The organism is Pseudoalteromonas sp. CO325X (genome assembly GCF_004208955.1).
In the GTDB taxonomy this organism is placed as follows: domain Bacteria; phylum Pseudomonadota; class Gammaproteobacteria; order Enterobacterales; family Alteromonadaceae; genus Pseudoalteromonas; species Pseudoalteromonas ruthenica.
In genome coordinates this window covers 1-230686 of record NZ_SGPG01000001.1, presented here as the reverse complement: position 1 = coordinate 230686, position 230686 = coordinate 1, and the positions used below count along the sequence as shown (strand labels likewise).

Sequence of the window (230686 nt, the reverse complement as noted above, 5' to 3'; positions counted from 1 at the left end):
ACTTGCTTCGCACTGATAAGCTCGCTAGGGCTGAGCGCCACAACTTGCTCCACCACATTTTGCAACTGACGAATGTTACCGGGCCAATCATGGCGCAGTAGCAAGTCCATAGCATCATCACTAAAGCGTTTCACTGCTTGCTCTTGGCGCGCCGCAATTTGCTCACAAAAGTAATGTGCCAACAGCGAGATATCTTCGCGACGCTCATTTAATGCAGGCAGACGCAGATTGACGACATTTAAACGGTAATATAAATCTTCACGGAAGGTATTTTCACTAATGGCCGTGGGTAGGTCTTTGTGGGTTGCCGACACCACCCGCACATTAACGGGGATTTCTTCGCTATGGCCGACCGGGCGAATCGTTTTCTCTTGCAGCACACGCAATAGCTTCACCTGCAGGTTTAAAGGCATATCGCCAATTTCATCGAGAAATAAGGTGCCTCCCTCGGCCTGTGAGAATAACCCCACATGGTCCGTTGTGGCCCCGGTAAAAGCCCCTTTTTTATGACCAAACAGCTGTGATTCCAACAACTCTGCGGGCACCGCACCACAGTTGATGGCAACAAAAGGTCCATCACTGACATTGCTATTTTCATGCACCGCTTTGGCTAATAACTCTTTACCTGTGCCACTGGCCCCAGAGATCAGCACATTCACATCAGCGGCGCCAACCATTCGCACTTGCTCTAGCAGGTGATGCATGGTGGCACTGCGAGTAACGATACCATGATGGTTACTTTGCTGACCTTGGCTGTGACCATGCAGGCGCACAGCTTTAGCTAGAGTATCGATCAGCTCGTCTTTGTCTATGGGTTTAGTCAAAAAGGCAAACACGCCTTGCTTGGTAGCCTTCACCGCATCGGGAATAGAGCCATGTGCGGTCATCATCACCACTGGCATGGTCGGGTAAAGTTGCTGCACTTGTTCGGCGAGTTGCATGCCATCGATATCATCCATGCGCAAGTCGGTAAGAAGCACATCAAAGTGCTGTTGTTGCAGCTCGCTTAAGGCATCACTGGCACAATTCGCGGTGCTAACTTCATAGTTATTGGCTAACAGGCGAATGGTGAGTAACTTCAATAGGCTTTCGTCATCATCCACTAATAAAACTTTGGATTTAGTACTCATTGTCACTCTCCTGCTGGGTACTACGCTGCAATAGCTGTTGCTCTATTGCGGCAAGCGAAGACAAGGTTTTTTGCATGCGCGCTTTCATTTGCGCTTGCTCTTGCTTTTGCGCTTGTAACTCCTGGCGCATCTGCGCGTTGGCGATAAGTTGCTGTTTCAGCAACCAGAAGTAGCGAGCGCTAGATTCAGGCCAGTAATACTGGGCACTCACCACTTCGAGTTCAGCCAACATTTCTTGTGGCTGCGTTTGCCCTCGTAAGCATAAACGCGCAAAAAATTGTTTCAATTGCGGCTCGGCAATGAAAGTTTCATCGTTATCCTGCGCCGTGGCGGCGAAACCACCACACTGCTGTGCATGCCATTGCACCAGCTGTTGTGCGCTCGGGTAAGATGGCGGCTGTTTTGGCCGCGGTTTAGGGTTGGGCGTACCGACCACCACTGTTGTTGGCGCTTTGGGTTGTTCAACCACAGTTGCACTGGGTTCTGCGCTCCCTAGCAACTGACAGCCGGCACTTAGCATGCTGATCATACCAAGGCTCACCAAGGCGACAAACTTATTCATAATGAACTCCATTACTGATTGAAATGCAGCGTAAAGCAACTGCCCTTAGGGGAAACTGAATGAATATTAATATCACCGTTGAGTTGGTCAACACATTCTTTAACTATCGACAAACCTAACCCACTGCCCTGCAAGCGACTAGACTTGCCCGCTTTGCCTTGGAAGAAAGCGTCAAACAGACGTTCTTGCTCAGCTTTAGAAATTCCAGGTCCTTGGTCGCATACTTTCAATTCAACCTCAGACTTACTTTGACTAATCGCTACGGTGATGGTGGCACCAGGTGGAGAAAACTTAATGGCGTTCGAGAGGAGCTGCACCAAGATCATTTGTACCAATTCGCCATCAAGGCGCAGCATAGCGAGTTTCTTATCACACTGCCAATTTACCTTCTGCTGCGCTAACGCTAAGCGATCAGCAAAATGCTCTAACACTTGGTGTTTTAGGTCAGCAAGTTCACACGGGCGCGGGTTAGCGGTGCGTGAGCGAATAGCATTGTAGTTGAGCAAACTTTGAATCATTGCTCTCAGGCGTTCGGTGCTTTGGCTGATCAGTGCCAGCACATCCTGCTGTTGCTCGTTAATGGGCCCAACGACTTGCTCACTAAGCAAATCACAGCCTTCCACCATTGATGCCAAGGGGGTTTTTAATTCATGGGTAACATGGCGTAAGAAGGTATCCTTTTGCTGCTCTAACGCTTGTAGTTGCTGCTGCATCCAATGTAGCTTCTGCCCCAGCTCTCTTAACTCTTTGGCACCCGTGAGCTTAATATCAACATCCCAATCACCTTTGCCTAAGCGCCCAATCACCCGTGAAAGGTAGCTGAGTCGGCTGCTAATACGCCATAGATACCCGCCACCAAAAAGCAACACAATGGGCACCAAGGCCACCAGCCAATGGATAAAGCTTTGTTGTAAATCAGCCAGAGCTTGCTGCGCATGCGTCACTTGCTTTTTAGTGTGTTTGTGCAGCCACTGACCATGGGTATTAATCTGCTGGCGTAAAGGAACAAACAATTGCGCGTTTTGCGTTTGGCTATTACGCAATTCATCGCGGGTAGCGCTAAAGGTGGCATACAGCTCTTGCCAACGGCTTTGTTCACTAAATACATCAGCGGTACTGATTTGGCTATCCAGCATGGTATCTGCTTTTTGCCATTGCTGTGCGACCGCTTCACTTAACTGCTCACTTTGCAGTACCCAATTTTGCAGAGTTGCACGTTCTAGAGACTGAAAAAGTTGTTTAAATTCATTGAATTGCTCATTTTTTTGATAACTACTCAGAACCATTTGCTGAGTATTCACCATGTGCTTATCAAGGGCCTGCAAGAACACCACCACAACTAAAGCCAGTGGCACCAACAGAATGGCTACGCCAATAAAAAACTGTGCAAATAGATTGGGCCGCCAACGCCATAACTGTTTTATCAACTTGCCTCCTGTTGCAAATTTGCGAACCCGTAACGCTTTGAGATATATATAGATTTAAAAAATTAACGCACACCTGTTGCTATTTAGCAACAACTCAACCTAACTACCTTCATGACCAATCTACTAACCCTATGAATTTTAACAAGAACAAAAATTGGCATTGTTCTTGTTAATGCTGCGCGGGTATGACTTTGGCATGATAAATCGGTTATACCTGCTTTTGAATTAAGCCACTATGAATTGGAGGATGCAGTGCGACGTTTAAGTGCTTTCGTTGCTTTTCTCACGGTGATAACAGTCACTTTTGCAAAAAGCCAGGTTTCATTTCAACATTTAGATAGTGAGCATAATCACTCTATTTCGTATTTGGAAGCGCAGCAGCTTGATGGTCTAGCGCCTGTCTTTTCTGATCTCGACCGTAATCGAGATAACACACTCAGTGCCGATGAATTTGCTCGGTTCAGGCAACAACAATTAACACCCAGTTAGGACTTAATCGCACTAATCGAGCCATTAATCTTATTCTGGTTGGCGTGTGAAAATCGATTCGTTAGGCTAACAATATAAGTGCGTAGTCGCGCGCAAGGAACTCATATGAAAGTAATAGTCACTGTATTTATCTCATTAATTGCTCTAAGTTCTCTGAGCACTGCCCACGCTGGGAGTGTGGAGTCGCGCTTTAAAGAACTCGATCGCAACCGCGATGGTGCCATTAGTAAATCAGAAGCCGCTCAAGAACCCGCGTTATGGTCACGCTTTAGCAGCTATGATCAGGACAAAGATGGCAAGCTGTCACTACGTGAATTTAGTAATTACGCCCGCCAGTAACGACCCCTCTTTTTAAAAGTTCATTATACAGTTATGACTTTTGACACATGCGTGTCATTCCTTGATGGATAGACTTGGGCATACACCCATTGCCATTAAGGATAAAACGATGAAGTCACACTGGTTATTGTTAACGACCGCCGCACTGTTTCTGAGCGCCTGCTCGTCGGATGATTTAGAGGAAGAGCTGGAAACCATTAATTTTGGCAGTGATTATTATAAAAATGATTACTACCTGCTTAACGCCACTGACTACGAGCTGGATTACCACATCGCCAACACCCAACTTAACGGTGATGAACGCGACGTGGCAGATGATGATTATTACCTCACTACCCTAGCAAAAGATGCACAGCAATACGCCATTACTCACGAGAGTAATGCCAACAGAAAGCTCTCCCTTTATGTTGCAGCGCGAAACGTATTTGGGCCAGTAGCGCAAAAGAAAGTGGAAGTGGAATATGATCACGCATACCACGTTGTCGCCTGGCAAAACGCTGCTCAGATAAACATAAGCCTTATAGAGCAGCAACAAGATAACCAAGACAACGCCTATGCGCTACGTATCTTTGCTGCCGAGCCAATTCAGGTTAGCATTAAGGGACACGCTTTTAGCCTAGATGCAGGTGAGCTAAGTGCTTTTGTGCATGGCAGTGATTGCGATTCCGACATAAAAATAGCGCAAAAAAATGTCGACCTATGTACCATATCGTTCAATCGCTCATACTTACTTGTGGCTAACCAACAAGGCTTAGCAGCTTTATATACCGAGCAGTAAACGCATGGACGCAACAACATGAAGGCATGGCAAAGTAACCACTTTATAGCGAATTGGACTGGCTCTGTTCTCGTGCTATTCACCTGCGCCATCGTCGCTGGTTTTGTATTTTACTCGCTGCATCATCATCAGGATGTACTGCGCTTTAACTTGCCTTACCCAGATGTGTTCGTCGCTGCTGTGTTTACTGGTTTTGTCATGCTGCACTTGTTGCGTACTACCGGCCCACAGAGAACTATTCGATACCAGAAAATATTGGCCACAGCACAATTTAGCCTGTTGCTGATGCTACTGCTTTGGATAAAAAGCGGTCTCATTTTAATCCTCTCTGTGGTGTATGTAGCAAGCCTTGTCTATCTGGCGCCGCTAATAGTGTGCTTAGCTTTGGCACTGGTTATGCCTTTAGCCTACTTTGCCACCACACCCACCTCCTACGACCTCGTGAATAGCCTCTTATTCATCGCTTATCACTTGTTTGCTCTGCGCTTATCCTACGCCTTACTTGATGAGCGCCGAGCCAACGAGCGCAATAAGGCCCTACTCCAAGAACTCAGTGCCACCCAGGTTTTACTGCAAGATACCGCCAAGCGCGATGAACGCCTGCGCATCGCTAGAGACATCCACGACTCGTTAGGACATGGCCTAACGGCGTTAAATTTACAACTGGAACTGGCCCAGCAACTCAGTCACTCAGCGCAGCCCCCTTTGGCGCAGTGCAAACATATAATCACTGATTTACTGGCGCATACGCGCGATACGGTGAGTACTCTCAGGGCGTTCGATAATATTGATCTCAAGCAGGCGCTAACAACACTGATTGCAGATACTGTTCACCCTGTTACCCAGCTGTATTACAGTGAGCGTGTCAAAGTACGTGATGCGCGAATCGCCGAGTTGCTGTTTCGTGCCACCCAAGAAGCGCTTACTAACGTGCGCAAACATGCGTACGCTACGCGCTGTGATATTTCCTTGTGGCGTCAGCAACAGTGGTTACTTTGGCGCGTTGAGGACGACGGTATGGGTATTAACCACCATCAATGGGGGAATGGGCTCAAGGGGATGCAAGAGCGTGTGATGCAACTTGACGGCGAGCTGACTGTGACTTCGCTAGCGACAGGCACTCGCCTAGATATCGCGCTTCCGTTAGGTGCGGAGGCTGATAGTGATTAAAGTGGCAGTGGTAGATGATCAAAATTTGGTGCTCGAGGGATTATGTAGCTTATTGGCACTGCATCCTGATTTGCAGGTAAGCGCACAACGCAACCACGCAGAGCATATAGTTACTTGGCTCACGGCCAACCCGGTCGATGTCTTGGTGTTAGATGTGCGTATGCCAACAGTCAGTGGTATTGACGCATTGCGTGAGATCCGCAATGCCAAGCTCCCTGTTGCAGTCCTGCTACTTTCGACCTTTGACGAGCATGATTTAGTACTCAAAAGCATTCGCCTTGGTGCTGATGGCTATCTACGAAAAGATATTTCCTTTGCGGTACTCACCGATGCCATCATCGCGCTCAGCCAAGGACAACGCTGGTTACAACCGGCGGTAACACAAACTATCGCCTGCCACGCCTCACGCCCGAATAATCCCCCGCTGTATGAATTTACCCAATACGAAACACTCAGTCTCAGTGAGCTGGAAATCCTCCGCTTGGTGGCTGCTGGATTCTCTAACGCTGAAATTGCCGAGGCGCTGCATAAATCCGCAGGCACAGTGCGCAATCAGGTCTCTGCTATTTTAGCCAAGCTGATGGTGCGCGATCGTACCCGCGCTGTATTGCGAGGCATCGAGCTGGGTCTGATTTAAACGATGGCACCAGAGCGTGGGCTAATCAACTTGCGCTCCCTAATTACTGCGAATAATCAGAAGAAGCGGGAAAATTTTATAACCCGCTTGCAGCTTTTACCGAGTCAGCAGCCGCGCATACTTGCCGCTATTCACCTTCCTCACCCGGTTTTTCATCCTGGCCTTGTTGCTTTTGCGCCCCCTGTTCTGATGACTGTGACGGCAACATCTGCACCAGCTTTTCACCACCTTTGATACCAAAATCCAAGGTGCGAATAGGAAATGGAATAGTCACATCCACACTGTCGAGCGCTTTTTTAACGGTAATGTAGGCTTGATTGCGGATTTCCATGTAACCTGGATCATCATTTGGGTAGGCTATCCAAAACCAAACCAGCAGATTGATAGCGCTATCACCAAAGCCATCGGCGTAAACGGCGGTATCCTCTTTACGAATAACAAAGTCGAGGTTATTGATGTGCTCGACAATGGCTTTTTCTGCTGCTTCGATATCATCGCCATAAGAAATACCGACCGGCACTTCGATACGGCGGGTACCAAGATAGTTGTAGTTAGTGAGAATATTGCGAAACAGAATCTTGTTGGGAATGATGATCAACTGACCGTAAAAGTTCTCTACTAACGTATTGCGTAGATTAATTGATTTTACGGTGCCAAACACATCGCCACTTTCGATTACATCGCCGGGTCTAAAGGGTTTACGAATGCCCATGGCGACACCGGCAATCAAGTTCTCGGTCATATCTTGAAAGGCAAAACCGATAGCCAAACCGACAATCCCCGCACCCGCGAGCAATGAGGTGACAGTGCCTTTTAACCCTAAGAAATCTAGGGCGATAAACACCCCGAGAGTGAGAATTAAAATCTTCACGATAGAGGTCATTAAACCTGCAATCTGCTCGGAGTCCAAAGAGCGTTTTAATACTTTGCTAATGATTGAGCCTAGCACCCGCGCCAACAGCGCAAAGACGATAGTAATGACAATCGCCACCACTAAGTTAGGAATATGACTGATTGCGGTCTCTAACCAACCACCGAGTTTTTCTTCAATGAGTTTTTGTGCTTTTTCGACATTGAAATTAGCAAACATGCAATGCTCCATTCATGCGCATAAGTAGATAAAGCGTAAATGATGCAAGATAGCTGCCATATTAGTGGTGAAGGTGGTAGAGGAAGGGTTTGCGGGCTCTCATCCTCACCTTCAAAGAGAACAGCAGAGCCCTTTGTGGAATTAACTTTGCTCGTCGCGCAAAAACACCGGTTCGTTGTCTTTTTTCGTCGCTTCAGCGCTGAAATAGTACCCCGCGCTATCGAAACCTTGTAAAGCCGATAACGAGTCCACTTGGTTTTCGATAATATAACGCGCCATCATCCCCCTTGCTTTTTTAGCATAAAAACTGATGACCTTATATTGGCCGTTTTTACAGTCTTTAAATACAGGCGTAACAATCGTCCCGTCGAGCGCTTTTTTGTCCACTGCTTTGAAATATTCATTTGAAGCCAAGTTAACCAGCGTGGATGTGCCCGCCTGCGCCATGGCTTCATTTAATTTTTTGGCGATAACCTCTGCCCAAAATTGATATAAATTTGTGCCTCGGGGATTATTTAACTTGGTGCCCATTTCTAAGCGGTATGCCTGCATCAGATCCAGTGGTTTTAACACCCCGTAAAGGCCGGAGAGAATGCGTAAGTGCTGCTGCGCATAGGCTAAAGCCTTGCCCTCTAAGCTTGATGCATCAAGGCCTGTGTATACATCGCCATTAAATGCAAACACCGCTTGTTTAGCATTCTCAGGGGTAAATGGCTGCGACCACTCACTAAAGCGTGCGGCATTGAGCCCCGCTAGCTTATCGCTAATCTTCATAAGGCTGCCAAGCTGCTGCGGCGAAAGCTCGCGACACACCTCGATCAGCTCTTCACTGTGGCTCAGCAGCTCTGGCTGCGTGTAGTCCTGCGTTGGCGCAGGCGTATCGTAATCAAGATTCTTTGCTGGAGATATAACAGTAATCATAATTGCAGTTGACTTGCCTAGTAATTAGTGTCAATTTCAACATTAAATAAAGCAAAAATCACGCTTTATTCAAAAATCGACCTTTCTACCTGCAAGTTCACTTGTACGGTGCGCGTCGGTTCCATGCGCGCTAGCCAATAGCGACATCAATGCACGGACAATTGACCTCCCTTTGGTTGTCACTTAGGTGCAACATAAACGAAATAACCTATGTATGTTTGTCTGGCGTTTTCAAGCAACAGGCAAGCTCAGCAGATTTTATGCTTGGAATGAGGAAAGCACATGACTACAGCACTGCAACAGTTGAAAGCACATTCAACCATTGTAGCCGACACCGGTGATATTGAAGCGATTCGTAAACATCAACCTCAAGATGCAACGACTAACCCCTCTTTGCTGCTTAAAGCGAGTGAGATAGACGCATACAAGCCCTATCTGGATAAAGCATGGCAGTACGCCAAAGAGCAAAGCACTGATGCGCAGCAGCAACTCGAATTAGCCTGTGACTATTTTGCCGTATTAATCGGTAAAGAAATCGCTGATATTGTGCCTGGTTACATCTCCACCGAAGTGGACGCGCGTTTATCATTTGACACCCAAGCAACCATCGCCAAAGCCAAACAGTTACTCGCGCTGTATGATTTAGAAGGCGTGAGCCGTGACAAGATTTTAATTAAAATTGCATCGACATGGGAAGGGATCAAAGCTGCCGAGCAGCTCGAGAAAGAAGGCATTCGCTGCAACCTTACGCTGTTATTCAGTGACGCCCAAGCCCGTGCATGCGCTGATGCCAATGTTTACCTTATATCACCTTTTGTGGGCCGTATTCTCGATTGGCATGTTGCTAACGGGATGGAGAAGCCTAGCGATCCATTGCAAGACCCAGGCGTGCAATCGGTGCGTAGTATTTATGACTTTTACAAAAGCCACGGCTACGACACCATCGTCATGGGTGCCAGCTTCCGTAACACCGGTGAAATTCTTGCCTTAACAGGCTGTGATCGCCTCACCATAAGCCCTGCATTGCTCGAGGAATTAGCCGAGTTGCCGGCTAATACAGATTACTTGTTAAGCGGTGCAAACGATGTACAGCCTAAGCCTGAAGCACTCACAGAGAGTGAATTCCGCTGGTTGCATAACGAAGACGCGATGGCGACTGAAAAGCTCGCCGAGGGAATTCGTGCTTTTGCTAAAGCTCAGCAAGATTTAGAGGCTCGCTTTAAACAACTCTAACACCATTCGGCGGCCCACAAGGCCGCCATTTCTCTGCCCTTTCCGCTCGTAATAGAATCATCACTTTTCTGTAACCTTGGTTAAACATTTTCGTTTTATTTTTATACCAACTGTGGTATAGATTGATTGCGTTAGTTATACAGGAGAGTGTCATGGATAGTCTGAATGAACTAATAAAAATAATAGAAGGTCCAGAGACCAAAAAGACATCCGGTCGAAATAAAAAACGTAAATGGCGCGAAATCGAAGCACTAAAAGATAAGCAACGTCTGCGCAAAGAACTGCAAGAACTAGACTTGTTCAGCGATGACATTGGTTTAGAAGAATTAGATTTTTGATACCAACATAAAAAAGAGGGCCTATATGCCCTCTTTTTTATTGCGTTATATTTGCTCGGCTAGAGTCCAATCAATGGCAGCTTGACCTTGGTTGGTAAGGATTTCATTGGCTTTGGAAAAGTGACCACAGCCAAAAAAACCGCGATGTGCTGACAGCGGCGACGGATGAGGTGCCTTTAGCACATGGTGCTTTTGCGTGTCGATGTGCTTGCCCTTTTTCTGAGCGTGTGCGCCCCAAAGCAAAAACACAATTCCCTTGCCATGTTGGTTAAGCTGTTCGATGACCACGTCAGTAAAACGCTCCCAGCCGAGGTGCTTATGCGAGTGTGCTTGCCCTTGTTCAACGGTCAATACCGTATTGAGTAGCAACACCCCTTGGTGTGCCCAAGACTGTAAATATCCATGTTGAGGGATGCTGAATCCAGCGATATCTTGCGCCAATTCCTTATACATATTCGCCAATGACGGCGGCGTTTTTACCTCAGGTAACACCGAAAAGCATAAGCCATGCGCTTGATTTGGACCATGGTATGGGTCTTGACCCAGTATCACCACTTTCACATCTTCAAACGCGGTGGCGCGAAATGCCTCAAATACCTGTTCTTGAGGCGGATACACAGCTACGCCCTGCTCTCGGCGTTGGTGCACATAATCCAAGGTTTGTTGAAAGTAAGGCTGCTGTTTCTGCTCTGCTAATAAATCAGACCAAGATGTCATACTGCTCGGTTCCATTAAAAAAACGGCCCTAAAGGCCGTTTGTTATCAATATTGCTAGCTTACCAAATTAACCTAATTTCGCCAGCAGCGCTTGCCGTAATTGTTGATAATCTGCACTCATCGGCTCAGCAAGACAAGGTTTAGCCAAGGCATCGCTAAGCGCCTTTGGCATCGCTAATTCAACATTTAAAATCTTCTCCACGCTGGCTTGAAACTTAGCCGGGTGGGCCGTAGCTAGGAAAATCCCCTGATGCTCAGGTGCTAAATCCGCTTTTAACCCTTCATAAGCAATCGCGGTGTGTGGCTCAGCTTGATAGCCCATGCTCTGTAATTCACGCATCGCCACAGCGGTTTGCTCCTCATCCACAGCATGAGAAAAGAAATCGTCATAGCTGAAACGACCACTGTCTAACATCGTTTGTACGCGAGGCCAGTTATTGGGTCGACTAACATCCATAGCATTAGACAGAGATTCTTGAGTCTCATGCGGCTGCCATTGTTTGGAAGCGATAAAGCGCGGCACCGTGTCATTTTGATTTGTTGTTGCCGAGAGTTTTTGAATGGGTAAGCCAATCAACGCCGCTATCATCGCTGCGCACACATTACCAAAGTTACCGCTCGGCACCGAGATGTGCGCTTTGTCTCGCTGCGCTTTGGGCAACTGCGCCACCGCCTCAAAGTAATAACATACCTGCGCGAGTAAGCGACTTATATTAATAGAATTGGCAGAATTAAGGCGTAAACGTGTTTTGAGCTCGTCATCTAAAAACCCTTGCTTAACCATGGCCTGACAATCGTCGAACGAGCCCTTAACACTGTAACAGTGAATATTATTACCTAAGGTTGTAAACAGCTTTTTCTGCGCCTCTGATATCTTGCCTTCAGGGTACAGGATCACCACATCGATGTTCTCTTTGCCATAAAAAGCATGAGCTACTGCAGCGCCAGTGTCACCACTGGTGGCTGTGAGAATCGTGACCTTTTCTGAGTTACTGAACTGGGCAAGGCACTGCGCCATAAAGCGCCCACCAAAATCTTTAAATGCCAAGGTAGGGCCATGAAAAAGCTCTAAACAATGGAGGTTGTCGGCAACGTGAACCAAAGGTGCTGGAAAAGTAAACGCTCCCTGCACCATTTCAGCGACCACATTAGGACTCAATTCATCGCCAATCAAGTGCGTCAGTACTTGTGTGCTGCGCGAGACAAAATCCATTTCCAATAAGGCATCCATATTATCCAGTGGCGTTAGCTGTTGCGGAAAAAACACCCCTTGGTTGCGCCCTAACCCTGTTTTTACCGCCTCAACAAAAGACACCACTTGGCTATCATCTTTTAAATTATACAACCGCATTATTCTTTTCCCTCATTCAAAACCCGCGTACCTGCCGTATCTATCTGACAAATATGACTAAAGCCTTGTTCATTTACATAGTTCTGCTGTAACCACTGCTGGCAGTTTTTAGCATCATTGATATTGTCACATAGTGCAAAAAGCGTCGGCCCAGCACCAGAAATACTCACCGCCTTCGCGCCTAACTCTAGCACCGCCTTTTTAGCGGCACTGAAACCGCTGATCAATTCACTGCGATAGGGCTCAGCAACCGTATCAATCATCAGCTCCATCGCTAACTCATGCTGTTGCTGATGCATTAGCGTGCAAAATGCACTGAGACGCTGAGCAAACTCAATACCATGGTGTAAGCTCATTTGCTGCGGCAGCACTGCTCGAGCCTGAGCGGTATTAAGGGTGAAACCGGGAAACGCGACCACTGGATACCAGTTACTGGGAGTGGGGATCGTCAGTGAACGACCGGGTATCAGCGCCCCTGTGAGCTGCAAACCACCAAGCAAACACGGCGTGATATTGTCATAATGACGAGCACCGCTGACCTTAGCTTCAAAATCAGCCATTAGCTCAATGAGCGCATCCTCACTGAGCTCAGTGCCGGCAAATTTATTCAGCGCTGCAAGTGCCGCAACCACTGAGCAGGCGCTGGACCCCAGACCTGAACCAATGGGCAGATTCTTAACTAACTCCATGCGCGCTGTCGGCATATCTGGTGCGACCGTGGCACGAAAGTGCGCCATGCACATAAAGGCTAAATTTTGCTCTGCCTGTTGTGGCAATTTATGGGCGTAAGGCCCTGAGCACACAAATTCTGTCTCAGCGCTGGCGCTAATTCGCACCACATCGCCCAACAAAGTGCCATCAATGGGTGCAATAGCCGCTCCCAACGCATCAAATCCAACCGCAAAATTACCAATCGAGGCCGGCGCATAAACTTCAATCATGGCCCTCTCCTAACGTGGTAAGGTTTTCAAAATATCAGCGAAAACTCCCGCTGCGGTCACTTCGGCTCCTGCGCCATAACCGCGAATGACGTAAGGCTTGGGCTGATAATACTGACTCAAAATAGCTAAGGCATTTTCGCCGTCACGAATGTCATACAACGCATGTCGACTATCAACGGCTTCAATACCAACACGACAATGACCATCTTCAATTGCGCCAACATAACGCAAGACCTTTCCTTCGGCTTGGGCGCTGGCAACCTTATCGGCGAAGTCTGAATCAAGTTGTGGTAATTTAGCCATAAACTCATCAACGCTTAGTCCCTCGGCAAAGCCCGGCGGCAATACCGACTCCACTTCAATATCATCCAGCTCAAGTGCCAAACCAGACTCCCTAGCGATAATAAGTAGTTTACGGGCGACATCAGTCCCTGAAAGGTCATCACGAGGGTCCGGCTCAGTAAAGCCATTTTCTTTAGCTTTGATGGTTGCTTGTGACAGGCTTAAGCCATCACCGATAACACCGAACATATAAGATAACGACCCCGATAAAATGCCGCTAAAATGCAGAAGCTCATCACCGGCACCGAATAACAACTGCAGGTTATCGAGCACGGGTAAGCCGGCGCCAACATTGGTTTCATACAAAAAGCGGCGATTGTTGCGCTGCGCAGCGAGTTTGAGCTGCTGATAGTAAGCCTGCGAGCTTGTATTGGCCTTTTTATTAGCCGCTACCACATGAAAACCAGCATTAAGGAAATCGGCATACTGAGCAGCGAGCGCACCAGAGGAACTGCAATCCACTAACACCGGGTTAATCAGATGGTTTTGCTTAACGAACTGTTCCAGCAAGGTTAGATCAAATTGCTGTGAGGTCTGCGCCAATGGCTGCTGCCAATTTTCTAGATCAATCCCGTCACTGTTTAACAGCATCTGTCGAGAGTTGGCCACGCCTCGGACTTTGAGTTTGATATTACGTTGTTGCAACCATTGTTGTTGCCTACGCACTTGGCTTAGCAGCTCGCTGCCAACAAGCCCGCAGCCGAGCAGGAAAACATCAATAGAAGGCACATGGGTAAAGAAGTTTTCATGACAAACCTTCACTGCATCATTACATAACTCACCATCAACAACCGCAGAAATTGAACTCTCTGTTGAATCCTGGGCTATGGCAACGATATTCACTTGAGCTTGCGCCAGCGAGGCAAAGAACTTCGCTGCTAAGCCTTTGTGTGCTCGCATGTTATCGCCAACTAACGTAACAATCGCCAAATTCCGCTGCACTTGTACAGGCTCAATAAGCCCCGCTTTTGACTCAAGTTCAAAAGCTTGTTCGAGAGCATGCAACGCCAAGGCTAAATCTGGCTGATGCACGCAAAAGCTAATGCTGAATTCACAGCTGGACTGGGTGATGAGAACAATAGAGACATTATCGGCTGCTAGCGCAGTAAACACTTTGGCCGCCATGCCGACTTTGCCTTTCATGCCCGGCCCTGACACCGTGAGCATAGCCAAATCTTGTAAACTTGAGATCGCTTTTACCGGCTCACTTTCAGTGACTTCATCACTGATCAATGAGCCGGGCTCTTTACTGTTGTGGGTATTTTTTATCTCACATGGCACGCCCGCTTTTGCGCATGGCACAATGGTTTTGGGATGCAAGACTTTAGCGCCAAAGTAAGAGAGTTCCATCGCTTCTTTGTAAGACAGAAAATCGACCTTAGTGGCCCCTTTGATATAGCGAGGGTCAGCGCTGTACACACCGTCAACATCGGTCCAGATTTGACAGATATCGGCCTCTAAACAAGCGGCTGCAACAGCAGCAGAATAGTCGGAGCCATTACGCCCTAGCGTGGTCAATTGGGCATTGTCATTGGCCCCGGTGAAGCCTGGCATAATATAGATTTTTGCGGGGTTAGCGTGCAAATATTCACGAAACTGTAGTTTTGATACATCTAGATCAACTTCAGCGTTTAAGTAGCCACCGCTGGAGCGGATAACTTGTTCCCCACTCATATAATGAGGGCAAAAATCATCGAGTAGCACCTGCATCAAGGCCACACTAATGCGCTCACCAAAGCTAATGACATAAGCGAACACCGAATCCGGGCACTGTCCTAATAAAGCCACGCCTTCTAGCTTTTGTTTTAACTGCGTAAAGTCAGGCCAATTTTCAGGCTGCTGATTTTGCTCACACACTTCGTCTTTCAAGGTATGTGCACGCTCATAAAACAGTTGCCACTGTGACTGGATATCTACACCTGTCGCCGCACTCTCAGCTAATCCCACCAATGTATCCGTCATACCGCCGGGGGCTGACAATACCAGCAGCATTTGCTCTTTGAGCTCCTGGCGGACAATCTCACTCACTCGCTTTAAACAACTGGCATCGGCCAGTGACGAGCCTCCAAACTTTAGTACTTGCATGTTTTCCTCATTCCCAATAACACCTTTTTACCAGGTCGTGACGATAGGCCAAAAAAAAGGCCTATGCTCAGTGAGCATAGGCCTTTTTTCTCTGCGCACCGACCCATGCCACTATCCGCTAAGGATGGTGGTGGTAATAATGGTGGTCAGTGTTGCGTAATTTGTGTTCATGGTTCTAGACTGCACGAAAATGACTATTTCTGTCAACAGCTAAAGAAAAGAAAAAATATGCTTTTTAGATATAACTAAGATTAGTAAACGCCAAATTTATGCAAAACATCCGCTAAAGCATCTGTTTTTACCGGTTTATTAATGAATCCAAGGGCGCCGAGTTGCGCTGTGCGCTGCTTCATTTGCGACTGTACGTCGGCAGAAATAACCACTACGTAGGTTTCTATTTTGCGTATGCGCATTTGTTGTAATACCCCGATACCGTCAATTTTCGGCATGGTGAGGTCTAAACAGAGAAGATCAAAGTGTTGTTCGCTCATTAGCGTCAGTGCATGTTCACCATCTGTAGCGTGCGTCACCGCGCAAGGCAAAATAGACATAACCGCTTTGCTCGCTTGTTTTCGAGCCATTACGGAATCGTCACAGACTAACACCTGAAAAGCCATTACTACGCCATTTGAGGGTAAAACTTATATCAGTAGGTTATACCATAGCTATAAACAAATCTTAACACCGCAGGCCACAGATTTTTGTTAATCTGCAGTCTTTAAGCTATTATTTTATTTATTTTTTCAAGAATCTTGGCTAGCTTTAGGTTTTTGAAGCCAATGGCGAATTTAGGGCTGATAATTGACGTTTTATCATCGCTTTTTCATGGTTTATACAAGGGCTCTGTACTCGTATGTTGCATAATAGTTTGTCGAAGAAGCTCCTAACCAGTGTTTTGTCGGTGTATTTTTTACTCACATTTGTTGTCACTTGCGGCCAAATCTTTGCTGAGTACTTGAATACCAAAAACTACATACGCGATGAACTACAAACACTGCAAAAGACCTTTAGTGGCAGCCTTACCCGCGCAATTTGGGAATTAAATACTGATCAAAGTATTACCATCGCCGAAGGGTTAATTGCTATCCCTATGGTTGAAGGAATTATTGTCCGTGATGACAGCGGCGAAGTGATCTCTCAACTCGGGCGCTCCCTAGACATTCGCGAGCTCTACTCGCAACAATTAGTGCAAGATGCTTCTATCATAGAAGATACTCCCTCCGGATTATTTGGTTACACCTTTCCGTTAATTTTTGAGTTTTCTGGGCGCGCCACCCAAGTGGGTGATGTCACACTTTTTTCCAGCCGAGATGTGGTTGTCAGCCGTATTATCGTGTCAATCTATCTTCTGGTCGGCAACGCCATGATCAAAACCGCGTTTTTGATCTTATTGTTTTTATTGGCTTTTCGTAAACACCTCACCCATCCGCTCAATCAACTTACCGAGCAGATTGAAAGCCTCGAGCTAGATGACTTAGAAGGGACAAGAATAAACCTCGATAGTAATGAAAAAAACGAGTTGAATGTCATGGCGCAGTCATTCAACAACATGATCAATAAAGTAGTCGAGTATCGCAATAAACTGGAACACACCCAAAAAGAGTTATTGAAAAGCAATGAAAAACTGGACCAGCAAAACTTACAGCTGGAGCAAGAGGTAGCAAGAAAAACCTCAAACCTAAGCCAAGCGATGATGGACTTGCAGCAGCAGAAATATGAGCTGGAAAAACAAAAGCTCAACTTAACAGAGGAAATTGAACTGCGCCGTCATACCGAGCAAGAGTTGCTAACCAAGCAAAGCGAGATGCAGCGTTATGTCGATGAGCTCAATTTGGCCCAAGAGCGCTTGCTTGGCTCGGAGAAAATGGCAGCGCTGGGTGGTTTAGTCGCTGGCATCACTCATGATATCAACACGCCTGTGGGAATAGGTGTTACCGCAACCTCCTTCTTACAAGAGCGTCTCGATGCCATTGAGCATGCTTATAAAGAAAAAACACTTTCTCCGAAAGCGCTAGAAGAGTTTATTAAAGATGCGAAGCAAAGTACTGAACTGCTCACTTCAAACCTTGCCCGTGCCTCAGAATTAGTTGCCAGCTTTAAACAAATAGCGGTCGATCAGGCCAGTGAAGCGGTACGCACCATAAACTTTAAAGAGTACTTGGGCGAGGTGATTCGCTCACTGCACCCAAAAATTAAGAAAACTCAACACCAGGTGGATGTAAATTGCCCCGATAACTTGGTGCTCAATTTACCTGCTGGTGCTATTAGCCAAATCTTCACTAACCTAATTATGAACTCACTCATTCATGGCTTTGAAGGTGTCGAAAAGGGCACTATCACTATTGATGTGAGCGAAAATGATGGCCTAGTGGATATCAACTATCGTGATAATGGTCGTGGTGTTGATGCCGAACAACTAGATAAACTGTTTGACCCCTTCTTTACCACCAAACGTGACCAAGGCGGCAGCGGTCTGGGCACTCATATCACCTTCAATTTGGTTAAACAAACCTTGGGGGGCGAGATTGAAGTGAGCAGCGAGCCAGGCCAAGGTTTGCAATATCGAATTACTATTCCAAAAGACCTACCAAAGCCAATGCAAATGTTTAATTAGTAAGGTGACTCCTGCTATGATGGCGCCACATTTAATTCGAGCCCACAGCTCAACGGAAGTAAAACTATGTGGTTTAGCAACCTTATCTGTTATCGCTTTAAGCAAGACATCAGTTACCAACAAGACGATTTTGAAAAAGCCCTAGAGCAAGACGTATTCCGCCCCTGTGGCAGCCAAGACATGCATACCTTTGGCTGGACCAAGCCGTTTGGCAAACATGGTCAGATGCTCAGTCACTTCTCGCAAAGTACTGTTTTAGTGTGCGCTAAGCGGGAAGAAAAAGTACTGCCTCCTGCGGTCGTCAACGAGATGGTGCAGGAAAAGGTCGATCATTTAGAAGCTGAAGAAAACCGCCGCGTTAGCAAAAAAGAAAAAGATGAGCTAAAAGAAAACATTTTGCATTCTTTGCTGCCGCAAGCATTTAAGAAGTCTAGCCTCCAATTTGCTTTTATTGATATGGAAAATGGCTGGGTTGTGGTCAATAGTGCCAGCTTTAATAAAGCAGAAGAGTTACTTGCGTTATTGCGCAAGTCATTAGGTACATTGCCTGTTGTGCCAGCGTTTGCAAATTATGATCTTGGCTTATTTTTAACGTCGTGGTTGAAGGAGTTCAACGCTCCAGAAGGCTTCGCGATTGGCTTAGACGCCGAGTTGCAAGAGCAAGATGACAATGGGGCACAAGTGAAGTTTAAAGGCCATGATCTATCCAGTGATGAGGTTAAAAACCACTTAGATAATGGCAAAGAGGTCACTAAGCTGGCGCTGGAGTATCAAGAACGAGTGAAGTTCTTATTGCAAAATGATGGCTCTATTAAACGCGTCAGTTATGCCGATACGTTAAAAGAAGAAAACGCCGATATTCCTAAAGAAGACATGGCAGTAAAGCTTGACGCAGACTTTATTCTTGCCTCGGAAGAAATCAAACAACTCCTTGATGCCTTGACCAATCAATTAGGCGATGCCGAGGATCTGTAAGTACAATGCATAACTGAAAAAGGAGCCTGAGGCTCCTTTTTTTAACTGAATATTTCTCTTATATCACCCACGACTTCCTGATACTCATCGTCAGCAAATATTTCCACAGATGGAATAATCCCTTTATCGACATAAACATTCAGTGCGGACGACTTATCTGACACTTGTAAAATGCCCTCCATGATCGCGCCCATGCGGATGAAATCGACAAACTCCACCTCTTTAGGGCGATAATTAGGATCGGCCCAACACTTTGCCACTTCTACGAATTCATCAGAGAAGTCCCAAGCGGTTAAAATAGCAGCACCAATGCGCCCTGCTAGTTTTTGAATGGCATGAGCTAAAAAACTCGGATTAGCAAACACCTCTGGGTGCTTCTCAGCCTCGGTGAGAATAGGCAAAATACCAATATTGTAGGTCAGTGCTGCCAAGGTGATAGTTTCGGTATTAATCGTGTCATGACGCTGTTGCTTGCGAAAATTCTGCACCAGCGCTATCGAATGGCAGGCAACACGAATTGTCTTTTGCCATGCCTTATCCATATAGCCTTTGATCAGCTCATGCTGAGAGACGAAGAGCTGCTCCATCGCCATCGCTGTGGCGATATTTTTTATCTGCCTTAGTCCAATGCGCGTAACGGCTTGGTTTATAGTTGTCACCTTCACCGAGCGACTCATCAAGGCGCTATTCGCAACTTTGATCATCCGCGCTGCTAAAGCAGGATCATTGGCGATCACGTCCGCCATATCATGTAAGGTTATATCCGGGTCATCTGCAGCGTTACGCACTCGAAGTGCCACTTCCGGCAAGGTTGGCAGCACCAAAGTATCGTTATTTATGCGGTCAACCAAGATGGTCAGCAAAGCGTTTTCTGTGGACATGTCGCCAGTATCCTTTATGTCAGCAAAGCCGTTTTTTCTTATAAATTAGCTATAAGTTACCGATAAAGTTTAGAAAGTGATAGCGCAATTGCCCATTTATTTACAAAAAATAATTACCTATGTTCCCATAATCATTATTGCCAGCCAGCCCTTGAGTTGCTTTAATGCCCAACAACACGGGGCTCTCCCCCGCTATAACCGAACAATAAACTCTCTCAATGGACTGTGTTTTTTGTCTTACTTTACAGTCCAATAACGAGTTACACCGAAAGAGGATCCCATGAGTAAATTGTCGAAAATTTCTCAAGCACTGCTTATTAGCTCTGTATTCGCACTTGGCGCCTGCTCCAAGCAACCACAGTCAACTACTGAACAAACAGCGGCGAGCGCACAACCAAGCAGTGGCCCTGAATTGATAAATATTGAACGCGAGCGGCTTAACATTTACACCGATTTTGAGCTCAATACCGACTTGTCACACCTAAGCGGGAATCAGCAAAAAATGCTCGCTAAACTGATTGATGCCTCAAAAATTATGGACCAACTGTTTTGGCGTCAGGCTTTCGGTGGCGAGCAACAAGATTTCTTAGCGAGCCTAGATGATGAACAAGTGCGTCACTTTGCCAAGATTAACTATGGTCCTTGGGATCGCTTAAACGGCGATCAGCCTTTTTTAAGCGGCTTTGAGCACAAACCAGCAGGAGCTCAATTTTACCCAGCTGATATGACAAAAGAAGAATTAGAGCAAAGCAGTGTAAAAGATAAAACAGGCCTTTATTCCATCATCAAACGCGATGACAATGGTGAGCTTTACAGTGTGCCTTATTCAGTAGAATACGCCCAAGCATTGGAAGCTGCCGCAGATTTGCTGCGCCAAGCGAGCGAATTGGCCGATAACAAAGAATTCGCTAACTACTTGAGTATGCGTGCCGATGCCTTGCTAAGTGATGACTATCAAGCCTCTGATTTTGCTTGGATGGATATGAAAAATAACCCCATTGATGTGGTTATTGGCCCAATCGAAACCTATGAAGATCAACTGTTCGGTTATCGTGCGGCTTTTGAATCCTATGTTTTGGTCAAAGACATGGCCTGGAGTGAGCGTTTAGCAAAATTTGCGCAATTCCTTCCGGAGCTACAAAAAGGTCTGCCCGTGGCGGAGCAATATAAGCAAGAGGTTCCTGGTTCAGACGCTGACCTTAATGCGTATGATGTCATCTACTATGCTGGCCACTCCAATGCTGGCAGCAAAACCATAGCTATCAACCTGCCCAATGATGAGCAAGTGCAACTGGAAAAAGGCACTCGCCGCCTGCAACTTAAAAATGCCATGCGCGCTAAGTTCGACAAAATCCTCATGCCCATTGCCGCTGAGCTAATTGTGCCCGAGCAGCGCAAACATATTACCTTCGATGCCTTTTTCGCTAACACCATGTTCCACGAAGTGGCGCATGGCCTAGGTATTAAAAACACCATTACCGGTAAAGGCACCGTACGCCAGTCGCTTCAAGAGCACGCGAGTGCATTGGAAGAAGGTAAGGCGGATATCCTGGGCTTGTATATGGTTGAGCAGCTATTGAATAAAGGCGAGATTACCGAGGGTACGTTAGAAGATTACTATGTCACCTTTATGGCTGGAATCTTCCGCTCTGTGCGTTTCGGCGCATCCAGCGCGCACGGTAAAGCTAATATGATCCGCTTTAACTTTTTCAAACAAGAAGGCGCGTTCTCCAAAGATGAAAACGGCCTATATCAGGTAAATATGGATAAGATGGCTGCAGCCATGAGCAAGCTATCGAATTTAATTCTTACCCTGCAAGGTGACGGTGACTATCAGAAGGTCGACCAACTCGTTGCTACCATGGGTGAAATTAAACCTGAACTGGCCGCTGATTTAGAAAAGCTCAGCAAAGCGAATATCCCTGTGGATGTCGACTTCATCCAGGGCAAAAAGGTATTAGGCTTAAACTAAGACTGTATTTATAGACGATATAAAAACAGCGCCTTTCGGCGCTGTTTTTTTTATAGCTGCAAATTCTCTTTAATCTGTTGAATTTGCGCTTCAGTGTAAGGTCTAGGTGGGTGTACCCCCCACACCGGTTTGGGCCATGCGGGGTCTTGCTCAAAGCGAGCAATATGATGAATGTGTAACTGCTCAACCATGTTTCCTAAAGCAGCAACATTTAACTTTGCTGGTTTGAACACTGTTTTTAACATACAGCTAAGCTTCGCCGATTCACGTCCTAACACGATTTGGTCACGATCACTTAAATCAATGATCTCTTTTAATCCGCTTTTGCGCGGTACCAGAATAAACCAAGGGTACTGGCTGTCATTCATTAACAACACTTTACACAACGGCCAATCCGCCAATTCAATACAATCTCGTTCCAACTCTGGTGCTAATGCAAACATAGCATCCTCCTGTTGCTGCAAGTTTAGTGGCATAAAGTTGCGCTTATGACAGTGCATCAGTACCATCAACGCATCACTACAACAATAAGGTTTACCCGTGTCTAATACAACCAAATACTTATCTGTTGCCTTGGCTGCAAGCTTAGCCTGCGGCGCAGCGACTGCCAAAGAGCTGACGCTCGAGCGCATTTTTGACGACCCTAGTTTAGCTGGTAAAGCGCCTGTAAAGCTTAAGTTTTCTCCAGATGGTAGCCGCGTTACCTACTTGCAAGGAAAGAAAGAAGACTACAATCGCTACGACCTATGGGAATACAATCTCAAAGACAACAGCAACCGCATGTTAGTCGATTCGCAAGCATTGTTCTCAGGGCCGGAAAATCTCTCTGATGAAGAAAAAGCGCGCCGTGAGCGACAACGTATTTTTGGCCGTGGAATTTTGGAGTATACCTGGTCCAAAGACGGGCAAGCGTTGCTTTTCCCACTCAATGGGGACTTGTATTACTATCAACTGGCCAGTGGCGAAAGCCGTAAGCTCACCGATACCGAAGCGTTTGAAACCGACGCGCGATTCTCACCGAAAGGCAATTTTGTCTCTTTTATCCGCGACCAGAATTTATATGCCTTAGAACTGGCCAGTGGTAAAGAAATCCAGCTCACTGAAGATGGCGGCGGCGTTATTAAAAATGGCATGGCTGAGTTTGTGGCGCAGGAAGAAATGAGCCGCATGACTGGCTACTGGTGGTCCGGTGATGAACAAAAAATAGCCTTTACCCGTATCGATGAGAGCCCCGTAGAAGAGGCGATTCGCAACGAGATTTATGCCGACGAAGTGAAACTATTTAACCAGCGCTATCCCTATACTGGCACCGACAATGTGGCCATAGAGCTAGGCGTTGTCCATATTGATGACAAACAGGTTGATTGGATTGATTTAGGCACCGACAAGGATATTTACATTGCCCGTGCAAAATGGCTCAAAGACAATCACACTCTGTCTTATCAATGGCAAAACCGCTCGCAGCAAGAGCTCGAGCTGCGCTTTTATGATAGCGCCGAAAAAACCCAACGCGTGGCCGTCAAAGAGAGCAGTGATACATGGATTAACCTGCACTTTGATTTGAAGTTTTTGCAAGATAAAGAGCACTTTATCTGGGCGTCAGAGCGCGATGGTTATAAGCACCTTTACCTGTACAAGGCCGATGGCACACTGGTACGCCAAATCACCCAAGGGGATTGGATTGTTGAGTCATTAAAAGGCGTTGATGAGCAAAATGGCGTCGTGTATTTTGCCGGTCGCAAAGACACGCCGCTGGAAAGCCATTTGTATAGCACTCCCCTATTTGAAGCTGGTGAGATTACGCGCATCACCGCAGCGGGTGAATATCATAACGTCGTTCTTGCAGAGGATAGCAAGACCTTTATTGACCGAGCCTCGTCGGTAAACCGCCCTCCCTATGTTGCACTGCGTAAAACCAATGGCGACTTTGTCACTTGGTTAGAGCAAAATGCCATTGATGAACAGCACCCACTCAACCCATACACCAGCGACTTAGTAGAGCCTGAGTACGGCACCATAAAGGCACAAGACGGTCAGGTAATGCACTACCGCCTGTTCAAGCCACGCAAACTGAATAAAAAGCAAAAGCACCCGGTCATTGTCAATGTATATGGCGGCCCACATGCACAGCGAGTTACCAACAGCTGGCGCAGTAAAAACCTATACTTTCAATACATGGTGCAACAAGGCTATGTGGTATTTCAGCTGGATAATCGCGGCTCCTACAATCGCGGAAAGCGCTTTGAAGACGTGATCTACAAACACCTTGGTGAAAGTGAGGTGCAGGATCAAATTAAAGGCGTCGAGTTTTTACGCACCTTAGATTACGTAGACCCGCAGCGCATAGGTATTTATGGCCATAGCTACGGCGGTTACATGGCGTTAATGGGGATGTTTAAAGCTGGCGATTATTTCAAAGCCGGTGTATCTGGAGCCCCAGTTACCGACTGGTCGTTGTATGATACTCATTACACAGAGCGCTATCTTGGCCACCCAAAAACTAATGCCAAGGGCTATGAACAAAGCGCGGTCTTTCCATACAGCGATGGCCTCAAGGGCCCGCTCATGATTTATCATGGCATGGCTGATGACAACGTGCTCTTTACCCACGCCACTAAGCTGTTTAAACAGCTACAAGACAAGGCGTTGCCGTTTGAAATGATGACCTACCCAGGCTCGAAACATAGCTTGCGAGGTAAAAAGGTACAAACGCACCTGCATCACACCATTACCGACTTCTTTAACCGCCATTTTGATATGGCTCAAGAGTAAGTTCCTACGCTTCAATCAGGCCGGCTTCTGCTGGCCTGATTTCTTTTACAATCTACTGAAAATCCATACTTATTTTTAGGCTCACTCACTTAGAATCGACTAAACTCATAGCATTACCTCGTTCCAAGGATTTGTTATGCAGCAACTTCGTCGCCTTAGTATTTATCAACGCCTGATTGCGCTACTCTTTCTTGCCCTACTCGGTATCATCATCTTAGTCGCGACCTCACTGACTAACCAATACAGCTCTTTGCTGGATGGGCAACATGAGAAAACGCGCAACCTAGTAGAAAATGCACACAGCATCGCGGCGTATTACCACCAACAAGCACAAACGAGCGCCCTCACGGATGAGCAAGCGAAAGTTGCCGCTAAAGATGCCATTCGCGCTTTGCGCTATGGTGATTCCAATTATTTTTGGATCAATGACACCAGCCCGACCATGGTCATGCACCCGTTTAAGCCGCAGCTCGAAGGCAAGTCATTAGCTAACACCGCCGACCCCGATGGCGTGAAACTATTCGTGCAAATGGCTGAGCTGGTCGAGCGTCAAGGTGAAGGCTTTGTGCCCTACAAGTGGCCAAAGCCAGGAAAAGATCAACCTGTCGATAAAATAGCGTTCGTTAAGGGGTTTGAACCCTGGGGCTGGGTGATTGGCTCCGGCGTTTATATTGATCACATTGAGGACACGTTTGCACGTAGCAAAACAATTCTTATCCTCGAGGGCGTTGTGATTCTCGCGGTGCTGTTAGTGATGGGCTATTTAATAGCACAAAGTGTGATGGGGCCTATTCGTCACGCAGCAGACATGATGAAAGATATAGCGCAAGGTGAGGGAGACCTAACCCAGCGTTTAGACAGCAGCGGCAATGACGAGGTCTCTCGCCTTGCCAGGCACTTTAATGATTACACCGAAAAGATGCGCCAATCCATAGAAGCGGTCAATGAGCAAGCCAATAAAGTGAGTGAGCATGTGGCGCAACTACAATCGACGGCCCAGCAAAATCAACATCATATTGAGCTGCAGAGCGACAGCTCAGCACAAGTGGCCACAGCAATGGAACAGGTAAGTCACCAAGTGAAAGACATCAGTGATTATGCCAATAACGCCGAGCAAGCTAGCAACGAAGCGAACAGTTATGCAGATCAAGTAAAATCAGTGGTTCATAACACAGTGAATGCGATCACCCGTTTAAGCACACAAATTGAACAAGTCGCTGAGGTGGTGCAGCAGTTAGCCAGCCAAAGTAATAATATTGGCAGTGTACTGGATGTGATTCGCGGCATTTCCGAGCAAACCAACCTTTTGGCGCTCAATGCCGCCATAGAAGCGGCGAGAGCCGGCGAGCAAGGCCGTGGGTTTGCAGTTGTTGCTGATGAGGTGCGCACGCTAGCCAGCCGCACAGGCCAAAGCACCGATGAAATTCAAGCTATGATTGAGCAGTTGCAACAAGGTGCGGAAAAAGCTGTGCAGGCCGTACAAAACAGCCAACAGATCTCGGACAATACTGTTGAGTCCACCGCGAATACCACCGAAGCATTGGATGAAATCAACCGCTTGGTTGACTCTATCCGGGAAATGAACGCTCATATCGCCCGCGCCACTGAGCAACAAAATGACGCCTCTAGCGAAGTGTCGCAGCGGCTCAATGATTTAGCCCATGCAACCAATGAGTCGCTCTCCAGCACACAGGTTATGAACCAGGCGAGTAACGAACTAGAACAGGCCAGCCAAACACTCGACAGTATAGTTAAGCGCTTCAAAATATGAAGTCATCGCTCTCCGGTCATAAAAAGGCCGCCCAACGGCGGCCTTTTTAGCTTAACAATACCGGCTATTGCTGCCAGCGTTAGCGACAGTATTTAGCAAATAAGCTTGCTACCGTAGCCGCAGTTGGTTTTCCGTGCTGCCAATCGCCGCCTTCCACACCACTGCCGGCAATATCCATATGTACATAAGGAAGCGGCTGCTCGCTATCTAAGCCATGCTTATCTAACCCACCCACAATCGCCAAAAAGGCCATCGGGAACTGGTGGCCCCGAGCAGTGACTGCCGATGCGGCATTATTACTGGAAAGCACATCGTCAGCTAAGGTGCGTGGTTGCACAAAATCATAGTCTTCGCGACGCGAACGCGATACCTCGGCGCAATCGGCCCATAAGTCACCCTGCTCCACCAATTGCTGTGAGAGCTGCACTTTACGCGCTGGACCATTTTCAACATAGGCACTATAAGGCCCCACAGCTCGGGCGGCATGCCCGGTGAGAGTAGCAACGGTAAAGAGCTCAGGATTCACCTCGCCTTTGGCCACTTCCTTAGCCTCACTGAGTAAATCACCCATTGCCAAGCGGCCCTCAGCATCGGTATTACCAATGCGCACGCGAACGCCTTCACGGCTGGTAATAATTTCATCAGGAACAAAGCAATCCGAACCAATGGAATTACGAACCACGGCCAAATAAGCAATTACTTTGACTCCTTTAGGCTGTGCTTCAGCGACGGCTTTCATAAACCCAGCGACAGATGCGGCACCGCCTTTATCGCGACTCATGCCGGCCATAAAGCCACCAACTTTTAAGTCCGCACCACCGGTATCGTAAACAAGGCCTTTACCAACAAAGATCAACGTGCGTTCAACATTGCCTTCAGGCACATAGGCCATTTTTACCACGCGTGGGTGATGACGCTCTACCGCATAGGATGCGCGAGCAACGGTACTAAGCAATGGATACTCTTTATCAATCGTCGCGATATCACTGATCACATCCACCTTCACCGCAGTACCAGCAAAAGCCTCGACACAATAATCAGCGAAGCGAGGCGGCGCCATACGCTCTGGCTCAGTGCCACATAAATCGCGTGCCGCATATTGGCCAGCGGCAATCGCATTGACCTGCTTTAGTTGTTCATCTGTAGCGCCGACCAGGCTAATAGTATTCAGTGCAGAGATAGCATCGCCATGATATTCACGTGCTTCTAAGGGCTGCCATAACGCTTGGTTAGCGCCTAAAAAGGCCACTTCCAATGCGAACTCATAACCTGGACGTTGTTGAATGTTATGCACATACAAAGCCGGCTTAATTGCGCCTGCTTCCTTCGCTACGGCAATGCCTTTTTTAGCTGCTTCAAAGACACGGCGCACATCATCATAATCCCGCCCTAAAGGGCCTGTGGGAGTCATAATCAAGCGCTTACCTGGCGCTTGTTCGCTGACCAATAATGCCGGTTGCTTACCTACACGGCTATCTATCGCCGCATGAGTATTGATTTGTTCAGCATAGGCTTGGGGCAGCGCATCAAGGGAGTCACAGATAATAATAAGAGCATCGTTTTCGCTGGTTGCACTAAGTGCATCAAGGCTAGCGCAAGACGTAGCGCGTGCATAAGACATAAAAAAGGTCCTAATCTAAAACAAAGGACCTACATTATCGGTGATTTACGGGTTCTTGACTAGCGAAGCCCTGCGCCACCTTAGGGATTGTAAAGTGGCGTTGACAAGTTGTGCTTACGCTTGCTCTGAACCTTGCTGTTTTTCCCGCTTATGTTTAGCGATCACAGACCACGCCTCAAGCATGACCAACACACTAACAATAAGGACGATGGCATCGAGCACAACAAGCAACCAGTTCCCCTGTTGGTAGTACTCAGCAAGTTTAATGACCCCCGCAAAGAACGCCATAATCAATACAAAGACCATAGGGATCAGCGTGAATTTAGCCGGACGACCTGCTTTTATAAGCATCACCGAGATCACCAGTAAGGTTAAACTGGCAAGGATTTGGTTGGTAGAACCAAATAGCGGCCAAATGATCATGCCACCACTGCCAGATGCGCCACCGGCGCCAAAGGCAAGTAACAAACAACACCCCACCGCAACTAACGTAGCAACGACGCCATTTTTAAGCGCCGATATTTTATAAATGTCGCCCCACTCTTGAATAATATAACGCTGGAGACGCACACCCGAGTCCATCGTTGTGCCTGCAAATAACACCACCATTACCGCCAATAGGGTTGAAGCAACTTCGGTGGAAATACCCCAGCCACTTTCAATTAAATTAGCGCCACCGGTAATAAAAGCACTCACACTGCCAGCGCCTAAATGACTGTATATTTCATGCCACTCCTCTGGGGAAACAGCCAAGGCCACGCCACTAACGGCCACCAGCGTGATAAGCGCTAAACATCCCTCCCCTACGGCACCGAGGTATCCCACAAAGCGACCATCGGTTTCTTTATTCAGTTGTTTTGAGCTCGTTCCAGAGGACACGATGCCATGGAAGCCTGACACTGCACCACAGGCTATGGTGACAAACAACAAGGGGATAATACTGGGCGTGTCAGCAGCGGTTTGCATGTTAAACGCGGGAGCTGTGATATCAGGCATAGAAACAAAGACAGCGCCATAAAGCAGAACCAGCCCCACCAACAGCTGCATGCCGTTAATGAAGTCGCGCGGTTGCAGTAGCATCCAAACAGGTAATAACGAAGCAATCGCAGCATAAATGAAGAGAATAATGATCCAGTTGGCTTTATCCGCTAACCCAAACATTTCACTAGGCAGTGCCAGGGGCATTGAGCTGCCCATGTAAATCGTAGCGTAGAGTACGCCAACACCAATGGCACACAAAGGAATAAGCGGCATATTTCGACGCAGCAGCTGACCTATCACTAAGGCCACCACAATCGCGGACCAAGCTGGGAATACCGCATTAGGTTGCGAGACAAACGAGTTCGCAATCACCACGCCAAATACCGCATTCACCATTAACAGCACCAAAAACACCACAATCATGAATAGAGAACGCGTGCGCGAGCCTATAACTGATTCTGATAACGCCCCCATGGATTTGCCCTTGTGCCGAGCACTGGCCCATAGGGCGCCCATGTCGTGAACACCAGCAAAGAAAATAGTACCAAATACAACCCACAATACCGCAGGCACCCACCCCCAATAAACCGCAATCGCGGGGCCAACAATGGGCGCGGCCCCCGCTACCGAGGTAAAGTGGTGTCCCCACAACACCACTTTATTGGTTGGCACATAATCAACGCCGTCTTGGAGCTCATGAGCTGGAGTTACAAACTTATCGTCCATTTTGAAGATTTTTTCGGCGATAAACTTGGAATAGACGAACCAGCCAAATAGCATACCGACAATACCAAGCAAGACAATAACTACTGATTGCATAGTCTTCTCTCTTTATTTTTGTTGTCATTACAATACTCTTCGCTTTAGCAAAGTGTATTAGTCGCACGAGCACAGGCCGACGAGGCTAAGTGCCTAAAGTAGCAATTTACCTTATCAGCTTAGTTTAAAAATTCATTAACGCTTTAGTCTAAAATGCTTAACTGGGTAGCTTGTTGCTGTTGCGGTGAAATTCCAACGCCCAGGCCCAATAATCTCACCTCTGGAGTGTTGCCCCGTTGGTAGGCTTTCGCCGTTAGCGCTGCGAAAGTGTCTAGATTCAAGGCGAATCCACTTTGATCAGCGGTAGTCACCTGAAAATCGGCAAACTTTACTTTGACTGACAACTTGTTAATGGCGTTGCTAAGTTGGTTGCGCTCAAGGCGTTGTTGCAACTCCTCGAGTAAAGCGGGTAAGGCCTGGTGACATTGTAGCAATGAGGTTTTGTTATATTCGTAAGTGTGTTCAACGCTGAGTGACTTGCGAATGCGCTCGGTTTTAACTCGCCCTATTACTTCGCCTGCGCACTTTTGGTATAAGGACACACCAAAATTCCCTATATGCTGCTGCATCCAGTTTACTCCCTTATCCAGCACATCCTGGCCTTTGTATAATCCTTTCTGATGCAGCCGCTCTAGCGTCACTTTGCCAACACCGGGGATTTTTTTTAAGTCTAACTGAGCAAGAAAGTCTGGCAGTTGCTCAGGAAGAATTACGCATTGCCCATTCGGCTTATTCTCGTCGCTAGCTATTTTGGCGACAAACTTAATAGGTGCGACTCCTGCTGAGGCTGTCAGCCCAGTTTGTTGGAAGATATCTTGGCGAATTTGCTCAGCAATCAGTGTGGCACTGCCACGGCATACCTGTGCTTGAGTCACATCCAAGTACGCCTCATCTAAAGAAAGAGGCTCGATAAGGTCCGTATAACGGCTAAAAATGGCGCGAATTTGCTGTGAGATTTGCTTATAAAGTTGCATCCGCCCCGGCACAATGACTAAATCTGGGCACAATTGTTTAGCATGGTAGTTAGACATCGCCGAGCGTACGCCGTACTGACGAGCAATATAGTTCGCCGTTGATAGCACCCCACGACGGCTACGCCCGCCAATGGCCAAAGGCAGGTTTGCCAGTTCAGGATTGTCGCGCATCTCTACGGCGGCATAAAAGCAATCCATATCAATATGGATAAATTTCTTCATCGCGCTTGTGTGAGGCCTGGGCAGCCCAACAGTTTTAGGTGAAGCTATAGTGACAAAAAGTGTAAGGAAAAGCCACAAACAACTGTATAAAGCACTGTATAAATAATCAAACTAAGGTTTTGGTGCGTTATCTCTGCGCTTGCCACGTTTAAATAGTCCAAGCCAAAAAATAAGCTCGCCCACGACCGCCACCAGCACCAAGGCAATCACACCTTGGCTACTACCGATGGCATAGCACAACAGCGCCAAAGGTAAGGCCCATAGCCACAGGTACTTTCTCAGCGTCATTGATGATTCTCGTAAATGTACTTAACTCTACCTTACTCAGTGCTCGCTACGCTGTATACGAACAAAATGTAAGCAGTTATTGCTGATAGCGTACTAAACGCACAAATACATCACTACTTTTAGCATGAAGACTATTTTTACCACTGTAAAATTCATACACCCAAGCATGATCTGCCGGTGTTACTGCAGATGTGCTGGACCAGTAATTATCATTACTAGCATCTAAAAACAGGTCTAAATTTAGGCTGGGCTCAACACATCGATGCTCAACAATGGATGCGAGTTCTTTACTGTTAGGCAAGTGCCAGTCATCAAAACCGGCAAACTCATCATTAGTGGCGCTTTGCAGTGCCTGCTGCCAGTTAAGCTGTTGCGCCGCCCCAGAGCAACTTTGCAGTTCAGCATCGAACTGTTGCCCATAGCTACAACGTTGCCACATCAGCCCAGTGGCGTTATCAGTAATCGTACCATCAGTATTAATCACAAAGCGCTCTGCCGGGGTACTAGCTTGCAGATTATAACAACGCTGTTCGGCCCAAAGCGATGTACTCACCACAGCCGCCACGATTAGAAACGTATAATTCATGATCACTCCTATGGGTTGCGCACCAAACGTACGTATGCGGTATTATCTTTGGGGTAAGCCAAATCGTTACCTGAGCTCATATCAATAATAAAGGCTTGAGATAACGATTGGCCGTCAACGCTGGTGCGTGATGTCCAGTAGTTTAAATGCCCCAGTAAACTCACCGACGGGGTATGAATAAAATAGTCCGGGCTAATCATGTGTGCCTGACCATGGCGTTGATAATCCACCAAGCTCAGCAACTCAACATAGGTAGGTAGACGCCAATTAGCACCACCGCAAAAGTCGATGGCATTGACCTCATCAATATATTGTTGCACCGAGCAATCGACGTCACTAGGGCATGAGCTATTGGCTGGCGCGCGCTCACTCCCGATAAGCACGCCTCCCTCACCGTTAAGCGCCCAACTGTAGTGATTCTGACCTTCGCGCAAGTCGGTATTTGGTAAAGTGTGGGTGTTGGCTTGTTTCACTTCCCATATAAGGCCAGTGACATTATCTCGCACACAAGCAAACTCGGTGGCAGAGTCGGGCAATTCGTCGGCAAACTCATTCAGTTTAGTAAAGTCAAAGGCCATATCTCCTTTGCCCACTTTGTCTAAGCGCTGCGCTACACTGTCTCGGCCTTGCTGCGCATCTTGCCCTTGGAAGTCTGTGCTATCACAGCTGATTGCTTGGCTGTTATTAAAGCACGCGCTCATACCGGTGTCGTTAATCAGCCCCAACGCGCGACGCTGCACGCTGACAGTGACCTCATCACTTGCACTGCGGTTAAGTTCATCGCTCACCCTAACGCTAAAGCTCAGTTGTTGTGCTACATCGATGTCGGGAGCAACAAACTGCGTTTCGCACTGGCGCTCACTGGCTAGGGTGACGGCACTGCCGCTTTGTTGCTGCCAGTAACAGCTAAACTGACCACTCACCGTTTCACTATTACCGGCATTGAGAGTCACGGTATCAAACTCAGTGACCTGCTGGTCCTCCCCTGCATTGGCAATGACCACTTGCGCGGTTTTATTCAGCAGCAGGCTATACTCGGTACTCACTTGGCCGCCCTCGTCATCACTGACAAACACAGTCCACGCGAGCGTGGTATCACTATCTAGTAGCGGATGACGAAAACTTAAAGTGGCTTCATCAACAGCGCTAAACTGCAGTTGCGGGCCCTCAGTTTGTTGCCATAGATAACTCGCAATAAAGCCGTTTTCATCAGGATCGCTAGAGCCAGCCGCACTCAAGGTGACAACATCATTATATTGTGAGGGCAGTTGTTCGGGGGCAATTTGCGCTATGGCTATCTGTGGTAACTGGTTTGCTGAAGCGATATTAATGGTAAGCGTATCAGATACTAAGGTATTGTCTGGGGCCCGATAATCGACCTTAATTTGCGCCGCGCGGTCACCCTTAACGTCCGGGAGCATCAGCGCCAACTCTTGCTCTTCACTGGGTAGCCCTTCGATAGCCGGACCGGAAAGTTGTTGCCACCTGAAAGTGCCTCCGGGAGGCGACACTTGCGCGTTGATGATTAATTCTGATTTTTCTACCGCATCGCGATCAGCGCCAACATTAATACTCGCATTTTCAGTGACTTCGTCGCCACCACTGCCACCACAGGCAACCAATCCCGTGGCCAAAATGACGCTGATCGCGCTATGAATAAGTCGACCCATGATGTGCTCCCAATTATTGCATAGCGCTACCAACGCAAGTTGCTTGCCAACATCATCAACAAACCGTATTTATCAGCTGTTATAAATAACTATCCTGGTGAATACGAACAAATAGTTTAGTACCAACTTTGGAGTAATCGACTTTGTATTCTCGCCCATCCAAAGCTTGAATAAAAAGCAAGCGTTTTTCTTCTGCAAAAACATCCGGGCTGGCAATGTACACCATCTCAAGATAGCGCTCTTTAGCCTCTCGACGATTTTTGGGAAGCTCTTCTTTAAAGGGCTCTAGGCCGTGCTGAGTCACTTTAATTTTTGGCTGCTCTTCGCCATTAACGATGACTAAATCCAGCTTCTTAATTTTATGAATGATGGTATTACGACCACTTTTTATAAATGCTCTATCGTCAGACATATGTCTTATCCTGTCTACTTGCTACTGTGGCTATTGAGTTGCTGTTGCAACTGCACCACAGTGTTAGCCGGGTCGCGTTGCCATCTATGTAATAAATAGCTGAACGCCCAAATATCACGGTCTAACATAGCGGCGGGTATTAATATTTCATACCCAGTCAAAAATTTTAAGTTCTTCATTCTATTAGCAAACATAGCTAATAATCCAGTATATTTTTGTCCCGACTGGCTGACGTACTCGGTATCCTCAACCAACCACTGTGGCGGGCATTCATTGCCATCGCGGCAATACGCTTTGATCGCCTGCAGCAAATAATGACGTTGCTCCACCAGCAAACGGCCCGCCAACCGGGGTGAAAGCTTATTTAAGAACTCATCTTCTCGCTTTAAGCTTAGGCCCACAACATTTAACTCGAGCGTCTGCATTGCTTGTTCGATACTCACCACACCGACCTGTTGTAAGTTATCGACATCCAGCTGCCACCAGCCGTATTTATGATTATAGCTAAGTTTCTGTTTGTCGAGAAAAATGCTGTAAAACGGCTCTCTCAGCTTTAAGTACCCCACTAGCATGCCAACTAAAGCGGCGCTCAGTAAGAAAATCTCCGCTATCAATATGTCAGCGCTTTTTAACTGTATAAACAACACCAAGAAAACCAAGACAATCGCGCTGGTAATGAGTATTTCGCTGCCGTGGCGCGCACTGTGGGCACGAATTTTCGCGTATCGGCTGGCGCCCCCCTGTTCTGAGGGCTGCGTATTAAGGGGTGTTTTTTTATTACTCATACGCTCTCTTTTTGGTGCCACTACGTATACTCCTATTGTACGTATAATTTGCGAGTTTTATACGCAGCAAGGGTAGGCAAAGGTTACAAAAATGCGGCAAATTGGGAACATAGTGCATCATTTTGCTGAATTTTCGGTTAACACACAAAAATACAGGATTGGCGGTCTATGTGTTAGAGCGCAAGTTTGTAAACTAAGCTCTCACCTTTTTCAGCCGAGAAACCATAGGTACCGTCGATGAACCACAGTAGGCATTCGGGCAAGGCACTTTTCCCTGTCATTATTATCATTTTCTTAGGGCTGTGTATTTACTTATATCTGCCCAAAGGGCAATCACAGCAACCCAACATGGGCGCTCAATCAACTCGCGTGCAAGCTCATACCGTGACCAAAGACAGCCGAGCTATCACCGTTGATGGTATCGGCAGCGCGCGAGCAAACCAAGCCGTATACATTAAAAGCGCCCAAAGTGACTATATCGACAGTATCCATTTTGATGATGGCGACAAAGTGCAAGCAGGGCAACGACTGGTGCAATTACGAGATACTGAGGAACAGTTGCGAGTCAAGGAGCTGCAAGCCAATCTCTCTGAAGTAGAACGGCAATTGAATCGTTTGACCGAGCTGGCCCGTTCACAAGCCACGGCAAAGTCACTGTTAGAAGAGCAACTAGCAAAGTTTGAAGCCACCCAGGCTCAGCTTGAAGCTGCTAAAACCAAACTCGCGGAGATGCGTGTTACCGCGCCCTTTTCGGGAGTGCTAGGTAAACGCATGGTGTCTAAAGGGGCATTCGTGAGCACCAACACTGAAATTACCACGTTAGATGACATCAGCGTAATTAAAGTCGACTTTAATGTGCCAGAGAAATACCTTGCGCAGCTGGGTGTGGGAATGACAGTAACAGCGCGCAGTGACGCTTACCCAAGTAAGCTATTTACCGGCAAAGTGTCTCATGTCAGCTCTCGTATCGACACCAACACCCGTAGCGTGCCAATTAGCGCCAGCTTTACCAATGAAGACAATATCTTGCGCCCAGGTATGTTACTGGGTACGCAACTGGAATTGCAAACCTATGAGGCCTTATTGGTACCAGAGAAGGCCATTATTCCACGTCAAAACAAACACTTCGTTTTTCAAATTGTGGAAGGTGTAGCCAAAGAGGTCGAGGTGAAAATCGATAAGCGCTATAACGGTTGGGTAGGCATCAGTGAAGGTCTAAGCAGTGGCGATCAAGTGGTCACAGAAGGCATTATTAAACTGCGCTCAGGCTCAGCCGTGACCGTTGAGGAGGCTGCGCTGTGAGAATCACCGACACGGCTGTTAAGCGTCCGGTTTTTGCGATTGTAATCAACCTTTTATTACTGACCTTCGGGTTAGTGGCATTCTCAATGCTGCCCCTTCGAGAGTATCCAGATATCGATAGTCCCATTGTCAGTGTCAGTACTGACTACACTGGTGCTTCTGCGGAAATTATCGAAACTAAAATTACTCAAGTAATTGAAAACCGCATCTCCGGGATTGAAGGCATAAAAAGTATCACCTCCTCGTCGCGCAATGGCCGCTCTAATATCACCATCGAGTTTAATATTGACCGAGATATCGATGCGGCGGCTAATGATGTGCGAGAGCGTGTGTCGCGCGCACTGGACAATCTCCCCGACCAAGTTAGACCTCCGGAAGTATCCAAATCCAATTCCGATGAAAGTCCTATTGCCTGGTTTGTACTCAATAGCTCAACTATGAATACCTTGCAGCTATCCGATTATGCTCAGCGCTACATTGTTGATCGCCTGGCGGTTGTTGACGGCGTATCCAATGTACGAGTGGGTGGTGAACGCCAGTATGCAATGAAGGTTTGGCTAGACCGCGAGGCCATGGCGGCACGGGGCGTTACAGCCAGCGATATTGAGCAAGTTTTGCGAGCTGAAAACGTAGAGCTGCCAGCAGGGGAAATCGAGTCAGTTGATCGTGATTTTTCGGTTCGTACCGCGCGTAGCTATATAAGTCCTACTGACTTTCAAAACTTGGTTATTGCTCGTGGTGATGATGGCTATCTCGTGCGTTTAAACGAAGTCGCTGATGTACAGCTTGAAGCCGCCGACGAAGAAAGTTTATTCCGTGGCAATGGCCGCAACATGATTGGCCTAGGTGTGGTTAAGCAAGCAAAGGCTAACACCCTCACCGTGGTGGAGAACGCTCGCAAAGAATTAGAAAAAATCAAACGCAACTTGCCTCCAGGTACCACCATCGAAGACAGCTATGACTCCTCGATTTTCATTAAAGAGTCTATTGATGAGGTGTATCGTACGCTGGCCATATCAATGGCCTTAGTGGTTTTGGTTATCTACCTGTTCTTAGGCAACGTGCGCGCCACGTTAATTCCAGCAATCACCGTCCCTGTAGCCTTAGTTGGCAGCTTTATGTTTTTACTTGCCATGGGCTACTCTATCAACTTGCTAACCCTGTTGGCACTGGTGCTTGCTATCGGTTTAGTGGTCGATGACGCCATTGTGATGTTGGAGAATATTCACCGGCGTATTGAGCTCGGTGAGCCTCGTTTACTCGCCGCGTATCGCGGTGCCCGCGAAGTGGGTTTTGCCATTGTTGCAACAACACTGGTACTGATCTCCGTGTTTGTGCCCTTAGTCTTTATGGATGGCCGTATCGGCGCTTTATTCACTGAGTTTGCCATGGCGGTGAGCGCGGCTGTGTTCTTCTCCAGTATCACCGCACTCACACTTTCCCCAGCTCTGTGTTCGAAAGTGCTGAAGCAAAGTGAAAGCGAGGGCCGGTTTAGTCAGTGGATGGACCGTCAATTTGCAAAACTTGAAGGCGCCTATGCTCGCACTCTTGAGGGCAATGTTCGACGCTCAAAAATGTTGGCAGTGGTGCTGATGCTAGCGGGTCTTGCCAGTTATCTGCTGTTTCAGCAGATTCCATCTGAACTGACACCTAAGGAAGACCGAGGCACCTTCTTTGTGATGATGAACGGCCCAGAAGGCGCAAGCTATGAAAACAACGCCGCCAATATGGATAAAATTGAGCAACGCTTGTTGCCGTATGTTGACTCGGGTGAACTCAATCGTGTTCTGGTTCGAGTGCCGGGTTGGGGTGGTCAAGGTGGCGTTGCGATTATCGGCATGGCTGATTGGGGCGAGCGCAAACGCGATACCTGGACGGTAATGAATGAGATCAGTGGCAAAATGCGTGAAGTTACGGATATTCGCGCCTTTGCCATCATGCGCAGTGGCATTGGCGGCGGCGGTTCTTCGCGCCCCGTTGAGTTTGTTTTGCAAGGCAATGATTATGACGAGCTTGCCGATTGGCGTGACCGCATTATTGCTCGGGCAGAGAAAAACCCCGGGTTAGTGCGTATCGACCATGATTATAAAGAGACCTTCCCACAATTTTTGGTCAGTATCGATAAGAACAAAGCCGCCGACTTAGGGGTCTCTGTCTCTGATATAGGCCGCACTTTGGAGACGATGCTCGGGCAACGCCGTGTCACTACCTTTATTGACCGTGGTGAAGAATATGATGTGATTTTAAAGGGCGAGAAACAAGACTTTGCCAGCCCACAAGATGTCTCTAATATCTATGTAAACTCACGCTCCGGGCAACTGGTGCCCCTTGATAGCTTAATCAGTATCTCTGAAGAAGCCACAGCGTCTAGGTTGAATCGTTACAACCGTATGCGCGCTATTACCTTAAGTGCCAACCTCGCTAGCGGCTACACTTTAGAGGAAGCCTTAAGTTTCTTAAACCAAGTGGCTGCAGAGGAAAATGATATTGATGGCGCCATTGACTATAAAGGGGAGTCACAGTTGTTCTATGAAGGCGCCTCCGCCATGGTGTATGTCTTTATTCTGGCATTAACGGTGACCTTCTTGGTGTTGGCAGCACAGTTTGAGAGCTTCGTTCACCCCTTGGTGATCATGCTCACCGTACCACTGGGGATTGCTGGGTCGTTATTTGGTTTGCATATAACCGGTTTGACCCTCAATATTTACAGCCAAATTGGTATCGTTATGCTTATTGGCTTAAGCGCCAAAAACGGTATTCTTATTGTTGAATTTGCCAACCAGTTGCGTGATAAGGGTCTGGAATTTCAAACAGCGCTAATCCAAGCTGCCACACAACGTTTGCGCCCTATTATTATGACTTCGCTAACCACAGTGATGAGCTCGGTGCCCTTGGTGCTAGCAAGCGGCCCTGGAGCTGAAAGCCGTATGGTTATTGGTGTGGTGATCTTTACCGGGGTAAGCATCGCGACCATACTCACCTTGTTCGTCGTGCCCAGTGCTTACTATGCCCTTGCTCGTCATACTCAGTCACCAGAGTATTTACAGCAACGCTTGGCAAAACAGCAACAAGATAACCCGCTCAAACAGCAATAGTGCACGAGAAATGCTCACCTGCGAGGGTATTACCCTCGTAGGTGAGCGATAAACATCAGACGGCCGTTCTACTATTAAAAGGGTAAATACATCGAGGTGTTAGTATGACAAATTTACACACAGCCACCTTTGGCGGCGGTTGTTTTTGGTGCATCGATGCGGCCTTTCGCCGCGTTCGTGGCGTGCATAAGGTTGAATCGGGTTATACCGGTGGGCACAGCAATTCACCAACATACCGTGAGGTATGCAGCGGCGAAAGCGGTCACGCAGAAGTTGTGCAAGTGCACTTTGACCCCGCTGTGATAGATTACACCACCCTGTTGGCGATGTTTTTCACGCTTCACGACCCTACGCAGCTTAACCGTCAAGGAAATGATATTGGTAGTCAATATCGCAGTGTGGTGTATTACCACGATAGCGCCCAAAAGCAGCAGACCGAAGCAATGATCGCGCAGCTACAAACTCATAGCGCCGCAAAAATTGTAACCGAAGTCAGTCCCGCATCAAGGTTCTATCCCGCTGAGGATTATCATCAAGACTATTACAGCGAAAATCCGAACCAAGGTTATTGTAGTATCTTAATTGCCCCAAAAATAGAGAAGTTCGAGCACACCTTTAGTGACTTGCTCATATCATGACGACGGTAAAACAATTAAAAAAGCCTCCCAAGTGGAGGCTTTTTGTTACGCTGTTATAAATCGAATTGCAATCCAGCGTATACCTTGCGCTCAGCGCCGCGATACGCAGAGGTGACTTCACCCGTGCTCCAATCCGTGGCCGCCACGTTGGTGATATATTCTTTGTCAGTGAGATTATCGACACCGAAGGTGAACGTAAGGTCGCGTAACAATTGATAGCGAGCATTGAGGTTCACCAAAGTATAGCTTGGCAAGTCAGTACGATAGTAACTCAACCTATCGGAGCGGTACTGCAGTTGTGCACCGACATACCATTTGTCGAACTGCTTACCTACGGACCAATTGAAGGTTTTTTCGGCTCTAAGCACCAATGCTTGCCCGGTATTGTCGTCTTCAGCATCAACATAACTAAGGTTAAGCTGGTGATCGATACCAAACATATCTTGCACTTGTGCACTCAACTCAACTCCTTCAAAACTCGCTTTGGCGATATTTTCCGGGCCGTTGTTGCCCCATGCGATGAGGTTATCGAATTGGTTTTGATACAAGGCGATATCGTATTGCCCAGATTGCAAATCAAGGCGCAGACCGAGCTCGGCATTGTTTGACTCTTCAGGTTGCAAAGCATCGTTGCTGCCCCAGATGGAACTGGCGTCATTAAACGAGGGAGCCTTAAACGCCGTGCCGTAGCTGGCGCGAAACGTCGCAATGTCACTTAGCGGCACACCCGCCGCAAGGTTGTAGGTGAAATGACCACCAAATTGTGAATGATCATCATGACGCACAACGGCATTGGTGTTAAATGCCTGGCCATCATAATAGCCTCCCACATACACACCTTTATTATTACGCGTTTGCACGGTAAAACCGGACGCAGGCTGCTCTGGTGTCGCCGAGCTGCTGTAGGAATCGCTAATGTCTTCATAGTAGTAATCGGCGCCACCACTGACAGTGATAGCTGGACTAAAGACATAATTAAGCTGATAGCTTAGCTCATCTCGTGCAGTGCTGTACTCATTGCCACGATAACCTGGCGCGCCATGTTGCTGAGTATTAATCTCATCATCTTGAGCGAGACTGGTTTGTAGCTTGTGAGCAAAGGCACCATGGTTTTTACGCCAACCCAGTTGCACATGGTATTTTTCAAAGTCGGTGTAATCATCACCAAAGCTAGTGTCGTATTCGACATAGCCTTCACTGTACTGCCCTAACAACTCTAGCACGCCATAATCACCGAGATCATAGCCGAAACGCGCGCCGAGGTTTTGATTTTCATAGCCATCTTCATCTGGGTCTTGCCCAGTGGTGACGTCAAAGCCGTCGGTGTGTTCATAGCCAAGGTTGAATGCCGCATTGAACGCTCCTTGGCGAAAAGCAAAAGCACCTTGCGCATTCACGTAGTTGTCACTGCCACTTTGTACACTCACGCTTTGGCTATCGCCGTCTCGGGTGACAATATTGATGACTCCGGCTAAGGCGTCTGAGCCATACCATGCGGCGCGGGCACCACGGATCACTTCGACTCGTTCAATACTATTGAGTGGCACACTAGAGAGCGCCTTATACCCTGTTGTGGCTGAACCAACACGAACGCCATCTACAATAACCAAAGAGTGGCTGCTAGCCGCCCCACGAATAAAGAGGCTGGTACTTTGACCTTGGCCGCCACTGCGAACAATATCGACCCCGGCATAATGAGATAATAACGCCGGCAAATCACGTACGCCAAGGCGCTCGATGTCTGCACGAGTGATCACATCGATACTGGCGAGCACATTTTCGATAGGTTGTTCGAACTTATTAGCGGTGACAGTCAATCGCTCGATAGACGGTTGCTGCTGCGCACATACCGCGCCGGAGAAAAGTGCCGCTATGCCTACAGCGACTTTGGTTTTGTTATACATGTTAGTCCCTATACCTGCGCCCACCGCACAGGAAAATGTAATGAAATGGATGTTATGGCCGGTCTCCGGACTGAATGAGCAAGACTCATATCACCGTTGCGGGGGCAGTGCAGGCTTTTCACCTGTTTCCCGATTATCCCAGTGGCTTAACTGCGTTCTGCGCTTGCGGGCACCATAACAAGGTGGCGCTATTTTGCGGACTGATGACAATAAAGTCAATGGACGTCTAAACATCTATAAAAAGATGGACTATGGCATTTACTTCACCAATAAAAAAGCCAAGTGCGAATGACTTGGCTTGAAAAGTATTTAGTCGCGGAAGTTCTTAAATTGGAAGGGCTGACCTAACTCGGCTTCGCGTACTAATTGCATTACTTGTTGTAAGTCGTCGCGTTTTTTCCCGGTGACTCGTACCTCTTCACCTTGGATGGCGGCCTGAACTTTGATTTTGCTATCTTTAATCAGCTTAACCAATTTTTTCGCGATATCTTTAGCAATGCCTTGTTTCATTGTAACTTGGCGGGTGACGTATTTACCGTGCAAATCAGCTTTTTGAATCTCAAAACTGTTTACATCTAAGCCGCGTTTTGACGCCTTACTGGCAAACATATCAAATAACTGCATCACCTGTTGTTCAGCTTCTGCGGTAAGTTCGATAAGTTCATCTTTTAGTTCTATCTTGGCATCTACGCCGCGAAAATCGTAGCGGGTTTCGAGTTCGCGTTTAGCGTTTTCAACCGCATTTTTTGCTTCGCTCATTTCGATTTCAGAAACGATATCAAATGAAGGCATGAAATTCTCCGTAACTGGCTTGTCGTTTCGGGGATTATACCCCGAGATCGGTATTTTTGTGCACTGATACACAGTGAATTCAGTTTACAGTTTGTTATACTGCCTGCGATTTCACCAGTAATAAAGGTAAAGTAAAGTGACGCGCAGAGTTTATCAGGGGTTGTTTCTAATCACATTGGTGGTCTGCACCCTGCTATTTGTTCAAGAAGTAAAAGGCTCTGTTACGCAGCTTTTCCCTCACGTCGATAAGGTCGCTCACTTTGGTATTTTCTTCGTGCTTGCCTTTATTATGGATAAAGCCTTTAGGGTTCCCTTTTTTGTCCAGGTGATATTGTTGTTATTATACGGCGGAGCAATTGAGTGGATGCAGGATATGCTGCCCTACAGGCAGGCATCTTTTTATGACTTTCTCGCCGACGCGGCAGGCGCGGCTAGCTACTTTGTGATTCACTACCTATGGCAGAAACAGCGCGCCAAGGCTTAGCGCCTACTTACCTTATCGGGCCGGGGGCACTCGGCCTCACATTTGCCCACTTAATGGGGCAACACCGACCGGTAAAGCTGTTGGTGAAACCTTCTCATCCCAGCACTTTTTATTATTGCCATGGGCAGCAGAAAAGCCCCGTGGCAGCCACGGCTTGTTTGAAACCGTGCGAGCCAATTACAGAATTGTGGCTATTCGTTAAAGCGCATCAGCTGCAAGCAGCACTGGCACAGTGGCGCCCTTATCTGGCCCTCGATGCAGATATTATTATTAGCCATAATGGCATGAGCGACCTAGCACCACTTAAACAGCAACTGACTCCTCAGCAGGGGTTATTCTTTATGCTCACCCAGCAAGCAGCTTATAAAGCCGATGATAAGCATGTCGTCCATGTCAGTCAGGGTGACTCCGTGATAGGAGCCGTCAATGCCTGCGCACAGCAAAGCTTTAAGGCGCAGTTAAAGCAGTGGCAGAGATTAATCCCCGCTCTAACTGGGAGTGATGATATTACCCATGCGCGATGGCAAAAATTACTGGTGAATTTGGCAATAAACCCCATAGCAACCTGGTATCAGCTGCGCAATGGTGAGGCCGCCGCCCCCTGTTATGCCAGTGATGTCTTTGCACTGCTGCAGGAGGCCATTGCCGTAGCTAAAGCGCAGGGAGTTGAATTATCGCTACCGCAAAGTCTCGACAGCGCCTATCGAGTAATGCGCCTCACAGCGGGCAACCGCTGCTCGATGTTGCAGGATAAGTTATTGGGAAGGGAGACAGAAATAGCAGCCATGAGTGGCTTTATTGCCAGCTCGGCGCGCCAGCTTGGCCTCAGCGCGCCTATCAATGAACTGTATTATCGGCGAATTACGGGCGATACACCTTCACATTGTTAAAGCCGTTTTCGTGCAGAATCAATGCCTGTAGTTGGCTCATCACCCCTTTGGCACAATACAGGTAGTACTCTTTGCTCTGATCTAAGTCGCCAAACTGAGTCGCTAAACGGTAAAACGGCAAGTGTTTGACCTTTACCCCGTCAATCTCTAACGGCTGAGCATCTTCCTCTTCGGGTGAGCGAATATCCAGCACCACCGCATCCGTTGGCAATTGTGATACCGACTCGGCTTCCTTGACCTCTTCTTTAGCTTGAGTATCGATATCACGAATATCCATCACTCGGGCATTATCAACTACAGTTTCGAGAACCTCGAAATCAAACTGCTGCTCTTGCTGCTCAATTACTTCTAACTTGGCTTTCACCGTTGGTTTGCGCGAAATCACACCACAGTACTCGGGCATGGCCTCGGCCATCTCGGAGGTGCCAATGGCGCGAGCAATATCAATAATATCTTGCTTATCATGTTGGATAAGTGGGCGAATGATCAGCGTATCGGTCACTCGGTCAATGACACTTAAGTTTGCCAGAGTTTGGCTTGATACTTGGCCAATACTTTCACCAGTAACCAGGGCTGGAATCCCCAGCTTTTCAGCGATAATGCTACCAGCACGCATCATCATACGCTTGAGCACCACACCCATTTGCGAGTCTTCGATATTTTCTAGAATCTCAGCAACCACCGGCTCAAAGTCGACGGTGATAAACTTAACCTTGTGAGTCGAGCTATATTGTGACCAAAGATAATGGCTTGCTTGCTTCACGCCAATTTCATGGGCCGCGCCGCCAAGATTGAAAAACAAGAAGTGCGTACGCGCCCCTTTGCGGATCATTTGGTAGCTGGCCACCCCAGAATCAAAGCCACCAGACATCAGCGATAACACATCCTCTTGAGTTGGCAACGGAAATCCACCCATGCCTCGGTGCGCTTGGGTGACAATGTAAGCGCGCTGGTCTTTAATTTCGATCTTTACCGTTACCTCAGGCCGCGTAAGCTTAACCCGAGCACCGGGTACATGCTGGTTTAGCCCGCCGCCAACATAGCGTTCAACATCGCTCGAGGAAAAGTCATGCTTACCTTGACGCTTACAGCGCACACAAAAGGTTTTACCGGCAATTTCATCGCCAAGAAGTTGCTGTGCCTGCTGGTAAATTTCATCAATGGTGGTGAATTCAATTTCTTTTACTTCATTAAATTGCACGATACCAGGAATACGCCCGAGGCTGTCAGCCATTTTCCGGCGCACTGAGTCATCGGTTAATGCCGATTCAACCGTGAGATTATCCCAGTTGTTGCGCACCTTTACCTGCTCATCAATGCGTCGCATCATGATCTTAATGTTGTTCTCTAACACCTTAGTAAAGCGTTTACGAACGGACTTACTTTTTATCGCAATTTCGGGATGCAATTTAACAATAAACTTGATCATGACTTAACTCACAGCACACAGATAAAGCCACACTTCTGAATGAGAAAGTGGCGGAAGATTCACCAAAGCGCGCGATTATAGCAAAAACCGCTCGCCTTCGGAAATAATAGCTTAACTATGCGTGGAGGGTGACGTTTGTAGTTGCGCTTGGCGCTGCTGGTAGTGTTGCTTTAACAACCCCAAAGGCTCACGCCCAGCTGCGGTAGTAAAAGCCATAAACAAGGTGATTATTTTCAACAAGCCTTGATAGATATCGCCACGATTCAGCTCGCCGCTTTGGCGACGCGCTTTGATGTAAGGAGTCCAGAAGCTGACTGTCAGCTTTAACATATGAGTTAACTCTGCCGCTTGCTCTTCATCGACGTTGAGAATACCGTTGTCACCTAACGCCAAGACAATATCGGTTACCTGATCAAACAAGCGTTGTTGGAAAGCAATATAATCAGCTTTAAGCTCGGCATCGCGAGACAAAATGTCGGTCATGTTGTCGTAGAAAAAGTGAAATTTCCACATGAGCTCAAACAAGGCATCGAAATAATGGCTAAGTTGCGCCATCACCGGCTCATCGTGATTAATCGGCTTAAACTGAGTATCTAAGTGCTGACGGTACAACTTAAAGATATGGCGAATGATGTCTTCTTTGTTTTTAAAGTGGTAATACAAATTTCCAGGGCTGATTTGCAGATGGGCTGCGATATGATTTGTTGTGATAGCGCGCTCACCATGGCTATTGAAGAGCTCAATGCTGGCTTGAATTATGCGGTCCTTGGTACTCATTATTACTTCCCCACCCTGATTGCAGGTGAGCAGTATAAACATCTTAGTCACAGTTAACAATTTATCACATGGCTGAGAGTTGAGTTTGCACTGGCAACTCACATAAAGACTGCTAAAATGCGGCCATTGCATTACATAAAAACAGAGAATCATATGCAGGTAACGGCTATTTACCCAGGGACCTTTGATCCCCTTACTAATGGTCACTTAGACCTTATTGAGCGCGCCGCTAAAATGTTCGATCACGTCATTGTTGCGGTGGCTCATAACCCGAATAAAAAGCCTTGCTTTAGCCTTGAAGAAAGAGTGGAGTTAGCAAAGCAAATTGTCGCCGACCTTGGCAATGTCACAGTCATTGGCTTTAGCGGCCTACTTGCTGATTTAGCTAAAAATCATAAAGCGAATGTATTAGTACGAGGCATTCGTGCGGTCTCCGACTTTGAGTATGAATTCCAACTGGCCAATATGAATCGCCGCTTGAACCCCGACTTAGAAAGCGTATTTTTGACTCCCGCAGAGGAGAATTCATTTATCTCATCGACCTTAGTAAAAGAGGTTGCCTTACATGGTGGTGATGTTTCTGAGTTTGTTGTGCCGCAAGTCGCCGCCGCTCTGAAAGAAAAGCTCGGCTAAATATAGCGGTGGTAACGTTACCCGTTATCACCTACTTTCTTTGGTGCCAGAGAGGCCTTTAAAAACCGCCCTATTCGACATAGACCTAAGAAGTCTTTGTTGATAATTAGAACCAAGATCATCATAAGATCCATAGAATTTATACCAAAGCTATATACACTCCAGAGCCACCAAGGTTCCAACTTTTCATTGAAGTACATCACGTCTAGGTACATAAATAAAAATAGCGATGAATTAACCGATAACCCTGTTACACAGTAGTAAAACGCAACAATAGAGCGCCTACTTTTATGTAGGATACTGAGAACTATAATTGTAACTAGATCAGCTGCTATCCAGTATAGATAAGCTGAAACATATCTTTCGACAAAAGTTGTGCTCAAATAGGAAAGGTTAATAATAACGCAGATCCAGAGAGGGGAATTCTTTCGACGCTCGTGATCTGAATAACTAACAAGGTTAAACAGAAGGGCCATCATAAACCCCCAGTTTATAAAAATCGTTAGTAACTCTCCGAGACTTATTGACTCAACAAAGCTTACTGATTCAACAAACACTTATGAAAAAACCAGCTTGATGAGCTATTTCTTATCCATCCTTTGACTGAGTTGTAAATTCTAATTATTCCGACGATATCCCTATCGACAATTAACGCGACGATCATTATCAAATCGCAGAGATTTATACCCACAGAGTAAAACGTCCAAAACCACCATGGAGAAGTGTTTCCCTTAACATACAAATCAATATGAATTAATAAACACAGAAGAGCATTAAATGATAGGCCAGAAATTGCATAAACTACTCCTGGGGAAGGAGTTCGATTACCCTTAGGTAAAAAACAAAGAACCATGATAGCCAGTGTCACAAGGTCAAAGTAAAACCACCTTAAATACACCTCTGAACCAGAGAAGAAGTCAAAGAAATGATCGCTTATTAGGTACGACAAGGCCATGATGCCTGACACCCAAAGCAATTTAAAATCTTTTTTTGCTTTAAATGTAACTAGCATCGCATTGAAAAAAAATGCCATAAGGAAGCCCCATACGACAAAGGCTCCCATAAATATGCCTAGGCTTTTTTCAAAATACATCCGCCATCTCGATAAAGTCCTAATTCTCGTTCTTTTTGCCACCGTCAGCAATAATAGTTCCACCGCCGCGCTGGATTTCAGCTTGGCTAGCAGCGACAGCATCACTTGATAAACTTACTGTATCAGATTGTAACGTCTGGGTGCTAGTAGTTTGTGCGGTAGGCTGTTGTGTTTGTTGTTGTAACTTAGTGTAAGCCTGTGTTTGTAGTTGAGCATTAGCATTAACTTGCATGATGTTAACCCCTTTAAAATTTTGTTAATTATTTGCTAAGCAAACCTAACTTAACATGCTTTGGGTACACACGTCACACTTCAAAGGCAATTTCTTAGCAACTCACTTTAAGCTTATGCACCACGCGTGCCAATATTTTTTGACACGCTCAGAAGCCCCAACTAAGCAACGTTTTTACATGGTATATCACCCACAGAGTGTTGCTGGTGTAGGTAGAAATCCATAGCAACTTCGTCACAGTTATCTTTACGCAGACAAAGCTCACAGTCTTTCATCACCTTTTCAGGAAGGCTTTCTTTGCTGCTGTCTGCAAACCCAAGTTTAGCAAAGAAATCCGGTACACGCGTAAGTACAATCACTCTTTTAAGCGCCAATTTTTTGGCTTTCACTAACAGGTGATGAACCAATAAACGCCCCTGCCCTTTTACTCCGGTATCGGGGTTAACCCCTAATGAGCGTATCTCCGCTAAGCCAGTATCATAAATATACAAAGACGCACAGCCTGTTACCTGGCCATTCACTTCGGTCACGGCAAACTCATTAATGGAATGCACCATATCGCTTTTAGCACGGGGTAAGTTCTCTCCTACCTTGGCCCAATATTGCACCAGCTCACTGATAGCTTCAACATCATGCAGATTGGCATCACGTACTTTAATTGTACTTTGCTGTTTAGCTTGCTTAATGGCAAATTCCACTTGCTTTGGCGACGTTCCACCTAGAGCCTTACGTGCCGCCAAACAGGCATCGAGTGCCAACATAGGATAAACATCTTCAGCAATAACATCGCACACCGATTGAAATTCGGACAAACTCAACTGCTCAAGGCTTTTTCCTTCTGAAATTGCAAGCTGCACCAGTTGCCCAACAATATGATGTCCTTCACGAAACGGGATCCCTTTTGCCACCAAATAATCAGCAAGCTCGGTGGCATTCGCATGCCCACCTTGAGCGGCGGCTTTAGTCTTATCACTATTGACCTTAATGCCGTTTACGCATGCTTGCGCCATATGTAAACATGCCAGCCAAGTCGGCAGCGCATCGAAAAGCCCCTCTTTATCTTCTTGCATGTCTTTGTTGTAGGCTAAAGGCAGCGACTTTAACGTCATCATCATCGCACTCATAGCACCAAAGACACGCCCTGTTTTGCCGCGAATCAGCTCTAAAGCATCGGGGTTTTTCTTCTGCGGCATCAACGATGAGCCAGAGGTAACGTTATCCGCCAACTCAATAAAACCGGCTTCGCCAGAGTTATAGAAAATTAAATCTTCCGCAAAACGTGACAAGTGCAACATCGAAATGGATGCCGCGCTCAGCAGCTCGACCACAAAATCTCTATCAGAGACCGCATCCAAGCTATTACGAGTCGGCGCTGCAAAACCAAGATCTTGCGCCAAATGCTCGCGGTCAATGGCATAGGCAGTGCCCGCCAGCGCACCACTTCCTAGTGGACATTGATCCATACGCTGAACCGCATCATTAAGGCGACTACTATCGCGCTCTAGCATTTCCACATAGGCCATGCACCAGTGGCTAAAAAGTACTGGCTGAGCGCGCTGTAAATGAGTGTAACCAGGCAGTACGGTGCCCAGCTCTCGCTCGGCTAAGGCGATCAGTGCATTCTTGGTATCACTGATGGCTTCACTCACTGTCGCCGCCGTTTTTTTGCACCACAAACGAAAGTCGGTAGCGACTTGGTCATTACGGCTGCGGCCAGTGTGTAGCTTCTTCGCGAGGTCACCCACTTTGTCAATCAGCGCAGCTTCAACAAAAGAGTGAATATCCTCTTCACCGCTGATAGCCACACTTTCGGGCTGCGCTTGCACTTGCTCCAACAACTCATACAGCGCCGCAACTAAACGTCGGTGTTCATCATCGTTGAGTACCGCCACACGATTTAGCGCGCCGGCCCACGCCACTGAACCAATAATGTCTTGCTCCGCCATGACATAGTCAAATGGTAATGAATCATTAAACTGTTTAAATGCTTCATCCGGTCCAGATGAAAAGCGCCCGCCCCATAATGCCATTGTTGCTCTCCTCGTTACTTCTTCAGTGCTGCAATTCTGCTTGAAAGTGAAAATAGCCGTATAAAGCCCTCTGCGTGAGATTGGTCATACACATCATCCTCGCCGAAAGTGGCAAAGTCTTCGCTGTATAAACTGTTTTCTGACTGCTTTTGCACGGCGATTGCCTGACCTTTGTATAGTTTCACCACCACTTCACCATTGGCATGCTCGGCAAATGCATTGGCCGCCCCCAGGATCGAATCTTTTAAAGGCGTAAACCAACGGCCGTCATAGACCAAGTGCGCAAACTCTAGGGCAAAAGTGTCTTTCCATTTACGGCTCGCTTTATCCAGCACAAGTTCGTCAATAGCCTGCAAAGCGGCCATCATCACCGTGCCACCAGGTGTTTCATAACAGCCGCGAGATTTCATACCCACCAAACGGTTCTCAACAATATCGACACGGCCAACCCCGTGCACAGCAGCAATGTCATTAAGCTTCACTAAGCATTGATAGGGGCTCAGCGCTTCTCCATTTACGGCAACCACTTCACCACGTTGAATGGTTAGCGTCACTAACTCAGCTTCATTTGGCGCTTGCTCAGGCGATTGCGTCATAGTCCATACTTGCTCGCTGGGCTGACACCAAGGATCTTCAAGCTCCCCACCCTCATGGGAGATGTGCCATGCATTGGCATCACGACTATAAATTTTCGTTGCCGATGCAGCGCAGGGAATATCTCGCTGCGCTAGGTAATCCAGTAACGACTCCCGGCTTGATAGGTGCCACTCTCGCCACGGTGCAATCACTTTTAAATCCGGTGCCAACGCCGCAAAACAGGACTCGAAGCGTACTTGGTCATTACCTTTGCCGGTGCAACCATGAGAAAGGGCATCGGCACCCACTTTGCGGGCTATTTCAACCTGTGCTTTGGCAATAATAGGACGTGCCATTGACGTTCCTAGCAGATAGGTGCCTTCATATATACACCCGGTTTTGAGCGTCGGGTAAATATATTCAGCCACCATCTGCTCTTTTAAATCCACTACGTAACATTCAGATGCCCCCGAGGCGATGGCTTTTTCCTCGACCCCTTCGAGCTCTTCAGCGCCTTGGCCAACATCGGCGACAAAGGCAACCACTTCACAGTCATAGTTTTCTTTTAGCCATGGCACGATGGCTGATGTATCTAGTCCGCCGGAATAGGCCAGTACGACTTTTTTAATTGCGCTCATTTCGGATCCTTAGCAAAAATTTGGGTTCAAAAGGGTTAACAGCAAGGCGTTTTGCGCATACATACGATTTTGTGCCTGCTGAATAATTTTGGCCTGCGGCGAGTCCATCACTTCAGAGGTGATTTCAAACTCACGGTGCGCTGGCTGACAGTGCAAAATAGTTTGCGCGCCGGTCATATCCACCAGCTGTTTATTGAGCTGATAAGGCAGGTATTTATCTTTGACCTGCTGGAGCGGGGTGTCATCCCCCATCGACACCCAGGTATCGGCATAAAGCGCATTAGCTCCTACAGCGGCCTCGACTCTATCACTCACTAATACTGACGCGCCTTTGCTCGCGGCAATTTGCTCTGCTTGCTTAACAATCTGTGCATCTGGACCGCTGCCTTTAGGGCATACAGCCACGAAGTCAGTCCCGAGGGTGGCGGCCAACAACATTAATGAGTGGGTGACGTTATTGCCCTCGCCGAGATAAGCCAGCTTTAGCTCGCTAACCTCACCGTGCACCTCTTGCAAGGTTAAAAAGTCCGCCAGTGCTTGGCAGGGGTGGTATAGGTCGCACAAAGAATTCACCACCGGTTTAGATGAAAACTGTGCCAGCTCTTGCACTGTGTTATGGTGATTAACCCGCGCCACGATGGCATCGGCCCAGGTGCTGATATTCAAAGCAAAGTCCTTTACCGACTCGCGGTTGCCCATGGCGCCATTTTGCTGATCTAAGTAGACCGCATGGCCGCCAAGTTTATTGATGCCTATATCGAAGCTTAGGCGAGTTCTGAGGCTTTGCTTTTCAAATAAGGTAACCACCGATTTGCCCGCTAAAGCTTGGGCATAATCATTGGGTTGCGCTTTCATTTTTTGCGCTAGGGTGAGTAGCGCGAGTACAGCTTTGTCGTCCAGCTCGAGGCCGGTAATAAAATCATGTTTCATGGTCTGTGCTTACATTGTAATTTGCGTGCCAACATGCTCACCATTGAGCAATGCAACTAAGTTCTCTGGCTTTTGCCAGCTCGAAATGTAAACACCCCGTCGTAAATGCTGGGCAGCAAGAAGGCTGGTCTTTACTTTGACCTCCATCCCACCCGAGATAACTCCTTGGGCTATCAATTCATCTATTTGCTCAGCACTTAATTGGTGTAACGGCTGAGCGGATTTATCCAATACGGCCTCAACGTCGGTCATAAAAATCAATTCACCATCAAGTTGTTTGGCAATTGCCGCTGCGGCCTCATCAGCGTTCACGTTGAACCATTGTCCTTGCTCATCAAAACCAACTGAGCTCACTACGGGCAGCTTTCCTACTTCTAGCAAGGCTGGAATAGCCGAGCGAGCACCCTGACTACACTCACCCACCCGACCCAGTGCCTTGAGTTTTTGCTGCGCATTGACCCCGGCTTCGTATAAACTCAGCCCTGCAGGCTCAAGGCCATTGGCTATCGCTGCTCCCATCAATTGTTTGTTGGCACACCCAGCTAGGGCACCAACGATATAGGGCATTTGCTCGGCAGGACTGATGCGTAGACCTTGGTGCTTCGCCGTGGCAAAGCCCGCATCGTGCAGCCAGCGGTCAACCAGTGAGCCACCGCCGTGAACCACAACAAAACGGGTATCGGTCATGGTCGCCAAGGTTGCGAACAACGCTTGCACTGACTGCGGGCTGTTTAACAGGGCACCGCCCAATTTGATCACCCAAGTGGTGTTGCTACTCGTCATTATTTTCCTCTTTATACCAAACCAATCGTTGGGTCTAATCCAGCGTTAATGTTCATACATTGCAGCGCTTGACCTGATGCGCCTTTTAGTAAGTTATCGATGGCAACACTGATAATCAGTTGCTGCTGTTGCAAATGCCAGCCAATATCAACATAAGGGGTTTGCGCGACGCCTTTAATTGATGCCAAACCACCAGCACCGAGCAGGCGAATCAAAGGTTCATCGGCAAGGCATTGATAAGCATCGGTGATGTCGTTAAGCGTGGTCCCTGCATTTACTTGCGCGTATATGGTTGCCAAGATACCGCGATTAAAGTTTCCTAAATGCGGGGTAAATAGCACTGGATGCCCTAATGCTTGTTCAATTTCAGGGGTATGGCGGTGATTAAACACGCCATAAGGGGCCAGTGATACCTCGCAAAAGTGCGTGTTCATATTGGCTTTGCGCCCCGCCCCAGTCACCCCGGATACGGCATTTATGATCACTTTTTGCTGTGGCGCTAATAACCCTGCTTGTTGAAGCGGTTTAAGCGCGTTTAGGCTGGCTGTTGGGTAACAGCCAGCCACAGCAACCAGTTGTGCATCCATGATGGCGCTGTTTTGCCACTCAGCTAGCCCATACACTGCTTGGCGCAATAGGTCAGGATGGGGATGTTCAAAGCCATAGTACTGGGTATAAAATTCGGCATCGGTAAGACGAAACCCGCCAGAGAGGTCAAAAACTTTAATATCCTGCTCGAGAAATTGCGGCGCCAATTCAACACTTACTTTATGCTCGGTACACAGGCACACGGCGTGCGCATGCTGACCAATATCAGCAATAGCATCGGCTGTTAGGCCCTGTAGTGGCATGTCTAATAACCCACGGTGCTGAGGATAAAGATCGCTGAGTTTTTTATCGCGATCATGACTCCCGGCAGAGACATAGCAGCCCTGCAAGACAAAATGAGGATGCTTGGCAACTAATTGCGCCAACTCAGCGCCGCTATAACCACTTGCGCCAATAATTACGATGTTCATGAAGATGCTCTTTTTTGGTTTAATCACGGGCGAGATGCCCAACGCAACACACTCTCACACTAGGATTTCCTAGGTGAGCGGCTTATCGTCGTCGCGCCGTACAAAGGGGGTGATGAACCATTATAACCAAACCAATACTTATGCTTAAAAAGTGAATTGATATTCACTATAAAGACATTTATATTAATATGCAACAATCGCGAATAATTATTTGGAAATGTATGGCTCTTCCCGACTTTTTGCACCTTTACCGGGAGTTAATCGCTACCCCATCGATCAGTTCACTGGATCCGAAATTAAGCCAAAGCAACCGCGCCGTTATTGAACACTTGGCATCTTGGTGCGAGGAGCTAGGCTTTGCGTGTGAAATAAAACCACTCAGTAGTGATGCCAATAAGTTTAACTTGATAGCGAAGCGTGGCCATGGCAGTGGCGGATTGATGTTGGCAGGGCATACCGATACCGTTCCTTTTGATCAAGGCCGTTGGAGTATGGACCCCTTCACTTTGAGCGAGCGAGACAATAAGCTCTTTGGTCTTGGCAGCATCGATATGAAAGGGTTCTTTGCTTTTGTGCTCAATGCCATCGCTGAGTTGGATGCGAGTAAGCAACAACAACCGCTGCTTATTCTCGCCACCGCCGATGAAGAAACCACTATGGCTGGTGCCCAAGAAGTGGCAAAGTATCCAGACTTAAAACCGGCTCGCTGCGTTATTGGCGAGCCTACCGACATGACCCCTGTATTTACTCACAAAGGGCATATGACATCAGCGGTTCGTATCATTGGCAAAAGCGGGCACAGCTCTGATCCTGAGCGCGGCATCAATGCCATTGAAGTGATGCACTTGGTGATTCAAAAATTATTGGTTCTAAAAGAGGATCTTAAGAATAAATATTCAATTGAACATTTTGCCATTCCCTACCCGACATTGAACCTTGGTCACATACATGGCGGTGATAACGCTAACCGCATTTGCGGATGTTGTGAATTACAGTTAGATATGCGCCCGTTACCAGGATTGAGTATTGTCGAACTGCAAGCCATGTTATTAGCGGCAACTCAGGACATCACTGCTCGCTACCCTGGCTGCGTTGAAGTCATTGATATGCACGACCCGATCCCTGCCTTTGCAGGGACCACTGATAGCGCGCTAGTGCAGCTGGCGCAAAAGATTTCGCAACAGCCAGCAATAGCGGTGAACTACTGCACTGAAGCCCCCTTTATTCAGCAATTGGGCTGTGAAACCATAGTCATGGGCCCAGGCTCCATTAACCAAGCACATCAGCCCGATGAATTCTTGGCCATGGACCGTATTGATCCATCACAACGTATTATCAAAGAACTTATTCAACAAAGTTGTTGGTAATACAGACTTTATGACGCACGGATAGCGAACACAAAAAAGCCCCTCATGGGGGGGCTTTAAACTAATCAACAAGATTCAAAGATACAATGTTACTGTAAGCCTAAACGCTTAAGTTCACGCTCAACCATCTTGCTTGAAAGTGGCACATAACCATCTTTCTCAACAATTTTTTGACCTGTTTGTGATAGCACCATTTTTACAAACTCAGCATCGATAGGAGATAGTGGCTTATTAGGGTGCTTATTCACGTAGACGTAAAGGAAACGTGATAGTGGATATTTGCCCGTTGCAACGTTATCAAGTGTTGCATCAACAAACTTATCGCCTTTTTTCGCCAGCGGCACCGTACGTACACCTGAGGTCTTGTAACCGATACCTGAGTAACCAATCGCATTCACAGAAGAAGAGATTGACTGTACTACCGATGCAGAGCCAGGCTGCTCATTTACGTTATTACGGAAGTCACCTTTACATAGGGCTTTCTTCTTGAAGTAACCATAAGTACCAGATACTGAGTTACGACCATATAATTGAATATCTTTTGCCGCCCAATCACCCGTTAGGCCAACATCGCCCCAACGGTTAATCTGTTCGCTGGCGCCACATTTACGCGTTGAAGAGAAAATGGCGTCAACTTGGTCAATGCGCAAGCCTTCAATGGGGTTGTCTTTATGCACGAATACCGCCAAGGCATCAATCGCTACGCGAATTTCTGTCGGCTTATAGCCATGACGCTTTTCAAACGCTTCGATTTCCTTTGACTTCATCTTACGGCTCATAGGGCCGAAGTTTGCCGTTCCTTCAGTGAGCGCCGGTGGTGCCGTTGATGAACCTGCTGCTTGGATTTGAATATTGACGTTAGGATAAATACGCTTATATTCTTCAGCCCAGAAGGTCATCATGTTTGCTAGCGTATCGGAACCAACCGATGAAAAGTTACCAGAGATGCCGCTCGTTTTTTCGTACTCTGGAATTGCTTTATCTAGAGCAACTGCCTGACCTGCTGTCAGGGCACTTACAGCAACCCCCATTGCAGCAACTAAGTTTTTAAATTTCATTGGGTTCTCCAATTTGTTCTTCCCGTGTTTCAACTGCTGTCATTGTGCAGTGACAAGATGACAGTTAAATTACTTGAGTATTACAGTTTTATGACTTTGCTAATTTTGTACGTGTTCTTGTGTTAGTACTAACCAACTTGGTTCAAAGGCGAACCAAAAACATGAGCCTTTACCGACGACACTGTCAATATGCAGGTGTGAGTCATGACGCGACAACACATGTTTGGTAATAGCCAAGCCGAGGCCAGAGCCCCCCGTTTTCCGGCTTCGCGCTTTATCCACTCGATAAAAGCGCTCGGTTAAACGGTTGATATGTTCAGGTGCGATGCCCTCACCATTATCGGTCACGCTAAACACCGCTTGACCGTCTTGGCGATACCAACGCACCGTAATCTCTCCCTCATCGGGGGTGTAATGCACGGCATTAAATACCAGGTTTGAAAACGCGCTGCGCAGCTCATCAGCAGCGCCAACGATATCTAAACTGGTATCGACATCAAAATACAGGCGGTGGCCTTTATCTTGATTCAACGATGTCGCTTCTGTTTCGATAACTTCCAACATTTTCGGCACATTGACTGGTTTATCGTTGTCGTGTTTGCGTGCTCCTTCAATTCGCGACAGCGACAACAACTGATTGACCAAGCTATCCATTCGCTGACACTGCTCAATCATCGTGCCATGGGCTTTATCCCACATCGCTGGTGGTGGTAAGTTGTCGCCATCAAGCATCTCTAAGTAGCCGGTAACCACAGTTAAAGGTGTACGCAGCTCATGTGATACGTTGGCCACAAAGTCTTTACGCATCTGCTCCAATTGCTTAAGGCGAGTAATATCACGGACCACCATCATGATCTGTGATTGTGCGTAGGGCATCACCCGAAATTCCAACACTTGTTCACCGGTGTGGGTTAAATCAAGCTCAAGGGCATCGTTGAATTGGTGCTGCTGCATATAGCGGCTAAATTTGGGGTGTCGAATAAGGTTATCTATACGCTGACCGTGATCAGTGGGCCACTGCAAGCCCAATAACCGCAGCGCTAATTGGTTACACCAGACAATACTGAAGTCCTGTTGCAGCACAATCACAGCATCAGGCACGGCTTCGGCCCCCTCGCGGAAACGACGGATCAAGTCAGCCAGCTCATTGCGCTTTTTACGGTTGCGTTGTTGGAGCTGGTAAATTCCCTCGAAAACCTGCTCCCAAGCCCCTTCTCCCTCGGGCGGATTAAAGCTACGTTGGTTAATAAGCCAATCACTAAGGCGGTAAAGCTGGCGATAATGCCACAGCAACAATGTGATAGCGCCCAAAAATAGAAGCAAAAAAGGCGCGCCTACTAGCACGCCTATCAACAATAAAGGCAGGAAAAAGATAACTAAACGCTTGGTAAGTGTGCGTTTATTAACCACTCGGTACATAGATTCGCTCTACTTAAAACAATGTGTCATCGGCTTGATGCCGATGCAATGAGCAATAAAGATAGTTATACCTTGCTAGAAAAACGATAACCAGCACCACGCACAGTTTGTACTAAGCGGTCATGTCCCATGGGAGCAATTGCTTTACGCAGGCGACGAATATGCACATCAACGGTGCGATCCTCAACGTAAACATTGGTTCCCCATACATGATCCAGTAGCTGCTCACGACTATATACTCGCTCAGGATGGGTCATAAAAAAGTGTAGCAAGCGAAATTCGGTAGGTCCCATATCCAACTCGCTGCCATCGGATGTCACACGATGAGAAATAGGATCTAAACGCAAGCCGTGTACTTCGATAGCCTCTTCAAGTGATGTCGGCGCCACACGGCGAATAACGGCTTTAATGCGTGCCATTAATTCTTTCGGAGAGAATGGCTTAGTCACATAATCGTCAGCTCCCACTTCAAGGCCTTTCACCTTGTCTTCTTCTTCACCTCGGGCGGTGAGCATAATAATGGGAATTGCGCGGGTATGATCGTTTTGTTTAAATTTCTTCGCAATCTGAATACCGCTGCCTCCGGGCAACATCCAATCCAGTAATACCATATCTGGGTAGGGCTCTACCATGGCTGCTATGGCAGAGTCGTAATCCTCAGCTTCAATGGCTTGAAAACCATTCTGTTCTAAAACAAACACCAGCATTTCGCGGATGGGCGCTTCATCATCGACCACAAGAACTTTACGTGACATTCCGTTTATCTCTTTCGCTTTATTGAACTGAATTTACTGATGTCATTATTATGACTTTTTGTGACAATTTTATGAAAGCGTACACCTTCAATGGAAATGCTGCAAAATTAAACTTGGGATCAAGACGTTAGGGGCCTTAAGAGCAAGGATCATCGTCTTACCAACTGGGCCTTTACAAGATCAGATTTATACCAAGTTGGCTATCAGTGGATCAGAGTTTTACCCATTGATCTGCCCTGAGATCACACTCTTACCAAGTGACGTTCTTTATGTGTATAAATATCGCTCAAACCTTGTTTGAATATCAACCACATATAGTTTCATTGCCTGAGCAGCGCGTAAGAACGTGATCCCATAATCAGTGCTGTTGATAAAAATCTGATCCCACTATGATCCACTCAGTAAAATAGTGATCCATAAAAAAGCCCCGCTTATGCGAGGCTCATTAAAGTGGTGAACGCGACTATTTTATTTTTGCATCCAGTTCGCCGTTTAAATAACGAAGGTGCATATCATCTAACGAGATAGGCTTAATCTTGTCGGCCTGGCCTGCTGTGCCAAAAGCTTGATAGCGATCAACACAAATTTCCGTCATCGCTTTCGTTGCCTCTGCTAGGTATTTACGCGGATCAAAGTTAGCGGTGTTGTGCGCGAGGTGGCGACGAATAGCCCCTGTTGCAGCTAAACGTAAGTCGGTATCGATATTCACCTTACGTACACCATGCTTGATACCTTCGACAATCTGCTCAACAGGCACACCATAGGTCTCTGGGATCTCACCACCGTACTCATTGATAATCGCTAACCACTCTTGTGGTACGGATGATGAACCATGCATAACCAAGTGAGTGTTAGGGATACGGGCGTGAATTTCCTTGATACGATCGATAGCAAGAATGTCCCCTGTTGGTGGGCGGGTGAACTTATAAGCACCATGTGACGTGCCACAAGCAATAGCCAAGGCATCGACATTGGTTTTAGCAACGAAATCCGCCGCTTCTTCTGGGTCAGTAAGCAGTTGATCTTGTGTCAGCTTACCTTCGGCGCCGATACCGTCTTCCTCACCTGCTTCACCGGTCTCTAGAGAGCCAAGTACGCCCAGCTCACCTTCTACCGATACACCACCAGCATGAGCCATTTCGACGGTACGACGAGTTACATCAACATTGTACTCATAAGATGAAGGCGTTTTACCATCTTCAAGTAATGAGCCGTCCATCATGACCGATGAAAAGCCAAGCTGGATAGAACGCTGGCACACGCCAGGAGACGTACCATGATCTTGGTGCATAACCACTGGGATATGAGGCCACTCCTCTACCGCAGCAAGGATCATATGGCGAATGAATGGGGCACCTGCATATTTACGTGCACCAGCTGAGCCTTGCACAATCACTGGGCTGTTTGTTTTATCAGCCGCTTCCATGATGGCACGCATTTGCTCTTGGTTATTAACGTTAAAGGCTGGCACGCCATAACCATTTTCTGCTGCATGGTCGAGTAGTTGACGCATACTGATCAAAGCCATTTCGCTTATCTCCAATTTTTGATAGCACCGAGACTATCTGGTTTTTGAACGGGATGAAGCTTGGTTTCCCAAGCGAGGGCTTAATGCCCAAAACACAAGGCCGGCAAAGTGAGAGAGGCCGGCCTGGTGATTATTCGTTATTTTGCTCGCTCTTCAAGCATAGCAACTGCGGGTAGTTTTTTCCCTTCAAGGAACTCCAAGAAGGCTCCACCACCTGTGGATATATAAGAAATTTTATCCGCGACATTGTATTTATCGATGGCCGCCAAGGTGTCACCACCGCCAGCAATAGAAAACGCTGATGATTCGGCTATGGCTTTGGCAATGCTTTGAGTGCCATTCCCAAACTGATCAAATTCAAACACGCCCACTGGACCATTCCATACAATGGTGCCCGCTTGCGCAATAATATCGCCAAGCTGTTTAGCGGTATCGGGGCCAATGTCAAAAATCATGTCTTCTTCGGTGACATCGGCAACCTCTTTGAGTTGCGCGACCGCAGACTCTGAAAATTCATTGCCGACAACCACATCCACAGGCACCGGAATATCACCGCCATTACTGCGAGCGGTCTCTGTGAGTTTTTGAGCCTCGCTAATAAGGTCTTGTTCGTACAAAGACTTACCTACCGGATGACCAGCTGCAGCAATAAAGGTATTGGCAATACCGCCCCCTGTCACTAATTGGTCAACGACGTTTGACAGTGAGTCTAACACGGTTAACTTGGTCGATACCTTCGAGCCACCTACAATCGCAACTAACGGACGCTTCGGGTTATCTAGTGCTTTACCGAGTGCCTCCAGTTCAGCCGCAAGTAAGGGGCCTGCACAGGCGATTGGGGCGTGAAGACCTACGCCGTGGGTTGAAGCTTGTGCTCGGTGTGCGGTACCAAAGGCATCCATCACATATACGTCACACAACGCTGCAAGTTGTTTTGCGAGGGTCTCATCATTGGCCTTTTCGCCTTGATTGAAGCGCACATTTTCAAATACAACCACTTCGTTGTCGCCAATCTCTACGCCATCAAGGTAATCAGTGGCAAGACGGACATTTTGTGACAAGGCGTCGTTAAGATAGTCAACTACAGGAGCCAGTGAATAAGCCTGGTCATATTCTCCCTCGGTAGGACGGCCAAGGTGAGACATAATCATCACTTTAGCGCCTTTTTCAAGGGCGAGCTTAATGCTTGGTAGCGCCGCACGCAAACGCGCATCTGAGCTTACTTTACCGTCTTTGATTGGCACATTGAGGTCTTCACGGATCAGTACCCGCTTCCCGGCTAAATCTAAATCCGCCATCTTAATGACCGACATTCTCTTCTCCTTAGTTATACGTTTTATTCATTTGCGTTTATTGGCGCATCCAGGCTGCACTGGTATCTAACATACGATGGGCAAACCCCCACTCGTTGTCACACCATACCAATAACTTTATCAACCGTTTATGACTAACCCGTGTCTGTGTACCGTCTATGATACAAGAATGGGGATCATGGTTAAAATCAACAGATACCAATGGCTCCTCGGTATAATCCAAAATACCTGCCAAGCGCCCATGTACAGCCTTAGCAATCGCTTGGTTAACATCATCTAGAGAAACATCAGTATTTACGGTGACACTCAAATCCATCGCCGTCACATTGATGGTTGGAACACGTACGGCTATCGCTTCAAAACGGCCATGAAATTTGGGTAAAATACGTTCAATGCCACGCGCTAGCTTAGTATCCACTGGAATAATAGACTGGCTAGCCGCCCGGGTACGTCGTAAATCATCGTGATACGCATCGATCACTTGTTGGTCGTGCATAGACGCGTGAATAGTGGTGATAGCGCCTGACTCAATGCCAAAAGCATCATCCAATACTTGAATCACTGGAACAATACAGTTTGTTGTGCACGAGCCATTGGAAACAATGTGTTGCTCACTGTGAAGCACATCATCGTTGATGCCATAAATAATCGTTGCATCAACGTCAGCATCTGCGGGTTGAGAAAATAATACTTTTTTAGCGCCTGCCTGAAGGTGCTTTTGCGCATCCTCACGGGAATGGAAAACCCCGGAACACTCCAAAACGATGTCAACGTCATGTTGGTGCCAAGGCAAAGCGCTCGGGTTTTGCTCGCAGTACAAGGCGATTTCATCACCATCAACGACTAAAGCTTGCTCACGAAGCTCGACAGGAAAGGAAAACCGCCCATGGGCAGTATCATATTTTAGTAGATGGGCTATGCCCTCAGGTTTGGCCAATTCATTGATTGCCACAATCTCGAACTCGTGGCGACGTTCACTCTCATACAAAGCGCGTAAAATGTTACGCCCTATTCGCCCAAAGCCGTTAATCGCAAGCTTTATTGCCATAATTACAGACTACCGCCATCAAAGCAGACACAGGTCTAAGAAGAATGGCGGCTATTGTAATCGACTCACGCTCTGAGTGTAAGGGGTGCGCAAAAATAAAACGCTGACAAAGGGTGTTACGACAGGCCACCAAACAAAGTAAGTAAAGCTATCAGTGCCAAGAAAAATAATACATTGCGTTTTACTAAGCGGATCATGCACTGCGCTTCGATAGTGCAGCCGTAGTGGGCCAGTTCTATCTGTTCAGCAGCCAAGGCTGTTTCGGTAATAACCTGACGATTGCTGACTCTAAAATCAAGCACATGGCGCAACCAACATTGCGTACCTTTGCTAAAGTTGCCAATCACCAAGTAGCCCAAACTGGCAATTCGTGCGGCAGGCCATTCAAGCCAATGACCGACACAAACTAACAATGTATGCTGTTTTGATAGAGGGTGGGATGTCTGCTCACTGTCATCTACACAAGTCCGTACCAAGGCATAAAAAACGGCCCCAGGTGCGCCCAGTACAACAAACCAAAAAATCACCGCACAATAAAAACGAAAATTGACCCACGCTAGAGTTTGCGCAAAGGTTTCACCACCGCTTTCATTTTCAGTACGTTTTTGTCCCATTTGCAACGCATATAAAGTGGCTGCTTCACCATCGTCTCGGGTCAAAGCATTGAGGTAGCCCTTATAATTCGCGCGCATGTGCGCGCAACCAAAACAGATGAGTATGACCAACGTATTGACCGCTAATTGCCACAGAATAAAATCACTCGCGTGCACAAAGGCAGCAATAACTAAGGTTGGCACTAGTAACCACAGCAACAGCCCAATGCCGTTATGCAGCTGTTGCAAACGCGACAACAGGGGCGCACTTTTGCGCTCATACCAGTGCGCATAGGTCGCTATTTGCCAACGCGCTGAGCGAGCGCCTAAGCGTTCAGCTATTAATGCAAATAAGATTGATATCAAAGTCATGGCGACTACTTTGCTCGCTTAAGTTGACTTTAGTTTATCGCAATCTTGGGCAAAAGTAAGGTCAAAAAAATGTTCCCAATCAAAGCCTTCACCGGGGTCTGTTTTTCGCCCGGGAGCAATATCGCTGTGACCCACAATGCGCTGTCTATTCAAATGCGGATAGGTGCGTAATAAGCTTTTTGTTAATTGCGCCAAGGTGAGATACTGCGCTTGGGTGTAGGTGGACTTGTCGGTGCCTTCTAGTTCAATGCCGATGCTAAAGTCATTACACCGCTGGCGCCCTTCGAATTGTGATACTCCAGCATGCCAAGCACGTTGCGTAAATGGCACATATTGGCGTAACGTCCCATCTCGATCGATCAAGCAGTGCGCTGACACACTCACGCCTGCGAGTGAGGAAAAACTCGGATGTGCTTGGCAATCGATCTGCCCTGCGAATAAATCATCAATATAGGGTGTACCGTACTGGCCCTCAGGTAGTGAAATGCAGTGAATCACCAGTAAGGACACTTCACTTTGCGGACGCTCATCATAATGCGAACACGGCAACTGCTGCGCCTGTTTGCATACGCCCAGATCATCTATATCCATGTTTTTCGTTTATTAACTTGATTGTGCCTGCATGTTAAGAGGCTAAGAATCACTGCGCAAGTTGATCTGTGGAGAAAAGTTACACTCGCCAGTGTGATTGACGCTGACCAATTCATCATCGCGGCGCAGCACCGCCAACCGCCGGTGTTTACTGATGGTACGAACAAACTCGAGCTCAAAGCCCATTTTGGTGAGCGCATATACCTTATCTACCTGTTCGCCGGTCAAGTTCGCATAATGTTCGCGAAACGTCCTTTGACCACTGCGGCGTTCGCTATCTGCTTTTTTCGCCTGTGCCATGGTATTAATCCGTTGGGAATCCCTTTCCAATATAGTCGAATTTGCTCATAAAAAAAGCGCCATGCGGTTGCATTGGCGCTTTTTACTTCATTTTAGTGCTCACTCTGCACGCTGCTCGCGCCCTAAAAGAGCCATAGCAGCTTCTTTTACGTTCTTATTTTCATATAAGACTTGGTAAATTTGCTCAGTAATTGGCATCTCGATACCGCTGCGTTTAGCCAGCATATACACTTCTTTGGTGTTACGGTACCCTTCTACGACCTGGCCTATTTGTTGCTGCGCAGAGTCGACATCGAGCCCCTGCCCTAAAGCTAAGCCAAAGCGACGGTTGCGCGATTGATTGTCGGTACAGGTAAGAATCAAATCACCTAAACCTGCCATGCCCATGAAGGTTTCCGATTTGGCACCCAGTGCACAACCCAATCGGCATAACTCCGCAAGCCCACGTGTGATCAACGCGGTTCGAGCATTGGCACCAAAACCAAAGCCATCAGAAATCCCGGCGCCTATCGCAATAACATTTTTCACCGCCCCACCTAATTGGATACCAATGAAATCATTGTTTCGATAAACCCGGAACGAGCGTCCACAGTGCAACAAACCCGATAAGCGTTCACAAAACTCATCACTGGTGGCCGATACGGAAATAGCGGTAGGTAGACCGGCGGCCATTTCTTTAGCAAAGGTTGGCCCCGATAACACCGCTAAATCCATATCTTCGCCAAGATGCTGCTTAGCAACATCTTGAAGGAGACGACCGGTGTTCGGTTCCAAACCTTTCGTTGCCCAGGCAACCTTGGCATTGCTACGTAGCATGGGTGCGATGGTCTGCAATAGATCCGCAAAAGCATGGCTAGGTACGACCACCAAAACGATGTCGCTACTGGCAACAGCTGTTTGCAAATCACTTTGCATCTCTAGGCTATCAGGAAAAGCGATATCACCGAGGTACTGCTGATTTTTTCGCTCATCGGCTAAACGCTGTATATGGTCGCTGTTGCGTCCCCAAAGAGTCACTTTATGACCGTTTCGAGCAAAACAAATAGCAAGGGCGGTGCCATAAGACCCCGCCCCTAAAACCGTTACAGCGCTGGATGCTGAAGTGGTCATGACTTATGCGTCAGCTTGCTCAGCAGCACGTTGCTGCATGTACTGGGCAAATAGCGCATCGAAGTTCACTGGTGCTAGGTTCAGCTGTGGGAAAGTACCACGATTCACCAAGTTTGATACAGCTTCACGCGCATACGGGAACAATACATTCGGGCAGAAAGCGCCAAGCATGTGTGCTGTTTGCACCTCTTCCATTTCACCAATAGCGAAAATACCTGCTTGCTGGATTTCACAAAGGAAAGCCGTCTCTTCACCTAGCGTTGCTGTAACAGTTAACGCTAATACAACTTCAAAAATACCGTTATCAAGTTTGTTTGAGCGAGTATCCAAATCTAACTTTACTTCAGGCTTCCATTCTTTTTGGAAAATTTCAGGTGAGTTAGGTGTCTCGAAAGAGATATCTTTGGTGTAGATACGTTGAATAGAGAATTGCGCCTGTTGTTCTTGTGCTGCGCCTTGATTTTGTTCTTCCATTGTTGTTCCTATCAATATTCTTTTTGCAATAAATTAGCCGCGTGAGGACGCGGCAGCATATATGTTCGCAAGCAATTACGCGTTTAGCAGGGTGTTTAACTCGCCACTGGCTTCTAACGCCATCATATCATCACAGCCACCCACATGATGCTCACCAATGAAAATCTGCGGCACCGTGTGCGCGCCATTTGCGCGGGTGAGCATTTCATCGCGTAGCTCTGGCTGTACACCAATATCAAACTCAGTGTAAGTTACCTCTTTTTTATCCAGCAAGGCTTTCGCACGCTGACAAAAGGGGCAATAGGCTTTAGTGTATAATACAACGTTACTCATAAATGCTTCCTAATAAAGTTATCGGCCTGATACCACAGGCAGACCTGCGCTTTGCCAAGATTGCATTCCACCTGACAAAATAAATACGCTTTCAAAGCCTGCTTTATTCAAGCCATTGGCAATACCTGAAGCCGTCATGCCTGTCGCACATACCAATATAATGGGTTTGCTTTTGTACTTTTCAAGCGCACTAAAGTCACCCTGCTTTGCTTTTTCAGCGCTCAGGTGCACGGCATTAGAGATATGCCCAGCGTTGTAGTCCTTTTGCGCGCGAATATCCGTTACTACGGCATCTTCACGATTCACTAAAAGGGTCAATTGCTGTGGATTAATCTGCTTGATGGCAGAAAACTTACTTTTAAACCACCCCGATATCAACATCGCGACAATCGCTAGCCAAATGATGCTTAAAATAGGATGGTTTCCGATAAATTCTATGTATTGTTCCATACGTCTTACTGTATTGTTCAAACCTTGCGGGCGGCACAAGTATACACACTTGCCTTCGACTTACCAATTGATGAAATATTTTCTACTGCTAAGGCGGATAAAAAACGGTAGGATACATTATAAGAGCGCAGTTCTGTGGTCACAGTGCACATCCATAGAGCTGTATTCTTAATAATTATTATCAAGCAATTCATTTGTCGTGCCGACACTAGCAGGAGATCCAATGACACAGCCAAAGAAACCTCTCGTACTGATGATTCTGGACGGTTGGGGTTACCGTGAAAACAGCGAAAGTAATGCGATTTTAGCCGCCAACACCCCCGTTTTAGATAAGCTTTGGGAACAGCGCCCGCACACTCTGATTTCCGGTTCTGGCATGGATGTTGGTTTGCCTGATGGGCAAATGGGCAACTCTGAAGTAGGCCATGTTAACCTCGGTGCTGGGCGTGTGGTATATCAAGATTTTACCCGCATTACCAAAGCCATCGACGATGGAACATTTGCTGATAATAAAGCGCTTACCACTGCGATAGATAATGCCGTAACAGCGAACAAAGCAGTCCATCTGATGGGGCTGTTAAGCCCAGGTGGCGTCCATAGCCACGAAGAACATATTATTGCCGCTATTGAGCTGGCTGCCGAGCGCGGCGCGGAGCATATTTATGTGCATGTCTTTTTAGATGGTCGTGATACGCCTCCACGCAGCGCTGAAGCATCACTTAAACGCATCGATGAAACCTTCGCTCGCCTCGGTAAAGGTCGTATCGCCAGTGTTGTTGGGCGTTACTTCGCTATGGATCGTGATAATCGCTGGGATCGCATCGAAAGTGCCTATAACTTGATGGTCCTCGGCGAAGCTGACTATCAAGCCGTAGATGCAGTGTCAGCTTTACATGCAGCCTATGAGCGTGATGAGAATGATGAATTTGTAAAAGCAACAACCATTGGCGATAGCCCCGCAACCATCAGTGATGGTGATGCAGTGTTATTTATGAACTTCCGAGCGGATCGAGCGCGGCAGATGAGTCGCGCTTTTGTTGATGCCGAATTTAACGGCTTCAGTAAAAAGAAAGCGCCGCAATTAAGCGGTTTCGTTATGCTGACTGAGTATGCTGCAGACATCAAGGCGCCTGTGGCATTTCCACCAGAGCCACTCAATAATGTGCTGGGTGAGTGGCTTGCCAAACATAACAAAACACAATTACGCATTTCAGAAACAGAAAAGTACGCTCATGTGACCTTCTTTTTCAGCGGCGGTCGGGAGCAAGAGTTCGATGGTGAAAGCCGTGAGCTTATCCCCTCGCCGGATGTTGCTACCTATGACTTACAACCAGAAATGAACTCTCAATTGCTAACCGACAAACTAGTGGCGGCTATTCAAAGCAACAAGTATGACGTCATTGTGTGTAATTATCCTAATGGCGATATGGTTGGTCACTCAGGCGTATTTGCAGCAGCCGTAAAAGCTTGTGAAGCGGTGGACAGCTGTATTGGCCGCGTGGTAGAAGCGTTAGAGCAATTCGGTGGCGAGGCCTTAATTACCGCCGATCACGGTAATGCCGAGCAAATGGTAAACCCACAGACTGGTCAAGCGCATACCGCCCACACCAGCGAGCCTGTGCCATTCATTTACGTTGGCCGTGATGCTCAAGCTATTGATGGCAAAACGCTCAGTGACGTAGCTCCCACTATGTTGCACCTATTAGGCATGGAGCAGCCAGAAGAAATGACTGGTTCACCCATCATGCGTCTTAAGTAATCTCGATGCCGATGGTTTTATTGAGTCACAAACGTCAAAAAGTGTCGCTACTGTGCGCGACGCTTTTGGCGTTCCTAAGCTTCAATAGTTTTGCTAACGAGAACCGTACCAAGCAAGACTTAACCGAAGTCCAACAAGAATTAAAAAAGAGCCAACAAAATTATCAGCAGCAGCAACGCTCGCTGGATAAGTTACAGAGCCAACTCAAGAACTCAGAGCAAGCTATCGCTGCAAATGCGAAGGAGTTACGTGCGCTCGATAACAAACTCGCAGACAACGAACGGCAACACCAAAAGTTACAACAACAGGCTGAACAGCTGGAGTCGCGTCGTAAAAAGCTTGATAAAGTTCTTGCAGCCCAAGTAAAGAGCGCCTACATGGTGGGTGGGCACGATTATTCAAAGATGCTGTTAAACCAACAAGACACAGCCAAGTTAGAGCGCACCATTAGCTATTACGACTATTTCAACAAAGCTCGTTTGCAACAGCTTGAAGCGTTACAACAAACAATGCGTGAAATAGCGCAAAACCAAGCAGCGCTGCAGCAAAACAGACAACAACTGGCGAAGCTACGCGAGCAAGAACAACAGCAGCAACAGCAATTAGTTGCCGCGAAAGCACAACGACAATCTCAGGTCCAAGAGCTACAAGGTAGATTAAATCAACTGCAAAGCTCAATAGCGTATTTAAAAGATAATGAGCAGACCTTACTGGATACCCTAGCGGAGCTAGAGCGCAGTAAAGACCGCCAAGTAGCTATGTTAGGTCTGGGTAGCAGTAAAGGAAAATTAACTTGGCCGACACGGGGTAAGCTTACCCACCGCTTTGGCACCCGTAAACGCCAAGGGTTCAATTGGAAAGGGGTGGTGATCGCAGCCAGTGAAGGGAGCAGTATAACCAGTATAGAGGATGGCCAAGTGGTCTTTGCTGACTGGCTAAGAGGTTTTGGTTGGGTCATGGTGGTCGATCACGGCAAGGGTTATATGAGCCTATACGGCCACGCTCAAGCACTACTCAAAGAAGTGGGCGATCCGGTTTATAAAGGCGAAACAATCGCTTTAGTAGGCCAGAGCGGCGGTCAAATTGATCCTGGTCTATACTTTGAAATACGCCACAAAGGACGTGCCGTTAACCCAACGACATGGTGCAAATCCTCCTAATTGAATAGAGGCTGCACCTCAAGGGGGCAGCCGATGTTTGTATTCACAACTTACCTATACAGGCGCTTGTTACTGGGGCTCAGTTTTTTAGCCTTAGTGGTACTAGCGCCTGCTTCATTGGCAAAGGACAGCCAATTCGATGAAGTGCTTTTTCACATCAACAACTACTACGTTGAGGAAGTGGACCGCGACAAGTTAGACCAACATGTACTCAGCAGTTTATTACAAGAGCTTGACCCATATAGCGAGTTCCTTGATGAGCAAGAGTTAAAACGATTATTCGATGTCACCAATGGCCAATACAAGGGCTTGGGTATCGAGGTAGAACAGCGTGATAAACATGTAGTGGTGATCTCCGCTCTACCCAACTCACCCGCTCGGGCCGCTGGCTTACAGCGTGGTGATGTTATCGTGTCTATCAATGGCACTAAGGTGAATAACACTACCTTAGAAGAAGTCTCTGCTCTGATCAGCAGTCGTGAAGATGGGCAAGTGCATTTAGCCGTTGCTCGCGCAGGCCACTCACAACGCCTCGACTTTCAGCTTACCCGTCAGCCTATCCACATTGAAAGCGTCGCCAGTGAGCTCAAGGCCAATGGCATGGGCTACTTACGTATTAATAGCTTCAATAATCATAGTTTTCATGATGTCGCGCGTCACATCACCATGATGCAAAACGCCAACGGCGCCACACTCAACGGTTTGCTCATTGACCTGCGTGATAACCCAGGCGGTACCCTCGACAGTGCCATTGCCATTGCCGATTTATTTTTGTCTCAAGGTGTTATTGTCTCCACTCGAGGTCGCTTTGTGGAGGCTAATCAACGCTTTGAAGCAAAAGCTGGGGACATAATTCAAGGCGCCCCCATGGTCGTGCTGATCAATGAGGGCTCAGCTTCCGCTGCAGAAATTGTTGCCGGCGCGCTCAAGGATAATGACCGGGCAACCGTGGTAGGGACTCGCTCCTATGGTAAAGGGTCGGTGCAGTCATTGATCCCCTTAGGCGATGGCCGCAGTGCTTTGAAGCTGACCACAGCGAAGTACTATACCCCGTCTGGCGTGTCCATCGAGGGGACTGGCATCGTACCTGATGTGCCGATATTGCAACCTGCCCTTTCGCAATCAAATAAAGAGGTTATAATCAGCTTAGCTGAGGGGCAAAGTGCGCATAAAAACTTAACCGCACTGCTTGATAAACAATTACTAAAAGCTCAGCAACTATTAGAACAATAAAAACGCAGGCTCGGCTTTAAGCACGGGCCTGCACACTAATCATCAACAAAGATAAAAACACATTGTGCGCTTTTTAATATGGACTACGTTGTGTGTGCTGGTGCTCTTATCACCAGTACATGCGAAGCAAATCGCTATTGTCATTGATGACATAGGCTATCATCGTAATGACATGGCTGCCTTGCACTTGCCTGGCGCTGTAACTTACTCGGTGCTCCCTTTTACTCCTTACGCCACTCACTTTGCTCAACAGGCAGGGGCCTTAGATAAAGAGGTGCTTTTGCATGCCCCCATGCAAGCTATAAACGGTAAAGCGTTAGGGCCAGGGGGGCTGACAATGGATATGTCAAAAGAAGCTTTCCAACACGAGCTACGCAAGGCATTAGCCAGCCTACCCAATGCGCGCGGCGTCAATAATCACATGGGCTCGCTGCTAACACAGCAAAATGCGCCGATGAGCTGGACTATGGAAGTGCTAAAAGAGCAGGATTTGTTTTTTCTCGACAGTAAAACAACTCCCAATTCAAAAGCGCAAACAATTGCAGGGCTATACGGTGTCAGCAATATTGCTCGCCATGTTTTTCTCGATAATATCACCACCGAGCAGCAACTACGTTATCGTTTTGAGCAGCTAAAGACTCTCGCCGATAAGTATGACTACGCAGTTGCAATTGCTCACCCCTACCCCGAAACGTTTGCGTTTTTGCAACAGGCATTGCAAGAGCTCGAGGGCGAAGGTTTCCAACTTGTGCCTTTATCTCAGCTAGTGCAGCAGCGCACAATTCGACTTGCTCAGGCCGATAAAAAAAGTGTAACCGAGGAAGAGTAGAACCCTCTAAAACAATCATAGGTGGCATGGCTGCTGATGACTGGGCTCTGGTGCCGACAAACCACCTCCTCCGTATTCAGCACCTGCCCAAGTGCTTGTTCTATGAACATAAAATTAATCTGTATCTTTTACACAAACAGTGAAAGCTTTTCTTTTCCCTTAGTCCACAAAAAACAACAAATCCATTAAAATCAACACTTTAAAAGTTGGCATGGACTTAGCAACGTATATTCCGAAACGCAAATCTATGGAGGGTACATTATGTTAGGTTGGTCAATTGCATTTTTAGTTATCGCTTTGGTCGCAGCACTTTTAGGTTTCGGTGGCATTGCTGGCGCAGCCGCTGGCATCGCTAAAATTATTTTCTTTGTGTTCTTGGTACTGCTGGTTATCTCCCTTGTTGCTGGCGCCATTCGTGGTAAAGCGCCAAGGTAGTTATTAATTTTACAGCACAAGCGGTCACAGGCGGGATGAAACCCGCGACCGCAACCAAAACACGTTTTTTGAATCCAGATTTAAAGAGTTAATATTCAAGGAGAGTTCTATGTTTAATCATTCAGCAACAAAAGCATTTATCGCTACATTATTTGCCGCAGTATTCGCTATGGGCTGTGAAGACAGTGGCGGTGCCGAAGAGGCAGGTGAAAAGATTGATGAGGCGATCACAGACACTCAAAACGCGGTCGAAGACGCGTGTGAGAATGTTAAAGAAAACGCCGGTGCAGAAGAAACAAACTGCTAATACAGGCTTATCTTCAAACAAAAAACCCGCGAAGTTCGCGGGTTTTTTTACGTCTCTAATTATTTAAAACTGACTGTTGGCCGCTGCAACCACATTGTCTACGGTGAAGCCAAAGTGCTTAAACAATTCGCCCGCTGGCGCTGATTCACCAAAGCTAGTCATGCCGATAACTTTGCCATTCAAACCAACATACTTGTACCAGAAGTCGGCAATGCCTGCCTCTACGGCGACACGGCGAGTCACACTGCTGGGTAGGACACTTTCTTTGTACTGTGCGTCTTGTTGATCGAACAAGTCCGTTGATGGCATAGACACCACGCGTACCTGACGACCTTGAGCGCGAAGCTCAGAAGCTGCGTCCATAGCAAGTTGTACTTCCGAGCCTGTGGCAATCAGGATAACTTCTGGTTCGCCATCACAGGTTAATACATACCCACCTTTTTTCACATCAGCAAGTTGCTGCGCATCGCGTGCTTGCTGAGCAAGACCTTGACGCGTAAAGACCAGCGACGTTGGTCCGTCTTTGCGCTCTATCGCTTGCTGCCACGCAATGGCTGACTCAACTTGGTCACATGGGCGCCAATTAACTAGATTCGGCGTGTAACGCAGGCTCGCCATCTGTTCAACCGGCTGGTGAGTCGGTCCATCTTCACCCAAACCGATGGAATCGTGGGTGTAAACGAAAATGCTAGGCGTCTTCATGAGTGCAGCCATGCGCACCGCATTACGCGCATACTCCATAAACATTAAAAAGGTTGCGCCGTAAGGAATGAAACCTTTGTGCAAGGCAATACCATTCATAATGGCGGACATGCCAAATTCACGCACCCCATAGAAAATATAGTTACCTGACGCGTCGTCTTTACTAAGGCCTTTTGAACCACTCCAAATCGTTAAGTTCGACCCTGCCAAGTCGGCTGAGCCGCCCATAAACTCAGGTAGCATTGGGCCAAAGGTATTTAAGGCATTTTGCGATGCCTTACGTGTTGCAGGGCTATCAGGGTTTGCTTGTAACTGCTCAATATAGGCTTGTGACTTCTCGGCCCAATCAGCAGGCATTTCACCATTTTGGCGACGTTCAAACTCCGCAGCAAGCTCAGGGTATGCCGCCTTGTATGCCGCAAACTTATCCTGCCAACTCTGCTCTGCTTGCGTGCCCTTCTCTTTAGCATCCCACTGTTGATAGATATCATCAGGAATCGCAAAGGCGTCATGAGACCAACCCAAGAACTCGCGCGCAGCTTTAATTTCATCATCACCCAACGGCGCACCGTGGCAATCGTGGCTTCCTGATTTATTCGGAGAGCCGTAACCAATCACTGTTTTACAACAGATAAGCGTTGGCTTGTCACCTTGGGCGCGGCCTTCATCAATAGCAGCGCGAATAGCCTCGCTATCGTGACCATCAACATTACGCACCACGTGCCAGCCGTAAGACTCAAAACGCGCGGGAGTGTCGTCACTAAACCAGCCTTCAACCTCACCATCAATAGAAATACCATTGTCGTCCCAAAACGCAATCAACTTACCAAGGCCTAGAGTTCCTGCAAGCGAACACGCCTCGTGAGAAATTCCTTCCATCAAGCAGCCGTCGCCCATAAAAGCGTAAGTGTAGTGATCAACAATTTCATGGTCAGCGCGATTAAATTGAGCAGCAAGGGCTTTCTCCGCGATTGCCATGCCTACCGCATTGGTGATCCCCTGTCCAAGTGGGCCCGTAGTGGTCTCAATACCCGGAGCATAACCGTATTCAGGGTGGCCCGGAGTTTTTGAATGAAGCTGACGGAAGTTTTTAATTTCCTCAATAGGAAGATCATAGCCGCTTAAGTGTAAAAGCGAATAAATCAGCATTGAACCGTGGCCATTTGAGAGAATAAATCGGTCACGGTCAGCCCAGTTAGGGTTGCTCGGGTTATGCTTAAGATAATCGCGCCACAGTACTTCGGCGATATCGGCCATGCCCATCGGGGCACCCGGATGACCTGATTTAGCTTGTTGAACCGCGTCCATGGAAAGCACGCGAATGGCGTTTGCAAGTTCTTTGCGTGATGGCATGAATTCTCCTACCTTTAAATGTATTTGCGCTGGGGCTTCACTCGCGCTCATGCTGGCGCGGGTAAAGAATAAGACGAAAGCCCATTCTTACTTATTCATCTGCCCCCTGCAATTAAAAATTGGGCATCGAACGAGTAACTTTAGAATTACTCATAACGAATAAAAATACTGATAACTAAAAGAGTACAAAAACACCAAGCAATAAAGGTCAAAAGACCGCTATACAATCAATTTTATTTAGACGTCTAGGCGTAAAAAGCTAGGAAATCACCTGTGATTTAGCTAGAATACGCGCCTTAATTTATGCTGCGCTCAACCCAGTGGCTGGTATGATCTTGGGAAGCGCGATACTTGTGAGCAGAAACTTATGGCAAAACATTTATTTACTTCTGAGTCTGTGTCTGAAGGACACCCGGATAAAATCGCTGACCAAATTTCTGATGCGGTACTCGATGCTATTTTGGCGCAAGATCCCCATGCCCGTGTAGCCTGCGAAACCTATGTGAAGACCGGTATGGTGATGGTCGGTGGTGAAGTCACAACCAGTGCTTGGGTCGACATTGAAGAGTTAACGCGCAAAACCGTGCGTGAAATCGGCTACACCCATTCCGATATGGGCTTCGATGCCGACTCATGTGCAATTCTAAACACCATTGGTAAGCAGTCTCCTGATATTAATCAAGGTGTTGACCGCGCTCGTCCAGAAGAGCAAGGTGCAGGTGACCAAGGCTTGATGTTTGGTTATGCCTGTAATGAAACCGACGTGCTCATGCCAGCACCCATTACCTATTCACACCGCTTGGTACAACGCCAAGCCGAAGTGCGCAAAAATGGCGAATTACCCTGGTTACGCCCAGACGCCAAGTCACAGGTGACCTTTGCTTATGAGAATGGCAAGGCCGTTGGTATCGATGCCGTCGTGCTGTCAACGCAACACTGCGATTCTATTGCGCAAGATGACTTGGTTGAAGCGGTCATGGAGACCATTATCAAACCAACGCTACCGGCAGAGCTTATTACCGATGCGACTAAGTTCTTCATTAACCCCACAGGACGCTTCGTGATCGGTGGCCCGATGGGGGATTGCGGCTTAACTGGTCGTAAAATCATCGTTGATACTTATGGCGGTATGGCACGTCACGGTGGTGGCGCATTCTCAGGTAAAGATCCATCGAAAGTGGACCGTTCTGCCGCTTACGCAGCACGTTACGTTGCCAAAAATATAGTCGCGGCTGGCCTGGCCGATAAATGCGAAATCCAAGTGTCTTATGCCATTGGCGTTGCCGAGCCAACCTCCATCAGTGTTGAAACCTTTGGCACCGGCAAATTAGACGAAACGCGTTTAATCGAACTGATCCGCAAGCATTTCGACTTACGTCCTTATGGTCTCATTCAAATGCTTGATTTAGAACGTCCGATTTATCAGCCTACAGCGGCTTACGGCCACTTTGGTCGCAATGAATTCCCATGGGAAGCGACCGATAAAGCACAGGCACTTAAAGCCGACGCTGGATTATAAGTGAATGACCTATAAGTTAATTGAAAAGCGCCTATATGGCGCTTTTTTTATAGCTATAACCCCACTCTCGGCAGTTAATCCTCGCCGCAATCGCCGGCACTGATTGGCGCGACTTGCAGAGCCTGTACTGCTGCTAACTGACTTTTCAAGCTCATCATAGTTTTAGATACACTTTTCAACGATACTTTATTACTGAGCCAGCGTGGAAGCTTACCACCTGGGTCGGCAAAAACCTGATAGCGGATAAGTAAGCCGTCGTCTTGCTGCGTCATTCGCCAGTTAGCAGTCAAGGTTGTGATGCGTACCCTATCACTTTTACGAGCGATATTTGGGTTATAGGCATGCACCCGTAACTCAGTGGTATAGTTATTGACACGCTGATAGCAACTTTGTGTATAGAGCTCCCTATCAGCAACGGGCCAAGGCGAATTAATCACCGTGTATACGCGGTTGCGATTACCTTGCGAGTGCAAAAGACGAACTTCTTGTACTGCATGCAACCACTGCGATGCTTGTTGGGTGTTATACAGTAGCGTCAGTAACTGAGCTGTGCGGGCGTCGGCAACGAAAAGCTCAGCATAAATATGGTAGATACCATCTTTACTGACGGTATAGACCACTTTCAAATCAGGGAGGTTTTTATAATTCCGCCAAGGTTGGATTTCAGCCCCAGCTGCAAAGCTGAGGCTAAGTAGGCTAATCGCGCCAATAAGGTTGAACATCACGAGTCGCTTCTCGGCTTTGCTCCATGGCACTCAACAGACTATCGGTTTTTTGCGTCAACCAAGCCTGAATTTTGATGAATTGCTCGCTCTCATTACCTTGGCACAGCTGACCGAGGTAATCGAGGGTGAATAATTCAAAAGTGCCGTGCACAATATCTAGCCATGGCGCCCGAAAGCTCATGCGCAAAGACTCATCAAACAATGCGCCCAAACAACAGCCACTTAAAAGATTGCGTTCCAAGCGCTGCTTAAGCTGTAAGTACTGCTCGCTGGCTAGCGGCTGTTGAGGCTCAACGAGCTCTTTCATTTCCTGCCAATCATAGTCGAGTAGCCGTGCCGCCAGATCATGAATTGGCTGTTCACCAGCCTGAAGTTGCGCTTGCCCCCATGATTGTCGCCACCCTCGCTCGGTCAACCAGATTGTTAAATCTAACAACAGCAGGTTATAGCGTGTGCTAGTGAATATAGCCTGGACATCGTCAATACTTGGTTGGATGGATTTTAGATCGCCTATCACCTGAGTCAGCTCTGGTGCTGCATTGATTTTCTTATAATAAGCATGCTTTTTCGAGGTAAAGGTCTTCAGTTGAATCGCCGTCTCGACCCAACTTAATTCGCTCAGTAACCACTTAAGTTCGCCGCGCAGACGCTCGGTCGCTTGTTTTTCAACGATATCGCTGAATAACCACAAACTATGGCGAATAAGACTGACACCATCGGTTACCCGTTTCAGTGTTTTAAGGGTCGGCTTTTGGAAATAACATTGTTCGTGTTTTTGTACAAAAGCAATGCCATAACTCAAGCACTTCTCCAGTGCCCGCTCTTGGCTGTCATCGTTGCTCAGCGGCACAAGGCCAATCTCTTTACTGGCTTTGAGCGGCTGGTCGTCCGCCAGCCGATAACCTCGAGCTGCCTTTGAGTAATAACCCATGCGTAGAGGCAGGTTATCGATTAATTTTTCAGCTAGGGAAAACAGCTCACTGCGTTCCCCCTTTACTAATTCAATCTCAAGTTCGCAAATCGGCTCTACATTGGCGTTGGCCGATACCTCCCCCTTATCCAGCACCACTTCAATTTCAGTCCCTGCTTGGGTTTCAACTAACCAAGTGCGACGAATAAAGTTAGTACTAAATAGCGGATAGAGATTGTCGGCTAACGCGTCCACTTGCACCCCATGAGGCCAAATACTGGCATCAAAGTCGTGCAGCTCTGGACGATTTCCGTCAATAGGCAAATTGTACTCTGGACGCTGGTGCAGCCCACCCACGTTCTCACCTGCAAGCTTAATGGTTTGCTCACAAATGCCGTCACAACAGCGAGTACGAAGACCAATATCTAATGCTCTAAGCTCTCGGCTCGGGGTGTCGAAATAAGCATTTTGCAGGTTGCGTGCGGGTTTATTTTTTACGGTTTTTGCAAACTGGGTAATGAGTGCGGGTATGGACGGTATCACCGCCTCGGAAACTAAAAACTTAAGCTCTATCTCAGTGTCCATGCGCTATAGGAAGACCAATGAAATCGTCAAAAGCACAACATAAACAAAGCCGCCTACGAATGCAAACATTTTGCCATTTGGCCGTGCTATTTTGCCCCTTTACTCGCGTCGGTGAGTTACAAAATCACCCTTGCCAATCATTGCGCCAACCCATACTATGCTGGGATTGGAGAAATTATTTACGTAAAACAAGGTTAAGTTGGATGGTCAAACACGCCTGTGTCGCGCTTGCTTTTATGCTCAGCGCATTGTTCACCACCGCAGCAAACGCGGAACAAGGCACCGCCTATATCAGTGATGAACTGTATATTTTTATGCACTCTGGAGCAGGTAAAAACTACCGCATTTTAGGTTCGGTTGATGCGGGCACGCCAGTGACACTGGTGAGCGGTGAAGAAAATAACGGCTTTCTCGAGATAATCGATGATAAACAGCGCCAAGGCTGGGTTGAAACTAAGTTCATCAACCAAGATAAAAGTTTAAAGATTCAATATCAGGAACTTGGTGAGCAGCTGGCACAAACTCAACAGGCGTTGCGCAATGCCCAAGCACAGCTTCCCGAGCTACAAACGCTGAATCGCGACTTGCAGGAGCAAGCCCAGCAGTTGCAAGCTCAGCTAGATCAAGCGATTGCCGAGCGCGACGCGCTTAATGCTAAACAACAAGGCTTAAAAGCCAAAGAAAAGCGACAGTTACTCACCTACGGTGGGGCAATTGCATTTATTGGTCTATTCTTAGGAATAATCCTCACCGTTATTTTGTCGCGCCGCAAGCGCTATGACGGATGGGCATAATCATTATTTTCAATTTGCATTGAGCCAAAAAGAGCACCTAGGTGCTCTTTTTTTTGCCAGCCGCTAATAGTGCTATTCGTAAACTCTATATTACAGCTTATGTTTGCATGCTCAGGGCGTTCACAGCTCGATACTGAGCCCGGTATCTTCTTTTACTTTTTCAATCACCATATACGTATGATGCGTACCGACCCCAGGAATATCCACTAAATCTCCCAGTACTTGGCGGTATTCGTTCATATCACTGACCCGCACCTTGAGTAAGTAGTCGTAGCCTCCAGCAACCATATCGCACTCCACTACTTGTGGTGTATTGAGGATATGCTCTTTAAAAGTTTTAAATACCGAGGTATTAGATGTCACTAACGACACCTGCACATGGGCCAATAAACTTTGGTTTAATTTTTGCTCACTGAGCTTAGCATGATAGCCTTCAATAAAGCCTTCTGATTCGAGCCGTTTTACACGGTCGAGGCAAGGGCTAGGACTGAGGTTAACTTGCTTAGCTAAATTGACGTTAGAGATCCGACCATTGCGTTGTAAAACGTCGAGAATAGCGAGATCAATTCGGTCTAAGGTGCGAGGTTTAGCTGTTAAAGACATAGCAGCATTTTATACGGACAACGAAGAAATATGCCCTGTAAATTATCGTATTTCGAAAAATTAAACCAGCATATTCTGCGGCATTTTCATTAGAATGCCCGCGAATATGTATTCATATTGAGTGCAATCTCACCTTCGCGTTTTAGCAGCGGGGTGACCTACACTGTAGTAATTGTCGTAACCGAGGCCCCACCATCTCACCTTGTGGTGTGGGTACAGTTGCTATTTTTAGACTCCATGATTTTGAGGGTTGCTTATGTTATTTGAAGGCAATTTGATTACTGAATGCCCTATCCGCCAGAAGATCCGTGACTTCTATCGCATTGATGAAAATGAAGTCATTGATCATATTTTACCACTGGCTGAAGTAGGCGTTACGGCACGCAGTCGCGCTTGGGAGCGCGCACGACAAATGGTATTGAATATCCGCAAGGACCAAGATGGTCAAAACGGTATTGATGCCCTGTTAAATGAGTTCTCCCTGTCGACTGAGGAAGGGGTGGTGTTAATGTGTTTGGCCGAAGCGCTATTGCGAGTGCCAGACAAAGAAACACAGGATAATTTAATTCGCGATAAGCTCGCTAATGGCGACTGGAGTTCGCACTTAGGCAGCAGTGAGTCGCTATTTGTTAATGCCTCATCGTGGGGCTTGTTGGTCACCGGAAAAATGGTGAACTACACCGACAAAAACAAAGAAGAACAGTTTGGCCTGCTAAAACGCACCATGGGCCGCCTTGGCGAACCGGTGATCCGTAAAGCAGTGAACTATGCCATGAAGATCATGGGCAAGCAGTTCGTTATGGGACAAACCATTGATGAAGCTATTGAGCGCGCCGAAGAGACCGAGCGCAAAGGCTATGTTTACTCATACGACATGCTAGGCGAAGGCGCCCGCACTATGGCGGATGCTGATCGCTACTACGACAGCTACGTCAATGCAATTAATGCCATTGGTAAAGCGGCCAATGGTCGCGGCCCAGTAAAAAGCCCCGGCATTTCCGTTAAATTATCAGCAATTCATCCACGCTACGAGTTCACCCACCGTGAACGCGTTATGTCAGAGATTGTGCCCAAGCTCAAAGAGCTTGCACTGTTGGCGAAAAAATACGATATCGGCCTTACCGTTGACGCCGAAGAAGCCGACCGCCTAGATATTTCTCTTGATGTAATCGAAGCGGTATACAGCGATCCTGATTTAGGTGACTGGCAAGGTTTTGGTCTGGCGGTACAAGCCTATCAAAAACGCGCTATTTTTGTTTGTGAGTGGCTTACAGAACTTGCTCGTCGTGTAGGTCGTAAACTGATGGTGCGTTTGGTTAAAGGCGCATACTGGGACACCGAGATTAAAACCACACAGCAAGATGGTTTAGAGCACTTCCCGGTCTTCACCCGTAAAGCCACCACCGATGTGTCGTACAAAGCCTGTGCCATCAAACTAATGGAAGCACGTGATGCGCTATTCCCACAGTTTGCCACTCACAATGCTTACACTGCAGCGACCATTTTAGAAGTCGCGAAAGGTGACCATCACGGCTTTGAATTCCAGCGCTTACACGGTATGGGTGAATCTCTTTACGACCAAATTGTACTCAAAGAAAAGATTCAATGTCGTGTGTATGCGCCAGTGGGCCAACATGAAGATTTGCTTGCTTACTTGGTACGTCGCCTGCTTGAAAACGGCGCCAACTCCTCATTTGTAAATGCCATTGTTGATACTAAGCAACCGGTAGAAGCACTGCTGCCAGATCCGGTAGAGACCCTGCAAGGTCTGCGTAATAAATACAACAAGCAGATCAAATTACCTATCGAGCTTTATGGTAGTGAACGCGCCAATTCAAAAGGCTTAGACCTGACTGATATCAATGCCATCACGCCGCTAAAAGAAAACCTTGATACCTGGTTTGAAGAACATCGTATTAGCGACGATCAGGTTGCTGAGGGTAATTTAGCAGTGCGTAACCCTGCTAATCACAAGGAAATCATCGGCCAATTGCATTTGCAAAGTGGCGAAGAGATGAAGACCTTATTGGAAAATGCCGAAAAAGAGTTTATCTCTTGGTCAGCAACGCCAGTAAAAGAGCGCGCAGACTTATTGCGTCGTGTCGGCGATATCCTTGAGCGCCACCATGATGAGCTGGTTGCCTTGTGTATAAAAGAAGCTGGGAAAGTGACCCAAGATGGCATCGATGAAGTCCGTGAAGCCGTGGATTTCTGCCGCTACTATGCAGCACGCGCCGAAGAACTCGCCGAGGACGAGCGTTTCGAGGCACGTGGTGTGATCCTCTGTATTAGCCCATGGAACTTCCCACTGGCTATTTTCCTTGGCCAAGTTGCAGCGGCTATCGTTACTGGTAATACCGTGATTGCCAAGCCTGCAGAGCAAACCAGTCTTATCGCTTTGCGCGCCATTGAACTGATGCATTCCGTCGGCTTGCCACAACATGTGGTGCAGCCAGTGATTGCTCGCGGTAGCGAAGTGGGTGAACATATTGTTCCTGATGAGCGCATCCAGGCCGTGATGTTCACAGGTTCCACAGAAACAGGCACGCTGATTTCCCGCACTTTAGCGGCTCGTAACGACATTCAAGTGCCCTTGATTGCCGAAACGGGCGGTCAAAACTGTATGATTGTCGATTCGACGGCGCTGCCGGAACAGGTTGTTGATGATGTCATCAAGTCTGGCTTTCAAAGTGCAGGTCAACGCTGTTCAGCATTGCGTGTGTTATTTATTCAAGAAGATGTTGCCGATGGCATGATTGAGATGCTCAAAGGCGCATTGGCCGAGTTGCATGTGGGCGACCCTGCCTACCTGTCTACCGACATCGGGCCGGTGATTGATGAAAAAGCACTGAAAACCCTCAACGATCATGTTGAGTACCTCAAAGGCAATGCGACCTTGCATTATGAATGTGCGATTCCTAATAACAGCGAGAACGGCGCGTACTTCTTTGCACCGCGACTGTATGAAATCAAAGATTTATCGGTGCTCAAGCGCGAAGTGTTTGGCCCTATCGTGCATATTGTTCGCTACAAAGCCAGTGAGTTGGACGATGTGATCGATCAAATCAATGGTACCGGCTATGGCCTGACCATGGGTGTGCACTCTCGTATTGAAGAGCGCTGCCAGTATGTCGCTCGTCAATCTCGTGCCGGTAACGTATACGTTAACCGCAATATGATTGGCGCTATCGTTGGTGTGCAACCTTTTGGTGGCCGAGGCCTGTCTGGCACCGGACCAAAAGCCGGTGGCCCTAACTACCTATTGCGCTTGGTCAAAGAGAAGGCCTCGCCTGATAACGTGCAAATGACTGATTTGCCACCTGATGAGCGTGACCTTCACCATTACTCCGGCGCCAGCGAAAAGGTTGAGGAGCTGATGAGTAATTCATTGCGCGATGAGAAGATTTGGCGCACCACCGCGTTGAATGATCGTGTTTCGGCATTGCGTCAGTTACTGGCGAAGTTGGCGACGGTAGAGATCCTCGATGAGCTAGCCGATGACTTGGCAATGACCTTGAGCGATGCCAGAGCACAAATCAACCGTATCGAAAAGCGGATGAAACGCCACAAAGAGCTACCAGGACCAACAGGGGAATCAAACACCCTGCATCTCGAACCTCGTGGCTGTGTCGTGTGTTATGCCGATAAGAGCACGTCCTTTAATTTCTGGGCTATCTCTATCATCACCGCATTAGCGGCCGGTAACACAGTGATCACTGTGGCCTCAGAACTGTTCTATGAAGAAGCGCAAGCATTCAGAGATAAGTTTGTTGCCACCGGCGTTGCCGAAGGCGTGTTGCAAGTAGCAAAACCTAATCAGCTACAGGCGATTTTGGCTCACCATCACCTAGCCGGTGCCGTAGTGGCCGCACGCTCATCGCGTTTAGGTTACTTCGCGCAGCAACTCGCGGGCCGTAAAGGCGCTATCCTGCCAGTGATCAGTGCCGAGTACTACGACACACTGATTAATCGTCTACTGACCGAAAAAACGATCAGTATTGATACCACCGCATCAGGGGGCAACACGTCACTGATGACGCTCGTGGAAGACGACGAATAGTATAACTAAGCTATTGATTAAAAAGGCGCCGTCGGCGCTTTTTTCTTGCCTGCAGCAGTAATTGTTGCTACCTAGCAAGGGGAAACTTTGCTATGTTTTAAGGAAGAGTTCATAAAGCGGTAAATCAATGCACGATACCATCCCCATCAATCAGCTTAAGCCCGGTATGTTTGTTGTTCAGGTCAGCAAGCAATCAGGCTCTGTGAAAATAAAAAATCAGGGCTGGGTAAAAACGCAAACGGCGATTGATAAGTTAAAAAAAGTGGGTGTGCAGGAAGTCATTATCGATCCTGACAAGACGCTACAACGCAAAAAACCAAGCAAAGAAGCACAACCAACACCCACTTCAACGGAGTCTGCAAAGCCGCAGAGCAGCGATCCTTGGGCGAGCAGTGTAAGCGTTGAAAGCGAACTTAACAAAGCACAACGCCTATACAGCGAAGCTAAACAGTTACAAAGCAAAGCTTTTAAAGATATTAAAGCGGGCCGCAAGATTGATGTGGGACCCTTTAAAGACGTAGCCAAAGGCTTTATGGATTCGGTGTTTCGCAATCAAGATGCGCTGGCCTGTCTTACTCGTTTACGGGAAAAAGATGCCTACTTGATGGAGCACTCTATTAATGTCTCCATCTTGATGACTATTTTCGCCAAACATTTGCGCCTCGATACTGACACCATTCATGAGTTAGCCACTGGTGCTCTACTGCACGACATTGGCAAAATAAAAATCCCCGATGAGATTTTACATAAACCGGGACGCTTAACTGAGCAAGAGTTCGCGGTCATAAAAGACCACGCCCGCTTCAGTAAAGAAATCTTAGAACAGTCAGGCCTAACCGGCATTGCCGTCGATATTGCCGGGTTTCACCATGAGCGCATTGACGGCACTGGTTACCCTTTCGGTAAAAAAGCAGAGGAGATCAGCCAGTATGTGCGTATGGCATCAATCGTCGACGTTTACGATGCGCTAACCGCCGAGCGCGTTTATAAAGAAGGCATGACCCCAATTCAGGCATTTAAAATTCTCAAAGATGGCGTCCCCAATAGCTTTGATGGTGAGTTATTAAACCGCTTTATCCAATGCATTGGCGTGCACCCCGTAGGCACCTTGGTGAAGCTCACCAATCATAAGGTGGGAGTGGTGTCGCGCAGCAACCCTAATGACCCTCTCAAACCTCAGGTCAAAACCTTCTACAACGCTAAACATGCCCACTACACTCAGGTTGAGGATATAGATTTAACCCGTGCTCGGGCCAACGAAGAGCTCGAAGCAGCTGTTAAACCTGAGCTTTTCAACATCGACCTGATGCGTTTTTTCAAGCACTCGCTGATGCCTTAAAAAGAACTATACAGGGTGCTGAGCGGTATTGTTGAAAAAGTTACAGCGCCCTGTGCAACTTGTTCCCATTTTCTTCCCTTCTAAAAACGAAAACAACGCTGAAAGCCAAGCAATACCTGCTGACTTTGTGATGGTCCCTATTTTGCTACCAACTCATTATTCACTCTACTTTTGAAATGAGCAATAAGGATGGCAAATGGCTGAATCATTTAAATACCAAGGCAATAAAGGCAGTGGTGGCGAGCTTCACCAAAAAGCATCAGATAAGCACCCAACGATGACCACAGCTCAAGGCTGCCCGGTAAGTGATAATCAAAACTCACTGACCGCTGCTAAGCGTGGCCCAGGGCTACTAGAAGATCATGTGCTACGTGAGAAACTATTTCACTTTGATCATGAGCGTATCCCTGAACGAGTGGTGCATGCTCGTGGTTACGGTGCGCACGGTTACTTCGAGACGTATGAATCACTCTCGCAATTAACCTGTGCTGATTTATTTCAACGTAAAGGTGAGAAGACCCCAGTTTTTGCTCGCTTTTCAACCGTGGCTGGCAATAAAGGCTCACCTGATTTAGCGCGTGATGTTCGTGGCTTTGCAGTAAAATTCTATACCCAAGAAGGTAATTGGGATTTAGTGGGAAATAACATTCCGGTATTTTTCATTCAAGACGCAATGAAATTCCCAGACCTCATTCATAGCGCTAAGGCAGAGCCGGACAGAGGGTTTCCGCAGGCACAAACGGCTCATGACAACTTTTGGGATTTTATCAGTCTTACGCCGGAGTCCATGCACATGGTTATGTGGGCCATGTCGGACCGCGCTATCCCCCGTTCACTGCGCTTTATGGAAGGTTTTGGCGTGCATACCTTTAAGTTTATCAATGCCGAGGGAGAGGAAAACTACGTTAAATTTCATTGGAAACCAAAACAGGGGGTGCAATCAGTGGTTTGGAACGAAGCACTGAAGCTGAACGGCGCAGATCCCGACTATCATCGTCGTGATATGTGGGAATCGATTGCCAAAGGCGACTACCCCGAGTGGGAACTAGGGGTTCAGGTGTTCAGCCAAGAGTTTGCTGATCAGTTCGAGTTTGATGTGCTCGATGCCACCAAGCTTATTCCCGAGGAGCAAGTGCCGGTGCAAATAGTTGGCCGCATGGTACTCAACCGCGCCGTTGATAACTTTTTTGCAGAAACAGAACAAGTTGCTTTTTGTACACAAAATATTGTCCCGGGATTAGATTTTACTCCGGACCCATTGTTACAGGGGCGCAATTTTTCGTATCTAGATACGCAAACTAAGCGCTTAGGGGGTCCTAATTTTACTCATATCCCAGTAAACGCCCCAAAATGCCCAATGGCTCACTTTCACCAAGATGGTCATATGGCCATGCACAACCCCAAAGGCCGCATAAACTATGAGCCGAACTCTTGGCAAGAGCATGAGCATAATCCTCGAGAGTGTCCAACAACAGGATATAAAAGTGCCTCAGAGCATACAGACGGCGATAAACTTCGTTATCGTTCAGAGACCTTTGCCGATCACTATAGTCAAGCAAGGCAGTTTTACCTCAGTCAAACGCCGATAGAGCAAGCTCATATTCACTATGCTCTGGTATTCGAGCTATCTAAAGTAGAGCACCTTGCCATTCGTGAACGCGTGGTCTCGCACTTACTTAATATTGATACCACCTTAGCCAATGAGGTCGCCGATGGTCTACGTCTGCAAACTATGCCGGAGCCTGCACAAGCAGCTATGCCCACTCGAGATGATTTACCTACATCAGATGCATTGAGTATTTTGAAAAATACTGCGAACACTTTTGCTGGCCGAAAACTAGGGGTTCTAATCAGTGATGGTTTCGATTTAACACTATTTAAAGCGCTGACTACTGCATTAGACAACGAGGGCGCACGCTATGAAGTGATAGCAGCGCAGGTCGGAGGCGCAAAATCAAGCTGCGGCCATCATCAACAGGCTGATCAAGTTATCAACGGCGGGCCTTCTGTACTGTATGACGCAATAGCCGTGTTAACTACCGAAGAAGGTGCTGAAAAGTTAGCTGACATTGCTGAGGCCAAGGACTTTATTAGTGATGCTCACGCGCACATGAAGTTTATCGGTTATACCGAGCATGTCTCGCCTTTAATCTCTGCTGCTGGCCTTGGACAAAGCAAAGACGAGGGCTGGATAAACCTAGGCTCGACTGATATTGCACAATTTGTCGAGCAGCTACGTCAGTTACGTTTTTGGCAGCGCTAAAATCCACTAGGGGAAGTGTTACGCACTTCCCCTTAATAGCTTAGCGCTACGGCCAATCTTGCATCGCTTCGAGGCTAAATTCATAGTTATCAATGCTCAAAATGCTCTGCTCTGGGGTAATTTCCACGACCCGTAGACGACCCACAGAATCGCCTTCATACAGTTCGTAACCATTGATTTTTATCCACCGTTTGCTTTGCTCTGTGGCATAAATATGAGCTTGATAAACAAGTTTAGGAATACGGTTCTGTATGGTCTCAGGCAATAGCTCTATCGGATCTGCCATTGAGCTGGCGCGACTTGCGGTGGTGACTGAGTCATCGGTTTCCATATTTTCAGTGGCTGCCACGGCATCGGCAAATGCGCGTTTTAAATCATCAGATACCCCAGCTAATTGAGCATCATTTTGTTGCTCATAGGTGCGCTCAGCACCGCTGTCATTTTGATTGCTCAAGCCATTGTTGTAGGCGTTATTCATTTGCTTAGACTGTGGATAAGCATGGGTCTGTGCCATGGGCTGCCCAACCACCCTATATTGCCCTTGGTTTGCTGCTTGCGTATTCATGTTAGCCTGATAGTGAGGCTGCATTTGCATAGCGGTATTAGCCTGTGTTGGCACCCATTGCATGTAAGCCCCAGGTGCTGAATAAGGTTGAGCCATTTGCGGCATAACATACACAGGAACCATTTGTTGATAAGGGTTCACTTGCCCTGGCATTTGCAATGCTTGCATATTGACTTGTCCCGGGGACGTTGCCACATTTGCCTCGCTATCCGAGGCTGTAGTAGACGCTTGCTCAGTCGCGTCTGAGCGTTGTGCAGGCGATTCCGTCGCCGCTTTCGCTTGCTTGTTTGGGTGCTCCTGAGGCTGCGTGTGTAACTGCCATTGCTTACCGACAAAATACCCGATGGCTAAGGTAATCAATACAATAACAACTAACAGCAAAGACCAGGTTAAACGTCGATAAAAACGCAGCGCCTGTTGCTGCTCAAGGCCTTCGCCGGGAAGCTGTGCACCGGGATTTTGTGATTGTTTGAGTGCATCTAATAACAGTGACATAAATAGTTGCCTTAAATGATGTAAGATAAGCCAATGCCCAGGGCAAATAGCATCATAATGCCACCGAGGGTGAAAATAAATCGCCAATACCGACCTTGTTGGCGAGGCAGAGATTGCTCTGTTTCAGGCAAGGCTTCACGCGCAGCTTGCACAATAATACGCTTATTAATGTGATTCACCTGCGCCGAATACGCTCCTAATAAAGCTCGTTCACACAACAAGTTAATCAGCCTAGGGATCCCCCCTGTAAGTTGATGCACGTACTTTACTGCACCTTTGTCGAACAAGGTATGTCGGCCCCCTGCTACCTTTAAACGGTGTTTTATATATGCATCCACCTGAGTCAAAGCTAACGGCAATAAGTGATAGCGCGCGGTAATGCGCTGCGCAAGTTGGCGCAATTCATTGCGACGCAATAGAGTTTGTAGCTCGGGTTGACCCACAAGGATAATTTGCAGCAATTTTTTGTGGTTTGTTTCCAAGTTAGTCAGTAATCGCAATTGCTCTAACACTTGTGGAGCAAGATGTTGCGCTTCATCAATGATCAACATGGTATGACGCCCTTGCTGGTGATTATCCAGTAAGCGCGCTTTAATTAAGTCCGTCAGCACCTTCAGGGTGGCTTTTTCTGGGTCATACGAAATAGCCAACTCATCACAAATACTCGCCAGTAATTCCAGCTCAGATAAGGTTGGGTTAAGAATAAACGCAACCTGTGTAGAGTCTGGCACTTGCTCTAACATACAACGAGTGACGGTGGTTTTCCCCGTGCCCACTTCACCAGTCAGCAATACAAACCCGCCTGACTCCCCAAGCCCGTGCGTTAAGTGGGCAAGCGCCTCTTTATGGCGTTCACTCAAATACAAGTATTCTGGATTCGGCGCAATAGAGAACGGCTTTTCGCTTAAGCCAAAATAGTCTTGATACACAAACAAGGTCCTTTGAGTTTGTCGCCCAGGTTAACTGCGCCGAGCAATCGCTGCGCACAGTCGTTTTTATTATCGCGCCTATAATGACAAAAAAACGCCAGCGAGAAAACTCTGATACAATCATCACCATTAATAACAGCACAATAACGGAATGGGCATGCAAACCTACCTTGTCGGCGGCGCAGTACGAGATAAATTATTAGGCCGCAAAGTCAAAGAGTACGATTATGTTGTGGTCGGTGCAACGGTAGAGCAAATGAAGACGCTGGGCTTCACTCAAGTAGGTAAGGACTTTCCCGTTTTTTTGCACCCCAAAACCAAGGATGAGCATGCTCTGGCACGCACAGAGCGTAAGCAGGGACAAGGGTACACCGGGTTTATTTGCGACTTTACGCCAGACATCACACTAGAGCAGGACTTAGCGCGACGCGATTTAACGGTCAATGCCATTGCTGAAGATGCTGAAGGTCAACTGATTGACCCTTATCATGGCCAGAAGGACCTTGAGCAACGCATATTACGTCATGTCAGCCCCGCCTTTAGTGAAGACCCGCTGCGAGTGCTTCGAGTCGCACGCTTTCGCGCTCGTTACCATGAATTGGGCTTCACGATTGCTGATGAAACACTAACGCTAATGCGAAAGATAGCCGCCAGTGGCGAACTTGCAAGCTTAACACCAGAGCGCGTTTGGTTAGAATGGCATAAAGCTCTGGAAGACGGCTATATCGACTGCTTCGTTGATGCGTTGTATCGGGCACAAGCTTTAACTGAATTATGCCCTGCACTCGCCACTCGCTGGCCTGAGCAGCACACTTGGCTAACCCCGCGTATTGATTACGCACGCCAGCAAAACTTAGCGGCTACTGTCCATTTCGCACTACTCATGTGTGCGTTCAGTCACGATGAACGCGCAGCTTTTTTCCAACATTTTCGCGTTCCTAATCAATTTATTCACAGCGCTCAATTGTTGGCCCAACATCATCAGACACTGGCCCATTACGATGCCGAGATACTGCTGGAGCTATTTAATGCCATTGATTTATGGCGCCGCCCAGAGCACCTCAATCAATTACTAATAAGTTACGATGCCTACACCTTAGGCCAGTTTGATACTCAGCATCAAATACGCCAAGCCGCGCATCATGCTCAACAAGTCAGTGCCCAAACCTATATCCAACAAGGGATCAGTGGCGCTGCAATTAAAACGGCTTTGCAGCAGGGGCGATTAGCAGCTATCGCTCAAGCGCTTGTGACTACTTAAATTGCTTCGCGGCCAATACAGTAATAATTAAAGCCATGGCGTTGCATTTGTTGTGGCTCATAAAGGTTTCGACCATCGAAAATTAAGGGAGATTTCATCCGAGCATGCAATTCGGTAAAGTCAGGGGCCCTAAAGGCTTCCCACTCGGTACAAATAATCAGCGCATCGGCTCCCTCTAAAGCCTGTTCTTTAGTTGAACATATATGAACATCACCCCGGCTCTCATAAAGTTCAGCTATAGTAGCCGCTGCTTGAGGATCATAACCTTGGACAGAAGCTCCCTTAGCGAGTAGCTCGCTAATAGTCACTAGGCTGGGGGCTTCTCGAATATCATCGGTATTAGGTTTAAACGCTAACCCCCATACAGCAAATGTTTTACCGCTCACATCACCGCCAAAGTGATGCATCACCTTGGTGACCAAGCTGTGCTTTTGCCGAGTATTCACGCCCTTAACAGCAGTTAAAAGGCAGTTATCGAGCTGATATTCTTCAGCCATCGCCAGCATCGCATCTATATCTTTGGGAAAGCAGCTGCCACCATAACCTATACCTGGGTAAATAAAGTGATAACCAATTCGAGGATCAGCGCCGATCCCTTGACGCACGCGCTCTATATCAGCTCCTAGGTGCTCAGCCATGTTAGCGACTTCATTAATAAAAGAGATTTTAGTTGCCAGCATGCAGTTTGCTGCATACTTTGTAAGTTCCGCGCTGCGCCGATCCATTGTTAAAATCTTATCCCGTTGACGACAAAAAGGCGCATAAAGCTCTCGTAAGCAAGCCAATGTTTGTTCACTTTGAGCACCAATAATAATACGGTCTGGACTACGACAATCAGCGACAGCCGCTCCCTCTTTCAAAAATTCGGGGTTGGAGGCTACATCTGCTGTTAAATGACTGTGCATACGACTTTCAAGGCAAGAATAGATACGCGCTGCGACTTTATCTGCAGTGCCAACGGGCACAGTCGATTTGTTAACTACGACCTTGTCATTTTGCATTAACGAGCCTATGGCATCTGCAACTGCAAACACAGCACTTAAATCTGCACTACCATCTTCATTACTTGGGGTACCGACAGCAATAAAAAGAATATCAGCAAAGTTGACCCCTTGCTCAGCACAAGAGGTAAAGGATAAACGCTGTTGCGCTTGGTTAACACTAACCAACTCTGTAAGCCCAGGCTCAAAAATAGGTATTTGGTTGCGCTGCAGCTGAGCGATACGTTGCTGGTTTACATCGACACAGCACACTTGATGACCCGCCTGAGCAAACACAGCTGCTTGCACTAAGCCGACATAACCAGAACCAAAAATAGTCACCTTCATAATACCGCCCTCTTTTTCCTAGCGGTATTACCATGCGATGTGATTATGACACGGCCATTGCTAACGCATGGCAGTGTCATGACAATTGTGTTTAGGTATAGAGTAGGAAAGCAAGTAGGCCTATACCCAGTATTAAGCGATAAATAACAAATGGCAGCATTCCCATGCGCTCAATGTATTTTAAAAATAGGAAGATACAGGCATAGGCGGCGACAAATGAAAGCCCTGCACCGAGGGTCAGTGCCTGCCAATCAACTGCAGTATCGCCTGTCGCCAACTGCACCGTTTTTATCAGCCCCATACCGCCAATAACCGGCACTGAAAGTAAAAACGAAAAGCGTGCTGCGCTTTGTTTATTTAAGCCCAAAAATAGGCCGGCGGTCATGGTAATACCTGAGCGCGAGGTGCCCGGGATCAGCGCAACAGCTTGCGCCACACCAATCAACAGAGCCGATTTCCAGTTCAGCTGATAAATATTCTTAGTTTCTTTGGCCTTAAAATCTGCCCACCACAAAACCAGACCGAAGAAAATGGTGGTAATGGCAATAACAATAGCAGCACGTAAGTGCTGTTCTATCAAGTCTTCAAATACTTGCGCCGCTAACCCAGCAGGAATGGTGGCCAGCAAAATATACCAACCAAGGCGACTGTCATCGCTTGCGCCCTGAGAGCCAAACGATTTAAACCAAGCAACAACAATATCGCCAATCTCTTTACGAAAATAAATCATCACCGCCAGCAACGAGCCGACATGCACGGCAACATCAAAAGCTAAACCTTGATCCTGCCAGCCTAAAAGCTGTGATGGCAAAATAAGGTGTGCCGAGCTGGAAATAGGTAAGAATTCAGTGAGGCCCTGTATAATGGCTAAAACGATGATCGCAAGAATGGTCATTCGAAAGCTACCTTCCATAGTTTTTGTTGAGATTTATCATAGCCCTGCCAAAGCTCAGCGATGGTCGCTTGCGCAATGGGGTGGTAAAAATCCGGGGCTATTTCAAATAAAGGCCAAAGCACAAAAGCATTTTTAGTAATTTCATCTCGCGGTAGTTGCGCTGGCGTATCGCAAATCACATCGTCGTAAAAGAGTAAGTCGAGGTCCAACGTGCGTGGACTAAACTTTTTATCTGCCGGAGTACGGCCATGATCCCGTTCAATTTGCTTTAATAAAGCGCATACTTGATGCAGCGTCATATCGGTATCGACGCCAGCAACCGAGTTATAAAAGTTACTGCCATTAAAGCCGACCGCTTCACTTTCAAACACACTGGAGTGCTCTAAGGCGCCGAAATAATAGCGCAGCGCAGATAAACCTTTGCTTAAGTTTTCGTGCTTGTTGATATTAGAGCCCAAGCTAATGTAAATACGCGCCATAACTAGTGCTTGCTACGGGTGATCATCACCCCCACCGTTTGTGCTTGTGGTACGGCTGCAGGTTTGCTGACCTTGATGCTCACCTTATTGGTGGCAAACTCTGCTAGGATGAGTGCCGCTAACTGCTCTAAAAGGGTTTCCAACAGCTCGACCGGTTTCGCAATACAGTGCTCGGTCACACGGCGGCTCACTTCGGCATAATCTATTGTCTGAGATAGGTCATCGCTGGCTGCCGCAGCGGCAATATCACAATCCATTTCGATGTCAAAATACAGGCTCTGTTTACATTCTTTCTCAAAGTCGTACACTCCTATTATGGTGTCGACCTTTAGTTGCGATATATAGACTTTATCCATCTCTTCGGCTCCAATGCCAGCTGGTCGGATACCTACGCGGCGTTAAACTCAGTACCCTGAGCCAGACAAACTGCTCAAATAAACAATGAGCGGCGATAATAGCCCAAAACGTACAATTAAAAAATAAGGATGACAGTGTTAGCGGCGTTAATGTGCATTTTTGCCTACCTCTTAGGCTCGGTCTCATCGGCAGTACTGATTTGTCATCTGTTTGCGTTGCCAGACCCAAGAAAAGCGGGCTCAAAAAATCCCGGTGCCACGAATGTTTATCGTTTAGGCGGCAGACTGCCTGCGGTGATGGTGCTGTGCTTTGATATTTTAAAAGGCACCATACCCGTATGGGGAGCCTACTTTATGGGCATAGATCCTATCTATTTAGGCTTGGTTGCCGTGGCCGCATGTTTAGGGCACATCTACCCACTCTTTTTTGGCTTTAAGGGCGGCAAAGCCGTGGCCACCGCCTTTGGGGCCTTACTGCCGATAGGTTTATCGCTCGGGGGATTGCTTATTCTTACTTGGGCCAGTGTCGTTGCGCTGACTCGCTATTCGTCGTTGGCAGCATTGGTAACCGTGTCGTTAGCGCCACTATACACTTGGTTGATTAAACCCTTATACACTCTGCCTGTCACGTTTTTAACCGTCGTCATTATTTTTCGCCACCGCGCTAATATGGTGCGTTTATTCAAAGGTGAAGAGCCAAAGGTTGGCGAGAAGAAAAAAGCCGAGTAACACTCGGCTAGTATTTATAAGTCGATAACCAAACGATAACTACTTTGGCCACTGGCCCAATATTTGCGTTCAAACGGTGTGATCGCGGTGTCGCTATGATAAGGCTCGACAGCCGTTGGGTGCCCTGCTAGTTCCAGCGCTCTGGCGAACTCACGAACATAAATATGCCAATTGCTGCGCAGCTCTAGACGTCCGCCTAAGGCAACAATAGTCGGAAAAATAGCAGCGCCGTGCCAGCGCCGTTGGATATGCTTAGCCTTGGGCCAAGGGTTCGGATAGAGCAAGTAGTGATGACTCGGTTGCCACTGAGCTTGCTTTGCCAAGCGCCAAAAGTCATTCAAGTCTGCTTGCACTAGCAGGTACTCTCCTCCCTCATCTTGGCGGTACTGCACGTCGTGTTTGTGCAAACGATGCGCTGACTTATCAACACCAATAATCAAAGCATCAGGGTGCACTTTAGCTAAATTGGCGGTACTTTCACCAACACCACAACAGGAGTCCAAAATGATAGGTCCGTTGGCTTGTTGTACTTTATCGTTTACTTCATCAAAAGCGCGCTGAGTGTGCGCGGCGATCGGTTTTTTAAACTCAGCATTAAGGTGCTTAGTGACGATATCATCGAGCTTGTCATGAAGGCTCGGTTGGTTCGAAACAATCGCGCGAGAACTTGCATCAACCATCAGTGACGTAACCCCACACCTTTGCGAATTAAAGTCAGTGCCAAGGTAAATAAGGCGGTGATAAACAGTAGCAACACCGCAAATGATACCCAAATATTGACATCCGATACCCCTAAAAAGCCAAATCTAAAGGCATTAACCATGTAAATGATCGGGTTGATTTGCGACACTCCCTGCCAAAACTCAGGTAGCAGAGTAATGGAATAAAACACCCCGCCAAGGTAGGTCAATGGTGTGAGCACAAAGGTCGGGATGATGCTGATGTCATCGAAACTATTGGCATAAACCGCGTTAATCAATCCACCTAAAGCGAATACTGCTGAGGTCAGAATAACCGTGGCGATAATCACAAATATATTATGAATTTGGATATCGACAAAAAACAGCGACACTAAGGTCACCATTAAACCTACGAGCATGCCACGAGCCATACCCCCACCCATGTACCCTAATACAATAATGTAATTGGGCACGGGCGCCACCAGCAGCTCTTCAATGCTTTTTTGAAACTTAGTAGAGTAAAAACTAGAGGCCACATTCGAGTAGGAGTTGGTGATCACCGACATCATAATAAGTCCGGGGACAATAAACTCCATGTAGGTAAAGCCGCCCATTTCGCCAATACGCGAGCCAATTAAACTGCCAAAGATAACGAAGTACAGGGTCATGGTAATCGCGGGAGGCACAAGGGTTTGCACCCAGATACGCAAAAAGCGAATACACTCTTTAATCCAAATACTTTTTAGCGCCACGCCATACTTCAACATTAAGACTGTCCTCGCTCTTGATTCAACAAACCCACAAACAATTCTTCCAGGCGGTTAGCCTTATTGCGCATACTCAATACCGTGTTGCCTTGCGCCGTTAAGGCATTAAAAACCTCATTCAAACCTTGTGATTTCGCTACTTCCACCTCAACGGTGTGCTCATCGCTCAGGGTGAATTCGTAGCCAGGCAAGCTCACCGGCTTAGCCGGTTGTTGCAAATCGAGAATAAAGGTTTCTTTGTCCAACTTAGCTAGCAACGCTTTAATTGTAGTGTGCTCAACAATAATACCTTGGTCGATAATAGCGATGTTTTTACACAGCAACTCCGCCTCTTCGAGGTAATGAGTAGTTAGGATAATAGTCACCCCTTGGCGGTTAATTTCGCGCAAAAAATCCCACATTGAGCGCCGTAATTCGATATCAACCCCGGCCGTTGGCTCATCCAAGATAAGCAACTTGGGCTCGTGCATTAACGCCCGTGCAATCATTAATCGGCGTTTCATCCCGCCGGAGAGGCTGCGTGCTTGTTTGTCTTTTTTATCCAGCAAGCCTAATTGCTTTAGGTACTTATCTGCACGTTTATGGGCTTCGCCGCGCGGCACACCATAATAGCCCGCCTGGTTCACCAGGATTTGTTGCAAGGTTTCAAACTGACTGAAGTTGAACTCTTGTGGTACTAAGCCCAACTCTGACTTCGCCGCCTCTAGGTCAGTATCAATGTTGTGGCCAAATACTTCGACTTTACCTGAGGTTTTGTTCACTAACGATGAAATCACCCCGATGGTGGTCGACTTACCGGCACCATTGGGGCCTAACAAAGCAAAAAAGTCGCCTTGCTGTACTTGCAGGTCGATCCCTTTCACTGCTTGTACGCCATTTTTATAGGTTTTGGTGAGTCCTTCAATATTCAATGCCACTGTCATTTACTTTTGCTCTCCATAACCCCAACGTGAGGTCAATTGTTGTTCGATTCCGAGGTGGTCGAGGATCCGCGCCACCATAAAGTCCACCAACTCAGCAATACTCTGCGGTTGATGATAAAAGCCCGGCGCTGCCGGCATAATAGTGACCCCTAAGCGCGATAGCTTGAGCATATTCTCAAGATGAATTTCATTAAAAGGCGTTTCCCGGGGCACTAAAATTAACTGTCCACGTTCTTTGATGACCACATCCGCAGCGCGCTCAAGGAGGTTGTCCGAGGCACCAACGGCAATGGCGGATACTGCACCAGCGCTGCATGGGCACACCACCATTTTTTTCGGTGCCGCTGAGCCCGAAGCCACAGGACTAAACCAGTTGTCTTTGCCAAACACCTGCAGTTGTCCAGGTTGGGCGCTAAAGCGCTCGCTCAACTGTGCCGTGGCTTTTTGCTCATTCGCAGAGAGTTTGATGTTCGATTCGGTGTCCAGCACCACCCGCGCCGCACTGGAAATTAACACAAACACCTGATGCCCTTGCTGAAGTAACACTTCGAGCAGACGCAAACCATAGGGAGCGCCCGAGGCGCCACTAAAGGCTAAGGTGATTGGTTCTTTAAATTGGCTCATACCTTTTCCTTAATCGCTAAGGCATCAAGTAAACGTTGATGAATGCCGCCAAAGCCGCCATTACTCATGACCAATATATGGCTGTTCGGCGCGGCTTCGGCAATGATGTTCTCTACGAGCGTATCGATATCGTGTTCACAGTGCGCGCCCGCTTTGTCAGCTTGCTCTGTCAATGACCACCCCAGATCGGGGGGCTGGTATAAAAAGCAGCTATCAGCCGCCTGCAATGACGCCATCAGGGTGTCTTTATGTACGCCCATTTTCATGGTGTTCGAACGCGGTTCCAGCACTGCAATAATACGCTCTTCGCCTACCTTAGCACGAAGCCCGGCCAGGGTAGTGGCAATTGCGGTAGGGTGATGGGCAAAATCGTCATAAACGGTGACCCCCGCTACTTGGCCCTTTAATTCCATCCGCCGTTTTGGCGATTGAAACTGCTCTAGTGCAGTAGTACTGGTTGCCACCGCCACTCCAGCGTGACGCGCGGCAGCGATCGCCATCAAAGCGTTATTCACGTTGTGCTCGCCAATTGCCTGCCAGTTTACGCAGCCTTGCACTTCACCCTGATAAAGTACGTCGAAGGTACTGCCATCGGCGCTACGCAGACGATAATGCCACTGCTGTGGGGCCAGTACTTCATATTCGCTCCAACAGCCTCGGTCGATCACTTCTGCCAAGGCGTGATCCTGTTGCGGATAAATCACCTTGCCGCTGCCTGGTAAGGTGCGCATCAGGTGATGAAACTGGGTTTGTATTGCCGCTAAGTCTGGAAATATATCGGCGTGATCAAACTCTAAGTTATTTAGTACTAAGGTACGTGGCAGATAGTGGACAAACTTGCTGCGCTTATCAAAAAATGCGGTATCGTACTCATCCGCCTCAATAACAAAAAAAGGCGTCTCACCTAGGCGTGCCGACACGCCAAAGTTTTGCACCACTCCGCCAATGAGAAAGCCCGGCTTGAGCCCTGCGTACTCCAGTATCCACGCTAACATACTCGCCGTGGTGGTTTTACCATGAGTGCCGGCCACAGCAAGCACCCAACTGTCGCGCAGTAGGTGCTCCTTTAACCACTCAGGGCCGGAGGTATAGCGCAAGCCTTTATCTAATACATACTCGACACAAGGATTGCCGCGACTCATGGCATTGCCAATGATAACCACATCGGGAGCCGGGCTAAGTTGGCTCGGATCATAGCCCTGTACGAGTTCAATCCCCAGCTGCTCCAGTTGGGTGCTCATAGGCGGGTAAACATTTTCATCAGAGCCGGTTACCTGATGCCCTAAAGCCTTGGCAATAGCGGCGATACCACCCATAAAGGTGCCGCAAATGCCGAGAATATGTATGTGCATAGAATTTTCCATTGGCGAAAAGAAAGCCGCTCAGCACCTTAGTCATACTGAGCGGCTCTATATGATGCCAAAATAACTTAGATAGGTGAACCCGGCGGCATAGGTAAAGGTTTAAAGCTTTGCGGCCACTGACCGCGCTCTAGGAATTGGTTAATGGCATCGGCCAAGTGTTGTTTAAAGGCACTTTCGCCGCTACTCACGCTGCCCAGCAGCTTATCTTGTTGATAGTCATCGGCAATTTGCCGTAAGTAGTACTTGAATTGAGCTTGTACTTCAGGCGCCACTTTGTCGCTACTGACTAAATTAACAAAATGCTGAGCACTCAACCACTGAATGCGATGTTGCACTTTCGCCGCCATCGCGCTGGGATGCTCATTATCAAAAATGCGGGCAACAAACTGCTCAAGTAAGTTATCGAGCCCAAACGCTTGCTCGCTACGGGCCCCTTGTTGGGCAAGGCGGTTCAGACGTTCAGGGTGAAACAACAGTGCTAACGTATGATTTGCCGCCACCTCAGGAAGCGCCATGGCATCAAGGGTGATCCCGGTACGCCCTTTTACACTTTCACGGGTTGGGTATTCGCCATAGGCTTTCGGTGGGATCAACGCCACCACACTCTCGGGTAACACTAACTGCTGCGCATCGAGAGTTGCCAATAGCGCTTGAAACGCACTTTGTTGGCGCTCTCGAGCAACGACTTGGGTTCCTTGCACCGGTTGCGCACTGCGCACTTCATAACTGTAATCAACGCCCCCGACTAACTTCACCGCCGCCTCAACTTGATAGCGGTGAAATAGATACAAGGGCACTAGCACTTCCTCCAGCTGCGATAAGGAGGTGCCCGCTTTGACATTCTCGATACCAAATCGCGCCAGTGCCTGTTTGCGCACTTGCATCACACGTTGTAGCTCAGCGGCAGGGTCTTCACCATTATCCCATAGGTGACCGCTGGGGTGGGCGCCGCCTTGAGCTCGGGCATCGCGATCAGAGATAAACTCTAACCCCAATTCACGATTTTGCGCCAAAATAGCATGCAACTGTTCGCCTTCGTCCTGGCCACGAAAATCACTGTAGCCATATTTGATTACTTGCTCATCCCACAGCCCCATGCCTTTGGCATAACCCTTAGTGGTATCTAACTGACCTTGCTGATTGAGCGCCACTAATGGGTGCGGATAATCCATGACCGAGGCTCGGGCACGGCTTGAGGCGGCAAAGTTATGAGCGATCCCTAGTGTGTGGCCTATTTCATGCGCACTGAGTTGACGGATGCGATCGAGCGCCATGGCTTGTAGCTTCTCGGTAACCTCATCACCCTTTTTATAGGGGGCAGCCAAGGCTTCGGCTATTAAAATGTCTTGGCGTACACGCAGCGATCCCAAGGTTACATGACCTTTGATAATCTCTCCGGTACGCGGGTCAATCACTGAGCCACCATAAGACCAGCCCCTCGTGGCGCGATGGACCCACTGAATCACGTTATAGCGCACATCCATAGGGTCGGCATGCTCAGGCAGCATTTTCACTTGGAAGGCATTTTTGTAGCCCGCCTTTTCAAAGGCAGTGTTCCACCACTTGGCACCATCGAGTAATGCTGTGCGCACCGGCTCTGGCACCCCGGGGTCAAGGTAGTAAACGATGGGCTTAACGGCTTCACTTATGGCTTTATTCGGGTGTTTTTTCTCCAGTCGATGGCGCGGGATATAGCGCACATACATGCTCTCCCCCAGTGGCGCCGAATAGTCTTTATGCTCGATACTCCAATAACCCGACTGCGGGTGAAACTCGCGCGGTTGATAATTGTCGTCTGGCAATGCAATCAATGAGTGATGCATATGCACAGTCAGCGCATAAGGGTCGGCACTGACTTGCTTTACGTATTCACCAGGCTTAGTGCCGCTAAACGTTAGCACCGCTTCCAGCTCGGTATTGTTCACAAAAGACTTACTGCGCGGCATGTGCACGGCGCTACGTGAGGTGTCTAAGTTAAAGTGGCCTTGCTTACGCGCCGCTAAAGTGCGGCTCACGCCATGTACATCACTCAGCAGGTAGGGAGTATAATCAATCACCACCCGAGTATCGGTGAGCGCTTTAATTTCAAACCCGTGGAGAATGCTTGAGGCAAACGCTTCGCGCACGCTTTGCTGTTCCGCCTGATTACTGCTAGAAGCTCGGTAATAGCTATTCAGGGCACGTAGCATGACCTTGTTGCCCATACGCTCAAACTGCGCCAAGTAGGTATTGCCCAACTGACCGCGATCTAAACCAATATCGTTCGAACCGACACCATAGGGTAAGCTTTGTTGCAGCAAAAACGGCTGTTTAAGTTTATCTACTTCCAAGTACAGTTTGCCTTCATCATTGGCATAGTAAAAAGTGAAATAACCAGGATACTTGCTCATATTTTGCGTAAACTGGCTGATAGACTTAATTGCTGCGTGCGCTTGGGTTATCATAGGCAGCAACAAGAGGAACAGTGCGATTCGTAGTATCTGCGGTTTCACCATGGTTCTCACTTTGTTATTGGTATCGTTTGTAGAGTGTAGAAATTATCGCCATTGAGTATATCCGCTCGGCGCCAATCTACAACCGCAACACGATAAATAAACAGCGTATTCTGAGCGGTACTCTCTCACATTTTCAGCCGCTTAGGCCCAACAGACTAAGGAACAAAACAGCATGCGCAGACTCCCTCCGGTATTGCTAGAAGACGGTTGCCCACGCGATCTTATCTCCCTTATTCGCACCATTTTGGCGGCGTGTAAGGAGATTTCTTTCCGAGTCAGTCAAGGTGCTCTTTCTGGCGTACTTGGCTCCACCTTAGATGAGAATATTCAAGGTGAAACACAAAAGAAACTAGACGTGTTATCGAACCAACTCCTCAAAGATATCTTGTTGGAGTCAGGTTATGTTAAAGCCATTGCCTCTGAAGAGGAAGAAGGGACCGTAGCCGGTAACCCTGAGGCCGACTACATTGTTGCCTTTGACCCGCTTGATGGTTCTTCTAATACCGATATTAATTCCCTCGTGGGCACTATTTTCTCGGTGATGCGCGTACCTAAAGAGGCCGATGCCAGCGATCCAGCCATTTTCCTACAAAAAGGTGAGCAACAGGTCGCGGCGGGTTATGTTTTATATGGCCCATCAACGATGCTGGCGCTCACCACAGGTAAGGGCACTCGCCTTTTCACCTTAGATAGAACCCACGGCAGCTTCTTGCTAACGCAAGATTTTGCTTCGGTGCCAGCACAGACCCAAGAATTCGCAATTAATGCCTCTAACCAACGACATTGGCAAGCACCGATGCAGCAATACATCGCCGATTTACTTGCCGGTAAGAGCGGCCCACGTGGCAAAAACTTTAATATGCGCTGGATAGCCGCCATGGTCGGCGATGTCCATCGCGTGCTCTGTCGCGGCGGCCTGTTTACCTACCCGGCCGATACTAAAAACCCCGACAAGCCTTACAAACTTCGCCTCCTTTATGAAGCCAACCCGATGGCTATGCTGATTGAACAAGCTGGAGGTTTGGCAAGTACGGGCGAGCAGCGGATTATGGAAGTAGAGCCGCAGCAAATTCACCAGCGTGTCGCGGTGATTCTCGGCTCGAAAGACGAAGTAGAAACCTGCTTAAGCTATCACCAATAACATAAAGGCACCCTAGGGTGCCTTTTTTACTTTTCTATTGGTAAGTCATGGCGGGCGCCCCATTCACTCCAGGAGCCGTCATACACTTGTAGATTCCGATAGCCGCATTCATAGGCAGCAAGCGCAAGGATGCAAGCGGTGATCCCGGAGCCACAGCTAAATTGTAACTGCTGCACATCTGGGGCAACCAAGTCATTAAAGCACTGCTGCAATGCCGCAACGTCTAATAAAGCGCCGTCTTTAATTAACCGCGCATACGGCAAGTTAGCACAGTGCGGAATGTGTCCGCTGCGCATGCCCTCACGGGGCTCTTCTGCGGTGCCATTAAAGCGTGGCACCGGGCGTGCATCCAATAATAAAGTGTGACGTTGGTCTATACTCGTGAGCACTTGCTCAGCATCAATAAAGTAGCCTGCTCGTGGCTGCGCCACAAAGTTACCTTGGGCTGGCGGCTCACTCCAACCTTGCTGCACCGGTAACTCGGCACTGCGCCAAGCAGGTAGGCCTGCGCATAATACTTTAACATTATCAAAGCCAAAAGCTTTGAACATCCACCATGCACGTGCGGCACTGAACAACCCCTGATCGTCATAAACAACAACTTCGGAGTCTATATTGACACCAGCGACGCGCATTTCATGCTCGAACTGTTCGGCGCTGCACAACATGTTGGGCCAAGGGCTGTTGTGATCCGCCAACGCCGATTTTATATCAAACCGTCGAGCACCTCGGATCACCGTCGCTGGCGAGTATGTGCCAGATTTACCCGGTAACAGCATGCCGGCATCGAAAATTATCAACTCGGGCTTATCTAGCTTTGATGCCAATTCAGCCACTGATATCTGTTGTTCCATGTCGATAGCACCTTTTGCGCTTGCAAGTGGAGTTCGACGTTAGCAGAACTCTGGCTGGCGCACCACCTCAATTATCTCTGTGGTAGAAATAGAGGGAGTACGGGGTAAATAGACGACCTCACATACTTCTTTAAGGTCATCGAACTTGCCTTGCCAATCATCGCCCATCACTAGTATGTCCGCATTGTAGGTTTCAATATAATGGCGCTTGAGTTCTAAAGACTGCTCTAAGAACACATCGGATACACACTTTAACGCGGCAATGATATTCATACGATCTGCTTGCGCATAGACCGGAGCACGGCCTTTTTTTCGTACATTCAGGGCATCGGAAGATACCCCCACTATCAGCTCATCGCCAAGCGCTGCGGCACGTTCTAGGATATTGACATGGCCGACATGAAATACATCAAAAGTACCGAACGTTATTATTTTAGTTGTCATATAGGTAGCTTACTATTCTCTTCGCACTGTTGCCGTCAAGCCTCCCTGCTAGGCGTTCTATCGTGGTTTGGTTTTGTTGGTTATGAAATTTTTGTGGCTGATGTAATGCCTCTTCAATGGCCCTTATCACATCAGAAGCTTTATCTGCTTTAAAGCACAGCGGCTCAAAATAGGAGATATCATCGTCTAAACGTGCTTTAAAGCGGTACGCAAAAGGCCCTCGGTAAGACCATCTGAGCTTGTAGAAGTTGCACCACACTACCGGCTTACCCAGCGCAAAGAACTCAAAAATAGCCGACGACGCATCCGACACCAAGACATCAGCGAGCGCCATAAAAGGGACTAAATTAAACTCTTCAAGTTGACTCACATACACATGCTCATACTGCTGCCATCGCTGTAATAAGCGTTGATGCTTTTGATATTTGTCTTTTGTTTGCGAAAAATAATGCGGCTTAATAATTACATTGCAGTGTGTTAGGTTTGCCAGCCAGTTTTTAGGCAGCCGCTCCAGCGAGCTTGGATAAAAAGTCGGAGCGTAAAGCACCGTGGGCTTACTGGCATCAAGGCCGAAGTTTTTATGGCTTGGTAACGGATACTGTGGTTGACTCAATAATGGGTCTAACTTGGCGTATCCAGTGTCAACAAACGTCGAGTCTGGATAAAGTGTGTGTAAGCGGTTCAAACGGTGCTGACCTTCAACAAAGCGCACTGAAGTTGCATTATTCGAGGCATCATAGTAACACGCCTTGGGGCCAATGCCGTGCTGCATCAACGCCGTTTTTACTATGCTATTTAGCTCTGCAATATCCGCGAAAGCCTTACCAAATATAACCCAATCAGCGCCGCATTGACGATAAAACGCGACCGCTTGTGATTCACTTTGCAGCCAATGCGCATTTAAATCATGGGCCTTTATTGCATATTCTGCGGCCGCATTGAGCGCCGCGTCTTCTTGCTTATAAAGCACCACCACGGTCTGTGCACCACGTTGATTAAGCTCATCGATAACAGGCAAATATTGAGGCAAGTAGTACAGGTGTAAAACGTCGAAAAAAACCTTCATACAACGGTGCGAAGCGGAAAAAACATTCGCCCATCATACTAAAAAACCGAATTGTTTGCCTAATTGTACCCTGACTACCTATAAAAATGCCGCCAATATCATTGTGGCGGCATACTTTGTGACCCGAATAGGACTAATCGATAAGCTGATATTGCTCCTTGAGCACCGCTATAATTTCACTGCGCGGGTCGGTAGGAATTTGCAGTGGCTCGCCAATGATTTTACTAGCAATGCCAACGTAAGTGTCAGACACGTGCATCATTACTTCAACCGGCAACTTATAGTCTTGAGCGAGTTGCTCACGCTCAGCCATGCGCCCTTTATTTAGCAACACATCGCTGTCGGGGACATTATTGATAAGTAGCTGACGAAACCCCTCTTTGGAGTTTTCAATGATTTTACCATCGCGGTATGCGGGACCATCCCAAATACGTGAAGAGTCTGGCGTACCTACCTCATCAATGTAGATTAACTGCTCATTGCCCTGCATGTCTTCGACGTAACCGAATTCGAACTTAGTATCGACAAAGATTTGATCTAACTTCGCCAGCTCAGCGCTGATCACATTAAATCCTTGCACCAATAAGTGCTCATACTTTGCCACATCAGCTGCTGAGCTAAAGTTGAATGCATCTAGGTTATCGGTGATGTTTTTGCGCGTGATGTTTACATCATCCACGGCTGGCACGTCATCTAGCCCTTCAATAATGCCCTTGGTCGATGGCGTGATCAGCACTTCGTCTAACTTTTGGTTCGCGGTGAGCCCCTCAGGTAAATCAATGCCGCAGAAAGAGCGAATACCTTTGGCATAATCACGCCACATGCTACCAGTGATATATTGACGAGCAATGGCTTCCACTTTTACTGTTTTGGCTTTACGCACAATCCATACGTATGGGTGTGGAATATCCACAATATGGTTGCCAGCAAGTCCGGCGGCATCAAATTGTTTAAACCAGTGCGCAGCCACAGCATTCAGTGCAATGCCCTTGCCTGGAATGCCGTTTAAGCCCTGCTCACCTTGCCAAATACAATCAAACGCCGAGATCCGATCGGAGATAACCATAATTGCCAACTCGGTCCCCTGTGGCACCGCATACCCTTTCTCTGCAATTAAGCGAGCACTGTCTTGCTCGGTTAACCAGTAAACGGAACGCACTTTGCCGCTGTGCACCGGACCTTGAGTGCGAATAGGTAGATCATCGTTTACATCTAAGACTTTGTAGTTGCTCATGGTTACTCCAAGTAAGGGCTAATTTCGATACACCGACCGAGGCTGTGAGCGCGCTATGATAGTTCAGCTGGCAGCGAAGATAAAGATAATCGCCGCAACAAAGCGGACTTTTGTCCTATCTTTTTTATTCTCGACACTGGTTAGCCCTTGTACCTGTCATTTAAAGTTAATATTGCGGTAAACTAAACAACATCTTTTTGCTATAGGGACACGACAGTGGATTTAGCGAGCAGCACTCAGGGCAAGCGATACCTTATGTATATTTCGCAAAATTACTCCTATGCGATCTTACGCCCTTTACAACAGGTTATTCGTGCCCATGGCGGCGAAGTAAAATGGTTTTTAGAAGGCGATGAAGTCAACCCTGACTTCCTTGCTGAGAATGAACAGCAGGTATTTGATATTAAAGATGTCATTGCCTGGCAACCTCACGCAAGTTTTGTCCCTGGCAATGTGATTCCCAGTTTTGTGCCTGGAAGAAAAGTAGCTGTGTTTCACGGTTTCGATTCAGGCAAACGGAATCGTAGAGGACATTTGGATCACTTTAATATTCGAGGCTGCTTTGATCTTTATTGTACACAAGGGCCTAGCACCACAACACGCTTTCAACAGTTAGCCCAGCAACATGGTTTTTTTCGTGTCCGCGAAACGGGTTGGTCAATGCTCGACCCACTGTTTAGTCCCACACCTAATAACCCTTATAGCAGCACTGACTCGCGCCCGACTTTATTGATTTGTTCAACCTTTTCCAAGCGCTTGTCACTGGCCCCAGTGTTGGTTGAGCGCATTAAAGAGCTTCGCGATAGCGGTAAATACCGTATTTTAGTGCAGTTCCATCCGAAGATGAGTGCAGATATCGTGGCGCAATATAAAGCCATGCAAAATGACAGTCTCAGCTTTGTTGAAACTGACAATGTTATTCCCCTGTTGCAAGCAGCGGACGTGATGCTCTGTGATACTTCTTCGATTCTACTGATGTTTTTATTACTGCGTCGCCCGGTGGTTACTTTTAATAATCAAGCCCCTGCATCGCACCTTCTCAATGTAACCGATGCGACGCAGGTTGAAGCGGCAATAGACCAAGCGCTGACCCGACCGCCTGAGTTAATGGCTAATATCGAGTCTTTCTGCCAGCAACTGCATCCCTATCAAGATGGTCGCTCAAGTGAGCGCGTATTGGCGGCGACCAATGACTTAATTATCAGTGACGGCGCTGAGCTAAAAGCCAAGCCCCTTAACTTGCTGCGCCAGTTTAAGATGCGTAAAAAATTGGCATATTGGCGTTGGTAACGGGCCATTGATCGCATTGCGCTGGCCCTAAAACATGACTGTGATACAGTAACAACAATTGCAAGTCAGCGGTATTGAACGTGATGATTGAAATAGAAAAGCTATGGTTTTCTTGGCATGGTGAACACCACACGCCCACTCTAGCAATAGACTCGTTGCACATAAAAAAAGGTGAGCATGTTTTTTTACACGGCCCCAGCGGCACCGGTAAATCAACGCTCCTGTCGTTACTGGCGGGGATCCAAACCCCGCAACGCGGGCACATTCGCATTGCCGATACCGATCTCAGCGCCCTGAGCAGCGCCAAACGCGATCAGTTTCGTGCCGATCACCTTGGCTATATTTTTCAAAACTTTAATTTACTGCCCTACCTTAGCCCTATCGACAATGTCACCTTAGCCCTGGCTTTTTCCGCTGTTCGCCGCCAACGAGCGCAACGCGCCGGTATGGCAATGAACGAACTGGCAGCCACCTTGCTTACTCAGCTCGGTTTAGATGCTAGCCATCATCATCAAGCGGTCAATACCTTGAGTATTGGTCAGCAGCAGCGCGTAGGTGCAGCGCGGGCGGTCATTGGTGAGCCCGAAGTGATCATCGCCGATGAACCCACTTCCGCCCTTGATGAGGACAACCGCAAGGCGTTTATCGAGTTGCTGTTCGAGCAAACCGACAAGACCGGCGCCACGGTGGTATTTGTGAGCCACGAAAAGTCCCTCGCGCCGCTGTTCTCCAAGGTAGTAAGCCTAAGTGAAGTTAATCAGCTTGCAGGAGTGGCGTCATGATTTTGCTAAAACTCGCCAGCAAAAGCTTATTTAACCGTAAGGCCAGCGTATTACTCAGTGTCTTGACCATTGCTATTAGCGTTATGATGCTGTTGAGTATTGAACGAGTACGTGTGGATGCCAAATCGAGCTTCGCCAATACCATCTCGGGCACCGACTTGATTGTTGGCGCGCGTACCGGCGATATCCAACTATTACTAGCTTCAGTATTTCGCATTGGCCATATGAACAATGGCGTTAGCTGGCAAAGCTATCAAGCCATTAGTAGTAAGCGCGGCGTTGCTTGGAGTATTCCACTGTCGCTCGGTGATGCCCACAAAGGCTTTGCGGTAATCGGCACCGACTTAAGTTATTTTGAGCACTTTCGCTATGCTAAGAAGCAGCCCTTGCGCTTTGCCCAGGGCCACGCTTTTGCCGACGTAAACGAAGTGGTGCTTGGCGCTGACGTTGCTCAAACATTGGGCTATCAACTTGGCGACAACATTGTTGTTGCTCATGGCATGGGAAACACCAGCTTTGACCAACATGATGATAACCCCCTGACCATCGTTGGTATACTGGCGCCGACCGGCACCCCAGTGGATAAGTCTGTGCATGTGCCGTTAAAAGCAATTGCGCTGATGCACGGCAGCGCTCAAGCCGACTCGCACGAGCACGAGCACGAGCACGAGCACGAGCACGATGAGCATACATCTCACCCAAGCGAACGCCATGAACATGACCAACACCATGGGCAAAAACACGCACCGCACCAAGATTTAGTCGGTACACCGAAACAGATTAGTGCCTTTTTACTTGGCTTCGACAGCCCACTATACAGCTTACAAGTACGTCACAATATCAACCAATATCAGCCTGAGCCATTGATGGCGATTATGCCCACAGTGACCCTGAGTCAACTCTGGGAAATGCTTGCCATCGTAGAAAAAATCTTGCTGTTGTTTTCCTTGGTGGTGGTCAGTGTCAGCCTGCTAGGGATGCTTACCACCTTGCTGGCAAACCTGTCGCAACGGCGCCGGGAGCTCGCTATTTTACGTTCTGTGGGTGCCAAGCCGTGGCATATTTTTTCCTTAATGAGTATGGAAGCCGTGCTGATCAGCGTTATTGGCACCGCCTTGGGATGTGGCTTATTTTACGCCGCCATGTGGGCCAGTCGGTCTTTGCTGCAAGCTCATGCTGGCATTAGCTTGAATATCACTCCTTTGTCAGGCTATGAACTGAGCTTAGTCGCAGGTATCATTATCGCTGGCTGGATTGTCGGAATACTGCCGGCAGCACGCGCTTATTTCTACTCGCTAAACGATGGTATGAGCATTAAAACCTAGGATATTTATGAAGTTTATTTACGCAAGTTTGGTGCTTTTGAGCACCGCGTTGACAGGCTCGGCAATGGCCAATGAGCCCCTGGAAATTTTTTGGGAAGACCTGGTGCCAGAAGGTCATGTTGCCGTCGATACACGCAATAATTCATCAAGCCACGAGGGCAGTGAGCAAAACTGGGTGCAGCCAAATTTAGATGCCCCAGTGGTACAAAAATACAATGGCAAAACCGTAAGCCTTCCCGGCTTTGTGGTGCCTTTGGAGGGCGACAACGAGTCCATAACTGAGTTTCTCTTAGTGCCTTATTTTGGCGCATGTATCCATGTGCCGCCACCACCACCGAATCAAATTGTGCATGTGACCATGAAAAATGGTGTGCCGATCGATAGCCTCTATGACGCGATAGTGGTGACCGGGGTCATGCAGGCTGATAGCTGGAGCGGTGAAATCGCAAAAACCGGCTACAAAATAGCTGGCGTCGGTGTTGCTCCCTTCGAGCTGTAGCAAAATCAATTGGCCAAGGACACCCCTTGGCCGCCCACCTCAGCGCTGACACTTTTTACAGTAAACCGTTGAGCGCCCGCCCAAACGTATTTCCGTCAGCGTAGTCGCACAACTTGTACAAGGCTCACCTTTACGGCCATAGACCAATAATTGCTGCGCAAAGTAACCGGGTTTACCATCACTTTGGGAGAAATCTTTTAATGTCGTGCCCCCCTGCTCAATCGCCGCCGCTAAGGTCGCCTTTATTAACGGTGTGAGCTTTTGATAGCGTGCAAGGCTGACTTTCCCGGCTTCGCGCTTAGGGTGAATCCCAGCTTTGAACAAAGATTCATTGGCATAGATATTACCGACCCCAACCACCACCTGGTTATCCATAATAAACTGCTTAATGGGCTGCTTCTTATTACGAGAGCGCGCAAACAACCACTGCGCATCAAAATCAGCGGTCAATGGCTCTGGCCCTAATTTTTGGAATACCGAGTGCACACTGTCCAGAGGCTGCCACAAACATGCGCCAAAGCGGCGCGAGTCATTAAGGCGCAAACTCAGGCCGTTCGCAAACTGAAACTCAATATGGTCGTGCTTTTTCAGCGCCGTGTTGCTATCAACTACCCGCAAATGCCCGGACATACCTAGGTGTAAAATCACCGCTCCCTCATCGCAGTGCAGCAGCAAATACTTTGCACGACGACTTACCTGAGTAATGACGTTACCTGCTAGGGCATAGATCTGTTCGCTCACCGGCCAACGCAGTTGCGGTTGATGAACATTTACTTGGGTAATGGTTTGCCCTTCAATGTGGGGGGCAATGCCTAAACGGCTTACTTCGACTTCGGGAAGCTCAGGCATAAGTTAGTTACTCGCTAAATGTATAAACAGCTGCTGCGCTTGGTGTGTCGTTAAGCTATACCAGCGCTGCTGTTGCTTGTTAAATAATCGATAGTGCTGCTGGTCTTTATAGAGCACATAAACATAGGGGTTCGGCTCTCCTGCAAGCGTTAAGGTTGCGGCTAAAAGAGGCGCTCCGCCAAGCGGCTCAGCTAACGGCGCTCTTAGTTGTTGCCAAGCGCCAACATTGGCTTCTAGCGTCTGAATATCAGCGCTTGGTTGCGCCGCTTCGCTGTCCTGTTGCATACGCCAGCTGGTGCCGATACGCTCAATTTTTATGCCGGGATATTCTAAAGTAAGAATATAACTCTGCGCGGGTAACAAGGGTTGCGGCCCTTTCGGTTCATCATCGCCACCTAGCCTATGATGTAAGCCATTGAATACAAAGATCATAATCAACATGGCGAAAATAATTAAGTTATTCCACCCTTTGCGCGAAAGTTTAATTGCAGCCATGGTTTATGCCCTATAGAAATTAATCCTCCCAGTGTAACCAAAAAGTCGTGCCCAAGCAGCCCATTTGCCGCTACCGCAGAGCTAAAAATTATTGCTACAATAACGGCAAAATATTTAGGAGAGTCGATATGGCAATGTATGTAGTGGGACACAAGATCCCTGATTCTGATTCGATCTGTGGTGCAATTGCACTGGCGTACTTAAAAAATCAAATTGGTGAAGAGGCGATCCCTACGCGTTTAGGCGAGGTATCACCGGAAACCCAGTTCATCCTTGACCGTTTTGGCTTCGAAGCGCCAGAACTGAAAATGAGCTACGCTGGGGAAGAGGTGTATATTGTTGATCACACAGAGAAAACTCAAGCCCCTGATGATATTGACCAGGCGACTGTAGTCGGCGTGGTCGATCACCACAAACTAGGCGATTTAACCACATCAACACCGCTTGAATGTTGGATTCGCCCGGTCGGCTGCTCAAACACTATCATTAAAATGATGTATGACTTCTACGGCGTCGATATTCCAAAAGATATCGCCGGTTTGATGATGTGCGCTATTTTAAGTGACACGGTGATTTTCAAGTCGCCGACTTGCACCACCGCCGATATCAAGTGTGTTGAGGCCCTTGCAGAGATCGCTGGTGTTGACGATGCCAAAGAGCTCGGCATGGAAATGTTCAAGGTTAAATCAGCCGTTGAAGGCACGCCAGTGCGTGATTTGGTCATGCGTGACTTTAAAGACTTCAATATGAATGGCAACCTAGTGGGCATCGGTCAGTTAGAGGTTATCGACCTAGCGGTATTTGACAACATAAAAGCCGAATTACATGCTGATCTTGCTAAGCTTAAAGAAGAGGGCAGTCGCCACAGTGTGCTGTTGTTGCTCACCGACATCATGAACGAAGGCTCGCAAATGCTCATCGCTTCTGCTGACGAAGGCATCATCGAAAGAGCCTACGGCGAACAAGTGGCTGACTCTCAGGTATGGTTAGACGGCGTACTTAGTCGCAAAAAGCAGGTAGTGCCACCGCTGCAAGACGCATTTGCAGGTTAATCCCCGCTTTTTAGTATGTTAAGCCAGCAACCTCGCTGGCTTTTTTATTGCCCACAACAAGGGCACAGCGGGTCTTTCTGCAATTGTATTGCCCTATGGCGCAAAGCCTCGCCATCAACACAGTGTAGCACTGCCGCTCCATTGCCCTTAAGCAAATAGTTAATGGCGAGCATGGCCTGTTGTGCACCGACAATGCCCAGCAAGGGCGAAATCACCCCGAGTGTGGCGCAATTAGCGGTGGGGTTATCTCTGTGCGGCGGAAACAGACAGGCATAACAGGGAGAGGTGCTATCGCCAAAGTCGAACAACGCAAGGTGCCCTTGGTGTCCCACCGCAGCGCCGCTGAGCAGCGGCACCTGCGCCTCTTCGCAGGTTTTATTGAGCAGATAACGGGTTTCAAAGTTATCACTGCAATCAAATCGCATCAAACCAAAAAGTCAATAAAGCCAGTATTCAGACAAGCTTTAAAAAACCATTTAAAGGGTACTGTTCATCACGTAGCTGTGGTATGGTTTCTCATGTCAGATTTAATGAAAAGCAAGGAAGCAAAATGGCAAATCTCTCCTCTCCCGCTGAGTGTAAAAATTTATGTCAGAATAAAGAGTTTATAAAAACTCTCCATCTTGCAAGGAACCAAGTTGGCATTATGGTTAGGATGGCTAACGATCCATTAACCTATGACCCGATAAGAGCTAAAAGGATGTTAGGAACCGTTATCAAGAAAAATGCCAATGGTGGTTTTGAATTTGGTAGGGTTAGTACAGATGTGATACACGGTGAGGAAGTTCTCCCTAATGGCTTTACAGGCTCATCTCAATATATCAAGGACGCTACCGCGATTCTTATTGGAGTGGCTCCAAACTGGAGAGGTAGCAGAATAATTCGTGCTCAAAGAATATATACCACCCTCTCCAAAGACCTGAATTGCCCAATTTTCATCATGGGGAGTGGTTCAGGCACCATAACTAAGCTTTGGGTTGCAGACGAAGACTCTATGGAGGAGTTCTTTTGGAAAAAATAGCTTACTTTCTGACTAGTGCAATTATATTAGTCTCTTACTCTACATACGCTAAAGTTCTTGATGAGAAACAAGTATTCTTCGATAGAACTTCAGTGACAGAACTAATTGGTAATCCTGAGAAGTTTTCCAGAAAAAGAGTTTCACTAAATGGTTATTACTCTGAGTTAGGAACTCCCTTTCTATACCTGACTCCAACCCATGCGCAAATAGATGACAATGAGTCAGCTGTGTCAATCTTAGTTGTAGACTCACAAAAAGATTCAAACTTATTTGATAATTGCGCTGGTAGCTGGGTAAGGGTTACGGGAACTTTATTTCCTACGGTGCAAAAAGTCAGCTATAGGCTTTCCTATCGGCTAGCTATTGACAAAGCGGAAAAGCTTCCCGAACACATTGACTGCTTTAGTCCATCAAAAAGCGAGTCAGATTAACCGCTTACCTGTATAAACTTGCACTTACCCGCAACAGGGGCACTGCGGGTTTTTCTGCAATTTTATTGCCCTATGGCGCAAAGTCTCGCCATCAACACAGTGCAGCACGGCCGCTCCATTGCCCTTAAGCAAATAGTTGATGGCGAGCATGGCCTGTTGTGCACCAACAATGCCCAGCAAGGGCGAAATCACCCCGAGTGTGGCGCAATTGGCGGTGGGGTTATCACTGTGCGGCGGAAACAGACAGGCATAACAGGGAGAGGTGCTATCGCTAAAGTCGAACAACGCAAGGTGCCCTTGGTGTCCCACCGCAGCGCCGCTGAGCAGCGGCACCTGCGCCTCTTGGCAGGTTTTATTGAGCAGATAACGGGTTTCAAAGTTATCACTGCAATCAAGCACTAAATCACACCCTGACAACGCCGCGCTTAGAGTGTGCGCGCTCGCCCGTTGACACAGCGGCTCTAGGGTAATATCGCTATTTAAGCTAGCTAATACTTTATTCGCCGCCTTCGTTTTAGCTTGTCCGAGATGATTAAGCTTGAACAAAATTTGCCGCTGGAGGTTAGATAGCTCGACCTCATCATCATCCATAAACCGCACTTTACCCACGCCGCTGGCGGCAAGGTAAAGCAGCGCGGGGCTGCCTAAGCCGCCGCAACCGACCACCAGCACGGTGGCTTGCTTAAGGCGCAACTGCCCCGCCTCACCCACATCATCAAGCAATAACTGCCGGGCGTAACGGATACGTTCTTTGTTACTGAGTGCGTCACTGTTCACTGCGCCCGTCCTTGATTGCTTGCTGTAGCTGGGCAATCGCCTGTGCAGGATGCTCTGCTTCGGTTATCGCCCGAACCACGGCGACACTGCCGACACCGGTATTGACCACCGCAGCGATACGCGGCAAATCTATGCCACCTATGGCCACGGTAGGGTAATGAGCTTGCATCAATGGTACAAAGTGACGCAGCTTCTGCAGGCCCTGAATTTGCCCGGTCATATCCTTGGTGGTGGTTGGGTAAATCGCACCCAAGGCGATGTAGCTGGGTCGGTAATTGTGCGCTAGCAGCATTTCATAAAAGCCATGAGTAGAGAGGCCTAAGCGCATGCCGGCATCTTGAATCGCGCGCAGGTTGGCATTATGTAAGTCCTGTTGCCCCAGATGCACACCGTACGCGCCATGCTTTAACGCTAACTGCCAGTGATCATTAATAAACACCTGGGCATCGTGGGCACGCCCCAAGGCAATGGCCTGCTTGATAGCTTCTTCTAACTGCTCGCCATAAGAGTCTTTCATGCGCAGTTGCACGGTTTTGACACCGTGCTCCAAGCACAGCTGCAACCAATCAACACTGTCAACCACAGCGTAAAGCCCTAGTTGCTGTGGGCAAGGCGCGAATCCGGCGGCATAGTTAAAATCGGCAGCACATGGAAAATCAAGCTCATCGCCAAGCCAACTTCCGGGCTCGATCACTTGCGGAAAATCAGCAAGTTCACTAGGCCAACGCGTTTGCGCTACCGGGCCTATACCTTCGCCGTAGCGCTGCGCGTTTTTCAACCCGGCATTGATATAGGCTTTGCCAAGAATAAAGGCATCTTTGAGCGGATACCCCTTAGCCAAGCAACTGGCAATAACGGACGACAACGTACACCCCGTGCCATGGCTGTGGGGAGTGGTGATAGTGGCGTTACCAAGCCAATACTCTTGTTCACCTTCACGGCAGTAATCAACACAATATCCTTGTGGGTAGTTCCAATGTCCGCCTTTAATCACTACACTTTTCGCCCCCCACTGCTGCAATCGTTTCGCTGCTTCACGTAACGCATCGGGGCCAATAAGGTATATGCCGGTAAGCATTTGCGTTTCATGGACGTTGGGAGTGATTACATCAACCAAAGGCAATAAATGGGTTTTAATGGCATCGGCAATATCGTCTTGAGCGTCTTCCTCAATCAGACTATCACCACTTGTGGCAATGGCCACCGGGTCGTAAACCACATGAGGAGGGCACGACCAGTTGTCGCGATAATAACGTAAATGTTCGGCTACCAGTTGGATTTGCTGCACATTGGCGAGCATCCCTATCTTGATTGCTTGTGGACGAAGGTCATTGGCTAAGGCTTGCAATTGAGACTCCAGCACCGCCTGTGTCACTGGATTTAGTGCCTCCACGCCCAGGCTGTTTTGGGCTGTCAGTGCGGTAATGGCGCTACACCCATGCACAGAAAAGCTGTGCATCGCTTTTAAGTCGGCTTGAACGCCTGCGCCACCGCCGCTATCAGAGCCGGCAATAGTCCATACTACTTCACTCATATATCCTCACTCATTGTGTGCCATGCAGGCATGCCCAACGTCGGCGTGGAGGGCACGGCAGTCGACTTTTCCACCATGGGCCCTGCTAAATAACTTTGTCTGCCAGCCACGGTGGCATTGGCAAAGGCTTGTGCCATCAACACAGGGTCGTTGGCTCCTGCTATGGCCGAGTTTAGTAGCACGGCATCCACGCCCATTTCCATGGCTTGGCAGGCGTGAGAAGGCAACCCTAACCCGGCATCGACAATCAGCGTAACATCGGGTAAGCGCTCGCGAATAGTATGCAATGCATAGGGGTTTAATATGCCTTTGCCAGTACCGATGGGCGCAGCCCAAGGCATAATAACCTCACAGCCAGCGCTCACTAAACGCTGGCACACTACCAGATCATCGGTGCAATAAGGAAGCACCTTAAAACCCTGTGCCAATAATTGCTCAGCAGCAGTAACTAGGGCGATAGGGTCTGGCTGCAAGTTGTAGTCATCACCAATGAGTTCGAGCTTTATCCAGTCGGTGGCGAAAACCTCACGACACATTTGCGCCAAGGTCATCACCTCTTGCACACTGTGGCAACCTGCGGTGTTGGGCAGCACCGTTAACCCGGTATCTTTGATCAGCTGCCAAAAGTCATCTCCTCCAGCGTGAGAGTTCTGCCGACGCAGAGACACCGTGACGATTTCACTGCCACTGGCGGCAATCGCTTGATGCATGCATTGCGGCGATGGGTATAAAGCGGAGCCAATCAGCAGCCGGCTGCTGAAGGACTGACCATAGATAGTCAAAGCGTCGCTCATCTAACCTCCTTGAATCGGTGCAAGGATATCCACTTTATCGCCTTCTTTCAGGGCGGTGTGCCCATAGTCTTGCTGCGCGACAAAGTGGCCATTAACAGCGGCGGCGAACGGCGGTTTAGCCGCAAACGCAGTGATTGCCTCACTCAATGCAGCCTGCTCTGGCACGGTAACAGGCGTTTCGTTTATATAAATCTGCATATCTTCACCTTGGTTTTATACGGCGGTATTAAACTGCGCCAATGCCCGCTTAACGACAATAGGCGCGAGCATATAGCCATGGCGATATAAGCCATTAATGCTAATCACCTTGCCCCTTTGCTCAATATGTGGACGGTTATCGTTATAGGCAGGGCGCAGCCCAGCACGCAACGACTCAACGGTGGCTTCAGCAAAGCCACTATGGACACTGTAAGCTGCGGATAACAGCTCTAAGGTGGAGCGCACCGTGATAGCTCGGGTATCTTGTGATTCAATTTCGGTGGCACCAATGACATAGCGATGCCCTGGCTTAGGAGCGATATAAATCGGATAACGCGGATGCATGAGCCGCACCGGCCGACTCAAGCGTACTTCAGGTGCATGCACTCTAGCGACCTCGCCACGCACACCCCGTAACGGGGTGTGCGCGGTTTTCGCTCCGATGCCGCGACAATCGATGACGGCTTGATAGTCTTGTGCTGCGAGCGTTTCAACGTTTACATCGGCGTTAAAGGTAAAGCGTACGCCACGACGTTTAAGGCTGAGGTAGCTGTGCTGATAAAAGCCTTGATTGTCGAGCTGCCCCTCGCATGGCAGGTATAACCCTTTGCCAAAGCGCCCTGCCAGCTCGGGCTCCAGCGTCTGCAACTGAGCACCGTCAATATCTTGCCCGGCAAAGCCCGCCAATGGCTTTAACTGTTTGCGGAAATGCGCCATGGCACCCTGATCCTGGGGGTAGGCAACAATAATACTGCCAGCTTGCTGAAACTGTACCGGCTCATCGAGCAAGGCCAAGAGTTTTGGCCATAATGCCAAAGCGGCAAGGCCATCCTCAGCGAGGTCTTGTTCACACAGTACCGATTCGGCCATTGGCGCGAGCATCGCAGCTGCCACGTGCCCAGCACTACTGTCGCCATGCTCATCACCGCGTTCAAACACGTCAATATCATAGTGCTGGGCAAGCAGTAGTGCGGCCACCCGGCCGCACACACCAAAGCCAACAATGGCTATTTTTTGGGCCATTAATATACCTTATGGTAGAGCTCGCTGCCTGAGGCTTTAAACTCTTCTGATTTCGCCTGCATTTGCGACTCAACATCAACCATGCGAATACTGATTTCCTCGCCAAGATTATTGGGGTCGATGCCTCTAGACTCCAGATCTTTGGCGTAATCACGTACTTCCTGAGTGATTTTCATAGAGCAGAATTTGGGCCCACACATCGAGCAAAAATGCGCGACTTTTCCTGACTCTTGCGGCAAGGTTTCATCGTGATACTCGCGTGCTCGATCTGGGTCAAGACCCAAGTTGAATTGATCGAGCCAACGAAACTCGAAACGCGCTTTTGATAAGGCATTGTCCCGCTCTTGTGCCCCTGGGTGCCCTTTGGCCAAATCGGCTGCGTGAGCGGCAATCTTATAGGTGATTAAGCCTTCTTTTACATCTTCTTTGTTAGGCAGCCCTAAATGCTCCTTCGGCGTGACATAACACAACATCGCGCAGCCATACCAAGCAATTTGCGCCGCGCCAATGCCTGAAGTGAAGTGGTCATAGCCCGGGGCAATATCGGTGGTTAGCGGGCCTAAAGTATAAAACGGCGCCTCGCCGCAATGGGCTAACTGCTCGTCCATATTGTCTTTGATCAAATGCATCGGCACGTGACCCGGCCCTTCGATAAACACTTGCACATCATGCTGCCATGCTATTTTGGTAAGCTCGCCTAAGGTACGTAGTTCACTGAACTGTGCTTCGTCATTGGCATCGGCAATCGACCCTGGACGCAGGCCATCGCCTAGCGAGAAACAAATATCGTACTGCTTTAAAATTTCGCAAATGTCTTCAAAGTGGGTGTACAGGAAATTCTCTTGGTGGTGCGCCAAGCACCATTTCGCCATAATGGACCCCCCTCGGGAGACAATACCGGTCACCCGCTTTGCGGTCATAGGCACATAACGTAATAGCACCCCAGCATGGATGGTAAAATAATCGATGCCTTGCTCAGCTTGTTCAATCAGCGTATCACGGAAGATTTCCCAGGTAAGGTCTTCGGCCACGCCATTGACTTTCTCAAGCGCCTGATAAATCGGCACTGTGCCCACAGGCACCGGCGAATTACGGATCACCCACTCTCTGGTTTCGTGAATATAGCGCCCGGTTGATAAATCCATAATGGTGTCGGCCCCCCAGCGGGTGGACCATACGGTTTTTTCTACTTCCTCTTCGATGGATGAGCTAACCGACGAGTTACCGATGTTAGCATTAACTTTCACCAAGAAGTTACGCCCGATGATCATCGGCTCGGACTCGGGGTGATTGATATTATTGGGGATCACTGCTCGCCCTCGAGCAACCTCATCACGGACAAACTCAGGGGTAATAAATTCGGGGATACTGGCACCAAAAGATTGCCCAGGGTGCTGCTGAGCTAATAACTCTTTGCGCACCTCTGCTCGGCCCATATTCTCGCGAATAGCAATGTACTCCATTTCCGGGGTAACGATCCCTTGGCGAGCGTAATGCATTTGCGTGACATTTTTACCCGCCTTAGCACGGCGCACCTGCGGTAAATGCTCAAAGCGAATATGGTCAAGCCCTTCGTCAGCCATACGCTGCTGGGCAAACTGCGAGCTTTTATGATCTAATAGCTCGGTATCACCGCGCGCTGCAATCCAAGCCTGGCGGAATTTAGGCAGGCCTTTGCGCACATTGAGCTCAAAATCTGGATCCGTGTATGGCCCTGAGGTGTCGTAAACACGAATAGGGTCGTTTTTTTCGTAGATGGGATCTTCTTCACTGCCGCCAACAAAGGTATCGCTTAAGGCGATTTCCCGCATACCCACTCGCACTCCAGGCTGCGAGCCCTCAACATAGACTTTTTTGGAATTGGGGAAAGGCTGCCCCGTAAGATTGTGAATATATTCAGACGCCGCTTCGCGGCTTTGACGACGGCTTGGTTTGGTTTTTTGTGACATGACGCACCTCACTATTTTACTGAGTATTGGTCTTGTCTGGAGGCGATAGAGCCTGTGGTCCGCGCGCGCAAGCGCTGCTTTGGCTGGGCATCGTTTGTGCCATTACGGCACAAGCGTGCCGAGGCAAGCTTGTTCCCTACGCAGGTGTGAGCCTGATCAGGTTAACGGATCCCGCATTTGCGATCTCAGCCCTTCAGTTAGGGCACTCCGACAAGTATTCGCCAGCAGTCTAGCTTACAAACTCATTGTTGCGCAAGCCAGCGGTCAAGATGATTGGCAAATTGTTGTTTGTCTTGGGCGCTTAGGGGGGCTTGACCACCGGTTTGGATGCCGCTGCTTCTTAGGGTATCCATAAAATCACGCATATTAAGGCGCGACTTGATATTCTCTTTGGTGTACAACTCACCCCGTGTATTCAATGCTAATGCACCTTTATCAATCACTTCCGACGCTAATGGGATGTCGCTGGTGATCACCAACTCGCCAGCCTGAACTTGCTGTACGATTTCATTATCAGCCACATCAAAACCCGGCATGACTTGCTGCATACGCAAGAAATCTGATGCTGGCAACCGCAGGTATTGGTTGGCAACAAAGACCGCTGTGGTTTTCGTGCGTACCGCAGCGCGGCAGATAATTTCGCGGATAGCGACGGGACACGCATCGGCGTCAACCCAAATAGTCATGGCGTTTCTTCCTAATTAAATAGGTGTGCAGTATATCAAGTTTGTCAGTGGAGGTATGAAGTGATGCAAGAATAAGTATAAAGGATGAAAAATGAAGCGCTTTCCCCGCACTATTTACGTCCGTTTACACGCAGGATGCATTTCACTGCTCCGATGTGTTGACCCTGCAAAAGGTAAAAGGTTAAAAAAAGGTTAACACCCTACCTCAGGTGTACTTTTTGAAACTTGATCACACATGGAGCATAAAATGAAAAAACTATCACTACTGAGCTTAGCACTCGCCTCTACGCTGAGCCTTACCAGTCACCTAAGTGTTGCCTCACAAACAACCGCTGTCACCCAACAGGCACAGGCGGCCTACAGTGTATTCCAAAGCAAAAAAGCCCTTGCCAAAAACATTGCCAAAAATCTAAAGCAGCTACAACCGACCTTACAACAACAACTAAGTGCGTACTCGTTGGCAGTGAGTGCCGATAAGTTAGTCCCTAAAGACGCTCAAAGCGAGTTTGATTTGCAACAGCATAATGCCCAAATTCGTTCGCTAAAGGGCCTACCTGAACAGGGCGACAACCTATTACAACTGCGCCTAGCGCATCGCAACATGCTTAATGACTGGCAGCAAGGCGAACCGGCGCTGGTTGCCTTTGCTCCCAAGGGCGATGACAAACACTGGGATGTGGTAGAGGCGTATGACCAACAAGGACAGCTGCATTTACTTGATGCCTACACGCTTCCTGATACGCCTGTTTTCATCGTCGAGCTTGACGCCAAAAAGACCCTTACTGAGGGGCTTGCGATAATGCGCTCGGTGCTAGCATCAAACCAACAACCGACGCTGCAAAATAAATACAGCACCCAAGACGAACAACCGTTATCCACCACAGTGCTCAAACAAATCCGTGTTAATGATGATGAAGAGCCTTGGATTTCAGGTGCCGCTGAAGTGTACGCCATTGTTACAGGTGTGAGCCCGTCTCGCGATGAGCCGGTGCTAGACATTGTTGATATGCCCTATTTAGATCACGACGGCGAAAACTACTACCCAAACCAAGTGTTAATTCACTGGAATCGCTACCGTTGGCAAGCTGCGGATATCTTATTGATGGAGCAAGACGACAATACCAATTATAAAACTCTAGCGAGTAAGCTATTGGAAGTCGCCACAGCGGTACTGCGCGCAATTCCGAATCCTGACGCTCAGGGCTATGCCATTATTCCTCAGCTAACAAATGAGATTTTACAAGCAATGCCTGATGCATGGTTCACTAATGATGACGACTATGTAGACGTGTATTACACCTTACGTGAGGGGCAAACGTATCGTAACTATGCGGGCGCCAGCAACAACGCGAGGGTTACGCTGGAGCCACTCACTATCGACCCAAGATAAAACACTATGGCGCTGCTTAGTGCAGCGCCTATCTCAAAAACTATCCACTTTATCGCGTTTGCTCGAATCTTCGCCTGTTACCGTTACAATAGCTAAAAAAGCAAACAGGACGTGGTCATGAAACCTCAACTTACTTTTCTAACTGCTGTGCTGGCAGGTGCACTGGCGACGCCAGTGGCCGCTAAGCAGGCGTTGCAATTTAACGATGTCTTCGATTTCAAGTATCCGCAACACACCGTTTTGGGCGAGCAAGGTCAGTACCTAGCCTTTAGTGCCGAACCTTATCGCGGCGACGCTCAAGGTCAGGTGTACAACCTAGATAACAATGAACTTATTGCCACGGTGGCACGCGGTACAGCGGCACAGATTAATAAAAACAGCCAATGGGTGGCATTCACCCAAGTCCCCACCCTCTTGAATAAAGAAACCACTGACAAAAAAGCAAGCAAGAAATTAAAAAACAACCTCGTCTTGGTCAATACCCAAACGGGTGCCCAGCAAAGTTTTGAGCAGGTGAAAGACTATCAACTCTCTGATGATGGTCGCTGGCTCGCCTATCGCCTCCACAGCAGCAGCGATCAAGATGCTGATAACGAAAAAGAAAAAGCCGATACTAGTAATGACCTGCATATTAGCGCTGATAAAAAAGATAAAACCTATGACTTAGTCATTGTTGATCTAACCAGCAACGAGCAGACACGCCTTGACTCAGTGTTCACTTATGCCATTAGCCATAGCAGTGCAGGTATCGTCTTCAATCAACACAGCAGTGATGGCAGTAATAACCAAGTCAGCTATTTTGACTTTGCCTCACAACGCACGGACTCGCTGATAGATGAGCCTGGGGTAACCGTTAGCACCATCGAATGGCACCCAGTACAAAACCTTGTGGCCTTTAATGTCGGCAATTATGTCAATGATGATACGCGCCGCCGCGACTACCGTACGATGTTGTGGCATGGTCAGCAAAACACCTTAGAAACGCTGCCAAGTCAATGGCAAGCGGGCAAGAAAGGCACACTGAGTTGGTCGGAAGATGGCGCTCGCCTATACTTTACAACACGACCAGAGCTTGACGCCAAAGTGACCAAGAAAAAGTACCAAGACGCGCAGTCGTTGCGCGACTTCGACACCATAGTGGCTCAGGCGAATATTGAAGTATGGCACCACCAAGACCCAGAAATTAAACCGCGCGAAAAACAGCAATGGCAGAAAGAAAACAAATATCGCCATTACCAAGCGGTATATCACCTTAATGGCAAGAAGGTGGTGCAACTGGCCGATGAGCAAGTGCCAAAGGTGCGGTTAAACAAAAAAGCAGATCACCTCATTGGTTACTCTAACCTGCCCTATTTGCACGAGATGACCTACAAAGGCTTTTATAATGATTATTATGCCATTGATGTTCTCAACGGCAGTAAACAAGTCATCGTCAAAGCCCATCCACATCGCCCGAGTTTGTCACCAACAGGGCAACATGCGGTGTACTTTAGTGATCAAGGGTGGCAGCTAAAAGATTTAGCCAATAATACAGTGACTCCCCTTAGCAAAGCAGTGAATGCAGTATTTGCCGATGATAAGCATGATTACCCCTCCGAGGTAGACGGCTATGGTGTTGCGGGCTGGTATAAAGACGGCTCGAAGGTACTCATTAATTCTAAATACGATATTTGGGCCTTTGATGTTGAAAGTGGCGAAGCCCAAGTTTTAACGCAAGGGCAAGCAAAGCAGGTTCAGTATCGGGTGGTTAACCTTGACGATGATAAGCTTGGTTTTGATGACCAAGAGCAGCTGCTGCTACGCGCATTTAATGTGAATAATAAGCAGACCCACATAGGTGCACTGGATTTAGCAAATAACACTGTGCGTACACTTTTGGCTGGTGAAGCGCGCTTTGATGTAAAAATGAAGGCCAAACACGCTGATAAATACATTTTTACCAAGCAGAGTTATCACCAGTTTCCTGACTTTTGGCAGGCTGATGCCCAGCTAACAAACCCTCGCCAGATAACCGATCTGAACCCACAAATCAGTCAGTTTAAATGGGGGCAAAAGCCAGAACTAGTTAGTTACAAAGGCTACAATGGCGAGGACTTACAAGGCGTGCTGATAAAACCTGCGGACTACGTAGAAGGTGAGCAAGTGCCTGTGGTTATCTACTTTTACCGCTATATGAGCCAGCGACGTTACGACTTCCCAAAAATGGAGCTTAACCATCGCCCTAACTTCCCGATGTTTACATCGAACGGTTACGCGGTGTTCTTGCCTGATATTCGCTTTGAGATTGGTAAACCTGGCCCCTCGTCCACTCAAACCATGATCAATGCCGCACAAAAGCTGATTGATATGGGCGTTGCCAAAAAAGATGCCATAGGCTTGCAAGGACACTCATGGGCCGGCTACCAAAGTGCCTTTATGGTAACGCAAACCGATATGTTTAAAGCAGTTGTCTCGGGGGCGCCGGTATCGAATATGACCTCGGCATACAGCGGTATCCGCCTAAAATCAGGATTAGCGCGTCAATTCCAATATGAAACGGGGCAAAGCCGTATTGGTAAGGCACTGTATGAAGATGTCGATGCCTACATTGACAACTCACCGGTGTTTTTTGCCGATAAAATAAACACTCCAATTATGATTATGTTTGGCAATGAGGATGGCGCCGTGCCTTGGCAAGAAGGGATTCAGTACTATTTAGCATTGCGCCGCGCCGGGAAAGAGGTGATTTTCCTTGAATATGATGGCGAGCCACATCACCTGAAACAGTTCCCCAACCAAGTGGACTTTTCTATTCGCATGATGCAGTACTTTAATCATCACCTAAAAGGTGAACCAGCGCCACAGTGGATGACGCAAGGTGTCCCTTTTATTGAGGAATAATTAACGCTATAACACAGCAATACATTTGCGTTATAAGCCAACCCAAGCGGGTTGGCTTTTTTTATGCGTGCTATTGCCCTTGTGTGGCTTTGGCGCGCTGCAACCCTGCGGTTAAAAAGACGCGGTAAGCGCGCTGCTCTAACCCTGGCTCGCTAGGTGAAAAGTGTGTTGGAAAGCTTGCGACTAGCTCTTCTACATTTTGCTCAGGATGTGTATTTACGTGCTCAACAATGGCTCTTAACCACGCTTTTGGGGTATTCAAGCTCGCTTTGCTATGTGCATCACCATGTCCTGGTAGGACTTGAGTGATATCCAGAGCTGCCAAATCATCGAAAGCGCGCAACCACTGCGAGAAGTTTGCTTCCCCAGGGTAGGGTTTTATGTCGACCATATCCGCACCGGCGAGCAGCGCCTCTTGCTCAATATATACCATCAGGTCGGCATCGGTATGCGCCGCGTAGGGCAATATGTTGAGCTCGTAATTACCTAAGTCCAATGTGGTCTTTTCGTTTATAGCCAGCTGAGGTGATTGCAGCTCTAAATGCTGCCATTTGTCTAAACGCGCTTTCGCCGCTGCTATTTTTTGCTGCCAAGGTGGCTGTTCTTGCTCGGGCAAGTTATTCATGCGGTGCTCGCTTAGAGCAATACTCTTAGCAAAACCATCTAAGCGTTCGTTGAGCTGGGCATGAGCGAGATGAAACTGCTCATTGAGATGTTGGTGGACGATAAGTTTAGCGTCCGGGTAATGGTTTTGTAACAGTGCCATCCCCAATAAATGGTCATCATGCGGGTGAGAAACTAACAAATAGCACAGTGGCACTTTTAGCTGCTTGTCTAACTTGCTAATGAAGCGCTCAGTTTGCGAAAACTCCCCCGGCGCATCGATTAATAAGGCGCATTCATCGCCTTGGATAAGCACCTGATTTGAATCATAGTATTTCAGCTTTTCATGTTGTTGGATAAAGTCGACATGAGCACTGATGCTGTGCCATTGCTGGGCATGGCTTACGGTGGTGGTGAGGGCTAATAATAAAAACAGAAATTGGCGCATAGGCTTCCCTTGGGCGCGACTATGCGCCTTATGATGTTGTTTCTAAGGCTGATGTCAGTTTGGAGCACAGTTGGCTCTGCATTTGTTGCTGCTCATTGAGCTGCGACTTCGCTTCTAATAACTCATGGCACAGGTTGAGTGCTGCCATAAGTAACGCTTTGTCATCATTGCGCACCGCTGAGCGCTGACGCATATGGTCAACGCTCTCATTGAGGTGCTGTGCCGCATCAAGTAACGCCTGCTCTTGCCCAGGGGGACAAGCAAACTGATGCTCCCTACCGAGCAAATTGACCTTGACGCTGTGTCCGTCGTTACTCATTAACCCGCCGCGCTAGCCGACTGCAGTTTTTCCAGTAGGTTCGTTAATGTACTACTGGTTTCTTTCTGCTTTTCTTCGCTTTCTAGCACTTCTAGCTGCAAAGTTTCGTTTTCGTCCATTAGCTTAGTATTGTTTTCACGTAAGGTGCTCACTTCTTGCTGTAATTCACTGTTACGCTGAATCAATTTATCGACCAGTTGTTCGAGTTGGGAAAGGGTTTCTTGGTTCATAAAGGCGCTCTTTAAACTGTTGATTAGAATCTGCAAATGTAAAGCAATCTGCCCAGCGATGCTAGGGGGTGTAGCGTATTTCCTGTAAATTTTGCCAGTATTAACAGCGGGTTCATTTAAATCACCCAATATTCAGCAGCGGTTTATAGTAGCTGCTTATTAATCAATCACCTAAAGTACCCATCTAGCTCTGTTTATCTGGTGCAAATACAGTAAAATGACCACAATTTAAGTTTTAGGAGCCGTTATGCTCAGTTATCGCCATTCTTTTCATGCTGGCAACCCCGCCGATGTGGTGAAGCACCTAGTGTTAGCACAAACACTGCAGCACATGATCAAAAAAGATAAGCCCTTTGATTATATTGATACCCACTCGGGAGCCGGTTTTTTCGCCATCGACAATGCCGATATGCAGAAAACCCAAGAGTTTAATGATGGCATTGCTAAGCTGTGGCAGTATCAAGGTGATGTAGATGCGCTCGCGGATTATGTAGCCCTGATTAAGGGTATGAACGAGTCTGCCCAGTTGCGTCATTATCCGGGTTCACCTAAGGTGGCTGAACACTACTTACGTAAACAAGACAAAGGCTGGTTTTTTGAGCTGCACCCTCAAGACTTAAAATTACTGCAAAAAAATATGGCAGGTAAGCGCTCGTTACGAGTAAAAGATGAAAACGGCTTTAAAGGCTTGCTGGCACTGGTGCCGCCTCTTTCCCGCCGGGCATGCGTGTTAATGGACCCGCCGTATGAAGTAAAGAGTGACTACGAAAAAGCAGTCGATACCTTTATAAAAGCACATCAACGCTTTAGTACCGGCACTTATTTGTTATGGTACCCCGTGGTTGATCGCTCTCGCATAGACCGCCTTGAGCAACGTTTTATTGACTCTGGTATTCGAAACATTCAATTGTTCGAGCTTGCCACCCAAGGCGATAGTGAAGAACGTGGCATGACCGCCTCAGGGATCATTGCCATCAACCCGCCTTACACGCTAAAAGCAACGATGCAACAGGTACTACCGGAGTTAGTGAAGGTGCTCAGCGAGCAAGACGGGTTTTATCGTTGCGAGCAACTGGTTGATGAATAACCTGAAACAACACTAACAACTTGATTTATTGACCACTGAAATTGGATCTTGGTGAATCAGCACATCAACTTCACCACCGAACTCAGGGTGCTTTTGTTCGCTAAACGCCTCTTGAATAAGTAGCGCTACCTCGTCCGCGACTTGGTGTGCCCTGATCAAAGGCATGTTGTCATCAAGTTCTAAATGAAGTTGCACAAAGCGTACTTTGCCGCCTTGGCGAGTACGCAAATCGTGCACCCCTAAAACTTGCGCGTGGCTTTTGGCAACTGCCACTATCTGCGTTTTTTCTTCATCGGGTAGTTCTTTGTCCATTAAATGCGCCGCACTCTCGGTGCCAATTTGCCAAGCATTGTAAAGCAAGTAGGCAGCAACTAAGATAGCAAAAAATGGATCGGCACCGGCAATACCGTAGTAGGCCAACATCAGAGCAAGCAATACTGCTAAGTTCAGTAATAGATCACCCTTATAGTGCAGTGAATCGGCTTTTATCGCCACCGACTCAGTACGCTTAATAGATTGATATTGCACATAGACAACGATTAAGGTGCAAAAAATAGCAAAAATACTCACCCACACACCCAACAATGTATGATTGACAGTGACAGGGTTAATAAAGCGCTCGATGGCATGAAAGGCTAATAAGCAGCCACTGCCACTGATAAAAGCGGCTTGACCGAGACCAGCCAAAGCTTCCGCTTTACCATGACCAAAACGATGGTCGTCGTCAGCCGGTTTTAAGGCATAACTCAGAACAAAGAAGTTCATTAAGGTGGCGCTTATATCAAGCAGTGAGTCGGTCAGTGACCCTAGCATCGCGGCAGAGCCTGATGCCAACCACGCCCACGCTTTAGTTGCAATCATCAAACTAACCATAGCCAACGTAATCAAGTTAGCGAAGCGCACCCAAAAGTTGTAACCTCTTGCTGGGGTTGACGCGCCTTGGTTGTTCATAAAATGCACCTAGAGTTATCGAATCTATGCGTCATTTTAACCATCTTTGGTATACTCACGCCACTGTATCGCGCTCAGCTCAGAAGACTTATGTTAGACATTGTTTTATTTCAACCCGAAATCCCCCCTAATACCGGTAATATTATTCGCTTGTGTGCCAACACCGGCTACCGCTTACACTTAATAGAACCATTGGGGTTTGAGTGGGATGACAAACGTATTAAACGGGCAGGCTTGGATTATCACGAGTTCTCTAATGTTCAGCGCCATGCAAGCTTAGAAGCTTATATCGACGCCTGTGCCCCAAAACGTATTTACGCATGTACCACCAAAGGTACGCGCTTTCATCATGAAGTCGCCTATCAACCAGGTGACGCGCTGCTGTTTGGCCCCGAAACACGCGGGCTGCCTAGCGAAGTTATTGCCTATTTACCTGCAGAACAACGGGTACGTATCCCCATGCAAGCAAACAGCCGCAGTATGAACCTATCGAATGCAGTCGCGGTATTTGTTTATGAATCCTGGCGCCAACTCGACTTTGAGGGCGCCTGCTAAACGCACTGACGCTACATTCTCTAACCAGCTATATAAGAACTAGATATTATGACACCAAGCCAAGCACTGATTCGCCAACTCGTTCAACAAGCCCTTGATGAAGACTTAAATGGTCTCAGCCCAAGTGAAGGAGATATTACCGCACAGCTGATCCCTGAGCAGCAGCAGGCTAATGCCGATGTTATCACCCGAGAGGAAGCCATTTTTTGTGGCCAAGAGTTGGTAAAAGAAGTTTTTGCTCAAGTAGATCCCAGTGTCGAACTCACTTTTTTCGTCGCTGATGGGGATAAAGTGCGACCCGAGCAGCGCCTATTTAGCGCCAAAGGCAGCGCCCGAGCTATTTTGACCGCCGAGCGCACGGCACTTAACTTCGTACAAACGTTAAGTGCAACGGCCACAGCAGCTTATACCTATAGCCAAGTCCTGGCCAATTCCAACACTAAATTACTAGATACTCGTAAAACTATTCCAGGTTTACGTGCACTGCAAAAATACGCGGTCAAATGTGGCGGCGGAGTGAACCACCGTATCGGTTTATTTGATGCATTCTTAATTAAAGAAAACCATATCGCCGCCTGTGGCGGTATTGCTGCTGCGGTTTCCCAAGCCAAGCACAATCACGCGGATAAGCCTGTAGAAGTTGAAGTTGAGAATCTCGATGAGTTGCAACAAGCGCTCAATGCTAGCGCGGACATTATTATGCTTGATAACTTTTCTTTAGCGGATGTAAATACAGCCGTTAAACTAACTAACAAATCTGCCAAGCTAGAAGTATCGGGCAATATCACTTTGGCAACTTTGCAACAGTACGCTAACGTTGGCGTAGACTACGTATCCAGTGGCGCCTTGACTAAACACATTGAAGCTGTTGATTTATCACTGCGTTTTCAACAGCTATAGTGACTTTGCAAAATATTCAAGTAGAATAGCTGAATTCGGTATAGATGTTAGCAGTTGTTAAAAAAACTGCTACACAAAGCCAAAATGCCGTGATAGCATCTAGTTTTAAAGAATGAGATTTATACTTAGGTAGTAATACTTTGTTATAAATCAACGAAACTGTAATTAAAGAAATCTACACTCAAGGAACGGTGTCTCAGTTAGTTGAATTCAACAATTGGACTATACTTCCTAAGATATCTGAACCTGTAGGTTTTGACATTGCTAGGCGCTTGTTGCCCCACGTAGTACAAGCAACTAGTCGACCAATTGCCGAATCAACGATTTAGCAATACTGGTTACCTTAACTTTGCCCAACAATCCTTTAGGAGAGGAACATGGAAAAAATGACTCAAAACAAACAACAGGGTTTCACCCTGATTGAATTAATGATCGTTGTTGCGATCATCGGTATTTTGGCAGCAGTAGCGCTTCCAGCATACCAAGACTACACTGTACGAGCAAAAATGGCTGAAGTGCTAGTACAAGCAGGTGCTCATAAAAACTCTGTTTCTGAGTACTATCAATCTGAAAATAAATTACCTGCAGATGCTGCGGCAGCAGGAGTAGACTTTAACAGTATCGCTAGCACTTACATTACTGCTGTTACTGCTGCTGGTGGCGTTTTAACATACACTGTTGATGTCGATGGTAAAGCTAAAGGCGAGCTCATTCTGACTCCATCCACGAAAAATAACTCTTTAACTTGGAAGTGTTCTACTAACGGTATAGAAACAAAATACCTTCCAGCAAACTGTCGATAATTGAGACACTAAAGAAAAGAATGGTAGCACTGCCCAATGGCAGTGTTACCTTGTTGCTGAAAATCGCTCTCTTCACGTGTAGCATAAGAAAGTAAATTAACCTGACACCTTTGAGAGATTCACATGAATCTTAGCTCCCCATTTGCAAGAAGACTATCTACCCAAGGCTATTTCGATCTAAACGAATTATCTAAAATAAAAAAAGAGCAAGACTTAACGTTAGTGGAAGCGATGTGTAAAGCCGGCTCGATGAGTCCAGCAGAGCTTCAACAGCATGCTAGTAAGCTTTTCTATGCCTCCCAACTTGACCTGTCTGTTGTAGACCTGTCACTTTCTCCTGATGAAGAGTTTATTAATGAAAAGCTTATCCGCAAGCACAAGTTGCTTCCTCTCGCGGTTAAAGGCAAAACCATTTACATCGCGACGGCAGATCCCACTGACTTTAGTGCTTTTGAGGATTACGAGTTCAATACAGGAATGCAAACTGAGGCGATCGTAGTTAGACATGATCACCTAGACAAAGCCATTGATTCTCTGTTTGATAGCACTTCAAGTTTAGGGTTGACTGAAAATGATATGGAGGAGCTCGAGGGGGTAGATTCTGGTGATGGTAATAAGAAAGATTTGGCCACCGATGTTAACTCTAAAGATGATGACGCCCCCATTATCGTTTATATCAATAAAATTTTGATGGATGCCATCAAGCGCGGTGCTTCCGATTTACACTTTGAGCCCTATGAAAAACGCTACCGTATACGCTTTCGTGTTGATGGCGTGCTTCATGAAATTGCTTCCCCCCCAATCAATCTCGAAAGCCGTATCGCTGCACGTATCAAGGTGATGTCGCATATGGACTTAGCAGAGAAGCGTAAACCCCAAGATGGCCGTATTAAATTAAAAATAAATGCCAAAAAAAGCATCGATTTTCGTGTGAGCACCCTCCCCACTCTTTGGGGTGAGAAAATTGTAATGCGTATTCTTGATAGTTCCAGTGCAATGCTCGGCATTGATATACTTGGTTATGAACCAAAGCAAAAACAGCTCTATTTGGACGCACTTGCTCAGCCCCAGGGGATGATTTTAGTTACCGGTCCTACAGGTTCAGGTAAAACCGTATCACTTTATACCGGTCTCAATATTCTTAATACCACCGAGCGCAATATTAGTACAGCCGAAGACCCCGTTGAAATAAACCTTGAGGGGATTAACCAGGTTCAAATCAGTGCTAAATCTGATATGACCTTTGCCAATGCTTTGCGTGCATTTTTGCGTCAAGACCCTGATATTGTGATGGTGGGTGAGATTCGAGACTTAGAAACAGCTGAAATATCTATCAAAGCGGCGCAAACAGGCCACTTAGTACTATCGACACTGCACACCAACTCAGCACCGGAAACTCTGACTCGTTTGATGAATATGGGTGTGCCTTCATACAACATTGCCAGCTCAGTGAGCTTGATTATCGCCCAGCGTCTAGCTCGTCGGTTATGCAAGCATTGCAAAGAGCCTGAACAGCTACCTCAAGAGGAGCTACTTAAGCAAGGCTTTACGCACGAGCAGCTAAGCGATTTGACTGTCTATAAACCAGTAGGCTGTGATGACTGTACTGAAGGTTACAAAGGCCGTGTCGGTATTTATGAGGTGATGCCCATTACTCCGAAAATCGCTGAAATTATTATGCGCGGCGGTAACTCGCTAGAAATAGCAGAAGTCGCCGCTCAAGAGGGTGTCAACGATTTAAGAAAATCAGGGCTACAAAAGGTTGCTCAAGGTGTAACCAGTTTGGTTGAAGTCAATCGCGTTACCAACATGTGAGCCGGTTATACAAATCAGCAGTAACCTTTACTTAAAGCCTGTGTTAAAATTAAGTAATCAGCAGAGCTTGTGAGAAAATAATGGCAAAACAACAACAAGCAAACCAACTGGACACGTTCCAGTGGGTGGGTGTGAGTACTCGTGGCAAAAAGCTTGAGGGCGAACTAACCGGTACCAGTATAGCCCTCGTCAAGGCCCAGTTGCGTAAGCAAGGGATCACACCATCCAAAGTCAAGCGTAAGCCTAAGCCCCTGTTTGGCATATCAGGTGAAAAAAAAATCACCGCTAAAGATATTGCTATGTTTACCCGGCAATTGGCCACCATGCTGCTTGCCGGCGTGTCTTTGGTTCAAGCTATCGATATGATAGCCGATGGTTCTGAAAATAAGAGCGTCAAGAACCTGTTGCGAAATATAGGAGAAGAAGTAAAGGCCGGTCAGCCACTAAGTGCCGCCCTGAAAAAGCATCCGAAGTATTTTGATGATTTATATTGTGACTTAGTTGCTTCAGGCGAGCAGTCGGGTGCGTTAGATAGAATATTCGATCGCGTTGCTCTTTACAAAGAAAAAGCGGAAGCTCTCAAATCAAAAATAAAGAAAGCGATGTTCTATCCGGTAGCGGTGATAGTTGTAGCGATAATCGTCACTTCTATTCTATTAATTTTTGTAGTCCCTCAGTTTCAGGATATTTTTGCAGGTTTTGGCGCAGAGTTGCCTGCATTTACACTAATGGTAATCGCCATTTCAAACTTTTTACAAGAGTATTGGTGGCTTGGGCTGCTTATCATTGTCGGCGGTGGCTACATATTTAAGCACATACACCAGAAGAATAAGAGCTTTAGAGATAACGTCGATAGGTTCATCTTAAAGATCCCGATAGTTGGTATGATTTTAAATAAAGCTGCAGTAGCACGTTATGCCCGAACATTATCGACCACTTTCGCCGCAGGTGTCCCTTTAGTCGATGCATTGGACTCTGCAGCGGGAGCTTCAGGTAACGCCGTTTATAGAGATGCAATTTTAGATATCAAAGCTGAGGTCAGCTCTGGTAACCCGATGAACTGGGCAATGCGAAACTCCAATATATTCCCTGACATGGTAATTCAAATGGTCGCCATCGGCGAGGAATCTGGTTCACTGGATGATATGCTTGCTAAAGTGGCAACTATTTATGAACAAGAAGTAGATGATGCCGTGGACGGCCTCTCAAGCCTATTAGAGCCACTCATTATGGCAGTGCTAGGGGTGCTAATCGGTGGCCTTATTATCGCAATGTACTTACCCATATTTCAGTTGGGCCAGGTTGTATAAATGTTTTCAGAAGTAATCGAATTAATGAAAAGCGAACCGTGGTTTTTTATAACCACGGTTCTTTTTGTATCCTTAGCTGTGGGTAGCTTCCTCAATGTGGTTATTTACCGCATTCCAAAGATGATGCAAAATCAGTGGCAGTCAGAGTGTCGCTTACTACTTGCCGATGAATTGATATCAAAAGGTGAACAAAACCAATCAGCATCCGCTCCTTTTAACCTTCTAACGCCAGCTTCGACCTGTCCGAAATGCAATAACAAAATCAAGGCCTGGCACAATATTCCCTTGCTTAGTTGGCTATTTTTAAAAGGCCAATGCGCTTACTGCAAGACGCCTATCTCTATTCGCTATCCAGCTATAGAGCTCATCACTGCTGTTTTAAGTTTAGTTGTCGCGCTTATCTTTGGCCCCACTCAACTAACCGTGCTTTACATCATTATCACCTGGGTGTTGGTGGCACTGACTTTCATAGACATAGACCATATGTTGTTGCCAGATCAGTTGACGTTACCGCTGTTATGGCTAGCTTTATTAGCTAGTGTTGCAGGGATCACCATAGAACCGAGTGCAGCACTAATTGGCGCTGCCGCAGGCTACCTTAGCTTATGGAGCGTTTATTGGCTGTTCAAATTGCTGACCGGTAAAGAAGGGATGGGCTATGGCGACTTTAAACTGCTGGCGGTATTTGGTGCCTTATTAGGTTGGCAAGCATTACTGATGATCATACTACTGTCTAGCATTGTGGGTGCCGTAATTGGTATTACTTTACTCTCTATTCAAGGCAAAGATAAAGCAACCCCGATTCCGTTTGGCCCTTATATTGCCATTGCTGGCTGGATAGCCATGCTTTGGGGGGAGCAAATCCAAGGCGCTTATTTCAGCGCTATTTTGGGTTAAAACAACGATGTGGACGCTTGGTCTAACCGGGGGGATAGGCTCTGGTAAATCAACCGTTAGCGCCTTGTTTCAGCAGCTCGGCATCACTGTTGTCGATGCCGATGTTGTTGCTCGCCAAGTAGTACAGCCAGGCACTGACGGATTAGCCGGCATCGTTAGCCGTCATGGCCGTTCGCTGCTGTTGGATGATGGTAGCCTTAATCGCGCTAAGCTACGTGACATCATTTTTGCAGACGAAAGCGAAAAGCAGTGGTTAAATGCACTTTTGCACCCACTTATCCGTACTGAGATGCTCACCCAACTGGAGCAGGCACAAAGTGCCTATGCAATCCTTGAGGCGCCACTACTTTTTGAAAACAGCCTTGATAAGTATTGTCAGCGCACCTTATTGATCGATGTGCCTGAAACTGTACAAATAAGTCGTACTTGCGCTCGAGACCATATCACTGAGCAACAAGCACAAGCTATCTTAAAGGCACAAATGTCACGCCGAGATAAAGTCGCAAAGGCCAACGATATAATCTCTAATGCTGGGGTAATCACTGATCTCTGTGCCAAGGTATCTCTGTACCACCAAAACTATTTGCACCTCGCTAATTTGCATTCCCGCTAAGATCGATAACACTTAATGTTACAGCTTGTAATGGCTTAAATCATTGAGCTTGCTATACATTATTGTTATTAACTTGGTTGCGGGACCTATGAATATTAACTCACCTTTGATTCGTAAATTTATTACCTTAGGACGTATCGATAGCGATACGGTAAAGGCGCACCAAGAGCAAAGCCGCTGCGCAGCAGAGACCATAGTCCGTAGCAGCAATATGAGTAATCAAGAACTATTGGCACAATGTGTTGAACTCTTTCGCACTCCGTATATTGATTTGAGCTCCTTTGATCCCAGAAGCATAGACAAGCACTTGCTAAATGAGCAGTTAATTCGTCGTCATCATATGCTGCCCATCTCTGCTAAGGGCAACAAGCTATTTCTCGCCGCCTCAGACCCTACTGACTACGGTGCTTTTGAAAATTACGAGTTTAGTACCGGGCTTCAATGTGAAGTGGTGCTGGCTGATTATCGGCAAATAGATAATCTCATCGAGCAGCTGTTCGATGCCACCCACACACTGAAGCTAGCGCAAGAGGATAGCGACGAACTCAATCACCTCGCCAAGCAAGATTATGATAATCATCATCCGGAACAGGGCAGTAACGATGACGACGCCCCCATCATTGTCTATATCAATAAAATTCTTCGTGATGCCATACGCCGAGGTGCTTCTGATTTACACTTTGAGCCCTATGATGGCGACTACCGCATACGCTTTCGTATTGATGGTGTGTTACATGAGATGGCCAATCCACCTTATGCGCTGTCCACTCGCCTTGCAGCCCGCATCAAGGTAATGTCTAAACTAGATATTTCGGAAAAGCGCAAACCTCAAGATGGCCGCATTAAACTGACGATCTCGCCGCGTAATAGCATTGATTTTCGAGTCAGTACGTTGCCAACTATGTGGGGAGAAAAAATTGTTATGCGGGTGCTAGATTCCTCCAATGCCAGTTTAGGAATTGACGCGCTCGGTTATGAGGAGGAGCAAAAGCAACTTTATCTGCGCGCACTGCAACAACCTCAAGGTATGATACTTGTCACCGGCCCCACTGGCTCTGGAAAGACAGTCTCTCTTTACTCAGGCTTAAGCATTTTAAATACACCTGAGCGCAATATCTCTACAGCCGAAGATCCGGTCGAGATTAACGTTAAGGGCATAAACCAAGTACAAATCAACCCAAAAGCTGAGCTGACGTTCGCAAACGCTCTTCGCGCCTTCTTACGTCAAGACCCAGATGTAGTAATGGTGGGCGAAATAAGGGACTTAGAAACCGCTGAAGTCGCCATCAAAGCCGCACAGACCGGGCACTTGGTGCTTTCCACCCTGCATACCAACTCCGCACCTGAGACTATCACACGACTGTTAAACATGGGCGTACCGGCATACAACGTGGCTAGCTCGGTGTCGCTGATCATCGCTCAACGCTTAGCACGCCGTCTTTGCAAATACTGTAAAGAGCCAGAGCAGCTGCCAACTGAAGAACTTATTAAACAAGGGTTTGATGCTAACTCAGTGGCACAAGTAAAACTGTATCAAGCAAAAGGTTGCGACCAGTGTACTGACGGGTATAAAGGCCGGGTGGGCATTTATGAGGTATTAGAAGTTTCAGCGGATATTGCCAAAGTGATTGTTTCCGGTGGTAGCTCGATAGATATAGCCGAAACAGCCAAGGAAGCTGGCTGTGCGACATTGCGTCAATCGGGGCTACGTAAAGCTGCAGAGGGCATTACCTCACTATCTGAGATTAATCGTGTTACGCGGCTGTAGGTTGTACTTATAGGCCTTTTAAAGCGCCCTGCTCTCAGTTACACTGCCGCCATGAAAGTTTCACAGCCCCTAATACTATGCCTGCCATTGTAAAATGCCCAACTTGCGAAAAGCAAGTGACCTGGTCTGCACAAAGCCCCTATCGCCCGTTTTGTAGTAAACGTTGTCAGCTGATTGATCTAGGCGAGTGGTCTAGTGAAAACAACAAAATCTCTAGCGCAATGAATGGGGATAGCGAAGGCGTCGATAAGGCTGAATTCATAGAAGAAATTGAAGCCATGCTCGCGCAAAATGATGATTCGTTTTTTAAAGACTAACGGCTGAGTTAGCTCGAGGTTTTAATATTCACCAAGTCAAAATCTGCTAATTCAGGTACAATCTGCTGGAGTTTTGATTCTGTTTTATCAAGCGCATTCAGGCATCTGCAATATTCAACAGATTTTTGTTCAAGCTGCTGCGCTTTTTTCTGTAACGACTTATCGATTTCCGCTGTGATGATCTCCATGCGCTGACCCATATCGTTAATGCGCTCTTCAATATTTCCCTCTCGAGATTGGAACGCGTCGCCCAGTGACACCAGTATGGCACCTAAAGAACCTTGGATTGCGGTGTGAATTTTTTTCGATACTTCTTGGGCAAAAAAGTCATCTAATTTGGATAACGATTGCGGCGCAATAAAGAAAAAGTCGTCACCACGCTTAAACTTGTCACGTAACGCTCGTTCTACATACTGTAACTGTGTTTTAAGAATTTCAGGCTCTTTGTCAGAAAGGCCCGTGACCACATCCTCAATGGCACTCAGGCCAATGTTAACGCCATCGGTGGCAAGGTCTACTAACTCTGGAACAGTATCGCGGATCATCATGCTATATTGATGCAGCACCGCTGTCTCTTGCTCGTTCAGTTCAATCCACTGCCCACGCACAACCAACTGCTGGTCTTGGTTTATTTGCACACGGGTTTGGTTGTTATCAACGATGCGGATAATGTCGTCAGTGATGATAAGCCCGTGGGTTAGTTCCACGTCACAATGAGTCTGGGCATGTACCTTGTGTACACCCACTATGGATAACATGACAGACAGACCCAACCAACGCAGTGACATAGCAACTCCCAAATAAGCTGCGCTAAGATTATCAAAGAGTGACCATGAAGCAAATAGGCAAATTTTTTGTTAGCCCTGCGCTTCATAAGTAAAACAGCGAGGAACTACCGCTTGTTCAACATGTTAAGGTGACTCAATGTAAAAAGGGTTGGCCAGCATAATATGTCGGCGTGACGCTAACGACAGTGTCTCTAGGTTGGCTGAGAAGTAGCGTGTAAATAGCGCATCAAACTCACCACGCTGGATAAGCTCATTCAACCCCTGTCGAAGATGCGTCGCTAACTCAGGCCGATTCTTAGAGACAAAGAAGTAAAATGCACTCGGGTAATTAAGCACAACGTGATCAACAATTTGTAGCTGCATCTGCTGATGGGCTTGTAGTTCATCAACCACTTCAATCACGGAACGAGGAAAATAATCGACCCGCTGCTGCGCTGTTAAGCGAAACATCGTTTGATAATTTGCTACGGCTTTTACTGGTAAATTGTTAGCGGCGAGTATGTTGGTATCTGGCCAATCATGACCTTGCACAGCGCTGAACTGGCGTAGCTGCGATACTGACTCTACGGCGCTGAGTGCCCTCGCCAGTTTCGGGTGCGCAAGCAGTACTCGCTGACCAATGAGCCCCTTAAATAGCGGTACCTTAACCGCAATAGCTAACTTTTCTCGTGCTGGGCTGGTCATACTCCAGTGCACGTCGACACGCTTACCATCAAGCATGTACAAAATACGCTGTTGATGCGGATGCACATCAACATAACTGATAGTATATGGCTTATCACTGATAGCTAATGCGCTTTGCAATAGCGCTTGTAAGTAATAATCACGGGGATACAGAGGACGCATTTCTTGGGCAACACGAACTGGTTGCTGAGCGTAAACAGGGACACACAGCATAAGTGAAAACAACAGTGCCCTTGTTAATAATCCCTCAACCATCATTCACCTCCTCAGCTCTGCGCTCAAACTACCGTCCATATTGACACACTGCAACACAGAACTAATGTGATTTTATTCATGTAATGACAACGGTGAAAGCGAGTCCAGTGGCTCAGGGTGTATACGAAATAACGGTGCGGCGGGCCCGCGTCGCTGGCAGCAAAAGAGGAGGCTCCCCTTGTGACGCTTAGCCTCTTTTTTTGCATCGGTCGCTAATGTCGCAACTTGGTGACTATTATCGCAGCTACGTGTATCTGGTGTGACTAACCCCACGGCCAAAGCCAATAACGGCACGAACTGACGCTGCCCTTCACGATTACAGCTCCAATAACCTTGCGCTGCGATATGCTCAGGGCTAAAAAATCGCCGAACCTGAGTATCAAAATCAGCAATCACAGCCTGGCATGTAGCACTGGCATCCTCACCATCAAATACAACCATAAAGTCATCACCGCCAATATGGCCAATAAAGCAGGGAACGGCTTGGCAATGACTGCGGATGATATCAGCTAATAATTTAATCACACTATCGCCACTGGCATAGCCGTATAAATCATTGAACTGTTTGAAATGGTTCAAATCAAAATAAGCAATCGAAAAGGCACGGTTGCTGCGCAAACGGTGCTCAATCGCATCATTAATGGCGATATTGCCGGGTAACATGGTCAGTGGGTTAGCATGCTGAGCATGACGTACTTTTTCTTCGGTCATGTGCTTGAGAATTTGCCGCAGATGCACGACACCTAAATACTTACCGCCTCTAGTTACGATGATATAGCGACGGATATCAAAATCATTGTCGGTAATTTGCCGGCTCACTCTATCAAGCTGCTCATTTTCATCAACCACGAGTGGCTCGGCGTCCATCAACGACGCTATCGGCTTTTTGTCATACAAAGCATGACCATAAGGTGAAGCAAACACTTCTGTTAACTGCTCTTTGTATAGCAAGCCAACGGGCTGGTGATACTGATCAATAACAACCAGTGAAAACAGCGCCTTATCGTTATCAAAAATACGCTGCGCCTCTCGACACAAAGTGTGTTGGCAGATAGCTTGTTGCTCTATCGCTAACCATCCCACCGCCAGCGATGGCTCAACAAAGTGCTGATGGTGAGTGTGCCCTAAATTTTGCAAGCGTTGCGCCTCAAATTGCTGGCTAGGCTCTGCACTCGGGCGCTCGAATAAATATCCCTGTACCGTATGTAGCTCGAGTGTTCGTAACAATTGAAACTCTTCTTCTCGCTCTATTCCCTCGGCGACCACCCGAGTATGTGTGGCTTTTGCTAGCTCCGTTATAGATTTTAAAAACTCTTTTTTCACCGGACTTTGATCGCAATGGTCTATAAAGTAGCGGTCTATTTTGACAATATCGGGTTGTATTTCTGACCATTGTTTAAGCCCTGAATACCCCGCTCCTAAATCATCTATGGCAATGAGAAAGCCAAGCTGACGATAATGTGCAACCGCTTTGCGTAACTGCTCGGTATTATCCACTTTATCTTGCTCGGTGAGCTCAATAACTACTTGCTGCGCACCGAGGCCATAATCTCGCAGCAGCTGCAGGGTTTGCCCTTTAGGGTGAGCCGGATCCGATAACGTGTTGGGGCTGACATTGAGAAACAACTTGCCAGCTAATTGCTGCTTAGCGAATGAGGCTATTGCCGTTTCTCGACACAGTAACTCTAATTCGGAAAGACGATGGTGCGCTACAGCACAGCTAAATAGAGCGTCGGGTCTGTGCAAAAAGCTATCTTCAGGCCCCCTACTGAGTGCTTCATAGCCAATTATCGCTTCTTGGTAGAAGTCAAAAATAGGTTGAAAAACGCAGGTAACTTGGCGCTTTTCAATAATTTCGGCTAATTCTGCTATTAATTCGGCACTCACAGCTTTGTACACCCAATATTAAAATGGTGGCAAAGCCTAGCAAGGGATTATGACAGCGTCATGAATTGACTACTTTCTCTGCAATTGCTGCTGAATGATATTGAAATGGGCTTGCGCTTTGAGTGCATGTCGACGCGCCGACACAGTATTAACTGCGCCAGTTTGCGACTCTCTCACCATAGCTCTAATTAGCAACGGAAGAACTGTCGCCTCCTTAATATGATAGCAAATCGGTGCCTCAAAGGTGGGTAAAGCATCGCCATTATGGTATTGCTCACTCAGCTCTACATACGTTAATTGCACTGAACTATCAAAGCCTTGATATAAGCTCTGTAGGTACGCGTCACACTCGGGAAAGCGCAGCCTTAGATCTGGGATTTGCGCGTACATGGCAACGGCTAAGGCTGTACTTATATGCTCGAGCTCTGGTGCTCGTCCTTGCAAGCGTAACTCACTGAGGAGCTGCTCACTCATGCCTAGGTACACTTGGGTTGCTGAGTTCGGATCAGCAATTGGCTGTGGCTTGCCGACGCTGTCACCGCAAGCACTTATTGTTAGCAAAGCTAAGACCAGTAAAAACAACTTCATAAGACTGGGCCTGTATAACCGCTGTGACAACGAACTACATTCATTGTCACAACCAGGGAACTGGATATATAAAAAATGCCGCATTAAAGCGGCATTTTCAACGTTTGACCTTTATTCTCTAAGGCATAGGATCGAGATCAGCGCCCTCTTTCTCTACTTCTACGGGGATCAAGTCCTCTTTACTAACTCCAAGGAATACCGCCACAGAGCTGGCAACATAGACCGACGAGTAAGTACCGATGAATACACCAAAGAGTAATGCCGTAGCGAAACCATGGATAGTTTGACCACCCCATACGAACAAGGCTATCAATACCAAAATAGTGGTAATTGAAGTAACCAAGGTTCGATTCAATGTCTGTGTAAGAGAGAGGTCGATAATTTCCAAGGTGTCGTCAATACGCACTTTGCGGAAGTTCTCACGGATACGGTCTGAAACAACAATAGTATCGTTAAGTGAATAACCGATGACCGCAAGAATCGCCGCCAAGATAGTTAAATCAAACTCCAAGCCTAATAGTGAAAACAGGCCCATAGTCAAAATAACATCGTGGAACAAGGCAAATACCGCACCTAGGGCGAAACGCCACTCAAAACGTAAGGCAACATAGAGCAAAATACAGATCAAAGCAGTCAGCATCGCTAAGCCACCCTGCTCTTTCAAATCTTCACCGACACTGGGACCAACAAACTCGATACGGCGCATCTGCGCCTGTGCATCGGCCTGCTTTAAGGCTGCCATAACCTGGTTACCAATGACCTCAGCTTTCACTCCCTCTCCTTGTGGAGGAAGACGCACAAGTACGTCTTTACTGGAGCCAAACAGTTGTACAGAGGCATCAGCGAAGCCATTCTCTGCGAGTACTTTTCGTACTTGGGAGAGCTCAGCGGGCTGTGAAAAGCCCACTTCTACAGCTGTACCACCGGTAAAATCTAACCCAAAATTAAGGCCTTTAACCACGAAAGACGCCAGCGCGGCAATAATCAATAAAATTGAAAAGCCCATCGCTACTTTGCGTGCTTTCATGAATGGTAAAGTACCTTTCACTTTTAATAATTGCATGCTTCGCTCCTATATCGATAGCTTTTCAATGCGCTTACCACCAACAACTAAGTTGATAACCGCACGGGTACCAACAATGGCGGTAAACATTGAAGTTAAGATACCTATTGCCAGAGTTACCGCGAAGCCAGCTATTGGTCCGGTTCCCACTGCAAACAGAATAATCGCGGCGATTAAGGTGGTAATGTTGGCATCAAAAATGGTACTAAAAGCACTGTCGTAACCGAAATGGATGGCCTGCTGTGGACTACGTCCATCAGCCAATTCTTCGCGGATACGCTCGAAAATAAGTACGTTTGCGTCCACCGCCATACCGACTGTTAAGACGATACCAGCAATACCAGGTAAGGTCAGCGCAGCACCTGGGATCATCGACATCACTCCGACAATCATCACCAAGTTAGCACCCAAGGCTAGGTTAGCAACCAAGCCGAAACCTTTGTAATAAAGCAGCATAAAGGCTAAAACAAACGCGAAGCCAAGCACCACAGCGGTCATACCCGCTTCAATATTTTCTTGCCCTAAGCTTGGACCCACGGTGCGCTCTTCTACGATTTGGATCGGTGCAACAAGGGCACCTGCACGCAGCAGCAAGCTCAAGTTATGTGCTTCAGCTGGGTTATCTAAACCGGTAATGCGGAAACTACGCCCTAATCGTGCTTGAATCGTCGCCACGTTAATTACTTCTTCCACTTTGATAGGCGGAAGCGGCTTTCCGTTTTCGTCTACTTCGCCAGAAGGCTTGTATTCAATAAACACGGTCGCCATTGGCTTACCTATGGCGCGTTTGGTAAAGGCATCCATCTTGGCACCGCCTTTAGAATCCAGCTTAATGTTAACCTGTGGACGCTGATATTCATCCATGCCAGATTGTGCACCGGTAATATGGCTACCTTCCAGAATGACCCGCTTTTTCAGTACCACAGGACGGCCTTCGCGGCTCATGATCATTTCAGTACCAGGCGGTGTGCGCCCTTGCATCGCCAATCCTGGATCAGCATCTTGGTCAACCTCACGAAACTCTAGGGTTGCCGTAGCGCCTAAGATTTCTTTTGCACGCGCGGTGTCTTGTACACCGGGTAATTGCACAATAATGCGCTCTGCGCCTTGACGTTGAACATTAGGTTCAGCAACACCGATTTGGTTAATCCGGTTACGAATAATGGTCTCGTTTTGCTTGATCGCATAATCACGCAACTCTTTAATACGCTGCTCGCTCATTGAGGCAATAAAGCCATTGTCGTTGTTGCTGTCATCAACAAACAAGTAACCCGGGTAGCGGTCTTGCAAGAAGCGCTCAGCAGCGTCTTTGTCTTGCTCACTGCGCATCACCACTTGCACGCCATCGCTCCCCGCTACGCGGCGGATAGTGCGGTAACGCAGTTTTTCTTCGCGTAAGTCTGAGCGGAAATCTTGCTCCATCTGGTTCAGGGCATTATCCATCGCCGTCACCATGTCAACTTCCATGGTGAAATGCACACCACCACTTAAGTCAAGACCGAGCTTCATTGGGTTACCACCAATGGCTTTTAGCCATTGTGGTTGAGCTGGCGCCATGTTAATGGCAGAGATGTAATCTTCACTTAAGTTGTCGCGCAAAATGTCCTGAGCTTTAAGTTGTTGTTCGACATTTTTGAAGCGGACCAGGATCTGGCCATCGGCGAGTTTGCTCGACTTGGTTTCAATTTTATTATCAGTCAGGATTTTATTTACTGTATCTAGCGCACTGAGATCGGCGTCGGTTCCCTTTGTTCCGGTAACCTGAATGGCCGGATCGCGGCCATAGATGTTCGGGGTGGCATAAAGCACCCCGACTGCCAATACAACAAGTACGAGTAAATATTTCCATAAGGGAAACTTATTTAACACGTATCTTTCCTTTTTGGTTTATAGCGACTTCATTGTGCCTTTGGGTAGTACTGCGCTAATCGCAGACTTCTGCACTGTTACTTCGGTTTGGTCGTTCAGCGAGATAAGCACAAAGTCTTTATCTTCAGACACCTTAGTGATTTTACCAACCATGCCGCCTTGAGTAAGCACTTCATCACCCTTAGCTAAAGCGCTCATTAGGTTTTTGTGCTCTTTTACTCGCTTAGCTTGCGGGCGGTAGATAAGACCATAAAAAACCAGGGCAAAGATACCCAGCATAATTAACATTCCCACGCCATCACCGCCCGGTGCGGCGCCCGCTGTGCTTGCATGTGCGTTTGCAATAAATAAACTCATCAGGTAGTCCCCTTAAGTACTTAACTATTAATTTTAATGTTGTAAATTACAGGCAAGCCCGCACAAGGCGGGCCGCAATTATTCTGTTTCTGCGAGCTCTGGAACCGCAGTATTACGGCGAGCATAAAAGTCTGCTACAAAAGCGTCAAGCTTGCCGCTGGCAATTGCCTCACGCAACCCTTCCATTAAACGTTGGTAGTAGCGCAAGTTATGAATGGTGTTCAAACGCGCACCGAGAATCTCATTGCACTTATCCAAGTGATGCAAATAAGCGCGTGAGTAGTTCTTACATGTGTGGCAATCACATTCACTGTCCAGCGGCGCGGTGTCAGTCTTGTGCACGGCGTTACGGATTTTAACCACCCCACCGGTAACAAATAAATGACCATTACGTGCGTTTCGTGTAGGCATCACGCAGTCAAACATATCAATACCACGACGTACCGCTTCAACGATATCTTCGGGCTTGCCGACGCCCATTAAATAACGCGGTTTTTGCTCTGGCATTTTGTAAGCGCAATGGTCGAGAATATTGATCATGTCTTCTTTTGGCTCGCCTACAGAGAGTCCACCGAGGGCATAGCCATCAAATTCAATTTCCTCCAGCCCTGCTTGCGATTGTGCTCGCAGCTCTGGGTACATACCACCTTGAATAATACCAAACAGCGCTGACGGGTTATCACCATGCGCTTGTTTTGAACGTTTTGCCCAGCGCAGTGATAATTCCATAGAGTCTTTTGCTTGCTTCTCCGTTGCTGGGTAAGGCGTACATTCGTCAAAAATCATGACAATGTCAGAGCCTAGATCACACTGCACTTGCATCGCTTTTTCAGGGCTCAGCATTATTTTCTCACCGTTAACGGGAGAGCGGAACATGACGCCTTCTTCCGTTATTTTACGCATTGCGCCGAGACTGAATACCTGAAAACCACCGGAGTCTGTCAAAATCGGCTTGTCCCATGCCATGAAGTCATGGAGGTCACCGTGTTGTTTAATAATCTCAGTGCCCGGGCGTAGCATGAGGTGGAAAGTATTTCCCAAGCAAATGTGCGCCCCCGTATCTTTAAGCTCGTCTGGGGTCATCCCCTTTACTGTGCCATAGGTACCTACCGGCATAAATGCGGGGGTTTCTACGACACCGCGTTCGAAAATTAAGCGCCCACGGCGGGCTTTGCCGTCGGTTGTATCTAGTTCAAATTTCATGTGGTCCTCAATAGGTCGGAAAAACAGTCCAACTCGAGCGCAAAATGCGCAGATTAACCGCCCGATTTTACCTGTTTTGTCGCAGCAATACTATGAATTGGGGCGAATCGAAGAAATAAAAGCAACAAATAAAAAAAGCCGCTTCTTGCGGCTTTTTCTTAGTCTTTATCTTGGCGGGTTAAAAACATCGCATCGCCATAACTAAAGAAACGATAACGCTCTTTAATAGCCTCTTGATAGGCCGACATAATATGCTCCTGCCCAGAGAATGCGCTGACCAGCATAATTAATGTGGACTCCGGTAAGTGAAAGTTTGTGATCATGGCATCGACGACATTGAACTGATACCCAGGGTAGATAAAGATATCGGTATCGCCGACATAACTAATGAGCTCACCGCCACCGATTTTCGCTGCCGATTCCAAAGAGCGCACCGAGGTTGTGCCCACGGCAATAACGCGCCCACCTTGGGCTTTAGTTTTCGCAATGGCATCAACAACATCTTGTGGTACATCAATGTATTCTGAGTGCATATGATGCTCTTGAACGCTGTCTACCCGCACCGGCTGAAACGTCCCTGCACCAACGTGTAAGGTCACAAACGCCATGGCCACGCCTTTGTCCTTTAACGCTGCCATTAGCGGCTCATCAAAATGTAATCCGGCTGTTGGTGCGGCAACTGCACCGGGTTTTTCACCATACACTGTTTGATAGCGCTGCTTATCTTCATCAGTATCAGGGCGGTCAATATACGGAGGCAAAGGCATATGGCCTATCTGCTCAAGGGTGTCTAACACTGACATATCACCTTTGAGCTCAAGCTCGAACAGCTCGCCTTGACGGCCAATCATTTCCATCTGCGCTTGTTCTTCAAGAACCATCACCGTTCCCGGTTTAGGTGACTTATTGGCTCTCACGTGAGCAAGCACACGCTTATCATCAAGCACTCTTTCTACAAGCACTTCCACCTTGCCACCAGAGCGCTTTTGTCCATGCATACGGGCAGGGATCACTTTGGTGTTATTAAACACCAACAGATCACCAGGCTCGATGAAGTCAATGATGTCCTTGAAGATATGGTGGGTGGTATTACCGCTGTTACCCTCTACTTTTAACAGGCGACTTTGGCTACGTTCCTTTTGCGGAAATCGAGCGATCAATTCTTCAGGTAGCTCAAAACTAAAATCGGCCACGCGCATGGGTTTCTCCGGGGTGCTGAAAATCGCGCCAATTCTAGTTCCCCCCTTGACTGAAATCAAGCGCATAGCGCTTGTCTCGGGTGACAATTACCTATAATCTAGTGAATTCAATTTAGGTCTTAAACAGTTGGGTTGCGATACCATGGCTACGCCCTTAAGCCTCATGATAGTCAATGCCAGTGCAGTTGAGCGCAGCATCATTAAACGTACTTTGGGGCGTCTCGATATTTTCTCTGTGCTTGAGTTCGCAGACTCCCAAGAAGCATTGCAGGTGCTGAAAGAACGCGCGGTAAGCTTAGTGATTACCGGACTGGATGTAGGCACCATCGATGGCTGGCGCTTTTCACGAATGATTCGCTCCGGATTGCTGAAAACCCCTAAACACACCCCGATTGTACTGACTCCCCCTTTTTATTGTGAACGTATCGCCGAAACCACAGCTCGCAGCTATGGTATTGATGCGGTTGTGCCCATAGAGCGCCAAGATTTACTACCGCAAACACTGGCCAATGTTCTGTCCACGCAACTCGATAAAAGCAGTCGTTTAGGTCTGCTGTTACTCGAAGCCGATAGCACCAAAGCAAAAGCGATGAGTGAGGCTTTAGCGTTAAACTTTGCCGTTGAAGTATGCAGCTCTGTGCGCCAAGCCTTAAGCATGTATTTGCAAGGGCGTTACGCCATCGTATTGCTAGATGCGAGTATTGCCAATGCCGAGACTGCTAACGAGTTGGTTCAAAGTATTCTCTCTCATAATGCCAGCCAAGCGATTGTCACTATTATAGATAGCCACGACGCTGACTATGCCGAGCGTTTATTGTTGAGCGGCGTCACCGACTTTATTCGTCGCCCTTACAATGACGCACTACTAATGAAAGTGTGTGACCACGCCGCGCGTCGTGAAGACTTTATAGCCAGCTACAGCGAGTTTGAGAAGAAAGTGGCGCAGCTAAGCCAAAGTCAATCACGCTATAAAGAGCTCTATTCAGCGCACCAACGCATTCTTATGCATCTTAATACCATCGTTATGGAGCTCGACGAGCAAGGCTGCATCCGCTTTATTAACCCAGCCTGGGAAGCAAATACCGGGTATGGTTTAAAGCAAAGTATTGGCAAGCCGCTTACCAACTACGCGTTAGCGCATGACCAAGCAAGGCTTCAGCAAGTATTGAGCGCTGTTGCTCAGGGTGAGCAACAACGGCGTAAGATAGAAGTGCAACTGGTTACACAACAGGGCAATAGCGCTTGGTTTGAATGCCGTTTCCAGCATGTTAATGAAGCCAATGCTGGCGCGGTGATCACCGCTTCCATCGACAATATTGAAGAGCGCAAGCAGGCGGAGTTACAGTTACAACACTTAGCATTACACGATACCCTTACAGGGCTTCACAACCGCTATTATTTTGACCAACAACTCTCTCAGTTGTGTCGCCAAACCCGTGCTAATGATGAGCACGCACTGATTTATATCGACCTTGACCACTTCAAAATTATTAACGACAGCAAGGGACACCAAGAAGGTGACGTTGTTCTTAAAGAGGTCGCCAACTTATTCCAAGAGCATATCGGCGATAGCCATTTAGTCTTTCGCATCGGCGGCGATGAGTTCGCCATTTTACTAAAAGACACCCCATTTTTAGACGCTCATATGGTGGCTGAAGGGGTATGTATGGCCATTGATAGCTACCAGTTCCATTGCCAAGAGCAGCTCTACTCTATTAGTTGCTCAATCGGCATCACACAAATATCGGCACAGAACAACGATGCTAATGAATGCCTTAAGCAGGCTGATATCGCACTGTATATTGCCAAAAGTCAGGGCCGTAATTTAGTGCATTGCTATGATGCTCGTGACTCGCAAAGTAATGCGATGCAAAGTGGCTTGGAATGGGGTCACAATGTGCGCTCGGCACTGCAGCAAAACAACATCGAGTTACACTATCAGGCCGTGTGGGACATTAAGCGATCGCGTATTGCTTATTATGAGGCCCTATTAAGACTGGTTGTTGATGACGAGCTTATCTACCCGAACCAATTTATCCCAGCCCTTGAAATGCTCAATGACAGCTACTTGATGGACCAATGTGTAGTTCGCCGAGCGATTAGCGATCTCAGTGAAAACCCGCAGTTACAGCGTGTTGCCATCAACCTCTCGGCGCAATCGTTTTTAGATGAGCGTTTATTGCCACATATCCGCGCCATGCTCAATGACTATCACGTCGATCCCAAGCGCGTTATTTTTGAAATTACCGAAAGTGCCAGCATTGATAACCTGAGTGCAACCCGAGACATGATCTGCGCGCTTAACGAGCTTGGCTGTGACTTTTCCATTGATGATTTTGGTACTGGATTTAGTACCTTTGACTATCTCAAGCGCTTGCCAGCGCAGCATGTCAAAATTGACGGCTCATTCGTGCGCGATATGCAACATGACCCTATAGACTATGCGTTGGTTAAGGCCATCAACGATATTTCACGCTCGCTGAAAAAGCATTCAGTAGCGGAATACGTTGAAAATAAAGAAATTTATAACCTACTTAAAGAAATTGGTGTCGATTACGCTCAAGGCTACTTTATCGCCAAACCCGCCCCGATAGCGTCACTGCAAAACAATCAAAAAATAATCTCTGCAAAAACATCTAGCTAAGTAATAACGAACGAAATTTAACAATTTAGCGCTTTTTCTGAGCGCTCATTTAGCTATACTCAAATTATTCAGTGCGCTGTGAGAGAAGCAGGTTAAGCACGTACAGTTAATTATTAACCTGCTGAAAATACTAAATAAATCATAAAGCCCAACAATGGAATGTGGCATAGCCGGAGAGGTTATATCGGCTTAGAAGACATTGTCTATCAATGACATCAACAAGGCTCATTAAGGAAAATCAACATGACTGCTTTAGTAACATTACTGCTGATTATAAACATGCTCATCGCCAGCCAGTGCTACCTTCACGCCAAGCGCAAGGGGTATCCGGTACGGCTGTTTTTAGCACTGGGTGTTATTCCGTATTTTAATCTTGTGGTCTGGGTCTATTTGTTGTTTTTACCGGCACTAGAAAAGCCCCTGTTTAAACCAAAATCAACACCTTAGATAGTTAGGTTCATTAAGGCTCTTCACTGCCCACCGTGCTGCAAGTACGCAGGAACTCGCCGACTTTATCGCTGAATAGCCGGAAGTCACCGATTCTTCCCGTGGTCTTGCGCCAAATTAAACCAACATCGCGATGCGCATCAGCGCCGGAGCTGGTAGCCACAAGCGGCTTGGCATCAAGTATGCCCGCGTTAATCGCCATTTGTGGTAAAAATGTAACGCCCAACTTATATTCCACCATCGACAACAAGGTGTGTAAATTCGCAGCTTCGAATGGGTTGATGCAACTCGCTCGCTCCAAATTACACGCACTGAGCGCATGCCCAGTCATACAGTGCTCACGTTCAAGGAGGAATACGCTGTGCTCTGGAAGCGCGTTGTAATCCACCGACTCATCAATGGGGTAGTCTTTGTGTTTCACGAGGTAGAACTTGTCTTTTGCCAATATCTGCGTGTGAAAGCGTCCAGTTTCATAAGGCAGTGCTAGCAGCGCGATATCGATATGGCCATGCTCTAACTTATCGAGTAGGTTATCACTGGTGTCTTCTACCAGCACTAAATCCAAGTCTTTAAACGTTTCTTTGCAGTAGCAATAAAGTGGCGCAGCGACAAAGCTAGCAATAGTCGGAATGACGCCAAGCGTTAGCGTACCGCTAAGCGGGTGCAGATGGCTGCGGGTCAGCTCTTTCACACTCATGGTGTCGTTAATTATTTGCTTGGCCTTCGCTACCACTTCTTCGCCAATGCTGGTGAACATTAAACTGCGGTTTTCACGCTCAATTAGTTGCACGCCGAGATTTTCTTCAAGGTTTTGAATCGCGCTACTCAAAGTCGACTGGCCGATATAACAGGCGCTAGCTGCGCGACCAAAATGTTGATGCTGATGAACTGCGATTAAATATTGTAGTTGCTTGATACTAGGCAGATTGGTCATGTTTATTGCTCACAAATAAAAAGACCCCAACACCGAGGGCGCTGAGATCTTTTCAAGCTAAAAGACGGTTCTGTCATGTGTTGTGGGAGGTAACTCCCACAACGACGTTATACGCCGAATACTGTTCTTAATATGTAGAAGATTACAATAGCAAGAGCAGCACCAACAGGCAATGTTATTACCCAAGAAACCACAATGTTTCTAATCACACTCATATTCAGTGCAGCAATGCCGCGTGCCATACCCACACCCAAAACGGCACCGACTAGTGTTTGCGTGGTCGAAATTGGCAAGCCAGTACCAGAGGCAATAACTACAGTTGATGCGGCTGCAAGCTCGGCTGCAAAGCCTCGGCTTGGCGTTAAGTGTGTAATTCCTTCACCAATGGTTTTAATCACTTTCTTACCTAAGATAGCAAGACCCATTACGATACCTAGGCCACCTAAAGGAAGAATCCACCATGCAAGTGCTGCTTTTTTCGCAAGCTCACCGTTATTTTCAACGATATTTACAACGGCAGCAAGTGGGCCTATGGCGTTGGCAACATCGTTCGAACCGTGTGCAAAAGCCATACAACAAGCGGTCAGTACCATGAGTACAGCAAACACTTTCTCAACGTTGTTAAACTGCATCGCCTTATCGGCTTTAGGGTCCATTTTTAAGCGTTTAATGGCAAGCATACCAATAATGCCGATAAGCACAGCAATAGCTACCGACAAGGCATACCCTTCAACCGTTCCTAGGTTGATACCAATGTGCTTTAGGCCTTTTTTGATAGTCACCAAGGACATGACAAAACCAGCCAAACCCATATAGAGAGGTACGTAGCGTTTAGCATTATCCAGTGGGTTATTGGTATCGAAAATAAGCTTTTGCGCGCTCATAAAGATAAGGTAAGCAATGAAGCCTGATAGCGCAGGCGTCACCACCCAGCTACCCACAATCCCCGCAACCTTCGTCCATTGAATCGCTTCGCTACCTACAGCAACGAGAGCAAAACCAATAATAGCGCCGATAATAGAGTGTGTTGTGGAAACAGGCCAGCCTAAAAAGGACGCAATTAATAACCAGCTACCGGCCGCGAATAATGCTGAAATCATGCCCAACACCATCAGTTCGGGGATATCAGCAAACGGAGCGGCGTCTATAATGCCTTTACGTATGGTCGATGTAACCTCACCACCGGCTAAATATGCGCCAGCGAATTCGAAGATCATCGCAATGATAATCGCTTGTTTAATGGTCAGTGCTTTAGAGCCGACTGACGTACCCATTGCATTGGCTACGTCATTGGCACCGATGCCATAAGCCATGAAGAAACCTACCGCAGCGGCAACCAACACCAGCACGGTACCGTAGGACGAAATAATATCCATCAGAATAACCTTATTGTCTTAACTTTGTTTGAGCCAGCAGTGTGTTCATATTGTCTTTGCTGGATCTTGGCAATGTTAACGAGCTAGCAATACTTCTAAACGCGAACCAACGCGCTCAGCAATATCGGCTAAATCGCCCACCCACTCGATGATCTTGTACAAGAACATGACATCAACAGGGTTTAGTGTATCTTCAATGCGACGCAATTCTTGACGTAGCTTAATTTGCATATCGTCTGTGTCTTGCTCAATCGCATCAAGTTCGGCGAGCATTTTCTCAACCAGGGTTACTTCACGACCACGGAAGCCTGTTTCAAGTAATTCATCTAGCTCATTAATAGCTTTTGATGCTTGCTTGGTGGCGTCCACACAGCGTGATAGATACTGTAAGAAGTCGCTTTGGATGGTTTTTGGGATTGCCATCTCACGGCCAATAACGCGTCCAGCGATGTCTTTAGCTTTATTGGCTATCTTGTCTTGGTGGGTGATCAGTTCGAGCAAATCGGTGCGCTCAACTGGAAGGAACAGTCCACGTGGAAGATTAAGTCTAATCTCACGTTTAAGATCATCGGCCTCACGCTCTATGGAGCGTATTTTAAGACGTAACTCTTCCGCTTCTTGCCATTGAGACTCAAATACATGCTCAAAAAAGGGAATGAGTAGCGCACTTGCTTTGTGCACTTTTTTAATATGATCTTCAATTGGTTTAATAGGTGATTTTGCAAAAACCCCTAAAAACGCATTACTAGGCATAACTGACCCTTTGAATCTAAGTTTGCAATAAAACCGTCATAAATAGGTCATAAACATAGACTACATTGGTTTTGTAGGCTCGTTTCTTTGCTATTTTCCACGACTTAGTTTAACTATGCTTTCGAGCCCAATTTTACCCTATGTGCAGCTCAAACGCATCGAATTTCATGCCTTATTCAGTAAGCTTTTACACTCAACTGGCAATGATTATTTAACATCATAAAAAAAGGGCAAATGTCCGTATTTGCCCATCTTTATTTTCTAAAATAATTACAGTGTCTTAGCGATATCTTCTTGGGAGATATGGCGAATATCCTTGCCGTTGACGAAATAAATCACATACTCAGAAATATTCTGGCAACGATCGCCTATGCGCTCCAAAGAACGTACCGACCAAATCAAGTCCATTACTTTGGGAATTGAGCGCGGATCTTCCATCATGTAAGTCATGATTTGGCGGGTGAGTGCTTCATACTCACGATCCACTTTTTCATCGGCTTTGTGTACTTCAAAGGCCTTTTGCGCGTCCATACGGGCAAACGCATCCAATACGTCATGTAACATGATTGACACTAAGCGACCCATATTTTCAATGTTATTGAGCAACCCTTGCTGATCTTTAGTGAAAGAGTCTAATGCTACTTTGGCAATGCGCTCAGCCTCATCACCAATACGCTCTAAATCAGCAATAGTTTTGGCAATGGCAACAACTAAACGTAAATCACTGGCCGCTGGTTGGCGTTTAGCGATGATGCGCGTGCACTCCTCGTCAATGTTCACTTCCATGGCATTCACGCGGTAGTCATTAGCTTTAACCTTTTTTGCCAACTCAGCATCGTTTTTACTGACTGCATCAAGGGCACTGTTTAGTTGTTGCTCAACTAACCCACCCATGCTCAGTACATGGTTACGCACACTCTCTAGCTCTTCATTAAACTTGCCGGAAATGTGTTTGTTTATATTGTGTTCCATAATCGCCTTCTCAAAATTCTACTCTAGTAATCATAGCAACAAGCGTTGCAACATGCCGCGAGATTAACCGTAACGACCGGTAATGTAGTCTTCGGTTTTCTTCTTACTAGGGGTGGTGAACAGAGTATTAGTATCGGCATACTCAATAAGCTCACCCATATACATAAATGCCGTTTGATCAGATACCCGCGCCGCCTGTTGCATGTTGTGCGTTACAATTACCACGGTAAACTTGTTTTTGAGCTCACTGATCAACTCTTCAATAACCAGCGTTGAAATGGGATCCAGCGCCGAAGTTGGTTCATCCAGCAATAACACTTCGGGTTCGATGGCGATAGAGCGAGCAATCACTAAACGCTGCTGCTGACCTCCAGAGAGACCAAATGCACTGTCGTGTAGACGATCTTTGACTTCGTCCCACAATGCCGCGCCACGTAATGACTTTTCCACCACTTCATCGAGTTTACGCTTGTCTTTAATGCCTTGTAGGCGCAAGCCATAAACCACATTCTCATAAATAGACTTAGGGAATGGATTCGGGCTTTGAAACACCATGCCAACGTTACGGCGTAACGCTGCCACATCCACACGCTTGTTGTAGATATTCTCGCCGTGAAGCAGAATCTCACCGTCGATACGGCAGCTATCTACCAGGTCGTTCATGCGATTGATACAACGTAGTAATGTTGACTTACCACAACCCGATGGGCCGATAAACGCGGTTACCTGACCTTTAGGAATATCCATACTGACATCACTCAGCGCCTGCTTCTCGCCATAGTAAAGGTCGAGGTTTTTAATCTGCAATGCTGTTTGCTCTGGCGTTAGGTTATTCAAATCTAGCTTATCGCTGCTTGATGCATTTACCTGGGGTGCAACTGTAATCATAACTTTGTTACCTATCTCAATTCTTTACATTACTTATCTAGGGCGCGGAACTTTTCACGCAAGTGGTTACGAATACCAATTGCGGTGATGTTCAAGGTGATGATCACCGTCACCAGTAAAAACGCGGTTGCATAAACCAAGGGTCGCGCAGCCTCTACGTTCGGGCTTTGGAAGCCAACGTCATAAATATGGAAGCCTAAGTGCATAAATTTACGGTCTAAGTGCACATAAGGAAAGTTACCATCTAACGGTAGGGTCGGAGCCATTTTCACCACCCCAACCAACATCAACGGCGCCACTTCACCCGCCGCGCGCGCTACCGCCAGAATAAGGCCGGTCATAATCGCTGGGCTCGCCATTGGCACCACGATACGCCACAGTGTTTCCGCTTTGGTCGCCCCGAGGGCGAGTGAGCCTTGACGCACCGAGCCCGGGATTCGAGAAAGTCCTTCTTCGGTGGACACAATCACTACCGGCAGGGTCAAAATCGCCAAGGTCAACGCCGACCACATCACCCCTGGCGTACCAAACACGGGGCTAGGCGCCGCTTCAGGATAAAATAGCTGGTCTAAACTGCCACCTAACATGTAGACGAAGAAGCCAAGGCCGAATACCCCGTATACAATCGATGGTACACCTGCAAGGTTTATCACCGCGATACGGATCATCTTCGTCACCGCATTTTTCGCTGCGTATTCGTGTAAGTAGATAGCGGCCACAACCCCAAACGGTGTCACGATCACGGCCATTAGCATCACCATAAATACGGTGCCGAATATTGCTGGGAAAACGCCACCTTCGGTGTTTGCTTCACGCGGGTCATCGGCGATGAACTTGCCCAACTGACCAAAGTAATGACCGAGCTTGGCAAAGAAGCCCATGTCATTTGGCTGCCAAAAATCAAGCACTTGATAAAGCGGTAAGGTCACCATTTCACCACGCATGTCTCGCACGATCACTTTGTCTCGCTTGGCGGCATCACGCAACGCAAAGAGCTCTTTCTCATAGCCTTTATAAGCTTCACGCAAACGTTTACGCTCGGCTTCAAGCTCAGCCATGTGCTCGGGTGTTAGGTCATTATCAAGCTCATACGCACGCTCTTGTAGACGTAATTGCTCAAGTTCATAGTTAATGTGACCGATTTCACCGTTTTGTAAATCAAGCGCCTGCTCATTAAGCTCAACCGCGCGCTCGACCAGCTCTTCCAATTTGGCGACCTTGTCGCCTTGTACCAGCTCACCTTGCTCATAGACCTGCTCAATATAACCATAGAAGTTACCATTTTTAGAGCGTTCAAACACTGCGAGCTCTTTCGGCGTCGACTGTTTTTGGATGTCGGTTTCTAATAACCAACGGAAATCCAAATCAACATACTCACGGTTACCGGTTTTAATGAGGTAACGGGTAATCTCTTCGGCGCCATAGTTTTTTAACTCAACCCCGGAGGCTCGTACTCGACTCGCGGGCACCGCCTCGCGATCATAGATTTCGCCAATGACCGTTTGCTGAGGTACAGAGCCTTGCACTTCAAACTGGTGTACTTCTGATGGCCAGAAAAAGCTCAGGCCACGCCATGCAATTAGCGCTAACAAGCCAATTACAGAAATCAAACTGATGCTTACAGCACCACCGGTCATCCAAATCCAAGGAGAACCAGACTTAAACCACTGTCTTACCATGTCGTGTCTCCTCTAATTACAGTGAGCTGTATTTTTCACGCAGACGCTGACGAACAAACTCAGCAAGCGTGTTAAACACGAAGGTGAAAATAAAGAGTACAAAGGCTGCCAAGAATAGAATGCGATAGTGTGAACTACCCACTTCAGATTCCGGCATCTCTACGGCAATGTTTGCTGCTAACGTACGCATACCTTGGAAGATACTCCAATCCATAATCGGGGTATTACCGGTGGCCATGAGTACAATCATGGTTTCACCCACGGCGCGGCCTAAACCCATCATAACCGCCGAGAAAATGCCCGGACTCGCTGTCAGCAAGACCACCCGCACTAAGGTTTGCCATTGGGTAGCACCTAGAGCTAGAGAGCCTTGCGTAAGGTGGCGAGGAACACTGAATACTGCGTCTTCGGCAATCGAAAATATGGTCGGAATAACGGCAAAGCCCATGGCAATTCCTACCACCAACGAGTTGCGCTGATCAAAAGTCATACCCAGTTCATTAGTAATAAACTGACGTGCATTACCATCAAATAACCAGTTCTCGACGCTGCCGCTCATAGCAAAGGAAACCCAGCCAACCAGTAGCACAACCGGCACCAAAATAATTGAGTGCGCTCCATCAGGAATACGATGACGGATCTGCTCAGGCAGTTTTGTCCAAGCAAAGGCAGTGCTAATAATGGCAACGGGCAGCAATATCAACAACGCGACTATGGCGGGCAAGTTTTCCTCAATCAAAGGCGCTAACCAAAGACCAGCAAGGAAACCGAGAATAACGGTTGGTAAGGCTTCCATAATTTCAACGGTGGGCTTCACCACTTTGCGTAGTTCGCTAGACATAAAGTAAGCGGTATACACAGCAGCAGAAAGTGCAATGGGCACAGCAAATAGCATGGCGTACATCGCCGCTTTAAGAGTACCGAAAGAAATTGGGATCAGTGAAAACTTAGATTCAAAATCATCACTGGCCGACGTTGATTGCCAAATATAATCAGGCTCAGGGTAGCCTTCATACCAGACTTCCTGCCACAACCCAGACCAAGTTACCTCTGGGTGCTCATTCTCAATTTCTATCACCTTCACTTGGTTATCAGCCAAGATCAGCGCTGCATTTGAACGCGGAGCAATGGCAAAATTTTTGATCATGCCATCGGCCACTTTGCCCTGCCATAGTTTCGCTTCACTGGTGGTGTAATACACCCCAAGCTCACCATTGTCACCGGCAGTAAAGAAAGTGCGGCGATAAAATTCGGTGTATATATCAATGGCTTTTTGCTTTGAGGTTTCAAAGGCGCGGATTTTCTTAAAGGCTTTGCCGTCATCGGTGTTCACCTCAAACCACTGCGATACCTCGCCATTGTCGTTTGCCAGCATCAGTGAATTGGCGCCAGCAAGCAGCTGCGCGGAAATAATGTTGGCATTTTCTTCGTTAGCAGCAAGTACTTGCGTCAGCTCAACGTCGCTGGCATAACGGCTGTTATAGATATAAATTTGGTTGGCTGAACGCACGAAAACGCGACTGCCGTCGGGCGAGATCAACAGCTCATCAATGCGGCCATCGATGTTAAGCTCGGTTTGTTCAGCAACCCACTCAACCTCGCCGGTCATGAAGTTTTCTTCACCGACATAGGCGCTAAATACCACTCGCTTGTCTGCGGTTAGGGCCACCATCACCACTTTTTCTTCGCTTTGCGAGAATGCAAAACGTTTAATGGCCTGACCTTGTGGGTCAACCTCTAGCGGCTTTTCGCCTAAAGGGTAAGTCAAACGTGGAGTCAACTTGCGCTGATTATTGGGGAAGCTCACCATAAAGCTTGGCTTAACGATAACCGCCTCACCATTGCTTAAACCATAGGCATATAAACCTTGGTGCGGTGCGCTAGACGCAAAGCTGGTCACGTCTGCAGGAAGAGCCGTTTTCAGCTCGGTCATTTGTTGACCAAAGCCTTGCTCTTGAATGTTGTAAAAGTCCACCGCCCCATCACGCTTAAGCAGATAGGCAATTTCGGTTTGTTCTTCAAGCCCTAAGCCGACAACATCCTGTTGTGCAACATCAAAGCTTGCACGCTCTTCGATGTGCGCAGACTCAAAAATAGGTTGCACCACATAGAGGAGATAGAAAAATATCAGCAACAGCGCCACGAGCACCATTACCCCGCCAGAGGTAATGCCAAACTGGGCTATCTTGTCTTTAAATAGACGGCTTCTATCCGTGCTAAATGTTAAGTTTTGCGGATTGGAAGTCATCAATACACCCTTATATCTTTACGATGCGCGGATTATATTTCATCAAAATGACAGTTTTGTTACATAACGGAAAAACTAGTACGAAATGAGTGAAAAACAACCAATACTGCCAAGGCTGTTTTTACATCTGGTTATGACCTATAGCAAATTGCCATTGCGAAGAATTGGACAAACCCCGAAAAGGGGTCAATACTTGCTCATAGCGAGCACGTGAAGACCACCTTAACTTTTTAATAATTATACGTTTATCTATCTTATTTTAAGGCTGTGCTCGAAAAAGGCAGCCGCATGAGCTGACTAAATTTCCACAATAATAAAGAGACCGTTATTTATGCAGCAGTTAGTACTGACCGTATTAGGCCAAGATCGTCCCGGCCTCGTTGAAGAACTTTCCTCCGTCATCTTAGATCATCACGGCAATTGGCTAGCCAGCAACCTCTCACATCTCGCTGGTAAGTTTGCTGGTATTGTTCAGGTCGAGGTCGCTGAAGAGCACCTGAAAGAGCTTCAAGACGCACTACAACAATCCCCGCACTTAGAGATCCGTATTGAGTCGGGAGATAAACTTGCCAATGACACACCTGAGTGTTTAAACCTTGCGATCACAGGAAATGATAGACCTGGTATAGTGCAAGAATTAGCCGCAGTGATCCGTCACAAAGGCGCCAATATCACGCACCTGACATCGAAGCAACAAAGTGCTCCCAACTGGGGTTCGCCCTTATTCAGTGCGGTTGCTACGGTTACCTTGCCAGCGGGAATGCAGCGCGATGTCGTGATTGACGCTCTGGAATCAATCACCCCAGATGTTATCGTTGATATAGAAAGCTAAAAACAACTTGTATCTACTAAGAAGATGACAGCGCTGTTATGTCATCTTCTGGTCATACTGCGGTAATAAATTAATACACTCACGCAGACTCTCTTCTACACTGAGTGTATTATGAAACCGGAACATATTGTTATGCAGGCGAGCTACTACCCCAAAGAGCTCAGTTGGCTTTCTTTTAATGAGCGCGTACTGCAAGAGGCAAAAGATAAAAACAACCCTATCATTGAACGCATTCGCTTTCTGGGCATATTTTCCAACAATCTTGATGAATTTTTTCAAGTGCGCGTTGCTGACGTAAAACGCCGAATCCTGCTGAACAAACTTCCTGATGCAAACTTCGATGAAGATGAAGCCCTGATGCAGCAAATTCAGGACAAAGTACTTAAGCTAGGGCAAGACTTTAACGTTATCTATGATGATATCTTAGTGGCCCTCAACGAGCACAATATTCATGTTGATCGACCCGAGCAACTCAGTGAGTTTCACCAGCAATGGCTGTTAGCATATTTTAAATCTGAAGTATTAGAGCACCTGTCGCCCATTCTGCTTGATCAAAACAAAAACTATTCCGAGCATATCAACGACACCATGACCTATTTATTTGTCGAAATGCGTCATGAGAAAAGCCATTATGCATTGTTGGAAGTGCCGACCAACCGACTACCACGTTTTGTGCAATTACCTGCGGAAAAAACCCGCCGCCACAAAACCATCGTTCTGCTTGATGACATCATTCTCTATTATCTTGAACAGGTATTTGCCAGCTTTTTTAGCTTTGACGCCATTCGTGGTTTCGCCATAAAGCTCACTCGTGATGCTGAATATAACCTCGACGATGAAATCGAAGAAGGCCTGTTGGATAAAATGTCAAAAGGTCTAAAACAGCGGTTGCGCTCAGAGCCTGTGCGTTTAGTATACGACAGTGCCTTGCCCGGGGAGATGCTTAAAGCACTAAGACGACGCTTGGGGATCACTCGCTATGATGCCCTGATCCCTGGCGGCCGCTATCGCAACTTTCGCGACTTTTTAGCCTTTCCCAATGTCGGCCGGCGCTACCTTGAGAACCGCCCTCTGGCAACCATTCGCTCACACACTTTTGATCATTTCACAAGCGTATTTGATGCCATTAGCCATCAAGACATTCTGCTGTATTACCCCTACCATACCTTCAATCACTTTTTGAACTATGTGCGCCAAGCATCTTTCGACCCTGACGTATTACATATAAAGGTCAATATTTATCGCGTTGCCAGTCAGTCGCGGTTAATTGGTGCGCTGGTGAATGCGGCAAAGAATGGTAAGAAAGTCACCGTTATGGTGGAGTTAAAAGCGCGCTTCGATGAACAAAATAATATCCAATGGGCAAAGAACTTGGACGAAGCTGGGATCAAGGTGATCTTTGGCATCCCTTCTCTCAAAGTGCACTCCAAACTGTGCGTGATTCATCGCAAAGAACACGGGCAGATTGTGCAATATGCACATATTGGCACCGGCAACTTCCATGAAAAAACAGCAAAAATATACACTGACTTTAGCTTATTCACTCGCGATCCCGAGATATGTGAAGAGTGCGATAACGTGTTTAAGTTTATCGAGCACAGCTACAAACACTTTAAGTTCCAGCATCTGATGGTCTCACCTGTGAATGCGCGTGAGCGTATCGAGGAGTTAATTGATGAGCAAGTAGCGCTAGCAAAGAAAGGTCACATTTTTATCAAGGTCAATAACTTAGTTGATAAAGAGTTAATTGATAAGCTGTATATCGCGGCCCAGGCAGGGGTTAAAATAAGGCTGATCATTCGTGGCATGTGCTCTTTGGTCCCCGGCATCAAGGGGTTCAGTGACAATATTAAAGTCATTAGTATCGTAGATCGTTTCCTAGAGCATCCTCGGGTGATGGTCTTTGGCAGTGCTGAGCATACCCAGGTATTTATTTCATCCGCTGACTTGATGACACGTAACCTTGATCACCGGGTAGAAGTAGGCGTCCCTGTTTATAATCGCAGCTTGCAGCAGGTAATCATCGATATACTCGAGTTACAGTGGCGCGATCGCAGTAAAGCCCGAGTGATTGACGCCGAGCAAAGAAATCATTACGTTCGTCGAGGGAACAAGAAAAAAATCCGCTCGCAAATTGCCATTCATGATTACTTAAAGAAATGGGAAAGCAATCGTGCACACCAATGATGTCACTACTTTCGCTGCTGTCGATTTAGGCTCCAACAGCTTTCACTTGTTGCTAGCAAGAGAGGTTGATGGTCGTTTAGAGGTGTTACACAAAGAAAAGCAGCGCGTATATCTTGCCGCTGGCCTTGATAACAACGACTGCCTGAGTGATGAGGCCATAGAAAGAGCGGTCAGCGTTTTACGGCAATTTGCTCGCACTCTCATCGATTTTCCTGCCGCCAACGTTAAGGTGGTTGCGACCTATACCTTACGCCGGGCGCGCAATATCAAAAGCTTCATGCGCCGTGCTCGTTCGGTGTTTCCATTTCATATCGATGTTATTTCTGGTCAAGAGGAAGCACGCCTCATTTATCAAGGCATCGCCCAACACGTACACCATGAGGGGCTACGTTTGGTGATTGATATCGGTGGAGGTAGTACCGAGCTGGCCATCGGAGAGCATCACCAACACCAGCGTTTGAGCAGCAGAAACATGGGCTGCGTGAGCTATTCGCAACAGTTTTTTGCTGACGGGCGTATCTCAAAAAAGCGCTTTAAACGCGCTATTGTTAAAGCCGAGCAAGAGTTAGAGTCTATCGCGAATAGCTTCATCCAATTAGGTTGGCAACATGTACTGGCCACCTCAGGTACAGCCAAAATGCTCAGCGCCCTGTGCCATCAAGGTGACTTAACCCAGCCACTCACCCAAGCAGCATTGGCAACCTTGATTGAAGCAAGCTGTGACTCAGGCCATATAGAGCGATTGGAATTTGCCGAGCTCAGCGAAGAGCGGCGACCCACTTTTTGTGGTGGCCTAGCGATTCTTTACGCCGTGATGACGTTTTTTGATATTGATGCACTCACCTACTGTGACTTTTCACTGCGCGAGGGCATTCTTTACGAGCTCACAGAGCTGCACGCGCACAAAGATATACGTGTTGCCACGATAGCCAATATCTCCACTCGATATGTGGTTGACAGTGAACATGCGGCCAATGTCAGTGCCACCTTGCAATGGCTCTTTCCTCAAATTGAGCAGCCTTGGCAGTTAACCCATGAGGATGATCTCCCCGTGCTGTTATGGGCAGCTCAGCTGCATGAGGTTGGCTTAAGCATAAACTCCTCTGGATTACATAAACACAGTGCCTACATTATTGCTAATAGCCAACTTCCGGGGTTTACCCAAGAACAACAACGGTTACTTGCATGTCTTATTCGCTTTTACAGAAAAAAAATTAAGCTCAAAGCGTTGCCTGAATTTATTGCGCTTCCTTCACTAACGTTGAAGCGCATGATTGCCCTATTTCGTCTTGCTGTATTAATGAATCAAAAGCGCCAAGCCAAGCAAAAGCCTGACTATAAAATCAGCGCAGAGAGTAATGCACTCACGTTGCAATTTGGCAAGCAGTGGCTGTCTGATAACACCTTGCTCGCTGCCGACCTTGAGGCCGAGCAGCAACAATGGAAAAAGCTGGGGCTAGATTTACACGTCTTTTAGGCGATTAGCGCTTTGCATCATTTGTTGTAACGCATTTTGTTCAGTGAGCAGTATTTGCGAAAGCACGTCTTTACAATCTTCAATCTCTGCGCGCTCGGTCAGGTACTGATAAAGATCGATAACCTGTTGATGTTTTTTGGCTAGGTAGTTTTGTACTTGCTGCTCATCATGGGCCATATCGGCACTTAATGATTCGAAGTCAATCAGCTCTGGATTTTCGGCAAAGTACTCATAGCACCAGGTATTTAACGCATTAGAGCTGGTTAATATTTTAAAACTGGCAACGTCAGCAGCAAGCTTCCCCTCATACCCACTTAGATAATCTAACAGCATGGCACAGCGCTTATCGCTGCTTAAACCGAGCTGTTCAAAATTGGCAGCAAGTCGGTTGTGAAATTCCACTGTCCAATCCAGTACATGATTAATCTTTTTAACTTGCATATAGCCTCCTTTAGATAGTGTTTTATACACAGCAAGTTTCATGCACAAAAAAAGCCCGCTGTCACACGGGCTTCTTAATACAATGGGCATGCACTGTTAGGTAATTATTTCACCCTAGGGTGTAAAAGATCCAAAGACTCATTACCAACATGATGGCGTTCTCAGAAAAGCTGACGGCTCCTAGAGGGACTGATTGATTACCACCAACACACGCACAGTTGAGGTCACGCTTATCGATATATACGGCTTTAAATACCGATATGCCGCCAATGAGACCGGCAAAAGTCGCGATCACAGCCGTCGCCCATGGCCATAAGCCGCTGAGCATCCCCAGTCCGGCGGCAAGCTCTAAAAACGGATAAATGTACCCATAAGCAGGGAGCTTCATGGTCAGTAGATCATACTCTTTAAAACCATTAACAAAACTGCCTATATCCATCAATTTTAACAGCGCCAATAAACACAGTGATGCGCCCATAAAGCTCATCACTAAGGTGGTTAATTGCCATCCCATATGCCCAGCGCTTAGCGCAAGGGCGATAGCAAAAGCGGTGCTAAATACTGCAATAACGGGCGTATAGCTTTGCTCATCGTCTTGCTCATCGCTCTGTACACCAAAGTGTTGCTGTAAATCATCAAAACCGCCGATACGCTCACCATCCAAGATGATTTGCGGTGTAGTGCCAACATCGAAGCGAGATTTAAGTGCTTGCTCCTCTTCCTTATCGGCAAAAACGTGATCTTCATAGTCAACATTCTGGCTATCAAGGAGCGCAATGGCCTTTTCACCAAATGGACAACTCGGTTTGCGATAAATATGATTATTACTCATGTCGACTCCTTGTTTGTGTGTTTACCCGCCATAAGAAATACACAGCCGGGATAACGATCAGTGTCAGCAACAATGCACTTGCCATGCCACCGACCATAGGCGCGGCAATGCGGCTCATTACCTCACTGCCGGTACCGCTGCCATAGAGTACGGGCAACAGCCCAATAATAATGGTCGCAACCGTCATCATTACAGGGCGCACTCGCAATCCAGCACCGGTTTTAATCGCTTGGCGTAACTGAGCCGGTGTTAATGGCCCATGCTGGAGCTTGGCCTCATCATAAGCTTGATTTAAATACACCAGCATAATCACGCCAATTTCTACGGCGACACCGGCAAGAGCGATAAAGCCCACACCCACAGCCACCGACAGGTTGAATTGCATCAGGTAAAGCAACCACACCCCACCGATAAGCGCCAATGGCACCGTGCCCATGATAATGGCGACCTCAGCAAAACGGCGAAAGTTTAAAAACAACAAAATAGCGATAATAGCGAGGGTCAAGGGCACCACATAACTGAGCTTGGCTTTCGCCCGCTCCATATATTCATACTGACCCGCAAAGCGCAGTGAGTAGCCAGGAGGTAACTCCAAAGACTGCTGCAGATAGGCTTTAGCTTCACTAACATAGCTGCCCATATCGACGTTATTGATATCGACAAACGTCCAGCCGTTAATGCGCGAGTTTTCGCTCTTGATCCCCGCAGGCCCCGAAGTGACGCGAATGTCGGCAACATCATCGAGCTGTAATTGCACGCCAGTAGGGGTAATAATGGGCAACCTCCCTAAACTTTGTGGCGAATCACGGTAGCTTTGCGGAAAGCGCAGGTTAATGGGGTAACGCTGTTGCCCTTCGATAGTTTGCGTTAGGGTTTGCCCCCCTACCGCAGTGGCAATCATGCTTTGCACTTGCGCCATAGACAGCCCATAGCGGCCAAGCAGCGCGCGGTCAAAACGAATATCTAAATAGCGTCCTCCTGCCACCCGCTCAGAGTACACCGAGGCAGTGCCGGGGAAGTCTTTCAATAAACGCTCAATATCCTGACCAATTTCTTGAATTTTATTTAAATCTGGCCCCGCCACTTTGATCCCCACCGGGGTTTTAATACCGGTGGCGAGCATATCGATCCGGGTTTTTATCGGCATCACCCAAGCATTAGTTAACCCAGGAAACTTAACGAGGGCGTCTAACTCGTCCTTAAGCTTATCGATGGTCATGCCCTCACGCCACTGACTCTTTGGCTTAAACTGAATAAAGGTTTCAATCATGGTCAATGGTGCAGGATCTGTGGCGGTATCAGCGCGGCCTATTTTACCGAATACCGAAGCCACCTCGGGCACGGTGCTGATCAATTTATCGGTTTGTTGCAGTAGTTCACGCGCTTTACCGATTGATAACCCTGGATAAGTGGTGGGCATGTACATTAAGTCGCCTTCATCCAAAGGCGGCATAAATTCGCTCCCCAGCTTACTCAGTGGGTAGTAGGTTGCCCCACCCACTGCCAGCACTAATAACAAAGCAATCTTAGGGAAACGCAAAACGCCACTGAGCAGCGGCCGATAAAGCGCAACCAATAGCCGGTTTAATGGGTTTTTATTCTCACTGACTACTTTGCCACGAATAAAGTAGCCCATAAGCACAGGGACCACGGTAATAGCTAGACCAGCAGCGGCAGCCATCGCGTAGGTCTTGGTGAACGCCAGCGGCGCAAACAAGCGCCCCTCTTGGGCCTCAAGAATAAACACTGGCAAAAAGCTCACCGTGATAATTAGCAAGCTAAAAAATAGCGCCGGCCCCACTTCGGCCGCCGACTGCGCAACAATACGCCAGCGGTTATCGTTATTCAGCGGCTCTCGCTCCATGTGTTTATGCATGTTTTCTATCATCACAATGGCGCCATCGGTCATTGCCCCAATAGCAATAGCAATTCCGCCCAACGACATGATATTGGCGTTAATGCCCTGCATATACATGACGATGAATGCCACTAAGATACCCAGAGGTAAGGTGATCACCGCCACCAGCGAAGAGCGCAGGTGAAAAAGAAAGGCCGCGCACACTAACGCGACAATGAGAAGTTCTTCAAGCAATTTATCAGCTAAGTTATCAATAGCGTTGCCGATGAGGTTTGAGCGGTCGTACACCGGGACGATTTCCACGCCTTCAGGAAGGCTGCCACGCAGTTCATCTAGGCGCGCCTTAACACCATCAATCGTACGCTGAGCATTCTCACCAAAGCGCATCACCACAATACCGCCAACAACCTCGCCTTGACCGTTAAGTTCAGCTATACCTCGGCGCATTTGCGGCCCCAGGGTTACTCGCGCCACATCGCGCAGCAGCAAAGGCACACCATTGTTTTGAATCCCCAGCGGCGTTTGCGCTAGTGCGTCAGTAGATTGAATATAACCGGTGGCAGTGACCATATACTCGGCTTCGGCTTGTTCTATCACAGAGGCGCCAATCGCTTGGTTGTTATCTTTTACCGCCCGTGCCACCATCGCCACAGGAATGTCGTAGGCGCGCAATTTTTGCGGGTCGAGCTCAATTTGATACTGCTTTACCATGCCACCGACCGTGGCCACTTCGGACACCCCGTGCACCGCTTGCAGTTCGTACTTTAGCAACCAGTCCTGAATACTGCGCAGTTCACTTAAATCATGGCTGCCTGTGGTGTCAGTGAGGGCGTAAATGTACACCCACCCGACCCCGGTGGCATCGGGACCCAGGCGTGGCTGCGCGCTACTCGGTAAGTCTCCCTCTACTTGTGACAAATACTCTTGTACGCGTGAGCGGGCCCAGTACATATCGGTGTCATCATCAAAAATGATGTACACGTAAGAATCGCCAAAGAACGAAAAACCGCGCACGGTTTTTGCCCCCGGCACTGACATCATGGCGCTGGTGAGTGGAAAGGTGACCTGATCTTGTACTACCTGAGGGGCTTGACCAGGGTAGCTGGTTTTGACAATCACCTGCACATCAGACAAATCTGGAATTGCATCAACCGGGGTGTTCTTTAAGGTATATAAACCAGCCCCGGTGAGCATCAAAGTCATTAAAACCACTAAGGCACGGTTTTTTATCGACCAATGAATAATAGCCGCAATCATGATGCACCTTCCTGCTCGCTTAGGATCTCAATATCGGTGATCACAAATTGCCCTGCGCGTATCTCAAAACGAAAGCGGATTTGCATACCTTCACTGAGAAAATCAGTGGCCAGCCCAGCATCTAATTTGAAATCCATGGTCGTCGCTTCTCGATTCCACTTTTCAATCGGACCGCGCGCGATACGTACAGTACGCTCAGCGTGATTAATAGCTTTTACTTCACCGTTCACCCTGGCATGGGCATAGTCGCGTTTATCCAAGCGCGCCAGCTCAGCTTGTTTATTTGACTCGGAATCCAGTAAGAATTGGCCGGAGGTCACTATTTCTTGACCTGGCTCTAAGCCAGCGAGAATCTCGACCCATGAATCGGCCACGCGACCTGTATGCACCGCTACCGATTTAAAGCGTCCATCGCCGAGAGCCAGCACCACACGCTGCCCTTGCGCGGTGTTAATCACCGCTTGCTGAGGCACACTCAAGGTCGGGGCGTTATCGCTAGCATCAATGACAACTTTGGCAAACATATTTGCCTTGAGCGCACCATTTGGATTGGCAAAGCGCAATCTCACTTGCGCTGTGCGCGTCGTCGTATCTAGGCTGGGGTAGACGTATTCAACGCTGCCACGCCAGCGCATTTGTGGTAAGTAATCCAGCGTCATAACCGCGTCTGCGCCTTCGTTTAAATACGGCAATTGACGCTCATGGACATCGACAATCACCCATACTTGGTCGGTTGCAGCTATATCCATTAATGAATTTTCGGGCTTAACGTAAAAGCCTTCGCGCACATTAAGCTGCTCAATCACACCATCTTGTCGCGCATAATAGGTGATATTCTGCTGCACCTTGCGTGTTTCGGTGAGCTCTTCGATAAAGCTGGGGGCAATTTTAAAGGCTTTTAAGCGTGCGACTGCGGCGCTACGCAGCACCTCGTCTTGGCTATTAAGGGCAAGAATAAATTCCTTTTGAGCGTTGACTAAATCAGGGCTATACAAAGTATATAAAGGCTGGCCCTGACTGACTTTCGCGCCTGCAGATTTGACATAAAGCTGTTCAACCCAACCGGCCACTCGCGGGTGCACATGAACCATGGCTTCTTCATCGTAGCGAATATTGCCAAACGATGTAATCGAGTTAACCAGTTGCCGCTTTGACACTTGCGCACTGCGAACACCGAGGTTGTTCTCAACACTGGCGCTAATGGCAATGACGCCCGGTTCATCTTCAGGCTCGTCATAGACAGGCACCAAATCCATCCCCATAGGAGATTTCCCTGGGCCATCGCGACGATAGCTGGAGTCCATTGGCGCGACCCAGTAGAGCGGCTGTTTCTCAGCGCTTTGTTGTTCTTCGGTTGATGATGCGGGTGCACCATCGTGACTTACTTGGGTCACACCCCAAGTAACTGCAGCCGCAATACCCATCGCGAGTGCATACTTCACTAATTGTTTCATTTTGCTTACCTAGAAATAGAGATATCAACAGTATGTTGCTGTGCGCCGGACGCACTGGTGCTAGGTCAAGCAATAATAGGGGGTCTAAATAGGCTGGTGGCGAGTCGCGTCGGAGCACGACTCGGTTGTAGGTGTGACTTCGTGGCAACAACAATACTTGCAACAACCATATTGTTGGCTATGAAAGCTTGCGCATGACACAAACTATCTGGGCAGGTGCACTGCATATCCTGCTCGCAACAGTCATGTTGACTGGGCTGGCTATCGGCCATAACCGCGTGATGCGCCATCATCGAACTCATAGCATCATTTTGCTGTTGCATATGAGTACACTGGCTTTGCACCGACGCACTCACCGGCGTACTAGCTAAAACTAGCAGCAATAAGGTGATGATGTAATGCGTCACTTTCGCCATAGTGAATGAAAGCCTTGGTTAGGTTATTTGCTATGTGTTTGCAGCTCGCGCCGCATCTCTTGGTTAATCAGTATACTTGATATAATCGACATCAGGCAATACGCGAAAAACAACCAAAAACCAATGTGCAGTTGCGCGTTCATATCCACAAGCTGCCCAAAGTGGTCATCAGCATTGCCTCCTAAGTAGGTAATAATTAGCGCTAAAACAAAGACATCGGCCATACTCCACTTACTTAGCAGAGCACTTAGCCAATGTAGCTTTAAACGCCATTGCCGTGTGTTTATCAGCATTGCTAATAATTGTAAGCAGGTTTTAAACAGCGGTATAAGCAGTGAAAATGCTCCCACTAATACTGCGACCAGTACGTTGTCATGGTGATAGAGTTCACTCACCGTCCCCCATATACTGCGCGTTTTGCCGTAGGCGTCTATTTGCCCCTCGAGCTTATCTAGTCCCAGCATTTGTGACAGCATACTGAGCATACGCCGACTCTGCGAGTCGGATTCAGCTACCAAGGCATCCACTGCGGTGTTGGCTAGTTGTGACTTTTCAATTTTTGCCTCGATAGTCAACGCCGGCTGAGTAACCGCCACCGCAAGAAGCGCCAAGGACCCAAGCAAAAACAATATGATAACAATGCGACCCACAAACACGCTCCAAATTTATCACCTAAGGTCAGCATACTGTGTCGCTAGTCGCTAAGCAATTCCATGGTTTTATCGCAGTAAATTCGCGATTGTGACAGCGCTGCATACAATACTTGCGGTTCACTGGCTGGGCGAATGGTTTGCAAAATTTCCTCGGCGAGTGGCCACTGGCATTGTTCGCATGCGTACGCCAAGTTAAGAGCTTGGCCCAGCATTCCTTGGGCATTAAGCAAGGCACCGCTGAGCGCCCCATCAAGAGAGAATTCCTTGGCCAAGTTTTCCAGCGACACATCCAACACGGCATCAAGTACAGATAAAAGCCCTAGAAGATAACCCTGCTCTACCATCGCCTTGCCCGCTGGCGACACTAATTCGGCAATAAGCTGGGCACGCATTAGCCCGAGCTTAGTTAGCTCTGCGGGTTTTTGGGCGCCTAGTTCTCCTAATGCGAGAACGCGAATGAAGCGACGAATACTTTGCTCACCAAGGTAAGTCACTGCCTGTTGTAAGGAGCTAATATTGGCGCGCGTACCACTGAGGCCATTAGCCATTCTTAATATCCGCGCGGTCAACGAAACGTCGACACTAATGCGTTTGGCGATTTCTTTGAAATCAATTTCGGCGCTCATGGTTAATTGCAGTAATTCAATTATTACACGCTTGGCAGGGCTAATATTTTTAAATTCCAGCATCGCGGGTTTGGCAAAAAAATACCCTTGTAACAGATCGGCTCCGGCCCCCAATACTGCTTTTGCTTGCTCATGGGTCTCTATGCGCTCAACAATAATTTGTGCTTGTGGATACACCATGCGCAATTTTTTTATCAGCATCACTGTACTGATAAGTTTTGGCTCCATTTCAATTTTAATGTAATCCACCAGCTCTAACAGTGGCTGCCACTTGGGATCTTGATCATAGTCATCCAGTGCAAATCGGTATCCTTTTTTCTTCAAGGCACTGACGACATGAACAAGTTCAGAGACTCCTCGGCTGCGCTCAACAATCTCAATCACGGTGTTATCTTTAGGAAGTAGCTGGGGGATTTGCTCAAGTAATGCGTCTGTGGCCAAGTTTAAAAAAGCAGGTAAGCCGGCACTGACTTTTTCGAGCCCTTGCAACAAAATAAGGTCGAAAAACATGCGACCCGTGGCTTTTGAGTCTCCCATCCCTTGAGGGAAGCAATTTTGTGGCGAATCCCGATAGAGAAGTTCATAAGCAACTAATTCGCCGGTGCTTGAGAATAGCGCTTGCCGGGCGACATATTGCGCCTCCAGCTGTGAAGGGGTCTGGGAGTCTGATTGTTGCATTTACCACCTGTCGCTAAACTCTTCGCTCTATTACTGATATAACGCTTAATCGGTGAGTTGTCACTGTAAACTTTCACTTTCTTCTTTTCACACCTGCGCAATAGTTAAATTACCACTATGCTAGTTAGTAAATAGCTTAATTTCTTAAAACGAATGCGGTTCTACGTAGTTTGCTTATCTGTCATGGCCTTGCTGATCTCTTCATTGGTCAGTGCCCAACCCTTAAAGTACAATGTCAACGCCAGTGGAAGTTGGTACCCCTATGCTACGCAAAGCGCAAAGCACCCAGGCATTGTTCGCGAATACATCGCGGCAGTGATGAGCGAAGCAGAGATTGCCAGCCAGCATGTCAGCTTGCCACCTAAGCGCACCGTTCAGTCCATTCAAGCAAAGCAGCTGGATTTTGAAGTCATCAGTCCCAGTTGGCTTTCCCAAGCGCAGCGCCACGACGAAAAGTTTGTATTCTCTGCACCACTGTTTCCAGTCGATGAGTATCTAGTAGCCCTAACATCTAAAGTACATCAATACCAAACACGCGACAGCATTTTTCGCCAAACAGTGGGCACGGTAAGAGGGTATTACTATCATGATGATAATAGGTTCGAACGTATGGATTTTAATAGCGAACGAGAGTTGATTTTGGCTCTACATCGAGGTCGCATTGATGTGGCGATCATCGGCGATTTACCGGCTAAATATTGGGCTCATCGTTTGAGCGTTGATATTGCTTTAGGGGGTCGCCACTCAAGCGGACAGATGCATATCCGCTTGCTGCGTGAACATCAGCCGCTATTACCTCGAGTGAATCAAGCAATTGAGGAGTTAAAAAGCCAAGGTTTCTATGAGAAGCTAAAACACCGATATATCGCGCTTTACCTGTAAAACATTACCTTTTGTAAGGTTATTTTGGTTATAATTGCCATTTCTCCCTACCAAAAGTTAACTATGAGTATTGAACAGACCCTCAAACAGCGTAGTAATAACACCTGCGAACTATGCGCCAGTCAAGATAACCTCAGCGTCTATGCGGTACCACCTGAAGGCGAAGCCCATTCAGATAAAGCTATTTTAGTCTGTGCCACCTGTGCAGCGCAGCTTAATGGTGATGAGCAACTCAGCGCAACTCACTGGCATTGTTTAAATGACAGTATGTGGAGCCCAATCCCAGCAGTACAAGTTGTAGCTTGGCGGTTGTTGAATCAATTAAGTACCGAGCACGGCTGGGCCATGGACATGCTTGATATGCTGTATTTGGATGAACCAACACAGCAATGGGCTCAGGCTGCCATTGCTGAAGAAGAAGATGTTATTCACCTCGACGCCAATGGCGTGCGCTTAAATGCAGGTGATACCGTGACACTTATTAAAGATCTTGATGTAAAAGGCTCAAGCTTGGTGGCGAAACGTGGCACCGCCGTGCGCAATATCAGCTTGACCCCTAACCCTGAACACATCGAAGGACGTGTAGACGGACAGCGCATAGTCATTGTCACCCAATATGTAAAAAAATAAAAACCCCTCAGTGTCATGGCGATGTACTACATTAAGTACCTATTAATGCATATTTTCTTACACTTTCGTTAGCATTTAAGGAGTTTATGTAATGAGTATGAATGTCACTTTACCCGCCGTGGCTCTGACCACACTTCTACTTGGCGCTTGTAGCAGCTCAGTTGAGCCGCAACAGCAAAATATAGCTCCTGCGGTGCAGAGCAAAACCATGCAGGTTCAGGTTATGTACCGCGACCGCAGTTTGCTTCCGCCTGGGGCTGAGCTAAAGGTTACCTTAGCCGATGTTTCCTTGATGGACGCTCCTGCAAAAGAACTGGCAAGTAAAACCCTGCCCTTGGAGGGAGCGCCCCCGTATAACGTTGAGCTCACCTTTGACTCGTCTGAAGTAATCGCCAATATGCGTTACAGTGTGAGTGCCAAAGTCACTCGTAATGGCGAACTACTCTACATTACCACTGAGCACAACGATCCCTTTGGCACCGTGCAGTCACAAAGCCCAATCAAAGTCATGATGGAAAAAGTTGCGAAGCCCGATGTGTCTCTGACGAATACCTATTGGAAGGCCATCACCTTGAAAGGTAACAAGGTACAAGTAACTGAACGTGAGCCGCATATGCAGTTTCACGATGATGGTAAAGTAAGTGGTTACTTAGGCTGCAACAACTTTACTGGTCAATATGTTAAGGGACAACATTTCGGCTTGCGTTTTAAAGCAGTCGCTAGCACCAAGAAAATGTGTATGGACTCGATGGCGCAAGAAAGTTCAATGAGTGAAGCGTTAATGAACACGTTCAGCTACGACATTATGGGTGAAAAACTGGTTTTGCGTGACGAGCAAGGGAGCAGCTTAGCCACCTTTCAAGCTGTCTATTTCAACTAAAGAAACTACTGGGTTAACGCTTATGTTTTAGCACAGCGTTAGCCCTAAATCGCGGCGCCTAGTGAAGGTTAGTTGCTCACCTTTAAGTAAGTATCAAGTTTTTTGCCATCTAGGGGCTGCGCATAGTAATAACCCTGCCCTTCGTGACAACCAATGGATTTTAAAAATTGCAGCTGTTGTTCGGTCTCAATGCCCTCTGCAATAACCCGTAAATTCATTCTTTTAGCTAACGAGACCACTAGCTCGGCGATTTCACCGTTATCCTGTTCGGGGATCCCCTTAACAAAAGCTCGGTCTATCTTGAGCCGATCAAAGGGTAACTTGTGTAAGTAACTTAACGAGCAAAATCCAGTGCCAAAATCATCAATCGCCACGTCAATACCGTAACTTTTGAGCTCATTAAGCGTGCGCGTAACCTGCTCAACCTCGTCCATAACAACGCTTTCGGTGATTTCCAACTCTATTTTATCACTGGGTACGGCAAAGCGCGCCAAGGTTTGCGCAACGCTCTGAGCATAATCAGACGCTTTAAACTGTGGCACCGAGACATTCACCGATATTTGCATATCAACGCCATGCTGGGCTAGCTCTCGCTGTTTGGCACAGGCCTGTTCAAGCACCCACTGGCCAATCTCTATAATCATCCCCGCGTCTTCAGCCAAAGGCACAAATACGGCCGGAGAAATAAACTGACCTTGCCCTATCGGCCAACGCAATAGTGCCTCACAACCATAAGGCTGCGCCGTTGCCAAATCTACTTGCGGTTGGTACCACACCTCTAGTTTGCCATCTGCAAAGTCTTCCCGCAGGCGTCTTATCATCGACAAGCGATGGCTCACCTGCTCTTCCATTTGTTTATCAAAGTAGCAGTCACTATGGCTAATATCGGCTTTAGCATGGCTTAATGCGATCGACGCTCGCTTTAAGGTGCCCAGCGCAGTGCTGTCAAAATGAGGCTGAGTGCACAATCCAAAGGTAAAATTTAAATGCAGCTGATGCTCAGCCGCGATAAAGGGCGCACGCAACAACTGGTGTAATTGCGCAAAGGGGAGTTGCTCCTCATTACTTACTACAGCGAAGAGATCTGCGCCAAGCCGCGCTACGACTTGCGTCTGTTGATGCTGCGCTTGCAAACGCTGCGCCACAGCAACTAACAGTAAATTACCAATATCGTGGCTGAGCCCTTCATTGATGTCGGCAAACCGGGCAATATCAATCAGTACTAAATAATCGTGGGCGTTGGTGTTTTTTTGTAAGCGCTCCAAAGCGGCGATAAAGCCGTTACGTGAACATAACCCGGTAAGTGAGTCTTTAAACGCAACATTGCGTAACCTATCCACCAACAGTACGTTGTCGAGGCCTACGCCCACATTGGTTAAAAGTAGGTCAATGTATTGCATCAGCGCATGCTCAATAATGTGTTCACCCTCAAGGCAAATGACATACTGCTGTTGTTTGGCACGAAAGAAAAAGCTCACCGAGTGTTCGTTGTGTTGGTGCTGAGCTAATTTAAAACTGGCTTTGATCTGCTCTTTTACAGAGGCCGTTAAAGCGCTTCCTTCGAGATGTTGGTGATGCACATTTTGATACTCACCGGTGCCCCCATAGACAATCTCCACACCGTCATCATCTAAGCCACACACCACCCCTTGTTGCGGACCCGCTGTAAAATGAGCAAGGTGTTTGATCGCTGCGCGACTCAAAGGCAGTAATTGACTAAAATTCAGTATTTGCTCGCTTGCCAGCAGCACTTGGGAAAGGGCATGACTTTGCATAGATAATTGCGTTACCTGCTGGTGCGAGCGCAAGGCCGTTACCATGGTGGTGGCAAGCTTCGAGCGGGTCAGTTCAGTTTTAGTGCGGTAGTCATTAATATCGTATTGGCGGATGATCTGCTCTTCAGGGGCATAACCTGGCTGCCCTGTGCGCAACACAATGCGTACCACGTGATTTTTTAATTCTTCACGCACTCGTTTGGCAACAATTAACCCGGCATCGTCACTTTCCATAACAACATCAAGTAACACCACCGAAATAAGCGGATTGTCACGCAAAATATCAACCGCTTGCGTACCATTAAAAGCGTGATGAAAGCGCAACCCCTTGCCGTTGAGCTCAAAGTTAGACAAGGCTAACTCCGTCACTGAGTGTATTTCAGAGTCGTCATCAACAATGAGCACATCCCAAAACTCTTGGGGTTTAGCCGGCTCCTCGTCAAATTCTTCATTAAGAAAAATAAAATCACTACTTGGCGAAGACATAGCCTTCCTTCGAAACCGTAAACAATCGAATATTCACTTACTTAGATGAGCAATATTCACAACTACGGAGATAGAAAATTAAGTTCTAACAGTATAGTCTAATCTTTTGACTATGCTTTTTGTGTTTCTGCGCAGAGGTACTGTGATAACCCTAGCACGCAATGTAATAAAAACTCTAGTTTTACTCGCGCTCATACTGGTGCTGATTGGCCTTATCGCCAAGCAACATTATCGCGTTGAGCGCAGTATTACTCTGGATGTGCCGAGCGCAGCGATAAAGCCTTGGTTGTGGGATTTAACTCAGTGGCAACAATGGCTAGCGCTGCGCCAATTCGACCAACAAGCTCGTTTAGAAGTCCGTGCTCAAGCCCAGGGAGTTGGCGCTCATTTAGGCTGGCAAGGGCAACGCTCCCAAGGGGAGCTAAGTATTGTCAGCGACAGTGCATCAACTCTCAACTATCAATTACTGGTCAATAACGAATACCTCTCGCATGGCCAGTTTCAATTAATCAGTTCAGGGGAGCAGACCCGTGTCTTGTGGGAGCAACAAGGTGAAATCACCCTCCCCGTCATTGGCCCTTATTTAGTCTGGTTTACCGAACATACTCTCGCTAATACCATGACTCACAGCCTAAATAATTTAAAAACAGCGGTGGAATTGGAGCACAAGGATGAGCAGTAAAACCTTCACTGCGCAAACCAAATTGGCGCAACTTATTGCCCAACGAGTTGGTTTTAAAATAAAAAAACAGCGAAACTCTTTACCTGTTCCCGCCCAAGAAGGGGGGTATTCCCGCCAAGGGGCTCGCCCCAGTGGGTTTGTATTCGACCAACGAGTGCCTCTTGCTGAGCGGGCCCTTAAACGTGAAGAGCTCAAGCGCCTAAGACAGCAACACAATATAGAGTCGATTCTCGCCCAGGCCATGCAATACTGCCCAGATACTAAAACCGATGGCTATGTTGACCCTGATTGGTTTGAACGCTTTATGTCGCTTGCCGAAGACTCCGCAACAGCGTCTATGCAGCAGTTATGGGCAAAGATTCTTGCTGGAGAAACGCTGGCTCCGGGGACCTTTAGTATCAAGAGCTTGCAAACCCTAAAGCAAATGACCCAGCGCGAGGCACTGGCTATACAAAAAGCCGCTGCACTGTGTGCTCAGCTCGACTTTGATCATTCTCATATTATTTTATTGGGTTATTACAAACGCCCGTCGTTATTCGACTTACTGCGTAAAGGCAATAAGGAGCAACTCAACTTAGCAAAGGCGGGACTCAGTTACCCTCAAATATTGACCTTGATGGATTGCGCTGTGCTGTATCGCAAAGAAATTGAGTCAGCGAACTTTCGCGCCAAACAGCAACTAAAACTGCGCTTTTACGATACCTCATTAACGCTCACAGCCAAAAACAGTGACTTAGTTCTGAGCTACTACAAATTCACCCAAACGGGTGATGAATTAAGGCGGTTGCTGCGTGCCACATTGAGCCCTACGTTTAAGCAAGCGATAGAGCAAGCACTGCAGCGAGACTTCGATTTAGAGTGGTCATAAAGACAAAAAAAGCGGCCTGCGCCGCTTTTTCAAAGTTTACTATTTAGAAGTGAACTTGTAGCCCTGCGAAGGGGCCTGAAACATCAATATCAGTATTGATATCATCAACATCATCAAGTTCAATCATCATCGCTCGGTAGCCTGCACGTACAGCCACATCCACCGCTAGATTATCAATAAACTCCCACTGCACCCCGACTTGGTAGTCATGCACGGTACTGTCATCTAATGCGAAAAAGCTGCCCTCAGCAAATGCGCTCAAGCCAGTAAAAGGTAAGCCCACTTCACCGCGACCATACACTAGTGGCACAACCCCCGAGTAATCAACGCGCACAGACGAACTGTTGTCGGCCTCGGCAACATAAATATCGCCGTCAAACTGTTTCGCGCTCAAGCCTAAATCAATCGACACCGCATCGTTATCAAAAATTTCATAGTAAAGCACATAATCGGTGTGACTAAGCTCAGCATTGGTCATGATGTTGCTGCCTACCGCAAAGTCGACTCCCTCAAATTCAAAGGTTTGATTAAGCAGTGCTCCGCCACTGATGTCCATCTCCGTGTAACGTAGCTTGACGTTAGGAACCAAAGGAACTGGATGCTCCAATGCTGCGTAGTAGCTGGTGAAGGTTTCATCATCGAAGTTGAAATCTTGCTGCGCATAGCCTTTGCTGCCAAAGCTACCTTCTGGCTCAGCCTGCCAACCTTCGGCCCCCACATAAAGGCCTAACACGGTATCGGCATGGGCCATTGGCGCCATCGCTGCAAGCGATAAACCTGCAGCCACAAAGTATTGTTTCATCATCTACCCTTTTTATCCTTGTGCGAGTAACTCGCTTAACTCAATTAGTGCCGCATTAGCACGAGAAATATAATTTGCCATCACTAACGAATGGTTAGCTACAAGGCCAAAGCCACTGCCGTTAAGCACCATAGGGCTCCACACAGGCTCTTGAGTTGCTTCCAGTTCGCGAATAATTTGCTGGACGCTTACCTTAGCATTTTTCTTTTCCAAAACATCGGCAAAATCGTGCTCAATAGCGTGCAGGAAATGCAGCAACGCCCAGGTAGCTCCCCGAGACTCATAAAACACATCGTCAATTTCCCACCAAGAGGTGCGCACCTCTTGCTGCATAGGTGCATATGTCGCTTGATGTGCTTCGCGATCGCCAGCCAAATCGGTATTAACACGCTCTTGTCCCACGCTGGCGCTGAGGCGTTGGCTGAGGCTACCCAAGCGCTTTTCAGCCTCTTTTACCCAAGTACGTAAATTATCTGCACGGGCATAAAACTGGCTTTGTCTGTCATTACTGTCTGCGATTTGACTGCGGTAGGCAATCAGGTAATCAATGCCTTTTTGATACTCACCTTCGGCACTGGGCCACATCCAAGCAGTGCTACTGATATTAAACTGCGGTTGCGCTTTTTTCAGTGACGGGTGCTCCGTGGATTGCGACTGTGAACGGCTAAAGTCTTTACGCATCGACAACGCTAAATCACGGGTCATCTCCAGCGCTCCATATTCCCAGGCCGGCATGTTGTCCATCAACACGCTAGGTGGAGCCATATCGTTACTAAGGTAGCCGCCCGGTTTGTCGAGTAATGTTTGCGCGACGTTAATCAACGTCGAGGTGGTCACATAACCTGTTACTAGACGCTCGTTTCGTTCGCTCGCTTGCTGTTTTGCCTTTTCCACGACATCGAAGCGATCGGGCTCAATGCTCCAGTAAACGGCAATGAGATAAAATAATAAAAACAATGCAGCAATGGCTGCGGCAATCTTTCCTTTATGCTGAGACATAATAACTCCTAGTGATGATGGTGCTGATGTTCATCGCTGTTATTGTCTTGCGACTGTTCAAGCAAGTTATAGATGCGTGCCTGTGTGAACACACGGTCGCCATCGGCAAAATACAGGGTCATTTTCAGTTGCTCACCGGCTACCAGTTTCTGACTTGGCGCAAATAGCATTAAGTGTAGCCCACCGGGTTGAAATACCAGGGTTTGGTGCGCAGGAACCTGTAACTCTTCAAGCTTACGCATTTGCATCATGCCATTTTTATGTTCATGAGTATGAATCTCCACACGCCCGAGGGTCTCGATCTCGACCTTTTTCAGTACGCGGTCATGATCGCTGTGGTTCATTAACGTAAGGTATCCTACCGAGCTCTCGCTAGCAGGTAAGAAGGTCCGCACCTTGGCTTCACTCACCATAAGTTCGCCATGAGCAGCACTGTGAAAACTGAACAGTAACGACACTGCACAGATGAGGGTACCTAGGGTTGTACGCAGCATAGCGCTTCCTTGTTATGTTACTTTAACTGTACCCTAATATAGCTTAATGACGCCTGAGTGTCTGTAATAAAATCAGTGTACTAGCCGCAAATAGGGCGTTATTTGCAGCCATGGTTGTACGTGTTTATATGGCTAAACCACGATGTGCTCGTCAAACACAAAATGACAAATAAGGTAAATAGCTGCCACCAGCACAGGGGCGTTTAAGAACAAGATCACCATCGCTACGCGGGTGAGCCAAACAGGTAGGTTATGACGTTTCGCAAAGCCGGCACACACACCCGATAACTTCTTATCCAAGGCATCGCGATAAAAGCGTTGATAGCTAGAGTCTCGCATGGGAATACTCCTATTAGTTTAATTCACTAAGTGAGCATCAAGTTACATGCCAAAAGTCATCGCATTGAAAAATAAAGGATTTAAATCTCAATCACCTTTATGTAATTAGCAAAGTAGCTATTTTTTAGTGTATTTGGCAATAAAGTTAGCGGACAAAGCTCAGTGCTGTGACTAAGGTATCTGCCGTGGCATCATGCTTGTGGCCATTTTCAGATAAATGACGACGGTAACCACGGGCACCTGGCATGCCCTGAAATAACCCCAACATATGCCGAGCGATATGCCAAAAGCGTGCGCCTTGGCGCATTTCGTCATCAATATAGCCAAGCATTTTTTCTGCCACTTGATGGCGGCTCAGTGTGCAACCCTCTAAGCCATATAATGCGGCATCTACTTCAGCCAGTAAGTAAGGATTGCTGTATGCTTCTCGGCCAATCATCACACCGTCAACATGTGCCAAGTGATGTTCACACTCAGCGATGGTTTTAACCCCCCCATTGATGCTGATATGAAGGTGAGGAAAATCTTTTTTAAGCTGATAAACACGCGGATAGTCAAGGGGGGGAACCTCACGGTTTTGCTTCGGGCTCAAACCTTGCAGCCACGCCTTGCGGGCATGAATGATAAAATCATCGCAGCCAACCTTGTGACTCGCTTCTATCAACGCCAGCAAGAATTCGTAACTGTCTTGCTCATCAATGCCGATACGGGTTTTTACCGTCACGGGGACATCAGTAACCGCCTTCATAGCACCCACCCCCTGTGCGACTAGCTCAGGCTCAGCCATTAAGCAGGCGCCAAAGCGACCATTTTGCACGCGGTCCGAAGGACAGCCCACATTTAAGTTGATTTCCGCATAGCCACGTTGTGCCGCTAACTTCGCGCAATGAGCCAGCTCGTCAGGGTTTGAGCCACCCAATTGCAGCGCCACTGGCTGCTCATGCTGGTTAAAGTGCAAGTAGTCACCCTTGCCATGGATAATAGCACCGGTAGTGATCATCTCGGTATATAGCACCGCCTCTTTACTCATAATACGATGAAAAGTACGGCAGTGGCGATCAGTCCAATCCAGCATGGGTGCAACGGAGAATCTGCGATTAACCATTTTCACCACACTCCCCTTTAAGATCAACTACTAAAGGCAACTTAATTTCTCGCATATTTATTCTCTTTTAGATACTTTTCAGGCTATTTCGGTCAAAATCATCCGCATGAGGATTATTATTTGGGGATAACTTTGCTTCTTTAAACATATCCATTGTATTTTTATATTGTACTACAGGATGGGTAAATGACTAAAGCAAAGGCCAGAGGGTATATCGATAAACGTACAGAAAAAAGGAACAAAACACTGTGCGAAAGTTAGAGTTAGAGACAAAATCTGACCTTCTGACTATTACGATAAAAATGAAACCTCTGAAAAAAGAAAACAGGCTGAAGCCTGGTGACTTTTCCCCTGAATTAGTAGCATTCATTCAATGAGATAATTCATATTAAGCGGCCCGTTTGGTAAGCTCAACTGGCGATAAATAATTCAGTGAACTGTGTGGTCGAACATGATTATAATGTTCTCGCCATAAATCAATTTCATACCTTGCTTCTTCCATCGTCCTGAACCAGTGCTGGTTTAAACACTCATTTCTAAATTTACCATTTAAGCTTTCAACAAAAGCGTTTTGAGTTGGCTTCCCGGGCTGGATAAAGCTGAGTTTCACTTTGGTTTCTTTTGACCAGAAGAACATGGCTTTACTCGTAAACTTTGTGCCGTTATCACACACTATTGAATTAGGTGCGCCTCGTGTTTCTATCATCTCAGATAAAAATCGAGCAACCTGTTTGCCACTCATTGAAACAAAGTCCATAGACCAACGCTGGTTCGGCTTTGACGGTACTTCCAAAGGAAGTCTGGGCCGCTGTATTTTCTTCCGCTTTTTGGTGCGAACTTGGAGCCCTTCTTCCGTGTAAATACGATATGTCTGCTTTTTATTCCTCACTAAGCCCTCAGCTTTTAAGAGGCCGTGAAGCACCAAATAACCATAACGAGGGTATTCAGTAGCTAAGCGTTTTAATCGCTCTCTTAGTGTGTTGTCTGCCTTCGTTCTTGGACGATATCGAAATGCGGTTCGGCTACCCCCTGATAGTTGGCATGCAGCTCGCTCACTGAGGTTAAATAGCTCGATGAGGTGGCTAGCGATCCGTTTCTTATCCGAAGGCTTCACCACTTTTTTGAGAGCACATCCTTCATACCTTCAACTTCAAGCATCTTTTCAGCCAACAAACGCTTGGCTTCATTTACTTCTCAGGGCAAGATCATGACAAACCTCTTGCTATTCAATACCTTTTCTAGATAGCTCTCGTTTTTAGCTGTTTTGCGCGCATACCTTTATTAAAGGATGATTCTTTCTTTAATAAACTCAATGCAATATGTCTTACACCAGCAAACACTTCTGCTGCGGCGTATACGGCAACCATCTTCATTCATTGTCACATCCAAACATCAATGAAGACTATTCTCAATATGCCAATGCGATCGTGTGGCTTCAGCTAGTATTTGCGCACTCAAGTTCGCTGACTTATGTAATGTCGATATGTTAACTCGCCTTGCTGTTGGTTATCCGATTTACGGTAAGACACTATCATGCCTACACTTTGTAAATTGGGCCAGCTAGTGCTTGCTGGAATTTGAGCCATATCATGGCAGACAACAGCCGACCTGAACTATCGTTGATAATCTACCTTACTTAGTAGGCTGTCACTCGCTATTTGGCGTGTGATTTCTGGCTGTAAGAGTTGCTTTACTTGTTCAAATAAGCTGCCCTGGTTGGCTTTTAGTGCCAGCAAATAGTCCGCTTCTTTCTCTATAATTTGCTTCGCAATCTCCTTTTAGCAACCCATTACATCAATGGTTACTAAGCAACCTTTTATCTCTAGCGACTGAAATAACTCTGGAATTGCGGTGATTTCATTAGACTTCGAGCCGGTCTTATATTGACCTAACGTCACGCCATTTTCACAGGCAAACGCACTGACAATATGGATAGCATCTTTTCTATCTGACTGTTTAAATGAACCTTTTCCATCAATGGCAGCCACACCGCCGACTGTTAGCTCGCTATAGCTTTGCATCCATTGAGAGAAACAAGCTTTAAATTGGGTCATATCAATACGGCTTATAACCTTTGCAATCTTATCGTGCCGAGGCACACCGTTCGATAGTGCTATAAATTTACGTAACCAAAATAGTTTGTCATGGGCAAAATCTTCAATTTCTTCCCAACCCTGACAACCTGCGAGCACGGCACTGATTGTTAGAAGCAAAATATCGAATAATGGATGTTGTACTTTGCCTTGCTGGTGTGGGCCCTCAATGGAGGAAAAGTGTTCGAAAAACGCATTGACTGACATAATAGGGCTGCTTAATCTGAAAACAGTATAAGATCATAAAGTTATGTCAAGGTAAAGTTCATGATCTTGCTCTGATTTACCTCCAGGCCTGTATATTTACCGCGCCAGTTACAAAAAGTACCTGTCGATATTCCCATCTCTCGGCAAATACCATCAACTTTAGCGCCAGCTTCATGTTGTTTGATTGCTCGGATAATTTGTTCTTCGGTGTAACGTTTTTTCATTATGAGATATCCATTCTCTCCAGTTTATTGGAAATCTCATCAAAGTCATGGTGTTAACTTTGAGGAAAGGTCATTTAGCATATGTTCACATGTAAATATTTTGCTTCTACTGCGTTACAGAATTGACAAAACCGGAGGAACCTCTTAATATTTTTATAAACTAGTTACAATAAATTAAAATGGACTTACACTTAATTAAAAGGATGTTTAAACATGTTAATAAACTCTTATCTGAACAATACATTTCGTTGTACACTAATATTGCTTCTTGGAACTACATCTCAATTTGCAGCTGCTAATTGGGATGATGAGTGGCCAACAAGCGATATGGAAATTGTTGAAGTCGTTGGACCAGAGTACTACGATATGGGTGGTTGGGTCACTGCATGTACGGGATACGGTTGCGGGCAATATCTTGAAAGTTTCGCTAATTCGTTAAATGAACAATCGCTAAATCTTAATATGCAGGATTTCAAGGAAATATCAGGAAGTTATGACCAAAAAACTGAGGAGGAGAAAGATGAGGTGTGTGGAAATGGCTACACTAGAAGGGAGATGTCAGAAGCCTATACACAGACTTTGTTAGATATCTCTACAGCTCAACTCGAATATGGTACTGTAATAGGTATAGAAGCAGCAGCCCTGAGTGCATACTACGGCAGTCCTCTAATCGGCGGGGCATATTCTGTAATTGTTGGTGGCTTGCTCACTCAACTTGGCAAGTCCACGACAGAAAGCGTCACAAATGAATATTCAGAAGGTATGGCTACTTGTGATTAATACAGGTAGTCCCCCCCCCAAAAAAAAGTAGACAACATTATAGCGAGTGTAATAAATGTTTAAAAACTTTATACCCTTAGCAAGCTTTAATAACTGGCAATCCAGTTGGATTATGCGTGTTGCAGAGTCTAGTTATGGCAAGCCTTTGACAGGACATAAAAGAAATTTATTTTATTCGATATTTTCTGGGGTATTTGCCGGTTTCATTCTTGCGGCTTCAGTATTATGTTTCTCGATTTTCTTATTCAACCATAATTTTACTAGTGAATTATTGTTGGTTTTTGGAGCAGTATTTCTAAAGGTTACAATTTTTGTTTTTTTAGTTTCAATGTTATTAACGGAGGCAGATGACATTAAAAGGATAGTAAAGAAAAATAGGAAACATGAATTTTTACTTTCAGTGTTGATAAATTCAGGTGCATTTATTGTCGTATTCATTCTTAGTCTTGTGTTTTATTCCTACTATTTCACACCCAGTAAATATTTTTCAGAAATTGAATTGAGCTCTCAGGGCTGCCCTAATGGAAAATGTGAGGTATCGACTATACAGCCTGACCTAAATATTTCGAACGTAGAAGAAACTTCAGAAAATAAGCTGCCCAAGGTCGAAGAAGAGAAAGAAAAAAATGAGCTCGGTGACGGCATTTCTTTTGATGCATTATCAATAGATGAATTTGACGAGTTTCTAGTTAACAGTGGCTTTGAAGACTTCAGCGTCAAAACTACCGAGACAAAAGCAACATCAACATTTGGCGAAATTAGCCTCTTTCCCGATAAAAAGGGCGTGGATTGGGGGCAGTTTCTAGCAGAGCTGGATGATGTGGCTCTTAACAGCCCTCTTCATGTAGATAGAAAGATAAGTTCGGCGATAATGAAGGAAGTTCCTTTTGAGATTATAAATGATATCTTAAATAGAGGTCATGAACTTAACGGACATCACATTTCAAGTCTAGCTAGATATTTCACCGTTGAAGAGTTCCAGCAATTGGAGAACTATGGCATCGATTTGTCCGCAGACCCTTCAGTTGGTGGTAGCGTGTTAGCTAGATCTTTATTAAATAAACAAGGGCCTGAACTCTTCGACTACTTATTGACAAAAGACGAATTGGTAATGGATGAAGACATCAATGTCGTTAAGGAAGTATTATCGCTTTCTAGCAAATTAAATCGTCCTATAAAATATACTCAGCAGCTAATCGAAAGAGGAGCACCAATGACTGACGAGACAAAGGAATGGATTGAAACGGATTTACGTAAAAAGAATCTAAACTATTACGTAATTGTAAAATCTCGACTGACCTATTGAAAATAAAATTAGTGCTCTATTCAAATCCGTTGATCAGCCCATAAGCGAATATAACCCTGAACATATAAGGGGAAAGGAGAAATGCATCTGAGATGCTGAGACCTTATTAACCTTACTTCTGATTATTATGATTTGACCAGGCAAACGAAAAAAAAGCTGCACAAGGCAGCTTTTGTAACGCCGGTAACCAGCCGGCAATTCACTTTTTTGGAAGAAGTGAATTAATTCTGTCCTGAATAGTAAAAACAAACTCTCTTCATGGACTCTGATTTTTCTGCTATACGCGTTGTTTGGCCCTGCTTATCTTTAGGGTCAATTGTCGCTTCGTTCATAAACCTGTGCCTGCATTACCAAGAAAACCAACGGGCTCATTGCGCCGAGTTGTGGGCGCGCAATTATACGTCAATCACGCCCTGATTGGTATTATCTAAGCCAATACCGACTTTCACAGCAACCCGCAACTAAAGAGATGCACTGATTTTACCTTTGAGTATTAATGGTTTTTCGCGCAGCTCTGCGCGTTATCAGGGGTGCAGTAATGAAAAGGTAAGTAATATTGCTCTTGTTCAGGAAGGTGTTGGTGCTTTACTGCATCATAAAGTAGCTGTGCGCCCTTACGGCCCATTTCATAAGGGTTTTGACCTATATTCATGGTGCCAAGGCCGCTCGCTAACGCTTGCAATTGCAGTGTTTCAGTATCGGCAGAGATAATCACTCGCTGCTTCTTAGCTAGCTGCTGTTTAAACTCTGTCATCACCTGTTGATAATCAGGATTAAACTGTGCAAAGCCAGCGACGGCAACAAAGATTGTCGGCTGCGGATAACTGATAATGGTGCGCAATTGCTTGAGGGCATCATCACGACGCCCAGCAGTGAAAAGCGGACAACGAGGATGCTCCAGCCAATCATTCTCACCGTTCAAACGTTTGGTACTCCCTGACAAGGCATAACGCACGCCGTCGATGCGCTTGTTTAAGTTCGGCGTAGTGTGGTGTCCCGATTGAATACACAAGGTTTGTGGGTGCTCTCGTTTAAACTGCTTTGCCGCCTCACCAAGTGCCACGCCAAAATCAAAGTTGTTAGTGCCCACATAGGCTAAACGGTAAGTTTGATGTTGTGGTGCCAAGTCTGAGTCAAAAGTGATCACCGCAATCCCTTGCTGCTGAGCCTTTTTTAGCGCTCTATTGACCAAGTGCTGCGAGTCGGTGGTAGACACCAATATACCGTCCACACCTTGAGCAACTAAATCTTGCACTACCAGTGCTTGGGTACGAGCGTCTTGGTAGTCATAAGCGCCATCATAAATACAGCGCAAATCGGCTTGGCGCTGGGCAAAGTCTTGGCAACCTTTGAAGGATTGTTCATAAAAGCTGTCGTTCTTGGTTTTGCCTACGACGGCAAAGGTGTACTGGCCATAAGCAACAAAAGACAACATCGCGCAGAGCGCCGAAATAAGCACTAATGCTGATGAGCGAAGATTAAAACAGTGCAAAATAATTCCCAGTACAACTACCCAAGAAACTTTGGTTTAGAGTAGCTCATCCGGCATTAAAGGCAACATTTAGTTCACAAAACAAAAACAACTGCTGATTATTTAAGCCACTGTACTCAAATGTGAATATAGAATCCACGAGCCAATCACGACCAGCACAACGCCGCCTAGGGTTTCAGCTCGTTTGCCGATCACCGTTGCTAAACGATGCCCAAGTAAACTGCCTATAGTTACCATCAGTGCTGTGGCTAAGCCTATCATCAGCGCTGCAAGGTAAATATTGACCGCAACGAAAGCTAGGCTCACCCCTACAGTCAGAGCGTCCAAGCTGGTACCTATAGCAGTCAGTATCACTTTGGCAATAGAAGACTTTTGCGCTGCTTCGCTTTGAGTGTCGTCATCCTCTTTCATACTTTCCACAATCATGTGCGTACCAAGTAGTAATAACAAGATAAACGCCACCCAGTGATCGAATTCTTCGATGTAGTGGGCTCCAGCATTGCCAATCAGCCAACCGATAAGCGGAGTGGTGCCCTCGATAATACCAAATATCAGCCCCATTTTTATGGCACTGAGCAGGCGTGGATGGCGTAGATAAGCGCCCTTACTGATCGATGCTGCAAACGCATCGGTCGACATAGCTAATGCCAATAGCATTAACGCGAAAATACTCATAACAACGTCATAACTGTGTATGCATCCGGCTCGAGTCTTGCTGTCACCGATATGCTTGCCCCTGAAAGCGCGAATTATGCGCGCTCCCTCAAGCAAGTGCAACTCAGTATCCAGTATGAGCGATGTTAGCCATGCAAACAGGCGTAATTCGAGATACAGTGTTAGGTCTAACCCGGTAAACGGAATAATCTATGGAGCTGTCAGCCTATTTACCCCAGTTATTGTCCATCGCTACGCTAGCAACGATCATGGCTATTAGCCCCGGCGCCGACTTTGTCATGATCACCCGCAATAGCCTAGTATATGGACGTCGTGCCGGTTTTTATTCGGCGCTGGGCGTGGGGTTAGCGATTTGGATTCACGTTGCTTATTCCATAGCCGGCGTGGCGCTGCTCATTGCCCAATCGGTGGTGCTATTCACGGTGATAAAATACATCGGCGCAGCGTACTTAATTTACCTTGGCTATCAAAGCCTGCGAGCAAAGCACCATATCGCCTTGGAGCTAGCGCAAAAAGCAGCGCCCAGCAAGGTGTTATCCGCCAAAACGGCTCTGCGTCAAGGGTTTATAACTAATGCCCTAAACCCCAAAACCACGTTGTTCTTTTTAAGTATATTTACTCAGCTGGTAAGCGCCGATACGCCCGTTGCCATCCAGCTTGTGTATGGGCTTATTATTTCTTTGGCACACTTACTGTGGTTTGTGTTGGTAGCCATGTTTTTTAGCCACCCCGCATTTGTACACGCCCTACAACGTTATCAACGGCTTATCGAAAAAACCTTAGGTGTCATATTAGTGGGCTTAGGCGTTCGCGTTGCCACACTCAGTCAATAAGTAGCTTAGTTTTGGCAGCGGCCGCGAGTTACAGCGCGAAGTAGTCCTTAATGCCACCGAGAATATTTGTCACCGCCACGGAGCTCAGGATCAGCCCCATGACTCGGGAGATAATACTTGCACCGCCATCACCAATGAGATTATGTACGTAACGCGCCAGCAAAAGTAGCAATAACACCACACCTAAGACGCTAAGCATCATTGATGAGGTAATGGCCTGCTCGACCCAAGTATATTCATTATTACGAGTCATCAGCACCGCCCCTAGCATAGCCCCTGGGCTGGCTATTGATGGGATGGCTAAAGGAAATATGGCGGTTTCTGTGGAGTCGCGCACACTTTTAATTTCTGACTCGGGCTTACCCTCACCAAAAATCATGGTCAGCGCAAACAGCAGCAGGACAATGCCACCGGCAATCTGAAATGCCGCAAGCGGAATACTAATAGCATTGAGTAGCAACTCACCGACAACGACAAACAGCAGCAGCACTAACGCCGATACCAGCACCGCTTTGTAAGCCACTTTGCGCTTAAATGCGGCATCTTCGCCTCGCGTCACGGCAATAAATACCGGTACTGTGCCTATGGGGTCAATTACCGCGAAAAAGAAAATAAAGGTGGCCAGTAATTCGTGCACACTTGCTCCTGAAAATTAAAACAAAATGATACCGCTCTCATGTAGACAGAGATAGTAATTTTTATGCGTCATAGTATGCTAGTATAGGTGGCGTTAAGATGAACGAAGGTTAGCTATGAATGTAGATGCGCTTGTCAGTAAAGCTAAAAGAATGTGCGACAGCAAAGGCGCCCGCTTTACTCCCATCCGTGAAAAAGTATTCCGTTTACTTGCCAGCACTAAAAGCGGTGTTGGTGCGTATGACTTATTAGAGCAATTAAAAGTGACAGAAACCAGCGCAAAACCTGCGACGGTATATCGCGCACTGGACTTTTTAGCTGAACAAGGCTTTATTCATAAAATAGAAAGCACCAATGCGTTTATGTTGTGCCACCATTTTGATTCAATTCATCCGGTGCAGTTGCTTATCTGCGATCAATGCGGTCATGTAGACGAGCTGCACTCGAGCGTGCTGTCGCATGAGTTAAGTGAGCTCGCCTCACAAAGCGGCTTTAGTGTAAGCTCGCAAACTATTGAAGCGCATGGCATTTGTAAACGCTGTCAATCTTAGTAACAACTTGCTAGGGTAAAACACGTGCTGCAAGAACAGCAAAATTCACCTTCTGCGAACAAAGGTATGGACAATGAACGTCGAGTTTATTAACCCTTTTCTTTCTTCTTTGGTCAATGTGTTGGCCACGATGGCACAAACCGAACTAAAACCGGGTAAACCTCGCGTTAAAAAGGACGAGGTCGCGGCGGGCGATGTGTCAGGGTTAATCGGTATGGTCGGCCCACAAACAAAGGGCTCACTCTCTATCACTTTCGATGAAAGCCTAGCGCTTACCATCATGGAACGTATGCTAGGCGAGCGCCCCAGTGCCATTAATGAAGAAGTGACCGACATGGTTGGCGAAATCACCAATATGGTTACCGGTGGCGCCAAGAACTTATTGGGTGAAAAAGGCTACGACTTTGATATGGCGACTCCAGCAGTGGTATCAGGCACTGGCCACACCATTACCCACAAATGCGAAGGAACCACAATTATCATGCCTTTCACCTCAGGTGATGGCAATGCCCACATCGAGATCAGCTTCGACACCTTATGAGTTGGCAACAACACAGCATTACTTTAAGCGCAAAGCGCCGGGGCTTTCATCTGATTGATGAGGAGATTCTGCGCGCGCTGCCGCAAATTCAAGATTATCAGGTTGGCCTGCTGCATTTAATGCTGCAACACACCTCTGCAAGTTTGAGCATTAACGAAAACGCCGATCCCACTGTGCGCCAAGATATGGAAGCGCACTTTAATTGGGCCGCCCCCGAGCGCCAACCTTTTTATCGCCACACCTACGAAGGCGATGATGATATGCCCGCGCACATTAAAGCCAGTACTTTAGGGTGTGAACTCACCTTGCCAATTAGCCATGGCCAGCTGCAGTTAGGCACATGGCAAGGTATTTACCTTGGTGAGCACCGCGACCAAGGTGGCTCTCGTCGTATTGTTGCCACCTTGCAGGGACAGCTAATGGCCTCTAAATAGCCTTATTTTTCACGCTATCTACACTGATATGCATTGGGCGCAGACTTTAGCCAAGGTTGGCATGACATAAAGCGGTGTGGACCTGCCACTGTGCAGCAAAGAAAAACGCCAAGGCTCCCCCAGTAATAGCTCTTCATCCTGAGCCCATAATCGCAACTAGGAATATGCGCCGCTGTAACAGCGCTGAAAATAAAAGTCACTCAGTACTTAAGAACGATAACGCCTTGGACCGTATGCAGCATGCGGCTTTCATTGCCCCAATAAGTTGTTGCCTTACAAGCGATTACAAAAACTATACTTTCCTCACTTACACGCTATAGTTATAGCCATTCCCAGATAAAGTAATCAAAAACGGTCCATTATCTTAATAAGGAAATGATCATGTCTGAACAAGCCCCTGAAATCCAAGTCCCCTGTGAGCCTGGTAATGTTTCGGTCCAAGAGCAACTAGAGCTGATCCCAAGCGTTAACGAGCCTTGGCAAACATATGTTGTAGTTAATGGCAGTAAGCAGAATATCAACGGCCAAGACTACCCTATTCTATTCACTAACAACCCAGCTCATGCAGATTTGCAACCGACTCAACATGCTGAATTAGTTGTCACCATCAGTGACAATGATTGGGAGTTTTTTGGTAACGGTGTGGAATACATTAAAAACTACAGCAACTGCAACTACAATGTCGACTCGTCTATCAGTGCCGATAAGAAGCAGCTGACTCTTAAGGTTCATCAAGTAGATACCACGTTTTGTTATGGTAAAGCAGACGACAGCCCTCTTGATCAAGTTATTGAAGTTGCCCCTTCGAGTACTGCTGAGCCATTGAGTATCGGTTTCCGCTTTACTGCGAAGAACACCGCGAACGGTAAATACTATATGTCGCAAGACCCTCGCGTGATAGTTCGCCGTCCAGATGAAGATTAATTAACTCAGTTTACACAGAGCTGAGAGTGGGAGCCGACCATCGCTCTAAACTTTTCAAAATCGCAAAGTGGTTTAAACCAAGGCTGTAAAAACCAGTTTTGGTGGTAACCACTTTTTAAAGCCTCTTCCACATAGTAAAGACTGGAGTTAAAGTCTCCGCCCAGTGCATGCACTAATGCCGCTGTATAACTTAACTCTGATTTATCCTCTGCCAATTTGAAACTATGCTTCAGTGACTTAATGGCTTGCTCGTTGTCACCCAATTGAGCATAGGCCTGCGCATTTTCAGACCACGCCAAGGCTGATTCACGCCCGTTATTTAGCTGTAACAGGCGCTCATACAGCTCTTTTGATTCCACAAGCTTACCGTTGAGCATATTTATGTCTGCCATATTGAGCATCATCCCGGTGTTTTTCGGTGAGCTCAAAAGCGCTTGCTTGGCAAACTTTTCCGCCATAGGGTAGTTCTGCACCATCATGTAGGCGATAGAGAGGTTTGATAAATCAATGCTGTCACTATTCTCATTGAGTGTTTTGCTGTAGCTTTCTATCGCAGAGGTGAAGTCACCTTCAATTAAAGCAATATCAGCTAGGTACTGGTGAGTTCTTCTATCACTAGGGACTTTTTCAACTAAATCAGCGAGCAAGTTTTTCGCTGACTGAAAATCACCCAGCCAATACAAAACGAGCGCAAGCTTCCTTTGTAACCGCAAATTGGGTCTCAAGCTCAACGCTACTTCTAACTTATCTCTGGCCTGTTTATCTTCACCCTCAGCAAGCAGAATTGAAGCCTCCAAATTCAAAATAGCAGCTTGGTCATGACTCACCTTGGTTAACATATCCAAAGCATGCTTGGCCTCTTCTATTTGCCCCAGCTCTATATTGAGCAGCACTAAGCTTTTGTAGTAGCTGGACAACTTTTTAAATTCACCTGGGGCATTATGGATTGCTGAAATTGCCTGCTTAAGATAAGTTTTTTCATGGGTTGAGTGATACAGCTGCAGCGCAATTTCACGTAGAAGGTTATAACCCTCGACACTGGTTGCACTCTCTTTGACCGTCGCCAGACTTTTCTCAAACATCTCCGGCGTTGCTACGTTGTCGACATAAAACAACGTATACATCTCAAATAATGGGCTGTTACTTTTCATTGTCGATAGCGAGCGATACTCTTCACTATCAATGCCCGGGGAAATAAGGCGTGCAGTATTGTATTTCGCCACGTCATGTAAATTAGTTGTGCCTGCAATATCTGTCTGCCACTGCATACTCTCCTGCACTTGCCAGTTGGGAGCACGTAGTGTACTTATTTCAACGCTACAGTGGCGTTGCTGACAATCCAACGAGCTGCTAATCAGGGTATCGGCGCCGGTGTAGTCGGCCAGCCTCTGAAAGTAGCTTTTAGGGTCTCTAAATTGATCACTGTCTTGGCCTTGCGCCAACATATTCATTTCTGCACGGCTAACTAATTGCTGGTCTTGCTGGAGCAACTGCTGCCACATAGCACTTTGTACCGAGCCTTTCAAAGCGCTTTCATAATGCTTAAATTCATCAGGTAGTTTATAGATCTGAGTGGGTAGAATCGCGACCACAGGCTGGTGTAACAGATAAGGGCGTAGCAAGTAGCCTCCCACCAACACTGCCGCACAGACAAAGGCCATCACAAGGTAACGCCAGCGCAACTTCTTTACTCTTAATGGTGCGCTTTTCTGCGTGGTATTTGATGGTGTAACCGGTTCTGTTTGCTGCTCTAGAATAGCGGCTTGAACTCGTTGTTGCAGTAACTGCTCAAGCTGTTTGCTAAAAGGGTCTCGGCGCAGATTTAAGCGCGCCGCAGGTTTTACACTCAGCGCTTGGCCTAATAGTGCTTGCAACTGCTGCGGTAATTGCGTGGTGCTAAGATCTAAATGTTGTCCTTGCAATATTGCCGCGCTGATATCTTGGCCACCTTGTCCAGCAAAGGGGTGCTCGCCTGTTAGTAATTCAATTGCAACAACGGCAAACGAGAACCAATCGCTGTGGTGACTGAGTGCTTGCCCTTGCAACTGCTCAGGCGACATATAGCCCTTGGTGCCTACGCTTTGACTAACATGGCTGTTACCGCCCACGAAGCCAGCAATACCAAAATCAGCCACTTTGACTTGCCCAGCTTCACTAATCAAGATATTGCTCGGTTTCAAGTCACGGTGAATAATGCTGTTGCGATGCGCGTGCTCTAAACCCTTAGCAATATCCACCAGCATAGCCAGCTTTTGTTCAAGCGTTAACACATGCTGCTTCTGGTATTGCAGCAGGTTTTTACCGCGACAAAACTCCATCACTAAGTACTGCTGGCCATCGCTTTGGCCACAGTCAAATACTTGAATAATATTGGGGTGATTTAAGCGTGCCAGAAAGCGCGCTTCACTAAGGGCATCTTCGTCTAATTCACTACCACCGCTAGTATTAAGCACCTTGAGTGCCACGGTACGTTCTAGTTTAGTATCAAAAGCTTCGTAGATGGTGCCCATACCGCCCTGGTACACCACTTTATTCAATTCATAATGAGCAAGCGTGCGCATAGAGTTTACCTAGTTGGAGGATGCGCATTTAACCGACTCTTCGAGTTGGTGGCCTTTATATATTTCGAAATTACTGGCGCTAAAGCGCACCTTACGTAGTTTACGCTCGATGATACTATCGGCATCCTCTATATGCGCAAGGGCATCGCTAAATTGCTTACGGGCGCGGTGAATTTGAATGTTTAGATAGCGAGAATCGATACCCAAATCGCGGGCTATCACTTCAGTTTCGACCCAACCTTGACTGAGCTCATGTACGCCGTTGGCGGCATCTTGAGCCTTGTAACGGGCCAAATTTAACGTTAGATAATGATGGCAACGCTCATGCAAATCAATTTCCTCACCTGGGCCTCTGACCGTAAGCTCTGCAGATTCTTCATCTAGGGTAAGGTGAAAAATAAAGTTTAAGTCGGCTAACTGGGTATTGCTTACATCACGCAGCGCTGTGGCTTCTTCCAAATGGCTTAAATGCAATTGATAGCTTCGCTGGCTATCACTGAGCTGATCGTTCTCTATTAAAATAGTGTGATCAAGCATCGGCCCATCCAGGTGCTCTAAGCACCAAAAACCACTCTCACGTTGGTTAAATACGGCTATTTCTGGGGACTCTTCAGGGATAAGGTTGTAATTTGCTAGGCAAATAAACTCCGAAGTAGGCTTGGCGTATTCATCAAGGACGATCAATAAGTCTTGCGGCTTATCTAAATTCGCAACTTTGAATTGCTTGCCATCATTTCCTGGCAGAGCAATCACATCATGAAGCTTAAGCGTTTGGCTGTGATCTTTATCTAAGCGTTTGCTATTAAGCCAAGTGCCGTTACGGCTGAGGTCACGAACCTGCCATTCATTCCCCTGCCATTCAATGATGGTATGAATTTTCGACACGCTAGGATCGCTGATCAGCGTGTCTACACTGTACTGAAAACGCCCAAAGCTATGGTGGGCGTGCAAATAGATCACATTGTCCGTATCCGCTTCGATAAGGTAAGCCATAATCGCTCCAAGCGCCTTTTGTACCTAATTATTATTATAAGGGATGAGTGGCTTATTCTCTGCTTTTTTCGAACAAAAATAAACAGCTGCTTAACAATTGTGGGAATAGTATCAGCTTGATGCGATATATTGATAACTAACGCGCGGGGTAATATTGCATAGAAGTTCATAAGCGATGGTGTCGGCGCAGGCGGCAATTTCTTCAATGGCTAACTCGCGTCCCCACATAATGGCCTCATCACCTACTGCAACAGCGCTGGGGTCTGGGCCAATATCAACGGTGATCATATCCATAGACACACGCCCAACCAACGGGTAACGCTGCGCGTTTATAAGCACAGGTGTGCCGCTTTGAGCATGACGCGGATAGCCGTCTCCATAGCCAATGGCCACCACCGCCAGGTAGGTATCTTTGTCGGCTCGCCAATGTCCGCCATACCCCACCGGCTCGCCCTGGCGTATCGGACGCACGGCAATCACTTCGCTACTGAGGGTCATCACGGGGGTCAGCTGAAGTTGCGCAGAAAAAGTATTTTTCACGGGCGAAACACCGTACATCATCAACCCCGGGCGTACCCAATCACCGTGACTTTGCGGATAATTAATGATGGCGGCAGAATTCGCCAAACACAGCGGCTCAGGTTTATCGGCTACTAAGGTTTGAAATAACTGTAGCTGGGTCTCATTGTAGGCATCCTGATTGTCATCTGCACAAGCAAAGTGAGTCATTAGATTTACTTCATCTTGTACATATGGGCAATCTTTTAAGCGGCGATAGAAGGTATTGATGCTGTCTGGGTTTATGCCCAAACGATGCATGCCGGTGTCTACTTTTAACCATACTTTAATGGCCCCTGCTAACTGGGCTTGCTCTAGGGCTTCAAGCTGGTATTCGTCATGCACCACTGTTTGGAAGTTATTGGCCAGCATAATTTCGATATCGCTGGCTTTAAAAAAACCTTCCAGCAGCACGATGGGCTTAGTAATGCCACCGGTGCGCAAGGCCAGAGCCTCTTCAATGCGAGCAACGGCAAAGGCATCGGCATCGGCGAGCTGTTGCGCAATAGGCACTAAGCCATGGCCATAGGCATTAGCTTTAAGCACGGCCATTACTTGGCTATCAGGGGCAAGGCTTTTAACGCGCGCTAAATTAGCGCGCAGGGCACAAAAATCAATGGTTGCGGTTGCCAACGCCATAGTGGTTAATACTCGTCGTCCATCGCCGGGCCAGCGTAATTATCAAAGCGTGAGTATTGCCCTTGGAAGGTTAACCTGACCTTACCAATAGGACCATTCCGCTGCTTACCAAGGATAATCTCTGCAGTACCTTTATCTGGACTGTCTTCGTTGTACACCTCATCGCGGTAGATAAACATGATTAAGTCGGCGTCCTGCTCAATTGACCCCGATTCACGCAAATCCGAGTTAACGGGGCGCTTATCAGCACGTTGTTCAAGTGTCCGGTTCAACTGCGAAAGCGCCACAACAGGACACTCGAGTTCCTTCGCCAGTGCTTTTAATGAGCGCGATATTTCGGCAATTTCTAAGGTTCGGTTGTCCGATAAGCTTGGTACCCGCATTAATTGCAGGTAGTCGACCATGATCATGCTAATGCCACCGTGGTCGCGGGCAATTCGCCGCGCGCGTGAGCGCACATCGGTAGGAGTTAGGCCCGAGGCATCATCAATGTACATTTTGCCTTTTTCAATCAACAAGCCCATGGTTGAGGACAAGCGTGCCCAATCCTCGTCGTCCAGCTGGCCCGTTCTCACCTTGGTTTGGTTTATGCGCCCGAGCGAGGCGAGCATACGCATCATGATTTGCTCTGAGGGCATCTCCAACGAGTAAATAAGCACCGGCTTATCTTGGGTCATCGCTGCATGTTCGGCCAAGTTCATGGCAAACGTGGTTTTACCCATGGATGGGCGCGCTGCAACAATGACTAAGTCCGAGGGCTGCAAACCCGCAGTCATCTGATCAAGGTCAGAGTAACCGGTACTGACTCCCGTAACCCCGTCTTGTGGCGACTGGTAAAGCTCTTCAATTTTATCCACGGTCTTTTCTAGGATAGTGTGGATATTTTGCGGCCCTTCAGTGCTTTTAGTGCGCTGTTCAGCAATTTTGAATACCTTGCTCTCTGCAAAGTCGAGCAAATCATGGCTGCCGCGCCCTTCGGGGTTAAACCCGGCTTCGGCAATTTCATTGGCAACACCAATCATTTCGCGGATCACCGCCCGCTCACGCACAATAGCAGCATAAGCGCTAATGTTAGCGGCACTGGGAGTGTTTTTAGCTATTTCACCGAGGTAAGCAAAGCCACCCACACTGTCGAGTTGATTGTTTTTCTCTAACGACTCGGAAATAGTGATCAGATCGATAGGCTGGCTGTCTTCAACCAAGCGCTCCATAGCCTCAAAAATCAGTCTGTGGGTACGCGTATAAAAGTCCTGAGCCACGACCAACTCAGCAACACGGTCAAAGGCCTCGTTATCGAGCATTAACCCACCAAGCACGGATTGCTCGGCTTCAATGGAGTGGGGAGGAACTTTTAGGCTATCAACCTGTTTATCTATTTTTGCCATACATACTCAAAAGGCGGGGTGAATGGCTTTATTTTATCGGCTTGGCATCGCAGTGCAACAACTGCTTCGCTTTTTTGCTCACTGGTAAACAAGAAAAATAGCGAGCCCTAAGGGCTCGCCGAGGTTGGGTTAGTTTTTACGTAGGTGGGTGTTGCCACTAATGGTGGTTACTTGCACTTCGGCTTCGCCTTGGCCTAGTGTGAAGTGCAGGCTTTCACCCGTACCATACTTGGCTTCCACGGCTTTATCATCGCTCAGTTCGTTGCGAATATCGCCGCCAGCATGGGCTTCTAAATCAAACCGTGCTGACAGATCGCTCGGTAGGTAGAGATCTAAATCACCACTGACGCTCTCGGCGCGGATTTGCCCGTCGGCATGAAGCTTCGCCACACGGACCTCAAGCTCGCCATTGACGGTATTAATTTTTAAGCTACCTAGGGCTTGGGCATTGAGCTGTAGATCACCGTTGACGTTTTCAAAGCGGATATCTTCAGCACGGGTGCTCGATTCCACGTCGCCATTGACTAAGGTCATTTGTAATTGTCCTTGTGAATCAAGGTCGTTGATATCACCATTGACGGTTTGATAACGGATCTCTCCGGCCAGGTTTACGCCATCAATATCGCCATTGACGGTCTCTAAATTCAACTTGCCCTGTAACTGCTTGGCGTCAATATCGCCATTCACCGTTTCCACACGGGTATCATTGTGCAGTTCACTGACCATCACATCAACGCTCACCCCTTCCATCACTAAGGCACTGGCATGGGGCATGTATATGGTTAACTTAGACCCCTCGTCATTATCATTATTATGCCCCCAACCTTGATTGTAGCGTTTGGGCATATCAACAATAAAATCAGTACGCTGACCACGGTTCTCAAGGGTATAGCCCTCGGCTTTGTCATCCAGCTCGCCGGTCACTTTAAAAGTGTTTTTATCCCAACCTTTGATAATGACTTCGCCACGTTGGTTATCGATATAAATACGGCCATCCTTTGGCACGTCGAGTTGCTCATCAATTTTTTCGCCAGCGAAGGCCAAAACCGGGGCTAGCGCTAATGTATATATAATTGCTTTCATTGTTATGCTCCTAAATACGCTGTAATACTGCGCCCTGCTTGGGCTGGTGTACGTTGTTAATTAAATTCAGTTGTTGTTGATAAACCTGCGCGAGCATATTAAGCAAAGCGCGGTTGTTAGGTTGTTCTTCAAGCGCGGTTTTGATTGCTTGCTCCGCTTGCTCGAGCTCTTGTAATTGCTGTTGCCAATTATCGGTCAGCGCCGGTTGTGCTTGATACTGCACCAGTAGGCTCTGCTTTTGCTGCTCGAATACATCGCTTATCACTGCGAATTGGTTACTCGGTTGCGAGCCTTGTTGGCTTGGTAAATTGAGCCCGATTACGGCGACTAAAATGGCAGCAGCGGCACTACCCAAAGCTGGTTTAAACCAGCTTTTATCAGCTGTATGCGTGTGCGCATTAATCCCCTGCTCAATACCGGGCCAAAGATCGCGCTCCGGGCTGATCTCTTTTTGCTGTTGTTGCAGTTGCTGGTTTAGAAACTGCTCAAAATCAGGTTTACTCATGCTCGTACCACTCCTTTAACAGCCCTCGGGCGCGATGGTATTGTGACTTTGAAGACCCCACCGCCATATTCATAATCCTGGCTATCTCTTCATGGCGATAGCCCTCTACTGCGTGCAGAACAAAAACTTGTCGTGCCCGCTCAGGCAGCCGCACTATGAGTTTATCAAGACCGTTAAGCTCATGGCATTGAGCCACTTGTTCATGCTCCATGCCCTGCTCTTCACTGCTCACGACGCGTTGCAGCCAGTTTTTTTGTTTGCGTAAATGGCTAATGGCAATATTGCTGGTTACGCGGTGCAACCAAGTACTAAATTGTGCTTTGCCATCAAAGCTGTGTATTTTTTGCCACAACTGCACAAATACCTCTTGGCTCACATCCTCCGCCTGAGTGGTGTCAGCCGCCAAACGCAAACACAAGGCATAGACTCGCTTAATATGCTGCTGATACAGCTGTGCAAAGGCCTGCTGATTGCCCTTTTTCACCTGTTGTATCAGTTCTGCCTCGCTTGGCGGCGGTGGTGCGGTTGCCCTTGCCTCTGCGGCATGACCCTGCATGCGATATATCCTGTTGTTGTTATTCGCTTTGTTAATGTATTAGACGCGCACTAAAGTACAAAGGGTTTAAATGGGTTTTAAATTTTTTATTTATTTTTTAGCGTGCACAGAAAGTGCAAGGAGATTGGATTTTTAAGGCGTATAGGATAACCTTGTGGTGCAAGGAATACGCAGCAATAACGGAGATTCAAGGATGATAGACGAAATACAGCCTAACTATGCAAGCTATTCAATAGACGAACTTGAAGACGCATTAAGGCACGTGGACAGCGAGGCCTACCCGCAAAGAGTGCAAGCGATTAAGCAAGAGCTACAAATCAAACGCGCACGACATACTGCCGCTAAACAAGCTAACACTGAGCACTCAGATAATGGGCAGTTTTTTAAATGCCCGTCTTGCCTTAAGTCCATTAACTTTTTCTCTAAAGCGGCAAACTCTTGGGGGAAAACCAAAACATGCCCGCACTGCGGCGCGCACTTCGAGGTTCGCATGAACTATGTTGCTATGGCTATTGCCGTGGTGCCTTTGGTGTTCGTGCATCGCCTGCTATTCATACCGATTTTAGTGGCGATGGGGCTACCTGGCGCTATCGGCATGGGTATTGTCACCGGCACGGCTATGGCTTTGTCGATGCGCTTTAAAAAGCCCTCTCAGGATTAATTTATGGCAAACGCTCAACGGGAAAACTTATAAAGGCCTACATTTGAATAACATAGCAATCATAGTGATACGTCTATATCAACGCTTTGTCTCCCCTTACAAGGGATTTCGTTGTGCCCATGCGTGCTTACATAAAGGTGCATCTTGCTCTAACGCTGTCCTTGCCATAGTAAAGCAACACGGCTTTTTTCATGGTTATGCCAATATCAAAGCACGATTGCATGCCTGTAAATTGGCTCACGCCACACTGCAACTCAACGCTCAAGAAGATAGCAACAAACGCAAAAAGAAAGAAAACCGCCATGACTGCTGCGACCCATCCGCAGCATGTGACGCAGCCAGCTGTGCCGGCAAAGGTAAGCATTGCGACTTAGCCGAGCTACCTTGCAGTTGTTGGCCTTAGATGCAAATACTGGCTTTACCTTGCGCATAGGTGCAATGCGCTAAAAAGCCCCTTTATAGGGGCTGAGATTGGTAGTAGGGATAGTTAAACTCGCTAAGGTGATAGCTCCTTCGGGGTTTTATACTGCCAGCCAAGGAATATCACCCGGCGCTGACCGCCTAAATTTCCACCTTGTGACTTTTTCAGCGCGGTGTCGTAATGAATATCACCATCACCACATACACTGACCCTTTTCCCCCGAATGGCCCCGTACAGCTCACCACTGGCACCAAACTTTACATTGCTATAGGGTGCATAAATAGTTCCGTACATTTGTCCCGTGCCCGATAGCCCAACACCAAAGTCGCCCCCGCATTGGGTTTCTGTGGAGTTATCTTGATACCCAGAATACAGACTGAAAGGCGGTAGCTTGTTGCTATTAAGTGTTTTCTTGAGCACGTTAACGGGTTGCTGAATTTGACTTTTACCTTGAACAAATAACGTCAAACTTGCATCTTCATTGATATTTAGCGCGCTGTCACCATTGGCTGTAAGATTGAAATCGCCATTAATGTAAAAAACGACATCTCCCTTTGCAATCGTCAATTCAGCTCCATCAATAGTCAGCTTATCTAGAAAGTATACCGACCCGTATTGCCGCCCCAATATAGAAGTTGAGGTTGGCATGTAGACAGAACCAAAACTATCACGGCCTTGTTCGTCGTCGAACTGTGCATGACTACCCCATCCTGTCACATTGAGTCCCTGACGAGGCAACTTTTGCTGCAGTTTTGCTAACTCAGAGGGCAACGAGTAAGGATCACAGTTGGTGTCTGGGTCTTTAGGGTCGTGGTTAGGATCCTCGCTATTACTGGCAGGAACAGCGGGAACGGTAACAGTTTGGTGATAAGGCGCACCTTTATAATTAGTGCCGGCGATAGAGTCTTTATTATTTTCTTCCGTGGTATTGTTACCACCATACAGAACGGCTAACCCATTATTGTTGATATTTCTAACAGCAAATGAGGGAGTAAAATGAACATCTTGCTCGGCTCTTACCACCCCTAATATATGGCGCCCCTGATAAGTAACACTGCCTTTTGCCAAAATATCACCGCCAATTCGCGTTTTCACAGGAAAACCAGGCGGTATCGTATAATCTCCTGAGCTACCGCCACTGACATCAATATCGCCATTGGCATGAACAGTCCCGGATATAAATCCTGCTCCGGTAATGTTGATGTTTCCTGTTGCACGGACATCACCCCACGTGGAAGAACCACCACTGACAACGATATCCGCATTAGGTGAAATCGTTTTCACATGCGCTTGGGTTGAGGCGTTGTCGCGATCGTACTGGCCATCAAGCTGCTGCGAATCATAGCTATCTATGTTCCCACCCGCTGAATTCAAGACTCCATCACAGCCAACTATGGCGGTGTTAAAAGGCGCATAGCCACCGTTACTGGTAACAGCGTATCTGGCCACTAAATTAGCCTCTGCTTCACCAGCATAACGCTCTCCTAACGCAGCGATTTCCAGCTCACCCGCCCCATTTTTATTTAGTTGTGCACGATACTTTAGGTCTCCCTTATGAATGGAACCACTGTGTGCTTGCTGAGTTTGCGCTACGAGCTCATCAATATCAGCATCAGGGTTTGCATGCAGTTGCTGCTGCACTTTCTCAGCCTGAGCAAAAACGGCTCGTTCAGACATCATCCGCGCATTAACTTTCTTCTGAAAGTTGCCACTGAGGCGCTCTTGCACGATGCTGTCTTTTAGTGAAGTAAATACCACCACGCCAGCGACCACGGTTAATAACATCACACTGACTAGAGTGAAACCCTGCTGTTGCTTCATGAACTTGCTCCGTATAGTTCACTTAAAATTAATCGCGACGCTGCAATATCGATTTGTACTTGGCCTCCAAACTGCTGCGGCAATCCCTGAGGAGTAACATTAATGGTGGTGAGCTTAGTGGTCGCATCATAGCTAAAGCTGAGCGCCGTCACACCGGTCAGGATGTCTTCGCCGCCAGCGCCCATATCACACTGTATACGCCCATCAACCAAGCGGTATTGCTCAATATAACCAGCACTAGGCGTTGTTCCCAAACACGATAAAACGCCCGCCTGTTGCTGAACCCGCAGCGTACTGCCATCAGCACTGACCACAGGCGCAAATGGGGTTTGTTTAAGACTGCGAGTGAACACCTGAGAAGTGAAGCGAACCACCTCTTGTGCATTTTCTAGCTCTTTAGTCGCACTTACAGTGCCTTTGATAGTGGCGTAAGAAAGCCCAACACCAGCGATTAAAAAGCTACCTACGGCTAAAGCAACCATTAGCTCAACTAAAGTAAAACCTAAATGAGCGCGTTTCATAAGCCACACTCCGCAGCCGAGAGCGTTGGATATTGAGCAAAAATGCGCAACTTAGATTGCAGACCATCATCAAGGCGGCTATCTGGCCATTGCACTTCAATGGCTAAATCGTCGTTAAAATTAGCGGGAAAGGTAATGCTGTAGTCATCAATTTGCGGTGCCAAGGTGGTGTTTTTGAAGTTGCCGTTAAAACCACCCCCATGCTTGAGCGTGCATAAATTTGGCCAGATGCGCTCTGCAGCATTGTTGGCCTGTACAATGGCCATGGTGTAGTTGAAGCTGCTCGTCGCATACTGCAATGACTTGAGCTGTGCGCTGCCCAGCCCCAACAAGGCAATAGCTGCAATCGCCACCGATACCATAATCTCTAATAACGAAAAGCCAGACTGTATTGCTTTTACACGCATGCTTCACCTTCCTCAGCTAACCAGCTTTGGCCGCTGCGTAGAACGCATAAGCGATAGTCCGTGGTACTGGCATCATTGTCAGTGATCAATATATTAGCGGCGTTGTTAAGCTCACCAGTGATGGCAACAATGCGGTTAGGCAGCGCAATCGTTAGCGAGCTATGTTGCTTGGTAAAAGCTCTTAGCACGGCTTCATTCGCTTCACCTGGATTGGCTATCACTTGCCACTGTTCGGCTGTAGCGCGCAAATTAATGGCTCGCTCACGCTTAACAGCTTCGCTGCGAGCGAACTTAAACACACTATGAAGTTGGTTCGCGTGATTGACAATGCGGTCTTGCTTTATGAACTGTATATACGACGGCGCGGCGATAATGGCGGCGATAGCGATGATTGCTAGTACCACCATTAACTCAACTAAAGTAAAGCCTAGGGCTGAATATCTTCCTTGATACATTGGGTTAGTTCCCCCAACAATCGTCGTCATCACCACCGCTAGCGCGTTGCTGACCAACTTCGTTGATACTCAGGGTGCCACACTCGTCATCACTCTGTGCAGCTTTGGGAATAGCCCGCAAGGTAAACTTTTTAGCATCATAATGTGCGCCGCCGCTACTAGAGATAGTTGGCTGCGGCGCATACCGTAAGGTGTAATAATCAGATGTAGGGAGGGTAAAGTTGCTAGGGTATCCGCCCATACGAGAATATGTACGTTCAAGCACGGCAACAACTTGCAGCATATTTTGCTGCATATCCGCACGGCGACCTCTTTCCATATACTCGCTGTAGGCTGGCATCGCCACTGCATACAAAATACCGATAATAGCGACCACTATCATCATTTCTATCAGGGTAAAACCGCGTTGTCGCATTCCTTGTAAGCGCATTGTTTTGCCTAGAGTTTTATTAAGACTGGGTTAAGATATAATGACAACGCTGTCAAAGTCAACTTATGATATCGTCGCACATTGGCTGCCAATATATCGTGATGAAAAACTTTATTGAAAATATTTTTGTTACTAATCATAAGCTTAAATTAAACCTATTAACTTAATAAAGTAATCGGTAATAAGTGAAAGTTCCGGCTATTAATACTTTTCAACTTAATCGTCCCTAAATTAGACATTGGTAATACAATATCACAATAAATATTTAGTGCAATAACTCTAAATATGCTTTTACAGGGTAATCATGCTAATTACGTCTAAACAAACAGGCCTTTCCTTCCACTATCACCTTTAAAGGTGGTCGTGGTAATGAATTAGTGTTCATTTTGGCCGAAACGAAAGAAATCGAGTAGATAGGCAGAGCCTGTCAGGTTGAAACCTGACCTACAGAAGTCAGTCTTTTTGATTCGCGCTTTCGATCTAGGCTTTTTGTGGAATGCGCTTGAAACTACGAATAGGACTGAAAGCGGGTATAAGAAAGAACAGCTTCACTGTCGCCGCTTGAGGATCACAAGTTCTGCGAGAAACGAGCAATGTCAACATCAGACAGGCATAAAAAAACCGCGCCTAAGCGCGGTCTTTATAAAGCTAATCGACGATTAAGCTTCAGCAATAACGATCACTTTAATAGAAGCCATCACTTCTGCGTGAACCTGGATTGCTACGTCGAATTCACCTGTTTCACGGATAGTACCGTTAGGTAGGCGAACTTCTGATTTAGCTACTTCGATGCCCGTTGCAGAGATCGCATCAGCGATGTCACGAGTACCGATTGAACCAAATAGTTTACCTTCGTCACCAGCTTTAGAAACTAGCGTCACTTCTGCAAGTGCTTCAAGTTTCTCAGCGCGAGCTGTAGCAGCAGCTAGCTCTTCAGCGATTTTCGCTTCAAGCTCAGCACGACGTGCTTCGAAAGTTTCGATGTTAGCTTTAGTTGCAGGAACTGCCTTACCTTTCGGGAACAGGAAGTTACGTGCGAAACCAGATTTAACAGAAACCTGGTCACCTAGGCCACCTAGGTTTGCGATCTTGTCTAGTAGAATAACTTGCATGTCTCTACACCTTTTAAAAACTGTTAATCCGCTGCTTACTTGTGTAAGTCAGTGTATGGAAGAAGGGCTAGGTAGCGAGCACGCTTGATAGCAGTTGCTAGCTGACGCTGATACTTAGCGCTAGTACCTGTGATACGGCTAGGTACGATTTTGCCACTTTCGGTAACATAGTTTTTAAGAGTAGCTAGATCTTTATAATCGATTTGTTTTACGCCTTCCGCTTTGAAGCGGCAGAACTTACGACGTCTGAAGTAACGTGCCATGAGTATTTTCCTCAATTAATTCTTTCAATTTGCTGAGCATGCAGTACCAGTTGACTGAGGCCATTTCGGCCTTGGTGGCGGTTTAAAAACCCCCGCACTCGCACTGACTGCTCAACTTGCAAATATTGTGTTGCTGATTGATGCTCCGAACCACTTGCTACCACCTGAATACGCACATAACTTTGACGGTTTAGTTGCGCTTCAACCTGTATTGAACGGTGCTCTAGCACGAAAATACAGTGGGGTACACCGGCCGGGCTTTGACTGAACTTAGGGGCCTTACAAACAGTGCCACCTAATTCGACTAGATTGAGCGCTTGCTCACTAGGCGTTTCAGCCATTACAACCACGCAGAACGATTAAGCTTCAGCAGCTTCTTTTTTCTCTTCTTTTGCAAGAGGAGAAGCTTCAGTTACTGCATCTTTAGTGCGCATAACTAGGTTACGAAGCACTGCATCGTTGTAGCGGAAAGAAGTTTCAAGCTCGTTGATTACTTCAGTTGGTGCTTCAACGTTCATTAGAACATAGTGTGCTTTGTGAAGCTTTTCGATTGGGTAAGCCAGTTGACGGCGGCCCCAGTCTTCTAGACGGTGAATCTTACCGCCAGCTTCAGTGATAGAACCAGTATAACGCTCGATCATACCAGGAACTTGTTCACTTTGATCTGGATGAACCATGAATACGATTTCGTAATGACGCATGGGTATTCCTTACGGTTAATATAGCCTTCCACCGTTTCGGCCGGTCGGTTTAAGGCAAGGAATTAATGTTAAATGGCCGAAATGAGCGCGTATTCTACGCATTGTTGGCAAATTAAGCAACTTAAAAGAAGGCGAATACAGGCAAATTACACCTGATTGATGTGAGGTAATGACATAGAATATGGAGCCAGGCACACACCTTACAATATCAAGGGGGGTGCATGCCTAACTGGCGTTATGCGCTTCGCTGTCTGAGCACTTCAAACAAGCTAATGCCAGTCGCGACCGAGACATTTAGGCTAGATACCGTGCCCACCATAGGGATTTTCACCAGCACATCACAATGTTCACGCGTTAAACGGCGCATCCCATCGCCCTCAGCTCCCATGACCATGGCGATAGGGCCGGTGAGGTTGGCATCAAACAAGGTGGTATCGGTCTCTCCTGCCGTGCCGACAACCCACACCCCCGCGTCTTTAATTTCGCGCAAGGTCCGTGCGAGGTTAGTGACTTGCACTAACGGCACCACTTCGGCGGCACCACAAGCGACTTTTCGTACCGTCGCATTTAATTTCGCCGACTTATCCTTAGGCACGATAACCGCGTGCACACCGGCAGCGTCCGCACTACGCAGGCAGGCCCCCAAATTGTGAGGGTCAGTGATGCCATCTAAAACCAATAAAAAAGGCGTTTGCTCTCGGCTGATAATGGCGTCTAAGTCGCGCTCGTTATATTGTTTGCCTTGGCGAACTCGAGCAATAATGCCTTGATGCTGTTCGCCTCGGGCTTTGTCATCCAGCGCTTTACGCTGCATAAATTGCACCGAAATACCGAATTGCCGAGCCTGATTGATCAACGCATTTAGACGCTTATCATCACGCCCTTTTAAAGCATACAGTTCAATGAAGCGCTCGGGCTCGCGGCTGAGGATGGCTTCGACACTATGAAAACCAAAGATTAATTCGTTACTCACTGGGACTCTCTACTTTTTCGTTTTCTTACGAGCATTTTTACCTGCTCGTGACTTTTTCTTGCTTTTACTAGCCTTTACATTTTTGCCAGCTGTTGCTTTTTTGTCTTTAGAGGCTTTCTTTTTACCGCCACTTTTCTTACCACTGGGTGTTGGCTTCTTGCCTTTTCCTGGAATATCGCCCGCTTTAAGCTTATCGCGCACCGAAGGCTTTTTCGCCTTGCGCCGAGCATAACGATCGGGCTCTTGTTGCGCCAGGGCAAGATTGATACGGCGCTCTTCTAAAGACACCGAGGCCACTTGCACCGATATTTTATCACCCATGCGATACACAGTACGACTGTGCTCACCGACAAGGCAATGTTTAGCGCCATCGAAATGGAAAAATTCATCACCCAGGTTAGCAATATGAACCAGGCCGTCTATTTGCAGGTCATCTAAGCGCACAAACAAGCCAAAATTAGTAACCGACGAGATAACCCCACCAAAGTGCATGCCAACATGATCCTGCATATACTCGCACTTCAGCCAATCAGCGACTTCACGAGTCGCATCATCGGCGCGGCGCTCGGTCATTGAGCACTGCTCACCGAGTTGATCCGCTTCATCATCGTTGTATTCATACTCACCACTGGTTTGCTGCCCTTGCGCTTTGAGTATGGCCTTGATAGCGCGATGCACGACCAAGTCGGGATAACGGCGGATTGGCGAGGTAAAGTGCGCATAAGCGGGCAGTGCCAAGCCAAAGTGACCAATGTTGTCAGGCTGATAAACGGCTTGCTTCATCGCTCGCAGCAACATAGTTTGAATCAGTCCCAACTCTGGGCGATCGGCTAATTTGTCGATGGCAGCGGTAATCTCCGCTGGCTCGGGAGAATCCCCAAAGGGGTTCTCTATGCCGAGTTCACCAAGGAACTGGCGAAAGTGTCCAAGCTTCTCACTGTCCGGTTCATCATGCACACGATACAAGGCACTGGCCTCGTGCTTTTCTAGTAACCGCGCCGCTGAAACGTTCGCTAAAATCATGCATTCTTCGATAAGCTTATGGGCGTCGTTACGCACGACGGGTACTATAGACTCAATTTTGCGCTGCGCGTTAAACACAAACCGTGTTTCCAGGGTTTCAAATTCGATGGCACCACGCTCTTGACGCGCTGCTTTTAGCGCCATATACATCTGCTGCAAGTCTTGCAGATGACCCACTAGGGGCGCGTACTCTTCACGCAATTTTTCATCGCCTTCTAAAATTGCGTGCACCTTGGTGTAGGTAAGGCGGGCATGCGAGTTCATCAGTGCTTGATAAAAACGATAGCCAGAGAGCTTACCGGCTGCGGAGACGGTCATTTCCGCAACCATACACAGGCGGTCGACCTTCGGATTCAGTGAGCACAAGCCATTGGATAGCACCTTAGGGAGCATGGGAATAACTTGCTCAGGGAAGTACACTGAGTTACCGCGATTAATCGCTTCTTGATCTAAAGGGGAGCCTTTTTGCACATAATGGGAGACATCAGCAATCGCCACCCATAGGCGCCAACCACCGGACTTTTTGCGCTCACAAAATACAGCGTCATCAAAATCTCGGGCATCTTCGCCATCAATGGTGACCAAGGGCAAATGACGCAGGTCAACGCGCCCTTGTTTGTCTTGCTCTGCCACCTGCTCGCCTAAAGGAGCCACCTGCTCCTCAACTTCTTGTGGCCACTGATGAGGGATTTCATGATTTCGCAGTGCTACCTCAATTTCCATACCCGGTGCTAAATGCTCACCGAGCACCTCTGTGACCTTGCCTACCGCATTCATGTGGCGGCTTGGGTTTTGGGTGATCTCAATTTGCACCATTTGGTTGTGGCGCGCACCTTTTTCTGCCCCAGGGACAATAATGATATCTTGCGTAATGCGTGGGTCTTCCGGCACAACCACAGCCATACCATGCTCAACAAAGTAACGGCCAATGATTGGCGCACGCTCGCCTTCAAGTACTTTCACAATGCGTGCTTCAACCTTGCCACCTTGGCCACGTGAGCCCGCTTTAGCTAACACCACATCGCCATGTAACACGGTGTTCATTTGGTGGCGAGCAATAAACCAGTCTTTAGGTTCACCTTCGACTTGCAAAAAACCAAAGCCGTCACGGTGGCCAATGACCTTACCTTTGACTAAGCCACTATCATCGGGAATAACGTAGCATTTTTGCTTATTGAAATGCAGCTGCCCTTCACGCTCCATGGCGCGCAGGCGGCGCTTAAAGGCAATTTGACGCTCACTGTCATATACATCCAGCTCGGAACAAAGTTGGCTGAAATTAGCAGGCTTAGCGCGTTTTTTAATGTGGTCGAGGATGAACTCGCGGCTGGGGACGGGGTTTTCGTATTTTTGCTGTTCTCTATCGAGGTATGGATCCTGTTTGGTCATTCAATAACTTATACGGTGACTTGTGGTGTTATTTTAACCCATATCGGGAAAAGGCAACAGGTAAATACTGTTAAACTTTATTGATCAACGGGTAATCGTGCCCGTGCAACCACGCTATCGGGCATTTTTTGCGCCAATTTACTTAACTGCGCACCAATTTTCTTGTGTAGGTTGCGATCTGCAACTTGTGTATGAAACAGCCAGCGATAAGCATCTTCATAGTCGCGTGGACTGCCGTAGCCTTGATTAAACAGCTTTACCAAACGCATTTGCGCTGGCAGGTTGCCTTGTGCAGCGGCTTCACGCAAATACACGATAGCCATGGCTTTATCGGCCTGAACTAAGCGGCCAATATCATAGTAGCGTCCCAGCTGCTCTAACGCCTCTGCTAAGCCTTGCTCAGCGGCTTGACGCATGTAGTAAACACCTAAGTCCACATCTCGTTCAACGCACACATTGTAAGCGAGCATATCACCGTAGAGGAACTGATAACTGGGCAACTTCATTTTACTCGCGCGCGCGGCAATATCTTGCACAAGTTGGCAATCATCATCCTGCACCCGCTTTAAATGAGCGTTTTTACGTATCAACTTAACCAACTCATCCTGTGTATACAGCTGTACGGCCTCTAACGGCTCTGCCGCATGAGCTGTGGTGCTTAGCACACTGGTCAGTAATAATATGGTTAACAAATGGCGCATGACGCTCCTTTGACGAATCAACTCTCTCATTAATCTATAGCAAAACCAGTGCCAAAATTGGTATATACAGGCACAAAAAAAGCTGCCGCAGCAGCTTTTTTTTCACACCCTACGCTTATTCAGCAAATGGGTTGCGCACAATCATGGTTTCCACACGATCAGGGCCGGTTGAAATAATATCAACCGGAACACCGGTGATTTCTTCAACACGCTTGATATAGTCGATTGCCGCTTTAGGCAAGTCTTCAACACGAGTGACACCGAAGGTGTTATCGCTCCAGCCTGGCATTTCTTCATACACTGGCGTGACTTTTTCGTAGCCTTCAGCAGCAAGCGGTGTGACGTTAGTAACGGTGCCGTCTTCAAGCTGATAGCCAGTACAAATCTTGATAGTTTCTAGGCCATCAAGTACGTCCAGCTTGGTCATACAGAAGCCTGAGATGCTATTGATTTGTACCGCACGGCGCATGGCCACAGCATCAAACCAACCTGTACGGCGCAAACGGCCGGTCGTAGCACCAAACTCATGGCCTTTTTCGCCAAGGTGTTTACCTACTGGGTCTTGCTTATCAACGCCATCATAAAGCTCTGTCGGGAATGGACCTGAACCCACACGCGTAGTGTAAGCTTTAACAATACCCAACACATAATCTAGGTTCAGCGGGCCAAAACCAGCCCCTGTCGCTACCCCACCGGCGGTGGTGTTAGATGAAGTAACATATGGGTATGTACCGTGGTCGATATCCAGCAATGTGCCTTGTGCACCTTCGAACAGGATGTTGTCGCCTTTTTCACGGGTCTGATCCAATAGCTCAGTCACATCAACGACCATCGATTTCAGGATATCCGCCACAGCCATGGCATCATCAAACGTCTTTTGGAAGTCGACTGGCTCAACTTTGTAATAGTTTTCTAAAGTGAAGTTGTGGTACTCAAGAATTTCGCGCAACTTATTGGCAAACTGCTCAGGGTTGAACAAGTCACCAACACGAAGACCACGGCGTGCAACCTTGTCTTCATACGCAGGACCAATACCACGGCCTGTGGTACCAATCGCTTTAGCGCCACGCGCCTTTTCACGTGCCATATCAAGCTCAACGTGATACGGCAGAATAAGCGGACACGCTTCAGAGATAAGCAGACGCTCGCGCACCGGCACGCCACGCTCTTCAAGCATGGTAATTTCTTTCATCAATGCGTCGGGGGCCAGAACTACGCCATTACCGATAACACATTTTACGTTGTCACGTAGCACACCCGACGGGATCAGGTGTAGAACTGTTTTCTCGCCATCAATCACCAAAGTGTGGCCAGCATTGTGCCCACCTTGATAACGGACCACTAAAGATGCTTTATCTGTAAGGAGGTCTACGACCTTTCCTTTCCCCTCGTCACCCCACTGGGTGCCTAGTACAACGACGTTTTTACCCATTGCAAATTCACTTAGAAAAAATTAGGCGCAGATTTTATCAGAAAAGCCGGGGGCAGATCACCCCGTTTTGGTTATTTTTTCCGCTAATAGAAAATTCATTGCTAGCTCAGCAAGCTAGACGAGGTTAATAAGATGGAACAGAAGCGCGCCAGTGAGGATTAAGATGATACCCACCACTTTCAAGGTGCGTTCATCACTGCCAGCTAGCTGCGCCATGTATGCACGCCACTTTTTTGGAAACAGCGCTGGGCCTAGCCCTTCAAAAATAAGCATAAGCGCAAAGGCGCTTACTAACAATTGCCAGCTCATTAGACTCTCTCAGTGACAAAAAAGCCCCGAGGCGATTGCTCTCGGGGCTATTACTGACTATGACGAGATTACTGTGGTTCTGCGTTCTTCATGTACTTAAAGAATTCACCATCAGGCTCAATCACCATCACGTCTTGCTTGTTTTTAAAGGTTTTCTTGTATGCATCTAAGCTACGCAAGAAACCAAAAAACTCAGGGTCTTTGTTGTAAGCATTGGCGTAGATTTTTGCCGCCTGTGCATCACCCTGACCACGTACAGAACGGGCATTACGCTCAGCATCGGCGAGCATAACCGTCACCCGACGGTCCACTGAGGCACGGATTTCTTCCGCTTTCTCTTGACCTTCAGAGCGGTGCTCTTTCGCTACAGCGGTACGCTCAGCACGCATACGTTGGTAAATAGAATTACTCACCTCGTCTGGCAGGTTAATTTGTTTAACCCGTACGTCAAGGACTTCAATTCCGAGCTCGCGCGCACTTTCAGAGGCTTGAACCAAGGCTTCTTCCATTAACTCACTACGCTCACCAGAAACAATTTCTTTGATCGTACGCGCACCGAAGTTGGTACGAAGGCCATTGTTTACTTTTTGCTTTAGTAGTGTTTCAGCGTAATTTTTATCGCCACGGGTACGTAGGTAAAAATCACTGAAGTTTTGTACTCGCCACTTCACGTAAGAATCAACGATAAGGTCTTTTTTCTCACTGGTTACGAAGCGATCCGGGGTTCCGTCTAAGGTTTGAATACGCGCATCGAGCTTACGCACTTGCGCCACGAAAGGCACCTTAAAGTGCAAGCCTGGCTCATACACCACAGCGTTGTCGGTATCGTCTTTTTGTACTTTAGAGAATAACAACACAATAGCGCGCTGCCCTTCTGGTACTACAAACACCGAAGAAAACGAAAGTACTACTGCAGCAATAATGAGGATTATACTAAAATTTCTCACTGCTATCTTCCTCCGTTAAAGCGGTCTTTAGAGAAACGATCATTGCCAGAATTTACTTGGCTGTTACGCGATGCATTGGCACCTAACTTGTTGCGTAAGTCTTGAATGCTATTAGCGCTAGGCAGAGTGATTTTTTGCCCTGACTGATGCTTATCTAGCAGTTTGTCCAGCGGTAGATACATCATGTTGTTACCACCTTCGACATCAACAAGCACCTTCGTGCTGCTGCCTAGTACTTGCTCCATGGTCTCTAGATACAAGCGTTGGCGGGTCACATCTTTCGCTGCTGCATATTCAGGCAATAGCTTTTCAAAACGAGCCACCTCACCTTGTGCTTCCAAGGTAACGCGTTCACGGTAACCTTCAGCTTCTTGGGTCATACGCGTTACTTGACCACGGGCACGTGGCTCAATTTCACGGGCATACGCCTCAGCTTCGCGGATAAAGCGCTCTTCATCCTCTTGCGCAGCGATAGCATCATCGAACGCATCTTTTACTTCAGCAGGTGGGCGTGAGTCTTTAAAGTTCACGTCGGTCACTATCAGGCCAAGGTTATATGGTTCGATAATGTCGTTTAGCTCATCCCAGGTATTTTGACGCACAATTTCACGACCTGTAGTGAGTACTTGGTCCATTTGCGAATGACCCACAACATAACGTAGAGCACTGTCCAATGCCTGCTGCAGGCTGTGATCAGCGTCAGTTACACTGTACTTGTATAGATAAGGGTCAACCACACGGTACTGCACTTCAAACTCAACGCTCACGACGTTTTCATCTTCGGTGAGCATAAAACCGGAAGCAGACAGCGAACGCACTGCCTCAATATCAACAGGGATAACACGCTCGATAAAAGTCGCTTTCCAGCGTAAACCGGGCTGTGCAATACGGTCAAACTTACCGAATTGTAGTACCACACCTCGCTCGGCTTCTTTGACGGTGTAGAAGCCACTTAGGCCCCAGATGATCGCAGCAATTACCAGCACGATAAGCAATCCAACGCCGCCTAAACCGCCGTTTTTATTGTTACCGCCTCCTTTTTTACCACCAAACAAGCCACCAAACTTATCGCTGTACTTTTTCAGTACTTCGTCTAAATCTGGCGGTCCTTGGTCACGACCACCTTTATTGTTCCAAGGATCTTTGTCGTTGCCATTGTTACCCGGCTCGTTCCAGGCCATAGCCATACTCCATAGTTATCAATGTTTGTTGCTAGGGGTAATGCTATCGCAGCATTACCGTTGTTGTCATACTTAGTCGACAGATTTATGCCCCCAAGTTGACGCAAGAAAATCATGGTTGACGCTACTTTAGCGCATTTTCATGCACTACGTAAGATAGCCATCAATTTGTTCACCAATTTCCTTTTTCAATTTATTCCATTCGCTCATTGGTACGTTAACGCTAAGCAGCCAGTTTCCTTGCTCATCGAAGTCCTCTGAGCTAATGCTATTGAGATTGTATAACGCGCCGCGCAGCCGCCCTTGTGAAGGGGGCACACGCAAGTCGGCATTAAGCATTTGCTTCGCGAGTAACTCACTAATAGCCTGCTTCAGTAGCTCCATTCCTTGACCTTGCTGCGCCGATAGCCAAACTCGCATCGGTTTGCCTTCATCATCGCGGTCAATGCGCGCCTCAACGTCTTCAAGCTGGTCAATCTTATTGTAGATGAGTAGCTGCGGTATTTCGTTCGCCTCAATCTCTTCTAGTACTTCTTGTACCTGCTCTATATTCTCTTTACGACGCGAGTCTGCCGCATCGATTACATGCAGCTGTAAATCCGCTTCACGGGTCTCGGTCAGCGTCGCTTTAAAGGCCGCGACTAAGTCATGCGGTAAGTGGCGGATAAAACCTACGGTATCGGCCAAAATAACACTACCGATGTCTGGCACTTCAAGCTTTCTAAGTGTTGGGTCTAAGGTCGCGAACAATTGATCCGCAGCATATACCTCAGACTCGGTAATGCGATTGAACAGCGTTGATTTCCCAGCGTTAGTGTAGCCAACCAGAGAGACACTCGGGATTTCGTTGCGGTTACGTGCACGACGCCCCTGCTCGCGCTGTTTAGCGACCTTATCTAAACGCTTTAAAATACTTTTAATGCGCCCTCGTAATAGCCGTCTATCGGTCTCGAGTTGCGTCTCACCGGGGCCGCGTAAGCCAATACCGCCCTTTTGTCTTTCTAAGTGCGTCCACCCACGTATTAAACGGGTAGAGATGTGCCGTAGCTGCGCCAATTCAACTTGTAATTTACCCTCGTGGGTGCGGGCGCGTTGAGCAAAAATATCAAGGATAAGGGCAGTTCTGTCGAGCACACGACATTGACACAACTTTTCCAAGTTGCGCTCTTGTGATGGGCTTAATTCGTGGTTGAATATAATGACATCTGCGTTGTGGGATTTGACAATCTCAGCTATCTCTTCTGCCTTCCCCGTGCCGACGAAAAGCTTCGGGTGTGGTGCCTGGCGACTGCCTTGCACAACCGCCAGACTGCTAACACCTGCAGAAGATACCAACATTTCCAACTCATGAAGATCTTCTCTATCGCCTTCATGGGGAAATTCGATGTGAACTAAGACTGCCTGTTCGCCGGCTTCATAACGGTCAAACAAGCATTATGCTCCTACTGATTTAATAATTCCCTTCTTCTGACTCCGGTGCGTCGAGTCCTTGCGCACCATGAAAATTCACTGCTCGGGCTGGCACAACAGTGGAAATTGCGTGCTTATACACCATCTGATTTACAGTGTTCTCTAACAAAATGACAAATTGGTCGAAAGACTGAATCTTGCCTTGCAGTTTTATGCCGTTAACTAAAAAAATTGAAACAGGAATACGCTCACGACGTAGCGCATTCAAAAATGGGTCTTGTAACGATTGGCCTTTTGCCATTGTTATTTTCCTTCGTTTTAGGTGTTATTATGTATCTAGTTTAGGACTGACTCTAAAGAAAAAAACGTCCCAATAATACTAGCTTAGCGAACTTACTATACGTTGCAAGTTTTCTTGGTCCCCGCTTTCAAGCCACGTTAGATTCTGCCAACCTCGAAGCCAGGTTAACTGCCTTTTCGCCAACTGACGCGTAGCAGCTACTCCACGAAAAACCATTTCATCATAATCAATTTCACCCGCGATGTAATCCCACATTTGTCTATACCCTACGCAACGAATAGAAGGCAGATCCGGGTGCAAATCCTTCCTGTTATATAGGGACAAAACTTCGTTTTCAAACCCCTGCTCGAGCATTATTTGGAATCTTTTCTCTATACGCTGGTGCAAAACGCGACGATCGCTTGGCGCAATAGCAAATTGATGAACAGGAAACCCTAAGGATTGTGCCTTAGTTTGCTGTAGTTCAGTCATGCTCTTACCACTGATACGGTATACCTCTAAGGCGCGATTAATTCGCTGTGAATCATTGGCGTTAATTTTCGCCGCTGCCTGCGGGTCCACCTGCTGTAACTGCTGATGTAACGCCGGCCATCCATGCTCTTTTGCTTCGGCTTCGAGGGCAGCTCGAATATCTGTATCAGCTTCTGGTAGTGGCGATAGCCCTTCGAGCAAGCCTTTGAAATACATCATAGTACCGCCTACTAACAAGGGCACTTTGCCTTGATTGTGTAGCTGTTCGATGTGCGCCAGGGCGTCGCGGCGAAAGTCAGCCATGGAGTAGCTCTGTGCTGGGTCAACAATGTCAATAAGTCGATGGGGTGCTAACGCACGCTCTTGCGCATCAGGTTTGGCGGTGCCGATGTCCATCCCTTTATACACCAAGGCGGAATCGACGCTGATCACTTCGGTATCGAAGTGTTGGCATAAATCAATGGCTAAGGCGGTTTTTCCTGAGGCGGTAGGCCCCATTAAACAGATAACGGGCAATGAACTCACAAGGCTTAAACACTTAATTGACTGACGTATTGGGATAGCTCTATTTTAACGGCTTTTTGCTGTAATTGCTGAACAATTTCTGGAGTATTCTGTAACTGTGTCTGCCAAGTTGCAAAGTCATTACCATTGAAATAATTGCTCGGCGTAGATGCCGCAAGCCACATGAGAAAGTCCTGCTGTGAACTTTCAGCCGTCAACTGCGCGCTGAGTATCTGCTCAATCACTCGCTTGGCATCGCTGGCATATAAGCTGCTGGGTAGACGCTTTACCATGGCAAATTGTTTTTCAAGCTGGATATCGAACCCTAACACCGAGAGCCAGGATTGCAGTCCCTGCAAACACGCCAACTCCTTATCTTGCAAGGCCACACGCACAGGCAACAACAATGCGCGACTACTTAGCTGCGCTTCAGCTTCGAGTTGCTGCTGCCAAGCCAGCGGTAACACCTGACGCCAGTGGCTAAGGTGCAACTGTCCTTGCACACTCACTGCACAGTGGCCATCTGTTAAGGGCAAAAGTGACACACTCTCAGCGGCTAACTGCAGCGCAGGGGCTGACTCAGCCACATGATTAAACTCATGAGCCTGTACTTCACTGATCCCTTGATAAAACTGATTCGCTTGAGCAATACGTTGGGCATCAACAGGGTGCGCTCGCATGCTCGCTGGCGCTGAATCTCGATAGCTTGAACCAGGGCGACTGGCCGTTCCCATAAACTGCCCCGATTGCTGATTATCAGGACTAGGACGCAATTGCGATTTGGGGTAAGCAGGACTGTCACTGTGAGCAGCGGTTGCTGGTGGTATCGAGGGTTGCGGTATGAGTGTTTGCTCACTGGCCACCAGCTGTTGCACCGCCTGTAAAATAAAGTCATGGACTAATCGCGCCTGATGGAAGCGCACCTCATGCTTGGCCGGATGCACGTTAACATCAACCTGGCGGGGGTCGACTTCTAGATAAAGTACAAATGCCGGCACTTGCGCTTGTTGAGTATGTTCTTCAAAGGCTTGACGAATAGCGTGTAAAATCAATTTGTCGCGCATCATGCGGCCATTAACATAGGTATACTGCGGCTCTGTTTGCGTGTGCTGAGGCATAATCCAGCCATGCAAATACAGCCCTTGGTCACCACTTTGTAAATGCATTCCCTGGCTGGCGAAGCCTTTGCCCGCGACTTGAGCGATACGCTTTACTGCACCCGCATCATCCGCCGACACTGGCCGATATTGGCGCACCACTTTAGCGTTGTGAGTTAAGGTAATGGCAATATCGAAGCGGCTTAAGGCAATGCGTTTTAGCAGCTCATCAATATGGTTGAACTCAGTTTTTTCGGTTCGTAAGAATTTGCGCCGTGCGGGGGTATTGAAAAATAAGTCTTTTACTTCAATGGTGGTGCCATCAGGATGCGCTGTTGGCTGCACCCGCACCGCCATATCGCGTCCCTCAGCAAAGGCCTGCCAAGCTTCATTTTGCTGTGCAGGCTTAGACTTCAACGTTAATCGCGATACCGAGCTTATGGAAGCCAGCGCCTCGCCACGAAAGCCCAAGGAGTTAATACATTCTAAATCATCCAGTGTTTTTAATTTACTGGTAGCATGGCGTGAGAGCGCGAGGGTAAGCTCATCTTTGACAATACCCGAACCATTGTCGGTAATGCGGATCAGTTTATGGCCGCCGCGTTCAATATCAACGCGAATACGTGTCGCTCCCGCATCTAAGCTGTTTTCAACCAACTCTTTCACTACAGAAGCGGGACGCTCAACTACTTCACCGGCAGCGATTTGGTTAGCTAATCGCGCCGGTAATATCGCTATACTCATATACGCTCGTTAGGTATTAGGAATGGTTAACACTTGGCCAATGTAGACAGTGTCTGTTTTTAGCTTATTGACACGTTTAATAGCCCCGACAGAGACGCCATAACGACTCGCCACGACACTTAACGACTCACCGCGACGAATCTTATGTCGTGTTGGGTTTTGTGCCTTAATCGTTGCAAAGAGCGAGTCATCAGGGGGGTTATTACGGTAATAACCACGAATTGATCTGAACACCGCCTTAGCTAGTTTTTCTTGGTGCGCCGCCGTTTTCAGCAACCGCTCTTCTTGAGGATTGGATATAAACCCCGTTTCCACCAAGATAGAGGGAATATCTGGCGATTTCAGCACTGCTAAACTCGCCGCTTGCGGATAGCGTTTATGCATTTTCGCCACTTTGCGTAATTCTTTGATGGCCTCTTCAGCTACTTTAAAGCCGGTTTTCATGGAGTGATCCATGGACATGTCGAGTAGCGTCTGTGCTAAATACTTTTCGCTGGCCGTGTCGCGAATGGCATCCGCAGCCCCCCCAAGTAATTCAGAGTGCTTTTCCCTATCCTCAATCCATTTACCTATTTCTGAATTAGCCCGGCGCAGAGACAACACCCACACCGACGCTCCTCGCGGCTGTGGACTGGTAAAGGCATCAGCGTGAATTGACACTAAAAAGTCTGCTTTGCGTTTGCGCGCTTTGGTGCTGCGGTTATTGAGTTTGACGTAATAATCTCCGCTGCGAACCATATAGGCTTGCATGCCCCGCTCGGCATTAATCAATCGCTCTAAGCGTTTAGCTACTTGCAACGTGATGTCTTTCTCATAGGTGCCGCTTGGACCTATAGAGCCGGGGTCTTCACCGCCGTGACCCGCATCGATCGCGATAACAATGTCACGATTGGTTTCTAATACTCTATTTTTTGGTATGTTTTGGGCTTGTTGACCGTCACTTTTATCGTAAAGGTCAATGACTAATCGGTCTTTATACGGCCCGGTAGGAGCCAAAGAAAAAATAACCGGCTTAGTGGCTTTGAGTAACTCAAACACCACTCGCGTAGAACCCGACTTTTTCGGCGTGCTAGGACGGATTTTATCAACAATTTGGTGTTTCTTTTCAATTGCTGGGTAGTCTTTACGGTGCGCAGTATTATTGATATCAACGACTAGACGTAAAGGATTCTTCAGCATGAAATAGCTAAAGTCTGGCTTTTCTTGCATATCAAACACCACCCGCGTGCTATCGGGTGATGGCCATACACGCACGTTTTCTATGGTGTTTTTAGCTGCCGCCACTGTTGCCCATAGGAGCAACACGGCGCACAAGGTTGCCTTGCTTGCGGTTATGATTATTTTAAGCATTGCCTTTTAACTTTGTTACTACATCAGCACCACGCTCAGATTTTGCGTCGATACTGATCTCACGCGCTTCCCCTGTATACTCTAGCGTGATTTCTAAATCAGCGCGAGGAATTACCCCCTCACCTTTACTAGGCCACTCCAAAATACACACCGCGCGGTTATCGAAATAATCCCGAATGCCCATGAATTCGAGCTCTTCTGGGTCAGCTAATCGATATAAATCAAAATGATATACTTTGACCTGTGCTAGCTCATAAGGTTCAACTAAGGTATAAGTTGGACTCTTAACCTTACCTTTATGACCCAGCCCTTGCACGATTCCACGCGTGAGCGTGGTTTTCCCCGCCCCTAAGTCACCGTACATATAGATCACCGCACCGTCAGCGATGAGTGGAGCTAGTTGCGCCCCGAATGCGACGGTTGCTTGCTCATCCGCTAAATATTGGTCAAACCGCATGGTCATTATTGCTTACCCTATTAAAGCTCGTATTACTGGAAATAAATCACTGGCGAGCAACCCTTTGCTGCCCTCACTGCTTACTTGCTGGGCCGCTAAGCCGTGCACATAAGTCCCCACACAGGCACTGTCATGTAGACTAACGCCCTGCGCTAATAACGCGCCAATTATACCAGATAATACATCACCCATGCCGCCACTCGCTAGTGCGTTACTACCACTGCTGTTAATTGTTAATTTATCAGCGCTACAAATGAGTGTCCCCGGACCTTTCAACAGCACTGTTGCTTGGTATGAACGCGCCAACTCCTGCACCTTGGCGAAGCGATTGGCTTCCACCTCAGTAACGGAGCTTTGTAATAATCGCGCAGCCTCTTTCGGGTGCGGCGTCAAAACACAATCAGAGAGTCGCTGTGGATGCTGTGCCAATAGGTTTAATGCATCCGCATCCAGTACTTTTAATCGTTTATGTTCATAGCCAAGAACCGTGCTGAGCATCTGTTGCGCCCACTGACATTGCCCTAACCCAGGCCCAATAACGACGACGTTGGCTTTTTCCAGTAGTGCCGTGAGTTGCTGAGCAGTTGTTACCCCGTGAACCATAAGCTCATAGCAACCTTGGCTTATGTTTTGCACATTCTCTGGATGGGTCGCCACACTCACCAAACCGGCCCCTGCTCGTAGTGCCGCTTCACTGGCTAATCGCGCTGCGCCCGCCATTCCTAGCCCCCCTGCGACAACTAAGACATGACCGGCATTGTTTTTGTGACTGCCTTGGCCTCGAACTGGCCGCTTGCGCATCATCGATGCATGATCATTCAAGCAAGCCACTGCACTACATTGGCGGTAAAAAGCCTGTTCTATTGCCAATGGCGCAAACCATAAGTGACCACATTGGGTTTTAGCTCGACCGCTCAATAGACCCTGTTTTAGGGCAATAAACGTCAGTGTATGGTGGGCATTAAAGGCATTATTATGTACCTGCGCACTGTGAGCATCGACCCCGCTGGGGACGTCAATGGCGATACGCATCACCTTAGCGGCATTCACTTTCGCCAATACATCAGCAATAGGCTCCGGCAAAGCACGATTAAGGCCAATGCCAAAGATAGCATCCACCACTATATGATAATGATGTAGATTTGGGTCCTGAACACACTCCCCACCGCTTTGTTTAAAGCGCTCATACATGGTTGCGGCATCTCCCTTTAGAGTATGCACAGCGACCAGCGGCCAGACCTTAACATCATAGCCTTGTTGGCGTAATTCAGTGGCGACCACAAAGCCATCACCGGCGTTGTTACCGCCTCCACTAAGCACAATAACGCGTTTTTTTTTGTCGTAGTGTTGTTGTATCCAATGAGCCACGGTGCTGCCCGCTCGGTGCATGAGTTCCAGCATACTCACTCCGCTGTGCTTGGCAGCGGCAGCTTCATATTGCTGCAATTGTTGGGGAGTAAATACCAGCTGTGGTAAATTAGTACTGTAATGACTATCCATGGTTTTCACTTTTGCCGAATAACACCATCAATTATCCTGAACTAGCACAGCAAATTAAGCAATGGGCGAGCGAGCTTGGCTTTGCCGATGCGGCTATTTGTGACATAGATCTCAGTGCTCATGAAGCACAATTACAACGTTGGCTTGAGCTTGGCTATCATGGCGAAATGAACTTTATGGCCGAGCATGGCACCAAGCGCTCCCGCCCAGACGAACTGGTACCGGGTACTCAGCGCGTCATCGCGTTAAAGATGCACTATTTACCCCCAGACGCGGGCTTTGCCCGCACCCTGAAAAATCCTCAGTTGGCCTATATCAGCCGTTATGCTCTGGGCCGCGATTATCACAAGCTGATGCGTAACCGTATAAAAAAGCTCGGCCAGCGTATTGCACAAGTTGCTGAAGGTTTGGGGTTTCGCCCTTTTGTTGACTCCGCCCCGGTGCTCGAGCGCCAGCTTGCGGCGAAGGCTGGCTTAGGCTTTACCGGAAAGCATAGCTTATTGATAGACAAACAAGCGGGGTCATGGTTTTTCCTCGGGGAGCTGTTTGTGGATATTCCGCTGCCAGTTGATGACCCTGACACCCGACAAGCCACCCAAGGAGAGTGCGGCAGTTGCGTCGCATGCATGACCATGTGCCCCACAGGGGCTATCGTTGAGCCCTATGTGATTGATGCGCGAAAATGTATTTCCTATTTAACCATTGAGCTTAAAGGCGCTATTCCTGAGCAATACCGAACAGCGATGGGCAACCGTATTTATGGCTGTGACGACTGCCAGTTAATTTGCCCATGGAACCGTTATGGCGAGATCACCGCAGAGTCTGACTTCCATGCCCGCGCCCAGCTTAAAGATCAGCCACTATTGACGCTATTTAGCTGGGATGAAGAGACGTTTTTAACTAATACCGAAGGCAGCCCCATCCGTCGTATTGGCCACCAACGCTGGCTTCGTAATATTGCCATTGCCCTAGGTAACGCGCCCTACGATAACGCTATTGTTAAGGCGTTAATGGCTAGGTTGAAAGGGGCTAGTGACTTGGTTGCAGAGCATATTCATTGGGCACTTGCGCAGCAACAACAAAAGCGTGAGGCATTGAGCGTGACAGTTACGGCACACACAAAGAAAACTCAGCGATTGATCCGCGCCGTACAAAAAGGGCTTCCCAGAGACGCAGAGTAATCTCAGAGCGCTCACTTTTTACCATCTTAGTTGAGCAATTTAGCGAGATCTTGCTCGATGCGAGAGAATGCCGCCTGCAAGTTCTCCACCGACTCCTCTCGGGCCACCGAGCGTTGGATGGTGTCGTCTACCTTTTGATAGATAAAGGCTTCTTGGTCATCGTCTAAGCCCATAGTGGGAATACGCTCCTCAAGCTCCTCTTGTAACGCGCGAAACACTTTTTCATTATCGCTGCGCGTTTGATTCACCGCACTAATGAGCTCACGGAATTGTGCTTCAATACGCGATACCGCCTCCCCCAACTGCGCTTGGCGCTTTTGCAGCGCTTGTTTGGTCATAATGGCGGTGAGTTGCTGCTCAGTCACACTGACTAGAAAACATACATGATCGCGAATGCGACCATGCTTCTCGGGTTCTTTCTCTGGCATATTCAGGATCAGTAAGCTCACTTTCTCATAGTTCACCAACAATCGCTGCGAGAACTCGTGTAAGCGCCCCCGGGTTTTTAGCATGTCAAAAAGCTCAACGACAATGGGGGAGCACCCTCCACTTAATGAGAAGTGCTGTACGCCGTCATCCAATCGCAACTCAGCATTACTCTGTAAGCCAAAACGATTTAAACAGCTGAGAAGTTCTTTGCCTAACTCTTGGGGCTCCCAAATTTGCCCAATACGCTCAACAAAGTTGACGATTTCGCCCATTTCGCTGCTATTAGCCATAGCGTTAAAAGCGGTGGATGTGGCATCGTCAACCTGCTTTTGTAAGTCTTCTTGCTCATCAAGATACCCTTTGAGCTTCATCAACTTTGATTTGAGTTCATCGTGACTGAAAGGTTTAACAATGTAGTCCTCTGCGCCTACAGCGTAACCCTCCATGCGCTCTTCTACCGTGCCCCGCGCAGATACAAACATGACCACAATATCTTCGGTTTCTGGGTTCGCTTTAAGTTGGCGACAGACATCATAGCCGTTCATATCTGGCATACTGACATCAAGCAAAATAATATCCGGCTTAAACTCCCCCACCACCGCGAGGCAGGCTGGCCCGCTGTCTACCATTTTCAGCTCAAACCCCTGATCATCGAGAATTTCTTCAATGATTTCTAGATTATATTCTTCGTCATCTACTGCTAATACCCGTTGCACTGTCATCGTATTGACCTTCCCTTATTCAAGCTTGTTATTCTACCGGCTTATGCGGCGGCGCCTGAGTTTCTTGTGCTTGCTGAACTTTTGGCAAGCTTATTTCTATAATAGTGCCTCCTTTAGGATTTTGCTTAGCATGAATGCGGCCATGATGCAGCGCCACAAACTCACGGCATATCGCCAATCCTAAACCTGTTCCCCCGGCCCCTCGATTGGTTTGGCTACTTTGGGAGAATTTATCAAAGACATGTTCTAGCTCGTTTTCTGGGATACCCACTCCATGATCAACCACTTGAATTGCCAAGTTGTCACCATCCTCATGTAAGTAAATGTCTATGTCACTTCCTTCGGTGCTAAATTTAAGCGCATTTCCTAAGAGATTAGTTATTACTTGAGTTATTTGCGCACCATCGCAGTCAATGTGACTATTCACATCGTTATCATGGAGTTTTATTTTGATGTGTTTTTCCATCGCCGTGCCAGACACATCGGTAATGCTCGATTCAATCAACTTACAAACATCAGCTCGGCTCGGGCAAAAAGGAAATTTGCCAACGTCTAATTTCGACAAATCAAGTAAGTTATTAAGTAATGACAGTAAGCGCTCACCGCTGGTATGAATACGGTTGAGATACTTGCTTAACTTATCAATGGGCGTTTCGCCATTGCTCAACTTGTCGAGCCCAAATCGCGAAAAGCTGAGTATTGAATGCATCGGGGTGCGCAGTTCGTGGGACATATTGGCCAGGAACTCTGATTTACTGCGGTTTGCGGCTTCCGCCTGGTCTTTTGCTAACTCCAGCTCCCGAGTGCGCTCCTTGACGCGGATTTCGAGCTCATCTCGCGCCTCTTCAAGTAATACTTGGCGCTCTTTTAGGTTAGTCACATTTTTAAAGATTACGGCGTAGGCAATCGCACCGTGGTAGTCAATTTCACTGAAGGAGCCGACCATAGGGATCAGCCCGCGCTTCGATGTTTGCACTTCAAGCTCACAGCTATGTTGGTTTAAGCTGGTTGTCGAACGCATCGTTTGCAGTAAAGTTTGCTCTGAGCTTGGGCTCAAAAATTGAAACAAGGTATGCTTTGCGAGCTCAGTTTGATTTAAGTTCAGTAACTTCGCCGCTGCATCATTGGCGTCAATCAGGCTGCCATCGCGGGCAAACAAAATGACTGCGTCAGGGGTGTTTTTGAATACTACGCGTAACAAACTGTCTTTTTCAATGAGCGCATCGACGGTGTCTTGTAACCGCTCAAGTAGCTGCGCGTTGTTACGTTTGAGGAGCTCTGTCTGCCATGCTTTATGCACCGATTTAAGGACAATACTTTGATCCGCTGGCAGCTCAATGACATCATCCACACCGCTGCGGATCACCTCCAGTAAATTTGCTTTATCTCCTTGGTTTATAAGCAAGATACAACGGCAATGTGATTGTATCCTCTTAACTTGTAAATACACATCACTGCCACTATCCCCTTGCACTTGGTAATGACAGAGCAAAATATCGATATGTGTTCCGTTGGCAATTTCCAACGCCTGAGTAAGAGAGTGAGCTCCTAGTACACTAATGTGCGCGCCTGTCAGCCACTGCTGGATATGTGCCTGGCTATCTTGCGGACTCACATGAAGCACTTGCGGCAAGGCGATCGACTGCGGTCCGTCAATCTCTAAAATGCTTTCTAAAAGCGCACTGATTTCTTTGTTTTCGTAAAAGGGATAAATAACTTGAGCTTGTATAAACAGCTTATTAAGCTCGGCGAAGCTTGCAAATACTTCACCTTGTTCAGCCTTAGGCGCCAACAGCGCGACATTACAGCCGCTGAGGGCTTGTTTGAGGTCACAAGCAAGCGCCATAGGAATGCCATGGGCAAGGATATACATATCATAGTCACTGGGCTCAATGGCCTCTAAATTAGCAAAGTGCAGCAGCTCGACCTCACAATCGAGCAGCTCTAGCAGTACCTTAATGCGCATAGCAAGTACTGTTGTCGCATCTATGATCAATATCCGTCGCTTCACCATGCTTTCACCAAGCCCTCTACCCTAGTTTAAACGTAGACGTACTTTTGCCTAGTTGGCAACTTTATATTCAACTTAAGCCATTGAACCTAAAGAGGAAACGCTTAGGTTTTCAAACGACTCAGTTGCGAATCTTGCTCTTCAACCAAGGCAATAAGCTCTTTCGATCCCGACCCTGTTTGCTGAGCCAAGTCGGCCAGGTGCGAGGCAGCATCGGAAATGAGCGTCAAATTACGATTGATTTCTTCAGTGACCGAGCTTTGCTCCTCAGCAGCTGTGGCTATGTGAGTCACTTGATTGGTAATTTCATTCACTTTTTCGACCACTTCATGAAGCGCATCAAACGCGGATGAAGTTTGCGATACAGCGGTATCGGCGCGTGAGACACCCTGCTCTATGATGGTTGATGCACTGCCCACTTCTTGCTGCAGCCGGGTAATGAGCTCGCTGATGTCGTCTGTGGAAGCACGTGTTTTCGACGCCAGTGCACGAACTTCGTCAGCCACCACAGCAAAGCCACGTCCTTGTTCACCCGCTCGAGCTGCTTCGATAGCGGCATTCAGTGCAAGCAGATTCGTTTGCTCGGCAATGGTGCGGATCACATCGAGTATCTGGTTAATGTCATTACTGCGTGAAGCGACCTTTCCTACCGCCACATTGGCATCATTGATCTCCGTAGACATGGTTTGTACTTGGTCAACAGCTTGCGACAAACTGTGCTCACTGGCTTGCACTAATTTATTAATTTCTTCCGTTTGTTGTGCTGATTGCTCTGAGGCGCGGGCCACTTCCAACGCCGTGGAGCTCATTTCGTTCATTGCCGTCACCACACTCTCAATTTCAGCAAACTGTTTCTCTACATTTTCTTGGGTTTGTGTGGCCACTTGTGAGGCACTGTCGGCCTGCTCCATGGTTTGTGATGAGAGTTGCTTAAGCTGAGAGATAAGAGTACGTAATTTGTCGATAAAGGCATTAAAACCGCTCCCCAAAGCGATAAGTTCGGCGTGCGTATCGACATTCAGCGACTGTGTTAAATCTCCCTCGGCGCTGGCCAAGTTTTCCATACGCATACGAATGGCATCAATAGGGCCTACAATGGTTCGGGTAAGCCAGTACATCATGGTCGCAGCGCCTGCAAGTACCACAATGGCAACGATAATAAGTACTGACTTCAGCGCATCAGCATTATCTTCCAAGTTCTGCTGTAACTCTTGAGCGCCCGCCATAGCCAGTGACTCAGGTACTTCGACGACCAAACGCCAAGTAGAGTCGGCTAGTTTTACATCCAGGGGGTAATTAACAACGAATGCGTCATCCACCAGCTCAACGCTTGCTGTGCTGCTCTTTATAGCCGCCATCAGTGGTTTATCCACCACCTCAGCAAATGGTTTTCCTAACTGTTCGGTGTAATGGCTACTGCCCACCACCAAGCCCATTGAGCTGATTAGCGACACCTTGCTTTGGCCTTGATAGAGGTTCGCCGAGAGCTGCTCAGTGATTTTCTGAAAAATAGGTAGGTTTAAATCAACCCCGGCTACGCCTAAAAAACGTCCTTGGTGAACGATGGGAGCGGTCAGCGAGGTCATCATCTCGGAATACCCTGGCGAAATCTCATAAAGATAGGGCTCCATTAAACAGGGTTTGAGTGTATCTTTCGCACATAGATACCATTCGGCCTCGCGCAGCCCCATATCATTGATAGTATCGATGTGCTTTTCGCTTGCATCTTCCACCACTTGTTGTTCAATAGAGCCGTCTTCATTACGGATCATGTAAATCTCTAAGGAGCCATGTCCGGGTACGGAATGCTGGTGGCCGCTGGTAAATTGATTGTCTAGACCATCATAAGCGTTGTCTTCAAACTGCGTGTAAATGGATGATACCAGTTCATTTTGAGCCAATACCGCTCGGTCTATTTGCTCGACTGCACTTCGCTCCAAAGGCTGATTTTTGGTGCGCCCAAGGATCCCAGCTAGAGTATAAGGAATTCGATAGGCTTCATTGATAAAACCGAGGATTTTCTCACCATCTAAGCCGGCCTTAGCCAACAGCTTATCCTCAACCTCTTGGCGCACAAGCACCCTGGATTCACTGGAAACGGCGCTATTACTTTGCTCCAACTGCCACCATAAAATACCAATAAGCAGCAATACAGTGACCAATAAGGCACCACAACTAGCAAGTAAGAGTTTTTTAGCAAGGGACTGATTTCGCATTACTTCTTTACCTTTTGAACGAACCTGAGATAAAGCTTAGTCGAGCCAGCCAAAATAGGAAACCGCTATCACGAGGTGATGCACAAAAGAGCACCAAAATACATGCAGTCATGGCCACTGCGGTTTAATACATCAACTATGCCAGCTTGGCTGCATGCTTTATACGCGATACATGTGGGAATAAAACTGAGTTTTGAGAGTGTTCAGTGAATTGGAGCGGCACACGAGGTTCGAACTCGTGACCTCAACCTTGGCAAGGTTGCGCTCTACCAGCTGAGCTAGTGCCGCTTCATAGTTTGCTCGGGGTTGCGCAGCTGAGCTTGGGCTGCAAACTGTTAGTAACAACAGTAAAAGTTTGGAGCGGCACACGAGGTTCGAACTCGTGACCTCAACCTTGGCAAGGTTGCGCTCTACCAGCTGAGCTAGTGCCGCTTCATA

Annotated in this window: 216 protein-coding genes, 2 tRNA genes, 2 pseudogenes and 2 riboswitches (1 of these 222 cut by a window edge); of the genes and pseudogenes, 72 read left to right on the top strand and 148 right to left on the bottom strand. The window is 47.4% G+C overall.

Annotated elements, in window-relative coordinates; genetic code table 11:
* The 3 genes in view from EXT46_RS01095 to EXT46_RS01085 are tightly spaced (at most 11 nt apart) and all read right to left on the bottom strand, a layout consistent with a single transcriptional unit that may run on beyond the window.
* Positions 1-1130, bottom strand: partial view of a sigma 54-interacting transcriptional regulator gene (locus tag EXT46_RS01095; protein ID WP_022943444.1) — the 5' portion only. The gene continues 223 nt to the left of window position 1, outside the view; 1130 of the gene's 1353 nt are visible here — the first part of the coding sequence; its start codon is at positions 1128-1130; the stop codon falls past the left edge of the window.
* Positions 1120-1692, bottom strand: coding sequence for a hypothetical protein (locus EXT46_RS01090; protein ID WP_022943443.1), 573 nt, complete (start codon positions 1690-1692; stop codon positions 1120-1122). Before EXT46_RS01090 ends, EXT46_RS01095 begins: the two co-directional genes overlap by 11 nt.
* Before the next feature lie 11 nt (positions 1693-1703).
* The gene (locus tag EXT46_RS01085) at positions 1704-3119 is read right to left on the bottom strand and encodes a HAMP domain-containing sensor histidine kinase (protein ID WP_130144679.1); all 1416 of its coding nucleotides are present in this window, start codon (positions 3117-3119) and stop codon (positions 1704-1706) included.
* Positions 3120-3371: 252 nt separating this feature from the next.
* On the opposite strand from EXT46_RS01085, the gene EXT46_RS01080 reads away from it, so the two are divergent.
* The 5 genes from EXT46_RS01080 to EXT46_RS01060 all read left to right on the top strand — a co-directional run bounded on the left by EXT46_RS01080 (position 3372) and on the right by EXT46_RS01060 (position 6532).
* Complete coding sequence (locus EXT46_RS01080) at positions 3372-3608, top strand: EF-hand domain-containing protein (RefSeq protein ID WP_130144677.1); 237 nt, start codon at positions 3372-3374, stop codon at positions 3606-3608.
* Between the two features lie 105 nt (positions 3609-3713).
* The gene (locus tag EXT46_RS01075; protein ID WP_022943440.1) at positions 3714-3947 is read left to right on the top strand and encodes an EF-hand domain-containing protein; all 234 of its coding nucleotides are present in this window, start codon (positions 3714-3716) and stop codon (positions 3945-3947) included.
* 109 nt (positions 3948-4056) lie between these two features.
* Positions 4057-4725: a hypothetical protein gene (locus EXT46_RS01070; protein WP_130144675.1), complete on the top strand. Its 669-nt coding sequence runs from the start codon at positions 4057-4059 to the stop codon at positions 4723-4725.
* Between the two features lie 18 nt (positions 4726-4743).
* Positions 4744-5895, top strand: a complete 1152-nt coding sequence (locus tag EXT46_RS01065; RefSeq protein ID WP_130144673.1) for a sensor histidine kinase — start codon at positions 4744-4746, stop codon at positions 5893-5895.
* Positions 5888-6532: a response regulator transcription factor gene (locus EXT46_RS01060; protein WP_165381034.1), complete on the top strand. Its 645-nt coding sequence runs from the start codon at positions 5888-5890 to the stop codon at positions 6530-6532. The genes EXT46_RS01065 and EXT46_RS01060 overlap by 8 nt, the downstream gene beginning before the upstream one ends.
* A gap of 127 nt (positions 6533-6659) precedes the next feature.
* Here the strand turns inward: EXT46_RS01060 and EXT46_RS01055 are convergent, their stop codons facing one another.
* Together EXT46_RS01055 and yaaA are read right to left on the bottom strand one after the other, a co-directional pair.
* Positions 6660-7622, bottom strand: a complete 963-nt coding sequence (locus EXT46_RS01055) for a mechanosensitive ion channel (protein ID WP_130144669.1) — start codon at positions 7620-7622, stop codon at positions 6660-6662.
* Positions 7623-7763: 141 nt separating this feature from the next.
* A complete protein-coding gene (gene yaaA / locus EXT46_RS01050; RefSeq protein ID WP_130144667.1) occupies positions 7764-8543 on the bottom strand; it encodes a peroxide stress protein YaaA in 780 nt (259 codons plus the stop codon).
* 282 nt (positions 8544-8825) lie between these two features.
* On the opposite strand from yaaA, the gene tal reads away from it, so the two are divergent.
* Together tal and EXT46_RS01040 are read left to right on the top strand one after the other, a co-directional pair.
* Positions 8826-9776 carry a transaldolase gene (tal, locus tag EXT46_RS01045; protein ID WP_130144665.1) on the top strand — a complete coding sequence of 317 codons (951 nt, stop codon included), beginning with the start codon at positions 8826-8828 and terminating at the stop codon, positions 9774-9776.
* Positions 9777-9928: 152 nt separating this feature from the next.
* Positions 9929-10114 (top strand): DUF3545 family protein, encoded by a 186-nt coding sequence (locus tag EXT46_RS01040; RefSeq protein ID WP_022943433.1) that lies wholly within the window; start codon positions 9929-9931, stop codon positions 10112-10114.
* Between the two features lie 45 nt (positions 10115-10159).
* Here EXT46_RS01040 and ung read toward each other — a convergent pair whose 3' ends face one another.
* From ung to EXT46_RS01015, 5 genes are all read right to left on the bottom strand, one after another.
* Complete coding sequence (ung, locus tag EXT46_RS01035) at positions 10160-10831, bottom strand: uracil-DNA glycosylase (RefSeq protein WP_130144663.1); 672 nt, start codon at positions 10829-10831, stop codon at positions 10160-10162.
* 67 nt (positions 10832-10898) lie between these two features.
* On the bottom strand, positions 10899-12182 hold the full coding sequence (gene thrC, locus EXT46_RS01030) for a threonine synthase (RefSeq protein ID WP_130144661.1): 1284 nt from the start codon (positions 12180-12182) through the stop codon (positions 10899-10901).
* Positions 12182-13123: a homoserine kinase gene (thrB, locus tag EXT46_RS01025; RefSeq protein WP_130144659.1), complete on the bottom strand. Its 942-nt coding sequence runs from the start codon at positions 13121-13123 to the stop codon at positions 12182-12184. The genes thrC and thrB overlap by 1 nt, the downstream gene beginning before the upstream one ends.
* Before the next feature lie 9 nt (positions 13124-13132).
* Positions 13133-15550, bottom strand: a complete 2418-nt coding sequence (thrA, locus tag EXT46_RS01020; RefSeq protein WP_130144657.1) for a bifunctional aspartate kinase/homoserine dehydrogenase I — start codon at positions 15548-15550, stop codon at positions 13133-13135.
* A 251-nt stretch (positions 15551-15801) separates the two neighbouring features.
* Entirely contained in the window at positions 15802-16167 is a 366-nt protein-coding gene (locus tag EXT46_RS01015; RefSeq protein WP_022943428.1) for a response regulator, read from the bottom strand.
* 236 nt (positions 16168-16403) lie between these two features.
* Between EXT46_RS01015 and EXT46_RS01010 the strand changes: the two genes are divergently transcribed.
* Both EXT46_RS01010 and rdgC read left to right on the top strand, forming a co-directional pair.
* Positions 16404-18164, top strand: coding sequence for a HAMP domain-containing sensor histidine kinase (locus EXT46_RS01010; protein ID WP_130144655.1), 1761 nt, complete (start codon positions 16404-16406; stop codon positions 18162-18164).
* Positions 18165-18230: 66 nt separating this feature from the next.
* A complete protein-coding gene (gene rdgC, locus EXT46_RS01005) occupies positions 18231-19139 on the top strand; it encodes a recombination-associated protein RdgC (protein WP_022943426.1) in 909 nt (302 codons plus the stop codon).
* Positions 19140-19180: 41 nt separating this feature from the next.
* Here the strand turns inward: rdgC and EXT46_RS01000 are convergent, their stop codons facing one another.
* Positions 19181-20020 carry an HDOD domain-containing protein gene (locus EXT46_RS01000; RefSeq protein ID WP_045979301.1) on the bottom strand — a complete coding sequence of 280 codons (840 nt, stop codon included), beginning with the start codon at positions 20018-20020 and terminating at the stop codon, positions 19181-19183.
* Between the two features lie 280 nt (positions 20021-20300).
* On the opposite strand from EXT46_RS01000, the gene EXT46_RS00995 reads away from it, so the two are divergent.
* Complete coding sequence (locus tag EXT46_RS00995) at positions 20301-21992, top strand: peptidase M49 (RefSeq protein ID WP_022943424.1); 1692 nt, start codon at positions 20301-20303, stop codon at positions 21990-21992.
* A gap of 50 nt (positions 21993-22042) precedes the next feature.
* On the opposite strand, the gene EXT46_RS00990 is transcribed toward EXT46_RS00995, so the two are convergent.
* Positions 22043-22435, bottom strand: a complete 393-nt coding sequence (locus EXT46_RS00990) for an HIT family protein (protein ID WP_040642941.1) — start codon at positions 22433-22435, stop codon at positions 22043-22045.
* A 130-nt stretch (positions 22436-22565) separates the two neighbouring features.
* On the opposite strand from EXT46_RS00990, the gene EXT46_RS00985 reads away from it, so the two are divergent.
* Both EXT46_RS00985 and EXT46_RS00980 read left to right on the top strand, forming a co-directional pair.
* Entirely contained in the window at positions 22566-24764 is a 2199-nt protein-coding gene (locus EXT46_RS00985; RefSeq protein ID WP_240701067.1) for a S9 family peptidase, read from the top strand.
* Positions 24765-24900: 136 nt separating this feature from the next.
* Positions 24901-26535: a methyl-accepting chemotaxis protein gene (locus tag EXT46_RS00980; protein WP_130144651.1), complete on the top strand. Its 1635-nt coding sequence runs from the start codon at positions 24901-24903 to the stop codon at positions 26533-26535.
* A 79-nt stretch (positions 26536-26614) separates the two neighbouring features.
* On the opposite strand, the gene EXT46_RS00975 is transcribed toward EXT46_RS00980, so the two are convergent.
* The 8 genes from EXT46_RS00975 to EXT46_RS00945 all read right to left on the bottom strand — a co-directional run bounded on the left by EXT46_RS00975 (position 26615) and on the right by EXT46_RS00945 (position 34893).
* Positions 26615-28156 (bottom strand): leucyl aminopeptidase family protein, encoded by a 1542-nt coding sequence (locus tag EXT46_RS00975; RefSeq protein WP_130144649.1) that lies wholly within the window; start codon positions 28154-28156, stop codon positions 26615-26617.
* 114 nt (positions 28157-28270) lie between these two features.
* Complete coding sequence (locus EXT46_RS00970) at positions 28271-29956, bottom strand: carbon starvation protein A (RefSeq protein ID WP_130144647.1); 1686 nt, start codon at positions 29954-29956, stop codon at positions 28271-28273.
* 143 nt (positions 29957-30099) lie between these two features.
* Positions 30100-31152: a DNA polymerase IV gene (dinB, locus tag EXT46_RS00965; protein WP_045979296.1), complete on the bottom strand. Its 1053-nt coding sequence runs from the start codon at positions 31150-31152 to the stop codon at positions 30100-30102.
* Positions 31153-31263: 111 nt separating this feature from the next.
* On the bottom strand, positions 31264-31440 hold the full coding sequence (locus EXT46_RS18765; RefSeq protein ID WP_022943417.1) for a hypothetical protein: 177 nt from the start codon (positions 31438-31440) through the stop codon (positions 31264-31266).
* Positions 31441-31516: 76 nt separating this feature from the next.
* Complete coding sequence (locus EXT46_RS00960; protein ID WP_130144645.1) at positions 31517-32026, bottom strand: DUF1566 domain-containing protein; 510 nt, start codon at positions 32024-32026, stop codon at positions 31517-31519.
* Positions 32027-32034: 8 nt separating this feature from the next.
* Positions 32035-33696, bottom strand: a complete 1662-nt coding sequence (locus EXT46_RS00955) for a DUF1566 domain-containing protein (protein WP_130144643.1) — start codon at positions 33694-33696, stop codon at positions 32035-32037.
* Between the two features lie 79 nt (positions 33697-33775).
* On the bottom strand, positions 33776-34108 hold the full coding sequence (locus EXT46_RS00950) for a hypothetical protein (RefSeq protein WP_022943414.1): 333 nt from the start codon (positions 34106-34108) through the stop codon (positions 33776-33778).
* Between the two features lie 14 nt (positions 34109-34122).
* Positions 34123-34893 carry a DUF2982 domain-containing protein gene (locus EXT46_RS00945; RefSeq protein WP_130144641.1) on the bottom strand — a complete coding sequence of 257 codons (771 nt, stop codon included), beginning with the start codon at positions 34891-34893 and terminating at the stop codon, positions 34123-34125.
* A gap of 237 nt (positions 34894-35130) precedes the next feature.
* Here EXT46_RS00945 and EXT46_RS00940 point away from each other — a divergent pair, with 237 nt between their 5' ends.
* From EXT46_RS00940 to msrA, 3 genes are all read left to right on the top strand, one after another.
* Positions 35131-36195 carry an efflux RND transporter periplasmic adaptor subunit gene (locus tag EXT46_RS00940; RefSeq protein WP_130144639.1) on the top strand — a complete coding sequence of 355 codons (1065 nt, stop codon included), beginning with the start codon at positions 35131-35133 and terminating at the stop codon, positions 36193-36195.
* A complete protein-coding gene (locus EXT46_RS00935) occupies positions 36192-39290 on the top strand; it encodes an efflux RND transporter permease subunit (protein WP_130144637.1) in 3099 nt (1032 codons plus the stop codon). The genes EXT46_RS00940 and EXT46_RS00935 overlap by 4 nt, the downstream gene beginning before the upstream one ends.
* A gap of 104 nt (positions 39291-39394) precedes the next feature.
* Positions 39395-39928: a peptide-methionine (S)-S-oxide reductase MsrA gene (gene msrA / locus EXT46_RS00930; RefSeq protein WP_130144635.1), complete on the top strand. Its 534-nt coding sequence runs from the start codon at positions 39395-39397 to the stop codon at positions 39926-39928.
* A gap of 53 nt (positions 39929-39981) precedes the next feature.
* Here msrA and EXT46_RS00925 read toward each other — a convergent pair whose 3' ends face one another.
* Together EXT46_RS00925 and EXT46_RS00920 are read right to left on the bottom strand one after the other, a co-directional pair.
* Positions 39982-41832 (bottom strand): TonB-dependent receptor, encoded by a 1851-nt coding sequence (locus EXT46_RS00925; RefSeq protein WP_130144633.1) that lies wholly within the window; start codon positions 41830-41832, stop codon positions 39982-39984.
* Between the two features lie 38 nt (positions 41833-41870).
* A riboswitch (cobalamin riboswitch) is annotated at positions 41871-42024 on the bottom strand.
* Between the two features lie 117 nt (positions 42025-42141).
* The gene (locus EXT46_RS00920; protein WP_022943408.1) at positions 42142-42624 is read right to left on the bottom strand and encodes a YajQ family cyclic di-GMP-binding protein; all 483 of its coding nucleotides are present in this window, start codon (positions 42622-42624) and stop codon (positions 42142-42144) included.
* Positions 42625-42760: 136 nt separating this feature from the next.
* Between EXT46_RS00920 and EXT46_RS00915 the strand changes: the two genes are divergently transcribed.
* Together EXT46_RS00915 and EXT46_RS00910 are read left to right on the top strand one after the other, a co-directional pair.
* Positions 42761-43108, top strand: a complete 348-nt coding sequence (locus EXT46_RS00915) for a VanZ family protein (RefSeq protein ID WP_130144631.1) — start codon at positions 42761-42763, stop codon at positions 43106-43108.
* Entirely contained in the window at positions 43081-43998 is a 918-nt protein-coding gene (locus EXT46_RS00910) for a 2-dehydropantoate 2-reductase (protein ID WP_130144629.1), read from the top strand. Before EXT46_RS00915 ends, EXT46_RS00910 begins: the two co-directional genes overlap by 28 nt.
* Here the strand turns inward: EXT46_RS00910 and thiI are convergent.
* Positions 43970-45427 (bottom strand): tRNA uracil 4-sulfurtransferase ThiI, encoded by a 1458-nt coding sequence (gene thiI, locus EXT46_RS00905; RefSeq protein WP_130144627.1) that lies wholly within the window; start codon positions 45425-45427, stop codon positions 43970-43972. The genes EXT46_RS00910 and thiI overlap by 29 nt on opposite strands.
* Positions 45428-45538: 111 nt before the next feature.
* Positions 45539-46204, bottom strand: coding sequence for a TetR/AcrR family transcriptional regulator (locus EXT46_RS00900; protein WP_026110898.1), 666 nt, complete (start codon positions 46202-46204; stop codon positions 45539-45541).
* A gap of 153 nt (positions 46205-46357) precedes the next feature.
* On the opposite strand from EXT46_RS00900, the gene coaD reads away from it, so the two are divergent.
* Positions 46358-46837: a pantetheine-phosphate adenylyltransferase gene (gene coaD / locus EXT46_RS00895; protein ID WP_022943403.1), complete on the top strand. Its 480-nt coding sequence runs from the start codon at positions 46358-46360 to the stop codon at positions 46835-46837.
* A 538-nt stretch (positions 46838-47375) separates the two neighbouring features.
* Here the strand turns inward: coaD and EXT46_RS00890 are convergent.
* The 7 genes from EXT46_RS00890 to argC all read right to left on the bottom strand — a co-directional run bounded on the left by EXT46_RS00890 (position 47376) and on the right by argC (position 54138).
* Positions 47376-47930 (bottom strand): hypothetical protein, encoded by a 555-nt coding sequence (locus tag EXT46_RS00890; RefSeq protein ID WP_130144625.1) that lies wholly within the window; start codon positions 47928-47930, stop codon positions 47376-47378.
* A 19-nt stretch (positions 47931-47949) separates the two neighbouring features.
* Positions 47950-48162, bottom strand: coding sequence for a hypothetical protein (locus EXT46_RS00885; RefSeq protein WP_130144623.1), 213 nt, complete (start codon positions 48160-48162; stop codon positions 47950-47952).
* Positions 48163-48323: 161 nt separating this feature from the next.
* Entirely contained in the window at positions 48324-50192 is a 1869-nt protein-coding gene (gene argH, locus EXT46_RS00880; protein ID WP_053909753.1) for an argininosuccinate lyase, read from the bottom strand.
* Positions 50193-50206: 14 nt separating this feature from the next.
* Positions 50207-51406: an argininosuccinate synthase gene (locus tag EXT46_RS00875; protein WP_130144621.1), complete on the bottom strand. Its 1200-nt coding sequence runs from the start codon at positions 51404-51406 to the stop codon at positions 50207-50209.
* 9 nt (positions 51407-51415) lie between these two features.
* The gene (locus EXT46_RS00870) at positions 51416-52336 is read right to left on the bottom strand and encodes an ornithine carbamoyltransferase (RefSeq protein WP_053909754.1); all 921 of its coding nucleotides are present in this window, start codon (positions 52334-52336) and stop codon (positions 51416-51418) included.
* A 9-nt stretch (positions 52337-52345) separates the two neighbouring features.
* Positions 52346-53119, bottom strand: coding sequence for an acetylglutamate kinase (gene argB / locus EXT46_RS00865; RefSeq protein WP_022943396.1), 774 nt, complete (start codon positions 53117-53119; stop codon positions 52346-52348).
* 11 nt (positions 53120-53130) lie between these two features.
* Positions 53131-54138: an N-acetyl-gamma-glutamyl-phosphate reductase gene (gene argC / locus EXT46_RS00860; protein ID WP_130144619.1), complete on the bottom strand. Its 1008-nt coding sequence runs from the start codon at positions 54136-54138 to the stop codon at positions 53131-53133.
* A 221-nt stretch (positions 54139-54359) separates the two neighbouring features.
* On the opposite strand from argC, the gene argE reads away from it, so the two are divergent.
* Entirely contained in the window at positions 54360-55505 is a 1146-nt protein-coding gene (argE, locus tag EXT46_RS00855; RefSeq protein WP_130144617.1) for an acetylornithine deacetylase, read from the top strand.
* Between the two features lie 89 nt (positions 55506-55594).
* On the opposite strand, the gene EXT46_RS00850 is transcribed toward argE, so the two are convergent.
* The 13 genes from EXT46_RS00850 to EXT46_RS00790 form a co-directional block, all read right to left on the bottom strand.
* A complete protein-coding gene (locus tag EXT46_RS00850; RefSeq protein WP_045979281.1) occupies positions 55595-56563 on the bottom strand; it encodes a phosphate ABC transporter substrate-binding protein PstS family protein in 969 nt (322 codons plus the stop codon).
* A gap of 99 nt (positions 56564-56662) precedes the next feature.
* Positions 56663-57982, bottom strand: coding sequence for a phosphate regulon sensor histidine kinase PhoR (gene phoR / locus EXT46_RS00845; RefSeq protein ID WP_130144615.1), 1320 nt, complete (start codon positions 57980-57982; stop codon positions 56663-56665).
* Positions 57983-58047: 65 nt separating this feature from the next.
* Positions 58048-58737, bottom strand: coding sequence for a phosphate regulon transcriptional regulator PhoB (gene phoB, locus EXT46_RS00840; RefSeq protein ID WP_022943391.1), 690 nt, complete (start codon positions 58735-58737; stop codon positions 58048-58050).
* A gap of 463 nt (positions 58738-59200) precedes the next feature.
* The gene (gene fba / locus EXT46_RS00835) at positions 59201-60265 is read right to left on the bottom strand and encodes a class II fructose-bisphosphate aldolase (protein WP_053909758.1); all 1065 of its coding nucleotides are present in this window, start codon (positions 60263-60265) and stop codon (positions 59201-59203) included.
* A 137-nt stretch (positions 60266-60402) separates the two neighbouring features.
* Positions 60403-61578 (bottom strand): phosphoglycerate kinase, encoded by a 1176-nt coding sequence (locus tag EXT46_RS00830; protein WP_053909759.1) that lies wholly within the window; start codon positions 61576-61578, stop codon positions 60403-60405.
* A 37-nt stretch (positions 61579-61615) separates the two neighbouring features.
* A complete protein-coding gene (gene epd / locus EXT46_RS00825) occupies positions 61616-62626 on the bottom strand; it encodes an erythrose-4-phosphate dehydrogenase (protein WP_022943388.1) in 1011 nt (336 codons plus the stop codon).
* Positions 62627-62742: 116 nt separating this feature from the next.
* A complete protein-coding gene (ampE, locus tag EXT46_RS00820) occupies positions 62743-63591 on the bottom strand; it encodes a beta-lactamase regulator AmpE (protein WP_130144612.1) in 849 nt (282 codons plus the stop codon).
* Between the two features lie 18 nt (positions 63592-63609).
* Entirely contained in the window at positions 63610-64182 is a 573-nt protein-coding gene (gene ampD / locus EXT46_RS00815) for a 1,6-anhydro-N-acetylmuramyl-L-alanine amidase AmpD (RefSeq protein ID WP_130144610.1), read from the bottom strand.
* A 42-nt stretch (positions 64183-64224) separates the two neighbouring features.
* Positions 64225-64482 carry a hypothetical protein gene (locus EXT46_RS00810; RefSeq protein ID WP_022943385.1) on the bottom strand — a complete coding sequence of 86 codons (258 nt, stop codon included), beginning with the start codon at positions 64480-64482 and terminating at the stop codon, positions 64225-64227.
* Between the two features lie 99 nt (positions 64483-64581).
* On the bottom strand, positions 64582-65592 hold the full coding sequence (gene gpsA, locus EXT46_RS00805; RefSeq protein WP_053909763.1) for an NAD(P)H-dependent glycerol-3-phosphate dehydrogenase: 1011 nt from the start codon (positions 65590-65592) through the stop codon (positions 64582-64584).
* A gap of 3 nt (positions 65593-65595) precedes the next feature.
* The gene (gene secB / locus EXT46_RS00800; protein ID WP_022943383.1) at positions 65596-66066 is read right to left on the bottom strand and encodes a protein-export chaperone SecB; all 471 of its coding nucleotides are present in this window, start codon (positions 66064-66066) and stop codon (positions 65596-65598) included.
* A gap of 75 nt (positions 66067-66141) precedes the next feature.
* Positions 66142-66399 (bottom strand): glutaredoxin 3, encoded by a 258-nt coding sequence (gene grxC, locus EXT46_RS00795; protein ID WP_045979274.1) that lies wholly within the window; start codon positions 66397-66399, stop codon positions 66142-66144.
* An 18-nt stretch (positions 66400-66417) separates the two neighbouring features.
* A complete protein-coding gene (locus EXT46_RS00790) occupies positions 66418-66849 on the bottom strand; it encodes a rhodanese-like domain-containing protein (protein ID WP_022943381.1) in 432 nt (143 codons plus the stop codon).
* A gap of 223 nt (positions 66850-67072) precedes the next feature.
* Here EXT46_RS00790 and gpmM point away from each other — a divergent pair, with 223 nt between their 5' ends.
* The 6 genes from gpmM to EXT46_RS00760 all read left to right on the top strand — a co-directional run bounded on the left by gpmM (position 67073) and on the right by EXT46_RS00760 (position 72572).
* Positions 67073-68608 carry a 2,3-bisphosphoglycerate-independent phosphoglycerate mutase gene (gene gpmM / locus EXT46_RS00785; protein WP_130144608.1) on the top strand — a complete coding sequence of 512 codons (1536 nt, stop codon included), beginning with the start codon at positions 67073-67075 and terminating at the stop codon, positions 68606-68608.
* Between the two features lie 5 nt (positions 68609-68613).
* Positions 68614-69768 carry a peptidoglycan DD-metalloendopeptidase family protein gene (locus tag EXT46_RS00780; protein ID WP_346428450.1) on the top strand — a complete coding sequence of 385 codons (1155 nt, stop codon included), beginning with the start codon at positions 68614-68616 and terminating at the stop codon, positions 69766-69768.
* 33 nt (positions 69769-69801) lie between these two features.
* Positions 69802-71001: a S41 family peptidase gene (locus EXT46_RS00775; RefSeq protein ID WP_130144606.1), complete on the top strand. Its 1200-nt coding sequence runs from the start codon at positions 69802-69804 to the stop codon at positions 70999-71001.
* Between the two features lie 64 nt (positions 71002-71065).
* Positions 71066-71830, top strand: coding sequence for a divergent polysaccharide deacetylase family protein (locus EXT46_RS00770; RefSeq protein WP_051034422.1), 765 nt, complete (start codon positions 71066-71068; stop codon positions 71828-71830).
* 261 nt (positions 71831-72091) lie between these two features.
* Positions 72092-72265 (top strand): DUF1328 family protein, encoded by a 174-nt coding sequence (locus EXT46_RS00765; protein ID WP_022943376.1) that lies wholly within the window; start codon positions 72092-72094, stop codon positions 72263-72265.
* A gap of 109 nt (positions 72266-72374) precedes the next feature.
* Positions 72375-72572 carry a hypothetical protein gene (locus EXT46_RS00760; protein WP_022943375.1) on the top strand — a complete coding sequence of 66 codons (198 nt, stop codon included), beginning with the start codon at positions 72375-72377 and terminating at the stop codon, positions 72570-72572.
* Positions 72573-72635: 63 nt separating this feature from the next.
* Here EXT46_RS00760 and tkt read toward each other — a convergent pair whose 3' ends face one another.
* Positions 72636-74627 carry a transketolase gene (gene tkt, locus EXT46_RS00755; protein ID WP_130144604.1) on the bottom strand — a complete coding sequence of 664 codons (1992 nt, stop codon included), beginning with the start codon at positions 74625-74627 and terminating at the stop codon, positions 72636-72638.
* A gap of 367 nt (positions 74628-74994) precedes the next feature.
* On the opposite strand from tkt, the gene metK reads away from it, so the two are divergent.
* Entirely contained in the window at positions 74995-76146 is a 1152-nt protein-coding gene (metK, locus tag EXT46_RS00750) for a methionine adenosyltransferase (protein ID WP_022943373.1), read from the top strand.
* A gap of 74 nt (positions 76147-76220) precedes the next feature.
* Here the strand turns inward: metK and EXT46_RS00745 are convergent, their stop codons facing one another.
* Together EXT46_RS00745 and EXT46_RS00740 are read right to left on the bottom strand one after the other, a co-directional pair.
* The gene (locus EXT46_RS00745; protein ID WP_130144602.1) at positions 76221-76868 is read right to left on the bottom strand and encodes an START domain-containing protein; all 648 of its coding nucleotides are present in this window, start codon (positions 76866-76868) and stop codon (positions 76221-76223) included.
* A complete protein-coding gene (locus EXT46_RS00740) occupies positions 76843-78366 on the bottom strand; it encodes a CYTH and CHAD domain-containing protein (RefSeq protein WP_022943371.1) in 1524 nt (507 codons plus the stop codon). The genes EXT46_RS00745 and EXT46_RS00740 overlap by 26 nt, the downstream gene beginning before the upstream one ends.
* Positions 78367-78383: 17 nt before the next feature.
* Between EXT46_RS00740 and EXT46_RS00735 the strand changes: the two genes are divergently transcribed.
* Positions 78384-79160, top strand: coding sequence for a TIGR04211 family SH3 domain-containing protein (locus EXT46_RS00735; RefSeq protein WP_240701063.1), 777 nt, complete (start codon positions 78384-78386; stop codon positions 79158-79160).
* A 120-nt stretch (positions 79161-79280) separates the two neighbouring features.
* On the opposite strand, the gene EXT46_RS00730 is transcribed toward EXT46_RS00735, so the two are convergent.
* A complete protein-coding gene (locus tag EXT46_RS00730) occupies positions 79281-79763 on the bottom strand; it encodes a winged helix-turn-helix transcriptional regulator (RefSeq protein WP_022943369.1) in 483 nt (160 codons plus the stop codon).
* 256 nt (positions 79764-80019) lie between these two features.
* Between EXT46_RS00730 and putA the strand changes: the two genes are divergently transcribed.
* The 3 genes from putA to EXT46_RS00715 all read left to right on the top strand — a co-directional run bounded on the left by putA (position 80020) and on the right by EXT46_RS00715 (position 87425).
* Complete coding sequence (gene putA / locus EXT46_RS00725) at positions 80020-83823, top strand: bifunctional proline dehydrogenase/L-glutamate gamma-semialdehyde dehydrogenase PutA (RefSeq protein WP_130144600.1); 3804 nt, start codon at positions 80020-80022, stop codon at positions 83821-83823.
* A gap of 127 nt (positions 83824-83950) precedes the next feature.
* Complete coding sequence (locus EXT46_RS00720) at positions 83951-85162, top strand: HD-GYP domain-containing protein (protein WP_130144598.1); 1212 nt, start codon at positions 83951-83953, stop codon at positions 85160-85162.
* A gap of 196 nt (positions 85163-85358) precedes the next feature.
* The gene (locus EXT46_RS00715; protein WP_130144596.1) at positions 85359-87425 is read left to right on the top strand and encodes a catalase; all 2067 of its coding nucleotides are present in this window, start codon (positions 85359-85361) and stop codon (positions 87423-87425) included.
* Positions 87426-87471: 46 nt separating this feature from the next.
* On the opposite strand, the gene EXT46_RS00710 is transcribed toward EXT46_RS00715, so the two are convergent.
* On the bottom strand, positions 87472-88485 hold the full coding sequence (locus EXT46_RS00710; RefSeq protein ID WP_130144594.1) for a general secretion pathway protein GspB: 1014 nt from the start codon (positions 88483-88485) through the stop codon (positions 87472-87474).
* 11 nt (positions 88486-88496) lie between these two features.
* On the bottom strand, positions 88497-89414 hold the full coding sequence (locus EXT46_RS00705) for an AAA family ATPase (protein ID WP_130144592.1): 918 nt from the start codon (positions 89412-89414) through the stop codon (positions 88497-88499).
* A gap of 157 nt (positions 89415-89571) precedes the next feature.
* On the opposite strand from EXT46_RS00705, the gene EXT46_RS00700 reads away from it, so the two are divergent.
* Positions 89572-90675, top strand: a complete 1104-nt coding sequence (locus EXT46_RS00700; RefSeq protein ID WP_130144590.1) for a tRNA nucleotidyltransferase — start codon at positions 89572-89574, stop codon at positions 90673-90675.
* On the opposite strand, the gene EXT46_RS00695 is transcribed toward EXT46_RS00700, so the two are convergent.
* The 4 genes from EXT46_RS00695 to folB form a co-directional block, all read right to left on the bottom strand.
* Positions 90672-92003, bottom strand: a complete 1332-nt coding sequence (locus EXT46_RS00695) for a UDP-glucose/GDP-mannose dehydrogenase family protein (RefSeq protein ID WP_130144588.1) — start codon at positions 92001-92003, stop codon at positions 90672-90674. The two genes, EXT46_RS00700 and EXT46_RS00695, sit on opposite strands and share 4 nt — an antisense overlap.
* 91 nt (positions 92004-92094) lie before the next feature.
* Entirely contained in the window at positions 92095-92898 is an 804-nt protein-coding gene (locus EXT46_RS00690; RefSeq protein WP_130144586.1) for an undecaprenyl-diphosphate phosphatase, read from the bottom strand.
* Positions 92895-93377, bottom strand: a complete 483-nt coding sequence (gene folK / locus EXT46_RS00685) for a 2-amino-4-hydroxy-6-hydroxymethyldihydropteridine diphosphokinase (protein WP_045979263.1) — start codon at positions 93375-93377, stop codon at positions 92895-92897. Before folK ends, EXT46_RS00690 begins: the two co-directional genes overlap by 4 nt.
* 2 nt (positions 93378-93379) lie before the next feature.
* Positions 93380-93733: a dihydroneopterin aldolase gene (gene folB, locus EXT46_RS00680; protein ID WP_022943360.1), complete on the bottom strand. Its 354-nt coding sequence runs from the start codon at positions 93731-93733 to the stop codon at positions 93380-93382.
* Positions 93734-93868: 135 nt separating this feature from the next.
* On the opposite strand from folB, the gene plsY reads away from it, so the two are divergent.
* Positions 93869-94462, top strand: a complete 594-nt coding sequence (gene plsY / locus EXT46_RS00675) for a glycerol-3-phosphate 1-O-acyltransferase PlsY (RefSeq protein WP_022943359.1) — start codon at positions 93869-93871, stop codon at positions 94460-94462.
* A gap of 14 nt (positions 94463-94476) precedes the next feature.
* Here plsY and EXT46_RS00670 read toward each other — a convergent pair whose 3' ends face one another.
* The 6 genes from EXT46_RS00670 to EXT46_RS00645 form a co-directional block, all read right to left on the bottom strand.
* Positions 94477-95142: an SAM-dependent methyltransferase gene (locus EXT46_RS00670; protein ID WP_130144584.1), complete on the bottom strand. Its 666-nt coding sequence runs from the start codon at positions 95140-95142 to the stop codon at positions 94477-94479.
* Positions 95142-95909 carry an ABC transporter permease gene (locus EXT46_RS00665; RefSeq protein ID WP_022943357.1) on the bottom strand — a complete coding sequence of 256 codons (768 nt, stop codon included), beginning with the start codon at positions 95907-95909 and terminating at the stop codon, positions 95142-95144. Before EXT46_RS00665 ends, EXT46_RS00670 begins: the two co-directional genes overlap by 1 nt.
* Positions 95909-96832 (bottom strand): ABC transporter ATP-binding protein, encoded by a 924-nt coding sequence (locus EXT46_RS00660; protein WP_022943356.1) that lies wholly within the window; start codon positions 96830-96832, stop codon positions 95909-95911. The genes EXT46_RS00665 and EXT46_RS00660 overlap by 1 nt, the downstream gene beginning before the upstream one ends.
* A complete protein-coding gene (locus tag EXT46_RS00655) occupies positions 96833-97456 on the bottom strand; it encodes a flavin prenyltransferase UbiX (RefSeq protein ID WP_130144582.1) in 624 nt (207 codons plus the stop codon).
* Complete coding sequence (gene mpl / locus EXT46_RS00650) at positions 97453-98808, bottom strand: UDP-N-acetylmuramate:L-alanyl-gamma-D-glutamyl-meso-diaminopimelate ligase (RefSeq protein WP_130144580.1); 1356 nt, start codon at positions 98806-98808, stop codon at positions 97453-97455. The genes EXT46_RS00655 and mpl overlap by 4 nt, the downstream gene beginning before the upstream one ends.
* Positions 98809-98885: 77 nt before the next feature.
* On the bottom strand, positions 98886-101315 hold the full coding sequence (locus EXT46_RS00645) for a zinc-dependent metalloprotease (RefSeq protein ID WP_130144578.1): 2430 nt from the start codon (positions 101313-101315) through the stop codon (positions 98886-98888).
* A 172-nt stretch (positions 101316-101487) separates the two neighbouring features.
* On the opposite strand from EXT46_RS00645, the gene EXT46_RS00640 reads away from it, so the two are divergent.
* Positions 101488-102456, top strand: coding sequence for a class 1 fructose-bisphosphatase (locus tag EXT46_RS00640; RefSeq protein ID WP_053909782.1), 969 nt, complete (start codon positions 101488-101490; stop codon positions 102454-102456).
* Between the two features lie 26 nt (positions 102457-102482).
* Here EXT46_RS00640 and EXT46_RS00635 read toward each other — a convergent pair whose 3' ends face one another.
* The 4 genes from EXT46_RS00635 to EXT46_RS00620 form a co-directional block, all read right to left on the bottom strand.
* Positions 102483-103310 carry a rhodanese-like domain-containing protein gene (locus EXT46_RS00635; RefSeq protein ID WP_130144576.1) on the bottom strand — a complete coding sequence of 276 codons (828 nt, stop codon included), beginning with the start codon at positions 103308-103310 and terminating at the stop codon, positions 102483-102485.
* A gap of 39 nt (positions 103311-103349) precedes the next feature.
* Positions 103350-103754: an adenylyltransferase/cytidyltransferase family protein gene (locus EXT46_RS00630; RefSeq protein WP_130144574.1), complete on the bottom strand. Its 405-nt coding sequence runs from the start codon at positions 103752-103754 to the stop codon at positions 103350-103352.
* The gene (locus EXT46_RS00625; RefSeq protein WP_130144572.1) at positions 103744-104820 is read right to left on the bottom strand and encodes a CDP-glycerol glycerophosphotransferase family protein; all 1077 of its coding nucleotides are present in this window, start codon (positions 104818-104820) and stop codon (positions 103744-103746) included. Before EXT46_RS00625 ends, EXT46_RS00630 begins: the two co-directional genes overlap by 11 nt.
* 133 nt (positions 104821-104953) lie before the next feature.
* A complete protein-coding gene (locus EXT46_RS00620; protein ID WP_130144570.1) occupies positions 104954-106054 on the bottom strand; it encodes a phosphoribosylaminoimidazolesuccinocarboxamide synthase in 1101 nt (366 codons plus the stop codon).
* 255 nt (positions 106055-106309) lie between these two features.
* Here EXT46_RS00620 and EXT46_RS00615 point away from each other — a divergent pair, with 255 nt between their 5' ends.
* The 4 genes from EXT46_RS00615 (at position 106310) to EXT46_RS00600 (ending at position 109950) form a co-directional block, all read left to right on the top strand.
* Positions 106310-107344, top strand: coding sequence for a CDP-glycerol glycerophosphotransferase family protein (locus tag EXT46_RS00615; protein WP_130144568.1), 1035 nt, complete (start codon positions 106310-106312; stop codon positions 107342-107344).
* 83 nt (positions 107345-107427) lie between these two features.
* Complete coding sequence (locus tag EXT46_RS00610; RefSeq protein ID WP_130144741.1) at positions 107428-108126, top strand: ABC transporter ATP-binding protein; 699 nt, start codon at positions 107428-107430, stop codon at positions 108124-108126.
* Positions 108123-109451 (top strand): ABC transporter permease, encoded by a 1329-nt coding sequence (locus EXT46_RS00605; protein ID WP_130144566.1) that lies wholly within the window; start codon positions 108123-108125, stop codon positions 109449-109451. The genes EXT46_RS00610 and EXT46_RS00605 overlap by 4 nt, the downstream gene beginning before the upstream one ends.
* Positions 109452-109458: 7 nt before the next feature.
* Complete coding sequence (locus tag EXT46_RS00600; RefSeq protein ID WP_022943344.1) at positions 109459-109950, top strand: DUF3299 domain-containing protein; 492 nt, start codon at positions 109459-109461, stop codon at positions 109948-109950.
* A gap of 39 nt (positions 109951-109989) precedes the next feature.
* Here EXT46_RS00600 and mutM read toward each other — a convergent pair whose 3' ends face one another.
* Both mutM and EXT46_RS00590 read right to left on the bottom strand, forming a co-directional pair.
* Positions 109990-110799, bottom strand: a complete 810-nt coding sequence (mutM, locus tag EXT46_RS00595; RefSeq protein WP_130144564.1) for a bifunctional DNA-formamidopyrimidine glycosylase/DNA-(apurinic or apyrimidinic site) lyase — start codon at positions 110797-110799, stop codon at positions 109990-109992.
* 3 nt (positions 110800-110802) lie between these two features.
* On the bottom strand, positions 110803-111294 hold the full coding sequence (locus tag EXT46_RS00590; protein WP_240701062.1) for a hypothetical protein: 492 nt from the start codon (positions 111292-111294) through the stop codon (positions 110803-110805).
* 128 nt (positions 111295-111422) lie between these two features.
* Between EXT46_RS00590 and EXT46_RS00585 the strand changes: the two genes are divergently transcribed.
* Complete coding sequence (locus EXT46_RS00585) at positions 111423-112346, top strand: manganese-dependent inorganic pyrophosphatase (protein ID WP_045979250.1); 924 nt, start codon at positions 111423-111425, stop codon at positions 112344-112346.
* A gap of 44 nt (positions 112347-112390) precedes the next feature.
* Here the strand turns inward: EXT46_RS00585 and EXT46_RS00580 are convergent, their stop codons facing one another.
* The gene (locus EXT46_RS00580; RefSeq protein WP_240701066.1) at positions 112391-112771 is read right to left on the bottom strand and encodes a ThiF family adenylyltransferase; all 381 of its coding nucleotides are present in this window, start codon (positions 112769-112771) and stop codon (positions 112391-112393) included.
* Between the two features lie 125 nt (positions 112772-112896).
* Between EXT46_RS00580 and EXT46_RS00575 the strand changes: the two genes are divergently transcribed.
* Positions 112897-113367: a hypothetical protein gene (locus EXT46_RS00575; RefSeq protein WP_130144560.1), complete on the top strand. Its 471-nt coding sequence runs from the start codon at positions 112897-112899 to the stop codon at positions 113365-113367.
* The gene (locus EXT46_RS00570; protein ID WP_130144558.1) at positions 113355-113798 is read left to right on the top strand and encodes a hypothetical protein; all 444 of its coding nucleotides are present in this window, start codon (positions 113355-113357) and stop codon (positions 113796-113798) included. Before EXT46_RS00575 ends, EXT46_RS00570 begins: the two co-directional genes overlap by 13 nt.
* A 24-nt stretch (positions 113799-113822) precedes the next feature.
* Here the strand turns inward: EXT46_RS00570 and EXT46_RS00565 are convergent, their stop codons facing one another.
* The 7 genes from EXT46_RS00565 to EXT46_RS00535 all read right to left on the bottom strand — a co-directional run bounded on the left by EXT46_RS00565 (position 113823) and on the right by EXT46_RS00535 (position 120759).
* Complete coding sequence (locus EXT46_RS00565; protein ID WP_130144556.1) at positions 113823-114575, bottom strand: HesA/MoeB/ThiF family protein; 753 nt, start codon at positions 114573-114575, stop codon at positions 113823-113825.
* Positions 114565-116109 (bottom strand): thiamine phosphate synthase, encoded by a 1545-nt coding sequence (gene thiE / locus EXT46_RS00560; protein ID WP_130144554.1) that lies wholly within the window; start codon positions 116107-116109, stop codon positions 114565-114567. Before thiE ends, EXT46_RS00565 begins: the two co-directional genes overlap by 11 nt.
* Entirely contained in the window at positions 116106-116903 is a 798-nt protein-coding gene (locus EXT46_RS00555; RefSeq protein WP_130144552.1) for a thiazole synthase, read from the bottom strand. The genes thiE and EXT46_RS00555 overlap by 4 nt, the downstream gene beginning before the upstream one ends.
* Positions 116904-117101, bottom strand: a complete 198-nt coding sequence (gene thiS, locus EXT46_RS00550) for a sulfur carrier protein ThiS (RefSeq protein WP_022943337.1) — start codon at positions 117099-117101, stop codon at positions 116904-116906.
* A gap of 15 nt (positions 117102-117116) precedes the next feature.
* Positions 117117-118124 carry an FAD-dependent oxidoreductase gene (locus EXT46_RS00545; protein ID WP_130144550.1) on the bottom strand — a complete coding sequence of 336 codons (1008 nt, stop codon included), beginning with the start codon at positions 118122-118124 and terminating at the stop codon, positions 117117-117119.
* Positions 118124-120073: a phosphomethylpyrimidine synthase ThiC gene (gene thiC, locus EXT46_RS00540; RefSeq protein WP_053909795.1), complete on the bottom strand. Its 1950-nt coding sequence runs from the start codon at positions 120071-120073 to the stop codon at positions 118124-118126. The genes EXT46_RS00545 and thiC overlap by 1 nt, the downstream gene beginning before the upstream one ends.
* Positions 120074-120189: 116 nt before the next feature.
* Positions 120190-120293, bottom strand: a riboswitch (TPP riboswitch).
* A gap of 22 nt (positions 120294-120315) precedes the next feature.
* Positions 120316-120759: a YaiI/YqxD family protein gene (locus EXT46_RS00535; protein WP_045979243.1), complete on the bottom strand. Its 444-nt coding sequence runs from the start codon at positions 120757-120759 to the stop codon at positions 120316-120318.
* Between the two features lie 247 nt (positions 120760-121006).
* On the opposite strand from EXT46_RS00535, the gene EXT46_RS00530 reads away from it, so the two are divergent.
* Together EXT46_RS00530 and EXT46_RS00525 are read left to right on the top strand one after the other, a co-directional pair.
* Complete coding sequence (locus EXT46_RS00530) at positions 121007-122149, top strand: DUF3103 family protein (protein ID WP_130144548.1); 1143 nt, start codon at positions 121007-121009, stop codon at positions 122147-122149.
* 117 nt (positions 122150-122266) lie between these two features.
* Positions 122267-125029 carry a prolyl oligopeptidase family serine peptidase gene (locus EXT46_RS00525; RefSeq protein WP_130144546.1) on the top strand — a complete coding sequence of 921 codons (2763 nt, stop codon included), beginning with the start codon at positions 122267-122269 and terminating at the stop codon, positions 125027-125029.
* A 70-nt stretch (positions 125030-125099) separates the two neighbouring features.
* On the opposite strand, the gene EXT46_RS00520 is transcribed toward EXT46_RS00525, so the two are convergent.
* Genes EXT46_RS00520 through zapB form a run of 3 tightly spaced genes read right to left on the bottom strand, consistent with a single transcriptional unit; the run spans position 125100 to position 126629 of the window.
* The gene (locus EXT46_RS00520) at positions 125100-126080 is read right to left on the bottom strand and encodes an MBL fold metallo-hydrolase (protein ID WP_130144544.1); all 981 of its coding nucleotides are present in this window, start codon (positions 126078-126080) and stop codon (positions 125100-125102) included.
* Positions 126081-126108: 28 nt separating this feature from the next.
* Entirely contained in the window at positions 126109-126399 is a 291-nt protein-coding gene (locus EXT46_RS00515) for a cell division protein ZapA (protein WP_130144542.1), read from the bottom strand.
* Positions 126399-126629, bottom strand: a complete 231-nt coding sequence (gene zapB, locus EXT46_RS00510; RefSeq protein WP_130144540.1) for a cell division protein ZapB — start codon at positions 126627-126629, stop codon at positions 126399-126401. The genes EXT46_RS00515 and zapB overlap by 1 nt, the downstream gene beginning before the upstream one ends.
* A 247-nt stretch (positions 126630-126876) precedes the next feature.
* Between zapB and rlmJ the strand changes: the two genes are divergently transcribed.
* Positions 126877-127716: a 23S rRNA (adenine(2030)-N(6))-methyltransferase RlmJ gene (gene rlmJ / locus EXT46_RS00505; protein ID WP_130144538.1), complete on the top strand. Its 840-nt coding sequence runs from the start codon at positions 126877-126879 to the stop codon at positions 127714-127716.
* A gap of 12 nt (positions 127717-127728) precedes the next feature.
* Here the strand turns inward: rlmJ and EXT46_RS00500 are convergent, their stop codons facing one another.
* A complete protein-coding gene (locus tag EXT46_RS00500) occupies positions 127729-128667 on the bottom strand; it encodes a cation diffusion facilitator family transporter (RefSeq protein WP_205988190.1) in 939 nt (312 codons plus the stop codon).
* A 90-nt stretch (positions 128668-128757) separates the two neighbouring features.
* Here EXT46_RS00500 and trmL point away from each other — a divergent pair, with 90 nt between their 5' ends.
* The 9 genes from trmL to yacG all read left to right on the top strand — a co-directional run bounded on the left by trmL (position 128758) and on the right by yacG (position 137645).
* Positions 128758-129222 carry a tRNA (uridine(34)/cytosine(34)/5-carboxymethylaminomethyluridine(34)-2'-O)-methyltransferase TrmL gene (trmL, locus tag EXT46_RS00495; RefSeq protein ID WP_130144536.1) on the top strand — a complete coding sequence of 155 codons (465 nt, stop codon included), beginning with the start codon at positions 128758-128760 and terminating at the stop codon, positions 129220-129222.
* Positions 129223-129270: 48 nt separating this feature from the next.
* Positions 129271-130122 carry a carboxylating nicotinate-nucleotide diphosphorylase gene (nadC, locus tag EXT46_RS00490; RefSeq protein WP_130144534.1) on the top strand — a complete coding sequence of 284 codons (852 nt, stop codon included), beginning with the start codon at positions 129271-129273 and terminating at the stop codon, positions 130120-130122.
* A gap of 377 nt (positions 130123-130499) precedes the next feature.
* Positions 130500-130925: a pilin gene (locus EXT46_RS00485; RefSeq protein WP_130144533.1), complete on the top strand. Its 426-nt coding sequence runs from the start codon at positions 130500-130502 to the stop codon at positions 130923-130925.
* Positions 130926-131048: 123 nt separating this feature from the next.
* Positions 131049-132740 carry a type IV-A pilus assembly ATPase PilB gene (pilB, locus tag EXT46_RS00480; protein WP_130144532.1) on the top strand — a complete coding sequence of 564 codons (1692 nt, stop codon included), beginning with the start codon at positions 131049-131051 and terminating at the stop codon, positions 132738-132740.
* An 80-nt stretch (positions 132741-132820) separates the two neighbouring features.
* Positions 132821-134050 (top strand): type II secretion system F family protein, encoded by a 1230-nt coding sequence (locus tag EXT46_RS00475; RefSeq protein ID WP_130144530.1) that lies wholly within the window; start codon positions 132821-132823, stop codon positions 134048-134050.
* A complete protein-coding gene (locus tag EXT46_RS00470; RefSeq protein ID WP_165381033.1) occupies positions 134051-134947 on the top strand; it encodes an A24 family peptidase in 897 nt (298 codons plus the stop codon).
* A gap of 7 nt (positions 134948-134954) precedes the next feature.
* Complete coding sequence (gene coaE, locus EXT46_RS00465) at positions 134955-135560, top strand: dephospho-CoA kinase (protein ID WP_130144528.1); 606 nt, start codon at positions 134955-134957, stop codon at positions 135558-135560.
* Positions 135561-135648: 88 nt separating this feature from the next.
* Positions 135649-137328 (top strand): type IV-A pilus assembly ATPase PilB, encoded by a 1680-nt coding sequence (pilB, locus tag EXT46_RS00460; RefSeq protein WP_130144526.1) that lies wholly within the window; start codon positions 135649-135651, stop codon positions 137326-137328.
* Positions 137329-137405: 77 nt separating this feature from the next.
* A complete protein-coding gene (gene yacG, locus EXT46_RS00455) occupies positions 137406-137645 on the top strand; it encodes a DNA gyrase inhibitor YacG (protein ID WP_130144524.1) in 240 nt (79 codons plus the stop codon).
* An 8-nt stretch (positions 137646-137653) separates the two neighbouring features.
* On the opposite strand, the gene EXT46_RS00450 is transcribed toward yacG, so the two are convergent.
* The 9 genes from EXT46_RS00450 to queA form a co-directional block, all read right to left on the bottom strand.
* Positions 137654-138427, bottom strand: a complete 774-nt coding sequence (locus EXT46_RS00450; RefSeq protein WP_053909982.1) for a YggN family protein — start codon at positions 138425-138427, stop codon at positions 137654-137656.
* A 129-nt stretch (positions 138428-138556) separates the two neighbouring features.
* Positions 138557-139375: a transporter substrate-binding domain-containing protein gene (locus EXT46_RS00445; protein ID WP_240701061.1), complete on the bottom strand. Its 819-nt coding sequence runs from the start codon at positions 139373-139375 to the stop codon at positions 138557-138559.
* Between the two features lie 69 nt (positions 139376-139444).
* Positions 139445-141259 (bottom strand): bifunctional diguanylate cyclase/phosphodiesterase, encoded by a 1815-nt coding sequence (locus EXT46_RS00440; protein ID WP_240701060.1) that lies wholly within the window; start codon positions 141257-141259, stop codon positions 139445-139447.
* A 69-nt stretch (positions 141260-141328) separates the two neighbouring features.
* Positions 141329-141847 carry a hypothetical protein gene (locus EXT46_RS00435; protein WP_130144522.1) on the bottom strand — a complete coding sequence of 173 codons (519 nt, stop codon included), beginning with the start codon at positions 141845-141847 and terminating at the stop codon, positions 141329-141331.
* A 118-nt stretch (positions 141848-141965) separates the two neighbouring features.
* A complete protein-coding gene (secF, locus tag EXT46_RS00430) occupies positions 141966-142910 on the bottom strand; it encodes a protein translocase subunit SecF (protein WP_022945420.1) in 945 nt (314 codons plus the stop codon).
* Between the two features lie 9 nt (positions 142911-142919).
* Positions 142920-144779, bottom strand: a complete 1860-nt coding sequence (gene secD / locus EXT46_RS00425; RefSeq protein WP_045979228.1) for a protein translocase subunit SecD — start codon at positions 144777-144779, stop codon at positions 142920-142922.
* Positions 144780-144797: 18 nt separating this feature from the next.
* Positions 144798-145136: a preprotein translocase subunit YajC gene (gene yajC, locus EXT46_RS00420; RefSeq protein WP_130144520.1), complete on the bottom strand. Its 339-nt coding sequence runs from the start codon at positions 145134-145136 to the stop codon at positions 144798-144800.
* A 78-nt stretch (positions 145137-145214) separates the two neighbouring features.
* On the bottom strand, positions 145215-146339 hold the full coding sequence (gene tgt, locus EXT46_RS00415) for a tRNA guanosine(34) transglycosylase Tgt (RefSeq protein WP_130144518.1): 1125 nt from the start codon (positions 146337-146339) through the stop codon (positions 145215-145217).
* Positions 146340-146497: 158 nt separating this feature from the next.
* Positions 146498-147538 carry a tRNA preQ1(34) S-adenosylmethionine ribosyltransferase-isomerase QueA gene (queA, locus tag EXT46_RS00410; protein WP_022945416.1) on the bottom strand — a complete coding sequence of 347 codons (1041 nt, stop codon included), beginning with the start codon at positions 147536-147538 and terminating at the stop codon, positions 146498-146500.
* Positions 147539-147680: 142 nt separating this feature from the next.
* Here queA and EXT46_RS00405 point away from each other — a divergent pair, with 142 nt between their 5' ends.
* Together EXT46_RS00405 and EXT46_RS00400 are read left to right on the top strand one after the other, a co-directional pair.
* Positions 147681-150182 (top strand): EAL domain-containing protein, encoded by a 2502-nt coding sequence (locus tag EXT46_RS00405; protein ID WP_130144516.1) that lies wholly within the window; start codon positions 147681-147683, stop codon positions 150180-150182.
* Positions 150183-150425: 243 nt separating this feature from the next.
* Positions 150426-150629 carry a hypothetical protein gene (locus EXT46_RS00400; RefSeq protein WP_045979225.1) on the top strand — a complete coding sequence of 68 codons (204 nt, stop codon included), beginning with the start codon at positions 150426-150428 and terminating at the stop codon, positions 150627-150629.
* A 13-nt stretch (positions 150630-150642) separates the two neighbouring features.
* On the opposite strand, the gene EXT46_RS00395 is transcribed toward EXT46_RS00400, so the two are convergent.
* The 7 genes from EXT46_RS00395 to EXT46_RS00365 form a co-directional block, all read right to left on the bottom strand.
* Positions 150643-151563, bottom strand: coding sequence for a hydrogen peroxide-inducible genes activator (locus tag EXT46_RS00395; RefSeq protein WP_022945413.1), 921 nt, complete (start codon positions 151561-151563; stop codon positions 150643-150645).
* A 107-nt stretch (positions 151564-151670) separates the two neighbouring features.
* Positions 151671-152939: an inorganic phosphate transporter gene (locus tag EXT46_RS00390; RefSeq protein ID WP_130144514.1), complete on the bottom strand. Its 1269-nt coding sequence runs from the start codon at positions 152937-152939 to the stop codon at positions 151671-151673.
* A gap of 75 nt (positions 152940-153014) precedes the next feature.
* Entirely contained in the window at positions 153015-153692 is a 678-nt protein-coding gene (locus EXT46_RS00385) for a TIGR00153 family protein (RefSeq protein WP_022945411.1), read from the bottom strand.
* Between the two features lie 270 nt (positions 153693-153962).
* The gene (phoU, locus tag EXT46_RS00380) at positions 153963-154664 is read right to left on the bottom strand and encodes a phosphate signaling complex protein PhoU (RefSeq protein WP_022945410.1); all 702 of its coding nucleotides are present in this window, start codon (positions 154662-154664) and stop codon (positions 153963-153965) included.
* A 63-nt stretch (positions 154665-154727) separates the two neighbouring features.
* Positions 154728-155552, bottom strand: a complete 825-nt coding sequence (pstB, locus tag EXT46_RS00375) for a phosphate ABC transporter ATP-binding protein PstB (RefSeq protein WP_022945409.1) — start codon at positions 155550-155552, stop codon at positions 154728-154730.
* Between the two features lie 29 nt (positions 155553-155581).
* The gene (gene pstA / locus EXT46_RS00370; protein ID WP_045979224.1) at positions 155582-157231 is read right to left on the bottom strand and encodes a phosphate ABC transporter permease PstA; all 1650 of its coding nucleotides are present in this window, start codon (positions 157229-157231) and stop codon (positions 155582-155584) included.
* Positions 157232-157247: 16 nt separating this feature from the next.
* Positions 157248-159479, bottom strand: a complete 2232-nt coding sequence (locus EXT46_RS00365) for an ABC transporter permease subunit (protein ID WP_130144512.1) — start codon at positions 159477-159479, stop codon at positions 157248-157250.
* Positions 159480-159810: 331 nt separating this feature from the next.
* Here EXT46_RS00365 and EXT46_RS00360 point away from each other — a divergent pair, with 331 nt between their 5' ends.
* The 3 genes from EXT46_RS00360 to EXT46_RS00350 all read left to right on the top strand — a co-directional run bounded on the left by EXT46_RS00360 (position 159811) and on the right by EXT46_RS00350 (position 163975).
* Complete coding sequence (locus EXT46_RS00360; RefSeq protein WP_022945406.1) at positions 159811-160311, top strand: ACT domain-containing protein; 501 nt, start codon at positions 159811-159813, stop codon at positions 160309-160311.
* Positions 160312-160422: 111 nt separating this feature from the next.
* A complete protein-coding gene (gene ppk1, locus EXT46_RS00355; protein WP_130144510.1) occupies positions 160423-162498 on the top strand; it encodes a polyphosphate kinase 1 in 2076 nt (691 codons plus the stop codon).
* Positions 162485-163975 (top strand): exopolyphosphatase, encoded by a 1491-nt coding sequence (locus EXT46_RS00350; protein WP_240701059.1) that lies wholly within the window; start codon positions 162485-162487, stop codon positions 163973-163975. The genes ppk1 and EXT46_RS00350 overlap by 14 nt, the downstream gene beginning before the upstream one ends.
* On the opposite strand, the gene EXT46_RS00345 is transcribed toward EXT46_RS00350, so the two are convergent.
* The 7 genes from EXT46_RS00345 to EXT46_RS00315 all read right to left on the bottom strand — a co-directional run bounded on the left by EXT46_RS00345 (position 163961) and on the right by EXT46_RS00315 (position 172190).
* On the bottom strand, positions 163961-164416 hold the full coding sequence (locus EXT46_RS00345) for a hypothetical protein (RefSeq protein ID WP_026111172.1): 456 nt from the start codon (positions 164414-164416) through the stop codon (positions 163961-163963). The genes EXT46_RS00350 and EXT46_RS00345 overlap by 15 nt on opposite strands.
* 109 nt (positions 164417-164525) lie before the next feature.
* Complete coding sequence (locus tag EXT46_RS00340; protein ID WP_130144508.1) at positions 164526-165248, bottom strand: glutaredoxin; 723 nt, start codon at positions 165246-165248, stop codon at positions 164526-164528.
* A complete protein-coding gene (locus EXT46_RS00335) occupies positions 165241-168363 on the bottom strand; it encodes an efflux RND transporter permease subunit (RefSeq protein WP_130144506.1) in 3123 nt (1040 codons plus the stop codon). Before EXT46_RS00335 ends, EXT46_RS00340 begins: the two co-directional genes overlap by 8 nt.
* Positions 168360-169817 (bottom strand): efflux RND transporter periplasmic adaptor subunit, encoded by a 1458-nt coding sequence (locus tag EXT46_RS00330; protein WP_130144504.1) that lies wholly within the window; start codon positions 169815-169817, stop codon positions 168360-168362. Before EXT46_RS00330 ends, EXT46_RS00335 begins: the two co-directional genes overlap by 4 nt.
* Positions 169818-169882: 65 nt before the next feature.
* Complete coding sequence (locus tag EXT46_RS00325; protein ID WP_130144502.1) at positions 169883-170233, bottom strand: hypothetical protein; 351 nt, start codon at positions 170231-170233, stop codon at positions 169883-169885.
* Positions 170234-170256: 23 nt separating this feature from the next.
* Complete coding sequence (locus EXT46_RS00320; protein WP_130144500.1) at positions 170257-170883, bottom strand: paraquat-inducible protein A; 627 nt, start codon at positions 170881-170883, stop codon at positions 170257-170259.
* Between the two features lie 44 nt (positions 170884-170927).
* Positions 170928-172190: an HDOD domain-containing protein gene (locus tag EXT46_RS00315; protein ID WP_130144498.1), complete on the bottom strand. Its 1263-nt coding sequence runs from the start codon at positions 172188-172190 to the stop codon at positions 170928-170930.
* A gap of 183 nt (positions 172191-172373) precedes the next feature.
* On the opposite strand from EXT46_RS00315, the gene EXT46_RS00310 reads away from it, so the two are divergent.
* The 3 genes from EXT46_RS00310 (at position 172374) to EXT46_RS00300 (ending at position 174582) form a co-directional block, all read left to right on the top strand.
* A complete protein-coding gene (locus EXT46_RS00310; RefSeq protein ID WP_130144496.1) occupies positions 172374-173072 on the top strand; it encodes a transporter substrate-binding domain-containing protein in 699 nt (232 codons plus the stop codon).
* A gap of 63 nt (positions 173073-173135) precedes the next feature.
* Entirely contained in the window at positions 173136-173702 is a 567-nt protein-coding gene (locus EXT46_RS00305) for an alkylphosphonate utilization protein (RefSeq protein WP_130144494.1), read from the top strand.
* Between the two features lie 91 nt (positions 173703-173793).
* A complete protein-coding gene (locus tag EXT46_RS00300; RefSeq protein ID WP_130144492.1) occupies positions 173794-174582 on the top strand; it encodes an META domain-containing protein in 789 nt (262 codons plus the stop codon).
* 68 nt (positions 174583-174650) lie between these two features.
* Here the strand turns inward: EXT46_RS00300 and EXT46_RS00295 are convergent, their stop codons facing one another.
* A complete protein-coding gene (locus EXT46_RS00295; protein ID WP_130144490.1) occupies positions 174651-176843 on the bottom strand; it encodes an EAL domain-containing protein in 2193 nt (730 codons plus the stop codon).
* A 142-nt stretch (positions 176844-176985) separates the two neighbouring features.
* On the opposite strand from EXT46_RS00295, the gene EXT46_RS00290 reads away from it, so the two are divergent.
* Both EXT46_RS00290 and EXT46_RS00285 read left to right on the top strand, forming a co-directional pair.
* Positions 176986-177525, top strand: a complete 540-nt coding sequence (locus EXT46_RS00290) for an SRPBCC family protein (protein WP_165381032.1) — start codon at positions 176986-176988, stop codon at positions 177523-177525.
* Positions 177515-178393, top strand: a complete 879-nt coding sequence (locus tag EXT46_RS00285; protein WP_045979212.1) for a TIGR03899 family protein — start codon at positions 177515-177517, stop codon at positions 178391-178393. The genes EXT46_RS00290 and EXT46_RS00285 overlap by 11 nt, the downstream gene beginning before the upstream one ends.
* 43 nt (positions 178394-178436) lie before the next feature.
* Here EXT46_RS00285 and EXT46_RS00280 read toward each other — a convergent pair whose 3' ends face one another.
* From EXT46_RS00280 to EXT46_RS00245, 8 genes and pseudogenes are all read right to left on the bottom strand, one after another.
* Positions 178437-179195 carry a TIGR04219 family outer membrane beta-barrel protein gene (locus EXT46_RS00280; protein WP_130144727.1) on the bottom strand — a complete coding sequence of 253 codons (759 nt, stop codon included), beginning with the start codon at positions 179193-179195 and terminating at the stop codon, positions 178437-178439.
* Between the two features lie 12 nt (positions 179196-179207).
* Positions 179208-180194: a DUF2333 family protein gene (locus EXT46_RS00275; protein WP_022945389.1), complete on the bottom strand. Its 987-nt coding sequence runs from the start codon at positions 180192-180194 to the stop codon at positions 179208-179210.
* A gap of 8 nt (positions 180195-180202) precedes the next feature.
* A complete protein-coding gene (locus tag EXT46_RS00270; RefSeq protein ID WP_130144486.1) occupies positions 180203-180688 on the bottom strand; it encodes a copper chaperone PCu(A)C in 486 nt (161 codons plus the stop codon).
* A 132-nt stretch (positions 180689-180820) separates the two neighbouring features.
* Positions 180821-181027, bottom strand: a complete 207-nt coding sequence (locus tag EXT46_RS00265) for a PspC domain-containing protein (RefSeq protein WP_022945387.1) — start codon at positions 181025-181027, stop codon at positions 180821-180823.
* A 145-nt stretch (positions 181028-181172) separates the two neighbouring features.
* A complete protein-coding gene (gene dusA, locus EXT46_RS00260) occupies positions 181173-182132 on the bottom strand; it encodes a tRNA dihydrouridine(20/20a) synthase DusA (RefSeq protein ID WP_130144484.1) in 960 nt (319 codons plus the stop codon).
* 388 nt (positions 182133-182520) lie between these two features.
* A pseudogene (locus tag EXT46_RS00255) lies at positions 182521-183326 on the bottom strand (integrase core domain-containing protein); the annotation flags it as partial.
* Positions 183327-183910: 584 nt separating this feature from the next.
* Positions 183911-184432: an ISAs1 family transposase gene (locus EXT46_RS00250; protein ID WP_130144480.1), complete on the bottom strand. Its 522-nt coding sequence runs from the start codon at positions 184430-184432 to the stop codon at positions 183911-183913.
* Between the two features lie 65 nt (positions 184433-184497).
* A pseudogene (locus EXT46_RS00245) lies at positions 184498-184656 on the bottom strand (transposase); the annotation flags it as partial.
* Positions 184657-184869: 213 nt separating this feature from the next.
* On the opposite strand from EXT46_RS00245, the gene EXT46_RS00240 reads away from it, so the two are divergent.
* Entirely contained in the window at positions 184870-185436 is a 567-nt protein-coding gene (locus tag EXT46_RS00240) for a hypothetical protein (protein ID WP_130144478.1), read from the top strand.
* 55 nt (positions 185437-185491) lie between these two features.
* Positions 185492-186742, top strand: a complete 1251-nt coding sequence (locus EXT46_RS00235) for a hypothetical protein (protein WP_130144476.1) — start codon at positions 185492-185494, stop codon at positions 186740-186742.
* A 493-nt stretch (positions 186743-187235) separates the two neighbouring features.
* On the opposite strand, the gene EXT46_RS00230 is transcribed toward EXT46_RS00235, so the two are convergent.
* Both EXT46_RS00230 and EXT46_RS00225 read right to left on the bottom strand, forming a co-directional pair.
* Positions 187236-188234 carry a substrate-binding domain-containing protein gene (locus tag EXT46_RS00230; RefSeq protein WP_240701058.1) on the bottom strand — a complete coding sequence of 333 codons (999 nt, stop codon included), beginning with the start codon at positions 188232-188234 and terminating at the stop codon, positions 187236-187238.
* Between the two features lie 102 nt (positions 188235-188336).
* The gene (locus EXT46_RS00225; RefSeq protein ID WP_130144474.1) at positions 188337-188909 is read right to left on the bottom strand and encodes a manganese efflux pump MntP family protein; all 573 of its coding nucleotides are present in this window, start codon (positions 188907-188909) and stop codon (positions 188337-188339) included.
* 191 nt (positions 188910-189100) lie between these two features.
* Between EXT46_RS00225 and EXT46_RS00220 the strand changes: the two genes are divergently transcribed.
* A complete protein-coding gene (locus EXT46_RS00220) occupies positions 189101-189742 on the top strand; it encodes a LysE family transporter (protein WP_130144472.1) in 642 nt (213 codons plus the stop codon).
* A gap of 28 nt (positions 189743-189770) precedes the next feature.
* Here EXT46_RS00220 and EXT46_RS00215 read toward each other — a convergent pair whose 3' ends face one another.
* Positions 189771-190379: a MarC family protein gene (locus EXT46_RS00215; RefSeq protein WP_022943884.1), complete on the bottom strand. Its 609-nt coding sequence runs from the start codon at positions 190377-190379 to the stop codon at positions 189771-189773.
* Between the two features lie 115 nt (positions 190380-190494).
* Here EXT46_RS00215 and EXT46_RS00210 point away from each other — a divergent pair, with 115 nt between their 5' ends.
* The 4 genes from EXT46_RS00210 to EXT46_RS00195 all read left to right on the top strand — a co-directional run bounded on the left by EXT46_RS00210 (position 190495) and on the right by EXT46_RS00195 (position 192828).
* The gene (locus EXT46_RS00210; protein WP_022943883.1) at positions 190495-190929 is read left to right on the top strand and encodes a transcriptional repressor; all 435 of its coding nucleotides are present in this window, start codon (positions 190495-190497) and stop codon (positions 190927-190929) included.
* A gap of 73 nt (positions 190930-191002) precedes the next feature.
* Entirely contained in the window at positions 191003-191470 is a 468-nt protein-coding gene (locus EXT46_RS00205) for a chemotaxis protein CheX (RefSeq protein ID WP_022943882.1), read from the top strand.
* A complete protein-coding gene (locus EXT46_RS00200) occupies positions 191467-191904 on the top strand; it encodes a secondary thiamine-phosphate synthase enzyme YjbQ (RefSeq protein ID WP_130144470.1) in 438 nt (145 codons plus the stop codon). The genes EXT46_RS00205 and EXT46_RS00200 overlap by 4 nt, the downstream gene beginning before the upstream one ends.
* A 381-nt stretch (positions 191905-192285) precedes the next feature.
* Positions 192286-192828: a DP-EP family protein gene (locus EXT46_RS00195; protein WP_022943880.1), complete on the top strand. Its 543-nt coding sequence runs from the start codon at positions 192286-192288 to the stop codon at positions 192826-192828.
* A 5-nt stretch (positions 192829-192833) separates the two neighbouring features.
* Here EXT46_RS00195 and EXT46_RS00190 read toward each other — a convergent pair whose 3' ends face one another.
* The 7 genes from EXT46_RS00190 to EXT46_RS00160 all read right to left on the bottom strand — a co-directional run bounded on the left by EXT46_RS00190 (position 192834) and on the right by EXT46_RS00160 (position 201108).
* Complete coding sequence (locus tag EXT46_RS00190; RefSeq protein WP_130144468.1) at positions 192834-195389, bottom strand: serine/threonine-protein kinase; 2556 nt, start codon at positions 195387-195389, stop codon at positions 192834-192836.
* Positions 195390-195398: 9 nt separating this feature from the next.
* Positions 195399-196382 (bottom strand): FHA domain-containing protein, encoded by a 984-nt coding sequence (locus EXT46_RS00185; protein ID WP_130144466.1) that lies wholly within the window; start codon positions 196380-196382, stop codon positions 195399-195401.
* Between the two features lie 111 nt (positions 196383-196493).
* Complete coding sequence (gene alr / locus EXT46_RS00180) at positions 196494-197579, bottom strand: alanine racemase (RefSeq protein WP_130144464.1); 1086 nt, start codon at positions 197577-197579, stop codon at positions 196494-196496.
* A gap of 5 nt (positions 197580-197584) precedes the next feature.
* Positions 197585-198964 (bottom strand): replicative DNA helicase, encoded by a 1380-nt coding sequence (gene dnaB / locus EXT46_RS00175; protein ID WP_022945637.1) that lies wholly within the window; start codon positions 198962-198964, stop codon positions 197585-197587.
* Positions 198965-199093: 129 nt separating this feature from the next.
* Positions 199094-200047: a DUF4097 family beta strand repeat-containing protein gene (locus EXT46_RS00170; RefSeq protein ID WP_045979200.1), complete on the bottom strand. Its 954-nt coding sequence runs from the start codon at positions 200045-200047 to the stop codon at positions 199094-199096.
* Between the two features lie 10 nt (positions 200048-200057).
* Positions 200058-200552 carry a hypothetical protein gene (locus EXT46_RS00165; protein WP_022945635.1) on the bottom strand — a complete coding sequence of 165 codons (495 nt, stop codon included), beginning with the start codon at positions 200550-200552 and terminating at the stop codon, positions 200058-200060.
* A complete protein-coding gene (locus tag EXT46_RS00160; RefSeq protein ID WP_130144462.1) occupies positions 200545-201108 on the bottom strand; it encodes a sigma-70 family RNA polymerase sigma factor in 564 nt (187 codons plus the stop codon). Before EXT46_RS00160 ends, EXT46_RS00165 begins: the two co-directional genes overlap by 8 nt.
* A gap of 193 nt (positions 201109-201301) precedes the next feature.
* Between EXT46_RS00160 and EXT46_RS00155 the strand changes: the two genes are divergently transcribed.
* Together EXT46_RS00155 and yidD are read left to right on the top strand one after the other, a co-directional pair.
* Entirely contained in the window at positions 201302-201769 is a 468-nt protein-coding gene (locus EXT46_RS00155; protein WP_130144460.1) for a hypothetical protein, read from the top strand.
* Positions 201770-201812: 43 nt separating this feature from the next.
* Complete coding sequence (yidD, locus tag EXT46_RS00150; protein ID WP_130144458.1) at positions 201813-202172, top strand: membrane protein insertion efficiency factor YidD; 360 nt, start codon at positions 201813-201815, stop codon at positions 202170-202172.
* Positions 202173-202265: 93 nt separating this feature from the next.
* On the opposite strand, the gene EXT46_RS00145 is transcribed toward yidD, so the two are convergent.
* The 23 genes from EXT46_RS00145 to EXT46_RS00035 form a co-directional block, all read right to left on the bottom strand.
* Entirely contained in the window at positions 202266-204011 is a 1746-nt protein-coding gene (locus tag EXT46_RS00145; protein ID WP_130144456.1) for a hypothetical protein, read from the bottom strand.
* Entirely contained in the window at positions 204008-204532 is a 525-nt protein-coding gene (locus EXT46_RS00140) for a type II secretion system protein (protein ID WP_130144454.1), read from the bottom strand. The genes EXT46_RS00145 and EXT46_RS00140 overlap by 4 nt, the downstream gene beginning before the upstream one ends.
* Positions 204529-204939: a prepilin-type N-terminal cleavage/methylation domain-containing protein gene (locus EXT46_RS00135; protein ID WP_130144452.1), complete on the bottom strand. Its 411-nt coding sequence runs from the start codon at positions 204937-204939 to the stop codon at positions 204529-204531. Before EXT46_RS00135 ends, EXT46_RS00140 begins: the two co-directional genes overlap by 4 nt.
* Positions 204930-205424 carry a GspH/FimT family pseudopilin gene (locus EXT46_RS00130; protein ID WP_240701057.1) on the bottom strand — a complete coding sequence of 165 codons (495 nt, stop codon included), beginning with the start codon at positions 205422-205424 and terminating at the stop codon, positions 204930-204932. The genes EXT46_RS00135 and EXT46_RS00130 overlap by 10 nt, the downstream gene beginning before the upstream one ends.
* Positions 205399-205824: a type IV pilin protein gene (locus tag EXT46_RS00125; RefSeq protein ID WP_130144448.1), complete on the bottom strand. Its 426-nt coding sequence runs from the start codon at positions 205822-205824 to the stop codon at positions 205399-205401. The genes EXT46_RS00130 and EXT46_RS00125 overlap by 26 nt, the downstream gene beginning before the upstream one ends.
* A 659-nt stretch (positions 205825-206483) precedes the next feature.
* Positions 206484-206936 carry a 50S ribosomal protein L9 gene (rplI, locus tag EXT46_RS00120; RefSeq protein WP_022945626.1) on the bottom strand — a complete coding sequence of 151 codons (453 nt, stop codon included), beginning with the start codon at positions 206934-206936 and terminating at the stop codon, positions 206484-206486.
* A gap of 35 nt (positions 206937-206971) precedes the next feature.
* Positions 206972-207199: a 30S ribosomal protein S18 gene (gene rpsR, locus EXT46_RS00115; protein ID WP_022945625.1), complete on the bottom strand. Its 228-nt coding sequence runs from the start codon at positions 207197-207199 to the stop codon at positions 206972-206974.
* Positions 207200-207210: 11 nt separating this feature from the next.
* Positions 207211-207540, bottom strand: a complete 330-nt coding sequence (priB, locus tag EXT46_RS00110; protein ID WP_022945624.1) for a primosomal replication protein N — start codon at positions 207538-207540, stop codon at positions 207211-207213.
* 18 nt (positions 207541-207558) lie between these two features.
* Positions 207559-207900 (bottom strand): 30S ribosomal protein S6, encoded by a 342-nt coding sequence (gene rpsF, locus EXT46_RS00105; protein ID WP_022945623.1) that lies wholly within the window; start codon positions 207898-207900, stop codon positions 207559-207561.
* 235 nt (positions 207901-208135) lie between these two features.
* A complete protein-coding gene (gene rlmB, locus EXT46_RS00100; RefSeq protein WP_022945622.1) occupies positions 208136-208873 on the bottom strand; it encodes a 23S rRNA (guanosine(2251)-2'-O)-methyltransferase RlmB in 738 nt (245 codons plus the stop codon).
* Between the two features lie 9 nt (positions 208874-208882).
* Positions 208883-211285: a ribonuclease R gene (gene rnr, locus EXT46_RS00095; RefSeq protein ID WP_130144446.1), complete on the bottom strand. Its 2403-nt coding sequence runs from the start codon at positions 211283-211285 to the stop codon at positions 208883-208885.
* Between the two features lie 77 nt (positions 211286-211362).
* A complete protein-coding gene (locus EXT46_RS00090) occupies positions 211363-211986 on the bottom strand; it encodes a tetratricopeptide repeat protein (protein ID WP_130144444.1) in 624 nt (207 codons plus the stop codon).
* A gap of 115 nt (positions 211987-212101) precedes the next feature.
* Positions 212102-213418, bottom strand: coding sequence for an adenylosuccinate synthase (locus EXT46_RS00085; RefSeq protein WP_022945619.1), 1317 nt, complete (start codon positions 213416-213418; stop codon positions 212102-212104).
* A gap of 114 nt (positions 213419-213532) precedes the next feature.
* A complete protein-coding gene (locus EXT46_RS00080) occupies positions 213533-213727 on the bottom strand; it encodes a DUF2065 domain-containing protein (protein ID WP_053909851.1) in 195 nt (64 codons plus the stop codon).
* A 68-nt stretch (positions 213728-213795) separates the two neighbouring features.
* The gene (gene hflC, locus EXT46_RS00075) at positions 213796-214674 is read right to left on the bottom strand and encodes a protease modulator HflC (RefSeq protein ID WP_022945617.1); all 879 of its coding nucleotides are present in this window, start codon (positions 214672-214674) and stop codon (positions 213796-213798) included.
* A 2-nt stretch (positions 214675-214676) separates the two neighbouring features.
* On the bottom strand, positions 214677-215855 hold the full coding sequence (gene hflK, locus EXT46_RS00070; protein WP_022945616.1) for an FtsH protease activity modulator HflK: 1179 nt from the start codon (positions 215853-215855) through the stop codon (positions 214677-214679).
* 147 nt (positions 215856-216002) lie between these two features.
* Positions 216003-217286, bottom strand: coding sequence for a ribosome rescue GTPase HflX (gene hflX / locus EXT46_RS00065; RefSeq protein WP_022945615.1), 1284 nt, complete (start codon positions 217284-217286; stop codon positions 216003-216005).
* A gap of 19 nt (positions 217287-217305) precedes the next feature.
* A complete protein-coding gene (gene hfq / locus EXT46_RS00060; RefSeq protein WP_022945614.1) occupies positions 217306-217566 on the bottom strand; it encodes an RNA chaperone Hfq in 261 nt (86 codons plus the stop codon).
* Positions 217567-217644: 78 nt separating this feature from the next.
* Entirely contained in the window at positions 217645-218562 is a 918-nt protein-coding gene (miaA, locus tag EXT46_RS00055; RefSeq protein WP_130144442.1) for a tRNA (adenosine(37)-N6)-dimethylallyltransferase MiaA, read from the bottom strand.
* 5 nt (positions 218563-218567) lie between these two features.
* Complete coding sequence (mutL, locus tag EXT46_RS00050; RefSeq protein ID WP_130144440.1) at positions 218568-220382, bottom strand: DNA mismatch repair endonuclease MutL; 1815 nt, start codon at positions 220380-220382, stop codon at positions 218568-218570.
* Between the two features lie 9 nt (positions 220383-220391).
* A complete protein-coding gene (locus EXT46_RS00045) occupies positions 220392-221732 on the bottom strand; it encodes an N-acetylmuramoyl-L-alanine amidase (RefSeq protein ID WP_130144438.1) in 1341 nt (446 codons plus the stop codon).
* Positions 221725-222195, bottom strand: a complete 471-nt coding sequence (gene tsaE, locus EXT46_RS00040; protein ID WP_026111201.1) for a tRNA (adenosine(37)-N6)-threonylcarbamoyltransferase complex ATPase subunit type 1 TsaE — start codon at positions 222193-222195, stop codon at positions 221725-221727. Before tsaE ends, EXT46_RS00045 begins: the two co-directional genes overlap by 8 nt.
* 6 nt (positions 222196-222201) lie before the next feature.
* Positions 222202-223689 (bottom strand): NAD(P)H-hydrate dehydratase, encoded by a 1488-nt coding sequence (locus EXT46_RS00035; RefSeq protein ID WP_130144436.1) that lies wholly within the window; start codon positions 223687-223689, stop codon positions 222202-222204.
* Between the two features lie 11 nt (positions 223690-223700).
* On the opposite strand from EXT46_RS00035, the gene queG reads away from it, so the two are divergent.
* Positions 223701-224870, top strand: coding sequence for a tRNA epoxyqueuosine(34) reductase QueG (gene queG, locus EXT46_RS00030; protein ID WP_130144434.1), 1170 nt, complete (start codon positions 223701-223703; stop codon positions 224868-224870).
* Between the two features lie 26 nt (positions 224871-224896).
* On the opposite strand, the gene EXT46_RS00025 is transcribed toward queG, so the two are convergent.
* The 5 genes from EXT46_RS00025 to EXT46_RS00005 all read right to left on the bottom strand — a co-directional run bounded on the left by EXT46_RS00025 (position 224897) and on the right by EXT46_RS00005 (position 230680).
* A complete protein-coding gene (locus tag EXT46_RS00025) occupies positions 224897-226021 on the bottom strand; it encodes a response regulator (RefSeq protein WP_022945607.1) in 1125 nt (374 codons plus the stop codon).
* A gap of 28 nt (positions 226022-226049) precedes the next feature.
* Positions 226050-228035: an ATP-binding protein gene (locus EXT46_RS00020; RefSeq protein WP_240701056.1), complete on the bottom strand. Its 1986-nt coding sequence runs from the start codon at positions 228033-228035 to the stop codon at positions 226050-226052.
* A 101-nt stretch (positions 228036-228136) separates the two neighbouring features.
* The gene (locus EXT46_RS00015) at positions 228137-230248 is read right to left on the bottom strand and encodes a methyl-accepting chemotaxis protein (RefSeq protein ID WP_130144432.1); all 2112 of its coding nucleotides are present in this window, start codon (positions 230246-230248) and stop codon (positions 228137-228139) included.
* Positions 230249-230460: 212 nt separating this feature from the next.
* A tRNA-Gly gene (locus EXT46_RS00010) sits at positions 230461-230536 on the bottom strand.
* Between the two features lie 68 nt (positions 230537-230604).
* Positions 230605-230680, bottom strand: a tRNA-Gly gene (locus tag EXT46_RS00005).
* Positions 230681-230686: the final 6 nt, after the last annotated feature.

Bases quoted from the DNA above. Each gene is read 5' to 3' on its own strand.
- EXT46_RS00670 (WP_130144584.1), bottom strand. From the start codon at position 95,142: ATGGTTGATGCAAGTTCTCGCGCGATTGTTTCGAACCAACCGAGCCTT.
- EXT46_RS00630 (WP_130144574.1), bottom strand. From the start codon at position 103,754: ATGACAACTAAAATAATAACGTTCGGTACTTTTGATGTATTTCATGTC.
- EXT46_RS00980 (WP_130144651.1), top strand. From the start codon at position 24,901: ATGCAGCAACTTCGTCGCCTTAGTATTTATCAACGCCTGATTGCGCTA.
- EXT46_RS00315 (WP_130144498.1), bottom strand. From the start codon at position 172,190: ATGCAACAATCAGACTCCCAGACCCCTTCACAGCTGGAGGCGCAATAT.
- EXT46_RS00530 (WP_130144548.1), top strand. From the start codon at position 121,007: ATGAAAAAACTATCACTACTGAGCTTAGCACTCGCCTCTACGCTGAGC.
- EXT46_RS00385 (WP_022945411.1), bottom strand. From the start codon at position 153,692: ATGCCTAGTAATGCGTTTTTAGGGGTTTTTGCAAAATCACCTATTAAA.
- EXT46_RS00745 (WP_130144602.1), bottom strand. From the start codon at position 76,868: ATGTTCAACCTTATTGGCGCGATTAGCCTACTTAGCCTCAGCTTTGCA.
- argE (WP_130144617.1), top strand. From the start codon at position 54,360: ATGGCTCTTCCCGACTTTTTGCACCTTTACCGGGAGTTAATCGCTACC.
- EXT46_RS00165 (WP_022945635.1), bottom strand. From the start codon at position 200,552: ATGAGTAAACCTGATTTTGAGCAGTTTCTAAACCAGCAACTGCAACAA.
- EXT46_RS00600 (WP_022943344.1), top strand. From the start codon at position 109,459: ATGAAGTTTATTTACGCAAGTTTGGTGCTTTTGAGCACCGCGTTGACA.
- EXT46_RS00625 (WP_130144572.1), bottom strand. From the start codon at position 104,820: ATGAAGGTTTTTTTCGACGTTTTACACCTGTACTACTTGCCTCAATAT.
- rnr (WP_130144446.1), bottom strand. From the start codon at position 211,285: ATGACCAAACAGGATCCATACCTCGATAGAGAACAGCAAAAATACGAA.
- thrA (WP_130144657.1), bottom strand. From the start codon at position 15,550: ATGCAAGTACTAAAGTTTGGAGGCTCGTCACTGGCCGATGCCAGTTGT.
- dinB (WP_045979296.1), bottom strand. From the start codon at position 31,152: ATGAAGAAATTTATCCATATTGATATGGATTGCTTTTATGCCGCCGTA.
- EXT46_RS00995 (WP_022943424.1), top strand. From the start codon at position 20,301: ATGAGTAAATTGTCGAAAATTTCTCAAGCACTGCTTATTAGCTCTGTA.
- EXT46_RS00645 (WP_130144578.1), bottom strand. From the start codon at position 101,315: ATGGTGAAACCGCAGATACTACGAATCGCACTGTTCCTCTTGTTGCTG.
- rpsF (WP_022945623.1), bottom strand. From the start codon at position 207,900: ATGCGTCATTACGAAATCGTATTCATGGTTCATCCAGATCAAAGTGAA.
- EXT46_RS00810 (WP_022943385.1), bottom strand. From the start codon at position 64,482: ATGGCACAGGCGAAAAAAGCAGATAGCGAACGCCGCAGTGGTCAAAGG.
- EXT46_RS00520 (WP_130144544.1), bottom strand. From the start codon at position 126,080: ATGCGCCAATTTCTGTTTTTATTATTAGCCCTCACCACCACCGTAAGC.
- rplI (WP_022945626.1), bottom strand. From the start codon at position 206,936: ATGCAAGTTATTCTACTAGACAAGATCGCAAACCTAGGTGGCCTAGGT.
- EXT46_RS00285 (WP_045979212.1), top strand. From the start codon at position 177,515: ATGAGCAGTAAAACCTTCACTGCGCAAACCAAATTGGCGCAACTTATT.
- thiC (WP_053909795.1), bottom strand. From the start codon at position 120,073: ATGTCACAAAAAACCAAACCAAGCCGTCGTCAAAGCCGCGAAGCGGCG.
- EXT46_RS00735 (WP_240701063.1), top strand. From the start codon at position 78,384: ATGAAATCGTCAAAAGCACAACATAAACAAAGCCGCCTACGAATGCAA.
- dnaB (WP_022945637.1), bottom strand. From the start codon at position 198,964: ATGGCAAAAATAGATAAACAGGTTGATAGCCTAAAAGTTCCTCCCCAC.
- tkt (WP_130144604.1), bottom strand. From the start codon at position 74,627: ATGCCATCACGCAAAGAACTTGCAAACGCCATTCGCGTGCTTTCCATG.
- grxC (WP_045979274.1), bottom strand. From the start codon at position 66,399: ATGAGTAACGTTGTATTATACACTAAAGCCTATTGCCCCTTTTGTCAG.
- EXT46_RS00020 (WP_240701056.1), bottom strand. From the start codon at position 228,035: ATGGTGAAGCGACGGATATTGATCATAGATGCGACAACAGTACTTGCT.
- ung (WP_130144663.1), bottom strand. From the start codon at position 10,831: ATGACATCTTGGTCTGATTTATTAGCAGAGCAGAAACAGCAGCCTTAC.
- EXT46_RS00365 (WP_130144512.1), bottom strand. From the start codon at position 159,479: ATGACTTCCAATCCGCAAAACTTAACATTTAGCACGGATAGAAGCCGT.
- coaE (WP_130144528.1), top strand. From the start codon at position 134,955: ATGTGGACGCTTGGTCTAACCGGGGGGATAGGCTCTGGTAAATCAACC.
- EXT46_RS00605 (WP_130144566.1), top strand. From the start codon at position 108,123: ATGATTTTGCTAAAACTCGCCAGCAAAAGCTTATTTAACCGTAAGGCC.
- EXT46_RS00190 (WP_130144468.1), bottom strand. From the start codon at position 195,389: ATGCGCACGCTTGCTCATTATGAATTGAATAAAGTGGTGTACCAGGGC.
- EXT46_RS00145 (WP_130144456.1), bottom strand. From the start codon at position 204,011: ATGAAGCAACAGCAGGGTTTCACTCTAGTCAGTGTGATGTTATTAACC.
- EXT46_RS00515 (WP_130144542.1), bottom strand. From the start codon at position 126,399: ATGAGTAACGACGGACACAGCGTCAAGGTCAATTTGCTCGGTAGGGAG.
- metK (WP_022943373.1), top strand. From the start codon at position 74,995: ATGGCAAAACATTTATTTACTTCTGAGTCTGTGTCTGAAGGACACCCG.
- pstA (WP_045979224.1), bottom strand. From the start codon at position 157,231: ATGGTAAGACAGTGGTTTAAGTCTGGTTCTCCTTGGATTTGGATGACC.
- EXT46_RS00910 (WP_130144629.1), top strand. From the start codon at position 43,081: ATGGCAGAAACAGCGCGCCAAGGCTTAGCGCCTACTTACCTTATCGGG.
- EXT46_RS00960 (WP_130144645.1), bottom strand. From the start codon at position 32,026: ATGAATTATACGTTTCTAATCGTGGCGGCTGTGGTGAGTACATCGCTT.
- EXT46_RS01075 (WP_022943440.1), top strand. From the start codon at position 3,714: ATGAAAGTAATAGTCACTGTATTTATCTCATTAATTGCTCTAAGTTCT.
- rdgC (WP_022943426.1), top strand. From the start codon at position 18,231: ATGTGGTTTAGCAACCTTATCTGTTATCGCTTTAAGCAAGACATCAGT.
- EXT46_RS00340 (WP_130144508.1), bottom strand. From the start codon at position 165,248: ATGAGTAATAATCATATTTATCGCAAACCGAGTTGTCCATTTGGTGAA.
- EXT46_RS00240 (WP_130144478.1), top strand. From the start codon at position 184,870: ATGTTAATAAACTCTTATCTGAACAATACATTTCGTTGTACACTAATA.
- epd (WP_022943388.1), bottom strand. From the start codon at position 62,626: ATGGCAATAAAGCTTGCGATTAACGGCTTTGGGCGAATAGGGCGTAAC.
- mutL (WP_130144440.1), bottom strand. From the start codon at position 220,382: ATGAGTATAGCGATATTACCGGCGCGATTAGCTAACCAAATCGCTGCC.
- EXT46_RS00780 (WP_346428450.1), top strand. From the start codon at position 68,614: ATGCCGATGGTTTTATTGAGTCACAAACGTCAAAAAGTGTCGCTACTG.
- mpl (WP_130144580.1), bottom strand. From the start codon at position 98,808: ATGCACATACATATTCTCGGCATTTGCGGCACCTTTATGGGTGGTATC.
- nadC (WP_130144534.1), top strand. From the start codon at position 129,271: ATGACACCAAGCCAAGCACTGATTCGCCAACTCGTTCAACAAGCCCTT.
- EXT46_RS00485 (WP_130144533.1), top strand. From the start codon at position 130,500: ATGGAAAAAATGACTCAAAACAAACAACAGGGTTTCACCCTGATTGAA.
- EXT46_RS00085 (WP_022945619.1), bottom strand. From the start codon at position 213,418: ATGGGTAAAAACGTCGTTGTACTAGGCACCCAGTGGGGTGACGAGGGG.
- EXT46_RS00545 (WP_130144550.1), bottom strand. From the start codon at position 118,124: ATGGCCCAAAAAATAGCCATTGTTGGCTTTGGTGTGTGCGGCCGGGTG.
- gpsA (WP_053909763.1), bottom strand. From the start codon at position 65,592: ATGACCACTTCAGCATCCAGCGCTGTAACGGTTTTAGGGGCGGGGTCT.
- EXT46_RS00270 (WP_130144486.1), bottom strand. From the start codon at position 180,688: ATGCTGCGTACAACCCTAGGTACCCTCATCTGTGCAGTGTCGTTACTG.
- EXT46_RS00610 (WP_130144741.1), top strand. From the start codon at position 107,428: ATGATTGAAATAGAAAAGCTATGGTTTTCTTGGCATGGTGAACACCAC.
- EXT46_RS00955 (WP_130144643.1), bottom strand. From the start codon at position 33,696: ATGGGTCGACTTATTCATAGCGCGATCAGCGTCATTTTGGCCACGGGA.
- EXT46_RS00900 (WP_026110898.1), bottom strand. From the start codon at position 46,204: ATGAGTACCAAGGACCGCATAATTCAAGCCAGCATTGAGCTCTTCAAT.
- EXT46_RS00335 (WP_130144506.1), bottom strand. From the start codon at position 168,363: ATGATTGCGGCTATTATTCATTGGTCGATAAAAAACCGTGCCTTAGTG.
- EXT46_RS00210 (WP_022943883.1), top strand. From the start codon at position 190,495: ATGAATGTAGATGCGCTTGTCAGTAAAGCTAAAAGAATGTGCGACAGC.
- EXT46_RS00200 (WP_130144470.1), top strand. From the start codon at position 191,467: ATGAGTTGGCAACAACACAGCATTACTTTAAGCGCAAAGCGCCGGGGC.
- EXT46_RS00250 (WP_130144480.1), bottom strand. From the start codon at position 184,432: ATGTCAGTCAATGCGTTTTTCGAACACTTTTCCTCCATTGAGGGCCCA.
- EXT46_RS00760 (WP_022943375.1), top strand. From the start codon at position 72,375: ATGTTTAATCATTCAGCAACAAAAGCATTTATCGCTACATTATTTGCC.
- EXT46_RS00295 (WP_130144490.1), bottom strand. From the start codon at position 176,843: ATGTCTTCGCCAAGTAGTGATTTTATTTTTCTTAATGAAGAATTTGAC.
- EXT46_RS00275 (WP_022945389.1), bottom strand. From the start codon at position 180,194: ATGTCTCAGCATAAAGGAAAGATTGCCGCAGCCATTGCTGCATTGTTT.
- EXT46_RS00585 (WP_045979250.1), top strand. From the start codon at position 111,423: ATGGCAATGTATGTAGTGGGACACAAGATCCCTGATTCTGATTCGATC.
- EXT46_RS00875 (WP_130144621.1), bottom strand. From the start codon at position 51,406: ATGAGCGCAATTAAAAAAGTCGTACTGGCCTATTCCGGCGGACTAGAT.
- EXT46_RS00445 (WP_240701061.1), bottom strand. From the start codon at position 139,375: ATGATGGTTGAGGGATTATTAACAAGGGCACTGTTGTTTTCACTTATG.
- EXT46_RS00555 (WP_130144552.1), bottom strand. From the start codon at position 116,903: ATGAGCGACGCTTTGACTATCTATGGTCAGTCCTTCAGCAGCCGGCTG.
- EXT46_RS00635 (WP_130144576.1), bottom strand. From the start codon at position 103,310: ATGGAACAACAGATATCAGTGGCTGAATTGGCATCAAAGCTAGATAAG.
- yajC (WP_130144520.1), bottom strand. From the start codon at position 145,136: ATGAGTTTATTTATTGCAAACGCACATGCAAGCACAGCGGGCGCCGCA.
- EXT46_RS00475 (WP_130144530.1), top strand. From the start codon at position 132,821: ATGGCAAAACAACAACAAGCAAACCAACTGGACACGTTCCAGTGGGTG.
- EXT46_RS00660 (WP_022943356.1), bottom strand. From the start codon at position 96,832: ATGACAGTGGCATTGAATATTGAAGGACTCACCAAAACCTATAAAAAT.
- EXT46_RS00715 (WP_130144596.1), top strand. From the start codon at position 85,359: ATGGCTGAATCATTTAAATACCAAGGCAATAAAGGCAGTGGTGGCGAG.
- EXT46_RS00360 (WP_022945406.1), top strand. From the start codon at position 159,811: ATGCAGCAGTTAGTACTGACCGTATTAGGCCAAGATCGTCCCGGCCTC.
- EXT46_RS01010 (WP_130144655.1), top strand. From the start codon at position 16,404: ATGTTGCATAATAGTTTGTCGAAGAAGCTCCTAACCAGTGTTTTGTCG.
- EXT46_RS00470 (WP_165381033.1), top strand. From the start codon at position 134,051: ATGTTTTCAGAAGTAATCGAATTAATGAAAAGCGAACCGTGGTTTTTT.
- EXT46_RS00045 (WP_130144438.1), bottom strand. From the start codon at position 221,732: ATGCTTAAAATAATCATAACCGCAAGCAAGGCAACCTTGTGCGCCGTG.
- EXT46_RS00280 (WP_130144727.1), bottom strand. From the start codon at position 179,195: ATGAAACAATACTTTGTGGCTGCAGGTTTATCGCTTGCAGCGATGGCG.
- secF (WP_022945420.1), bottom strand. From the start codon at position 142,910: ATGCAATTATTAAAAGTGAAAGGTACTTTACCATTCATGAAAGCACGC.
- argC (WP_130144619.1), bottom strand. From the start codon at position 54,138: ATGAACATCGTAATTATTGGCGCAAGTGGTTATAGCGGCGCTGAGTTG.
- EXT46_RS00535 (WP_045979243.1), bottom strand. From the start codon at position 120,759: ATGACTATTTGGGTTGACGCCGATGCGTGTCCCGTCGCTATCCGCGAA.
- rpsR (WP_022945625.1), bottom strand. From the start codon at position 207,199: ATGGCACGTTACTTCAGACGTCGTAAGTTCTGCCGCTTCAAAGCGGAA.
- ampD (WP_130144610.1), bottom strand. From the start codon at position 64,182: ATGGATATAGATGATCTGGGCGTATGCAAACAGGCGCAGCAGTTGCCG.
- EXT46_RS00890 (WP_130144625.1), bottom strand. From the start codon at position 47,930: ATGTATTTTGAAAAAAGCCTAGGCATATTTATGGGAGCCTTTGTCGTA.
- EXT46_RS00665 (WP_022943357.1), bottom strand. From the start codon at position 95,909: ATGTTGAAGTATGGCGTGGCGCTAAAAAGTATTTGGATTAAAGAGTGT.
- EXT46_RS00920 (WP_022943408.1), bottom strand. From the start codon at position 42,624: ATGCCTTCATTTGATATCGTTTCTGAAATCGAAATGAGCGAAGCAAAA.
- thrB (WP_130144659.1), bottom strand. From the start codon at position 13,123: ATGATTGAAGTTTATGCGCCGGCCTCGATTGGTAATTTTGCGGTTGGA.
- EXT46_RS00775 (WP_130144606.1), top strand. From the start codon at position 69,802: ATGTTTGTATTCACAACTTACCTATACAGGCGCTTGTTACTGGGGCTC.
- yacG (WP_130144524.1), top strand. From the start codon at position 137,406: ATGCCTGCCATTGTAAAATGCCCAACTTGCGAAAAGCAAGTGACCTGG.
- msrA (WP_130144635.1), top strand. From the start codon at position 39,395: ATGACAAATTTACACACAGCCACCTTTGGCGGCGGTTGTTTTTGGTGC.
- EXT46_RS00225 (WP_130144474.1), bottom strand. From the start codon at position 188,909: ATGAGTATTTTCGCGTTAATGCTATTGGCATTAGCTATGTCGACCGAT.
- EXT46_RS00035 (WP_130144436.1), bottom strand. From the start codon at position 223,689: ATGGATAGTCATTACAGTACTAATTTACCACAGCTGGTATTTACTCCC.
- EXT46_RS00235 (WP_130144476.1), top strand. From the start codon at position 185,492: ATGTTTAAAAACTTTATACCCTTAGCAAGCTTTAATAACTGGCAATCC.
- EXT46_RS01070 (WP_130144675.1), top strand. From the start codon at position 4,057: ATGAAGTCACACTGGTTATTGTTAACGACCGCCGCACTGTTTCTGAGC.
- folK (WP_045979263.1), bottom strand. From the start codon at position 93,377: ATGGCGCGTATTTACATTAGCTTGGGCTCTAATATCAACAAGCACGAA.
- EXT46_RS00655 (WP_130144582.1), bottom strand. From the start codon at position 97,456: ATGAGCCAATTTAAAGAACCAATCACCTTAGCCTTTAGTGGCGCCTCG.
- trmL (WP_130144536.1), top strand. From the start codon at position 128,758: ATGTTAGACATTGTTTTATTTCAACCCGAAATCCCCCCTAATACCGGT.
- EXT46_RS00525 (WP_130144546.1), top strand. From the start codon at position 122,267: ATGAAACCTCAACTTACTTTTCTAACTGCTGTGCTGGCAGGTGCACTG.
- phoB (WP_022943391.1), bottom strand. From the start codon at position 58,737: ATGTCACGTAAAGTTCTTGTGGTCGATGATGAAGCGCCCATCCGCGAA.
- EXT46_RS00405 (WP_130144516.1), top strand. From the start codon at position 147,681: ATGGCTACGCCCTTAAGCCTCATGATAGTCAATGCCAGTGCAGTTGAG.
- EXT46_RS00990 (WP_040642941.1), bottom strand. From the start codon at position 22,435: ATGTTTGCATTAGCACCAGAGTTGGAACGAGATTGTATTGAATTGGCG.
- putA (WP_130144600.1), top strand. From the start codon at position 80,020: ATGTTATTTGAAGGCAATTTGATTACTGAATGCCCTATCCGCCAGAAG.
- EXT46_RS00345 (WP_026111172.1), bottom strand. From the start codon at position 164,416: ATGCAAGTTAAAAAGATTAATCATGTACTGGATTGGACAGTGGAATTT.
- EXT46_RS00580 (WP_240701066.1), bottom strand. From the start codon at position 112,771: ATGCGATTTGATTGCAGTGATAACTTTGAAACCCGTTATCTGCTCAAT.
- EXT46_RS18765 (WP_022943417.1), bottom strand. From the start codon at position 31,440: ATGACGCTGAGAAAGTACCTGTGGCTATGGGCCTTACCTTTGGCGCTG.
- EXT46_RS01065 (WP_130144673.1), top strand. From the start codon at position 4,744: ATGAAGGCATGGCAAAGTAACCACTTTATAGCGAATTGGACTGGCTCT.
- EXT46_RS00590 (WP_240701062.1), bottom strand. From the start codon at position 111,294: ATGGCTGCAATTAAACTTTCGCGCAAAGGGTGGAATAACTTAATTATT.
- queA (WP_022945416.1), bottom strand. From the start codon at position 147,538: ATGCGCGTGGCCGATTTTAGTTTTGAGCTACCTGAAGAATTGATCGCT.
- EXT46_RS00970 (WP_130144647.1), bottom strand. From the start codon at position 29,956: ATGCAATCAGTAGTTATTGTCTTGCTTGGTATTGTCGGTATGCTATTT.
- EXT46_RS00400 (WP_045979225.1), top strand. From the start codon at position 150,426: ATGACTGCTTTAGTAACATTACTGCTGATTATAAACATGCTCATCGCC.
- EXT46_RS00695 (WP_130144588.1), bottom strand. From the start codon at position 92,003: ATGAAGGTGACTATTTTTGGTTCTGGTTATGTCGGCTTAGTGCAAGCA.
- pstB (WP_022945409.1), bottom strand. From the start codon at position 155,552: ATGATTACAGTTGCACCCCAGGTAAATGCATCAAGCAGCGATAAGCTA.
- hflK (WP_022945616.1), bottom strand. From the start codon at position 215,855: ATGGCCTGGAACGAGCCGGGTAACAATGGCAACGACAAAGATCCTTGG.
- ampE (WP_130144612.1), bottom strand. From the start codon at position 63,591: ATGACTTTGATATCAATCTTATTTGCATTAATAGCTGAACGCTTAGGC.
- EXT46_RS01055 (WP_130144669.1), bottom strand. From the start codon at position 7,622: ATGTTTGCTAATTTCAATGTCGAAAAAGCACAAAAACTCATTGAAGAA.
- EXT46_RS00500 (WP_205988190.1), bottom strand. From the start codon at position 128,667: ATGAACAACCAAGGCGCGTCAACCCCAGCAAGAGGTTACAACTTTTGG.
- thiI (WP_130144627.1), bottom strand. From the start codon at position 45,427: ATGATCAAGTTTATTGTTAAATTGCATCCCGAAATTGCGATAAAAAGT.
- pilB (WP_130144532.1), top strand. From the start codon at position 131,049: ATGAATCTTAGCTCCCCATTTGCAAGAAGACTATCTACCCAAGGCTAT.
- EXT46_RS00090 (WP_130144444.1), bottom strand. From the start codon at position 211,986: ATGCGCCATTTGTTAACCATATTATTACTGACCAGTGTGCTAAGCACC.
- EXT46_RS00015 (WP_130144432.1), bottom strand. From the start codon at position 230,248: ATGCGAAATCAGTCCCTTGCTAAAAAACTCTTACTTGCTAGTTGTGGT.
- EXT46_RS00710 (WP_130144594.1), bottom strand. From the start codon at position 88,485: ATGTCACTGTTATTAGATGCACTCAAACAATCACAAAATCCCGGTGCA.
- coaD (WP_022943403.1), top strand. From the start codon at position 46,358: ATGCAGGTAACGGCTATTTACCCAGGGACCTTTGATCCCCTTACTAAT.
- EXT46_RS00160 (WP_130144462.1), bottom strand. From the start codon at position 201,108: ATGCAGGGTCATGCCGCAGAGGCAAGGGCAACCGCACCACCGCCGCCA.
- EXT46_RS00125 (WP_130144448.1), bottom strand. From the start codon at position 205,824: ATGCGCTTACAAGGAATGCGACAACGCGGTTTTACCCTGATAGAAATG.
- EXT46_RS00025 (WP_022945607.1), bottom strand. From the start codon at position 226,021: ATGACAGTGCAACGGGTATTAGCAGTAGATGACGAAGAATATAATCTA.
- yaaA (WP_130144667.1), bottom strand. From the start codon at position 8,543: ATGATTACTGTTATATCTCCAGCAAAGAATCTTGATTACGATACGCCT.
- EXT46_RS00940 (WP_130144639.1), top strand. From the start codon at position 35,131: ATGAACCACAGTAGGCATTCGGGCAAGGCACTTTTCCCTGTCATTATT.
- tsaE (WP_026111201.1), bottom strand. From the start codon at position 222,195: ATGACCATGCGGTTTGACCAATATTTAGCGGATGAGCAAGCAACCGTC.
- EXT46_RS00395 (WP_022945413.1), bottom strand. From the start codon at position 151,563: ATGACCAATCTGCCTAGTATCAAGCAACTACAATATTTAATCGCAGTT.
- gpmM (WP_130144608.1), top strand. From the start codon at position 67,073: ATGACACAGCCAAAGAAACCTCTCGTACTGATGATTCTGGACGGTTGG.
- EXT46_RS00830 (WP_053909759.1), bottom strand. From the start codon at position 61,578: ATGTCGGTCATTAAGATGGCGGATTTAGATTTAGCCGGGAAGCGGGTA.
- EXT46_RS00390 (WP_130144514.1), bottom strand. From the start codon at position 152,939: ATGGATATTATTTCGTCCTACGGTACCGTGCTGGTGTTGGTTGCCGCT.
- EXT46_RS00170 (WP_045979200.1), bottom strand. From the start codon at position 200,047: ATGAAAGCAATTATATATACATTAGCGCTAGCCCCGGTTTTGGCCTTC.
- EXT46_RS00975 (WP_130144649.1), bottom strand. From the start codon at position 28,156: ATGTCTTATGCACGCGCTACGTCTTGCGCTAGCCTTGATGCACTTAGT.
- EXT46_RS00265 (WP_022945387.1), bottom strand. From the start codon at position 181,027: ATGCGAGACTCTAGCTATCAACGCTTTTATCGCGATGCCTTGGATAAG.
- folB (WP_022943360.1), bottom strand. From the start codon at position 93,733: ATGGATAAAGTCTATATATCGCAACTAAAGGTCGACACCATAATAGGA.
- hfq (WP_022945614.1), bottom strand. From the start codon at position 217,566: ATGGCAAAAGGCCAATCGTTACAAGACCCATTTTTGAATGCGCTACGT.
- zapB (WP_130144540.1), bottom strand. From the start codon at position 126,629: ATGAACCAAGAAACCCTTTCCCAACTCGAACAACTGGTCGATAAATTG.
- EXT46_RS00945 (WP_130144641.1), bottom strand. From the start codon at position 34,893: ATGAGTAATAAAAAAACACCCCTTAATACGCAGCCCTCAGAACAGGGG.
- EXT46_RS01040 (WP_022943433.1), top strand. From the start codon at position 9,929: ATGGATAGTCTGAATGAACTAATAAAAATAATAGAAGGTCCAGAGACC.
- EXT46_RS00325 (WP_130144502.1), bottom strand. From the start codon at position 170,233: ATGGCGAAAGTGACGCATTACATCATCACCTTATTGCTGCTAGTTTTA.
- EXT46_RS00765 (WP_022943376.1), top strand. From the start codon at position 72,092: ATGTTAGGTTGGTCAATTGCATTTTTAGTTATCGCTTTGGTCGCAGCA.
- mutM (WP_130144564.1), bottom strand. From the start codon at position 110,799: ATGCCTGAGCTTCCCGAAGTCGAAGTAAGCCGTTTAGGCATTGCCCCC.
- EXT46_RS00850 (WP_045979281.1), bottom strand. From the start codon at position 56,563: ATGAAATTTAAAAACTTAGTTGCTGCAATGGGGGTTGCTGTAAGTGCC.
- priB (WP_022945624.1), bottom strand. From the start codon at position 207,540: ATGGCTGAAACGCCTAGTGAGCAAGCGCTCAATCTAGTCGAATTAGGT.
- EXT46_RS00790 (WP_022943381.1), bottom strand. From the start codon at position 66,849: ATGGAACAATACATAGAATTTATCGGAAACCATCCTATTTTAAGCATC.
- ppk1 (WP_130144510.1), top strand. From the start codon at position 160,423: ATGAAACCGGAACATATTGTTATGCAGGCGAGCTACTACCCCAAAGAG.
- EXT46_RS00155 (WP_130144460.1), top strand. From the start codon at position 201,302: ATGATAGACGAAATACAGCCTAACTATGCAAGCTATTCAATAGACGAA.
- EXT46_RS00950 (WP_022943414.1), bottom strand. From the start codon at position 34,108: ATGTCTGACGATAGAGCATTTATAAAAAGTGGTCGTAATACCATCATT.
- EXT46_RS00720 (WP_130144598.1), top strand. From the start codon at position 83,951: ATGCACGATACCATCCCCATCAATCAGCTTAAGCCCGGTATGTTTGTT.
- argH (WP_053909753.1), bottom strand. From the start codon at position 50,192: ATGGCATTATGGGGCGGGCGCTTTTCATCTGGACCGGATGAAGCATTT.
- tgt (WP_130144518.1), bottom strand. From the start codon at position 146,339: ATGAAATTTGAACTAGATACAACCGACGGCAAAGCCCGCCGTGGGCGC.
- EXT46_RS00300 (WP_130144492.1), top strand. From the start codon at position 173,794: ATGAGTATGAATGTCACTTTACCCGCCGTGGCTCTGACCACACTTCTA.
- secB (WP_022943383.1), bottom strand. From the start codon at position 66,066: ATGGAAGAACAAAATCAAGGCGCAGCACAAGAACAACAGGCGCAATTC.
- EXT46_RS00435 (WP_130144522.1), bottom strand. From the start codon at position 141,847: ATGAAGTTGTTTTTACTGGTCTTAGCTTTGCTAACAATAAGTGCTTGC.
- EXT46_RS00620 (WP_130144570.1), bottom strand. From the start codon at position 106,054: ATGAGCAACTACAAAGTCTTAGATGTAAACGATGATCTACCTATTCGC.
- EXT46_RS01000 (WP_045979301.1), bottom strand. From the start codon at position 20,020: ATGTCCACAGAAAACGCTTTGCTGACCATCTTGGTTGACCGCATAAAT.
- EXT46_RS00640 (WP_053909782.1), top strand. From the start codon at position 101,488: ATGCGCAGACTCCCTCCGGTATTGCTAGAAGACGGTTGCCCACGCGAT.
- EXT46_RS00130 (WP_240701057.1), bottom strand. From the start codon at position 205,424: ATGACGACGATTGTTGGGGGAACTAACCCAATGTATCAAGGAAGATAT.
- argB (WP_022943396.1), bottom strand. From the start codon at position 53,119: ATGACGAGTAGCAACACCACTTGGGTGATCAAATTGGGCGGTGCCCTG.
- thiS (WP_022943337.1), bottom strand. From the start codon at position 117,101: ATGCAGATTTATATAAACGAAACGCCTGTTACCGTGCCAGAGCAGGCT.
- EXT46_RS00195 (WP_022943880.1), top strand. From the start codon at position 192,286: ATGTCTGAACAAGCCCCTGAAATCCAAGTCCCCTGTGAGCCTGGTAAT.
- tal (WP_130144665.1), top strand. From the start codon at position 8,826: ATGACTACAGCACTGCAACAGTTGAAAGCACATTCAACCATTGTAGCC.
- EXT46_RS01090 (WP_022943443.1), bottom strand. From the start codon at position 1,692: ATGAATAAGTTTGTCGCCTTGGTGAGCCTTGGTATGATCAGCATGCTA.
- EXT46_RS00135 (WP_130144452.1), bottom strand. From the start codon at position 204,939: ATGCGTGTAAAAGCAATACAGTCTGGCTTTTCGTTATTAGAGATTATG.
- EXT46_RS00740 (WP_022943371.1), bottom strand. From the start codon at position 78,366: ATGGACACTGAGATAGAGCTTAAGTTTTTAGTTTCCGAGGCGGTGATA.
- fba (WP_053909758.1), bottom strand. From the start codon at position 60,265: ATGGCTTTGATCAGTATGCGTCAACTACTCGACCATGCAGCAGAAAAT.
- thrC (WP_130144661.1), bottom strand. From the start codon at position 12,182: ATGCGGTTGTATAATTTAAAAGATGATAGCCAAGTGGTGTCTTTTGTT.
- EXT46_RS00185 (WP_130144466.1), bottom strand. From the start codon at position 196,382: ATGGCTTACCTTATCGAAGCGGATACGGACAATGTGATCTATTTGCAC.
- dusA (WP_130144484.1), bottom strand. From the start codon at position 182,132: ATGGTTAATCGCAGATTCTCCGTTGCACCCATGCTGGATTGGACTGAT.
- EXT46_RS00575 (WP_130144560.1), top strand. From the start codon at position 112,897: ATGGCAAATCTCTCCTCTCCCGCTGAGTGTAAAAATTTATGTCAGAAT.
- phoU (WP_022945410.1), bottom strand. From the start codon at position 154,664: ATGGAACACAATATAAACAAACACATTTCCGGCAAGTTTAATGAAGAG.
- alr (WP_130144464.1), bottom strand. From the start codon at position 197,579: ATGGCGTTGGCAACCGCAACCATTGATTTTTGTGCCCTGCGCGCTAAT.
- EXT46_RS00140 (WP_130144454.1), bottom strand. From the start codon at position 204,532: ATGAAACGCGCTCATTTAGGTTTTACTTTAGTTGAGCTAATGGTTGCT.
- EXT46_RS00730 (WP_022943369.1), bottom strand. From the start codon at position 79,763: ATGTCTTTAACAGCTAAACCTCGCACCTTAGACCGAATTGATCTCGCT.
- EXT46_RS00615 (WP_130144568.1), top strand. From the start codon at position 106,310: ATGTATATTTCGCAAAATTACTCCTATGCGATCTTACGCCCTTTACAA.
- EXT46_RS00330 (WP_130144504.1), bottom strand. From the start codon at position 169,817: ATGAAACAATTAGTGAAGTATGCACTCGCGATGGGTATTGCGGCTGCA.
- phoR (WP_130144615.1), bottom strand. From the start codon at position 57,982: ATGTACCGAGTGGTTAATAAACGCACACTTACCAAGCGTTTAGTTATC.
- EXT46_RS00925 (WP_130144633.1), bottom strand. From the start codon at position 41,832: ATGTATAACAAAACCAAAGTCGCTGTAGGCATAGCGGCACTTTTCTCC.
- EXT46_RS00080 (WP_053909851.1), bottom strand. From the start codon at position 213,727: ATGAGCTGGCAATTGTTAGTAAGCGCCTTTGCGCTTATGCTTATTTTT.
- EXT46_RS00885 (WP_130144623.1), bottom strand. From the start codon at position 48,162: ATGCAAGTTAATGCTAATGCTCAACTACAAACACAGGCTTACACTAAG.
- thiE (WP_130144554.1), bottom strand. From the start codon at position 116,109: ATGAGTGAAGTAGTATGGACTATTGCCGGCTCTGATAGCGGCGGTGGC.
- EXT46_RS00205 (WP_022943882.1), top strand. From the start codon at position 191,003: ATGAACGTCGAGTTTATTAACCCTTTTCTTTCTTCTTTGGTCAATGTG.
- EXT46_RS00310 (WP_130144496.1), top strand. From the start codon at position 172,374: ATGGCCTTGCTGATCTCTTCATTGGTCAGTGCCCAACCCTTAAAGTAC.
- EXT46_RS00700 (WP_130144590.1), top strand. From the start codon at position 89,572: ATGCAAACCTACCTTGTCGGCGGCGCAGTACGAGATAAATTATTAGGC.
- EXT46_RS00870 (WP_053909754.1), bottom strand. From the start codon at position 52,336: ATGAAACATGATTTTATTACCGGCCTCGAGCTGGACGACAAAGCTGTA.
- EXT46_RS00690 (WP_130144586.1), bottom strand. From the start codon at position 92,898: ATGACCATTCTTGCGATCATCGTTTTAGCCATTATACAGGGCCTCACT.
- pilB (WP_130144526.1), top strand. From the start codon at position 135,649: ATGAATATTAACTCACCTTTGATTCGTAAATTTATTACCTTAGGACGT.
- rlmJ (WP_130144538.1), top strand. From the start codon at position 126,877: ATGCTCAGTTATCGCCATTCTTTTCATGCTGGCAACCCCGCCGATGTG.
- EXT46_RS01015 (WP_022943428.1), bottom strand. From the start codon at position 16,167: ATGGCTTTTCAGGTGTTAGTCTGTGACGATTCCGTAATGGCTCGAAAA.
- EXT46_RS00220 (WP_130144472.1), top strand. From the start codon at position 189,101: ATGGAGCTGTCAGCCTATTTACCCCAGTTATTGTCCATCGCTACGCTA.
- EXT46_RS00305 (WP_130144494.1), top strand. From the start codon at position 173,136: ATGAGTATTGAACAGACCCTCAAACAGCGTAGTAATAACACCTGCGAA.